Here is a 165,831-nt window from a genome sequence, read left to right as displayed (position 1 = left end):
GGACCGTACTTCCCGAATTAGCGTGTTCATTCGTTCTCCGCTCGGGTCCCCTTACATACTGTCCCGACCGTTGACTGGCACCCATCCACTGCGCACGGCAGAGCCGCGACGACAGGCACCTAGGCCGCAAGTGCAACCTCGGCGTGGTCTCCGTGGCGCGCGATCCGCATGGACAGGTCCAGCTTCACGTCCGACGCCATGGCAACCATGGACGCTGCGGCGAATGCGAGGACGCACAAGCCGGTAATTCGACCCAGCGGGGTCAGTTTTTGAGGGCAAGTTCACACATTTCTTCACCTTTCACCCTAGCAGGTTTTTGGCAATGTCAAGCGCTTGCCGCTCGAGGCCGGGCCACCGCTTAAATTGGCTATCTGCTGCTTGGGGACCATCAGAAGATGGCGTATTCACAGCTTCGAGACCAACGGTCAGCTTAACCTCTTCCACTGCGCACGGCAGAGCCGCGACGACAGCCACCTCGGCCGCAAGTGCAACCTCGGCGTGGTCTCCGTGGCGCGCGATCCGCATGGACAGGTCCAGCTTCACGTCCGACGCCATGGCAACCATGGATATAACTATTTAAGTGTGAGAAACCCGATATTTCAAGGTCGGTTGCAGCTTATTCCACGAAAAATCAGAGCAATATTGCTATTCTTAGAGCGAACTATTTATTTCGCTCTCGGGTTGCTCCTAGCCCGTTCCGGGTAGCCTAATTGCAACCTACCAAGCTGCAGCCCGATCTATGCTGTTGCGTGTATTGGATTCCAGCCGCCGACCTACCGCCCCGGCCGCCCCGTCTTGCCCTTCGTCCGCTTCTGCCGTTTCACATCCCCCGCATCCTCATAGCTGCCGACACCCGTCTTGCCGCGCACCAGGGGGCGTGGGTCGTCGCGGTCGGGCTGGCCTTCGAGCAGGGGGGAGAAGCGCTTGGTGCTCTTGGCGGCGTCGGGCTTTTCCGGGAGCTTGCCTGACACGGGCTTTTCCGTGCGGCCGACGGTCATTTCGTCGAGGTCGTTGCGGCGGAAGGTGCGGGACGGGATGGCGGTGTCTGTGCCCGGGCCCATGTCGTCGAGGGTGGGTTTCTGGAAGAGGGAGGTCGAGGTCGTGGCCCCCTCATCCGCCCTGCCGGGCACCTTCTCCCCGCTGGGGAGAAGGGACTCGCGGGTGGCTTTCGCGTTCCGCTTGATGCCTTCCATGGCCTTGGACTCTTCGCGCGCCATCGGGTCGTCCATGACGGCGAGTTCGGCGGCCTTGAGGCGTTTGATTTCGTCGCGCAGGCGCGCAGCCTTTTCGAAGTCGAGGTCGGCGGCGGCGTCGCGCATCTGTTTTTCGAGCGCGTTGAGATGGGTCTGCAGGTTGCCGCCCACGAGGTTGCCGCCGTCTGCGAAGCCCTTGCCTGAGACACCGGAGATGTCGGCGCGGACGTGGTCGCGTTCGTAGACGCTGTCGAGGATGTCGGAGATTTTCGCCTTCACCGATTCCGGGGTGATGCCGTGTTCGGTGTTGTAAACCACCTGCTTTTCGCGGCGGCGGGCGGTTTCGTCCATGGCGCGCTGCATCGAGCCGGTGATGTTGTCGGCATAGAGGATGACCTTGCCGTCGACGTTACGCGCCGCGCGGCCGATGGTCTGTACCAGCGACGTCTCCGAGCGCAGAAAGCCTTCCTTGTCGGCGTCGAGAATGGCGACGAAGCCGCATTCGGGAATGTCGAGGCCTTCGCGCAGAAGGTTGATGCCGACGAGCACGTCGAAAGCACCCAGACGAAGGTCGCGGATGATCTCGATACGCTCCAGCGTGTCGATGTCGGAGTGCATGTAGCGGACGCGCACGCCCTGTTCATGCAGATATTCGGTGAGGTCCTCGGCCATGCGCTTGGTGAGCACGGTGCAGAGCGTGCGGTATCCCTTGGCGGCGGTCTCGCGGATCTCGCCCAGCACGTCGTCGACCTGGCTGCGGGCGGAGCGGACCTCGACCGGCGGGTCGATCAGGCCAGTCGGACGGATCACCTGCTCGGCGAAGACGCCGCCGGACTGGTCGAGTTCCCAGCCGCCCGGGGTGGCCGAGACGGCGACGGTGTCGGGGCGCATCGCGTCCCATTCCTCGAAGCGCAGCGGCCGGTTGTCCATGCAGGACGGCAGGCGGAAGCCGTATTCGGCAAGCGTCGCCTTTCGGCGGAAGTCGCCCCGGTACATGCCGCCGATCTGCGGAATGGTGACGTGGCTTTCGTCGATGAAGAGCAGGGCGTTATCGGGGATATATTCGAACAGGGTCGGCGGCGGCTCGCCGGGGCTGCGGCCGGTGAGATAGCGCGAATAGTTCTCGATGCCTGCGCAGGAGCCGGTCGCTTCCAGCATCTCGACATCGTAGCGGGTGCGCTGTTCCAGGCGCTGGGCTTCGAGCAGGCGGCCGGCCTTTTCGAGCTCGGCGAGGCGCAGGCGCAGCTCTTCCTTGATCGACTTGATGGCGCCGTTCAGCGTCGGGCGCGGGGTGACATAGTGGCTGTTGGCGTAGATCTTCACGCTCTTCAGGTCGCCGGTCTTCTGGCCAGTGAGCGGGTCGAACTCGGTGATGGCGTCGATCTCGTCGCCGAACATCGAGATGCGCCAGGCCGCGTCTTCCAAGTGGGCCGGGAAGATTTCGATCGTGTCGCCGCGAACACGGAAGGAGCCGCGCACGAAGTTGATGTCCTGGCGCTTGTATTGCTGCGCCACGAGGTCGGCCAATAGTTGACGCTGGTCGAGGCGGTCGCCGACTTCCATCTGGAAGGTCATGGCCGTGTAGGTCTCGACCGAGCCGATACCGTAGATGCAGGAGACCGAGGCGACGATGATGCAGTCGTCGCGCTCGAGCAGCGAGCGGGTGGCGGAGTGGCGCATGCGGTCGATCTGTTCGTTGATCGAACTTTCCTTCTCGATGAAGGTATCGGAGCGCGGCACATAGGCTTCCGGCTGGTAGTAATCGTAGTAGGAGACGAAATATTCCACCGCGTTATCGGGGAAGAAGTTCTTGAATTCGCTGTAGAGCTGCGCCGCCAGCGTCTTGTTCGGCGCCAGAATGACGGCCGGGCGCTGGGTGGCCTCGATCACCTTGGCCATGGTGAAGGTCTTACCGGAGCCGGTGACGCCGAGCAGCACCTGGCTGCGGTCGCCATTGTCGAGGCCTTCGACGAGGTCCTTGATCGCCGTCGGCTGGTCGCCGGCAGGTGAATATTCGGAGTTCATGCGGATCTCGATGCCGCCTTCGGATTTCGGCGGCCGGGCCGGGCGATGCGGCGTCCACATCTTGCCGTCCTTGAACAGCGGATTGCCGCTCTCGATCAGCGCCGAAAGCGCTTCCACCGTGGCGGTCACGGCCGTGCCCGCCTTCAGCGCGGCGGCGTCCTCGAGCGAAACGTCGAGGCCGGAGACCGGGTTGAGGCCGGCGGCCGCGCGCGTCTTCGGGTCGGTCGACCCGCCCATGGACGTGCCCCTCGCGGATTTGGACGCGGCGATCTCCACCTTCTTGCGATGCTTGCCGGCCTTGGAGGCGATCTGCCGTTGCGTCTCGACACCGGATGCCTCGGCATCGGCCTCCAGCTGCTTCACCCAATCGGCGACGGAACCCTCTAGGGGCGCGCCTTCGAATGCGGATTGGGGAGCTTCCTCGAAACCATCGGGGGCGGGGGACTTTTTCGGAGATTTGGCCATGGCCGGAATATGGAGAGAGTCAGCGCGAAATGGAAGAGGCAAAGAGTACAAAAGGGAAACGGATTTTGCAGCGTCCGACGCTGGATGTCTGTGGTCATCAAATGGCTTGGTGATATTGCATCGCGGCAAAAATGCGGTTTATAACGGTTCCACTCACCACGGACCCGGTGAAACTCCGGGTGGCTCTTCTGGCCGCCGATCCGCCAGACAACGCAAAACCTGCACGCCATATTTCGACCGCCCGTCTGGGGCGCGTTGGGCCACGCTTTGCGAGATATCACCAACATGCACGTATCCTCCTTCCGCCGGGATTGGTTCTCCAATCCGACCCGCGAAATGCTTGCCGGCGCCGTCGCCACCTTCGCGCTGATCCCCGAGGTCATCGCCTTCTCCTTCGTCGCAGGCGTCGATCCGCAGGTCGGCCTCTTCGCCTCCTTCGTCATCGGCATCGTCATCGCCTTCACCGGCGGCCGCCCGGCGATGATCTCGGCCGCCGCCGGCTCCGTGGCGCTGGTCGCGGCACCGCTGGTGCATGCCCACGGGCTGCCCTACCTCTTCGCCGCCGGCCTGCTTGCGGGCGTCATCCAGGTGGTGTTCGGCCTGCTGCGCCTCGGCGTGCTGATGCGCTTCGTGTCGAAATCGGTGCGCACCGGCTTCGTCAACGCGCTGGCGATCCTGATCTTCGGCGCCCAGCTGCCGCATATCATCGGCGGTGACTGGATTGCCTATGCCATGCTGGCCGCCGGTCTCGCGGTGATCTACATCGCGCCGCGCATCACCACCGCCATCCCGTCACCGCTGATCTGCATCCTGCTGCTCACCCTTGCCTCCGTCGGCCTGCATCTGCCGGTATTGACCGTCGCCGATCTCGGCAAGCTGCCGGATTCGCTGCCGATCTTCGCCTGGCCGCAGGTGCCGCTAAACCTGGAGACGCTTGAGATCATCGCCGGTCCGGCGCTGGCGATTGCCATGGTCGGCCTGCTGGAATCGATGATGACGGCAAGCGTCGTCGACGATCTCACCGACACGACGAGCGACAAGAACCGCGAATGCGCCGGCCTCGGCATCGCCAACGCCGCCGCCAGCCTGTTCGGCGGCATCGCGGGCTGCGGCATGATCGGCCAGACGGTCAGCAACGTGAAGTACGGCGGTCGCGGCCGTCTCTCGACGCTGTTCGCCGGCGCGCTGCTGTTGATCCTCATGGTGCTCTTGAAGCCATGGGTCTCGCAGGTGCCCGTTGCGGCATTGGTCGCGATCATGGTCATGGTGTCGATCGACACCTTCGACTGGTCCTCGGTCAAGACCATGGTGGTGCATCCGAAGACCTCGAGCATCGTCATGCTGGCGACCGTTATCGTCACCGTCTTCACTGCCAACCTGGCGCTTGGCGTCACCGTCGGCGTGCTGCTCAGCGGCGTCTTCTTCACCTTCAAGGTCGCCAAGCTGCTGTCGATCCGCAAGGACACGGACGAGGCCGGCGAGCGCATCGACTACCATGTAACCGGCCAGGTCTTCTTCGCCTCCGCCGACGTCTTCATCGACGCCTTCGATATCGCCGATGCCGAGGGCATGGCGGTGACGATCGATCTCACCCACGCGCATTTCTGGGACATCACCGCCGTGGCAGCGCTGGACCGCGTGGTGCAGCGCTTCAAGGCGCACGGCGTTTCCGTCGAGGTAAACGGCCTCAACGAGGCGAGCGCGACCCTGATCGGCCGGCTCGACAATGCGCCGAGCCTGAAGGAAATCTGAGCGCTTAAAGTCGTCCTGCCGCGCACCCGACCTGTAACAAAACCGCCGACACCGGCGTATACGGGTCGCGTCAGGACAATCAGGCATAAACGACATGCCTGAACGAGGGGCATCCTCACCTGCGCCAGCCGGCGATCGTGTCTTGGCTGCAGGTCTTGGCCAAGGCACGGCGACACCATCAGTGGTGTTGTGACGGTGCCCGGAAGAGAACCAGCAGGCCGATGCAGATCGACCGGTGCCGGTCATGCGCGGGATCACAGCCTGCCGCAGGGTCGGATGGATCAAAGCCGAAGGTAAAGACCATGATGATCAACAGACGGACTTTCTCGACAGCGCTTCTCGCCGGCGCTGCCGCTTCCCTGATTTCCACACGCGGCATGGCCGCGATGATGCAGCCCGCCAAGGCGCGCAACATCGTTCTGGCCCACGGGCTGTTCGCCGACGGTTCCTGCTGGACGGAGGTGATCGCGCGCCTGCAGGCCGCCGGTTTCAACGCCACTGCCGTGCAGAACCCGCTGACCACGTTGCCGGAGGCCGTCGCGTCGGTCCAGAAGGTGCTGGATCGCCAGGATGGCCCGACTGTCCTCGTCGGCCACTCCTTCTCCGGCATGCTGGTCACGGAGGCCGGCGTGCATCCCAAGGTGTCGGCGCTCGTCTATGTCGCCGCCCGCGCCCCCGATGCGGACGAGGACTATACGGCGCTGGCAAAGACCTATCCCACTCCGCCTGCCTCGGCCGGGATTGTGTTCGATGGCGATGAAGGACGTCTGAGTGAGGAGGCATTCCTGCGCGATTTCGCCGGCGATCTGCCGGAGGCGAAGGCCAAGGTGCTCTATGCCGTGCAGGAGCCGTTCCACAAGGCGTTGCTGACCGGCAAGACCACGCAGGCGGCGTGGCGTTCGAAGCCGAGCTGGTATGCGGTGTCGACGGAGGATCGGACGATCAATCCGGATCTGGAGCGCTTCATGGCCAAGCGCATGGGCGCCAAGACCATCGAGCTCAAATCCAGCCACCTGTCCATGATCTCGCATCCCGACGAGATCACGCAGATGATCATCGAGGCCGCCGGCGGCCGCTGAGTTATGTTGTGAGAGCAGGCGTCGCGGTCTTAGGACCGCGACGAGAACAGCGAGGCGAAGGTGGAGCGCGGCTTGTCGGGCATGCTTTCGACAACGACCAGCTGGCGAATGTCGCCGCGCTTGAAGGCGGCGAGGAAGCGCTTGTAGTCCTTGAAGGAGACGCAGCCGTTGGAGTCGCCGCGTGCGCCGAGCATGTAGGTGTGGGCGAGCAGGCCAACGCGGTTGAAGATGTTGCCGGCGCCGCCGACCGGGTTGAGGCGGATCGCCTCGACGCCGTGGAACAGGCTTTCGCGCATTGTCAGCTGGTAGGTATGCGGCGGGGTCGGGCCGCGCATCTTCTCGCGAACATATTTCGGATTGTCGCGCATCTTGCCGAGGCCGGAATGGGCTTCGAGGCGTTCGCCGTTGGGCAGGTAGACCATACTCGCGGAGATGTCATAGACGGCGACGCCGGCGCGGGCGACAGGGCTTGCCTGGCGCTTCGGCACGACGGGGATTTCGCCTTCGTCGTCACCGATATCAGGCCGTGCATAGGCGAGCACCGGTTCCGCAGGGCGGCTGGCGCGGTCGTTTGCCGGCGCGCGCTTGGTCATGCCGTCGGGACGGGCCATAGGCAGTGGTACGGAATTGTTGTCGTTGAGAACGAGGCCGAAGGCGTTGCCGGCGTCGTCGCCCTTGCTGGCGTCGCTTTCGACATCGACGCTCGCCACTTCGACAGCTGCGGGCTTCGCGGGAATGGAAGCGGGCGCGGTGACGGCAACGCGGGCCTGCTGTTCATTCGAAGCGGCCTTCGGCATGGCGGCAAGCGCGAGAAGGGCAGGGCCTTCGAGTGCGGCGATCTCCGCCTTGGACGGGATGACGATGCGATCGGACGAGCTGGCGCTGGCGACCTGAGGGGCTGCGGCAACGGCGTCGTCCTTGACCTTCGACGGCTGCGCGGCGGCAACGACGGTGCGCGCCGGCAGGGCGTCAGCAATAACGGGACCGGATGTGCCGACGAAAGCGGCGCGCAGAACGTCAGGCGTCAGCAGGCGATCACGCTTCGACGACCGGTTCTCGGCCGTCAGCGGCTGCAGGCGGGAGAACTTGCTCACGTGAATATTGCGCTCTTTGGGAGCGGCCGCGGCGGTGTGCTGCACGAGCGCGATATCGCCGATGGCGTTCTTGTAGGGTGCGGGAGCGACGGCGTGCATCGTCGCGATCGACGTCACGACCCATGCCGAGGCAGCAAAACTAGCACCGATGAGACCCGCCCCGGACATAAGGCGGAATGAGCGACTGAAACGAGAAATGGACGTACCTACTGGCCTGGTATTGGCAAACACATCGACCGCAAACGCCATAACACTCGTCTTTCACAACTCGTTACTAAGGCCGGCGGTACAGATAGATGGATACTTCTTCGCCGGGGCCGGTAATGGAGCAACAGGGCCAAAATGCGGCCTGTTGCTTATTTCCGGTTGGCTCAGATGATGCCGAATTATGGTAACCAAACCCTTTACGGCGGCGGCGCCTGTTTCGAAATTCCTCACCTTGTCTGCTAACCATATTGATCTTGTTCGATTTTTTCTAATGTTCCTCGGCCTCCGCCGGGCAATGTGACCTATGTCGCCGTTTTGACATAAATATTAGCGGGAAAAGATATTGCTTATGTGCTATGAAAAGGCATCGAAGGCTTCCGAGGGGAAACGCCAATGTCTTCGGCACAAACCGCACCTGTTAACGAGATTTCGCCGGCTTTGCTTGTCGATGCGATGTTCGCCGTCCGCAAGACGGCCGCAATCAAGGCGGCGATAGAGCTCGACCTCTTCACCGTCATCGGAAGCGGCCAGACGGCAAAAGCGGCGGCATCCGAGATGCGATGTGCCGAGCGCGGCGTCCGCATTCTCTGCGACTATCTCGTCGTCGCCGGCTTCCTCGGCAAGAGCGGCGACGTCTACGCGCTGACACCATCGAGCGCCGTGTTCCTCGATCGCCATTCGCCCGCCTATATGGGCTCGGCGATCGATTTCATCGCGGCACCGCAGATGCTCTCGCTCTTTCTGACCGACCCCGCCGCCTGCGTGCGCAATGGCGGCGCCGAAGGGCTGGCGAACCTCTCGGCGGATAATCCCGTCTGGGTGCGCTTCGCCCGCGCCATGGGCGCCTTTACCGGCGGGGCGGGCAGGACGCTTGCCGCCGACGTCGCGGCATGGCCGCAGCCACCCTCAAAGGTGCTCGATATCGCCGCCGGCCCCGGCTATTTCGGCATCGAGATCGCTAGGGCCATTCCGCGGGCGCGGATCGTCGCGCTCGACTGGAAGCCGGTGCTGGAGCTGACGCGGGAGAATGCGACGGCGGCTGGTGTGGCCGGTCGTTTCAGCTTCATCGCAGGCAGCGCCTTCGATGTCGATTGGGGCAGCGACTACGATCTCATCATGCTGCCGAACTTCCTGCATCACTTCGATATCGCCGGCTGCGCGGAACTGCTGAAGAAGGCACGCCCAAGCCTGAGCGCCAATGGCAAGCTGATCGCCGTCGAGTTCGTCCCCAACGAGGACCGCGTCTCCCCCGACTTCCCTGCCGCCTTCGCCTTCGAAATGCTGGCGACGACACCGAAAGGCGACGCCTATACGGCGTCCAACCTGCGCGAGATGGCCTCGATGGCGGGCTTCCGCGACATATCAATCAGCCCGCTGCCGCCATCGCCGGCGAGCGTGATTGTGTTCGAGTAGATTGACGTCACCGATCGGTGACGGCGCATAAGCACCGCTCAGGCCTTCTCCAGCACATAACTGCCCGGCGCTTCCTCGAGCGCGTTGAGCGCGTCGCCACCTGGCTTGCGGGCGGCTACCCGCTTGCCGTCCTTGGCCTCGATCCAGGCCTGCCAGTGCGGCCACCAGGAGCCGGCCGCTTCCTCGGCGTCGATGAGCCAGTCTTCGTATTCGCCCTTGGCCGGTCCGCCGGTCCAATACTGGTATTTCTTCTTGTCCGGCGGGTTGACCACGCCGGCGATGTGGCCGGAGCCGGCGAGCACGAAATCGACCTTGCCGCCGAAGAACTGGCTGCCGAGGAACACCGATTTCGCCGGCGCGATATGGTCCTCACGGGTGGCGAGATTGTAGATCGGGATTTTGACGCTCTTCAGCGATACCGCCTGGCCGTCGAGCACCATCTCGCCCTTGGTCAGCGCGTTCTTCAGATAGCAGTTGCGCAGATAGAAGGCGTGGTTGGCGGCTGCCATGCGTGTCGAGTCGGCGTTCCAGAACAGGAGGTCGAAGGCCATCGGCTCCTGGCCCTTGAGATAATTGTTGACGAAGTAGGGCCAGATGAGCTCGGAGGCGCGCAGCATGTTGAAAGCGGTCGCCATCTTCGAGCCGTCGAGATAGCCGGTCACGTTCATGTAGTTCTCAAGCCGCGTCAGCTGTTCCTCGTCGACGAACACCTTGAGGTCGCCTGCGTGGGTGAAATCGACCTGGGTGGTGAACAGCGTCGCGGAGCGGATGCGCTTGTTCTTCTCCTTGGCGTGCAGCGCAAGCGTTGCGGCCAGCAGCGTGCCGCCGACGCAATAGCCGATGGCGTTGACGTCCTTCTCTCCGGTCGCCTTCTCGATGGTCTCAAGCGCGAAATCGATCCCTTCGCGCGCATAGGCCGCCCAATCCTTGGCCGCATGGCGCGCATCCGGATTGACCCAGGAGATGACGAACACCGTCTGCCCCTGATCGACGCACCACTTGATGAAGCTTTTCTGCGGATTGAGGTCGAGAATGTAGAACTTGTTGATCCAGGGCGGGCAGATGAGGAGAGGGCGCTTCAGCACCGTCTCGGTCGTCGGCTCGTACTGGATGATCTGGCAGATCTCGTTCTGGGCGATCACCTTGCCCGGCGTCAGCGCCATGTCGCGGCCGACGGCGAACTTGGTCATGTCGGTCTGTCGAAGCTTCAGGTCGCCATGGCCGGCCACGATGTCCTCGGCCAGCATCTTCATGCCCCGCACCAGATTTTCACCGCTGCTCGCGATTGTCTCGCGATAGAGCTGCGGATTGGTGGCGACGAAATTGGTCGGCGAGATCGCCGCCGTGATCTGCCTGACGTAGAAGTTGGCCTTCTGCCGCGTGTGCTCGTCCAGCCCCTCGGTCTCGGTCACGAGTTTTTCTGCCCAGTCCGCGGTAATGAAATAGGCCTGCTTCAGGAATTCGAAGAAGGGGTTTTTCTCCCAGTCCTGATCGGCGAAGCGCTTGTCCTTGCGATCGGGTTCCGGCTCGAGCGATTCGCCCTGCATGCGCTGCATCGAGCGCATCCAAACGCCGAAAAAGCTGGTCATCAGCTTGGTCTGCGCATCGAAGGCGCGGCGCGGATCGGAGATCCAGTATTCGCTGACCTTGGAGAGCGTCTTGACCATGTCGGTGACGGGGTCGGCGGTGTTTTCGCGGATCTCGCCGCTTTCGCGCGGGCCAAGCCAGGCGGACGCCGCTTTCCCCAGGTTTTCCAGGGCGCGGGCGAAGTTCAGCGCCAGCGTTTCCGGGTCCTTCAGCATGTAAGGATCGAAATCCTTTGCCTCGAAGCCCGGGCCCTTATCGCTCTTGTCCTGGTTGCTGTCGGTCACGCGGTTCCTCCGGCGGCAGCATCTCTATCCAAATCAAGTTGTATCCGCTCGGATCAAGAAAACAAGTTCCGCAGACATGCCTTCATGCTATTGCTTTGTGCAGGCTGCGAATTTAACAAGTCGAAGCAGCTTAAGGATTTGGAACCTCTGGCATGACCAACACAGGCATTCGTACCATCGCAAACGTCACCCGCATCGCCCTTATCGGCGCCGCCGCGGCCATGGCGCTTGCCGGATGCATGCGAACGCCGGAAGAAAAGGCCGAGATCGCCGCCAGGCGAGCGGCCCCGACGGCCGTGGTCATGAATGCCACCAAGGGCGAGGCGCCGACCGAAAGCGGTCTGTCGCACTATCGCGATGGCTATCCAGGCTTCGGCGCGCCGCTGACCGCCGCCAACGTTCAGATGAACGACGAGGAAGCGTCCGGCCTGCAGCAGAAGCTGACGGCGCTGAGCAACCGGCGCAAGGCGGGCACTATCTCGGAAGCCGAATACCAGCGCCGCGTTGCGGAATACCGCAAGCTCGCCGAAGACCACGGCCCGGAAACGCTGTCCGAAATCACCAAATAAGGCCTTGCCTTCTCTGGCGTTTGCAAGCAAAGCCTTCCGTCAGGTGCGGAAGATGAAATTTTCCTGATAAAGCGTCAGCCCCGAGGCGGTCCGTCAAAGAATCGCCGTGCGCTGGACGTCTGATGAATACGGCCTTGGCGATTCTGAAGTTCGTGTCGCAAGCAGCCGGAAGTTAGGACGAACTTCGATTTGCGGTCATGGTGGCCGCGTTTCCGTGGGGAAAGAAATGGAAGAGTTTCACAAAGTCCGGCGTTTGCCGCCTTATGTTTTCGAACAGGTCAACCGTTTGAAAGCAAGCGCGCGAGCGGGCGGAGCCGATATCATCGATCTCGGCATGGGAAACCCTGACCTGCCGACCCCCAAGGCAATCGTCGACAAGCTCTGCGAAGTGGTCCAGGACCCGCGCACGCATCGCTATTCCTCGTCCAAGGGCATTCCCGGCCTGCGCCGCGCCCAGGCCGCCTATTACGCCCGCCGCTTCGGCGTGAAGCTCAACCCGGATACGCAGGTGGTCGCAACCCTCGGCTCCAAGGAAGGCTTCGCCAACATGGCGCAGGCAATCACCGCGCCCGGCGACGTCATTTTGTGCCCGAACCCGACCTATCCGATCCACGCCTTCGGCTTCCTGATGGCGGGCGGCGTGATCCGCTCTTTGCCGGTCGAGCCGGATGACAGCTTCTTCCCGCCGCTGGAACGCGCCGTGAAGCACTCGATCCCGAAGCCGCTGGCGCTGATCGTCAACTATCCGTCGAACCCGACGGCCTATGTCGCGACGCTCGACTTCTACAAGGACGTCATCGCGTTTGCGAAGAAGCACGACATCATCGTGCTCTCCGACCTTGCCTATTCGGAGATCTACTTCGACGACAACAACCCGCCGCCATCGGTGCTGCAGGTGCCCGGCGCCATGGATGTCTGCGTCGAGTTCACCTCGATGTCGAAGACCTTCTCCATGCCCGGCTGGCGCATGGGCTTTGCCGTCGGCAACGAGCGCCTGATCGCGGCGCTGACGCGCGTGAAATCATATCTCGACTACGGCGCCTTCACGCCGATCCAGGTTGCTGCCACGCACGCGCTGAACGGTGACGGCTCGGATATCGCCGAAGTCCGCGGCGTCTACAAGCGTCGCCGCGACGTCATGGTCGACAGCTTCGGCAAGGCCGGCTTCGAAGTGCCGCCGCCGGCAGCCACCATGTTTGCCTGGGCGAAGATCCCGGAAAAGTTCCGCCATCTCGGCAGCCTGGAGTTCTCCAAGCTCTTGGTCGAGAAGGCCGACGTTGCCGTGGCGCCTGGGATCGGCTTCGGCGAAATGGGCGACGATTACGTGCGTCTGGCGCTCGTCGAAAACGAGCACCGCATCCGTCAGGCAGCGCGCAACATCAAGAAGTTCATGTCCACCGCCGACGAGACGATGCACAACGTCGTCTCGTTGAACGCTCACCGCTGATACAATCAGTTCTTTCGGCAGCTGCTCCGGCGGCTGCCATTCATGACATATTTCAGGATCGATCCATGGCAGATGCCCTTAAAATCGGCGTTGCGGGCTTGGGTACCGTTGGTGCCTCTCTCGTTCGTATCATTCAGCAGCGCAGCGACGTGCTTGCCGCGACGTGCGGCCGGCCGATCCTGATTACCGGCGTTTCCGCCCGCGACAAGACCAAGGACCGCGGCATCGATGTCGGCGGCATCGAGTGGTTCGACACGCCCGAGGAACTGGCGACCAAGGGCGACATCGACGTCTTCGTCGAACTCGTCGGCGGCGCCGAGGGGCCGGCCAACATTGCCGTCCACGCTGCCCTCAATCGCGGTCTCCATGTGGTGACCGCCAACAAGGCACTGCTTGCCTATCACGGCGTCGAGCTCGCCAGGATCGCCGAAGAGAAGGGCGCGCTGCTCAACTTCGAAGCGGCCGTCGCCGGCGGCATCCCGGTCATCAAGGCGCTGCGTGAATCGCTGACCGGCAACACGATCTCGCGCGTCTACGGCATCATGAACGGCACCTGCAACTACATCCTGACCAAGATGGAGAAGGAAGGCCTGTCGTTTTCCGATTGCCTGAAGGAAGCCCAGCGCCTCGGCTACGCCGAAGCCGATCCAGCCTTCGACATCGAGGGCAACGACACCGCCCACAAGCTCTCCATCCTGACGACGCTCGCCTTCGGCAACCAGATCGCCGTGGACGACATCTATCTCGAGGGCATCACCAATATCTCGATCGACGACATCCATGCGGCCGCCGATCTCGGCTACCGCATCAAGTTGCTCGGCGTTGCCCAGCGCACGGATACCGGCATCGAGCAGCGCGTGCACCCGACCATGGTGCCTGTCGATAGCGTCATCGCCCAGGTGGATGGCGTCACCAACGCGGTTGCGATCGAATCCGACATTCTCGGCGAACTGCTGATGGTCGGCCCCGGCGCTGGCGGCAATGCCACGGCCTCGTCGGTGCTTGGCGACATCGCCGACATCGCCAAGAGCCGCCCGGGCGCCCAGCAGGTTCCGGTGCTCGGCCACCCGGCCAAGTCGCTCGAACCCTACCGCAAGGCGCAGATCCAGAGCCACGAGGGCGGCTATTTCATCCGCCTGACGGTTCTCGACCGCACCGGCGTCTTCGCCAGCGTCGCCACCCGCATGGCCGAGAACCACATCTCGCTCGAATCCATCGTGCAGCGCTCCAAGCAGCACCTTTCGCCATCGCACCACCAGACGATCATCCTCGTCACCCATGCGACCACCGAGGATTCGGTGCGCAAGGCCGTCGAGGCGATCAAGACCGAGGGCTATCTGGTCGGCGAACCGCAGGTGATCCGCATCGAGCGTCCGAAGGAAGATTGATCCGTGTCACCGCATGGTGATCTATTCTGTGGGCGGCGGGGCGCAGGCGTGCTCCGCCGTCTTTCGTTTGCCGTCACGGCTCTGTAGAACGGCCTTGTAGTGGCAGTGGAGTGACATGATGGATATCCCGGCCGATCCGGTACAGCGCGCCTTTCTGGGTGTCGAGAAATCCGTTCTCGACAATCGCTGGATCTCGCGGCTGGACCAGGCCGGGCAGAACCGGGCGCTCGCCATGTCGCAGATGCACGGCCTGCCGGATCTGATCGCCCGGGTGCTTGCCGGCCGCGGCGTCACTGTCGACGAGGCGGTCGAGTTCCTCGATCCGACGCTGCGCTCGCTGATGCCCGATCCCTACAAGCTGACCGATTGCGAGAAGGCCGCCAAGCGCATCGTCGATGCCATCAACACGCGCCAGCAGGTCGCGATCTTCGGCGATTACGACGTCGACGGCGCATCCTCCTCGGCGCTGATGTACCGCTTCCTCAGCCATTTCGGCGTGACATCCGAAATCTACATTCCAGACCGCGTCTTCGAAGGCTATGGCCCCAACCCCGCCGCCATGGACCAGCTGATCGACAACGGCGCCCGCCTGATCGTCACCGTCGACTGCGGCTCCACGAGCCACGAGGCGCTGGCCGCGGCCGCCAAGCGCCATGTCGACGTCGTCGTCATCGATCACCACCAGGTGACACATGACCTGCCGCCGTGCCACGCGCTCGTCAATCCGAACCGCGAGGACGATCTGTCGGGGCAGGGGCATCTCTGCGCAGCCGGCGTCGTCTTCCTCGTGCTTGTCGCCACGCTGAGGCTGTTGCGCGAGGCCGGCCATCCGAAGGCGCGCAGCATCGACCTCCTGCAATGGCTTGATATCGTGGCGCTCGCCACGGTCTGCGACGTCGTTCCGCTGAAGGGCCTGAACCGCGCCTATGTCGTCAAGGGCCTGATTGCCGCCCGCCACCAGGGCAATGCAGGCCTCTCGGCGCTGTTTCGCAAGGCCGGCCTTGCCGGGCCGGTGACGCCCTATCACTTCGGCTTCCTCATCGGCCCCCGCATCAATGCCGGCGGCCGCATCAGTGACGCCGCACTCGGTAGCCGGCTATTGACACTCGACGATACCGGCGAAGCCGAAGCCATTGCCGAGCGTCTGGACGAGCTCAACCGCGACCGCCAGGTGATGGAAGCCAACATGCTGCAGGAGGCAGAGGCCGAGGCCTATGCCGAATATGGCGACGGCAGCGGCGCCTCGGTCATCGTCACCGCGCATGAAAAATGGCATCCAGGCATCGTCGGCCTGATCGCCGCAAGGCTGAAGGAAAAGTTCAAGCGCCCCGCTTTCGCCATAGCCTTCGACCCAAATGGCAAGGGCACCGGCTCCGGCCGCTCCATCAACGGCTTCGACATGGGCAAGATGGTGCGCGCGGCGGTCGATGAGGGGTTGCTGGTCAAGGGCGGCGGCCATGCCATGGCGGCGGGCCTTACCGTCGAACGCGACAAGCTCGGCCGGCTGCGAGGCTTCTTCTCGGAACGCGCCGAAAAGACCGTGGCAGCGCTGGTGGCCAACGAGACGCTGAAGATCGACGGCGCGATCGGCGCCAGCGGCGCGACGATCGACTTGATCGATCGCCTGGAAACGGCGGGTCCCTACGGCTCCGGCCATTCACAGCCGATCTTCGCCATCCCCGCCCACCGCGTCCGCGATTCCAGGATCGTCGGCGAGAAGCATGTGAAGGTCACGCTCGAAGCCATGGACGGCGCCCGCCTCGACGGCATCGCCTTCCGCGCCGCCGATACGCAGCTCGGAAACCTGCTCCTGAACTCGCGCGGTGCCAACCTGCATGTGGCGGGTTCGCTCGGCGACAATCACTATCAGGGCTCGCGCCGCGTCCAGCTGCGGGTGATGGATGGCGCCATCGCGCGCTGACCAGCTGGCATCAGAGCGGCACCGTCAGTGTCGACTTGACATTGTCCATGGCGATGAAGGTCTTGAATTTCTTCACATTGCCGCTGTCGAAGAACAGCCGCCGCGTCAGCCGCTCGTAATGGGCCATATCGGGCACCAGCACGACAAGCACGAAATCCGCCTCGCCGGTCACGTAATAGCACTGCTGCACCTCGGGCGCCTCGGCGAAGCTCTGCTTCAGCGCATCGATCAGATCGGCGCGCTCATTGTCCACCTCCACCTCGACGAAGATGGTGATCGGCTGGCCGACCTTGGCGGGATCGAGCAGGGCCGAATTCTGCCGGATGACGCCGCTCTGCTCCATCCGCTTGATGCGCCGCTGGACGGCCGGCGCTGACAGGTTGACGGCCTCGCCGATCACCCGCTGCGGCGTCGTGTTATCCTCCTGCAGGATCTTCAGAATGGCGATGTCGAATTGGTCAAGACCATCGGCAGACATGGCGGCTCCACGAAACAAACTTGCAAAACAGGGGCCGTTTTGCAGCGCCTTTTTCGCGCCTCCTGCAATATATCTTTATGGACAGGAGGGATCGACATGTTTTTGAAGAACACGCACACCGACTTCGGCAAGCCGCTATCCGCAACCGATGCCGACATGCTCGGCCCCGAGGGCGCTGCCCATGCGCAAAACTATCTCAGCCACCGCGACGGCCATAAGCCGACGCCATTGCTTGCCTTGCCAGGCTTGTCGCGTGACCTCGGCGTCGCCTCCATCCACGTCAAGGATGAGGGCCACAGGCTTGGGCTTGGGAGCTTCAAGGCGCTTGGCGGCGCCTATGCCGTCGCCCGCCTCGTGCTCGACGAGGCATCGAAGCGATTGGGCCGCTCGGTCGATATGGCCGAATTGCAGACGCCTGAGGTGAGGGCCGTGGCTGCCACCATGACCTTTGCCTGCGCGACGGACGGAAACCACGGGCGCTCGGTGGCGCAGGGTGCGCAGCTGGTCGGCGCCCGCTCAGTCATCTCGGTTCACTCAGGCGTCAGCGCCGAGCGCGTCGCCGCCATCGCCCGCTATGGCGCCGAGATGGTCCGCGTCGAGGGCACCTATGATGATTCGGTGGCGGAAGCCGCGCGCGTCGCCACCGAAAACGGCTGGACGATCGTGTCGGATACCGCGTGGCCAGGTTACGAGCGCATTCCCGGCCTCGTGATGCAGGGCTACACGGCGCTGGTGCGCGAGGCGCTGCAGCAACTTCCCGAGATACCCACCCATGTCTTCGTGCAATGCGGCGTCGGCGGCATCGCAGCAGCCGTGGCCGCGCATCTGGCGCTCGAGCTTGGTGAGAACAGGCCTGTTTTCACCGTCGTCGATCCGGCCCGCGCCGCCTGCATGTTCGAGGCGGCAAGAGCGGGGCGGCCTGTTACAATCGCTCATGCGGAGCCGACGGTCATGGCGATGCTCGAATGCTACGAGCCGTCGCCGATCGCGTGGCGAATCCTTAGCCGGCTTGCGGATGGTTTCATGACCGTGGAGGATACCGACGCGATCGCGGTGATGAACCGGCTGGCGCGGCCCGCTGCCGGCGATCCGGCCATCGTTTCGGGCGAAAGCGGCGGCGCTGGCCTCGCCGGACTGATTGCCGCGCTGTCTGATCCCGGGGCCAAGGCGGCGCTCGGGCTCGATGAGACGGCGCGCGTCTTCGTCATCAACACCGAGGGCGCCACCGACCCGCAACGCTACGAGGAGCTGGTCGGGATAGCACCGGGTAAGGTCGGTCACCGTGTGGAGATATCCGCATGAGCCCTGCTTCCATCGATCGCGAGCGCATGCTCGGGCGCATTCGTGAATTGGGTGAGGTCGGGCGGGAGGATGGCCGATTGACGCGGCTCGCCGGATCGGATGCGGACCGCGCCGGCCGCGATCTGCTGGTCTCCTGGCTGGAAGGCGCCGGGCTTGATGTCAAAATAGACCGCATCGGCAACATCTTCGGGATCTGGACGGAAGAGCCTATCGCTGGCGAAGCGCCGGTGCTGCTTGGCTCGCATATCGACACCGTGATCAACGCCGGCATTTATGACGGCTGCTACGGCGTGATCGCCGGGCTGGAGGTGATCGAAACGCTGAAACGAAACGGCTTCGTACCATCACGGCCGATCGCGGTGGCCGCCTTCACCAACGAGGAGGGCGTGCGCTACGCGCCCGATATGATGGGCTCGCTGGTTCATGCCGGCGGGCTCTCGGTCGAGGCGGCGCTTGCAAGCGTCGGAACGGACGGATCGGTGTTGGGCGAGGAGCTTTCGCGCATCGGCTATGCCGGCGGTGTCGAGCCCGGCTTTCTCAGGCCGAAAGCCTATGTCGAGCTGCATATCGAGCAGGGGCCGGTGCTGGAGCGCGAGGGGCTTCGGATCGGCGCGGTCGAGACCCTGCAGGGCATCTCCTGGCAGCGCGTGACGATATCAGGCGTCGCCAACCATGCCGGCACGACGCCGATGTCGATGCGCTCGGATGCCGGCCAGGCCGCTGCCGAGGTGATGGTTTTCCTGCGGCAGCGCGCGATGGCGTCGAACATCCCGGTTGTCGCCACCATCGGCTGCATGGCCTTCGAGCCGAACGCCATCAACGTCATCCCGTCGCTGGCAAGCTTCACCGTCGATCTCCGCAGTCCCGACGAGCAGCGTCTGCGCGAGGAGGAGGCGGCACTGGACGCCTTTCTCGATGCGCTGGCATTGCGCGATGGTTTCGGCGTTTCCGTCGAGCGGCTGGCGCGTTTCCAGCCGGTGACCTTCGATCCAGCTATCGTGGCGCTGATAGAACAGGCAGCCGGCCGACGTGGCCTGTCGTCGCGCCGGATGACATCGGGTGCCGGCCACGACGCGCAGATGATTGCCCGCATCGCGCCCTCGGCGATGATCTTCGTTCCGAGCCGCGACGGCATCAGCCACAATCCGAGAGAACACACAGATGCCGATGACCTTGTCGCCGGCGCCGACATCCTGCTTGATGTCGTCCGCGACCTCTCTGCATGATCGGGAGACGATAACATGACCGACCTGACAGCGCTGAACGACGAGATGACGGCATGGCGACGCGATCTGCACGCGCATCCGGAATTCGGCTTCGAGGAGACGAGGACGGCGGCCTTCGTGGCGGATAAGCTGCGTTCGTTCGGCCTTGAGGTCGCGGAAGGGGTCGGCGGAACCGGCGTCGTCGGCGCGCTGACGCGAGGCACTGGAAATCGCGCGGTTGCGCTCCGCGCCGATATGGACGCACTGCGTATCACCGAGCGGGGACAGGCGGACTACCGCTCTCAGGTGCCGGGCACGATGCACGCCTGCGGCCATGACGGGCACACGGCCATGCTGCTCGGCGCCGCCAAACTATTGGCCGAGGAGGGTGGTTTTGACGGCACCGTGCGCTTCCTGTTCCAGCCGGCGGAGGAGTGGGGCAAGGGCGCGCTCGCCATGCTCGACGACGGGCTGATGCAGCGCTTCCCCTTCGACGAGATCTACGGCCTGCACAACATGCCGGGCCTGCCGGTCGGGCATTTCGAGACCAGGGCAGGGCCGGTCATGTCGGCGGAGGATAATTTCGAGATCGTCCTCACCGGGCTGGGCGGCCACGCCGCCCGCCCGCAATCCGGCAACGAGGTGCTCGTCGCCGCCTGCGCGCTGTTGACCAACCTGCAGACGATCGTCTCGCGCCGGCTGAGCCCCGCCGATATCGCCGTGGTCTCCGTCACCGAACTCATCACCGACGGCACCCGCAACGCGCTGCCGGGGCTTGCCCGCATTCTTGGCGACGCCCGCAGCTTCCGCCCGGAAGTGAGCGCCGAGATCGAGCGGCAGATGCGCATCATCGCCGATGGCACGGCGATGGCCTACAACGTGACCGCCGAAACCCGCTACACGCGCGAATTCGTGCCGCTCATCAACGACGCCACCTTGGTGGAAGAGGCGGTGGCTGCCGCCCGCACTGTCTTGCAGGCTGACCACGTCAAGGTCGCCGCCGAGCCGATGACCGCATCGGAGGATTTCGCGCGCTTCCTGGAACACGTGCCCGGCTGCTTCGTCTTCATGGGCAACGGCGAGAACTCCGCGCCGCTGCATAATCCGGATTTCGATTTCAACGACGCTGGCCTTCTGCCCGGAGCACGCTACCATGCCGCGATCATCAGGCGACGCCTGCCGATCGGCTGAGTTTCCGTCCGCATATTTCTACTGCCTGACATTCAATCGCAATGGAGCATCGATATGGCGCATTCCCTGAACAAGTCCTCCGCGGCCACCGGCGCTTCCGGCGCCAACCAGCCGGAGCTCGACACCGAGGAGGTCTGGCAGGCCCGCGCCGATCTGGCGGCCTGCTTTCGCATGGCTGCGCGCCATGGGCTCGAAGAGGGGATCTGCAATCATTTCTCGGCGCTGGTGCCCGGCTATGACGATCTCTTCATCGTCAATCCCTATGGCTATGCCTTCCGCGAGCTGACGGCGTCTAAGCTTCTGATCTGCGATTTTCACGGCAACGTCGTCTCGGGCGAGGGCGAGCCGGAGGCGACCGCCTTCTATATTCATGCTCGCATCCACGCCCGCGTTCCGCGCGCCCGTGTCGCTTTCCACACCCACATGCCCTATGCGACGGCGCTGTCGATGACCGAGGGCGAACCGCTGATCTTCGCCGGCCAGACGGCGCTGAAATTCTACGGCCGCACGGCCTATGACCGCGACTACAACGGCCTTGCGCTGGACGAGCGCGAGGGCGACCGCATCGCCAATGCGATCGGCGACGCCGACATCGTCTTCATGAAGCATCACGGCGTCATGGTGCTGGCGCCCAATATCGCCGAGGCCTGGGACGACCTCTATTATCTCGAGCGCGCCTGCCAGGTGCAGACGCTGGCGCTCTCCACCGGCCGCCAGGTCCTGCCCGTCGCCCCCGATATCGCCGAGGCCGCCTACCGCCAGATGCGCGAGGGCGACCCGGAATCGGCGCGGCTGCATCTGGAGGCGATCAAGCGCATGCTCGACGCCGAGGAGCCGCAATATCGCGATTGAGGTCGGGAGGGCGCGTGTCCGCAGGGGGGGCGCGCCTGATACGAAACGGCGAATAACGGATCGAGCCGAATGGTTCGCTCGCTTTGTCACTTACAGAGAATTTTGGGAAAAGTAGTTCGTTATCAATGACAACGAAGAGAGAAGTGGCACGCCCTAGGGGAGTCGAACCCCTCTTCCCAGAATGAAAATCTGGTGTCCTAACCGATAGACGAAGGGCGCTTCCTTCGTGGTGGCGCCCTTATAATCAGGCACTTGGATTCCCGCAAGCGGCAAAACGCATAAAAATGGCGATGTGCTGATCTTTTCCCTATCCGTTTGATAGTTAATGGCTATTTTCAGCGTTTGGCGATGCGTCGATCCTCTCCGGGCCGTGGATGTCGGCCTCTCTTCAAGCGCGAACCTCGAACACCATGTTGAACGGCGTTTCGGTGGCGCGGTGGAAATGCTTGAAGCCGGCGTCGAGCGCCACTTTGCGCAATCGCGTTTCGCCGGCCTGCGCGCCGAGCGCCAGTCCGACCTCCTGCGACATCGAGGCGGGCGTGCAGATCATCGTCGAGGCGCCGTAATAGACACGGCCGACGGGGTTGAGATTGTCCTTCAGGTGATCATGCGCGAAGGGCTCGACGATCATCCAGGTGCCGCCCGGCGCAAGCGTTTCCTTCACATGCTTTCCCGCGCCGACGGGATCGCCCATGTCGTGCAGGCAATCGAACATGGCGACAAGATCGTAGCGCCCGGCCGGGAAGCTTGCGGCCGACGCCTGCTCGAAGCTGACGCGGTCGGAAACGCCGGCCTCCTTCGCCGCCATCCGAGCGCGTTCGATCGACGGCATGTGGTAGTCGTAGCCGACGAAGCGCGAGGCGGGATAGGCCTGCGCCATCAGGATGGTCGAACTGCCATGGCCGCAGCCGACATCGGCGACCTTGGCGCCGGCCTTCAGCTTGTCCTCGACGCCGTCGAGCGCCGGTATCCACTCGGTGACAAGGCTGTTGTTGTAGCCGGTGCGGAAGAAGCGTTCGGTGCCGCGGAACAGGCAGTTGCTGTGCTCGTGCCAGCCGAGCCCCTTGCCGGTGCGGAAGGCATCGGCCACCTTCGGCTCGTCCGTCCACATCGCCTGCACCAGCTGGAACGCGCCGGTGAAGAATGCGGGGCTGTCCTCGTCGGCGAAGACCAGGGCCTGCTCCGGTGTCAGCCGGAAGCGGTCGGTCTTTTCGTCGTAGGTCAGATAGTCGGCGGCGGCGAGCGCCGAGAGCCATTCGCGCAGATAGCGTTCTTTGACCGCCGTCTTTTTCGCAAGCTCGGCGGCGGTGACGGGCTCGCCGTCGCTCATTGCCTTGAACAATCCGACGTCGTCGCCGAGCACCACCAGGGAGCCGGATACGGCGGCGCCGATATCGCCGACCAGCCGGCCGACGAGGGCATCCACTTTTTGCATGTCGGGTTGGCGCATGTCATCCTCCATAAAAATGCAGGGAAGAACCAGCGGCGCGACTATACACCTGCTCACGGTCGCGTGAAAGGACGGCGCGGGGCGAGGGCGCCCGGCCATGCGGCATTCCGGGTGTCACGGAATATTCGCGCAACCATCGAAAAAGCCGCGTTGACAACAAAATGCGCCGGGATAAGAGTGGCTTAGCCTGCATATTAGGCTTTGGAGGAATGACCATGATCAAGCATCTGACAATTCTTGCCTCTGTTTCCCTGCTCGGCGCGCTCGCCTTCGCCACGCCGTCCTCGGCGCTCTCGATGAAAGAGTGCAGCGCCAAGTACAAGTCGGCGCAGGCGGATGGTTCCGCCAAGGACATGAAGTGGAACGACTTCCGCAAGGCGCAGTGCGGCCCGGATGCGACCGCTGAGCCTGACGTTACGATGGCAACCGGCGCCGAGCCTGAAAAGCCGACGATGGACGCTCCCAAGGGCGTGACCTTCCCGACGGCGATTGCTCCCAAATACGCCAAGGAAACTCCCGGCAAGGGCCGCATGCACACCTGCGTCGATTCCTACCACACCAACAAGGACGCCAACACGCTGAACGGCCTGAAGTGGATCCAGAAGGGCGGCGGCTTCTACAGCCTCTGCAATGCCAAGCTGAAGGGCTGATTTCGGATTAGCCGAGCGCCGCCGGGACGGCATCCGCCGTCCCGCCCGGTTTCTTCCGCCGTTCCGCAGGCCTGTTGCGGCGAGGCTGGGAAGGGCATTCGTTTCAACGGGTTTCCGGCGCCGACCACCCTCTCCGCCGTCATGCTCGGTCTTGTGCCGAGCATCTGCCGGTCTCTCCATTTGCTCGACGGGAATGGACACTTGGCACCCGGTGGCCAGACTCAGCGCCTTTACTTCGTTCGCTCGCCTTGAGCAGCACTGTTGCATTCTGGGCCACGTGCTTAGATCCTCGGCACGTTGGCCGAGGATGACGCCGAGAGTGAGGAGGCGCCTTCGTTCCCAGGTTCCCGCCGGGCATAGAAAAACCCGCCGCGGCTTTCGCCCGGCGGGTTTTCATTGAGCATTACTGTCGCAGTCCTAGTGCAGGATCTGGCTGAGGAATAGCTTGGTGCGCTCGTGCTGCGGATTGTCGAAGAACTCGGCGGGAGAGTTCTGTTCGACGATCTGGCCCTGGTCCATGAAGATGACGCGGTTGGCGACCTGGCGGGCGAAGCCCATTTCGTGGGTCACGCAGAGCATCGTCATGCCTTCTTCGGCAAGACCGACCATGGTGTCGAGCACTTCCTTGATCATTTCAGGGTCGAGCGCCGAGGTCGGCTCGTCGAACAGCATGATCTTCGGGTTCATGCACAGCGAGCGGGCGATCGCCACGCGCTGCTGCTGGCCGCCGGAGAGCTGGCCCGGATACTTGTTGGCCTGCTCGGGGATCTTGACGCGCTTGAGGAAGTGCATGGCGATCTCTTCGGCCTGCTTCTTCGGCATCTTGCGCACCCAGATCGGCGCCAGCGTGCAGTTTTCCAGGATCGTCAGATGCGGGAAGAGGTTGAAGTGCTGGAAGACCATGCCGACTTCGCGGCGCACTTCGTCGATCTTCTTCAGGTCGTTGGTCAGTTCCGTGCCATCGACGATGATCTGGCCCTTCTGGTGTTCTTCCAGGCGGTTGATGCAGCGGATCATCGTCGACTTACCGGAGCCGGAAGGGCCGGCGATGACGATGCGCTCGCCGCGCATGACCTTCAGGTTGATGTCGCGCAGCACGTGGAAATCACCGTACCACTTGTTCATGCCGATGATTTCGATGGCAACATCGGTTGCCGACACGGTCATCTTTTTGGGTTGGGCTTCAGCCATGATTTTTCCCCTTGCTCTTATCGTTTGTGGCCAGTGTCGAGGTGGCGTTCCATGAAGTTTGAATAGCGTGACATGCCGAAGCAGAAAAGCCAGAAAACGAAGCCCGCGAAGATCAGGCCGGTCAAAGGCGTCACCGCACTTGCCCAGTTGGCGTCCGAGAAGTTCAGGCGCACGATGTTCAACAGGTCGAACATGCCGATGATCGACACCAGCGACGTATCCTTGAAGGTGCCGATGAAGGTGTTGACGATGCTGGGGATAACCAGCTTGATCGCCTGCGGCATGATCACCAGCCGGGTCTTTTGCCAGTAGCCGAGGCCGAGCGAATCCGCGCCCTCGAACTGGCCCTTCGGAATGGCCTGCAGGCCGCCGCGGATGACTTCGGCCATGTAGGCCGAGGTGAAGATCGACACCCCGATCAATGCGCGCAGCAGCTTGTCGATGGTCCAGCCGGTCGGCAGGAACAGCGGCAGCATGACGCTGGCCATGAAGAGGACGGTGATCAGCGGCACGCCGCGGACGATTTCGATGAAGGCCACGCAGACCATGCGGATGACCGGCATCTTCGATCGCCGTCCGAGCGCGAGCAGGATGCCGCAGGGGAAGGAGACCGCGATGCTGACGAAGGAAAGGATCAGCGTCACCATCAGGCCGCCCCAGAGCGACGTTTCAACGACCTCGAGACCGAAGCCGCCGTAAAGCAGCCAGAAGGAGACGACCGGCAGGACGAGGAACAGCAGGATGGCGTTCAGACCCTTGCGCGGCACCGACGGGATCAGCATCGGCACCAGCAGTGCCACGAACAGGATGCCGACGATGGTCGGGCGCCAGCGGTCGCTGATCGGATAGCGGCCGAAGATGAACTGGTCGTACTTGGCCTGCACGAAGGCCCAGCAAGCGCCGCTCCAGCCATCAGGCTGAACGCCGCCCTGGACGGTCGTTGCGCAGAAGGTGCGATCGGGACCGGACCAGACGGCCTCGATGAACAGCCAGTTGACGATGTGCGGCACCGCCCAAAGGATCAGCGCCAGCGCAAGCACCGTCAGCACGACGTCTTTCGGCGTCGCCAGAAGGTTCTTGCGGACCCAGGCGGTTACGCCCTTTTCTCCCGCCGGGGCGGGTTCTGGCGACAGCATGGTTGTTCGGACGAAAGAGTTCTTGGATACGGACATCGTCTTATCTCTCCACCAGGGCCATCTTGGCGTTGAACCAGTTCATGAACAGCGAGGTGAGGATGCTCAGTCCAAGGTAGATGATACCCCAGATACAAACGATCTCGATCGCCTGACCGCTCTGGTTCATGATGGTGCCGCCGACCGCGACGAGGTCGGAGAAGCCGATGGCGATCGCCAGCGACGAGTTCTTGGTGAGGTTGAGATACTGGCTCGTCAGCGGCGGGATGATGATGCGCATGGCCTGCGGCACGACGACGAGGCGGGTGACGCTGGAGGGATGCAGACCGAGTGCTCCGGCCGCTTCCGACTGGCCCTTCGGCACGCCCCGAATACCACCGCGCACGATCTCGGCGATGAAGGATGCGGTGTAGAAGGACAGCGCCAGGAACAGCGACATGAACTCAGGCCCGACAACCGAGCCGCCGGTAAGGTTGAACTTGCCGGCAACGGGAATGTCGAAGGACATCGGCAGTCCCGATGCGAGGAAGGCTACGACGGGCAGACCGACGATGAGCCCGATCGATACCCAGATGGTGTGGAACGGCTTGCCGGTGGCGGCCTGCCGCTTGTGCGCCCAGCGCGCCATGAAGATGACGGCGATGATCGCGATCACGAATGCCGCCAGCACCGCGAGCATGCCGCTCTCGAAGATCGGGCGAGGGAAGGCCAGGCCGCGATTGTTGAGGAACATGCTGAACGGCAGGTGCAGCGATTCACGCGGCTGCGGCAGAACGGCGAGAACGCCGGAATACCAGAAGAAGATGACGAGCAGCGGCGGGATGTTGCGGAACACCTCGACGTAGATCTGGCAAAGCTTGGCGATCAGCCAGTTGTGCGACAGGCGCCCGATGCCGACGATGAAGCCGATGATGGTCGCCGTGATGATGCCGGTGATGGCCACCAGCATGGTGTTGAGGATGCCGACGACAAGAGCGCGTCCGTAGGTCGAATCGCTGGTGTAGGAGATCAGCGACTGGCCGATTTCGAAGCCGGCGCGGCCGCGCAGGAAGCCGAAGCCCGAGGCCGTGTTGCTGCGTGCGAGGTTGGCCGCGGTGTTGTGCGCGATCCACCAGACGAGGCCGACGAGTGCGACAACGGTGAGAACCTGGAAGAAGATGCCCCGATATTTCGGGTCGTTGAGTACGGACCGGTAGTTCCAGCCGCTTTCGGATATGGGTGCGGTGTGAGCCGCCTCTTGCTGCGCCATGCCGAGCCTTTCCCCTGTGTGCCCCTTTTAGGGCTTTTCTTTTTTGGAAGACGGAAAGGCGGCTTGGCCGCCTTTCCGGGCTTTCATAAGGGGCCGATTAGCGGACCGGAGGTGCGTACTGGATGCCGCCCTTGTTCCACAGCGCGTTCAGGCCGCGAGCGATCTTCAGCGGGCTGCCCTGGCCGATGTTGCGCTCGAAGATTTCGCCGTAGTTGCCGACGCCCTTGATGACGTTTGCAGCCCAGTCGTTGGTGAGACCGAGATCGGTGCCGATCTTGGTGTCAGCCTCGGAGCCGAGGAAGCGCTTGATATCTGGGTTCGGCGAGTTCTTCATCTCGTCGACGTTGGCCTGCGTGATGCCGAACTCCTCGGCGTTGATCAGCGCGTAAGCCGTCCAGGAAACGATGTCGAACCACTGGTCGTCGCCCTGGCGAACGGCCGGGCCGAGCGGCTCCTTGGAGATGATCTCAGGCAGGATCATGTGCTCGTCGGGGTTCTTCAGCGTCAGACGCAGCGAGTAGAGGCCGGACTGGTCGGTGGTGTAGACGTCGCAACGGCCCGAATCATAGGCTGCGTTGACTTCCTCGAGCTTTTCGAAAACCACCGGATTGTACTGCAGGTTGTTGGCCTTGAAGTAGTCGGCGAGGTTGAGCTCGGTCGTGGTGCCGGACTGTACGCAGATGGCAGCGCCCGAGAGTTCGAGAGCCGACTTCACGTTCAGGCTCTTGCGAACCATGAAGCCCTGACCGTCATAATAGGTGATCGGGCGGAAGTTGAAGCCGAGAGCGGTGTCACGGTTGATGGTCCATGTCGTGTTACGCGACAGGACGTCGATTTCGCCGGACTGCAGCGCCGTGAAGCGCTCCTTGGCGTTGGTCGGCGTGTACTTCACTTTGGTCGGATCGCCGAAGACGGCGGATGCAACGGCCTTGCAGAAATCGACGTCGAAACCGGCCCAGTTGCCGGAAGCGTCAGGTGCCGCGAAACCGGTCAGACCGGTGTTGACGCCGCACTGAACGAACCCTTTTGCTTTTACGTCCCCAAGCGTCGTCGCCGAAGCTGCCGAAGCGCCAAGTGCGAAGACTGCTGCGCCAATGGCGACCGACAGAAGCTTAATCTTCATTTTTCCCAACCTTTTTCCGTTATCTTTTGTTTATTGTGGGAGCATCCGCAGAAGCATGCTGACCCCCCAAAAGACCCGACACCCTCCCGGCGCGAGTTGGTCTATCACAGTCGGAAATGTCACCACGGTCAAGTCTCGCGCCACAAGATTGCGTGATATTTCGGCAATTTGCTGAGTGCGGCTCACAAAATGAGCAATTGATTACCCAAAAGGCAGTGTTTGGCGAAAAAAATCGCGCAAACTCACTGATATATCTGGATAATTGCCGTACCGACCGGTTCTCTTGGTCGACTTTACGTTACGTGAGCGGGGTTGACCCCGCCTCGGGAGAGGTCCAAGAGTTCCGCAAAGAGCGTTCATTCCAAAGGCTTAATTAGACATGACAGATAGAGACGGCCTGCTTCAAAACGCCGGCATCAACACCCGCCTTTCGCATATCGGCAATGATCCTTCCGACTATCATGGCTTCGTCAATCCGCCCGTCGTGCATGCGTCGACGGTGCTGTTTCCCAATGCCAAGGCGATGGATCAGCGGGCGCAGAAATACACCTACGGAACACGCGGAACGCCGACCACCGATGCTCTTTGCGAAGCGATAGACGCGCTTGAGGGATCGGCCGGAACGATACTCGTTCCCTCGGGTCTCGCCGCCGTCACGGTGCCGTTCCTGGCTTTCCTGTCGTCCGGCGATCATGCGCTGGTCGTCGATTCGGTCTATGGCCCGACCCGCCATTTCTGCGACACGATGCTGAAGCGCCTCGGCGTTTCCGTCGAATATTACGATCCGGCCATCGGCGTCGGCATCGAGACGCTGATCAAGCCCAACACCAAGCTGGTGCACACCGAAGCGCCGGGTTCCAACACCTTCGAGATGCAGGATATTCCGGCCATTGCCGCGATCGCCCACAAGCACGGCGCGGTGGTGACGATGGACAATACCTGGGCGACACCTGTCTATTTCCGCCCGCTCGATTACGGCGTCGATATCTCGATCCACGCGGCGACGAAGTATCCGTCCGGCCACTCCGATATTCTGATGGGCACGGTTTCGGCCAATGCCAAGCACTGGGAGCAGCTGCACGAGGCCAACATCACGCTCGGCATCTGCGGCGCGCCTGACGATGCCTACCAGATCCTGCGCGGCCTGCGCACCATGGGTGTGCGCCTCGAGCGCCACTACGAGAGCGCGCTCACCATCGCCAAATGGCTGGAAGGCCACGAAGACGTGGCCGCCGTGCTGCATCCGGCGTTGCCGAGCTTCCCGGGCCACGAGCTCTGGAAGCGCGACTTCAAGGGCGCCAGCGGGATCTTCTCCTTCGTGCTGAAGGCCGATAGCCCGGCCGCCTTCAAGCCGAAGGCGCATGCCTTCCTTGATGCGCTCCGGATTTTCGGTCTCGGTTGGTCCTGGGGTGGTTTCGAGAGCCTTGCGGTCCACGTCAATCTGAACGACCGCCGCGTCACCAAGGCGCCGACCGAGGGGCCGGTGATCCGCCTTCAGATCGGTCTGGAGGATGTTGCCGATATCAAGCTCGATATCGAGCGCGGTTTCGCCGCCGCCAAGGCGGTCTGATCAGCGGCGCTGTCAGTCCATCGCGCGATAAGCGTAGATCCAGTCAAGATCCGCCGCGAGACTTTGCGGCGGCTTCAAAGAAAGAACGATATCACGCCCGATCCGGAATGGACCACGGGCGTGATAGACGAACTGGTTGAACGCGCCGCGTTGGCGCAGCCGGTTCACGCGCGGCACGCGATGGGCCTCGAACAGCGGCAGCGCTTCTGAAGCAGGGCGTTTGGCCAGGAACGACGCCAGTTCGTAGGCGTCTTCGATCGCCATCGCAGCACCTTGCGCGGCAAACGGCATCATCGCATGCGCCGCATCCCCGATCAGCACCGTATCGCGGCCGTTCTGCCACTTGCCGCGCGTCGCCTCGTAAAGCGGCCAGAAGGTCATCTCGCCGGATTTTTCGAAGAGCGACAGCAACGCCGGGTTCCAGCGCGAGAAGCGGGCGAGCAACTGTTGGCGCTGCGCCTGCGTCGGCTGCGCCAGCCATTCGCGGGTAGCGGCATGGCCCGTGGTGATCGCCACCATGTTGAAGTTGTCGGTCTCGCGCAGCGGATAGGCCACCAGATGCGCCGATGGCCCGAGAAAGGCCGAAACACTCTCGCGGTTCAGCACGCCCCGCGCATCCGCCGCCGAGACGGTGAAGCGATAGGCGATGTTGCCGGAAAAGCGCGAGGAGGGGCTGTCGGCGACGAGATCGCGTGTCTTCGACCAGACGCCATCGGCGCCGATGATCACGCCGCCCGCGCGAGTGATCGCTGCGATGTCGCCGCTTTCGATGCGCGAGCCGAGATGCAGCGTGCAGAGCGGATTGTCTTTTACGGCGGCAAGCAGCGCGCCTTGCAGGCTCGTGCGATGCAGCACCCCGTAGGGCGCCTCCCAGCGCGCGCGGGCGGCAGGGCCCGATGGCACGGCGGCCAGTTCATGCAGTGATGTGCCGGAGATCAGGCGAATGTTGTTCGGCTCGAGCCAGATCGGCGTCAGCAGGTCGAGAACGCCGAGCTTGTCGAGGATGCGCGATGCATTGGGCGATATCTGCAGCCCGGCGCCCACCTCGGTCAGCTCAGGCGCCTGCTCGAAGATCTCGGAGCGAATGCCATGCCTGGCGAGTGCCAGCGCCGCCGTCAAACCAGCGACGCCCGCTCCGATAATAGCGGCATGTTCGACCGACATGGTCGATCCAATCTGTGTTTTAGAATTAAGCGACCTGGAAGTGGAAGACGCAGCCAGCCGGGTTCGTCTGGGTGGCCTTCAGCGCGCCGTTGAAGCGGTAGAGAGTCGAGCAGTAGGAACAGACCTTCTCGTTCTCGTCGCCCATGTCGATGAAGATATGCGGGTGGTCGTAGGGAACGGAGGCGCCGGTGCACATGAATTCCTTCACGCCGACTTCGATGACACGGTGTCCGCCGTCGTTCTGGAAGTGAGGGATATTGTGACCGGCCATGAGGGATCTCCGAATGCCTTTGAAAACGTGGGCACCTTATAGTGCGTCGCCGGAAATGTGTCGAGCCAAAGGAGAGGCGCGCCCGATAGTTTTTGGAGGCGCTTTTGGACCGTGCTTTTTGATTGGGGCAGGGGTTCCCGTCAGCGGCCCGATAAAATATGGTCCCGGCAAAACAGGACTGCCCCGATGAACTTGAATACGCCTGCCTTTTCGACCTTCGTGCACGACGGCCTCAACCTCTCCTACTTCGACGAGGGAAATCCCGAGGGGCCGCCGGTGCTGCTCATCCACGGCTTCGCCTCCACCGCCAGCGTCAACTGGGTCTACCCGGGCTGGCTGAAAACGCTGGGCGAGGCCGGATACCGGGTCATCGCCATGGACAACAGAGGCCACGGCGCAAGCGACAAGCCGCATGATTCCGAAGCCTATCGCCCGTGGATCATGGCGGCTGATTCCATCGCGCTGCTCGATCACCTCGGCATTCCGGAAGCCAACCTCATCGGCTACTCGATGGGTGCGCGCATCTCGGTCTTCGCGGCGCTCAGCAGGCCCGATCGCGTCCGCTCGCTGGTGCTCGGCGGCCTCGGCATCGGCATGACCGATGGTGTCGGCGATTGGGACCCGATCGCCGATGCGCTGCTGGCGCCCTCGATCGATGGCGTCACCCATGCCCGCGGCCGCATGTTCCGCGCCTTCGCCGAGCAGACGAAGAGCGACCGCCAGGCGCTCGCCGCCTGCATCAGGGGCTCGCGCGATCTGGTCGAACGAAGCGACATGGCGAAGATCGAGGCGCCGACGCTGGTGGCGGTTGGCACCAAGGACGACATCGCCGGTTCCCCGCAGGAACTGGCGGCGCTGATGCCCGACGCCCGCGCGCTCGATATCCCCGGCCGCGACCACATGCTCGCCGTCGGAGACAAGGTGTTCAAGGCGGCCGTGCTGGACTTCTATGCGGAGCTCTCCGCCCGGTGACATCAGGGGCGGGCGCGCAAGGACGATCGTTCACCAAAATGTGGAAATAGCGAAAAGCCGTTTCCGTCGCCCCATTTATATCAGCCGGATTTTGCCCTATATAGGGTGACACTCAGGCGCAAATGCCCGGCGCCGATCGACGGATCCAGCCGGAATACCCAGTCTGAATACAATGCCCGGATGGAATGCCATTCGGAAGACAAGGAGACCTCGATGGTCGCGAAGTCAGACATTCGTCCTCTTGAGACCCAAGGTTCGCTCAAGGCGATGGACCCCATCTGGGATAGCCTGCGCGAGGAAGCGCGTCTTGCCGCCGAAGCCGATCCGGTGCTGGCGGCATTTCTGTATTCCACCGTGCTCAACCATCGCTCGCTCGAGGAATGCGTGATCTACCGCATCTGCGAGCGCCTTGATCATCCCGATATGCAGGCGATCCTGCTGCGCCAGACCTTCGACCAGATGCTGGCCGACTGGCCGGAATGGGGCGCCATCCTGCGCGTCGATATCCAGGCCGTCTACGACCGCGATCCAGCATGCCTGCGCTTCATGGAAGCGCTGCTCTACTTCAAGGGTTTCCACGCGCTGCAGACCCATCGTCTCGCGCACTGGCTGCTCAATCGCGGCCGCCGTGATCTGGCGCTCTACCTGCAGAGCCGCTCGTCGAGCGTCTTCCAGACCGACATCAACCCGGCCGCACGTATCGGCCGCGGTATCTTCCTCGATCACGCGACGGGACTCGTCGTTGGCGAAACCGCCGTCATCGGCGACAACGTCTCGATCCTGCACGGCGTCACGCTCGGGGGCACCGGCAAAGAGGGCGCCGATCGCCATCCGAAGATCGCCAGCGGCGTCTTGATCGGCGCGGGTGCTAAGATCCTCGGCAATATCGAGATTGGTCATTGCTCGCGCATTGCCGCCGGTTCCGTCGTGCTGAAGGCGGTACCGCCGAAGACGACCGTCGCGGGCGTACCCGCCAAGGTGGTCGGCACGGCCGGCTGTTCGGAACCATCGAGGCTCATGGATCAGGTGATCATGGATCAGGTGATGGGCGCCGACATCTAGGCGTTTTCGCGTCGCTCATAGCGACAACATGGCCTGAAGAACGGCGGGGAAAGCGGTATCGCAACCGGCTCCGCGCCTTTACAGACCCAACTTTCCCATGCAAAAAGCGGCCATTGAGACCGCTCAGGAGATGCAGTGTGAAGCCCGAAGAAATCAAGAAACTCGACGCCTATTTCAAACGCACGTTCAACCCGGAAATGATCGTCAAGGCACGTCCGCGCAAGAACGACTCCGCTGAAGTCTACATGGGCGAGGAATTTCTGGGCGTCGTCTACATCGATGACGAGGACGGCGACCGCTCGTACAACTTCTCGATGGCGATCCTCGACGTCGATCTCTGATCCGGTTGCGAGCTTCGTCTCGCACCGATTGTGCCTGGGCCGCGACGTCGCGGCCTGGCCGAAATTGCTGGTCCCGCTCTGGACCACCCGGTCTTGCGCCCCATCTTGGGCTTGAGCATGTGCTCGAGCGCCATCAAGGGGAAACCGGACATGGGTATTTTCGACAAGATCAAACACGCAATCTGGGGTGAGGCACACGCCGCCGAGGCAACCCCGGCCGCTGCACCTAAGATCGAGCCCGCGCAGGCGCCGATATCGCCTTCAGCCGCCCCGAGCCCGTCTCCGACCCCTGCACCCACATCGCCAGCCACTTCCGCGCCATCGACCTCGGTCGATATCGCCATGGTGCTCGACGCCGCCGTCAAGAAGAACGGCCAGAAGCTCGATTGGCGCCGCTCGATCGTCGATCTCATGAAGGCTCTTGGCATGGATGCGAGCCTGACCGAGCGCAAGGAGTTGGCGACCGAGCTCGGCTATACCGGCGACAAGAACGACTCGGCGACGATGAACATGTTCCTGCACAAGTCGCTTCTGAAGAAGCTGTCGGAAAACGGCGGCAAGGTTCCGGCCGATCTGCTCGACTGATCGTCGTCGAGAAAGTATTCGCGGCTCGCAACCGAGTTTTTGTTCAAAGCTTACGGTTGCGGCCGCCTGATATATTTTAGCGAAATTAATTAAAGACGTACGTCGCTCGAAAACCGGGCCGCAATTACAATCATCGACGCAACCAATGATTGTTTTGCATTGCACAAAGTCGCTTGACTTCGTGTGCGGTGCAGCTAACCTTCGATGTCGAGGCAGGGCAAGGAGGCCCACGCACGGCAAGTACGCAAGACAAGGAGGATAGTCATGCTGAATTTTGAGGACACGAATCGCAAGAGTAAGGAAGCCATGGACGCGGTGCTGAAAAGCTACTCGGAAACCGCCAAGGGCATGCAGGCGATCGCCATGGAAACCACCGAATATTCCAAGAAGTCTTTCCAGGATGCTGTCACGCATTTCGAGACGCTCTCGGGCGCCCGCAGCTTCGAAGCCGTCTTCGAGTTGCAGACCAGCTATGTGAAGTCCGCCTACGAAAACTTTGTCGCCGAAGCGACGAAGCTGACGGAAATGTACTCCGACATCGCCAAGAGCGCCTACAAGCCCTATGAGGCGCCGGTCGCGGCTGCCGCGAAGGCAATGAAGCCGGCGCCGGTGGCGACGCAGACGGCGGCCTAAGCTTAGCGCACACGTCTCTTACCTCTTGAAATACAAAGACCGGCTACGCATCTGCAGCCGGTCTTTTTGTTTTGCCGTCAGGCAGTCTCAAATCTGCGCGCTATTTTTGTGTCTTTGCGCCTGACGCGGGCGAATTGTGATTGCAGTGTGAAGCAAGGGGCTTAAAATCGCTCTATTATGAACTAAGTTAGTAGTCAGACATTCGGCGGGTAAAGCACATCTCCCATGCTCCGCCGGGTTGATCGAGGAACGAATGAAAATGATCGCAACGCCCGTCCGGATGCAGGATGATAGCGAAAGGAACGGGGACAACGGAAATCGCGGCACCTCGGTCATAACGCGCACCAAACCGAAGACCAAGAAGCCTAACCTGTACCGCGTACTTATTCTGAACGACGACTACACGCCCATGGAATTCGTCATCCACATCCTGGAGCGGTTTTTTCAGAAGGACCGTGAAAGTGCCACCCGCATCATGCTGCATGTCCACAACCACGGCGTTGGCGAATGCGGAACATTTACATACGAGGTGGCGGAAACCAAGGTGAGCCAGGTGATGGACTTCGCCCGACAGCACCAGCATCCGCTGCAATGCGTCATGGAAAAGAAGTGAGGATCTGAACGTGCCAACATTTTCGCCTAGTCTTGAGAAGGCGCTCCATCAGGCACTGACCTTTGCCAACGAGCGGCATCACGAATATGCGACGCTCGAGCATCTGCTGCTCGCCCTGATCGACGACGCCGATGCGGCAGCCGTCATGGGTGCCTGCAACGTCGACCTCGTCGCGCTGAAGAAGACGCTCGTCGAATACGTCGACAATGAACTCTCCAACCTGATCACCGGATACGATGAAGACTCGAAGCCCACCTCCGGCTTCCAGCGTGTCATTCAGCGTGCGGTGATCCATGTGCAGTCGTCCGGCCGCGAGGAAGTGACCGGCGCGAACGTGCTCGTCGCCATCTTCGCCGAGCGCGAAAGCCACGCTGCATACTTCCTGCAGGAGCAGGAAATGACCCGCTACGACGCGGTCAACTACATCTCGCACGGCATCGGCAAGCGCGCCGGCTCTTCGGAAAACCGCACGCCGCGTGGCGCCGAGGAAGGCGAAGCCGAGAGCAAGCCGAATGCCGCGCGCGGCACCGAGGAAGAAGGCGGCGCAAAGAAGCAGCAGGACGCCCTGAAGGCTTATTGCGTCAATCTCAACGAGAAGGCCAAGACCGGCAAGATCGATCCGCTGATCGGTCGTCACGCCGAGGTCAACCGCACCATCCAGATCCTGTGCCGCCGTTCGAAGAACAATCCGCTCTACGTCGGTGATCCCGGCGTCGGCAAGACGGCGATTGCCGAAGGCCTCGCCAAGCGGATCATGGAAGGCAAGGTTCCGGAAGCGCTGGCCGATGCGACGATCTTCTCGCTCGACATGGGCACGCTGCTCGCCGGCACCCGCTATCGCGGTGATTTCGAAGAGCGTCTGAAGCAGGTCGTCAAGGAACTCGAGGAGTATCCTGGTGCCGTTCTGTTCATCGACGAAATCCACACGGTAATCGGCGCCGGCGCCACCTCTGGCGGCGCGATGGATGCATCGAACCTCTTGAAGCCGGCTCTGTCTTCGGGCGCGATCCGCTGCATCGGTTCGACCACCTACAAGGAATATCGTCAGTTCTTCGAAAAGGACCGCGCCCTGGTGCGTCGCTTCCAGAAGATCGATGTGGCTGAGCCGTCCATCGACGACGCCATCGCGATCATGAAGGGGCTGAAGCCTTACTTCGAAGAATATCACCACCTGCGCTACTCGAACGACGCCATCAAGACGGCGGTCGAGCTGTCGGCGCGCTACATCTCCGACCGCAAGCTGCCGGACAAGGCGATCGACGTGATCGACGAAACCGGCGCGGCCCAGATGCTTCTGCCGCCATCCAAGCGCCGCAAGCTGATCACCGAGAAGGAAATCGAGGCAACGATCGCCACGATGGCCCGCATCCCGCCGAAGAGCGTGTCGAAGGACGACGAAGCCGTTCTCGCCAATCTCGAGCAGGAACTGCGCTCGGTCGTCTACGGCCAGGACCTCGCGATCGAAGCGCTCTCGACCTCGATCAAGCTGGCGCGCGCCGGCCTGCGTGAACCGAACAAGCCGATCGGCTCCTACGTTTTCTCCGGCCCGACTGGTGTCGGTAAGACGGAAGTGGCCAAGCAACTGGCCTCGTCGCTCGGCGTCGAGCTTCTGCGCTTCGACATGTCCGAGTACATGGAGCGGCACACGGTCTCGCGTCTGCTCGGTGCGCCTCCCGGCTATGTCGGCTTCGACCAGGGCGGTCTCTTGACCGATGGCGTCGACCAGCATCCGCATTGCGTGGTGCTGCTCGACGAAATCGAAAAGGCCCATCCCGACATCTACAACATCCTGTTGCAGGTGATGGACCATGGCACGCTGACCGACCACAACGGCAAGAAGATCGACTTCCGCAATGTCATCCTGATCATGACGACCAATGCGGGCGCGTCGGAAATGGCAAAGGCAGCCTTCGGCTTCGGTTCGTCCAAGCGGACGGGCGAGGACGAGGAAGCGCTGAACCGCATCTTCACGCCGGAATTCCGCAACCGTCTCGACGCGGTCATCCCGTTCGCGCCGCTGCCGACAGTGGTCATCCACAAGGTCGTGCAGAAGTTCATCATGCAGCTCGAAGCCCAGCTTTCCGAACGGAACGTCACCTTCGACCTGCACGAGGATGCGATTTCGTGGCTGGCAGAGAAGGGCTACGACGAAAAGATGGGCGCCCGTCCGCTGGCGCGCGTCATCCAGGACGTCATCAAGAAACCGTTGGCCAACGAGATCCTCTTCGGCAAGCTGAAGAAGGGCGGCGTCGTCAATGTCACCGTCGGACCGAAGGAAGACGGCAAGCCGGGCATCATCCTGGAAGCCGTGTCGGACACCGCGCCGATCAAGCCGAAGCCGGAAGCCGAAGTCGTACACCCCGAGGTGGACGACGAGGATGACGGCGAGCTGAAGACGAAGGCCAAGGCCAAGAAGGCCACGGTCAAGAAGTCGAAGGCAGCAGCGGTTGCCGAGCCCGAGGTCAAGAGCGCGCCGAAGAAGGGCGCGGTGCCGAGGGTGCCGAAGAAGTAAAGCGAATAGAAAAGGCGGCTTTCGAGCCGCCTTTTTTCATGTCTTGGAGCCTGTGCCTCTGACAAGGGAACGCTGGTCAGAGCGGTGCGTAGTCGATCTCGAGAAATTCTTCGACCTCAGGCACCCAATGGTCGCGGACAAAGGCCGTGTGTACGGGATGCTCGTTGTAAGCGTCGTATCCAGCCTGATTTTCGAACTCCATCGAAAAGCCGAAAGCGAAGCTGTTCTTGCGGCTGGTCTGCCGCAACTGCTCGAAGTTTCTCACGCTTGGGATCGTGGAGAGGATGAGTGCTGCGTCAAGAAACGCCTTTTCCTCGGCGGATCCTTCCGCGTGCTTCAGGCGAAATGCCACGGTGTGACGTATCATTGAAGTTCTCCGCTATCAGTGCGTTCAGCTCAAAGCTCGGCGTTGTCGATCAAAGCTCCGCTTTGATCTTCTCGGCATTCGCCGCCAGCACGGCGCCATCTTCCATCTGGCCGGAATGCGGCTTCAGCGCGATGCCTTCGTGGCGTGGGATGACATGGAAGTGCAGGTGGAAGACGGTCTGGCCGGCGGCCGGTTCGTTGAACTGGCAGACGAACACGCCGTCGGCGTCGAAGGCTTCCTTCACCGCGTTGGCGATCGTCTGGACAACGGGGATGGTCTTGGCGAGTGCTGCCGGATCGGCGTCGAGAAGGTTGCGCGAGGCAGCCTTCGGCACGACAAGCACGTGGCCCGGCGCCTGTGGCATCACATCCATGAAAGCCAGCGTATGCTCGTCCTCGTAGACCTTGACCGAGGGGATCTCGCCACGCAGGATCTTGGCGAAGATGTTGTTGGTGTCGTAAGCCGCGCTCGTCATCTTATCTCTCCTGATGGTGTCCTGTTCGCGTAGCGCGGCTGAGGAGAGGGCGTCAATCCTCCTGTAGCCGCTCGCCGCGACGGAACGGGCTGTGCTCGCTCAAAATCTCGTTCATGTGCTCGACGTCATCGCGCTCGCGGGCGAGGTAATCACCGATCGCCTGGCGAAGGCCCGCATGGGCGACATAGTGGGCCGAGTGCGTTGTCACCGGCAGGTAACCTCGGGCCAGCTTGTGCTCTCCCTGCGCGCCTGCCTCCACCCGCTTCAGCCCCTTGGCGAGCGCGAAATCGATCGCCTGGTGATAGCAGACCTCGAAATGCAGGAAGGGATGATCCTCGATGCAGCCCCAGTGCCGGCCGTAGAGCGTTTCGGAGCCGATGAAGTTGATGGCGCCGGCGACGTAGCGGCCATTGTGCTTGGCCATGACAAGCAGGATATCCTCGGGCATGCGCTCGCCGATCAGCGAGTAGAATTCCCGCGTGAGATAGGGCCGCCCCCATTTGCGGCTGCCGGTATCCATGTAGAAGGCGAAGAACTGGTCCCAGATATCCTCGGTCAGATCGCTGCCGGTCAGCCAATCGATGCTGATGCCGTTTTCGAGCGCCGCCCTGCGTTCCTTGCGAAGCGCCTTGCGTTTGCGCGAGGCGAGCGTTTCCAGGAATTCATCGTGGTTGGCATAGCCTTCGTTGATGAAGTGGAATTGCTGGTCGGTACGGTGCAGATACTCCTCGCTCTCCAGCACCGCCATCTCGTCGTCTGGCACGAAGGTGATGTGCGCGGAGGATACGCCGAGGCGACGCACGACTTCCTTCAGACTTTCCGCCATCGCGTCCTGTACGGCCAGACGCGGATAATCCTCGGCGACCAGCAGGCGCGGTCCGGTGGCGGGCGTAAAGGGGATGGAGCATTGCAGCTTCGGATAATAGCGTCCGCCGGCGCGCTCGAAGGCGTCGGCCCAGCCATGATCGAAGACATATTCGCCGCGGCTGTGGTTCTTCAGATAGCCGGGCAGGGCGCCGACAAGGCGCCCGTCGTCCGTCTCGAGCAGCATGTGGTGCCCGAGCCAGCCCGTCTCCGCGGTTGCCGACCCCGATTCCTCGAGCGACGACAGGAAGGCGTGTGAGACGAAGGGATTATAGGCGATCGATGTGCTTGATCGGGAAGCCCCGGCGAGCTTGGACCAGCTCTCCGGGGAAATCGCGGTGAAAGACCGCTCTATGCGGATTGAAAGTTCATCAGTCATGGAGCGAATGCGAGACCGTTTCAATGATTTGGGGGCATTGCCAGTCTGCGCATATCTTGATGAAAAAGCGAGGGCTTGTTGAAAAAGCGAGCGTCAAACGGACGCGCGCGGGTCGAAGCCCTCGAAGGTCATCTGGTCGGCGTTTTCGAAGGTTTGCTTGCGCGCCTTCTCGTCACGAACCGTCCAGGTGATGACGACGATGCCCTTTTCGCGCTCTGCCGTGATGAAAGGGTTGGGCAGGTCGGCATAGAAATAGGAAATGAAGTCGAGACCGTGTTTCATAGCCTTTTCATGGGCTTGGAACTCCTCGGGCTTGTTTCCGCCAGCCGTCAGCCCGATCGGGTAGGGCGCGTTCAGCGCCTTCAGTTCCTTCAGGAGCCAATGGTCGAAGCTCATCAGCGCCACCTGGCCTTCATAGCCCTCGAGCTCTTCCAGTACCGCTTCAACGAAGCCTTCATCGTCGGTTTCTCGGCCCTTGAGCTCGATCACGAGCGGCACTTTTCCCTTCACAAGTTCGAGAAGCTGGCGAAGCGTCGGGATCTTGTCGGCCGTTCCGCCGACCGAGAGCATGCCAAGCTCCTTCGAGGTACGCTCGCGCACGTCGCCCTTGAGGTTGCAGAGGCGCTCGAGATTCTCATCGTGAAAGACGACAGGAACGCCATCCGAGGCGTAGTGCAGGTCGCATTCGATCGCAAAACCTGCCTCGACCGCGCGCGCGAAGGCGGAAAGCGTGTTTTCCCAAACGACCTTGTTCTGGTCGTGATAGCCGCGGTGGGCGACGGGACGTTCCTTAAGCCATGCTGCAGAGGTCATTACGCGATTTCCATGATGGCATCGATTTCGACGGCGGCGTTCATCGGAAGCGCTGCCATGCCGACGGCGGCACGGGCATGTTTGCCGGCATCGCCGAGAACATTGGCGATCAGGTTCGATGCGCCATTGATCACGAGATGCTGCTCGACGAATTCAGGCACGGAGGCCACGAAGCCGTTAAGCTTGATGACGCGCTTGATGCGGCTAAGATCGCCGCCGAGGGCAGCACTTGCCTGCGCCAGGATGTTGATGACGCACAGTTCAGCGGCACGCTGGCCCGTGGCGACGTCGACATTGCGGCCGAGGTGGCCGGTAACCGCGATCTTGCCGTCTTCGATCGGCAACTGGCCGGAGATGTGCAGCACGTTGCCCGAGATGACGTAGGAAACGTAGTTGGCTGCGGGTGCTGCAGCCTGGGGCAGGGATATCCCCATCTCTTTGAGCCGTGCTGCGATCTGATCGGACATTTTCTTCTCCGCTTTTGTTGTGAATAGTTCTAAAACTATGCATCTGGGCTTGAATCAATTTTGTGACACGATCGAGCCTCGATTTAGCCGGATGCGTTCTTATAACATCGTTGGTGAGTCCAACAGGAGATTATCTATGGTCCGATCGAGTCTTGCCGCGCTGTTCCTTGCAGGCGTTTCGGCAACCGCTCATGCGGCGACACCGGCTGCCGGCGCAGTGATGGCCACGGGCCTGATCGCGCATCGAGCGATCTACGATCTGGAACTGAAGGATGCGTCGGAGCGCTCCGGCATTTCGGGCATGTCCGGCCGCATGGTCTACGAATTCGACGGCGACTATTGCACCGGCTACACCACGAAGTTCCGCTTCGTGACGCAGATCGACACCGGCGATGCCGTGCGCGTCAGCGATCAGCAGACCAATACGTTCGAGAACCTGAAGGACCGCAAGTTCACCTTCGACACCAAGTCCTTCACCGACGACCAACTCGACAAGGAAGTGAACGGTGCGGCCCAGGATCAGGCCGACGGGACCAAGGTCGATCTGAAGCAGCCATCGAGCAAGGAGCTGCAGCTGGCCGCAAGCCGCTTCCCCACCGAGCACATGATGGACGTCATCAAGAACGCCAAGGCCGGCACCCGCCTGTTCGAAGCCCGCGTCTTCGATGGCTCGGATGATGGAGACAAGGCGCTGGCGACGACAACGGTTGTCGGCAAGGCCGTGACACCCGTCAGCGTCGAGGCTGATGCCGGCAATGCGGGCGCCTTTTCCAAGACCAGCTTCTGGCCGGTGACCATCTCCTATTTCAACGAGAACACCAAGACGGACGCCCTCCCGGTCTACCGCATGTCGTTCAAGCTCTACGAGAACGGCATCACCCGCGACCTGACGATGGATTACGGCGATTTCGTCCTGACCGGCAAGCTCTCCAAGCTGGAGCTTCTGGACGCCAAAACCTCGCCTGTAAGTAATTGCACGCGTTGAACGATTTCGCCGTTTCAATTTGACACGGTATGCAAAGCGACGCGCTCTGTGCTAGAGATCGCTCTATAGTGAGCATTGACGGCAAGCGGAGTGCATATATTGCCAGGCTTTAGAGTATCGATCGTGGCCGCGATGGCCTTGGCTGCGTCCGTGGCAGCGGCGGTGTTTACAAGTTCGATCTCCGCGGCCGATTGCGGCTCGACCGCTACGGCCGGTATCGATTGGGGCGGTTGCAGCAAGAAGAACCTGATGCTGCAGGGTGGCGATTTCCAGAAGGGAAATCTCGCCGACGCCGATTTCACGCTCACCAATCTCAGCCACACCAATCTCGCCTCCGCCAATCTAGAGAAGGCGACCCTGGTGCGTACCTGGTTTACCGGTTCCGACCTGAGTAAGGCCAATTTCTCCAAGGTCGAGGCCTATCGTTCCGGCTTCGAGGGCGTGAATGCCGAGGGCGCCAATTTCACGGGCGCGGAGCTGCAGCGCGCCAATTTCAACGGTGCGACGCTGAAGAGCGTCAATTTCGAGAAAGCCGAGCTCGGCCGCGTCACCTTCAAGGGCGCCGATGTGACGGGAGCGAATTTCTCGCTGACCAACCTGTCGCGCGCCGATCTGAGCGGAGCCACCTTCACCGGTCCGATCTCCTTCGACCGCGCCTTCCTGTTCCTGACGAGGATCAGCGGACTGGATCTGTCACAGGCGACCGGCCTCGACGAGGCGCAGGTGGCGCTTGCCTGCGGCGATTCGAAAACCAAGCTGCCCCAGGGCATGGCGACGCCGACAAGCTGGCCCTGCGACGCCGACTGATCCGCCCAAGGGTCCGTAATGTGCCTAAAGGCCGGGCATAGCGGTTATTTTACCGATAAGGCTTGATTTTCCGGGGCGGGGAGGGTATGGCCCCCGCATTCCACACGTAAGGCATGGGATTGTCCGGGAGAAATCCGGATGGTTCCGCCCGGTGGCATTCTCAAAGAGAGTGCTGTTCGCCTTGCGGAGGTTCAACCGGAAAAGGATAACTAGGCATGGCATTGCCCGATTTTTCTATGCGCCAGCTGCTTGAAGCAGGCGTCCACTTTGGTCACCAGACTCACCGCTGGAACCCGAAGATGAAGCCGTACATTTTCGGCGATCGTAACAACATCCACATCATCGACCTCGCACAGACGGTTCCGCTTCTGTCGCGCGCTCTGCAGGCTGTTTCCGACACCGTAGCCCGTGGCGGCCGCGTTCTGTTCGTCGGCACCAAGCGCCAGGCTTCCGAGCTCATCGCTGACTCGGCCAAGCGTTCCGCTCAGTATTACGTCAACTCGCGTTGGCTCGGCGGCATGATGACCAACTGGAAGACGATTTCGAACTCGATCCAGCGTCTGCGCAAGCTCGACGAGATCCTGTCTTCGGAACAGTCCGGCTACAACAAGAAAGAGCGCCTGAACCTCGAGCGCGAGCGCGAAAAGCTCGACAAGGCTCTCGGTGGTATCAAGGACATGGGCGGCACGCCGGACCTGATGTTCATCATCGACACCAACAAGGAAAAGATCGCGATCGACGAAGCCAAGCGCCTCGGCATCCCGGTTGTCGCAATCATCGACTCGAACTGCGACCCGGACCTGATCGACTATCCGATCCCCGGCAACGACGACGCTTCGCGCGCCATCGCTCTCTACTGCGACCTGATCTCGCGCGCTGCCATCGACGGTATCGCTCGTCAGCAGAGCTCGTCGGGCCGTGACCTCGGTGCATCGATCGAAGCTCCGGTTGAGCCGACGCTCGAAGGCGAAGCCGAAGCCTGATAAAAGAAGCAGGCGGATCAAATGGTCCGCCGTGCTTTCCAGAGATTGGGAAAAGGCCGCTCGCGACTTTCATGAAGTTGGGCGGCCTTGACCATTTCAGGCGAGGGGAAAAAGTCTCCCGCCATTTGAGTTTCGTTATGACGCGTCATTCATCACGCTGTCATACATACAGGTACATTTCGTGCCTCAATCCGGTGCCGCACCGCCTTTCGCGGGCCACCGTTTGAACCGACAAGAGGAAGCTTATGACCGAGATTACGGCTGCACTGGTGAAGGAACTGCGCGAGAAGTCCGGCGCAGGCATGATGGACTGCAAGAAGGCGCTGGTGGAAAACAACGGCGACATCGAAGCATCGATCGACTGGCTCCGCGCAAAGGGCATCTCGAAGGCCGACAAGAAGGCTGGTCGCGCTGCTGCTGAAGGCCTCGTTGCCATCGCCGGCGCCGGCCACAAGGCTGTTGTCGTCGAGCTTAACTCGGAAACCGACTTCGTTGCCCGTAACGACGCCTTCCAGGATCTGGTTCGTGGCATCGCCAACGTTGCCCTGACGACCGACGGTTCGGTTGAAGCCATCTCGGCTGCGACCTACCCGGCATCCGGCAAGCCGGTCGCCGACACCATCAAGGACGCGATCGCCACCATCGGCGAAAACATGACGCTGCGTCGCTCTGCCAAGCTCGAAGTCGAGCATGGCGTTGTTGCGACCTACATCCACAACGCTGCCGGCGACGGCATCGGCAAGCTCGGCGTTCTGGTTGCCCTGAAGTCGGAAGGCGACAAGGCTGTCCTGACCTCGATCGGCCGCCAGGTCGCCATGCACATCGCTGCGACCAACCCGCTCGCGATCCGCGCTGAAGAAGTCGACGCTACCGTTGCAGAACGCGAACGCAACGTCTTCATCGAGCAGGCTCGCGAATCCGGCAAGCCGGAAGCCATCATCGAAAAGATGGTCGACGGCCGCATGCGCAAGTTCTTCGAAGAAGTCGCTCTTCTCTCGCAGGCTTTTGTCATCAACCCCGACCTGACGGTCGGTGCTGCTGTTGAAGCCGCTGCCAAGGAAGCTGGCGCCAAGATCGAAGTCGTCGGCATGGCGCGCCTCCTGCTCGGCGAAGGCGTCGAGAAGGAAGAGAGCGATTTCGCTGCTGAAGTGGCTGCTGTCGCCAAGAGCTGATCGTCCTATATATGTGAAAACAGAAGGGCATCGCGTGACAACGCGGTGCCCTTCGTGTATCCGGCACTCAGCGGTAATATACGAGGAGCCAAGATGTCGTCAGAGCCTGTCTACAAACGTGTTCTACTCAAGGCTTCCGGCGAAGCCCTCATGGGCAGCCAGGGATTTGGAATCGATGTAGCGGTGGCCGACCGCATTGCGGCCGACATAGCCGAAGCGCGGCAGATGGGTGTGGAAGTCGGCGTCGTCGTCGGCGGCGGCAACATCTTCCGCGGCGTGGCCGTCGCTTCCAAGGGCGGTGACCGCGTCACGGGCGACCACATGGGCATGCTCGCGACCGTCATCAACGCGCTGGCGCTGGCGACCTCGCTGCGCAAGCTCAACATCGACACGGTGGTGCTGTCGGCGATCGCCATGCCGGAGATCTGCGAAAGCTTCTCGCAGCGCGCCACGCTCTATCATCTTTCGCTGGGCCGTGTGGTGATCTTCGCCGGTGGTACCGGCAACCCGTTCTTCACGACGGACTCGGCCGCTGCCCTTCGCGCCGCCGAAATGGGCGCTGAGGCGATCTTCAAGGGTACCCAGGTCGACGGCATCTATTCGGCCGATCCGAAGAAGGTGCCCGATGCCACGCGCTTCGACCAGCTGACGCACAAGGAAGTGCTCGACAAGGGCCTCGCCGTCATGGACGTTGCAGCGGTCGCGCTGGCACGCGAAAATTCCATTCCGATCATCGTCTTCTCGATCCACGAGAAGGGCGGTTTTGCTGAAATCCTCCGGGGCGGCGGTCTGAAGACCATCGTCACCGACAACTGACAGAGTGGCGGCGCCCAAAGCGCGCCGCAGCTTCTACCGAGACGGGAGCACTGCTATGAGTGAAGGCATCGACATCAACGATATCAAGCGCCGCATGGATGGCGCGATCAACGCGTTCAAGAGCGATATCGCATCGCTGCGCACCGGTCGCGCATCAGCGAACATTCTCGACCCGGTCACGGTCGAAGCCTACGGTTCGCGCGTGCCGCTCAACCAGGTCGCGAACGTGACCGTGCCGGAGCCGCGCATGCTCGGCATTTCGGTCTGGGACAAGTCGATGGTTGGCGCAGTGGATCGTGCGATCCGCGAAGCCAATCTCGGCCTAAACCCGATCGTCGACGGCCAGAATCTGCGCATTCCGCTGCCCGAACTCAACGAAGAGCGCCGCAAGTCGCTCGTCAAGGTCGCACACGACTATGCCGAGAAAAGCAAGGTTGCGATTCGCCATGTTCGTCGTGACGGCATGGACGGCCTTAAGAAAGCCGAAAAGGACGGTGTCATAGGGCAGGACCTGAGCCGCTCGCAGTCGGATCGTGTGCAGAAGATGACAGACGACACGATTTCTGAGGTCGACCGCTTGCTTGGCGAGAAGGAAAAGGAAATCATGCAGGTCTAAGGCGCAAAGCGCCTGCGCCTTGGACTGTAAAAACCGGACGGGAAATGTTGGAAAGAACATTTGTGACTGTGCCAGAACACGTTGCCATCATCATGGATGGCAACGGTCGATGGGCAAAGCAGCGGGGGTTGCCGCGCACCATGGGGCATCGCAAGGGCGTTGACGCCGTGCGTGAGACCGTGCGCGCAGCGGGCGACATCGGGGTCAAGTATCTCACCCTTTTCGCCTTCTCGTCGGAGAACTGGCGCCGTCCGGAAACCGAGGTGTCGGACCTTTTGGGCCTGCTGAAGGCATTCATCCGCCGCGACCTCGCCGAACTGCACAAGCAGAACGTGCGCGTGAAGATCATCGGCGATCGCCACAGCCTGCAGAACGACATTCTCGACCTCTTGATCGACGCCGAAGAGACCACCAAAGCCAACACGGCGCTCACGCTGATCATCGCCTTCAACTATGGCTCGCGCGATGAGATTGCCCGCGCCATGGCAAGCCTTGCACGCGATGTCGAGCAGGGGCGGCTGCGCTCGCAGGATATCACGCCGGCGCTCATCAATGCCCGGCTGGATACGGCAGGCATTCCGGATCCCGACCTCATCATCCGCACCAGCGGCGAAGAGCGCCTGTCGAACTTCTTGCTCTGGCAGGCAGCCTATTCGGAATTCATCTTCATTCCCGATTACTGGCCGGATTTCAGCCGCGAGACGCTTTACGCCGCGCTTGAGACCTTCGCTTCCCGCAACCGCCGCTTTGGCGGGCTGGTCGCCGAAACCGCGGCGGCGGTGGGAACCTGATGCACCGCGAACTGCAGCTTCGTATCATCTCGGGCACCATCCTCGCCGTCATCGTGCTTGCCGCGACGTGGTATGGCGGGCTCGCTTTCAGCCTGCTGTCGGCCCTGATCGGGCTTTTGATCTATTATGAGTGGTCGACGATCACCCGCCTTGCCAGTGAGCAGCCGGTTGCCAATGCGATCGGCTGGATCGGGCAGGCGGCGATCGCCGTTGCTGTCGTATCCGGCACTGTCGGCTACTCGCTGATCCTTCTCTTGTTGTTCTTTGCCATCGCTGTCGGCTTTGTCGTCACGCGCGGCGTATCGCGCTGGTTCCCGGCGGGTATCGTCTATGCCGGGCTGACCGGGATCGCGCTCGCGAATATTCGCGGCAGCGATGCAGCCGGCCTGCACGCGATGCTCTTCGTCTTCGCCGTCGTCTGGGCAACCGACATTCTGGCCTACTTCATCGGCCGCGCCATTGGTGGGCCGAAGCTCGCGCCAAGGATCTCTCCCGGCAAGACATGGTCGGGTGCGATCGGTGGCGCCGTCTGCGCGGTCATTGCCGGTGTGCTGGTGGCCTACGCGGCATTTCCCGATGGCATCGCATTGGCGTCCTTCGTGGCGCTGGTGCTGTCCGTCTGCAGCCAGTCTGGCGACCTCTTCGAATCCTTCATCAAGCGCCGTTTCGGCGTCAAGGATTCCAGCCGTCTCATTCCGGGGCATGGCGGGGTCATGGACCGGGTTGACGGGCTCATTTTCGCCTGTTTTGCGGCGTTCTTGCTTGCCGGGCTTTTTTCGCTGATAAAGGGCGGAGAAATGGCGTCGCTGGGCGCAGCCTTGTTCGGCGGATAATGTCGATAGAGGCTGACGGAAGGATTTTATGGCAGGCTTGACCGAAATTTTTGGGTTTCTGACGGGATATATCGTTCCTTTCGTGCTCGTGCTTTCTCTCTTGGTGTTCGTGCACGAGATGGGGCACTACCTCGTCGGTCGCTGGAGCGGCATCCGCATTCTGGCGTTTTCGGTCGGGTTTGGTCCCGAACTCCTGGGCTTCACCGACAAGCATGGAACGCGCTGGAAGCTCTCGCTGATCCCGCTTGGCGGCTATGTCCGCTTCTTCGGCGACGAGGATGCGTCGAGCAAGCCGGATGAGGACAAGCTCGCGCAGATGTCGGACGAGGAGCGGGCGCGGTCATTCGCCGGTGCGAAGCTCTGGAAGCGCGCGGCAACGGTCGCCGCCGGCCCGATCGCCAACTTCATCCTGGCAATCGCCATCTTCACCGTCCTGTTTTCGATCTACGGCCGCTCGGTCGCCGATCCCGTCGTAGCTGAAGTCAAGCCGGGCAGCGTTGCCGCCGAGGCCGGCGTCGTGCCGGGCGACCTGTTGATCGCGATCGACGGCTCCAAGGTGCAGACCTTCGACGACGTGCGGCGCTACGTCAGCATCCGCCCGATGCAGAAGATCGTCGTGACGATCGAACGCAACGGCGAGAAGATCGACGTGCCGATGGTGCCCGCGCGCACCGATATGACCGACCAGTTCGGGAACAAGATCGAGATCGGCCTGATCGGCATTGTCACCAACCAGGACGTCGGACATTTCCGCCAGCAGACCTACACGCCGCTTGAAGCGCTGCATGAGGGAACGCTGCAGACCTGGCACATTGTCACCGGTACCTTCAAATATATTGGCAATCTGGTGTCCGGTTACATGAAGCCAGACCAGCTCGGTGGCCCGATCCGTGTCGCGCAGGCATCCGGCCAGATGGCGACGCTGGGCGTTGCAGCTTTGCTTCAGCTGGCCGCCGTATTGTCGGTTTCGATCGGATTACTCAACCTGATGCCGGTTCCGGTACTTGATGGCGGGCATCTGATGTTCTATGCGATTGAAGCTGTGAGGGGAAAGCCGTTGGGATCGTCGGCCCAGGAGATTGCGTTTCGCATCGGACTGGCCATGGTTCTGAGCCTGATGGTTTTTGCCACGTGGAACGATATTAGTGCTCTGATCGGCTGATTGCGGGACGAGGGAAAATTACGATTTATTTACGATGTTTCAAAGCTGTAGTGGCGAAAGCGTCACGCTTTGAAATGAAGTAAACAGAAATTAACTAGCTCCCTTGCTTGTATATCAAAAGCGGGTAAAACGACACACGTGACCGGAATCGGGGGACGCCTGGTGATGGGGACGAGAAAAAAGGTAATGGGTGAAATGAAGGCTGGTTCAAGATTTTTGAACGCAGTATCGGCGGTTGCGCTGTCTGCAGGTATCGTTGCGTCGGGAGCGGGTGCGACAGTGTTCATCTCGGCTTCTGCTGCCGAGGCTGCAGTCATTCAGCGTGTTGACGTCCGTGGTGCAAACCGCGTCGGCGCCGAAGCTGTGCGGTCCAACCTCACGATCCAGCCCGGCCGGAGCTTCTCCAACACCGACATCGACGACTCCGTAAAGCAGCTCTACGACACGGGCTACTTCTCCGACGTCAAGATTTCCGTTTCCGGCAGCACGCTGGTTGTGACCGTTGAGGAAGCTCAGCTGATCAACCAGGTCGTGTTCAACGGCAACCGCAAGATCAAGGACGACAAGCTCGCGGCGGTCGTCAAGACGCAGTCGTCTGGCGCTTACAACGAGACCCAGATCCAGGCTGACATCCAGTCGATCAAGGACGCTTATGCAGCGACCGGTCGTAGCGAAGTCGAAGTGACGACGCAGGTCGTTCCGCTCGGCCAGGGCCGCGTCAACCTCGCATTCGTCATCAATGAAGGCGACCGCACGAAGATCGACTCGATCAACTTCGTCGGCAACAACGCCTACAGCTCTGGCCGTCTCGCATCGGTCATTGCCACCAAGCGAAGCAACTTCCTGTCCTTCCTGACCCGCAAGGACGTCTACAGCGCTGACAAGCTGCACGCAGACGAAGAAGCGCTCCGCCAGTTCTATTACAACCGTGGTTACGCCGACTTCCGCATCGTGTCCTCGGACGCTGCGTTCGACGAGGCGACCAACAAGTACACGCTGACCTTCAACATCGAAGAAGGCCCGCGCTATGACTTCGGCGCAATCTCCGTTCAGTCCACCGTTCAGGGTGTCGACGGCGCGCAGCTTCAGGGTCTCGTTCGCACCCATGAAGGCCAGGTCTACAACGCCAAGGAAGTTCAGAAGTCGATGGAAGCGATTTCGGATCAGGTGGCTTCGGCCGGCTATCCGTTCGCTCGTGTCACACCCCGTGGCAACCGCGACCTCAACAACAACACCATCGGCGTCGAGTACCTCGTCGACCAGGGCGAAAAGGCCTACGTCGAGCGTATCGAAATCCGCGGCAACAGCCGTACGCGTGACTACGTCATCCGTCGCGAGTTCGACATGAGTGAAGGCGACGCCTTCAATCAGCAGATGATCACCAGAGCCAAGCGTCGCCTTGAGGCTCTCGGCTACTTCTCGACCGTCAACATCTCGACCCAGCCTGGCAGCTCGCCAGACCGCGTTGTCGTTGTTGTCGATGTTCAGGACCAGGCAACCGGTTCGTTTGGTATCGGCGCGGGTTACGCTGCCGGCGGCGACGGCCTGCTGCTCGAAGCCTCGATCGAAGAGAAGAACTTCCTCGGACGCGGCCAGTACATCAAGGTGTCTGCCGGTGGTGGTCAGGAAGGTTCGCGTACCTACGGCCTGAACTTCACCGAGCCTTACTTCCTCGGCTATCGTCTGGCTGTCGGCTTCGACATCAACCACAGCGAGACGTCGAGCAACGACAACTACGACTACGAAGAAAACAACGTCGTTCTGCGCGCCACCGCGCCGATCACCGAAGATCTGGCGACGACGTTCCGCTATAACTACAAGCAGATGAAGTACGATCCGTCTGGATCGCTCTCCGATCTGTCCACGCCTTACCAGGACCTCGTCAACAACAGCCCGTGGGTAAAGTCGTCTGTGTCGCAGACACTGACCTACAACACGCTCGACGACATGGTTCTGCCGCGTGAAGGTATCTACGCCAGCCTGACGCACGAAATCGCCGGCCTCGGTGGTGACTCGCAGTTCTACAAGATCTACGGCAAGGCGCGTTATTACCACACGCTTGCTGACGATGCCGACATCATCGGCTCGGTTGCCGGTTCTGCCGGTTACGTCGTCGGCTTCGGCAAGGATCTGCATGTCTTCGATCAGTTCACGCTGACGAACGGCGACATCCGCGGATTCGAGAACAAGGGTATCGGCCCACGCGTTGGCGGCGGTCCGGATGATCCGCTCGGCGGCACGACCTACTTCACCGTTTCGGCTGAAGCATCGTTCCCGCTTCCGGCTTTCCCGCGTGACTTCGGTCTGCGCGGCGCGGTCTTCGCGGACGCTGGTACGCTCTTTGGCAACAAGGTCAACGTCAGCGGTTCCGAGTTCGTGAACGGCGAAGATGCTTCGCTGCGCGCTTCCGTCGGTGTCGGCATCGTCTGGAACTCGCCGTTCGGCGCTCTGCGCGTCGACTACGCGATCCCGGTCCTGAAGGAAGACTACGACAAGGTTCAGCACTTCAAGTTTGGCATCAACAACCAATTCTGATATCGGCAGTCCGGAACCGTAAAATCGAATTCCGTTCTGGAGATTTGCCGATGGAGCAAACCTATTTCTTTCCGCCCCATGACGGTGTGAAGCTCTCGGAGCTAGCGCAATTTCTTGGGGCGGAACTTGCCGACCCCAAACATGCCGATATCGTGATCCGTTCCGTTTCGCCCGTAAGCCGGGCGAAAGCGGGCGATCTCTGTTACGTCATTTCCAAGAAGAGCAAGGACGAACTCGTCACCTGCGAGGCGTCCGCTGTGCTGGTGAGTTCGGCATTGCAGTCGATCGTGCCGGCGCATGTGCCTGTTCTCGTGTCGAAAAACGCCCATGCCGCGTTCGCAATGGCCGGTGGGCTGCTCTATCCGAGCGCCTTGACGCCTCAGCGTTTGCGGTCCGTGAGCGCTGATGTCTCCGACCGTGCGTCCATCGATCCGACGGCGAGACTGGAAGCGAATGTCGAGATCGAGCCGTTTGCCGTGATCGGCGCTCATGCCGAGATCGGTGAGGGCACGCGCATTGGCGCCGGCGCCATCATCGGACCGGGCGTCAAGATTGGCCGCGACTGCACGATCGCCAGCGGTGCCAGCATCCTGTGCTCGCTGGTGGGCAATCGCGTCATCATCCACAACGGCGCTCGTATCGGCCAGGATGGCTTCGGCTATGCGCCGGGCCCGCGCGGCATGATCAAGATCGTTCAGATCGGCCGGGTCATCCTGCAGGACGACGTCGAAGTTGGTGCCAACACGACGATCGATCGCGGCACGATGGATGACACCGTCATCGGCGAGGGGACGAAGATCGACAACCTCGTTCAGATTGGCCACAATGTGCGCATCGGTCGCCATTGCGCCATCGTTTCGCAAGTCGGCATTGCCGGAAGCGCCATTATCGGCGATGGCGTGCAGATCGGTGGCCATTCCGGTATTCGGGGCCATATTACAATTCACGACGGTGCCCAGGTCGCTGCGATGAGCGGCGTAGTGTCCGATATCCCGGCAGGCGAGCGCTACGGCGGCATACCTGCACGGCCTGCACATGATTTCTTGCGCGAAGTCGCGGCAGTCATGATGCGGACGACGGGGCCCAAGAAAACGGGAGAAAAGAATGGCTGAAGAAGTCAAGAAGTCGCTGTCCTCGGCGGACATCCTCGAAATCATGAAGTTGCTGCCGCATCGCTATCCGTTCCTGCTGGTCGACAAGATCATCGACATCGACGGCGATGACTCCGCGATTGGCATCAAGAACGTAACCGCCAACGAGCCGCACTTCACGGGACACTTCCCGGAGCAGCCGATCATGCCTGGCGTCTTGCTGGTCGAAGGCATGGCCCAGACGGCCGGTGCGATCTGTGCGAAGAAGGAAGGCGAAAGCGGCAATCTGGTCTACTTCATGACCATCGATAACGCTCGCTTCCGCAAGCCGGTGGTTCCTGGCGACCGGGTGGAGTACCATGTCGTCAAGCAGAAGCAGCGTGGCAACATCTGGAAGTTCCACTGTGATGCGAAGGTCGATGGAGCGCTGGTCGCCGAAGCCGATATCGGCGCGATGATCGTGCGCAAGGATCAGGCATGAGCACGATCGCAGCCAGCGCCAGCATTCACCCGATGGCGGTCGTCGAAGACGGCGCCGTGATCGGCGAGAATGTCAAGATCGGTCCGTTCTGCCATGTCGGCCCCCGGGTCGTGCTCGGCGACAACACCGAAATGCTCGCGCATTCGATCGTCAGCGGCATCACCACGCTCGGCAAGGGATGCCGCATTTTCCCGATGGCCGTTATCGGCGGTGATCCGCAGAGCGTCCATCACGGTGGCGAAGAGACGACGCTGACGGTTGGCGACAACTGCACGATGCGCGAAGGTGTGACGATCAACACCGGCACCGCCGATTTCGGCGGTAAGACCATCGTCGGCAACAACAACCTGTTTCTCGCCAATTCGCACATCGCCCATGATTGCCGCGTCGGCAACCACGTCATTATGTCGAACAACGTGATGCTTGCGGGCCACGTGGTCATCGAGGATCGCGTGATCCTCGGCGGCGGTTGCGCCGTGCACCAGTTCACCCGCGTTGGCCGCCACGCCTTCGTCGGCGGTCTGTCGGCTGTCAGCTACGACGTCATTCCGTATGGCATGCTGAACGGCAATCCCGGTCTTCTCGGCGGCCTCAACGTCGTCGGGATGACGCGTGCAGGCATCGACCGCGCGACGATCCATATCGTGCGCCGTGCCTACAAGGCGATCTTCGAGACCGAAGGCAATCTGCGTGACAACGCCGCCGCCATCCGCGAGGAATTCGCCGATTGCGAGCAGGTCGTCCAGATCCTCGACTTCATCGCTGCTGAAAGCGATCGCGCGCTCTCTTCTCCGACGCGGGGACAGAAGGGATAAACCTTGTCTCCAGCAAGTGACACGGCAAAAGGCCGCCTGGCGATCATCGCCGGCAGTGGCTTTCTGCCGTCCTACGTCGCCGAAGCCGCCAAGAGCGCCGGCGAAGACCCTTTGATCATCGCGCTGAAGAACGAGACCGACCGCTCATGGGAAGGCTTCGAGCACGCCATCGTCGGCGTCGGCGATTTCGCCGCCATCGACGGCATGCTGGATAGCCATCGCATCGATCGCGTCGTCATGTCCGGCGCAGTACGCCGGCGGCCGGAATGGCGCGAGGTTCGCCCGACGCTGAAGACGCTCGCAAGCATTCCCTCGACCATTCGAACGCTGCTGTCTGGTGGCGATGACACCGTGCTGCGCATGGTGATCGGGCTGATCGAGAAGAACGGTCGCCGCGTCATCGGCGTGCAGGAGATTGCACCGGATCTTCTGGCCGCAGTCGGCCCGCTCGGCGCGATTGCGCCATCGGCTGAGGATGTCAAGGATATCGCCAAGGCGGGTGCCGCAGCCGACGCGCTCGGCCGGCTGGATGTCGGGCAGGGCGCCGTCTCGGTTGGCGGCCGCATCGTGGCGCTCGAGGGTGTCGAGGGCACCGACAGCATGTTGCAGCGCGTGGCCGATCTGCGCGCCGCCGGCCGCATCTCGGCGCGCCGTCGTGGCGTCCTCGTCAAGCTCTGCAAGCCGCAGCAGGACCTGCGCGCCGACCTGCCATCGATCGGCATCTCGACCATCGAGAATGCCAGCAAGGCCGGCCTGGCGGGTGTTGCGATCGAGGCCGGGCGCGCGCTGATCCTGGATCGCCCGGCAGTCATATCGGCGGCAAAGGAAGCCGGTATCTTCGTCTGCGGTCTGGATCGTGGATTGCCATCCTGGGGGCTTGAATGAGCGTGCGTGCATTGAAGGTCGCGATCATCGCGGGCGAAGTCTCCGGTGATCTTCTGGCGGCCGATCTGATCGCCGCGCTGAAGCAGCAATATGCGGGGCCAGTCGAGCTCATAGGCGTCGGCGGCGAGGGGCTGCAGGCGCAAGGACTAACGTCGCTGTTCGATTTCTCCGAGCTGTCGATCATGGGCATCACCCAGGTTCTCGCTAAGCTGCCGACGCTGGTCAAGCGTATCCGCCAGACCGCCGCCGCCGTGATCGCCGCCAAGCCCGACGTGCTCGTCATCGTCGACAGCCCCGATTTCACCCACCGCGTCGCCAAACGCGTGCGCACGGCGCTGCCCGACCTGCCTGTCGTCAATTACGTCTGTCCAAGCGTCTGGGCGTGGAAGGAATACCGCGCGCAGCGCATGCTGCCCTATATCGACCATGTGCTCGCCGTGCTGCCCTTCGAGCCCGAGGTGATGCGCAAGCTGGGCGGGCCGCCGACAAGCTATGTCGGCCATCGCCTGACCGCTGATGTCGATGTTCTCGCGACCCGCAAGGCGAGGGCAGCAAGCAAGCCGCGTCCGGCGCATGAGCCGAAGACGATCATGCTTTTGCCGGGCTCGCGCGGATCCGAGATCACGAAGCTCTTGCCCTATTTCGGCGACGCGGTGGCCGAGCTCTCCGCCCGCAACGATGGCATGCGCTTTGTGCTGCCGACTGCGCCGCGCCGCGAGGCCATGGTGCGAGAAATCATCAAGGACTGGCCGGTTAAGCCCGACGTGGTGACAGGCAAGGACGACAAGTGGAAAGCCTTCGCCGAGGCCGACGCCGCCATGGCCGCATCCGGCACTGTCATCCTGGAGCTGGGGCTTGCGGGCGTGCCCACCGTTTCGGCCTACAAGACCGACTGGATCATCAAGCTGATGACCGGCAAGATCAAGATCTGGACGGCGGCGATCCCGAACCTTGTCGCGGATTACGCGGTTGTGCCCGAATATATCAATGAGGTCGTGCGCGGCGCGAGTTTCACGCGCTGGGCCGAGAAGCTCTCATCCGACACCTTGCCGCGCCGCTCGATGATGGAGGGATACGATCTCGTCTGGGAGCGGATGCGGACAGAGAAGCCACCCGGCGTTCATGCCGCGGAAATCGTGCTTGATGTGCTGAAAAACAAAAAACCCGGTCAGAACTGACCGGGTTTCTTTTTAAGCTTCGATGCGTCGAGATTAACGCTTGGAAACCGGAACGTAGTCGCGCTGCGCTTCGCCGATGTAGAGCTGGCGCGGACGGCCGATACGCTGCTGCGGATCTTCGATCATTTCGTTCCACTGCGCGATCCAGCCGACGGTGCGCGCGAGCGCGAACAGCACGGTGAACATGGTCGTGGGGAAGCCGAGAGCCTTGAGCGTGATACCCGAATAGAAGTCGATGTTCGGATAGAGCTTCTTCTCGATGAAGTAAGGATCGGTCAGCGCGATGCGCTCGAGCTCCATGGCGACGTCGAGCAGCGGATCGTCCTTGATGCCGAGCTCGCCGAGCACTTCATGCGTCGTCTTCTGCATGATCTTGGCGCGCGGGTCATAGTTCTTGTAGACGCGGTGGCCAAAGCCCATCAGGCGGAACGGATCGTTCTTGTCCTTGGCGCGGGCGATGTACTCAGGGATACGGTCAACCGTGCCGATTTCCTGCAGCATGTTGAGGGCTGCTTCGTTGGCGCCGCCGTGAGCCGGGCCCCAGAGGCAGGCAATGCCGGCCGCGATGCAGGCGAACGGGTTTGCACCCGAGGAGCCGGCGAGACGAACGGTCGAGGTCGAAGCGTTCTGCTCGTGGTCGGCATGCAGGATGAAGATGCGGTCCATGGCGCGGGCAAGCACCGGATTGACCACATATTCCTCGCAAGGAACGGCAAAGCACATGCGCAGGAAGTTCGATGCGTAGTCGAGGTCGTTCTTCGGGTAAACGAAGGGCTGGCCGATATGGTACTTGTAGGCCATCGCGGCGATCGTCGGCATCTTCGCGATCATGCGCAGCGAAGCGACCATGCGCTGGTGCGGATCGGTGATGTCGGTGCTGTCGTGGTAGAAGGCCGACAGGGCGCCGACGCAGCCGCACATGACGGCCATCGGGTGCGCGTCGCGACGGAAGCCGGTGAAGAATCGGCTCATCTGCTCGTGCACCATGGTGTGGTGCGTCACGCGGTAGTCGAAGTCTTTCTTCTGCGCGGCCGTCGGCAGTTCGCCGTAGAGCAGCAGGTAGCAGACTTCGAGGAAGTCGCCCTGTTCGGCCAGCTGCTCGATCGGATAACCGCGATGCAGCAGAACGCCCTCGTCGCCGTCGATATAGGTGATTTTTGATTCACAGGATGCGGTCGAGGTGAAACCAGGATCGTACGTGAAGGAAGCCGTGTTCTTGTAGAGGGCGCCGATATCGATGACATCAGGGCCGATCGTGCCGCTCTTGACCGGCAGGTCGACTGTTTTCTCACCGAGTTTCAGTGTTGCGCTTTGATCCGTCATTCTGATCCTCCAAACTGGCGGTTGGCGCCTTAAAAGCGCCATAGGGTTAAGCGTCGTCTGCGATAGCTATATGATCGCGCGCCTAATGCCAAGTTACCGTGATGCCATTTTGTGCATCGCAGTATCAACTTTTAAGCACTGCTGCGATGTCGTCTCCGCATAGCGGAAGTCAATGATAAACCTGACATTTTTGATGGTTTTATTTCTGGTTTGAATTCAAACGATTATAGTTGCGTTTCGGTTCCGCAGGCTTCATTTTGATTGCAGGTCAGGGTGGCTTTCGGGTGTCGTTGCATGCCGGAGTTGAATGCCAGTCACGTCGTTTTGATGCCACCCGAAGCGGCGCAAATTGCCAATTTGCCGGCCGAGGAAGGACAAAATGCCCGTGCCATAATGACGCGTGCGCCATTGACGCAGTCGACGTCCGGTATGTTGAGTCGCGCAGGCCGTCGAATCGAGCGGCAAGTGGCGGCCGCGCGGCAAGCGTTCAGCACGGAGTTCGACCACGGTCGCTTCTTCCTGGCATCACCCGTCTTTCTCGGGGCCGGTGCGGTCGCTTGGTTCAAGCTTTCCGTCGATGTCCCGCCCATGCAGCTTCTTGCCTGGGCTGTCCTCTTTGGTTTCGTCTTCATCCTGGCAGGTGCCACGCGCGTTGCCACCCGTCGCGTCGCTGTCGCAGGCCTGCTTGTCATCCTCGGCATGTTCGCGGCGCAACTTGAGACCTGGCGCGCCGATACCGTCGTCCTCGACACCCCTGTGACGACGACGGTCACCGGTCGCGTTGAGCGCCGCGAGGGCGACGATAACGGCCGCTGGCGTTATATTGTCAGGATAACGCGCACGGACGAGCCTGCGCTCAAGCGGCCGCCAAGCCAGGTGTCGCTGGTTGCGCGCGCCGGCGAGCCGATCTCGGCGGGCGGATGGCTGACCGGTCGCGTGCGCCTGACGCCGCCGGCCGGCCCTGCGCTCCCGGAACTCAACGATTTCGCCTTTTCGGCCTATTTCGACGGCATCGGCGCCAACGGCTTCTTCTACGGCATTCCGCAGTCCATTCCCTCGCAGGCGGGTATCGTTGACCTCTCGGTGGCCGACCGCGCTGTGGGGTGGCTCTACGGTCTGCGCAGCAGCATCGGCGACCGCATCCGCAGCATCTTGCCAGGCGATACCGGCGCCTTCGCCGCCTCGCTGGTCACCGACGAGAGACGAGCCATCTCCAACGAGACGACCGACGCGCTGCGCCAATCCGGCCTTGCGCATATCGTCGCGATCTCGGGCCTCAACATGGCGCTGTCGGCCGGCATCTGCTTTGTCGGGCTGCGGCTGTTCTTCGGCCTCTTCCCCGGCTTCGCGCAGGCCTATCCGACCAAGAAGCTTGCCGCCGGCAGCGCGCTTCTGGCGCTGACCGCCTATTACATGATCTCCGGCTTCGCCGTCTCCGCCGAGCGCGCCTTCATCATGATGGCGATCATGCTGGTCGCGGTTCTGTTCGATCGCCCCTCGATCAGCCTGCGCAACATTGCGCTCTCGGCGCTGCTGATCATGCTGATGTCGCCATCCGAGGTGCTCGGGCCGAGCTTCCAGATGTCATACGCCGCGACGCTCGCCCTGGTCGCGGGCTTTGCCGTCTGGACCAAGAGACGGCACCGCGAAAGCGTCTTCCTCACGCACCCCGCGATAGAGCCGGTCATGGCCGCGCTTCGCTTCTTCGGCGGCATCGCGCTGACTTCGATGATCGGCGGTTTCTCGACGGCGCTGTTCTCGATCGAGCATTTTCACAGGCTGAGCGGCTACGGCCTTCCCGCCAACCTTCTCGCCATGCCCGTCATCTCCTTCATCGTCATGCCTTTCGGAATGCTCGCGATGTTGGTGACGCCCTTTGGCCTCGATGCGGCGCCGTGGACCGTCGCTGGCTTTGGGCTGGATCTGGTGATCGATATCGCCAAGATGGTTTCCGGCTGGGGCGGCAGTGTCGATATCGGGCGGATACCGGAGTGGTATTTTGCGCTAGCCGTCCTCGGCTTCCTCGTCTGGGGTCTGATGCGCACACGCCTGCGATGGATCGGCGCTGCCGGTGCCGCGCTTGCAACGCTCGTCGTTATCCTGCTCCCGGCAGCACCTGTGCCCGAACTCGTCGTCTCCGAGGACGGAACCCTCGTGGCATCAGTCAAGAGCGACAGTCTCGCCAGCAACCGCGAACGCCCGCCCGACTTCATCTTCGGGCAATGGCAACGCGCGCTCGCCATCGAAGACCACAAGCCGCCTGATATGCTAAAGGGCGAGGCCCTGCCCATTCCCAAGAGGGGTGAGCCAAGGCCGAGGTTGACACCGAAACAACAACGCGAAGCCCGCGCCATGATGCGCGACGCCGCGGCTTCGACAAGCGACAGCGGCTTCCAGTGCCTCAAGACGGCCTGGTGTATGACAGCGCTCGACAGCGGCTACGTCATCGCCACGCTCGAAAACGCCGCCTATCTCGGTCCCGCCTGCGACGTGGCCGATATCGTCATCACGCCCGTCCGTCTGCGCCAGGCGACATGCCGCTCCGGCGCGATGCTATTGACCGGCGAAACCCTCAGGCGATCGGGAGCGGTCGAAATCCGCATAGACGAGCAGGGGGCACCCGTCGTCAAAACCGCCTATGAAAGTCTCGGTCGCCCGTGGATGCGCCATCGCGCCTATGACTGGCGCAACGACAGCTTCAGCGACGACCCGTCACCAACTAGTGATGCCGCCACTCAGTGATACCGGCGAATGAGCCCGACGAGCTTGCCCTGAACCTTGACGCGGTCAGGCCCGAAAATGCGTGTTTCATAAGCCGGGTTCGCGGCTTCCAGCGCGATCGAGGCGCCCTTGCGGCGGAAGCGCTTCAGCGTTGCCTCTTCGTCATCGACAAGCGCCACGACGATATCGCCGGGGTTGGCGGTGTTGCCGTTGCGGATGATGACCGTGTCGCCGTCGAAAATGCCGGCTTCGATCATCGAGTCGCCCTTGACCTCGAGCGCGTAGTGCTCGCCGGAGCCGAGCATGTCGGCGGGGACGGTGATGTCGTGGGTGTTGTTCTGGATCGCCGAGATTGGCACACCGGCAGCGATGCGGCCCATGACGGGAACGGAGGCCGAATTGCCGTTGTCGGCGCTCGGCGCGGCCTTGGGGGCAGGGGCCGCGGCCACCGGCTGCGGCTTTCCGAGACTGCCCTCGATGACGCTCGGCGAGAAGCCGCGTCGCGGCTGCAGGCTCGGATTATAGGCTTCCGGCAGCTTGATGACTTCGAGCGCACGCGCCCGGTTCGGCAGCCGGCGAATGAAGCCGCGCTCTTCCAGAGCGGTGATCAGCCGGTGAATGCCGGATTTTGATGCGAGATCGAGTGCGTCCTTCATTTCGTCGAAGGATGGCGGAACGCCCGACTCTTTCATCCGCTCATGAATGAACAGAAGCAGTTCTTGTTGCTTGCGTGTCAGCATCGAAATGAACCCCAGAGTCGTGAAACAAAGCCAGAACGGACACTATATGTTCCATATGTGTTCCGCAAGTGCCTAAATTTTCGTAAAACTTGGCTCGGAATCGTCGCGATTTTGCACTTCATTCGATTTAACCGCGCTCGCCTCTTGCATTGTGGCGAAAGCCAGCGCACATCTCTGCCGATTTCGGGAGGATTTGCCGATGAGTGATCCCCATCCCCTGGACCACGTGGTGCTGCCGGTCGTCAACATCGAGATGGCGCGCGAGCGCCTGGGCAAGCTCGGTTTTACCGTCGCCGCCGACGCGCGGCACCCATTCGGCACCGAGAATGCCTGCGTCTTCTTCGCCGACAAAACCTATCTGGAGCCGCTCGGTATCACCAGCCTGGAGACCTATGAGGCGGCCATCGGCGACGGCAACGTCTTCACCGCCCGCGACCGCGCCTTTCGCTTCCGCTGCGGCGACGACGGCCTGTCGGCTATCGTCTTCGGCACGCCGGATGCCGACGGCGATCACGCCCGCTTCCTCGCCGATGGCATGAGCGGCGGCGAGATGCTGCAGTTCGCCCGGCAGATGAAGATGCCGGATGGTTCGCAAGCAACCGCGGCGTTCCGCCTGGCTTTCGCAGCCGATCTGCGCGCGCCCGACTTCTTCCTCTTCGCCTGCCAGCGCGTCAATCCGCTGCCCAGCGACCGCAAGGCATTGGAAACCCATGCGAATGGCGTTTTGGGCATCCTGTCGATCGTGCTCTCGTCGTCCGATCCGAAGGCGTTCGCGCCGCTGTTGCAGCTGGCGTCTGATGCGCAGGCGACCCGCGAGGAGGCATTCGGTGTCAGCCTGGATGCCGGCAACGCCCGTATCAATATCCTGTCGCCGGATGGCTTGAACGCCTACTACGATCTCTCCGAGCCAAAGGCCGATCGCGGCCTTCGCGGCGCGGCGATTGTCTTTTCCGTTGCCGATCTCGCCGTGACAGAGGCGCATTTGGCTGCTAACGGGATCACCTATACACGCAAGAACAATCGAATTCTGGTGAAGGCCGCACCCGGCCAGGGCGCGCTCTTCGCCTTCGAGGAGAAACGATGACTGAAACCAATTCCGAAGTGGCCGTCGGCGAAGGCACCGGCCGTGTGGTGTTTTCCAACACCGGCAAGCTGTCGCTGATCGCCGGCCCCTGCCAGATGGAAAGCCGCGACCACGCCTTCATGATCGCCGGCACGCTGAAGGAGCTCTGTGACAAGCTCGGCATCGGCCTTGTCTACAAGTCCTCCTTCGACAAGGCCAACCGCACGTCGCTGTCTGCGCAGCGCGGCATCGGGCTGGAAACGGCGCTCGAAGTGTTCGCCGATCTCAAGAAGGAATACGGTTTCCCCGTTCTCACCGACATCCACACCGAGGAGCAGTGCGCCGAAGTCGCAACTGTCGTCGATGTTCTCCAGATTCCGGCCTTCCTTAGCCGGCAGACGGACCTGCTGGTCGCCGCCGCCAAGACCGGCCGCGCCATCAACGTCAAGAAGGGCCAGTTCCTGGCGCCCTGGGACATGAAGAACGTGCTCGCCAAGCTGAATGCAAGCGGCAACCCTAATATCATGCTGTGCGAACGCGGCGCCTCCTTCGGCTATAACACGCTGGTCTCCGACATGCGCTCGCTGCCGATCATGGAAGCCATGGGTGCGCCTGTTGTCTTCGACGCGACGCATTCGGTGCAGCAGCCGGGCGGGCAGGGCGGCTCGAGTGGCGGCCAGCGCGAATTCGTGGAAACGCTGGCGCGTGCCGCCGTTGCAGTCGGTGTCGCCGGTGTGTTCGTCGAGACGCACGAAGATCCCGACAACGCGCCCTCGGATGGCCCGAACATGGTCTATCTCAAGGACATGCCGCGCCTGCTTGAGAAGCTTCTGGCGTTTGACGCCATCGCCAAGGGCTGACGTTCAAAAGACTGACACGTTCGTGTATTAGGCCACGAGGAATAAAGCGGCGAAGCATGCGCAAAACGGCCTTAAACTGCCATTGTAATTTGCGCATCTTCGATTAAAGACGAATTTCAAACGATTTATCCACCCTCAAGCAGAGAAGAGCCGATGACCGCTATTACCGACATTATCGCCCGCGAGATTCTCGACAGCCGTGGTAACCCCACTGTCGAAGTCGATGTCTATCTCGAAGATGGCAGCATGGGCCGCGCCGCCGTTCCGTCGGGCGCGTCGACCGGCGCGCACGAAGCCGTCGAACTCCGCGATGGTGGCAAGCGTTATCTCGGCAAGGGTGTCGAAAAGGCCGTCGAAGCCGCCAACACGGAAATCTTCGACGCCATCGGCGGCATCGACGCTGAAAACCAGATCCAGATCGACAACATCATGATCGAACTGGACGGTACGCCGAACAAGTCGCGTCTCGGCGCCAACGCCATCCTCGGCGTTTCGCTCGCCGTTGCCAAGGCTGCCGCTGAAGCTGCCGGTCTGCCGCTCTATCGCTACGTTGGTGGCGCTTCCGCTCACCTGCTGCCGGTTCCGATGATGAACATCATCAACGGCGGCGCGCATGCCGACAACCCGATCGACTTCCAGGAATTCATGATCCTGCCGGTTGGCGCTGATTCCATCCGCGAAGCTGTTCGCATGGGCTCGGAAGTCTTCCACACGCTCCGCAAGGAACTGGCAGCCCAGGGCCACAACACCAACGTCGGCGATGAAGGCGGTTTCGCACCGGGCCTGAAGAGCGCTCCTGAAGCCCTCGATTTCATCATGAAGTCGATCGAGAAAGCCGGCTACAAGCCTGGCGAAGACATCCATCTCGGCCTCGACTGCGCCTCGACCGAATTCTTCAAGGACGGCAAGTACGTTCTCGAAGGCGAAGGCCGCACGCTGGAGCCGGGCGCAATGGCTGAATACCTGGCGCAGCTCGCTGCCCAGTACCCGATCATCTCGATCGAAGACGGCATGGCTGAAGACGATTGGGATGGCTGGAAGGCTTTGACGGATCTGGCCGGCAAGAAGGTTCAGCTGGTCGGCGACGATCTCTTCGTCACCAACTCGGCTCGCCTGCGCGACGGTATCAAGATGGGCGTCGCCAACTCGATCCTCGTCAAGGTCAACCAGATCGGTTCGCTGACGGAAACGCTCGACGCCGTCAACACCGCGCACAAGGCAGCCTACACCGCCGTCATGTCGCACCGTTCGGGCGAAACCGAAGACAGCACGATCGCCGATCTCGCTGTTGCGACCAACTGCGGTCAGATCAAGACCGGCTCGCTGTCGCGTTCGGATCGTCTTGCCAAGTACAACCAGCTGATCCGCATCGAAGAAGGCCTCGGCCCGCAGGCCCAGTACGCCGGTCGTTCGATCATCCGCGGCTAAGTCTTCTGAAATCAAGCATTTGGAACCCGCGCCCCAACCGGCGCGGGTTTTTTGTTGCGCCGCGTTCATAGTCAACGGACGGTTAATCTCTGCCCGGTAGTCTTCTGGTCAAGGGTAATGCGTTTCGAGAATGCGTGTATGTGGACCAAGCATCATAAGAAGAAAAAGATCGGCCGTTTCGTCATTCCGGCGATGACGGTCGCGTTTCTCTCCTACTTCGGCTACCATTGCATCCATGGCGACTACGGCCTGCGCGCGACCGAAGTGTTCGAGCGCCAGCGCATCACGCGCGAACGAGAGCTGGCCGTGCTTAAAAATAAGCGCGAACACCTTGAAAAGCAGGTGGCGCTCCTAAGTGATGGTTCCATGGACAAGGACATGCTGGACGAGAAGGCCCGTCTGCAGCTGAACTTCTCCCGCGCCGACGAGATCGTCATATTCAATCATTATTCAAATTAACCGGATTCGGGTTAATCCAAATAAATTGATATTTATCAACAGCTTGTGCCAGAATATGAGCCATGCATTTATGGCATTGCTGTGGCGAAATTTCTTCCCTATGGTGCGCACCACCCAAGAACCGATAAACCCATAGGGAGGGTTGAATGGCTCCGCGAAAAAACGCGACCGTTTCCAGCCGTAAGACAAGCGCAAAGCCTGCAGCCAAGGCATCGAATGGTGGCCCGGTGGCCGATTTCGATCGTGACGAAGAGCTCAAGGCCTATCGCGAAATGCTGCTTATCCGCCGTTTCGAAGAGAAGGCGGGCCAGCTTTACGGCATGGGCTTCATCGGCGGTTTCTGTCACCTTTATATCGGCCAGGAAGCTGTCGTCGTCGGCATGCAGATGGCGCAGAAGGAAGGTGACCAGGTCATCACCGCTTACCGCGACCACGGTCACATGCTGGCAACCGGCATGACCGCACGCGGCGTCATGGCCGAGTTGACCGGCCGCATCGACGGCTACTCCCGTGGCAAGGGCGGCTCGATGCACATGTTCTCCAAGGAGAAGCATTTCTACGGCGGTCACGGCATCGTCGGTGCACAGGTGTCGCTCGGCACCGGTCTCGCCTTCGCCAACCGCTATCGCGGCAATGACAGCGTTTCGATCGCCTATTTCGGCGACGGCGCCGCCAACCAGGGTCAGGTCTACGAGAGCTTCAACATGGCTGCTCTCTGGAAGCTCCCGATCATCTACATCATCGAGAACAACCGTTACGCCATGGGCACCTCCACGGCCCGTGCCACGGCACAGTCGAACTACTCGTTGCGCGGCTCCGGCTTCGGCATCCCCGGCGTCCAGGTCGACGGCATGGACGTTCGCGCCGTCAAGGCTGCGGCCGACGAGGCGCTCGAGCATTGCCGTTCCGGCAAGGGCCCAATCATTCTCGAAATGCTGACCTATCGCTATCGCGGTCACTCCATGTCCGACCCGGCCAAGTATCGCTCCAAGGAAGAAGTGCAGAAGATGCGCTCCGAGCAGGATCCGATCGAGCAGGTCAAGGCACGCCTTATCGAAAAGGGCTGGGCCAGCGAAGACGATCTCAAGGCGGTCGACAAGGACGTTCGCGACATCGTCGCCGATAGCGCCGACTTCGCCCAGGCCGCACCGGAGCCGGATGCATCCGAGCTCTACACCGACATTCTGCTGTAATCGGGGAGGGTAGACCCATGCCAATCGATATTCTCATGCCCGCCCTCTCTCCGACGATGGAAGAAGGCACGCTGTCCAAGTGGCTGAAGCAGGAAGGTGACAAGGTCACCTCCGGCGACATCATTGCCGAAATCGAAACCGACAAGGCGACGATGGAAGTCGAAGCCGTCGACGAAGGCGTCATCGGCAAGCTGCTCGTTGCCGCCGGCACCGAAGGCGTCAAGGTGAACGCCAAGATCGCTGTTCTCCTGCAGGACGGCGAATCCGCATCCGACATCTCGGCTGCACCTGCTGCTGCCGCACCGGCCGCCACTGAGGCACCCAAGGCTGCTGAAGCGCCAGCCGCTGCTGCCGCTCCCGTTCCCGCCGAGCCGAAGGCTCAGGTTCCGAACGATCCTGAAATCCCCGCCGGCACCGAAATGGTCTCCATGACCGTACGCGAAGCGCTTCGCGACGCCATGGCCGAGGAAATGCGCGCCGACGACAACGTCTTCGTCATGGGCGAGGAAGTGGCCGAATACCAGGGCGCCTACAAGGTCACCCAGGGTCTGCTGCAGGAGTTCGGCGCCCGCCGCGTCATCGACACCCCGATCACCGAACACGGCTTTGCCGGCGTCGGCGTCGGCGCTGCGATGTCCGGCCTGAAGCCGATCGTCGAGTTCATGACCTTCAACTTCGCCATGCAGGCGATCGACCAGATCATCAACTCCGCTGCCAAGACGCTCTACATGTCCGGCGGCCAGATGGGCGCTCCGATCGTGTTCCGTGGCCCGAACGGTGCCGCTGCCCGCGTTGGCGCCCAGCACAGCCAGGACTACTCGGCCTGGTACAGCCAGATCCCGGGCCTCAAGGTCGTCATGCCCTACACGGCATCCGACGCCAAGGGCCTGCTCAAGGCCGCTATCCGCGATCCGAACCCTGTCGTCTTCCTTGAAAACGAAATCCTCTACGGTCAGCACTTCGACGTGCCGAAGATGGACGACTTCGTTCTTCCGATCGGCAAGGCCCGCATCCACCGTCAGGGCAAGGACGTCACGATCGTTTCCTTCGGTATCGGCATGACCTATGCCACCAAGGCAGTCGCTGAACTCGAAAAGATCGGCATCGACGTCGAATTGATCGACCTGCGCACCCTGCGTCCGATGGACCTGCCGACCGTGATCGAATCGGTCAAGAAGACCGGCCGTCTCGTTACCGTCGAGGAAGGCTATCCGCAGAACTCTGTTGGTACCGAAATCGCCACCCGCGTCATGCAGCAGGCTTTCGATTATCTCGATGCGCCGGTTCTCACGATCGCCGGCAAGGACGTTCCGATGCCTTACGCCGCCAACCTCGAAAAGCTTGCGCTGCCAAGCGTCGACGAAGTCGTCCAGGCCGTGAAAGCCGTCTGCTACAAGTAACAAGGGAAGGGTATTTCGATGCCTATCAACATCACGATGCCTGCCCTGTCTCCGACCATGGAAGAGGGCAACCTCGCCAAGTGGCTGGTCAAGGAAGGCGATACGGTTAAGTCTGGCGATGTCATCGCCGAGATCGAAACCGACAAGGCGACGATGGAAGTCGAAGCGGTCGACGAAGGTGTCGTCGCCAAGCTCGTCGTTCCCGCCGGCACCGAAGGCGTCAAGGTCAATGCCTTGATCGCCGTTCTGGCCGCCGATGGCGAAGATGTCGCTGCCGCAGCAAGCGGCGCTGGCTCTGCTGCTCCGGCACCGAAGGCTGCTGAAGCGCCGAAGGCCGAGGCAAAGGCCGAGGCTGCTCCGGCTCCGGCCGCAGCCCCCGCGGCCGCTCCTGCACCAGCAGCAGCGCCTGCCGCTGCTTCCACGGGCAACCGGACCTTCTCCTCGCCGCTCGCGCGTCGTCTGGCGAAGGAAGCCGGTATCGACCTGTCGGCCGTCGCAGGCTCCGGCCCGCATGGCCGCGTCGTCAAGAGCGACGTCGAAGCTGCCGTCGCCGGCGGTGGCGCTAAGGCTGCATCTACCGCTGCTCCGCAGGCTGCCGCATCGGCTCCGGCCGCGGCACCGAAGGGCGCTTCCGACGAGACCGTTCTCAAGCTGTTCGAGCCGGGTTCCTACGAACTCGTGCCGCATGACGGCATGCGCAAGGTCATCGCCAAGCGTCTGGTCGAATCCAAGCAGACCGTGCCGCACTTCTACGTCACCGTCGATTGCGAGCTCGATGCGCTGCTGGCGCTGCGCGCCCAGCTCAACGACGCCGCTCCCCGCAAGGAGGGCGCGCCGGCCTACAAGCTGTCGGTCAACGATATGGTCATCAAGGCCATGGCGCTTGCGCTGCGCGACGTTCCGGATGCCAACGTCTCCTGGACCGAAGCCAACATGGTCAAGCACAAGCACGCCGATGTCGGCGTTGCTGTCTCGATCCCGGGCGGCCTGATCACCCCGATCATCCGCAAGGCCGAGGAAAAGACCCTGTCGGCCATCTCCAACGAGATGCGCGACCTCGGCAAGCGTGCCAAGGACCGCAAGCTGAAGCCTGAGGAATATCAGGGCGGCACCTCGTCGGTCTCCAACATGGGCATGATGGGCGTCAAGCACTTCGCCGCCGTCATCAACCCGCCGCACGCAACGATCCTCGCGGTCGGCGCGGGCGAGCAGCGCCCCGTCGTCAAGAATGGCCAGCTGGCTGTCGCTACCGTGATGACCGTCACGCTGTCGACCGACCATCGCTGCGTCGATGGCGCGTTGGGCGCGGAGCTGCTGCAGGCGTTCAAGGGCTACATCGAAAACCCGATGGGCATGCTCGTCTGATCAAACGGCGGAGGCGGAAATGACGAAGACCGTTCTTTGCTATGGTGATAGCCTGACCTGGGGTTATGACGCCGCTTCCGTCGGCCGTCATGAGTACAAGGATCGTTGGCCGAGTGCGCTTCAGGCTGCACTCGGCAACGAAGTCCGGGTTATCGCCGAAGGATTGAACGGTCGGACAACCGCCTTCGACGACCATCTGGCCGATTGCGACCGCAACGGCGCGCGCGTCCTGCCGACCATCCTGCAGACGCATGCGCCGCTCGATCTCGTCATTCTGCTCCTCGGCACCAACGACATGAAGAATGTCGTGGCCGGATCGGCCTTCGCCGCCTGCCAGGGCATCGCCCGGCTGGTGCGGTTGATCCGCAACCACGCATGGCCGTTCGATTTCGACGTGCCGGATATCTTGATCGTCGCACCACCGAGGATCTGCGAGACGGCAAACGTTCCCTTCGCAGCCTCCTTCATCGGCGGCATCGAGGAATCGGCAATGCTGGCAACGCTCTATAGGGACCTCGCCGATGAGCTCGGCTGCGGTTTCTTCGACGGCAATTCGGTCGCCAAGACGACGCCGCTCGACGGCATCCATCTCGACGCCGACAATACCCGCGCTCTCGGGCGCGGCATGGAATCGACCGTGCGGATGATGTTGGGGCTTTGACCGTGGCGTCTTTCGTGACGCTGCGTCCCGCCACACGGGATGACGCGGCCGAACTGGCGATCCTCTCGGACATTGCCTCCCATGGCTTCGCCTCCTGGCTCTGGCTGGGTGAGCTCGGTGGTACCGGAAGCGATACGCCGATGGAGCTTGGCCGGCTGAAGATGCGTCAAGACGAAGGCTACGGCACATGGCGCCATGCGGTGCTGGCCGAAGCCTACGGAGAGACGGCGGGCGCGGCGATCGGTTACGCGCTGGGCGAGGACGTTGAGAGCATGGAGGTCGACCGCGTGGCTTTGCAGCCGGTGATCGACCTACAGAAGATGGTTGTTGGCAGCTGGTTCATTGCAACGCTCGGCGTCTATAGCCATCTGCGCGGCATCGGGATCGGCCGGGAAATACTGAAAGGTCAGATCGACAGGGCAGGGTCGCTGCCGGTCAGTTTGATCACCGCAAGCGACAATGAAGCGGCTCTGTCGCTTTACAAGAAGAATGGATTTTCGGAAGCGGCGCGTCAGAAGGCGATGTCTCTTTTCGAAAGCAGCAGGAAACACGAGTGGGTGCTTCTCACCCGCGACGCCCGATAACAAAGGCAGGAAAACATGGCTGAGAATTACGACGTCATCATCATCGGCTCCGGTCCCGGCGGCTATGTGGCCGCTGTGCGCGCCAGCCAGCTCGGTCTCAAGACCGCGATCGTCGAGCGCGAGCACCTGGGCGGCATCTGCCTGAACTGGGGCTGCATCCCGACCAAGGCACTGCTGCGCTCGGCCGAGGTGCTCGACCACGCCAACCACGCCAAGGACTACGGCCTCGTTCTCGAAGGCAAGATGAGCGCCGATGTGAAGGCAGTCGTCGCCCGCTCGCGCGGCGTTTCCGCCCGCCTCAACGGCGGCGTCGGCTTCCTGATGAAGAAGAACAAGGTCGATGTGATCTGGGGCGAAGCCAAGATCACCAAGCCGGGCGAGATCGTCGTCGGCAAGTCCTCCAAGCCCGTCGTCGAGCCGCAGAATCCGGTTCCGAAGAACGTCAAGGGCGAGGGCACCTACACCGCCAAGCACATCATCATCGCAACCGGCGCCCGTCCGCGCGCGCTGCCCGGCATCGAGCCGGATGGCAAGCTGATCTGGACCTATTTCGAAGCGATGAAGCCGGCAGCCCTGCCGAAGTCGCTGATCGTCATAGGCTCGGGCGCCATCGGCATCGAGTTCGCGAGCTTCTACCGCTCCATGGGAGTCGACGTCACGGTCGTCGAAGTCATGCCGACGATCATGCCGGTCGAGGACGTCGAAGTCACCGCGATCGCGCGCAAGCAGCTCGAGAAGCGCGGCATGAAGATCCTCACCAGCGCCAAGATCACCAAGGTCGAAAAGGCCGCTGATAGCCTCACGGCGCACGTCGAGACGGCTGACGGCAAGGTCCAGCAGATCACCGCCGACCGCATGATCTCGGCCGTGGGCGTCCAGGGCAACATCGAAAACCTCGGCCTCGAAGCCGTCGGCGTCAAGACCGATCGCGGCTGCGTCGTCATCGATGGCTACGGCAAGACCAACATCGCCGGCATCTACGCCATCGGCGACGTCGCCGGCCCGCCGATGCTCGCCCACAAGGCAGAGCACGAAGGCGTCGTCTGCGTCGAAAAGATCGCCGGCCTGCCGAACGTTCACGCCACCGACAAGGGCAAGGTCCCCGGCTGCACCTACTGCCATCCGCAGGTCGCCTCCGTCGGGCTGACGGAAGCCAAGGCCAAGGAAGCCGGCCGCGACATCCGCGTTGGTCGCTTCTCCTTCGCCGCCAACGGCAAGGCGATTGCGCTCGGCGAAGACCAGGGTCTCTGCAAGGTGATCTTCGACAAGAAGACCGGCGAATTGCTCGGCGCGCACATGGTCGGCGCCGAAGTCACCGAACTCATCCAGGGCTTCGTCGTCGCCATGAACCTGGAAACGACCGAAGAAGAACTGATGCACACCATCTTCCCGCATCCGACGGTTTCCGAAACCATGAAGGAAGCGGTTCTGGATGCTTATGGTCGCGTCCTCAACGCTTGATAATTTTCTTCGCCGCTCTCTATGACGGATTGAACCACGTTCAATCGCGGACTGGAAAAAGCGAAAGGAAATCATCATGTCTATGGGTACGCAGGCACTCGTCATCTTCCTCCTGATCGGTTTGGTCGCGGGGTTCCTCGCCAGCCTGATCGTTGGCGGAGGCGGATTGATACGGTGCCTGCTCAGCGGCATCATCGGCGCGTTCGTCGGAGGCTTCCTCTTCAACGCGCTGGGGATCAACCTGGGCATAGACAGCGCCATCGTGGTGCAGATCATTCACGCCACGGTCGGCGCCATCATCGTGGTGTTGATCGCAAGGGCGATAGCTTGAGGGGATAGGACTGCATGGAAGGTGTGGGCTGGATTACGGCGATCATCGTCGGCGGCTTGGCGGGCTGGCTCGCGGGCATTTTGATGGGCATACGCTTCGGCGTTTTTATGAACATCGTCATCGGCATCGTCGGTGCTGTCATCGGCAGCGCGATCTTTGCCCGCGCCGGCATCTATGTCGCCAGCGGTTGGCAGGGTTACCTTGTGACGGGTTTCATCGGCTCTTGTATCTTGCTATTTCTGGCAAAACTCGTCAGACGCTGACGAAGAAGGCCGCTTCCGGCGGTTTGAAGGCAGGTTATTGATGGTAACTATTCTCGACAGGATCAATCCAAGCGCTGAAAAGCGCGTGCGGCACCCGGAAAAGGCGCATCGCCCGGACACGGAAGTCATGCGCAAGCCGGACTGGATCCGCGTCAAGGCGCCGACCTCCAAGGGCTACGCCGAAACCCGCTCGATCGTGAAGGAGCACAAGCTCGTCACCGTCTGCGAGGAAGCCGGCTGCCCGAATATCGGCGAGTGCTGGGACAAGAAGCACGCCACCTTCATGATCATGGGCGAGATCTGTACGCGCGCCTGTTCCTTCTGCAATGTCGCGACCGGCAAGCCGAACGCGCTCGACATGGCCGAGCCCGAGAGCGTGGCGAAGGCCGTCAAGGAGATGGGCCTCAGCCACGTGGTCATCACGTCAGTTGACCGCGACGATCTGGAAGACGGCGGCGCCGAGCACTTCGAGAAGGTGATCTGGGCGATCCGCGCGGCATCGCCGACGACCACGATCGAAATCCTGACGCCCGACTTCCTGAAGAAGCCCGGTGCACTGGAGCGTGTCGTCGCCGCCAAGCCGGACGTCTTCAACCACAATATGGAAACCGTTCCGGGCAACTATCTCACCGTCCGTCCCGGCGCGCGCTACTTCCACTCCGTTCGCCTGCTGCAGCGGGTGAAGGAACTCGACCCGACCATGTTCACCAAGTCGGGCATCATGGTTGGCCTCGGCGAGGAGCGCAACGAAGTGCTGCAGCTGATGGACGACCTGCGCGTCGCCGACGTCGACTTCCTGACGATCGGCCAGTACCTGCAGCCGACCCGCAAGCACCACGCGGTGATGAGCTACGTCACGCCCGAGGAATTCAAGTCCTACGAGACGGTCGCCTACACCAAGGGTTTTCTGATGGTCGCCTCCAGCCCGCTGACCCGCTCCTCGCACCACGCCGGCGACGACTTCGCCCGTCTGCGCGCGGCGCGCGAGAAGAAGCTGCTGGTGGCTGCGGAGTAAGACGGTTCTCTTGGCGGGCCTGCTGTGCCATGATCGGCGGCAGGCAATGCAGCAAAGGAACACGTCATGCCCACGGTAACCGTGACGGTGTCGGATGAGATGAAGGTCTGGCTGGAAAAGCAGGCCTCCGCCGGCAGCTATGCCGATGCGTCCGACTACGTCCGCGATCTCGTTCGCCGCGACCAAGAGCGCGCTACCAAGATCGCCAACATGCAGGCTCTTGTCGATGAAGGGCTGGCGAGCGGCGTCTCCGACGAAACCATGGATGACATTCTGCGGTCGCTGCACTAGGTGATAGGACGAGCACTGCGTCGTACACGCACGAATGAGGAGACGCGGATGCAGATCATTCCTGTCGACCCCATCCATCCCGGTGAAATCCTCAAGGAGGATTTCCTGAAGGAATACGGCATCTCCGCCTACAAGGCGGCGGAGGATATAGGAATTCCGCGCACGCGGATCGAACGGGTCCTGCGCGGCGAAAACGGCATTACCGCAGACACGGCGTTGCGTCTGTCCCGCTATTTCAACAACAGCCCGGAATTCTGGCTCAATCTGCAGCGCACCTATGACCTTGCGGTCGCGCGTCGGACCGCCGGCGACCTCAGCGGGATCACCCCCGTCCAGGCGGCCTGACCCTCCCCGCAATCAGACAAGAGGCCATCGTATTGCAACAACCGAAGCATCGGCTGAACGTCACCGATCTCGGTGAGGCGGCAGAATTCCTGAAGCGCGCCGACCGCATCGTCATCTTTGGCTCATCCGGTGGCGGCAAGAGCACGCTGGCGCAGAAGCTCGCGCGCATCCTCGGCGTCCGCTACGTCTCCATGGACCGCGAGGTATTCTGGCTTCCAAGCTGGGTGTCGAGACCGAGGCCGGAACAGCGCGAGATCATCGCCAGGATCGTTGCCGAGGAGCGCTGGATCATCGACGGCAATAATCCGAGGACGCTCGATCTCAGGCTGCCACGCGCCGATGTGATCCTGTGGGTGAGGGTGTCGCGCTGGCTCTGCCTGTGGAGCATCTTCAAGCGCGGTATCGTCTATCGCGGCAGGACACGGCCCGATATGGCGCCTGGATGCCTGGAACAGTGGCCGGACCGGGAGTTCATGTCCTATGTCTGGAATTTCGAGAGGGACGATGTGCCCGAATTCATGGAAGGCATCCGCCTGCATGGGCCTGATGTACCACTCGTCGAACTGAAGAGCAGGGCGCAGATGAGACAGCTGCTTCAGCGCCTCGAAGCCATCGGCTAGGATGACAGCCTGATTCGGTCTTTGCTTGCGGGAGGGAAAGACATGCCGAACTTCGTCACCGATATCGCCAGTGCCGCCAACCTCGTCAGCCGCGCCGACCGCATTCTGGTGATCGGCTGCTCCGGTGGCGGCAAGACCACGCTGTCAAAACGCCTCGGCGCGCGGCTCGGCGTGCGGCATATATCCATGGACCGCGACTTCTATTGGCTGCCCGGCTGGGTGAAACGGCCGAAGGCCGAGGAGCGCGAGATGATCGCCACCGCCGTCGCTGAAGAGCGGTGGCTGATGGACGGCACCGGCGCATCGACCTTCGATCTCAGGATGCCGCGCACCGATATGGTGCTTTGGGTGCGGCTGCCGCGCTGGCGTTGCCTGCTCGGTGTCACCACAAGGTGGCTTCGCTGGCGGGGCAGGGCGCGGCCGGAGATGGCGCCGGGTTGCCCGGAAAGGCTGGATGGCGAGTTCCTGACCTATATCTGGAATTTCGAGCGACGGTGGGCGCCGCTCATCCTTGCGGGCATCGAGCGATACAAGCCCGATGTGCCCGTCCTTCAGTTGAAATCGCACCGTGAAATGCGCCGCCTTCTTGATCTTCTTGGCGCGCCCGCTTAACTGCCGGTCATGCCTCAGTTCGAAACGCACCGCCCCGTCCCGCATTCCGCAGACCAGATGTTCGATCTCGTTGCCGATGTCGAGAAATACCCGCAATTCCTGCCGCTTTGCGAAGGGCTTGCGATCCGCAGCCGCAAGGAGCGCGATGGCAAGGTCCTGCTCATCGCCGACATGACGGTCGGCTACAAGGCGATCCGCGAGACCTTCACGACGCAGGTGCTGCTCAACAAGGCCGAGCGCGTCATCGACGTCAAATACATCGACGGCCCTTTCAAGTACCTCGACAATCGCTGGCGCTTCGAAGACACGGCGTCGGGCTCCAACGTGCATTTCTTCATCGATTACGAGTTCAAGAGCCGCATTCTCGGCGCCTTGATGGGCTCGATGTTCGATCGCGCCTTCCGCATGTTCACCGAAGCCTTCGAAACGCGCGCCGGCAAGATCTACAGCTGAGCGAAACTCACTGGGGTCCGAGCCGCCGGATCATCGCCAGCGCCGTCCGGACGGTGGCGAGACGAACTTCGCCACGGCCGATATCGCCATAGAGCATCTTGTTGTGAATGAGGTCACCGTGGCGTGACTTGGCGGCGAGGTGCACGAGGCCAACAGGCTTTTCCGCCGATCCGCCGCTTGGCCCGGCAATACCCGTGACCGCGACGGCGATCGATGCGCGCGAGCGGAAGAGGGCGCCATGCACCATCTGCCGCGCCGTCTCTTCCGACACGGCGCCGAAATGCGCAAGCGTCGCTTCCTGGACGCCCAGCATCTCCATCTTCGCGGTGTTCGTATAGGTGACGAAGCCGCGGTCGACGACCGCCGACGAGCCCGAGATTTCCGTGAGTGCGCCGGCAATCAGCCCGCCCGTGCATGATTCCGCCGTCGACACCATCAATCCCGCCGCTCCGAACGTCCTCACAATGGCTTCGGCCTCGGATAGGATATCGGCGGGAAAGAGGCTCATTGGCTGATCTCCTGATAGACGACGGTGGCGGTGGCGATGGCGGCGATCCCCTCGCGGCGACCGACGAAGCCGATCGTCTCGTTGGTCGTCGCCTTGACCGAGCAGCGGTCGATCGAGATGCCGAGGAACTCGGAAAGCATGGCGCGCATCGTGTCGCGGTGCGGCCCGACCTTCGGCGCTTCCGCAATCAGCGTCACGTCGGCGTTCATGATGGTGCCGCCGCGCTCGCGCACGATCTTGGCCGCATGCTCGATGAAGATGCGCGAAGGAGCGCCCTTCCATTGCGGGTCCGACGGCGGGAAGTGGTCGCCGATATCGCCGGCGCCACAGGTGGCAAGCAGCGCGTCCGTCAGCGCATGCAGCGCCACATCAGCATCCGAATGGCCCTTGAGCTTCTGGTTGTGCGGAATGAACACGCCACAGAGCGTCACGCCGTCGCCGGCCTCGAGCTGGTGCACGTCGTAGCCGTTGCCGGTGCGCACATCGGGAAGGCGTGTGCTGGAAAGTCTCTGGTCGGCCATTGCGATATCACGCCTCACTGTCAGTTTTACATTGTCGGCCATGCCCTCGACGATCGTCACGGGATGGCCGGCCCATTCGGCGATCGCCGCGTCGTCGGTAAAATCGTTGCGATCGGCCGCTGCCGCCTTCTCATGCGCGGCAAGGATGATGCCGAAATCGAAGGATTGCGGCGTCTGCGCCGCATAGAGCTGCGCGCGGGGGACGGTCTCGACCACGATGCCGGATTGATCGGCGCGCTTCAGCGTATCGGCAACCGGCATGGCCGGTAGCACGGCAGGCGCGCCCTCAGCCAGCGCGGCCGCGACGCGTTCGAGCAGATCGTGATCGAAGAACGGCCGCACGGCATCATGAATCAGGACGTGGGTGATCCCCTTGTCCTTCAGATGCCGAAGCCCCGAGAGCACTGATTGTTGGCGCGTCGAGCCGCCATGGACAGTGGCGATCGGCAGCTTGGAAGTCACACCAGCGGTTGCCTTCGCAAATAACGCTTCGTCATCGGCGTGAATCACGGCGACGATCTCAGTTGCTGCGGGCCATGTCGCGAAAAGTTCGAGCGTGTGGGCAATGACGGGCCGGCCACCGATCCGGCGATATTGCTTTGGGCCTTCAACGGATGCGCCGGCGCGCTCGCCCCGGCCTGCGGCCACCACGATAATTCCGATCGATATCGGTTGCTTTTGATGCATTTGCGGCATAAATCCCCAAAAAGCAGAATTTCTGGAGGTGCTCTAACGGCTTGGCGCACCGAATTCCAGCATCTGCCCGAAAAATATCAATTCGGGCACTTCCCCCTTGGCAAGTCTTTTAAATCTGTCTAAAAATAGTGCACCTGCTTAGCGTGCCTGAAAGATAATCAGTTGTCTGACATACACCTCGCATCTCCTTTGTGCATCGGAACCGTTGCGGTGCGCAACCGTATCGTGCTGGCGCCCATGTCCGGCGTCACCGATATGCCGTTCCGTCAATTGGCTTGGCGCCATGGCGCGGGGCTGGTGGTGACCGAGATGGTGGCCAGCCGCGAACTCGTCAACGACACCGAGCAATCCTGGGCGCGGCTGAAGACCGCCGGCTTCAATCCGCACATGGTTCAGCTTGCCGGTCGCGAAGCGCACTGGATGGCGGAAGGCGCGAAGATCGCCGCCGCGCACGGTGCCGATATCATCGACATCAACATGGGATGCCCTGCGAAGAAGGTGATCGGCGGCTATTCCGGCTCGGCGCTGATGCGCGACCCGGACCACGCGCTCGGCCTCATTGAGGCGACCGTCAAGGCTGTCGATGTTCCCGTGACGCTGAAGATGCGGCTTGGCTGGGACGAAAATTCGATCAACGCCCCCGAAATCGCAAAGCGTGCGCAGGAGGCCGGTGTTCAGCTGGTGACGATCCACGGTCGCACGCGCATGCAGTTTTACGAAGGACGCGCCGATTGGGATGCGATCCGCGCCGTGCGCGATGTCCTCACCATTCCGCTGGTCGCCAATGGCGACGTTGAAACGGTGGAGGATGCCCATGAAATCCTGCGCCGCTCCGGCGCCGACGCCGTGATGATCGGCCGTGGCTGCCAGGGACGCCCGTGGCATGCCGGCGTGCTCGCCGGCGCCGATGAGCCTCAGCCATGGGAGATCGCCGATATCGCCGTCGAACATTATCGCATGATGCTCGATTTTTACGGCGAAGCGGTCGGCGTTCGTCATGCGCGCAAGCATCTCGGCTGGTATATGGAGCGCTTCGCACCGTCGGTGTCGGCAAACGACAAGGCGGCGATCATGACCGCGCGCGACCCACGCGAGGTCTCGCAACGATTCCACGATGCCCTGGTCGCGGCGGCAGACAATACAGATGCCCGGGAGGCTGCATGACAAACGACGCGTCGCTATCATCTGCCCATGCCGGCAGTGCCGTCGCCATGGCCGTTCTCAACGCCATCCAGAACCCCGTTATCATGGTCGATGATGCCGGGCTTGTGGCCTTTGCCAACTGGGAGGCGGAAGCCTTCTTCGGGGCCAGCGCCTCGCATCTGGCGCGTTACAAGATCTCGACCTTCATTCCCTTCGGCAGCCCGCTTCTCGCACTGATTGATCAGGTGCGCGAGCGTCGCGCTCCGATCAACGAATATCGCGTCGATCTGAGTTCGCCGAGACTCGGCCAGGACAAGCTCGTGGACATCTATGTGGCACCGGTGACGAGCGAGCCGGGCTCCGTCGTCATCGTTTTCCAGGAACGCTCGATGGCCGACAAAATCGACCGGCAGCTGACGCATCGCGCCGCCGCCCGTTCGGTCACCGGTCTCGCGTCCATGCTGGCGCATGAAATCAAGAACCCGCTCTCGGGGATTCGCGGCGCCGCCCAGCTGCTCGAGCACTCGGCAACCGACGATGACCGCGCGTTGACAAGGCTGATCTGCGACGAGACCGACCGCATCGTCTCGCTGGTCGACCGCATGGAGGTCTTCTCCGACGAGCGTCCAGTCGACCGTGTGCCTGTCAATATCCATTCCGTGCTTGATCATGTGAAGGCGGTGGCCAAGGCGGGCTTTGCGCGTCACATCAAGATCACCGAGAACTACGACCCCTCGCTGCCGTCGGTCTACGCCAACCGCGACCAGCTGGTGCAGGTCTTCCTCAATCTCGTCAAGAACGCCGCCGAGGCGATCGGCGACCGGCCGGATGGCGAGGTCGTGCTGACGACCGCCTATCGTCCCGGCATCCGCCTTTCGGTCGCGGGAACCCGCGAGAAGATCTCGCTGCCGCTGGAGTTCTGCGTGCAGGATAACGGCCCTGGCGTGCCGTCCGATCTCCTGCCGCATCTGTTCGACCCCTTCATCACCACCAAGACCAACGGCAGCGGGCTCGGCCTTGCGCTGGTGGCCAAGATCATCGGTGATCATGGCGGCATCATCGAATGCGACAGCCAGACCAACAAAACCACATTCCGCGTGCTCATGCCTGCCTCCAAGGACGCATCGCTTGAGGACGCAACTATAACCCCCACAGGACCTTCTCGATGACAGCAACGATCCTCGTCGCGGATGATGATGCGGCAATTCGTACGGTGCTTAATCAGGCCTTGAGCCGCGCCGGATATGACGTGCGTATCACCTCGAACGCCGCCACCCTGTGGCGCTGGGTTTCAGCCGGCGAGGGCGACCTCGTGGTCACCGACGTCGTCATGCCCGACGAGAATGCCTTCGACCTGCTTCCGCGCATCAAGAAGGCCCGCCCGGATCTGCCGGTGTTGGTCATGAGCGCGCAGAACACCTTCATGACGGCGATCAAGGCCTCGGAGAAGGGTGCCTACGACTATCTGCCCAAGCCCTTCGATCTGACCGAACTAATCGGCATCATCGGCCGCGCGCTGTCCGAGCCGAAGCGGAAGCCGGCAAAGGTCGAGGACGACGTGCAGGACGGCATGCCGCTGGTTGGCCGCTCGGCCGCCATGCAGGAAATCTACCGCGTTCTCGCGCGTCTGATGCTGACCGACCTGACGCTGATGATCACCGGCGAATCCGGCACCGGCAAGGAGCTGGTCGCCCGCGCGCTGCATGACTACGGTAAGCGCCGCAACGGTCCCTTTGTGGCGATCAACATGGCCGCGATCCCGCGCGACCTGATCGAATCCGAGCTGTTCGGCCATGAAAAGGGTGCCTTCACCGGCGCCCAGACCCGCTCCACTGGCCGCTTCGAGCAGGCCGAGGGCGGCACGCTGTTCCTCGATGAAATCGGCGACATGCCGATGGATGCGCAGACGCGCCTGCTGCGCGTGCTGCAGCAGGGCGAATACACCACCGTCGGCGGCCGTACCCCGATCCGCACCGACGTGCGCATCGTTGCCGCCACCAACAAGGACCTGAAGCAGGCGATCAACCAAGGCCTCTTCCGCGAGGACTTGTACTACCGCCTCAACGTCGTGCCGCTGCGCCTGCCGCCGCTGCGCGACCGCGCTGAAGATATTCCCGATCTCGTCCGTCACTTCGTCCAGCAGGCGGAGAAGGAAGGTCTCGGCACCAAGCGCTTCGATCAGGAAGCCCTCGATCTGATGAAGGCTTATGCTTGGCCGGGCAACGTGCGCGAGCTGGAGAACCTCATCCGCCGCCTGATGGCACTTTATCCACAGGATGTGATCACCCGCGAAATCATCGAATCCGAGCTCCGCTCCGACGTTCCTGATAGCCCGATCGAGAAGGGGCCGATCCGCAATGGCAACATGACCATTGCGCAGGCTGTTGAAGAAAACATGCGGTCCTACTTCGCGACGTTCGGCGATAATCTGCCGCCTCCGGGCCTTTATGACCGCGTTTTGACCGAGATGGAGTATCCTCTCATCCTTGCAGCGCTTACGGCCACGCGCGGCAACCAGATCAAGGCCGCCGACCTGCTGGGTCTCAACCGCAATACCTTGCGCAAGAAGATCCGCGAACTCGGCGTATCCGTCTACAGAAGCTCCCGCACCGCTTGACGCCCTGCAACGCTTGACAATGTGACGCGATGCGTTGCATTTTCGCCACATTGCGTTGCCAATAAGTCACGCAAGGGGTTTGTGTTCCTACGGTCAGTTCTGCGTCCGAAGATCCTGCTCGACGATGGACGAGCGGGAGATCGAGCGCGGTCTTCACCCTGACCCATGGACGGCGGCGAAATGCGTTTCGCCGCGTGGAGAGTTAAACGAATGAAGCAGGATGCGTTGCCGCCGGCGGCGGAGGGCGAAGCAGTTACCACGGTAACGGATCGCCGCGCGCTGTTTGCTCTTCCCGGTCTCGTGCTTGCCGGGGGCGCGCTCCTCTGCGCGACGATGACGCTCTTCGTGCTGCTCGGCCTGACGCCGATCGCGCCGACATCGCCTGTCGTCATCACCTCCGTCGTCGTCAATTCCTTCTTCGTGCTCGGCCTTATGGCGCTGATCGGCCGCGAGGTCTCGCGGCTTCTTAAGGCGCGCAAGCGTGGCCGCGCCGCGGCACGTCTGCATATCCGTATCGTCGTGCTCTTCTCGATCGTGGCGATCACGCCCGCGATTCTCGTTGCCCTCTTCGCCAGTATCACGCTGAACGCCGGTCTCGACCGCTGGTTCGCGCTCAGAACGCAATCGATCGTCAGTTCCTCCCGCAATATCGGGCAGGCCTACATGATGGAGAATGCGAGCTATCTGCAGGGCCAGACGGTCTCGATGGCCAACGACCTGGAGCGCAATCGCCAGCTGTTCAATCTCGATCGCACCGGCTTTGCCGAGCTGATGACGCGTCAGGCGAGGGGACGCGGCCTGCTCGGCGCCTTCTTGGTGCAGGCGGATGGTACCGTCATCACGCAGGCCGATATCAAGACCGAGAAACCGCTGCCGGCGATCCCGCAGGACGCCCTGAACAAGGCCTCGGCCGGCCAGCCGACACTCATTCCGCCGGGTGTGACGAACCTTGTCGGCGCCATCATCAGGCTCGAATCCATCGACGGCGCCTTCCTCTACACCGTGCGCGCGGTCGACCCCAAGGTCATGACCGCAATGCGGATGATGGAGGAGAACGCTACCGAATACAGGTCGATGGAGGCGGGGCGTTTCTCGCTGCAGATCGCCTTCGCCATCCTCTATGTCGGCTTCGCGCTGATCGTGCTGCTCGCCGCCATCTGGACGGCCATCGCCGTCGCCGACCGTATCGTCCGGCCGATCCGCCTGCTGATCACCGCGGCCGACAGCGTCGCATCCGGCAATATGGACATCGTCGTGCCCGTCCATGCCGTCGATGGCGACGTCGCCAACCTGTCGCGCACCTTCAACAAGATGATCTCGGAGATCCGCACCCAGCGTGACGAGATCCTCGAAGCGAAGGACGAGGTGGACGACCGCCGCCGCTTCATCGAAGCCGTTCTCTCTGGCGTCACCGCCGCCGTCATCGGCGTCGAGCATGATCGCCGGGTCACCATCGTCAACAGTTCGGCCGAGACGCTGATGGCGCTCGATGCTGGCGACATGCTCGGCAAGCAGCTGTCCGAAATCGCGCCTGAGGTTGACCAGGTCCTCACCGAAGCGGCTTCGCGCTATCGCGGCGATTTCCGCAAGCAAATCGCGCTGGTGCGCGCTGGCACCGTGCGCACGCTGAGCGTCCAGGTGACGCGCGAGGAAGTGCGCGACATGAGCGAATCCTATGTCATCACGCTCGATGACATCACCGATCTCGTCATCGCCCAGCGCTCGACCGCCTGGGGCGACGTGGCGCGCCGTATCGCCCACGAAATCAAGAACCCGCTCACGCCCATCCAGCTGTCGGCCGAGCGCATCCAGCGCCGCTATGGCAAGCAGATCAACCAGGACGACCGTGGCGTCTTCGATCAGTGCACCGAGACGATCATCCGTCAGGTCGGCGATATAGGCCGCATGGTCGACGAGTTCTCCTCCTTCGCGCGCATGCCGAAGCCCATCAAGGAGCCGAGCGACCTGCGCAAGATCCTGCACGACGCGGTCTTCTTGCGCGAAATGGGTAATAGCCACGTCGCCTTCCTGCAGGAGTTCGGCGATGCGCCGCTTGAGGGGCAATTCGACAGCCGCATGCTGGGCCAGGCCTTCGGCAATCTCATCAAGAACGCGGTGGAAGCGATCGAGGCCGTGCCGGCCAACGAGCGCGACGAGCGCAAGGTGCTGGTGCGCGCATCGCTCGACCAGCCGCGTGATCGCTTCACCGTCGATATCATCGACAACGGACGCGGTCTGCCTGTCGAGAACCGGCACAGCATCTTGGAACCTTATATGACGATGCGCGAGAAAGGGACCGGTCTCGGCCTCGCTATCGTGAAGAAGATTATTGAAGAACATGGCGGACAGCTCGAACTGCATGACGCACCCGCTGATTTTGACCAGGGAAGAGGGGCCATGATCCGCGTGCATCTGCCACGCCTGGAGCAATCGCCCGCCGCCTCGGCCGCAAGTGACAAGGAAAATGCATATGGCCTCTGATATTCTGGTCGTCGACGACGAACACGACATCCGCGAGATCGTCTCCGGCATTCTCTCCGACGAGGGCCACGAGACCCGCACCGCGCACGACAGCGACAGCGCGCTTGCCGCGATTTCGGACCGTGCGCCGCGGCTGATCTTCCTCGATATCTGGATGCAGGGCAGCAAGCTCGACGGTCTGGCGCTGCTGGATGAAGTCAAGGCGCGCCATCCCGATATTCCCGTCGTCATGATCTCCGGCCACGGCAACGTCGAGACCGCCGTCTCCGCCATCAAGCGCGGCGCTTTCGATTTCATCGAAAAGCCCTTCAAGGCCGATCGTCTGATCCTGATTGCCGAGCGTGCGCTGGAAAACTCCAAGCTCAAGCGCGAGGTCTCCGAGTTGAAGCGCAAGGCCGGCGATCCGGTCGAGCTGATCGGCACCTCCGTTGCCGTCTCGCAGCTGCGCCAGACGATTGAGAAGGTCTCGCCGACCAACAGCCGCATCATGATCCTCGGCTCCTCCGGCTCCGGCAAGGAGCTGGTCGCGCGGATGATCCACAAGAAGTCGTCGCGCGCGAGTGGCCCCTTCGTTGCCATCAACGCCGCCAACATCACGCCCGACCGCATGGAAGTGGCGCTGTTCGGTACCGAAGGTTCGCCCGGCCAGGCCCGCAAGATCGGTGCGCTTGAGGAAGCCCATCGCGGTATTCTCTATCTCGATGAGGTCGGCGAAATGCCGCGCGAGACGCAGAACAAGATCCTGCGCGTGCTGGTCGATCAGCAGTTCGAACGCGTCGGCGGCTCCAAGCGGGTGAAGGTCGATGTGCGCATCGTGTCGTCCACGGCTTACAATCTCGAAAGCCGCATCGCCGAGGGCTGGTTCCGCGAGGATCTCTATCACCGCCTCGCCGTAGTGCCGGTCAAGGTGCCGTCGCTGGCCGAACGTCGCGAAGACATCCCGTTCCTCGTCGATCAGCTGATGCGCCAGATTTCCGAACAGGCCGGCATTCGTCCGCGCCGCATCGGGGACGATGCGATGGCGGTCCTGCAGGCCCACGACTGGCCGGGCAATATCCGCCAGCTGCGCAACAACATCGAACGCCTGATGATCCTCGCCCGCTCCGACGGTCCGGATGCGCCGATCACCGCCGAGATGCTGCCGACGGATCTCGGCGACATGCTGCCGAAAGTATCGGCGAAGAACGACTACCACATCATGACGCTACCGCTGCGCGAAGCGCGTGAGATGTTCGAGAAGGATTATCTGATTGCCCAGATCAATCGATTCGGCGGCAATATCTCGCGCACCGCCGAGTTCGTCGGTATGGAGCGTTCGGCGCTGCACCGCAAGTTGAAGTCACTCGGCGTCTGATCAAGGGTGTAATCGGTAGCCGGCGTGTCTTTTCGATGCGCGGGCAGGGCGGCGGCAGGGCCTGAGGCGATCTGCCGCCGCATAAAATTAGACAGGCCTTTTTCGCCGTTGCGGAAAAGATTGCGATTTGATACCAAAGGCTTTCCGGGCAGCAGGGATGAGGGTTGTCGGCTGTCTGATGGAAAAATAAGAAGTATTTTACCGGCACGTGAAGGCCGGCAATAAAGAAAGAATCGGCGCGATGGCGGAACGTTCTCAAAACCTGCAGGACTTATTTCTCAATACTGTTCGCAAGCAAAAGATTTCCCTGACTATATTTCTGATTAACGGTGTGAAGCTGACCGGCGTTGTTACGTCGTTCGACAACTTCTGCGTTCTGCTGCGCCGTGACGGCCATTCGCAACTCGTGTATAAGCACGCGATCTCGACCATCATGCCCGGCCAGCCGATGCAGATGTTCGAAAGCGAAGAATCCGCTTCCTGACAGGACAGACGTCATCTCGACACGTGATACCAAGAATGATTCGATCATCCCGGAAGCTGTGAAGCACCGGGATGACATGCGCGCGACCGTCGTCGTTCCCGTGCTCAAGCAGGCACGCGGCAGCCGCGGCAGTGCCGACACCATCACCACGACCCGCACGCCGGAAAGCCGCCTCGAAGAGGCGACCGGACTGGCGCAGGCGATCGATCTCGATGTGGTCAAGGGCACCATCGTCACCGTCAGCGAGCCGCGTCCGGCGACGCTGATGGGCACCGGCAAGATCCAGGAGATCAAGGACAGCCTTGATGAGACCGATTCCGGCCTCGTCATCGTTGATCATCCGCTGACGCCGGTTCAGCAGCGCAATCTCGAGAAGGAATGGAACGCCAAGGTCATCGACCGCACGGGCCTCATTCTCGAAATCTTCGGCCGCCGCGCCTCCACCAAGGAAGGCACGCTGCAGGTCGATCTCGCCCATCTCAACTACCAGAAGGGCCGGCTGGTTCGCAGCTGGACCCACCTTGAGCGCCAGCGCGGTGGTGGTGGCTTCATGGGTGGTCCGGGTGAGACCCAGATCGAAGCCGACCGCCGCATGCTGCAGGATCGCATCATCAAGCTCGAGCGCGAGCTGGAGCAGGTGGTCCGCACCCGCCAGCTGCATCGCGCCAAGCGCCGCAAGGTACCGCATCCGATCGTGGCGCTGGTCGGCTACACCAACGCCGGCAAGTCGACGCTGTTTAACCGTATCACCGGCGCCGGCGTTCTGGCCGAAGACATGCTGTTTGCGACGCTCGATCCGACGCTGCGCCGCATGAAGCTGCCGCATGGCCGCACCGTCATCCTGTCCGATACCGTCGGCTTCATCTCCGACTTGCCGACCCACCTGGTCGCCGCCTTCCGCGCGACGCTGGAAGAGGTACTGGAAGCAGACCTCGTTCTGCACGTCCGCGACATGGCAGATGAGGACAACCAGGCGCAAAGCGCCGACGTCTTGCGCATCCTGAAGGATCTCGGCATCGACGAGGCCGAGGGCGAAAAGCGCATCATCGAGGTCTGGAACAAGATCGACCGGCTCGAGCCGGAAAACCACGAAGCGATCGTCCAGAAGGCCGAAGGCGCCCGCAATGTCGTGGCCGTCTCCGCTGTCACGGGCGAGGGCGTCGATGCGCTGATGGAAGAGATCAGCCGCAGACTGTCCGGCGTGCTGACGGAAACAACCGTCGTGCTCCCGGTCGACAAGCTGGCCTTGCTGCCATGGCTTTACGATCACGCCATCGTCGACAGCCGCGAAGACAACGAGGATGGATCGGTCACGCTCGATCTCAGGCTGTCTGAAACGGAAGCCGTCGAACTTGAACGCCGGCTTGGCAATACGACCAGGCCGAAGGAAGACTGGGAGCGCTGATCAGGCGCTCCTGTTCTCTATGTTTGGCGTTCGGTTAGACCAGCGCGTCCTGATCCTGCACCGCGACTTTCTTCTCTGAAACAAGCCGATCGAGTTCGATCCGTCCAACCGGATCGAGCAGCTCACCTGTGACCAGCGTGGTGATCAGGCTGCGCACCAGCGGTAGCTTGGTCGCCGGGCCAATCATGATGTCGCGGCTGAAAGGCAGCACTGAACTGTCTGATTGATAGAATGGCGTCAGGATACGGCTGAGCAGCTGATAGAAGCGGATATGGATCTGCCGCTGTTTCAGATGACGCTCGATTGCCTCTCCGACCGTTGCCGCGCGGCAAAGCGCCGAAGCGAGAGACGCCGCGTCGAGCAGCGCCATGTTCGCTCCCTGGCCAAGCTGCGGGCTTGTTGCATGCCAGGCGTCGCCGATCTTCAGCACGTGCTTCCCCGCAACTGGCGCGCGGGTCAGATGCCGGTAGCGCGCGTGCACCGGCTCGGCCACGGCGGCAAGCGCTTCCGCTTCCGGCCAGAAGGATCGCACCGCGTCGATCCAGGCCTCGCGCCCGGCGGCCCGCCATGCCTCGAAATCCTTGTTCCGGATGCTCCAGAAGAACGTCGCCATTGGAGCCGCTCCATCGCGCGCGGTGCCGACAGGCAGCACGCCGGCCATCTGGCTTGCTTTCTTGTAGCGTTGCTCCAGCTCGTCTTTGCGGAAGATACCATGCTCTGGCCAGGGAACAGTCGCCCAAAGCGCCCCATAGCCGAGTTCGGTGGCGGCCTTCGCCGCGACCGGCGAGTTGGCGCCCATGGCATCGATGGCGAGATCGGCGGTCGCTGTGCGTATGCCGCTGTCGAGGATCAGGCGCGGCGCGCTGCCCGCCTCGATGTCGGTCACCCGTGATGATGTCTCGAACCGCACTCCGGCATTGATCGCAGCCTCAAGCAAGAGGTCGAACAGGGCGACGCGCTGGATGGCGATGCCGTAGGCGCCCGGACGATAGCCGACGTCGAGCACGGTCCGGCCATTGCCGGACAGGCGCCCATGCATGCGGCTGATGCGGGCGCCGCGTGCCTCGACCTGGGCAAGCAGACCCATGCGCGACAGAACCGCAGCCCCGGTCGGCTGCAGCACGAAGCCGGAGCCGACGGGCTGCGGCGCGCTCATCTGGTCGTAGATGGTCACGCGGGCGCCACGGCTTGCAAGCAGTGCTGCCAACGACAGGCCACCAACGCCGGCGCCTGCAATCGCGATGTCGAGCGTTTCAAGCTTCATGCCGCGACCCGTCAATCCAGCTGTCGCTCGATGGCCTTGGCGGCTTGCCAGAGATCTTCCATCCGCTCCAGCGTCGCGGCCTCCAGCGTTTTACCTTCCGCTTCAAGAGACGTTTCTATATGGTTGAAACGGCGTCGGAACTTGGTATTCGTTCCGCGCAGGGATTGCTCCGGATCAGCCTTCACGTGGCGGCCGATATTGACCACGGCGAAGATCAGGTCGCCGAGTTCATCGCTCACCTTGGCTCGGTCGCCCGAGGCCAGCGCTTCCCTCAATTCGCCGATCTCCTCCTCGATCTTGTCGAGAATGGGCTCCGGCGCCGACCAGTCAAAACCGACCTTGGCGGCACGTTCCTGCAGCTTCAGCGCTTCCGTCAGCGCCGGAAAGCTGCGCTGCACGGAGCCGAGGAAACCGGCCTTGAAATCCTCCGAGATGCCCCGCGCGGCCCGGCGCTCGGCGCGCTCGCGCTTTTCCGCCTGCTTGATGTCGTCCCACTGCTTCTTCACCGCGTCGGGCGTATCCGCGTCGGAGCGGGCGAAGACATGCGGATGGCGGCGGATCATCTTAGCCGTGATCGCCTCGACGACATCGCCGAACGAAAACTCGCCGGCCTCCTCGGCCATGCGGGCATGGAACACGACCTGCAGAAGCAGATCACCGAGCTCGTCGCAGAGATCGTCCATGTCGTCGCGCTCGATCGCGTCCGAGACCTCATAAGCCTCCTCGATAGTATAGGGCTTGATCGTCTCGAAAGTCTGGACGATGTCCCAGGGGCAACCGGTCTCGGGATTGCGAAGGGCTGCCATGATCTCGATCAGGCGCGAAATGTCTTTGGAGGCTTCCATCGTGTTCTGGTCGCTCGCGTCAGTTCAACGGAATATCGTTGTCGCCCTTGGACGACTGGTAGCTTTCGGAAAGCGCGTCGTAGCGCCCCTTGATCCGCGCCGTCTGCGCCTTCAGCTCGGCCTTCTTGGCGTCGCCCTCGGTTTCGACCAGATCGGCGATGGCGAAGCTGTTCCAGAAGGCGTTGCTGCGACGGTAGCCGCCGGGCTCGAGCCCGAACACTTCCTTGAGGATCTTCAGGTCGTGCGGGATCGCGAAGGCGTCGCGGGAATCCTCGTGGCTGAAGAAGTAATAGAAATTGTCGAAGCCGGCCCAGGTGATCGCCGACATGCACATGGTGCAGGGTTCATGGGTCGAAAGGAAGATCAGGTCCTTGGTGGCGGGCTTTTCGCCCAACTCATAGAAGCGCTTCAGCGTGTGCACTTCGCCGTGCCAGAGCGGGTTTTCCAGCTCGTTGTTGGTCTCGGCGACCACGAGCGAAAGGTCCGACTTGCGCAGGATCGCGGCGCCGAAGACCTTGTTGCCGAGGCCGACGCCGCGTTCGGTCATCGGCAGGATATCGCTCTCCATCACATCGAGCAGGCGGGCGGCAATCGTGGTGTCGGACATGGTGTTCTCCTTGTTGCCGGCACTTTATCGCCGGTGCTGCGCGAGGCAAACGAGGATTCTTGGCCGCGCCTGAATTTGTCACAGGCTTTGTGCCGCGTTGCAGCGTGATTCATCGTGCCACGCGCGCCGCATCGGTGAGTTTTGCTCAAATCATTGACATGCCGGGTAAAACAATACGCGGTCCTAGCGGGTTTGGAATTTATGTTTCTTCATTTGGCTGGTCCGGTGGTGCATATTCCGGCAACTTCGAAATGGATTGATGATGCCTTCCAAGAGTGAGCAACTGTCGGTTTTTCCTGCCTTCGTTCGTGTCGAAGGCAAGATCGCGGCTGTCTTCGGCAATGGCGATGAAGCCTTTGCCAAGGTGCGCCTGCTGTCGAACACCAAGGCCCGGATCGTCGCCTACACGGATCGCCCCGAGGCCGATTATCACGCCCATCTGATCGCCAACCGCATCGAGACCGTGCGCTCGGCCTTCGCGCCTGAGCAGGTTGACGGCGCAACGCTGGTCTTCGCGGCCACGGGCGATGCCGCCGCCGATCGCGCCATCGTCGACGCCGCGCGCGCCGCCAAGGTCCCGGCCAATGCCGTCGATCAGCCCGACTACTGCGATTTCTACACCCCGGCGCTCGTCAACCGCGCGCCTGTCGCGGTTGCCATCGGCACGGAAGGGGCAGGGCCCGTTCTCGCGCAGATGATCCGCGCCCAGGTCGATCAGCTGCTGGCGCCGTCGCTTGGCCGTTTGGCGGAACTGGCCGTCAGCTATCGCGGTCGCGTCGAGCATGCGCTTGAGAAGGGCGCTACGCGTCGTCTGTTCTGGCGCCGTTTCTTCTCCGGCGCGGTTGCCGATGCTGTCTCAAACGAAAACATGCCGCAGGCACAACGCCTTGCTGACGAGCTGTTGCTTTCCGCCGACAAGGCCGAAGGCCGCATCTGGCTGGTCGGCGCCGGTCCGGGTGCCGCCGATCTCCTGACGCTGCGCGCCCAGCGCGTGATGATGGAAGCTGATGTCATCGTCTATGACGCATTGGTGCCCCAGGAAATCGTCGACATGGGCCGCCGCGATGCGGAGCGCCTCTCGGTCGGCAAGCGCAAGGGCTGTCATTCCAAGTCGCAGGAGGAGATCAACGACCTGCTGGTCTATCTCGGCCGCGAGGGCAAGCGCGTCGTTCGCCTGAAGTCGGGCGATCCGTTGGTCTATGGCCGCGCCGGCGAGGAGATGGCCGCTCTGCGCGCCGCCGGTATCGCCTATGAAGTCGTCCCCGGCATCACCTCTGCTTTCGCCGCCGCCGCCGATTTCGAACTGCCGCTGACGCTGCGCGGCGTTGCCTCGTCGCTGGTCTTCACGACGGGCCACGATCTGACCGGCGATGTGCTTCCCGATTGGGCGAGCCTTGCCGTATCGGGCGCCACGATCGCCGTGTACATGGGCCGCACCGTCGCCGCATCGGTTGCCGAGCGGCTGATGCGCGCCGGCATCGCGCCGGAAACGACGGTCGCCGTCATCGAGAACGCCAGCCGCGCCGATCGCCGGCTGCTGCATGGTACGCTGCGCGATCTGCCCGATCTGCAGAACCGAGATGAACTCACCGGACCTGTCATGGTCATCATCGGCGACGCCGTTGCGGGCGCCAATTTCGAACTGTCCGAACCGCTGGTGCGTGCACGCGCCCGGTCCGATGAACTGCTAAGGAGCTGACTATGGGAGACAAGGTTCTGACCGCCAACAGGCTGACCGACGGCATCGCCGTCTGGCTCGATGCCAACGGCACCTGGGTGACGTCGCTGCAGGATGCGCTGGTCGCGCGCCATGCCGAGGCCGTTACCGCGCTGGAGGCGATCGGCAAGAAGTCCTACGCCGATAATCTGGTCGTCGATGTCGCCGTGGTTGACGTGCAGGAGACCGATGGTGTTCTCTGGCCGCTGCGCCTTCGCGAGCGCATTCGTGCACAGGGTCCGACCATGGAATACGCGCCGGGCTACAAGCCCGCCGATCCCGCATTCATTGCAGTCTGAGGAATACGATGTACCGTTACGACGAATTTGACCACGCCTTTGTCGCCGAGCGCGTCGCGCAGTTCCGCGATCAGGTTGAGCGCCGTCTGTCCGGCGAGCTCGCCGAGGATGCGTTCAAGCCGCTGCGCCTTATGAACGGCGTCTATCTTCAGCTGCATGCCTACATGCTGCGCATCGCCATTCCCTACGGCACGCTGAACTCCAAGCAGATGCGCATGCTAGCCCATGTCGCGCGCACCTATGACCGCGGCTACGGCCACTTCACTACCCGCCAGAACCTGCAGTTCAACTGGCCGAAACTGTCGGACATGCCCGACGTGTTGGCAGAGCTTGCCACCGTCGAGATGCACGCCATCCAGACCTCGGGCAACTGCATCAGAAACGTCACCGCCGACCACTTCGCCGGTGCCGCCGCCGATGAAGTTGCCGATCCGCGCCCATACGCCGAAATCCTGCGCCAGTGGTCGTCCGTCCATCCGGAATTCTCCTTCCTGCCGCGCAAGTTCAAGATCGCCGTCACCGGCGCCGAGCGCGACCGCGCCGCGATCCAGGTTCACGACATCGGCCTGCATCTGAAGAAGAACGACAAGGGCGAGATCGGCTTTGCCGTCTATGTCGGTGGCGGCCAGGGCCGTACGCCGATGATCGCCAAGCTGATCAAGGACTTCCTGCCGGAAGAGGACCTGCTGTCCTACACCACCGCCGTCATGCGCGTTTATAACCTGCACGGCCGCCGCGACAACAAGTACAAGGCCCGCATCAAGATCCTCGTCCACGAAACGGGCGCCGAAGAACTTGCCCGCCAGGTCGAGGTCGAGTTCGCGGCTCTGAAGGACACCGAACTGAAGCTTCCTGAAGCCGATGTCGCCGCCATCACCGCCTATTTCGCGCCGCCGGCTCTGCCGCAGCGTGCCGAAGGCTGGGAAAACCTCGCCCGCTGGAAAAAGGCCGATCCGGCGTTCTCGCGCTGGGTCCACCAGAACGTCCAGCCGCACAAGAACCCCGATTACGGCATGGTGACGATCTCGCTGAAGCCGATCGGCGGCATTCCCGGTGACGCCTCCGACAGCCAGATGGATGCGGTCGCCGATATCGCCGAGGAATACGCCTTCGACGAAATCCGCGTCAGCCATGAGCAGAACCTGATCCTGCCGCATGTGGCACTGGCCGATCTCGAAAGCGTCTATCGTGGCCTGGTCGCCATCGGTCTTGCCGAAGCCAATGCCGGCTTGATCACGGATATCATTGCCTGTCCCGGCTTGGACTACTGCGCGCTCGCCAATGCGCGCTCCATCCCTGTCGCGCAGGAAATCTCGAAGCGTTTCGGTAATCCCGAGCGCCAGGCCGAAATCGGTGAGCTGAAGATCAAGATCTCCGGCTGCATCAACGCCTGCGGCCACCACCATGTCGGCCATATCGGTCTGCTGGGTGTCGAGAAGAAGGGCGCCGAGCTCTATCAGATCACGCTCGGCGGTTCCGGTGACGAGCACACCTCGATCGGCGAAATCATCGGCCGTGGCTTCGAGCCGGAGAAAGTGACGGATGCGATCGAGAAGATCGTCGACACCTATCTCGGCCTGCGTAACGATCCGTCCGAGATATTCCTCGATGCCTACCGCCGCGTTGGTCCGCAGCCGTTCAAGGATGCGCTCTACGGTGATTCCAAGGCGGAGGCTGCGTGATGACCAAGATCTGGAGAGAAACCGGCTTCGTCGAGAACGACCCGTGGGTCATCGAGACCGAAGAGGTGAAGGCGGGCGAGGGGCAGAAGCCTCTGCTGAGCCTCGAGGAACTGGTGGCCAAGGCCGACGAGAGCAACGAAGTCGGCTTCGGCGTGCTGATCAAGCCCGCCGACGACGTGCGCAAGCTCGAGCCCTATCTCTATCGCCTTGAGTTGGTGGCGGTGGCGTTTCCTGCTTTCAACGACGGCCGCTCTTTCAGCCATGCATCGCTGCTGCGCGAGCGTCTCGGCTACACCAACGAACTGCGCGCCGTCGGCGATGTCCTGATCGACCAGGTGCCTTTGATGCTGCGTTGCGGCATCGATAGCTTCGCGGTGACCAACGAGACTGCGATAAAGCGTCTCACCGAAAAGCGCCTGCCGGAGATTCCGCATTATTATCAGCCGACTGCGCGTGACGCGGAGCCGGGCAAGAGCTATAGTTGGCGCCGTCAGGCGAAGCCGGCGGCATAAGGCCGGCTCGCCGTTTCAGAATTTGCGGAACGGTGCAATGAAGACTTTCGAAATCGCGGTGATCGGCGGCGGACTGGCCGGCATGATCGCCGCAATCGCCCTTGGACGCGGCGGACGCAACGTTGCACTCGTTGCGCCGCCGGCCCCAAGGGAAGACCGCCGGACGACGGCGCTGATGGATCAGTCGATCCGCTTCATGGACCGGCTGACGCTCTGGGAGCGCCTGCGGCCGTCATCCGCGCCGCTTTCGACCATGCGCATCATCGACGGCACCAACCGGTTGCTGCGCGCCCCGACCGCGACCTTCCGCGCCGCCGAAGTCGGGCTCGAAGCCTTCGGCTACAATTTTCCCAACAAGGCATTGATGGAAGTGCTGGAAGCGGCCGCGGCCGCCGAGGGCAACATCACCCGCTTCACCGCCTTCGCCGATGCGATCGATGTCACCGAAGACGCCGTCTCCATCTCGCTCGACAATGGCGAGACGCTCACCGCCGATTTCGCGATCGGCGCCGATGGCCGCAAGTCGAAGCTGCGCGAAACCGTTGGTATCGACGTCAAGAAGTGGTCCTATCCGCAGTCGGCCATGGTGCTGAACTTCCAGCATTCCCTGCCGCACGAAAACATCTCCACCGAGTTCCACACGGAAAACGGCCCCTTCACCCAGGTGCCACTCCCCGGCAACCGCTCCAGCCTCGTCTGGGTACAGAGCCCGTCGGATGCTGAGACGCGCAGCGAGCTTTCGCTGGCCGAGCTAAGCAATGTCGTCGAGGAACGCATGCAATCGCTGCTCGGCGAGGTGACGGTCGAGGAGGGGGTGCAGATCTGGCCGCTGTCGGGCATGATGGCGCATCGCTCGGGCAAGGGCCGGGTAGCGCTGATCGGCGAGGCCGCGCACGTGTTTCCGCCCATCGGCGCGCAGGGGCTGAACCTCAGCTTGCGCGACGTCATGGCGTTGACCGACATCCTCTGCGACCGGCCGGAACTGCCGATCTCCAAGGACGCCGGCAGTCAGTTCGATCGCAAACGCCGCGTCGATATCATGACCCGCACGGCGAGCGTCGATGTGCTGAACCGCTCGCTTCTATCCGATTTCCTGCCGATGCAGGTGCTTCGCGCAGCAGGTCTGCATATCCTGGCCGCCGTGCCGCCGTTCCGCAGCATGGTGATGCGCGAGGGTGTCGAGCCCGGGCGCGGCCTGCGCGCGATCCCGGATGCGATCAAGGAACATCTACGTCGGAAGAAAGCCTGACTTCATCGCGATCAGGAACAGCGACACGGTCACCACGGATAGCGTCGTGGTGATCAGAATCGTGGCCGACGCCCGTTCCTGCCAGACGCCGTAGAGCTGACCGATGACGAAGACATTGGTCGCCGTCGGCAGGGTGGCGAGCAGGACGGCGGCGTAAATCCACACCGGATCGAAGCCGCCCACGGTCGTCAGCGCAAGGTAGACCACAATTGGGTGGATGATCAGCTTGGCCGGGACGATGTAGCTGATTTCAACCGGAATGCGCCGCATCGGCCTCAGCGCCAGAGTCACCCCCATGGCAAACAGCGCGCAGGGAGCGGCAGCCTGCGCGAGATAATCGATAAAGCGCTGGAAGGCCGCCGGCTGCGGTATCTCGAAGCCGGCCGCGACGAAACCAAGCGCGGTCGACAAGATGAACGGATGCAGCGCAACCTTCCGCGCGATATCGAACACCAGCCGTCCGCGCGAACGTTTGTCGTCGCCTGACGCCGCCATCATCGCAGGCGCGACGATGAAGTGGACGGCATTTTCGATGCAGACGATCAATGCCACGGGCACGGCGGCCCCTTCACCGAGCGCGATCAGCGCAAGACCGGGACCCATGTAGCCGATATTGCCGTAGGAGCCGGCAAAGGCCTGGATCGTGCTATCGGCAAAGGAGTTGCGGCGCAGGAAGCGGCCGATCAGAAACATCGCGATGAACATCGAATAGGTGGCGGCCAGATCCGTGACGATGAAATCGATCCGCGTCAGATCCTCGAACGGAGTGCGCGACACCAGCTTGAAATAGAGTGCGGGCAGGGCGGCATAAACGATAAAGGTGTTCAGCCACCCCATCGCCTCGGCCGGTTGCTTGGTGACCTTGGCCGCGATGAAGCCAATGAGGATCAGGCCGAAGAACGGCAGGAGAAGACTGACGATGTCGGCCAAGGGGCATTCCAGTGCTGGGGCCGATCTGGCGCGATAGGCGGCCAATACGGCTTGTCTGCGGGAGGAGCCTAGTCTTAGCCGATTTTCATCAGGATTGGAAAGGTCTGCTGGAACCAGATCGCGGCGTCGCTGACGAAACCGAAGATGAAGGCGAGGCCGGTCAGAATCAGGAACACGCCCATGACTTTCTCGACCGTGCCGAGGTGGCGGCGGAAACGGGTAAGGAAGCCCATGAAGGCGCCGGAAAAGCCGGCGGCAATCCAGAAGGGGATGGCAAGGCCAAGCGAATAGACGGCAAGCAGGCCTGCTCCCGAGCCGACCGTTTCACGAGAGGCGGCAACGCCAAGAATGGCGCCGAGCACCGGGCCGATGCATGGCGTCCAGCCGAAAGCGAAGGCGAGCCCCATCACATAGGCGCCCGTCAGCGTCGCCGGCTTACCGCTTCCCTGAAAGCGGGCTTCCCGCGCCAGCACGCCGATGCGGAAGACGCCGAGGAAGTTCAGGCCCATGACGATGATGATCAGCCCGCCGATCTTGGAGAGCAGATCGAGATGCTGGCGCAGCGCCATGCCGATGCTCGATGCGCCGGCCCCGAGCGCCACGAAGACGGTGGCAAAGCCGAGTGTGAAGAACAGCGCCGAAAACAACACGCCGCGGCGCACATCCGGTGCAACCGTGACCGCCCCGCCACCCCGAAACTGCTCGACGGAAATGCCGGCCATGTAACAGAGATAGGGCGGCACCAACGGCAGCACGCAGGGCGAGAGAAATGACAGGGCGCCGGCAAGCAAGGCACTCAACAGGGAAATATCGGCAATCGACACGCGGTTCTCCGGCGCAGGGCATTCGAGCGCAGTCCTAGCGCAGCCGGTGGCCCACCGCCAATCACCTTTTTGCGTCTCGCGCCCCGGGAGCTTGGAGTGGTGGATACAACCTGTGTTAATTGTCTGGCAATTCGGACGCCCTAATATACCCACATGCGGATCAGCGTCATCACCAACTGGGCCTACGGAGTGACGGTTGTTCTGACCGTTCTCTCAGGCTCTGCTTTCATCCTGTCGGCCACTAGTGCCACGCGCGAACGAATCGCGGTCGAGGAGCATTTGGCGCTGGACGATCTCGCCGACGAGTTGGCGCTAGGCGCCGAAGAGCGCACGGATGAGGCGCGCCTCTATGTCATGCGTGACGACATCAGGCATCTCGATGCCTTCCAGGGCAAAGAAGGCGAGGAGCGCCGGCGCGAGCGCGCGATCCGGAGCGTGCGCGACTTGGGCGCCGCGCCTATCGAGTTGCAGGCGCTCGAGGACGTGGAGAAGAACGCCGACGTTCTCGACAAGATTGAAGAAGAGGCGATCGCCGCGTATCGCAACGGCGACCAGGCCGGCGCCCGCCAAACCTTGTTCGGCCCGGAACATGACCGCCTGCAGACGGCGCTCCTCGCCGCTGTCACCCGCTTTCGCGATCTGGCGAACGCCCGCACCCAGTCGGTCATGCACGACACCCAGCTGCGCAGCGACTGGTGGGGGTTCATCGCCAAGACGCTGCTCGCCGTCACCGCCGCCCTGTTCTTGAGTGTCCTTTATTTCATCCTCAAGCGCCGCGTCGCCATGCCCTTGATGCGCATGACCGGCATCGTCACGCGTCTGGCCAAGCAGGATTACGCGGTCGACGTGCCGCTTGATCGCCGCCGCGACGAGATTGGCGAGATGAACGAGGCCATCCACATCTTCCGCGAAAACGGGCTGGAGCGCGATCGTCTGGACGCCGAGCGCCGGCGCGACCAGCAGACGAAGGACCTCATCTTGCAGATGATGCACCGCCTGCAGGCCTGTCAGGCGCAGGAGGAGCTGGCCGAAGTCGTAGCCCTGTTCTCCCCGCAGATCTTTCCCGATCTCGCGGGCAACCTCTACATCATGAACGAAAGCCGCTCGACATTGTCGCGCATCTCCTCATGGCATGAGCCGCTGCGCTCCGAGCCTGTATTTCCGGCGACGGCCTGCTGGGGCCTGCGACGCGGCCGTCCGCATGTAAGCTCGCACGAGCACGGCGACATCAGCTGCCAGCATCTCGACCAGTCCGATACGATGGGACTGTGCGTTCCGCTGACGGCGCAGGGCGATGTCGTCGGGTTGCTCTATTTCGAAGAGCGGCCGCAAGGCCATATGGAAGCCGAGGCGTCCCGGCTCTATTTGGAGCTGATCGCCGAGAACATCGGCCTAGCCGCCGCCAACCTGCAGCTGCGCGACAAGCTGACCAACCTCTCCATTCGCGACGCGCTGACGGGGCTCTATAACAGGCGCTCACTCGATGAGGACATGAACAATCACGCACGCGATCGCGAGCTGGAGCAGCTCAGCTGCATGATGGTCGATATCGATCACTTCAAGCGCTTCAACGACGAGTTCGGCCATGACGCCGGCGACGAGGTCATGCGCTACGTCGCCCAGACCATTCTCGACACGATCGGCGACGCCGGCCGCGCCTACCGCTTCGGCGGCGAGGAGTTCACGGTCCTGCTGCCCGATATCAGCGATGCGGAAGGATTCGACATCGCCGAGCGCCTGAGGTCCAACATCCGCGGACTGGCGCTCTCTCATCGCGGCCGCATTCTCGGGCCGATTTCGGTATCGATCGGCGTCGGCTCTCTTACGGAAGGCGCTGCCGTCTCGACTTTGCTGACACGCGCCGACGCGGCATTGCTGCAAGCGAAGGGCCAAGGGCGCAACAGGACAGTCATGGCCTCGGTGCTGATGCCGGAGGATAGCAAACGGCGTGGCTCCGCCTGAAGGGCAGGTACGCGCTACTTCTGCGTCGATCCAAGCCGCACGAGCACCTCATCCGGAATGCCGTAGCGTTGGATAACGTCGCGAGTGTTGCGTAGACCGCAAATCTCACGCTGGACGAAAAGATCCCATACGGCGTCCGCCGCTTTGCGAAGACGCGCGTCGCGATCATCCTGCCCATGGCGCGCGGGATCCCACGCGTTAAGCTCGGCCAACGCCGCCTCGGCCTTCAGGCCGCTTCGTCCAAGCGAACTCGCGCGCTCCGCTCTCAATTCATACTCGAGAACATTGAACCCGCTCTCGACCGAGAAAGGCTGCCTCAGCGATTGAGGCGGACGAACGGTCATGACCATACCCTCATGCTCGCGCTCACCTATACTGTGGGCGAGCGTAGCTCGTTTAGCGAATGCGGTGACAGAGTAGGGGTGATCAGCTTGCCGGTAAAGATAGCCGCCGAGGCAATCGAGACGCCCCGGCCGAGAATCTGCTCTTGCAAGCGATGGTGATAACCGAGCCGCAGCTAGCCGCCTTACTTGGCGGCGGCGTTGCCAACCCGATTGCCCGCATTCTGCGTTGCGTCAACGGTGTTGGCCGCATCCTTGCCCATGCCGCGGATCGTATTGCCGCAAGAGCTGAGGGCCAGCATGACGCAAAGAGCAGCTGCGATCTTTGTGGTTATTGAGGAAGTCATGTCACAATCCTTTTCGTGGAACCTGTGACACAACGCATGGACCGGCAGCTGGTTGCATTCCATTGCCGTTCACGTGCTCTTACCGCTTATGGCTGCTCGCGCATTCCAGGCGTCGCTTCCCGCTCGTCGGCATCTTCCAGATCCGTCTTCACGATGAAGGCATCGGTATGCTGTCTTGCCGCTTCCCTGAGCGCCTCGAGGTTCGGCACATCATCACCCGCGATCTGGTCGCCGCCATGATTGATCTCATGCTCGGCCTGCGACCAATGTTCCTCGTGCCGTCCCTCAGGTTTGCCTTCGCGCTCCCAGATGGCATGGGCGCGGTCGCGGATATCTTTTTCACGGTCTGACATGATGTTCTCCGATGTTTTCCATCGCTAGAACTGGCGGCGGGCATCAAATGTTCCGGAGAATGTAAAGCGGGTCAGCGCCGCGCACAGGTGTTTTGTCCTATCGTATGGCGATCATCGACTTCGGCAGGCCCATGAAACGTTCCCAATGGATCTTCGCGTCGGGGAAATAACGCTTCATCTCTGTTGCGGTCAGAAGCTGCGTCGACAGAACCTCGCCAAACGTTTGCTCCTGTGGCCACCCCCATGTATGCCCCAACGGCCACCACTCGGCCGTCTTGACGCGTAAGGCCATCGGCATGAACTGCATGCCGGGGAACAGCCAGTGCGGCTCGATCGGGAAATAGCGATAAGGGGTCTGGACGAGATAGCGCGGTGCCATCTTTCTGGTGACCTCGGCGAGTTGCGAGAACGAATGATGCCCGCCAACATGCTCGATGAGGCTGTTGGAGAAGACGAGATCGAAGCGCTCGTCTCCGAATAGTTGATCGGCCTTGCAAGCGTCACCACGGATCGCGGTAATGCGGCCCTGCTGCTCGTCGATGTCGAGGTTGACAACGGTTACATGCGGCGGCTGGATCGGGGCTCTCAGCCACCATTCTCTCGTGCCGCCGAGATCCAGTATCTTCATCTTTGGAAGATCAGGCATCAGCGCGAGCATCATGTCCCAGCGCTTCAGGCGAATGCGAGCGGCCAGCGACCGGTCGCTGTTGACAAAGAGATTGCGGGCTGCTGCGACGTCCATATTGTGATCCCCATGCACACTGTGCCTGAGCTTAACGTAGCCTCAAGTGCGGGCTGCGTCGCCTTAGCCAATTGAGTTAAGGGCGTACGGAAATCGTGCAAGGATACTGCTCGGATAAAATGCAACCAAAAGCGGCGATTGCTCACCGCGCGCAAAACCAGAATCGGACTTAAGTTGTTGATTTAATGGTGAGAGCGATGGGGCTCGAACCCATGACCTACTGATTAAAAGTCAGTTGCTCTACCAGCTGAGCTACGCTCTCCCGTGTTCCGAAGCATCCCTCTAGGACCCCCGGCTGGAAGTGCGCGGAACATATGCAGACGACCCATTGCGGTCAACTGAAAAATCCACCTTTCCTGTGCATTAGGCACATTTCTTGCGATAGATCGCGAAGCAAGCGGTGCAGCGCAGCGGGAAGGCCTGCGGCTTACGGATTGGCGGCGGAAAATGGCAGCTAGCGATTAAGACTGTCGCCTATCGTCGATGTTCACGACTGAATAGGCGCCGCAAATGCACGAGCAGCAATAAAGTTCCCGAAAAATATTTAGGAAAATCAATCGGTTCAATCGCATTCGCGGCTTAACAAATCGATCCCTGGCCCTAAATCTCTCTTATACAAGGAGATGACCATGACCAACGTGATCGAACACACCAATAGCCGCAAGGTGCTGCGTGGCCGTGCCTATAGTCTTACGGAGTTCTCGCGCAAATACCGGCTCGGCCAGGATGAAGCCGTTCGCCTGTTCGAGAAATTCGGGCCGTCCGCTACTGAACTCGACCTGCTGATGGCCGCCAAGCGCCGTCCGCCCGTGTCGCTGGAGTCACTCGGCGCCTAATCGGCGCCGTTCGCGCCGGGGGCTGAATCACGCGGGCCATCAGCGCTCGCGAGCGGTGATGTGCGGCCTCACTCCGCGACAAACTCGAGTTTCATTACCAAGATTTCATTTCCATTTGACGTTGCTGCGTGCCAATGCGGTCAACTTGCTAATCCTGCGTTCAGCTTCAGATCGTTATTCCCGAAGCTGACAGTCGTATTGGCTGTATCTGACCGAGGCTGCCCGCATGAACGATATGACAACGCCGAATAAACCCAAAAGCACGGCAAACGCCGATCTCGCCGCTATCCTTGCCGCTTCTCAGCAGAAGCAGAAGGGCCGGTGGTGGAAGCGTTCGTTGGTATCGCTGGTCGTGATAGCGGCGCTTGGGGGCGGATTCTATCTATATTCGCGCCAGGGCGGCAACGAGGTGACCTACACCACGCAGCCGGTCAAGAACGGCGACCTGACCGTGCTTGTGACCGCCACCGGATCGGTGCAGCCGACCGAGCAGGTCGATATATCGAGCGAACTCTCCGGTACCGTGCGCGATGTCAATGTTGACTATAACAGCGAGGTGAAGGCGGGCGACGTGTTGGCGGTCCTCGATACGATCAAGGTCGAGGCTGACGTCAAGAGCACGCAGGCGAAGCTCGATTCGGCGAAGGCGAATGTGGTCAAGGCGACGGCCGATCTGGAATCGGCCAAGAGCTCCTACGATCGCTACCGCAACCTTGTCCAAAGCAACGTGACGACGCAGCAGAGCCTCGAGGACGCGCGCTACAAGTACGATTCGGCCGTTGCCACCAAGGAGATCAACGAAGCGGCAGTGCTGTCGGCGGAAGCCGATCTGCAGCTCGCCCAGGTCAATCTCACCAAGTCCAAGATCGTCTCGCCGATCGACGGCGTAATCCTCACGCGCTCGGTCGATCCGGGCGCGACGGTCGCGGCTTCGCTGTCGGCGCCGGTTCTCTTCGTCATCGGCGGCGACCTCAGGCAGATGGAGTTGCAGGTCGATGTCGACGAGGCCGATGTCGGCCAGATCGCGGTCGGCCAGAAAGCCACCTTCACGGTCGATGCATATCCCGATCGGACATTCCCCGCCGAGATCAAGCAGATCCGCTTTGCCTCGGAGACGACGAATAACGTGGTCACCTACAAGGCCATCCTCTCCGTCGACAACGCCGACCTGCTTCTGCGCCCGGGCATGACGGCGACCGCCGACGTCACTGTGGAAGCGGTCAAGAGCACGCTCATGGTGCCGAACGCCGCCTTGCGTTACGCGCCGCCGGCAACTGAAACCAGGCGCAACCGCGGCCTCTTCGGCATGTTTGCTCCGCCGCGCATGGGTCCTCGCGGCGGCAATCAGGGTGGCGGCGAGACCTTGACTGGTGCCAAGCGTCGGGTCTGGGTGCTAAAATCCGGCAAGCCGTCGCCTGTTGTCATCCAGGTCGGCTCCTCCGACGGCCAGTTCACCCAGGTGACGTCAGGCGATCTCAAGGAAAACGAAGCGATCATCACCGATTCGACCGAGCGGTCGAGATAGCGGCGCGCCATGACAACGCCGCCTCTCATCGAGTTCAGCAAGGTGTCGAAGATCTACGGTCGTGGCGAAGCCTCGATCCGTGCGCTCGATCATGTCGATCTCGCCATCCGCGAGCACGAGTTCGTCGCGATTATGGGGCCATCGGGCTCCGGCAAGTCCACTGCCATGAACATTCTCGGCTGTCTCGATGTGCCGAGCGCCGGCGATTACTTGTTCCAGGGCATCTCGACCACTGGTTTCGACCGCGCGCAATTGACGATGCTGCGCCGTCACATGCTGGGCTTCGTCTTCCAGGGCTTCAACCTCCTGCCGCGCACGTCGGCGGTCGAGAATGTCGAACTGCCGCTGATCTATCGGGGCATGCCGGCGGCCGAGCGGCACCGGCTGGCGAAGGAAGCGCTTGGCCTTGTTGGCCTCGGCGGCCGCGAGCACCACAAGACGCAGGAACTGTCCGGCGGCCAGCAGCAGCGCGTCGCCATCGCCCGCGCCATCGTCACGCAGCCATCCCTGCTTCTCGCGGACGAACCGACGGGCAATCTCGACACCAAGACCAGCATCGAAATCATGGACCTGATGACGCGGCTCAACCGCGAGCAGGGCATCACCATCGTCATGGTCACGCACGAGCCTGATATCGCTGCCTATGCGCAGCGGCTGCTGCGCTTCGTCGATGGAAAGCTGGAAGCGGAAACGGCGCATCAGGGAAGGGCGGGTCATCATGTTTCTTGAGACGGTCAAGCTCGCGCTGCGCGCCATCAGCCGCAACATGTTGCGGTCGTTCCTGACGGTGCTTGGCGTCGTCATCGGCGTCGCCGCCGTCATCGCGCTGGTCACGATCGGCAACGGCACCACCGCGCAGGTCACCTCCGAGCTGTCGCGTCTCGGCACCAACATGCTGTTTGCCCGCCCCGGACAGTTCGGCCCCGGCCGCGCAAGCTCCGAGGCACGGCGCTTCACCGTGGCTGACGTGGATGCCATCAGCGAGCAGGTCAGCGGGCTGCGGGCCGTAGCGCCGCTCAACCAGACCACCGCGACCGTCATCTATGGGGGGCAAAGCCACTCGACGACGGTCATGGGCACGACCAACGACTATTTCACCGCACAGGACTGGGACATCGCCTCCGGCCGTACCTTCGACGCTGCCGAAGAGCGCGGCCGCGCGCGCTGCATTCTCGGCGAGACGGTCCGTTCGCAGCTCTTCGGGTCCGCTGATCCGATCGGCCAACAGGTGCGCGTCGGCAAGGTGTCCTGCGGCGTCATCGGCGTATTGGCCAAGCGCGGGCAATCCGGCATGGGCACCGACCAGGACGATGTCGTCATCGTGCCGATCAAGGTTTACCAGCGCCGCATCGGCGGCAAGGCCAATGCCAATGTCTCGATGATCCTGATCTCGGCGCGCGATGGCGTTGCCACATCCAAGGTCCAGTCGGACACTGAAAACCTGCTGCGCGAGCGCCGCAAGATCATCCCCGGCCGCGAAGACGATTTCAACGTTAACGACATGACCCAGATCGCAGCCGCGATGACCGGCACGACGACGCTGCTCACCAGCCTGCTTGGCGCGGTGGCCGCGATCAGCCTGCTCGTGGGCGGTATCGGCATCATGAACATCATGCTGGTCTCCGTCACCGAGCGCACGCGCGAAATCGGCATTCGCCTGGCGATCGGGGCGCTGGAGCGGCAGGTGTTGATGCAGTTCTTGGTCGAGGCGGTGGCGCTGTCGATATTCGGTGGCATGAGCGGCATTCTGCTGGGGCTGGGGCTCGGATTCGGCGCCGTCTCTCTGCTCAAGGTGCCGTTCGTGGTGAGCCCGACGATGATCATCGTCGCCTTCGCCTTTTCCGCCGCGATCGGCATGATCTTCGGCTATTTCCCGGCAAGGCGGGCCGCCCAGCTCAATCCGATAGATGCGCTGAGGCACGAGTAAGCCGCTGTGAAATAACGGCTCTCCCTTCGGCCTAATATATCATGGCAACCTGCCATTGAATCCGTTAACGCGGGGCTTATGATATATCAGGTCGAATCACGGATCCGCGATGCCGAACTCCTCACAGAGCCATCTTGCCTATCTGGCGCTGGAACATGCCATCGTGACCTTGGCGTTGACACCCGGTGCGCTCGTCAATGAGAAGCAGCTGATCGATCTCTCCGGACACGGCCGTACGCCGGTGCGCGAGGCGATCCAGAAGCTGGCCTGGCAGGGATTGATCGTGGTGAAGCCACGCGTCGGCCTGCAGATCGCCGAGATCAAGCCGACCGACCACGCCCATGTGATGCAGGTTCGCCGCGAACTTGAGCCGATCGCGGCGGCACTCGTTGCCGAACAGGCGACCGACGGGCAGCGCAACCAGCTCGTCGAATGCGCACGCGCCATGAACGATTGCGCCGTCAGCGGCGATCTCGCGGGCTTCTTTGCGGCCGACAAGGCATTTGACGAAATTCTCGAAGAGTCCTGTCCGAATGCCTTCATCACCTCGGCGCTCGGCCCGGTGCAGACCCATTCGCGCCGCCTCTGGTATTCGAAGGCGAGCCCTGAACGTATGGACCGCTCGATCTCGCTGCACGTCGCCGTGATCCGCGCGATCCAGCAGGGCAAGGCGACTGAAGCACGCAAGGCCATGACGACGCTGATCGATTATCTCGGCCAGAAATGAAAACGGCCCCGTTTCCGGAGCCGTTATTCTAAGGATGTGAGGAGGCGATCAGCCGACGAAGGCGCGTTCGATGACGAACTGCGCCGGCTTACTGTTGGCGCCTTCCTCGAGGCCAGCCTGCTCAAGCAGTTCCTTGGTGTCCTTCAGCATCGCCGAAGAGCCGCAGATCATGCCGCGGTCGATCTCGGGATCGAGCGGGGGAACGCCGAGATCGGTGAACAGCTTGCCAGAGGAGATCAGGTCGGTGATACGGCCACGGTACTCGAAATCCTCGCGCGTCACCGTTGCGTAGTGCAGCAGCTTGTCGCCCACCACTTCCTGCAAGAGTTCGTCGTTCTGGATCTCATGAACCAGATCGAAGCCGTATTTCAGTTCGGCTATGTTGCGCGTGGTGTGGGTGAGGATGACCTGGTCGAACTTCTCGTAGGTCTCCGGATCGCGGATCAGGCTGGCGAAGGGCGCGATGCCGGTGCCGGTCGAGAACATGTAGAGACGACGGCCAGGCGTCAGCGCGTCGAGCACCAGCGTGCCCGTCGGCTTCTTGCGCATCAGCACCTGGTCGCCGGGCTTGATGGCCTGCAGATGCGAGGTCAGCGGACCATCGGGAACCTTGATGGAGAAGAATTCAAGTTCTTCGGCCCAGGCGGGGCTGGCGATCGAGTAGGCGCGGAAGATCGGCTTGCCCTCGACCATGAGACCGATCATCGCGAATTCGCCAGAGCGGAAGCGGAAACCTTCAGGACGCGTCATCGTGAAGCGGAACAGGTTGTCCGTGTAGTGCGTGACGCTGAGAACGGTTTCGGCGAATACGCCGGCAGGGATTGGGGCTGCGAATTCTTCGGTCTTTGCAGGGGCGTTCATTGCGGTATCGGATCCCGTAGTTCGTCGATCATCAATTCGATGCGAGCGAGATATTACAAATAGGCGGCGGATTAAAGGTATTCCATTCCCTCTGTGGCGAGTTGCATGAAATATGCATGTTATCGTCAGGTTTGGGAAACCCGATGTGCATCATTCGCTTTTGCTCTGGCGAAGCCCGACAAAGGATGCATATTAGGCCGAAATCGCGCCTCGGGGGTGCGGATTGCTTATGGCAACTCGGGGAAACATGAAGATTTTCAATTACAAGCGCGTACCCTACGCGGAAATGCGCGCATTTTCCGTCCATATTTTGACGGCCTCCGGTTCCTTCCTTGCTTTCCTCGGCGTCGTCGCCGCCGCCGAGCATCGTTTTGTCGACATGTTCTGGTGGCTGGGGCTGGCGCTTCTGGTCGATGGTATCGACGGACCGATCGCGCGCAAGGTCAAGGTCAAGGAAGTCCTGCCGAACTGGTCGGGCGATACGCTCGACAATATCATCGACTACGTCACCTACGTGCTGCTGCCGGCCTTTGCGCTCTATCAGAGCGGCATGATCGGCGAGCCATGGTCCTTCGTGGCCGCCGGCATGATCGTCGTGTCGAGCGCCATCTATTACGCGGACATGGGCATGAAGACGGAGGAGTATTTCTTCTCCGGCTTCCCCGTTGTCTGGAACATGATCGTCTTCACGCTGTTCGTCATGGATGCCAGCGCCACGACGGCGCTTGTCGTCGTCACCGTCTCGGTGATCCTGACCTTCCTGCCGATCAACTTCCTGCATCCGGTGCGCGTCCAGCGCCTGCGTCCGCTCAATCTCGGCATCTTCTTCCTGTGGTCGGCACTCGGCATCTATGCGCTGCTGATGCATTTCGTCGTGCCGCAATGGGCGCTCGTTCTTTTCGTTCTGAGCGGTATCTATCTCTATTGCATCGGCGCCGTCCTGCAGTTCCTGCCGGCGCTGGGACGCCGCGCTTAGGAGAATTAGGCATAGGAGAGCTGGAATGACGAAGACACAGGCGGTCGTGCTGAATGGGACCGGCGGTCCCGAAGTTCTCGATTATGTCGATATCGACCTGCCGCCACCCGGCGCCGGCGAAGTGCAGATAAGGCACGCGGCGATCGGCCTGAATTTCATCGACGTCTATTTCCGCACCGGCCTCTACAAGGCGCCGCATATGCCCTTCGTTCCGGGCAAGGAAGCCGCCGGCACCGTGACGGCGGTCGGCCCCGGCGTTTCGGATTTCAAGGTTGGCGACCGCGTCGCCTATGCCGGCTCCGACGGCGCCTACAGCATCGAGCGCAACATCGAGACCAGGCATCTCGTCACCGTTCCCGATGGCATCGGGCTCGATACTGCCGCGGCGATGATGCTGAAGGGCATGACGGCGCAGTATCTGTTGAACCGCACCTTCAAGGTCGGCCCTGACACCACGCTGCTCTTCCACGCCGCCGCCGGCGGTGTCGGCCTGATCGCCGGCCAGTGGGCCAAGGCGCTTGGCGCGACCGTCATTGGCACGGTCGGCTCCGACGCCAAGGCTGAACTGGCGCGCGGGCATGGCTACGACCATGTCATCAACTACAACACCGAGGATTTCGTCGCGCGCGTCTCGGAGATCACGGGCGGCAAGGGCGTCGATGTGGTGTACGATTCCATCGGCCGCGACACCTTTCCGCAGTCGCTCGACTGCCTGAAGCGCTTGGGCATGTTCGTGTCCTTCGGCCAGTCATCCGGCCGGGTTGAGGATTTCACCCTGGCGTTGCTGGCGCAGAAGGGCTCGCTCTTTGCGACCCGTCCGACGCTTTTCACCTATATCGCCACGCGCGATGAGCTAACTGATTGTGCAAACGCATTATTTGATGTTGTTTTGAGCAACAAAGTGCGTATCAATGTCAATCAGACCTATCCGTTGCGCGAGGTTGGGCGAGCCCACACGGAATTGGAAGCTAGAAAAACGACCGGAACGACGCTGCTGATCCCAGAATGATCCTGAAGGGGCAGGTCGGCAGTGGGAAATGAGGGGAAAGTGTCGTCATCGACTGTGCCGGCATCAGGCGCGTTATTGTCGGTCCAGAAGCTGACAAAGCTCTTCGGCAGCTTTGCTGCCTGCAACCACATAGACCTCGATATCGCTCCCGGCGAAATCCATGCACTGCTGGGCGAGAACGGCGCGGGAAAGTCCACGCTGGTGAAGATGCTGTTCGGCGTCCTGGAGCCGAGCGAGGGCGAGATCGTCTGGGAGGGACGTCCGGTCGCGATCAACTCGCCCGGAGCCGCGCGCAAGCTCGGCATCGGCATGGTGTTCCAGCACTTCTCGCTGTTCGAGGCTCTCACCGTTGCCGAAAACATCGCGCTCTCGCTTGATGACAGCATCCCGATCGGCAAGATCGCCGAGGAGGCGAGGGCGCTGTCGCAGGCCTATGGCCTGCCGCTTGACCCGCACGCCCATGTGGCCGATCTGTCCGTCGGCGAGCGCCAGCGCATCGAGATCGTTCGCGCGCTGTTGCAAAACCCGAAGCTGATCATCCTCGACGAACCGACCTCGGTGCTGACGCCGCAGGAAGCGGACAAGCTGTTCGAGACGCTGTTCAAGCTCAAGGCTGAGGGTCGCTCGGTGCTATACATCAGCCACCGCCTGGAAGAGGTGCAGCGCATCTGTGACCGCGCCACCGTTCTGCGTCACGGCAAGGTCACCGGCGCTTGCGTGCCGGCCGATGAAACGCCTGCCTCGCTTGCGCGTATGATGGTGGGCAACGACGTGGCATCCGTCACCCACCCCGATCGCGGCGCCAAGGGTCCGGTTCAGCTTGCCGTCTCCGGCCTCTCCGTCGCCCCGCGCACGCCCTTCGCCATGCCGCTGAAGGACGTGTCGATGACCGTCTGTTCCGGCCAGATCCTGGCGATCGCAGGCGTTGCCGGAAACGGGCAGGGCGAGTTGTTCGATGCACTCTCGGGCGAATATCCGGTTTCGACGCCTGAAGCCGTCGTCATCCGCAACAAGCCTGTCGGAAACCAAGGGATCACTGCCCGCCGCCTGCTCGGCGCCGGCTTCGTGCCCGAGGAGCGCCACGGCCACGCGGCGGTGTCGGCGATGAAGCTCTCCGACAACCTCGTGCTTGCCCGCAGCAAATCCGACCGCAAGGCGTTTCTGTCGGGCGGTTTCCTCAAGATCATCCGCCGTAGCGCCGTCAAGAACGCGACGAAGCGTATTTCCGAGGAAATGGACGTCCGCAAGAGCGGCGAGGATCCGGCGGCCGGTTCGCTCTCGGGCGGCAACCTGCAGAAATTCATCGTCGGCCGCGAGCTCGACCGCCAGCCGGCCGTCCTCGTCGTCAACCAGCCGACCTGGGGCGTGGACGCCGGCGCCGCAAGCCGCATCCGCCAGGCGCTCGTAGATCTCGCCCGCAATGGTTCGGCCGTCGTCGTCATCAGCCAGGATCTCGACGAGATCTTCGAGGTCGCCACCGAGATCGCCGTCATCTCGGAAGGACGCCTGTCGTCGCCATTCCCTGCGGGCGAGTTGACGCGCGAAAAGATCGGCCTGCTGATGGGCGGCCTGCATGAAAGCAAGACCGCGCCGGAGACCACGCATGCGCATTGAACTCGAAAAGCGCCCGCAGGCGTCGAAGCTCTATGGTCTCGTCTCGCCGCTTCTGGCGCTGGTTCTGACGCTGGTTGCCGGCGCGATCATGTTCGAGATCCTGGGCAAGGATCCGATCGAGGCGCTCGACGCATTCTTCCTGGAGCCGTTGCTCGAAGTATGGTCGCTGCACGAGCTGGCGATCAAGGCCGCACCTCTGATCATGATCGCCGTCGGCCTGGCGGTCTGTTATCGCTCCAACAACTGGAACATCGGCGCCGAAGGCCAGTTCACCATGGGCGCGATCACCGGCTCGATCCTGCCGATCCTTTTCACCGAATGGCATTCGCCGCTGGTGTTGCCGCTGATGCTGATCATGGGCGCTCTCGGCGGAGCGCTGTTCGCCGGCATCCCGGCGCTGCTCAAGGCGCATTTCAACACCAATGAAATCCTGACCAGTCTGATGCTGGTCTATATCGCGCAGCTCTTTCTCGATTGGCTGATCCGCGGCGCCTGGCGCAATCCTGCCGGCTTCAACTTCCCCGAAAGCGTCTCCTTTCCGCCCGAAGCGGTGCTGCCCGCGATCTGGGAAGAATCCGGCCGCGCCCACTGGGCCTTCATCTTCGCGATCGTAGCCGCGATCCTCGTCTGGTTCATGCTGAAATACACGCTGAAGGGCTTCGAGATCGTCGTGCTCGGCCAGTCGGAACGGGCAGGGCGCTTTGCCGGTTTCTCGTCGAAGAAGATGATCTGGTTCAGCTTCCTGTTCTCGGGCGCGCTGGCCGGTCTTGCCGGCATCTCGGAAGTCTCGGGCTCGATCGGCCACCTGCAGCCGGCGATCTCGCCGGGCTACGGCTTCACGGCGATCATCGTCGCCTTCCTCGGACGCCTCAATCCGCTCGGCATCATCGCCTCCGGCCTGGTGCTGGCGCTGACCTACCTCGGTGGTGAGGCGGCGCAGCTGTCGATCGGCGTCTCCGACAAGGTCACCCGCGTTTTCCAGGGGCTGCTGTTGTTCTTCGTCCTGTCCTGCGACACGCTGATCGCCTACAAGATCCGCATCGTCTGGTCGCGTGTCCGGGGAGGCGTCGCATGAGCATTTTCGAAGCCATCCTGCTGACCGTCATCACCGCCTCGACGCCACTCGTCATCGCAGCCCTTGGCGAACTGGTGACCGAACGCTCGGGCGTCCTGAACCTCGGCGTCGAGGGAATGATGATCATGGGTGCCGTCGCGGCCTTCGCCGGCGCGCAGATGTCGGGCTCGCCCTATATCGGCCTTCTCGCCGGCATCGCGATGGGCGCCATCTTCTCGCTGCTCTTCGCCTTCCTGACGCTGACGCTCGTTGCGAACCAGGTGGCGACGGGGCTGGCGCTGACCATCCTCGGCCTCGGCCTGTCGGGCATGCTCGGCGAAGGCTATGTCAGCGTGCCCGGCGTCCGGCTTGCGCCGATCGTCGTGCCCTATCTCTCCGACCTTCCCTTCGTCGGCTCGGTGCTGTTCAAGCAGGATCTGACCTTCTACCTGTCGCTGGCATTGCTCTTCGGCGTCAGCTGGTTCCTGTTCCGCAGCCGCGACGGCCTCAAGCTGCGCGCCATCGGCGACAGCCACGGTTCGGCGCATGCGCTCGGGATCAGCGTCATCCGCACCCGCTATCTCGCGGTGATGTTCGGCGGCGCCTGCGCGGGCCTTGCCGGTGCGCAGCTGTCGCTCGTCTATACGCCACAATGGGTGGAGAACATGTCATCAGGCCGCGGCTGGATCACGCTGGCGCTGGTGGTCTTCGCATCGTGGCGGCCATGGCGGGTGTTCGCCGGCGGTTATCTCTTCGGTGCCGTCACGATCCTGCAGCTGCATGCCCAGGCGTTCGGCATCGGTATCCCGGCGCAGTTCCTCTCGATGCTGCCCTATGCGGCCACTATTGTGGTTCTCGTCATCATTTCTCATAATCGGCGCACGACGCTGATCAACACGCCGGCGTCCCTGGGAAAACCATTCGTCCCGGAACGATAAAACAAGAACAAACGAACTCAGAAATTCCAAACCACAGGGGTTATCATGAAAAGACTAGCATTCGCATTTGCCGCTTCGGCAGCTGCCATTCTGAGCGTCGGCTCGTCCGCACAGGCTGCCGACAAGACCAAGGTCTGCTTCGTCTACGTCGGCTCGCACACCGACGGTGGCTACTCGCAGGCGCACGACCTCGGCCGCCAGCAGATCCAGAAGGAATTCGGCGACAAGATCGACACGCCGTATCTCGAGAACGTTCCTGAAGGCCCGGATGCCGAGCGCGCCATCGAGCGTCTCGCCCGCTCCGGCTGCAAGCTGATCTTCACGACGTCGTTCGGCTTCATGGACGCCACCGTCAAGGTTGCCGCCAAGTTCCCGGATGTGAAGTTCGAGCACGGCACCGGCTACAAATCCGGCCCGAACCTTGCGACCTACAACTCGCGCTTCTACGAAGGCCGCTACATCCTCGGCCAGATCGCCGCCAAGACCTCGAAGAACCACGGCGCTGCCTACATCGCCTCGTTCCCGATCCCGGAAGTCGTCATGGGCATCAACGCCTTCGAGCAGGGCGCGAAGTCGATCGATCCTGATTTCAAGCTCAAGGTCATCTGGGTGAACACCTGGTTCGACCCGGGCAAGGAAGCCGACGCAGCCAAGGCCATGGTTGACCAGGGCGTCGACGTCCTGACTCAGCACACCGACACGACGGCTCCGATGCAGGTTGCCGAAGAGCGCGGCATCCACGCGTTCGGCCAGGCTTCCGACATGATCGCGGCCGGCCCGAAGGCACAGCTGACGGCAATCGTCGACACTTGGGGTAACTATTACTCCAAGCGCGTCCACGCGCTGCTCGACGGCACCTGGAAGTCCGAGCAGAGCTGGGACGGCCTGAAGGATAACATCCTCAAGATGGCCGACTACACCAACATGCCTGACGACGTGAAGAAGATGGCGCAGGATACCGAAGCCAAGATCAAGTCGGGCGAGATTCACCCCTTCACCGGCCCGATCAACAAGCAGGACGGCACCCCGTGGCTGAAGGCTGGCGAGAAGGCCGACGACGCCACGCTGCTCGGCATGAACTTCTACGTCGAAGGCGTGGACGACAAGCTGCCGAAGTGAGCATTTCTCACTGTTAGCATATGCGAAAGGGCGCTCGTTTCGGGCGCCCTTTTTTGCTGCATTGCATACCAGAAAGTGCATTTACAAAAGTAATACTATATGATTTTCCTAGTGCGTGCCGCGGGAGGCGGCTTTTGGAGGAAATCATGAAATTCAAGACAGCACTCATGAGTGCCACGGTTTTTGCTGCCTGCATGTTCGGCTCGGCACAGGCCGCCGAGCTGGTTGTCGGCTTCTCGCAGATCGGCTCGGAATCGGGCTGGCGCGCTGCTGAGACGACAGTCACCAAGGAAGAGGCCAAGAAGCGCGGCATCGACCTGAAGTTCGCCGATGCCCAGCAGAAGCAGGAAAACCAGATCAAAGCGATCCGCTCCTTCATCGCCCAGGGCGTCAACGCCATCCTGCTCGCTCCTGTCGTCGAAACTGGTTGGGACGCGGTTCTGAAGGAAGCCAAGGAAGCCGATATCCCGGTCATCCTGCTCGACCGCACGATCAAGGCGCCTGAGGATCTCTACCTGACGGCTGTCACCTCCGACCAGGTGCATGAAGGCAAGGTTGCCGGTGACTGGCTCGTGAAGACCGTTGCCGACAAGAAGTGCAACATCGTCGAGCTTCAGGGCACCACCGGCTCCTCGCCGGCCATCGCCCGCAAGAAGGGCTTCGAGGAAGCCATTGCCGGCAAGTCGAACTTCAAGATCGTTCGCAGCCAGACCGGCGACTTTACCCGCACCAAGGGTAAGGAAGTCATGGAAAGCTTCCTGAAGGCTGAGAACGGCGGCAAGGATATCTGCGCCCTCTACGCCCATAACGACGACATGGCTGTCGGCGGTATCCAGGCGATCAAGGAAGCCGGCCTGAAGCCGGGCAAGGACATCCTCGTCGTCTCGATCGACTCCGTTCCTGACATCTTCAAGGCGATGGAAGCCGGCGAAGCCAACGCGACCGTCGAGCTGACGCCGAACATGGCGGGCCCGGCATTCGACGCGCTCGACGCTTACCTCAAGGACAAGAAGGCTCCGGCCAAGTGGATCCAGACCGAATCGAAGCTCTACACCCAGGCTGACGATCCGAAGAAGGTCTACGAGTCCAAGAAGGGCCTCGGCTACTGATCTGACACATGAACCGCACTGGTCCATCATGGACCGGTGCGGAACTGCCGCGAACGCTGCCAGACATCATGTCGGGTTGCTATCAGGCCATGTCGGTCAATATCAGGAAAAGCCCACTTGATGATTCACAATTTCGAGAACGTCCTTGCCGCATCAGGCATATCGAAATTCTTCCCCGGAGCCGTCGCTCTCGACAAGGTCGATTTCACCCTTCGCAAGGGCGAAGTGCACGCGCTGCTCGGTGAAAACGGCGCCGGAAAATCGACGCTGATCAAGTGCATCACCGGTGCTTATCGCCGCGACGAAGGCAGCCTCACGCTTGATGGCGCCGAGATCGATCCGGCTGATACCCTTGCTGCGCAGCGGCTTGGCATCGGCACCGTGTATCAGGAGGTCAATCTCCTTTCCAATTTGAGCGTTGCCGAAAACCTGTTTCTCGGACGCCAGCCGAAGCGCTTCGGCATGATCGACGTTTCCACCATGAACCGCCAGGCGCGCGAGTTGCTGCGACAATATGGCATGGAGATAGACGTCACCGCGCAGCTCGATCGCTTCTCGGTCGCCGTCCAGCAGGTCGTGGCCATTGCCCGCGCCGTCGATCTGTCCGGCAAGGTGCTGATCCTCGACGAACCGACGGCAAGTCTCGACGCGCAGGAAGTGGCGATGCTCTTCGGCATATTGCGCGACTTGAAGAAACGCGGCCTGGGCATCGTCTTCATCACGCACTTCCTCGAACAGGTCTACGACATCAGCGACCGCATTACGGTGCTGCGCAACGGCAAGCTGGTCGGCACACGCGAGAAGGCCGAGCTGCCGCGCCAGGGCCTGATCTCGATGATGCTCGGTCACGAGCTGGCGCATGCGGAAGCCGCTGTGAAGGAACGCAGCGTGGCGGCCGGTCCCGTCAAATACAGCTTCGAGGGATATGGCAAGCGCGGCAAGGTGAAGCCGTTTGACCTGAACGTGCGCGTCGGCGAGGTCGTCGGCGTCGCGGGCCTGCTTGGCTCGGGACGCACGGAAACGGCAGAGCTTCTCTTCGGAATCGAGAATGCCGATAGCGGCACCGCCAAGATCGACGGCAAGCCGGTGGCGCTCTCCAACCCGCGCGCAGCGATCCGCGCCGGTTTCGGCTTCTGCCCGGAGGATCGCAAGACCGATGGCATCATCGGCGATCTCTCGATCCGCGAAAACATCGCGCTAGCGCTGCAGGCGCGCCGTGGATGGGCGCGGCCGCTGTCGCGCGGCGAGCAGAACACGCTCGCCGACCAGTACATCAAGGCGCTCGATATCCGCACCACCGACCGCGAAAAGCCGATCCGTCTGCTGTCAGGCGGTAACCAGCAGAAGGCGATCCTCGCCCGCTGGCTGGCCACCAATCCCGACTTCCTGATCCTCGACGAGCCAACCCGCGGCATCGATGTCGGCGCCCATGCCGAGATCATAAAGTTGATCGAGGAGCTCTGCGAGAGGGGTATGTCTCTGATCGTTATTTCATCGGAATTAGAAGAGCTTATCGCCTATAGTTCACGTATTTTGGTATTGCGGGACCGCGAGCACGTGGCGGAGTTGACGGGTGAGAACGTCAGCACGTCGCGCATCGTCCAGGCAATCGCCGCCGTGCAGAAAAAGACGGAGGACGCATGACGTCGTCACAGAAGGCGCTGCTCATCCGCCTGGCACCGCAATTGATCGCGTTAGCCGTCATATTGCTGTTGAATTTCATTATGTTTCCGCAGTTTTTTAGTGTCACAATTCAAAATGGCCGGCTCTACGGCAGCTTGATCGACGTTTTGAACCGCGGTGCGCCCGTAGCGCTGCTGGCGATCGGCATGACGCTCGTTATCGCCACCAAGGGCATCGACCTCTCCGTCGGCGCGGTCATCGCCATCTGCGGCGCCGTTGCCGCGTCGTCGATCGTCTCAGGCAATTCGCTCGCCTGGACGCTGGTGCTGACGCTGCTGATCGGTCTCGCATGCGGCGTCTGGAACGGCTTCCTCGTCGCGGTCCTCAACATCCAGCCGATCATCGCCACGCTGGTGCTGATGGTTGCCGGTCGCGGCATCGCGCAGCTGATCACCGAAGGCGTGATCATGACCTTCAACGATGACGGTCTGATCTTCTTCGGCAGCGGCTCCTTCGCCTTCATGCCGATGCCCGTCGTCATCTGGTTGGTCGTTGGCGTTCTGGTCACGCTGCTCGTCCGCCGTACCGCGCTCGGCATGCTCGTGGAGGCAACCGGCATCAATCGCCGCGCAAGCACGCTCTCTGGCGTCCGCACGCCGGTGCTCCTGATGGCGGTCTACATGCTGAGCGGGCTGTGCGCCGCGATCGCCGGCATCATCGTCGCCGCCGACATCAAGGGCGCCGACGCTAACAATGCCGGCCTCTGGCTCGAGCTCGACGCGATCCTCGCGGTGGTCGTCGGCGGCAACTCGCTGCTCGGCGGCCGCTTCAGCATCGTCGGCTCGCTCATCGGCGCGATGATCATCCAGGCGGTCAACACCGGCATCCTGCTCTCGGGCTTCCCGCCGGAGTTCAACCTGATCATCAAGGCGGTAATCGTTCTGGTCATCCTGGTGATCCAGTCGCCGGCCGTGCAATCGGCAGCCGTCTTTGTGGGGCGTCGCTCCGGCCCGAGAGGGGAACTGCAGAAATGAACTCGAAATACCTGCCGCTGCTGGCGACAATCGTTATCTTCGTCCTCTCCTACGCCGTTTGCGCGATGCAGTATCCGAGCATGCTGTCGACGCGCGTGGTCGGCAACCTTCTCACCGACAACGCCTTTCTCGGCATCGCCGCGGTCGGCATGACCTTCGTGATCATCTCGGGGGGCATCGACCTCTCGATCGGCTCGGTCATCGCCTTCACGGGCGTGTTCCTCGCCGTCATCCTGCAGAACACCAGCATTCATCCGCTGGTCGCCTTCGCGCTGGTGCTCGTCATCACCACCGCCTTCGGAGCGGCGATGGGCGCGGTGATCCATTATCTGCAGATGCCGGCCTTCATCGTCACGCTCGCGGGCATGTTCCTGGCACGCGGCATGGCCTTCGTGCTCTCCATCGACAGCATCCCGATCGGCCACGATTATTACAACACGCTGTCAGGCCTTTATTACAAGCTGCCGGGCGGCGGCCGACTCACTTTGATCGGCGCCGTGATGCTCCTGGTCTTCGCCGTCGGCATCTTTATCGCGCACCGCACCCGCTTCGGCACCAACGTTTACGCGCTTGGCGGCGGGGCGCACACGGCGCAGTTGATGGGTGTGCCGGTTGGTCGCACCACAATTCAGATTTATGCGCTTTCCGGCTTCCTTGCCGGCCTGTCCGGAATCGTTTTTTCCCTCTATACCTCCGCCGGCTACTCGTTGGCGGCTGTCGGTGTCGAGCTCGACGCCATTGCGGCGGTTGTCATTGGGGGCACTTTGCTGACGGGTGGAGCGGGATTTGTAGCGGGGACCTTTATCGGGCTCCTGATACAGGGGTTGATTCAGACCTACATCACCTTCGATGGAACACTCTCCAGTTGGTGGACGAAGATACTGATCGGCCTGCTGCTTTTTGCATTTATCCTGATGCAGAAGGCCATCCTGTTCCTCTCGAGTTTGAACAAGAGGTATGCCTGACGGGGGCCGTGGCTTGCGCAATCGAATTCTGGACACCGGGAAGACACAACGGCGATCTCGCACCAGCCACGCACAGGTGGTGGACGAACTCGGCCGCGCCATCGTGGCCGGCACCTATCCTGTCGGGAGCATCCTTCCTGGCGACATCGAGCTCGCGCAGCGCTTCAAGGTGTCCCGCACGGTTCTTCGCGAAACAATGAAGACGCTGGCCGCCAAGGGCATGATCGTCGCCAAGGCGCGCGTCGGCACCCGGGTCACCGAAAAGAGCCAGTGGAACATGTTCGACAGCGAGGTGATCGCCTGGCACTTCGACGACGACGTGACCGAGGAGTTCCTGCTGCAGCTTTACGATATCCGACTGGCCGTCGAACCCTTCGCGGCTGGTCTGGCGGCCGAGCGGGCAACGCCTGAGGAGATCGCGCTTTTGACCGATCTCGCCAAGGAGATGGCGGCACCCGATCATACGACCGAGAGCCTCGCGATGGCCGATCTCGAGTTCCACCTTGCCGTCGCTGACGCCGCGCACAATCCTTTCATGCACACGCTCGGAAGCCTGATCGAGGCTGCACTCGTCGGCATGTTCCGCATCAGCACGCCGCCGTCGCAGAACGGCTTCTCGAACATCGCCGAGACACATATGCGCATCGTCAAGGCGATAGCGGCAGGCGATGTGCCGGCCGCCCGTTCGGCGATGGAGGCGGTCATCGTCGAGGGCCGCGATCACGTCCACGACGCGTATGCCGGAATGACCAAGGTATCGGCCTAATCCTTTTTTGATCTTTGTTCCGTTATCGAGTTGCTGCTATGAGGCGGCAACGCGCCTGTAACGGATTCTTGGGAGCAGACCATGGAACGCACTTGTCTTGCCGTCATTCTCGCCGCGGGTGACAGCACGCGAATGAAATCGTCGAAGTCGAAGGTTCTCCACCCGGTGGCCAACCGCCCGATGATCGCCCATGTCGTCGAAGCCGTGGCCAGGACGGATATCGGCGCAGTCGCACTCGTGGTCGGCCGTGATGCTGACGAGGTCGCCAAGGCTGCTGCGGTCGGCGGTGTCGAGATCGAGACCTATCTCCAGAAGGAACGCCTGGGCACCGGCCATGCGGTGCTTGCGGCGCGTGAAGCCATTGCGCGCGGTTATGACGATGTGATCGTCACCTACGGCGATGTTCCCCTTCAGACGGCAGCGCCACTCAAGGCCGCGCGCCAGGCGCTAGCTGATGGCAGTGATATCGTCGTCATCGGCTTCCACACGGACAAGCCGACCGGCTACGGCCGTCTGCTGGTCAAGGACGGCGAGCTCATCGCCATCCGCGAGGAAAAGGACGCGACCGACGCCGAGCGCGCCGTCACCTGGTGCAACAGCGGTCTGATGGCCATCAACGGCCGCAAGGCGTTGGAGCTTCTGGCGCTGATCGGCAACAACAATGCCAAGGGCGAGTATTATCTGACCGATCTCGTCGAGATCGCCCGCTCGCAGGGCGGCCGCGTCACCGCCGTCGATGCCCCCGAGGTCGAAATGACCGGCGCCAACAACCGCGCCGAACTCGCCGTCATCGAGCGGCTCTGGCAGGAGCGTCGTCGCCACGAGTTGATGATCTCAGGCGTCACCATGATCGCTCCCGAAACCGTCTTCCTGTCTTACGACACCGTCATCGGCCAGGATGCGCTGATCGAGCCGAACGTCGTCTTCGGCCCCGGCGTGGTGATCGACGGCGGCGCCATCATCCATGCCTTCTCGCATATCGAGGGCGCGCACGTCAGCGCCGGCGCAACGGTCGGCCCGTTCGCGCGCCTGCGGCCGGGCGCTGATCTCGCCGAAGGATCGAAGGTCGGCAATTTCTGCGAGGTGAAGAACGGCAAGGTGGGCGAGGGCGCCAAGGTCAACCATCTGACCTATATCGGCGACGCGCGCATTGGCGCCGGCGCGAATATCGGCGCGGGCACGATCACCTGCAACTATGATGGCGTCAACAAGAGCGAAACGATCATCGGCGCAAACGCTTTCGTCGGATCGAACTCCTCGCTGGTTGCGCCCATAAGCATCGGCGACAACGCCTACATCGCCTCAGGCAGCGTCATCACCAATGACGTGCCGGCTGATGCGCTGGCCTTCGGACGTGCGCGCCAGGAGATCAAGCCCGGCCGCGCCACCATCCTGCGCGAACTGGCACTTGCGAAGAAGGCCGCCAAGAAGGCGAAAGGCTGATTGTCTTCGTAACGCGCGGTCACCGAAAGTGACCGCCGGGCCGATTGAGTAAAAAGCGAAAATTGTTACGACTGCCTGCAATTGATTGCTGGCTCTGGGGATTTCTTTATGTGTGGTATTGTTGGTATCGTTGGTAACAGCCCTGTAGCGGTGCGTCTCGTCGATGCGCTGAAGCGGCTTGAATATCGCGGTTATGATTCTGCCGGCGTCGCCACCATCCACGATGGCGCCATGGACCGCCGCCGCGCCGAAGGCAAACTCTTCAATCTCGAAAAGCGCCTCGATGCCGAGCCGCTGCCCGGCACGACCGGTATCGCCCACACCCGCTGGGCAACGCATGGCGTTCCCAACGAAACCAACGCTCACCCGCATTTCGTCAAGGGCGTCGCCGTCGTTCACAACGGCATCATCGAGAACTTCTCCGAGCTGCGCGACGAACTGACCGCCGAAGGCGCCGTCTTCGAAACGCAGACAGACACCGAAGTCGTGGCGCACCTGGTTGCGAAGTATCTCGGTGAAGGCCTTGAGCCGCGCGCGGCGATGATGAAGATGCTGAACCGCGTCACCGGCGCCTACGCGCTGGCCGTCATGCTGCAGAAGGACCCCGACACGATCATGGCGGCGCGCTCCGGCCCGCCGCTCGCCGTCGGCTACGGCAAGGGCGAGATGTTCCTGGGCTCCGACGCCATCGCGCTGTCGCCCTTTACCAGCGAGATCACCTATCTCGTCGACGGCGACTGGGCTGTCCTGACCAAGGACGGCGCGACCATTCTCGATTTCGACGGCAACGAAGTCTCGCGTCCGCGCCAGATCTCGCAGACGACTGCTTACGTCGTCGACAAGGGCAATCATCGCCACTTCATGGAAAAGGAAATCTACGAGCAGCCGGAGGTTATCTCCCACGCGCTCAGCCAGTATGTGGATTTCGCCAGCAACACGATCAGTGCCAACGCGGCGGCGATCGATTTCAAGTCGGTGACCGGTCTCGCCATCTCCGCTTGCGGCACCGCCTATCTGGCCGGTCTGGTCGGCAAATACTGGTTCGAGCGCTATGCGCGCCTGCCTGTCGAGATCGACGTCGCTTCCGAGTTCCGCTACCGCGAAATGCCGTTGTCGCCGACGCAAGCAGCACTCTTCATCTCGCAGTCGGGCGAGACCGCCGATACGCTGGCCTCGCTGCGCTACTGCAAGGACAACGGCCTGAAGATCGGCGCCGTCGTCAATGTCAAGGAATCGACGATCGCCCGTGAATCGGATGCGATCTTTCCGATCATGGCCGGCCCCGAAATCGGCGTCGCCTCCACCAAGGCCTTCACCTGCCAGCTCGCCGTTCTGGCATCGCTGGCATTGGGCGCCGGCAAAGCGAGGGGCACGATCGGCCCTGACCAGGAAAAGGAATTGGTGCGCCATCTCGCCGAGATGCCACGCATCATGAGCCGCGTGCTCAATGCCATCCAGCCGCAGATGGAAACCTTGTCGCGCGAGCTGTCGAAGTGCAAGGACGTGCTCTATCTCGGCCGCGGCACCAGTTACCCGCTCGCCATGGAAGGCGCGCTGAAGCTCAAGGAAATCTCCTACATCCACGCCGAAGGCTATGCGGCCGGCGAGTTGAAGCACGGCCCGATCGCGCTGATCGACGAAAACATGCCCGTCATCGTCATCGCGCCCTACGACCGCTTCTTCGAAAAGACGGTGTCGAATATGCAGGAAGTGGCTGCCCGTGGTGGCCGCATCATCTTCATCACCGATGAAGCGGGTGTCGCCCACTCCAAGCTGCCGACCATGGCGACGATCGTTCTTCCCAATGTCGACGAGATCATCGCGCCGATGATCTTCTCGCTGCCGATCCAGCTTCTCGCCTATCACACGGCGGTCTTCATGGGCACCGATGTGGATCAGCCGCGCAATCTCGCCAAGTCGGTCACGGTCGAGTGAGTCCGGCCGACCGAGGCTTGTGCGGCGCGGCGAATTCTGGCAGTTTTTGGCACGGAAAGCACGGGGGCACTGATTTCCGATCGCAGCTAAACTCAACGGAGTTCGTCGGCATACGATGACGGAAAAACTGCCCCGATTGTCGGTCGCGTCGCGCATCAGAAACAACTTTCTGGCGGGCATCATCATCTGCGCGCCGATCGCCATCACGCTGTGGCTGACATGGTCGGTAGTGCGCTGGGCCGATAGCTGGGTGAAACCCTACCTTCCGGCGCGCTATGACCCTGATAACTACTTGAATTTCGCCGTTCCGGGCTCCGGCCTGCTGATCGGCCTGATCATCATCACCGTCATCGGCTTTCTCGGCAAGAACCTGATCGGTCAGCAGATCGTGATGTTCAGCGAGTCTCTAGTGCGCCGCGTGCCGCTGGTGCGTGTCATCTACAAGAGCGTCAAGCAGATATTCGAGACGGTGCTCAAGGAGCGCAGCAACTCTTTCAAGAAGGTCGGGCTGATCGAGTATCCGAGCCAGGGCCTCTGGGCGATGGTCTTTATCGCGACCGATGCGAAGGGCGAGATCGCCTCGAAGTTCAACGCCATGGGCCACGACATGGTCAGCGTCTTCCTGCCGCCGACCCCGGTGCCGACGGCGGGCTTCCTGATTTTCGTGCCGCGCGAGAAGATCGTGCTGCTCGACATGTCGCCGGAAGACGCCGCGAAGCTTCTGATTTCGGGTGGCCTCGTGACCCCGGAAGAACTGGCCTCGCAGATCGCCGCCCCTGAGCCTGCACGCAAGCCGCTGCCGGCGCCGGTCGAGATGTAATCCAGCCGGTTCAGCCGCCAGCCTTTTCCCACTTCTTCACCAACCGGTCGCGCTTCAGCTTCGACAGACGCTGCAGCCAGAAAATCCCATCGAGCTGGTCGATCTCGTGCTGGATGCAGATGGCGAGGAAGCCTTCGGCACCTGCCTCGTGGGTGTTGCCATCGACATCCTGATAGCGAAACCGGATCGCCTTCGGCCGGATCACCTCGTCGGTCGCCCCCGGCATCGAGACGCTGCCCTCGGTATTGCGGCTGGTCTCCTCGGATGCACTGATGATCTCGGGATTGACGTAAACCCGCACACCATCCTCGCGGCTAAGCTCGATGACGGTCACGCGCTCGAACACGCCGATATGCGCCGCGGTGATGCCGACGCCCGGGGCTGTACGCATCGTGTCGAGAAGGTCGGCGACAAGCGTGCGCAGGGCGTCGTCGAAGACTGTCACCGGCGCACAAGGAGTTTTGAGACCGGGGTGAGGGAAGAGTAGAATAGGCCGGACGGTCACGAAAACCTCTCCTGATTTCAGATGCGCCGAAACTATCTCCCGACTGGCGAATTGTCATCCGTATGAACGGTTTAACGCTGGACGTTCCCATGTCTTTCGGCTAGCACGGGTTGAATTCCGGCGTATCGAAGCGTTCTAAACTTCGAAAGAGATGCGAGGGCGGCAAAGATGACGAACGACGCAGAAGAGCTCGTCCGCACGCGTCCGGAGGACAGCGAAGCCGACCTCTACGACGAGAACGGAAACGTCCGCAGCGACTTCCTGGCGCTGGTCGGCGCGGCAATCGCCGATCGCGATACGATCTTCCTCAGACAGCACGTCGCGCGCCTGCACGAATCGGAGCTGGGCGACCTGCTGGAATCGATCCAGCCCGATCAGCGCTTAGCGCTCGTTCGCCTGCTCGGCGACCAGTTCGACATGACGGCGCTGACCGAGGTCGACGAGGCGATCCGCCGCGAGATCGTCGACCAGATGCCGAACGAGCAAATCGCGGCCGCGATCGGCGAGCTCGATTCGGACGACGCCGTCTACATTCTGGAAGATCTCGACCAGGAAGACCGCGACGAGATCCTGGCGCAGCTCCCGTTCACCGAGCGCGTTCGCCTGCGCCGGGCGCTCGATTATCCCGAGAGCTCCGCCGGCCGCCGCATGCAGACGGAGTTCGTCGCCGTGCCGCCATTCTGGACGGTCGGCCAGACGATCGACTACATGCGCGACGAGGAGAACCTGCCGGACTCCTTCTCGCAGATTTTCGTCATCGACCCGACGTTCAAGCTGCTCGGCGCCATCGATCTCGACAAGATCCTGCGCACCAAGCGGCAGAACAAGATCGAAACGATCATGCGTGAGACCAACCACCCGATCCCGGCCGAGATGGACCAGGAAGAGGCGGCGCAGCTCTTCGAGCAATACGACCTTCTTTCCGCCGCCGTCGTCGACGAAAACGACCGGCTGGTCGGCGTGCTCACCATCGACGACGTCGTCGACGTCATCCACGAAGAAGCCGACGAGGACATCAAACGCCTCGGCGGTGTCGGCGATGAAGAGCTGTCGGACAACGTCTTCTCGACGGTGAAGTCGCGTTTTCTGTGGCTGGTGATCAATCTAGGCACAGCACTTCTGTCAGCCAGCGTCATCGGCCTGTTCGACGGCTCGATCGAGAAGATGATCGCGCTCGCCGTGCTGATGCCGATCGTCGCCTCCATGGGCGGCAATGCCGGTACGCAGACCATGACCGTGACCGTGCGCGCGCTCGCGACCGGCGATCTCGATATCTACAATGCCGGCCGCGTCATTCGAAGGGAAGTGGCGGTCGGTCTTGCCAATGGCGCCATGTTCTCGGTGATCATGGGCACCATCGCCGCCACTTGGTTTCACGACTATCAGCTCGGCTTCGTCATCGGCTCGGCCATGATCATCAATCTCTTCGCAGCCGCCGTCGCCGGCATTCTTTTGCCGTTGTTGCTCGATAAGGTTGGCGCCGATCCCGCCATCGCCTCGTCGGTTTTCGTGACCACGGTCACTGATTGCACCGGCTTCTTCGCTTTTCTGGGGATCGCCACCTGGTGGTTTGGCATATAGACAACTCGCAACCGGGTTGCACAAATTGACTATTACGTAAAAGTCAATATTATGGGTTCCTGAATATCGAGGGATCCATGCCGGTTAGCAAATATTACAGTATCACGGAGTTGACGCGCGAATTCGGAGTTTCGACGCGCACACTTCGCTTTTATGAAGACGAAGGCCTCATTCACCCGGAGCGTCGTGGCCGTACGCGGCTGTTTCGCCCGACCGACCGGCGCCTGATCCAGGAAATTCTGCGCGGTCGCCGGATCGGCTTCACCATCGCCGAAATTCGCGAAATCATTCAGGTCTACAAGGAGCCGCCGGGCGAGCTCGGACAGTTGAAGCTTCTGATGAAGCGCGTCGACGAGAAGCGCGAAGACCTGCGCCAGAAGCGCAAGGATATCGACGACACGCTTGCCGAACTCGACAATATCGAAGAATCCTGCCTCGGCCGCCTCGCTGAGATCGGCGTCGGCACCTGATCAGCCAACGCGCCCCTTATTGGGGCGCGGCGCTGCACTCGCTGGCAAGGCTGAGGATGCGACCATCATCGGCCTTGACCTCGCCGGATTGAAACGGCGTGAACAGCTTCTGTTCCTGAAGTTTATCGAGCGTGCACTGGCAGAAGCTACGGCACAGCGCTTCGCCTTCCTGCAGGCTGCAGGACGTGTTGCACTGCTGCAGGTAGGTCTGCACGGGATCAGGCTTGGCCGGCGGCACGATGTAAGCCAAAGCAAACGCAATCGAGATCAGAACCGGCTGGTGGATCAGGTAGAAGGCGAGGCTGTGTCGGCCCAGCCGCGCAAGCAGGCTGGATCCAGTACCTAGACCGGCGAGCTTTTCCGGCAGTTTGGTACGCAAAGCGATCGCAGCACTCGTCAGGCCAAGCAGAAACGGCACCATCCACGGAAACAGCGGAACATAGTCGTTGGAGCGCTGCGGCATCTCGGCGAAGCCGATCCAGGCCAAATAGCGCGGGTCGAAGAACGGCGAGCGCAGGATACCCGGCGATACCCACGTATCGGCAATCCAGCCGGCGACCGCCACGATGGTGACGGCGACGATAGCGGGCAGGGGCAACCGCAACAGCAACACGCCGACCACGCTCAGCACGGCAATGCAGTGCAGGATACCGAAGAAGATCCATTCTCCCGGCATGAAGAAATAGGTCGCCACGGAGATGGCCACCGAAGCGGCGGCAATCATCCCGAACCGCTTCCAGAACGAATTCCAGCGCGTCTCCGGCGTATTGGCGAGCACCAGGCTGACACCGACGATGAACAGGAAGGTCGAAGCGATGGCGCGGGCATAAAGCTTCAGCCAGCCGGTCTCGGCCGTTCCCGGCGTGAGGTAGCCGACGAACTCCATGTCCCAGGTGAAGTGATAGGTCGCCATCGCGATCAGCGCCGCGCCGCGCAGCGTGTCGAGCAAGCCGATGCGCGGTGGCCTTAGTGCCGCTACGGTCTCCGTCGCCGGAACAGTCATTCACAATCCCCCAGATGAGTCGCTTCCGTCGGCTGACGGATTGCTGCGGGGAATAGGAGAAAGGTGGAGATTTGATGACGGCTCGCGATCCATGATCGCAAGCCGCGCCTCCGAGAAGAACTGCCGCCGCGTGAGGACGACGATGACAATCGTGGTCGTCGCCATGAAGACGTAGGGGTTGATGAACCAGCCGAGATAGCCGATCGACAGGAAGATCGCCCTGAGCCCTTCGTTGAAATGACCGGCGGCGATGATGTTCATGCGGATGACGCGCTCAGCCGCGCGCTCCGCAGCCAGCACGTCGTTTTCGCTATCGCGCATCATCGGGATGCCGCCGAACAGGATGGTGCAGTAGTTGAACAGGCGATAGGACCAGCCGAACTTGAAGAAGGCATAGCCGAACAGAGCCGCCAGTCCGCCGACCTTCATCTCGAACACTGCATGCCCACTGTGCAGCACCATCGGCAGATCAGCGAATACGGCATCCACCTTTTCCGTCGCCCCGAGCAGCGCAAAGCAGCTGCCGACCGCGAAGATCGAGGTGGAGGCGAAGAAGGCCGTGCCGTTCTGCAGGCCGGCCATGATCTGCGTATCGATCATCTTGAGGTCGCGGCGCAGCGAATTGTAGATCCACTCGCGCCGCCGCTCGATCATTGCATGCGTAAGACTGGTGCGGCCGAAGAGGCTTGCGCTGCGCAACAGTCGCGCGTAACCGAACCACATGAGCGCGAAGAAGCACAGGGCGATGTAATCTGCTGTCGTCATCATTATATTGATTCAGTCCCTCTCCACGCGCCCACTCTATAGATAGAAGCGCTGACCGCAACAACGGGCGGAACTGGAACCTTTCACAGGATGATGTCGCACGCGTGAAATGCTATGTCGGTGGACCGAACGGATCGCAAGCCGCGCTGGCGTAGCTTGATTAAGTAAAATCTCAACAGGACGCACCCATGTTCCTTTCTGTTTTCGACGTATTCAAGATCGGCGTCGGCCCTTCCAGCTCTCATACGATGGGCCCGATGACGGCGGCGAACCGCTTTCTCGATCTGATTCTGTCGGATGAATGGCCGCGCCCGTCTTCGGGTGCCAATGTCGCGGCGATCAAGGTCAGCCTGCATGGCTCGCTCGCCCACACCGGCATCGGCCACGGGACGGGCAGGGCCGTCATTCTGGGCCTGATGGGCGAGCAGCCTGACAGCGTCGATCCCGACCAGATGGACGGCATCATCGACAAGGTCGAGCGCTCCGGCCGCATTACGCCTCCTGGGCATCCTGCTTACCAGTTCCAGCCGAAGACCGACCTGGTGTTCGACAAGAAGCAGCCGCTTCCGGGCCACGCCAACGGCATGTCCTTCTCCGCCTTCGACAAGGACGGCCGGATGCTTGTCCGCCGCATCTACTATTCCGTCGGCGGCGGCTTCGTCGTCACCGATACGGAGCTGGAGACAATGCGCGCCAAGAAGAAGATGCCGTCGGATGGCGTCAAGGTGCCGTATCCCTTCTCCACCGCCAAGCAGATGCTCGACATGGCGTCGCGCTCCGGCATCTCGATCGCGCAGATGAAGCGCGCCAACGAGGAAAGCCAGCGCAGCCGCGAGGAGCTCGACGAAGGCCTTGACCGGATCTGGGAAGCGATGCGCTCCTGCATCGAGCGCGGCCTGAAGGTCGACGGCATCATGCCGGGTGGCCTCAATGTCCGCCGCCGCGCCCGCTCGATCCATGACAAGCTCCAGGAAGAGTGGCGCAGCAACCGCATCAATCCGCTGCTCGCCAACGACTGGCTGAGCGTCTACGCCATGGCCGTCAACGAGGAGAATGCCGCGGGCGGCCGCGTGGTCACCGCGCCGACCAATGGCGCCGCCGGCGTCATCCCGGCAACGATCCGCTATTACGAGCACTTCCACGATGATTGGGATCAGAACGGCATCCGCGACTACCTACTGACGGCAGCAGCCGTCGGCGGCATCATCAAGCACAACGCCTCGATCTCAGGCGCCGAGGTCGGCTGTCAGGGCGAGGTCGGCTCGGCGGCTGCCATGGCGGCCGCCGGTCTCGCTGCCGTCATGGGCGGCACGCCTGAGCAGATCGAGAACGCGGCCGAAATCGCGCTGGAACACCATCTCGGCATGAGCTGCGATCCCGTTGCCGGTCTCGTCCAGGTTCCCTGCATCGAGCGCAACGCGCTTGGCGCCGTGAAGGCCGTGACCGCCGCGTCGCTCGCGATCAAGGGCGACGGCCGCCACTTCGTGCCGCTCGATGCCTGCATCGAGACCATGCGCCAGACCGGCTACGACATGAGCGAGAAGTACAAGGAAACCTCGACCGGCGGCCTTGCGGTCAACGTCGTGGAGTGTTGATAGGGCAGGCCGACCATCGCGGTCTGGACGGCGTATCACACTGTGATTGGAAAACCGGCGGCTATGGGCCGCCGGCGCGTTCAAGCCGCTTGACGCTGCCGCGCAAAAGGATTTGAACGGCGGTATGGCATTGCATCTTATCAAACTCTGCGTCGGCGCCGACTCGATCGACGACTTGCGCGAATGGGTGGCCGAACGCTCCTTGAGGGCGATCGCGGCCGGCATGGAACCACACTCCGTCCACACGACACGAATGGTCCCGAAGCGCGTTGAAGAGCTGCTCGACGGCGGCTCACTGTATTGGGTGATCAAGGGCCAAGTTCAGGCGCGGCAGAAGCTGCTCGATATCCAGAGCTTTACCGATGGCGAGGGAATTGGCCGCTGCCATCTGGTGCTCGGCCCCGAGGTCATCGAAACGGCGGTACAGCCGAAACGTGCCTTTCAGGGCTGGCGTTATTATCCGGAAGAGGATCGCCCGCGCGATCTCGATACGCTCGGCGAGGGTGTCGCCGAGATGCCCGCGGACCTGCGCCGCGAGCTCTCCGAGCTCGGCCTTCTCTGACGAAACGCATCCCGTCAGAGAAAAAACCGTTCGTTTCGGCTCAGCGGAGCCGCATCGTCACCGGCGCCCGGCCTTCCGGGTTGGTAACGTGGAGATGGATACTTGCTTCGGGCTGCGAATAGCGCCAGGCGCGTGCGCCATGCGACAAGAGCAGATTGATCAGGTCCTTGGTCTTGGCCGTCTTCGCCTTCGGCCGCGGCATACCAATCTCGGCAAGACGCATCGCCGCTTCGTGAAGCGGATGCAGGACCGAGCGCGGATTCTTGCCAGTCAACCGACCTTCGGCCGGAAATTCCGGAACATTCTCGTTGATCGCCATAATTATCCCCGTACGCAATACAAATCAGGTCTAGGAAGGCCGGCCCTGTCGCGAACACCGATCAAGGCCGAATTCCGGGCCGCCGCCTGAACACCATAGGCGGCGGTCGTCTTCATCACTGGGCGGAGGCCCAGCACTTCACGCCGGCACGCTTCAGCGAGTTGCAGGCGTTGACGGCTTGCTTCTGGTCGTCGAAGCCACCGAAACGTGCGCGATAGCTGCCGGCATAAGCGACGGCGAAAGGCTTGGCGGAACGCAGTGCCTTGCCGCCCTTGCTCTTGGCGCCGTCGAGCAGGTCCATTGCTGCTTCGCGGCTAGCTGAGACGCCGATCTGTACGACCCAACCTTCCGGCTGCGCCTGCTTGGTCGATGCGGTCGTGACGTTGTCAACCGAGGTATCACCCTGTTCCGGCGGAACGTAGGCGGTGGTCGGCGTGGGAACCGGCGCGGCAGCGGCCTGCTTGATCGGCTGCGTCTTTACCTTCGTCGGCTGCGGCATTTCCTGCAGAAGCGGATTGTCGGACTTGGACGACGACGTGCCGGCATAGGCGACCTGCGCCGAGGCAACCTCGGTACGGCTGACCGGCAGCGGATGCGTCGGCGGCAGTTCAGCGACTTCCTGCTTGGCAACGGTCACCGGAATGACGGTTTCGGACGAAATCTTCGGCGCCTGGGCAACCAGCGCGGAGCCGCCACGGGTCGAAGCCTTCGGCAGGTAGGAGGCAATCAGGCTGCGCATCTGGGTGTCGCGGGCAGGCGTGGAGGCACCGCCGAGAACCACGCCGACGATGGACTTGCCATCGACCTGAACCGAGCTCACGAGATTGAAGCCTGCAGCGCGGGTGTAACCGGTCTTGATGCCGTCAACGCCGCGTACCGAACCGACCAGGCGGTTATGGCTGCGGATGATGCGGTTGCCGAACTTGAAGCTCTGCGTGGAGAAGTAGCCGTAATACTGCGGGAAATGCTGGCGCAGCGCGATGCCGAGACGGGCCTGGTCGCGCGCCGTTGTCATCTGCGCGGTGTTCGGCAGGCCGTTGGCATTGCGGTAGGTGGTGCGCGTCATGCCGAGCGCATGTGCCTTCGCTGTCATGATCTGCGCGAAACGGTCTTCCGAGCCGCCGAGCAGTTCGCCAAGCGCGGTAGAGGCGTCGTTGGCGGAAAGGGTGACGAGGCCGAGAATGGCCTGCTCGACCGAAATCGTGGCGCCTGGGCGAACGCCGAGCTTGGTCGGCGCCTGGCCGGATGCGTGAGCGGAAAAGGGAACAGCGCTATCGAGACGGATGCGGCCCTGCTCAAGCGCTTCGAACGTCAGATAGAGCGTCATCATCTTGGTCAGCGAAGCCGGATACTGCAAGCGATCGGCGTTTTCGCTGTAGAGGACATTGCCGGTATTGGCGTCGACGACGATGCCGGCATACTTCGAATTGGCAGCTTCCGCGTCGGAATTGACCGTATCCAGACCGAGCAAACCGACTGCCATGGACAGCGCAACGATTGCCTTGATCAGGAAATTGCTGGAGCGGGACGGGGAAGCGGAAGAAGCTGACCTTGACACTATTTCACTCTTTGCTTGGCTTGCAGTTTAGAAGAATCGGGATCGCGCTTCGCCCGCACGATCAACCTCATTGAAGGTAGCTCTTTGGGGTTACCAATCCGTTTATGATTAATCGTTTGTTTCACGGTTTCGGACCATTCTACCTGGATGTCGCGGAACGGTTCACGAGGCGCGTTTCCACAAATTGGGCAATAGCGGCATCAATATGTTCCCACTCCGCCAAATGTCGGCTGGAAAAGCGGTAAAGCACACTTAAATCGCGCCCGACCTTGATATCACGCTGGCAGTCGCCGCTGGTGGTAAGCTCCGGGCTCGCCGGCAGTAGGCAGCGCACGACGTAGTCGGCGCCACCCTGGCGCGGCGCCGTCAGAAGCACTTCGTCGCCATATCCGGTATCGGCCCGAAGCTTGTGAAGCGTCATGCCGTTGGCGAATGGCTGCGGGGTTGAGTCGATCAGATGCGAGTAGATCGGCTCGAATCGGCCGGACATGTCACGCGACATGGTCGCCTGAGTGACCTGAAGAAAGATCAGGTCCGGGGACTTGGTGATATCGTCGAAACGATCACGGTTTTCACTCGAATAGCCCTGCATCTGCGGCCAAGCGAGATAGAGGTCGGCGCGCTCGGTGGTGCCGCTATGCCGCTGGCTGGGAAAGCGAATCGTGTTTTCCTGGAGCTGCAGCGTGTCCTGGCCGATCGTCAGCGTCACCGGCGCCGTGTTGTCGGTATTTCCGGCGAGCGAGACGCGGGCGCCAAACCATCGGCCACCAACGCTGATGGCAACGGTGAGCACCGCCAGAAGCGCGATCACAATGGTTGTGCGGATGAGAAAGCCAGTCGACAGGAGAGGGGATTCCTCGACCTCTGTGGAGCTCTGAATGGCCTGGCGCATGACGGCTTTCGCATATCTGACCGTCGCAGGAGAAACGTGAGCCGCCGGTGTCGCTGATCTATAGGGCGATGATCGGGCTTGTGTGGTTAATTAATGGTTAACCGAGGGCGTCGGACTCATGCCGATGGCCCATAAAAAGCGAGCCGCTCCTGGGACAGCAGGAGCGGCTCTTGAGACGCCGGTCTGGACGTGCATGCGGGGACGGGACCAGGCGCCTTGCTTGCCCACCGGATTGCTCCGGCGGATGGAATTACTTGACGCTACCGACAGCCACGGCGCGGCCGTCCTGAAGCTTGACCCAGCGAGTCGGATCGCTGGACGACTGGCGCTTCAGATAGGTGTACTCGGTATCGGCCCAGAGCATGACCTTGTTGCGCATGTTGTCGAGAATGAAGTCGCCGCGATCGGTGCGAACGGTCAGCACGGCATGGCCATCGCCATTCGGCTGCAGCACGACGGTCATCAGGAGGTTCGACGGCGAGAAGCCGGCTTCGATCAGCATCTTGCGCTTCAGAAGCGCATAGTCTTCGCAGTCGCCTGCCGTCTTCGGGTAGGCCCAGCGTTCCTCGACGCCGTAGATCTCCATGTCCGTCATCGGCGTGATCTCCGAGTTGACCTGGTAGTTGATCTTCAGGATCGTCTTCCAGCTGTCTTCGGTCAGCACCATCGTGCCCTGGTCGCCGGCTGCGTTCTTGCAGTCTTCAGGAATTTCCTTGCAGAACTGGTAAGCGCCGATCGGCGGGCTGGTGTTGCCGAGAACGGTCATGCTCTGGTAGCCGGCCTGTCCGACGCCTGCCATCGACATGAGCATCGCAGCCGCGGCGAGGCCGCCCTTGATGAAGTTTGTTATCGTCATTTGTATGTCCCCGTTTGTGAGGAGACATTGCCAGACGTGTTTTTATTCGACGCAAAATTCAGAAGCAAAATTAAAGGCTTAGTTGATTCAAAAGCGCGTCGAATTAGACTAAAATCAACATCGAATTTTACTGAAATTCGAGGGGAATCTTTACCAAGATTGCTTCAACTTTTATCTTTCTCAAAAAGCCTCGCCGCCATCGGATGGCTCGTTTCGAGGCAAAAGATTAACGCCGACGGCCACGGCGCGATTTCGGTAATATTGCGTTCATCATGTGGCTTGGAGGGAATTGGCGTTCTGTAGGCCGCCGGAAGGCCGGATTCGCCCGCAAATGACGCGTTTTGGGCCGCTTTTTAAGGTGATGCGTCGAAAATTATTTTTGAGAAATTTCGCGAAATCTGTCGGTCGCGGCGATAATTGCGCGCGCCATGCCGTCATGATCGGGCGAATGGGCGGCGTTTTCGACGATGATGAGCTCGCTTCCCGGCCACGCCCGCGCCAATTCCCATGCCGTGGTCAATGGGGCCTCCAGGTCGAGCCGTCCCTGAACGAGAACGCCGGGGATCGAGGCCAGCTTTCCGGCGTCCCGCAACAGCGCGCCTTCCTCGAGCCACGCTGCATGGCTGAAGTAGTGGGTTATGATCCGCGCACGGGTGAGCAAATACTCCGGATTGCGCCAGCGTCGCGGATAGCCGTCGGCGTTGGCAAGCAGGATGGACGCCGCCTCCCAATCGTGCCAGTCCCGCGCCGCCTTCAGCCGCACGTCGAGATCGGGCCCATTGAGCAATTCCCGATAACCTTCAAGGACACCCTTGGCTCTCATGTGATCGGGAAGGGATGCGTTGAGTCGATCCCACTCCTCGGGAAACAGCGCGGCCATTCCCTGTGTCAGCCATTCGATTTCCGATCGCCGCGTTGTCGTCACGCCGGCGAGCACCATGGCCGCGACGCGGGCCGGATGGGTCTGCGCGTAGGCAAGCGCGAGCGTGGATCCCCAAGATGTCCCGAATAGCACCCAATCCGTCACCTTTAGGTGACAACGAAGTTTCTCGATGTCATCGATCAGGTGCCAGGTTGTGTTGGTGGAGAGATCCGTTCCCATGTCGGCGGCATTGGGGAGGCTGCGGCCGCAATTTCTCTGGTCGAACAGGATGATCCGATAGGCCGATGGGTCGAAATAGCGTGCCGCCGAGGGTGATGCGCCGGAGCCCGGCCCACCATGCAGATAGAGCGCCGGCCGTCCGTCAGGATTGCCGTAGCTTTCCCAATGGATGAGATGGCCGTCCCCGACATCGAGGAGACCGTGGTCGTAAGCTTCAATCTCGGGAAAAAGAATCGACATCGGCGCGCCTCCTGAAGAGGCGCTTCAATCCATCAGCTTTGTGAAGCCGGGATGACGGTGATCAGAGAAATTCGCGCAGCGTGTCGCGCGACTGCAGCGACAGGAACTCGATCGCGACGCCTTCGACGAAGTGACGCACCACGCGGCCGCGCATGTTGCCGAGGCGAAGCGCTGTGCCGATCGCCGGGCGAACCTCGACGTCGACGGCAGCACCCGAAAGCGACAAGTCCATGATCCGGCACATATACTGCGTACCGTCTTCAAGCGTGATTTCCGTCTGCGTCTCGCGCGGCATCAGACGATCGTGGCGGCGATCTTCCGGCAGGCCGAGCTCGTGCTTGTTGGCAAGCCACGTCAGCTGCGCGGCAAGCTTCTCGCGCTTGCGCTCGGTGGCGTGGATGGACATGTTGAAGCCGCGGCTGTCGATCGTCTGGACATAGCCTTCAACGCGACCGAGGTGATCGATATAGGCGACTACGCGTTCGTTGACGCGCGGGCGGCCCTGGCAGGTCACGTACATGTCGCCGGGCGACATATCGATGACCAGGCATTCGAATTCCTCGTAATTCGCCAGCATCAGGCGGCCCTGCATATTGATGGGCACGCGTTGGAATGCACCTTGTTCAAGGCGAGGCGCAGTTTTTTGCGTCTGAGCTTGCTGGAAAGCGTGCATAAAGGGCTTCTTTTAAAAATAGCTTGGCGCCAAGCTTTACTCGCAATCCATTAACAGAAGGTTGTTCAGTCGGGGGTGATTTACCGCTCAGCGGTAGTGCCGAAATGGTGCATCCTGTTTCACGGGCTCATCCATCAAGCTGGACATCAGACGACGCACCGTATCGGCGATCGAGCGGCTGCCGCTGGTCGCTGCACGGGGCTCGTTCGCGCCGCTTTGCGTGCTCTCCACCGGGTCGAGCTGCTCATGCAGCAAACGGCTGCGGTCGAGCGCCAGGAACTGCAGCGGAACGACCTCCAGCCAGCTCGCGGTCGTGGCCGGTGCGATCGCGCCGAGGAGCTTGTCGCATTCCCCCTCGGCGTTGCGCAGCGGCAGAAGAATGATTTCGAAGGCGGCGCGATGGCCGGCGGTGCTGTATCCGGTGGCGTTCAGGAGCGCCGGGATGCCGTGCTCCATGACGCCGACGGCGGTTTTCTCGATATCCTCGTGCCCGTGCGCCCAGAGCTCCGACAAACAGCTGCCGCCGAGGTCGTGGCCGAAGAGATCGCAGATACGTGTGCCGGCGAGACGGAAGGTGACGCGGCTCGTCTCGGAGGTTTCAAGCATGAACAGGCTTGAGAGAAGCTGGCTGATATCGCGTGGCTCCACCTGCGTCCGCAGGGGAGCGATCTCGCTGCCGCGTAGCTTGTTCCAGTAGTCGAAGATCTGGATGGTGGTGTTGAGGCGCATGGGACTGCCGATCTGTTTCATTTCGGTTCAAACGGCGGCCATCATGGCCACCTTGCCCTATGCCATGCGGATTTCATGCCAGATCCGGCCAGTTAAGGTTAAGGAAGGGTTTCGATTGTCTGTGACGGCCCGTCGTGCCAGTATCTTTTCATTGCTTCCGGTATTGGAAGTTCAGCATGAATTGCTCGGGCGCGAGGTCATTCTCGGGGGACGCTCAGCAAGCCGTTCGGTAGATTGCCGGACGGCTTTTTTTTTGACCTGTCGTCCTGTAAGCCAGTGCACGCGAAGTGAACGAGGAATGCAATGGACGATACGAACGAGCCGCACCAGCCGACCGAGCCCGCCGCCAAGCCGCCGCGTACGCCCATTTTCAATCTTCCAGGCGCCATTGTTGCGACGATCGGTCTCTTGGCGGCGATTTATGCCGTGCAGGCGATTTTCCTGACCGAGAGCGGCGTCGACATGTTGTTCTTCGATTTCGGCTTCATCCCGCTGCGCTACATCACACCCTTGGCGGAGCAGGGACCGCAATTGTTCTGGACGCCGCTCACCTATTCGCTGCTGCATGGAAATATCGAGCACATCCTGTTCAACGGGCTCTGGCTGATGGCATTTGGCGCGCCGGTCGCCCGCCGCATCGGCTGGGTTCGCTACACGGTGTTCTGGGTTCTCGCCGCCGTCGCCTCGGCCGCGCTTCACGCCGTGCTGAATTGGGGGCAAGCGACCGTGCTGATCGGAGCATCCGGCGTCGTTTCGGCCTTGATGGGTGCTGCCTGCCGCTTCGCATTCCCGTCGGAGCGTCGCGTCGCGCTTCCCACCCATCTCAATCCACGGCTCTCGATCGCGGAAACTTTCCGCAGCCGAACCGTCGTCATGTTCATGCTCTTCTGGTTCGTCGGCAACATCCTGATCGCCGTCGGCATTCCACTGATCGGTGACACCGGCGCGCCGATTGCCTGGGACGCCCACATCGGCGGCTTTCTCTTCGGCTTCGTGCTGTTTTCGCTCTTCGATCGGCCGCCGCCCGAACTTCCCTCTATTTCAGAGGATGCGGATATATTGCAATCCTGACCGTTGAAGTGCACCATTCGAACTGATCCGCGTTGGGAGGAGAGACCGCCGCGGATGCCTGTGATCAGCTGAAGTGTCTCACTTTCGACATAGGAGGTTCAAATGTCCAATACAGTCAAAGCCATACTGGATGCCAAGGGCAGGGACGTCGTCACCGCCGGCCCGAACACGACCGTTTCAGAAGCCGCCGCGATTCTGAGCAAGAAGAAGATCGGTGCCATCGTCATCGTCGGCATGGAAAACAAGATCGCCGGGATTTTCACCGAGCGCGACGTGGTTCACGCAATCGCCAAGTCCGGCCCCGCCTGTCTTGAAAGCTCCGTGGCATCGGTGATGACGGCGAAGGTCTATCGCTGCAACGAGGCAACGACCGTCAACGAGCTGATGGAACTGATGACCAGCCGGCGCTTCCGCCATGTGCCGGTCGAAACCGCTGGAAAGCTTGCCGGCATCATCTCGATCGGTGACGTGGTCAAGACCCGTATCGCCGAGGTCGAACGCGAGGCCGAGGACATCAAGGCCTATATCGCAGGCTGAATAAAGGCGCGCCGGCTTGCTCAGCTGGAGCCGGCAAACAACTCCTGCATGCGCCTCAATTCGGGAAGCCGCGCCGTGGCTTCCTGATAGCCGCGCTCGATCGCTTCGCCGGCGCGATGAAATTCCGAGAGACCGATATCGCTCAATCTCGGTTGAAGCGAGATATCGGGCGGATCGCCCGCCAGACGCGCACGCGCGATCCGGTCCTGGATAATGTTGAACGCCTGCACCATCACACCCGTCATGCCGAGCTTGGCATAAGGTGCATGCTCCTGCTTCTGCACCTCGGACGGCGTCAGGCTGGCGCTGTGGCGCACCACGGCGGAGCGGCCGTAGATGTCGTAGTTGAGGTTGACGGCGACGACCAGCGGCTGCTCGTAGGCGCGGCAGACCGAGACGGGAACGGGATTGACCAGCGCGCCATCAACTAGCGTCCGGTGATTGCTGCGCACAGGCTCGAAAATGCCGGGCAGGGCATAGGACGCCCTCAGCGCCGTGATCAGCGAGCCATTGGCGATCCAGACCTCGTGGCCGCTGTTGACCTCGGCCGACACCGCAACGAACGGGCGGTCGAGATCCTCGACATTCAGCCCTTCCAGATGTTCCTGCATGCGCTTGGTCAGCCGCATGCCGCCGAACAGGCCGCTGCCGCCGATCGTCAGATCGAGCAGGCTGGCGATCCGGCGCATGGTCAGCGACCGGGCGAAACCCTCGAGCTCATCGAGCTTGCCCGCCAGATAGCAACCGCCGACAAGCGCGCCGATCGACGTTCCTGCGATCATGCCGATCTCGATGCCCGCTTCGTCGAGCGCCCTGAGTACACCGATATGCGCCCAGCCACGCGCAGCACCACCGCCAAGGGCAAGCGCCAGCTTCGGCTTCTTCGGTGTAGGAGCGGGGAGCTTGATGTCGGCGGGCGAGGCGATGCCAGCGTCGGAACCGACGGCTTCGGAGCCTTGACGGATCAAACTCCAGCTCACCATGGCAAACCTCCCCCTGGCGCGACGTGCAGGCAAATATTAGTGCGCCGCCACCCTTTCGAATTGGTATATGGCCGCCCCTCCTGACCCGAAAAGAGACAGCATGCCGTTGTTACGGCTCTTTTCCGTAGACTTCGTGAGGATCGAACTGGCGCTCGTCGTCGGCGATCTCGAGCATCGGCTTGCCGTCTTCCAGGCTCACCGTCCGATAGAAGCAGGAACGGCGGCCAGTGTGGCAGGTCGCGTCGTGACCGGCAACTTCTACCTTTAGCCAAATTGCATCCTGGTCGCAGTCGGTGCGGATTTCCTTGACCGTCTGGATGTTGCCCGAGGTTTCGCCCTTCAGCCAGAGCTTGCCGCGCGAGCGGCTGAAATAGTGAGCCTGGCCGGTCTGGATGGTCAGCGCCAATGCCTTGGCGTTCATATGCGCCACCATGAGCAGTTCGCCGTCATGGGCATCCGTCACGATAGCCGTGATCAGGCCGCGGTCATCGAACCGCGGCGTGAAATCACCGGCATCCTCGAGCTCGGACTTGTCTTCGGACGGCGCATTGAAGGCAAATGGCATCATCGCGGCTTTCTGAAATGAAGCCGGTCAGCGGCTCCGCACCATGGAAATAAACCGGGCTTGATCAGCCGGCTCAGTTTTAAATGTGCCGGTGAAGGTTGTCGTCAATGTGGTCGAGCCCTGTTTCTGAACGCCGCGCATTGCCATGCACATATGTTCGGCCTCGATCATCACGGCGACGCCGCGTGGAGCGAGCGTTTCGTCGATGGAACGGGCGATCTGGGCGGTCATGGTTTCCTGCGTTTGCAGGCGGCGGCCATAGATTTCAACCACGCGCGCGATCTTCGACAGGCCGAGAACCTTGCCGTCGGGCATGTAGGCCACATGTGCCTTGCCGATGATCGGAACCATGTGGTGTTCGCAGTGCGAGAAGAACGGAATGTCCTTCACCAGCACCATGTCGTCATAGCCGGCGACCTCTTCGAAGGTGCGGCCAAGCACCTCTTCGGCATCCATCTCGTAGCCGGCGAAAAGCTCGCGATAGGCTTTCGCGACACGCGCCGGCGTATCCAGCAAACCCTCGCGCGCAGGATCGTCGCCGGCCCAGCGGAGCAGCGTGCGCACCGCGTCTTCGGCTTCCTTCTGGCTTGGGCGATTGGCGTCTGGCGTGGTCTGCGGAAAGTTCTTTACGATGGCGTCCATCTGCAACTGTCTCCTGATCCGCAATGCGGACCGTATTTCGGACTAGCCACTGGCAATCCCACTCGGGAATAGTGCACCTTTGGCAGGCTCCGGGGCTTTCAGGGCGAAATTCTGTGGCCCATCCGGCACGGTTTCCCATTCAAACTTACCCGAGGCCATTGCATTTCTATGGCCTTCGAACGACATACATATAGGAAAACGGCATCGCTATGTAAGTCTTCCAGCGTGACACGGTGTGTTTTTGTTTGGGTGACGATGAACAATGAGCCGTCTATCCGCATGAAATATGGAGCGGAATACCCGATGGACGACATCTACAACAGCAAAATTCTCGAATTCGCCGGCAATATTCCGCTGATCGGCGCGCTCGACGCCCCCGACGCCAGCGCCCAGGCGCACTCCAAGCTCTGCGGCTCGAAGGTCAGGATCTGGCTGAAGATGGATGGCGATACGGTCTCGGCCTTCGCCCATGACGTCAAGGCCTGCGCGCTAGGCCAGGCCTCGTCCTCGATCATGGCCCGCCATGTGGTCGGCGCGACGGCGCAGGAGTTGCGCCAGGCGCGTGCGGACATGCTCGCCATGCTGAAGGAAGACGGCGAGGGGCCATCGGGGCGCTTCGAGGACATGCGTTATCTGCGGCCGGTCCGCGAATACAAGGCCCGCCACGCCTCCACCATGCTGACCTTCGACGCCGTGGTCGATGCGATCGGCCAGGTCGAGGCCAAGCGTGCCGAAACGGTGGAAGCCTGAGCGGATCGTCATGTGCCAGTTCTGCTCGCTGAACCATGATGACGACGAGGACGAAGGCGGCGCCGCTGCATCGCCCAAGAAGCCGTTTCATCGCTCGCGCAATTATACCGGCCCGTTCCGCAAGACACCGGACCGCCTGTTCGGCATGGGCCTGATCCGGCTCTACCAGCTGACCCTATCCGGCTTCATCGGCAATTCCTGCCGCCACATCCCGACATGCTCCGAGTACGGCTACGAGGCCATCGCCCGCCATGGTCTGTGGAGCGGCGGCTGGATGACGCTGTTCCGCGTCGGCCGCTGCGGCCCCGGCGGCACCAGGGGTCTCGACCGTGTGCCGGAGGTGCTGGGTGACCGTTTCCATTGGTGGACGCCGTGGCGCTATCTCGCGTTCGGCCGCAAGCAGACGTGACCGTTTACGTCGCACTCCTCCATAGCATCGTTCTGGCCCCAGGTCGCAGGGTGATCATGTCCGACCTGCGCGACATGGCCACGTCGCTCGGCTATCGCAATCCGCGCACTCTTGTTTCGACAGGCAACATCGTCTTCGAGGCGCAATCGTCACCGATTGGAGACATGGAGGCGCGGCTGGAGCAGGCGTTCCTCACGCGCTTCGGCAAGCCGGTCGATATCCTCGTCAGAACGGCCGAGGATTGGCGCAAGATCGCCGCCGCCAACCCGTTCCCTGATGGTGATGGCAGTCAGGTGATCCTGCGCGTCATGCGAAAGCCGCTCGACCGCACCGTTATCGAGCGGCTGCAGCCTTATGCCCAGCCGAACCAGCGCCTTGCCGTCATCGGCGGCGATCTCTGGATCGACTTCGCCGGCAAACCCAGCGAGTGGAAACTGCTCTCCGCCCTGACGACCAAGCGCATGGGTGTCGGCACGCTGCGCAACTGGAACACCGTTCGCGGCCTCGCCGAAATGCTGCGCTAAACCCTCTTTTCCTTTACTGCGGCGGTAAATCCCGGTATCAGGCGGCGGCGTATTCGTGATCCGAAACGCATCATTGCAACCACCCGCATTCGTTGGCGGGACTGGACAAGGAGAAGTCTAAAATGTCCCAATCCGTTTCCCTGACATTCCCCGATGGTTCCGTGCGCAGCTACGACGCTGGCGCAACCGGCAAGGATGTCGCTGAATCCATTTCCAAGTCGCTTGCCAAGAAGGCCGTCGCCATCGCGATCGACGGCACCGTGCGCGACCTTTCCGATCCCGTCGTCGACGGCACGATCGAGATTATCACCCGCACCGATCCCCGCGCGCTCGAGCTCATTCGCCACGACGCGGCCCACGTCATGGCCGAAGCCGTGCAGGAGCTCTGGCCCGGCACGCAGGTCACGATCGGCCCGGTGATCGAGAACGGCTTCTATTACGACTTCGCCAAGAACGAGCCCTTCACGCCTGACGATCTGCCGAAGATCGAAAAGAAAATGAAGGAAATCATCTCGCGCAACGCTGCCTTCACCAAGCAGATCTGGTCGCGCGAGAAGGCCAAGGAAGTCTTCGCCGCCAAGGGCGAAAACTACAAGGTCGAACTCGTCGATGCGATCCCTGAAGGGCAGGATCTGAAGATCTACAATCAGGGCGAATGGTTCGACCTATGCCGTGGCCCGCACATGGCCTCCACCGGCCAGATCGGCACGGCCTTCAAGCTGATGAAGGTTGCCGGTGCTTACTGGCGTGGCGACAGCAACAACGCCATGCTCTCGCGCATCTACGGCACGGCCTGGGCCGAGCAGGCGGATCTCGACAACTACCTGCACATGCTGGCGGAAGCCGAAAAGCGCGACCACCGCAAGCTTGGCCGCGAAATGGACCTGTTCCATTTCCAGGAAGAGGGGCCCGGCGTCGTCTTCTGGCACGGCAAGGGCTGGCGGATGTTCCAGGCGCTCACCTCCTACATGCGCCGCCGTCTCGCGGGCACCTATGAAGAGGTCAACGCGCCGCAGGTTCTCGACGCCTCGCTCTGGGAGACTTCGGGTCACTGGGGTTGGTACCAGGAGAACATGTTCGCAGTGAAGTCGGCCTATGCCTTCACGCACCCGGAAGACAAGGAAGCCGACAACCGCGTCTTCGCGCTGAAGCCGATGAACTGCCCGGGTCACGTGCAGATCTTCAAGCATGGCCTGAAGTCCTATCGCGAGCTGCCGATCCGTCTGGCCGAGTTCGGCACGGTGCACCGCTATGAGGCCTCCGGCGCGCTGCACGGCCTGATGCGCGTTCGCGGCTTCACCCAGGACGACGCGCACGTCTTCTGCACGGAAGAGCAGATGGCCGCCGAATGCCTGCGCATCAACGATCTCATCCTGTCGGTCTATGAAGACTTCGGCTTCAAGGAAATCGTCGTCAAGCTCTCGACCCGTCCTGAAAAGCGCGTCGGCTCCGACGCTCTGTGGGATCGCGCCGAGGCCGTGATGACCGAAGTGCTGAAGACGATCGAGGAACAGTCGGAAGGCCGCATCAAGACCGGCATTCTGCCGGGCGAGGGCGCGTTCTACGGTCCGAAGTTCGAATATACGCTGAAGGACGCCATCGGCCGTGAATGGCAGTGCGGCACCACGCAGGTCGACTTCAACCTGCCGGAACGCTTTGGCGCCTTCTATATCGACAGCAACTCCGAAAAGACGCAGCCGGTGATGATCCATCGCGCCATCTGCGGCTCGATGGAGCGCTTCCTCGGTATCCTGATCGAGAACTTCGCCGGCCATCTACCGCTGTGGATGTCGCCGCTGCAGATCGTCGTCGCGACGATCACGTCGGAAGCCGACGCTTACGGTGAAGAAGTGGCCGAGGCGCTGCGCGAGGCAGGCCTCCATGTCGAGACCGACTTCCGCAACGAGAAGATCAACTACAAGGTCCGCGAACACTCGGTCACCAAGGTGCCCGTCATCATCGTTTGCGGCAAGAAGGAAGCCGAGGAGCGCACGGTCAACATCCGCCGTCTCGGCAGCCAGGAACAGAGCTCGATGTCGCTTGACGACGCGATCGCTGCCCTGACGCACGAAGCGACGCCGCCGGATGTGCTGCGCAAGGCCGCCGCCAGAAAGGCGAAGGCCGCCTGAGGCCTTCGTGATCCCGGACTGAAAAACGAAAACGCCCGGTCAGCAATGACCGGGCGTTTTGCGTTGATGGCGATGTAGGATGCGTCAGTCGGAATCGACGCCACCTGCCGCGGCACCGCTCTGCAGCTGCTCGAACGAGGGCAGCGGCTGCGCGGCGTGCGATTGTTCCGTCGGGGGCTGCTGCTCCGGCGGCAGCTGCTGCAATGTCGTGGCGGCCGGCCCCTGGTCCGGCTGCACGTCCTTCATCAGCACTTCGACATCGGTGTTCTTGCCGGCCTCGACCTTGAATTCGCGCTGGTAGATCTTGTCCTTGTTGCGCGCGACGGCCGAATACTCGCCTTCGGCAAGCACCATGGTCGGAAACGCGCTGACGCTTTCGCCGACGCTGTCGCCTGCGGCCGTCAGGATCGACCAGGCGGTATCGGCGATCGCTTCGCCGCCCTTGTCGGAAACCAGCTTGAAGGTGATCTGTGCCGCCTTGTGCTGGATCGTCGCTTCGGTGAGCTTGCCGGCTTCCACCTGGATGTCGGCGCGCACCGATGCGTTGGTCTCGCCGTAATCGGATACGACGTGGTAGGTGCCGGCGTTGAGCCGCACGACCGTGTTCGGCGGCACGTCCGCCATCACCAGACCACGCTCGCCGTCATCGCGCACATCGGCGGAATAGATCGAGAAGCTCAGCTGATCCGGCCGGATCTTCACATCAGATCCGGAGACAGCATTGAGCAGAAGGCCGCCGGCCTCGAGAACCATCGTCTGCTTTTCAAGCGCGCCGTCCTCGGGAACCGAGAGCTTGCGTGTCACGCCAGCGCGGCCGAAGGACACGTTGACGAAATAGTCGCCCGGCGCCAGCTGGAAATCAGCCGAACCACCCTGGGAACTCGCAATCAGCGGCAGCTTGCCGTCGCTGCCTGCGACCGGGCTGAACACATACCAGGAGAGCCCGTCCTTGACGGCGTCGCCCGATGCCGTGAGCTTCGCCTCAAGCGCGACGGAATGCAGCTTCGCGCCCTGGGGCGTCGTGCCGGGCGCGATGAAGGCGTTGAGCTTGGGCATCTTCGTCGTGGTGTCGAGCTGCTTGAACTCCTTGAAGGCATCCTGCGCGCCGGCGCCGGCGGGGATCAAGGCAAGGAGGGCTACGGCAACACTCCAGCGTGCGTATGGCAAAATGCCGAGCATGTGTTTTGCGAACCAATTGACAACTGAAATGACAGAGGCCACTTCAAGACCAACCGGATGGCAAATTCAAGACCCATCCCCGATACCGCGATGAAAATGAGAGTTTCTTGCCTATGAGATCCGATATCAAGCTGATCGACTACCTCGGCGTCCGCCGTTCCATCCCTGCCTTCCAGATGTCAGAGCCCGGTCCCGAAAAGCCCGAGATCGAGGAAATCCTGCGCCTTGCCTCGCGCGTGCCGGATCACGGCAAGCTCGCGCCCTGGCGTTTCATCGTCTATCGCGGCGCGGAACGCGCCCGCATCGGCGAGGAGCTTCTGAAGCTTGCTTTGGAAAAGAAGCCCGATCTCTCCGAAGAGATGATCCAGGTCGAGCGCAGCCGCTTCACCCGCGCGCCCGTCGTCGTCGCGGTCGTCAGCAAGGCCGGCCCGCACATCAAGATCCCTGAATGGGAACAGCTGATGTCGGCTGGCGCCGTATGCCTCAACATCATCTTCGCCGCCAACGCCCATGGCTGGGTCGCCAATTGGCTGACCGAGTGGTTCGCATATGACGAGCGCGCCTATCCGCTGCTGGGCGTCGAGGAAGGCGAGAAGGTCGCCGGCTTCATCCATATGGGCTCGACGACGTTCCCGCCCGTCGAGCGCCCGCGCCCCGAGCTTTCCGAGACGGTCACTTGGGTCGGCGGGGAAGGCTGATGTTCTACACGACGGATCAGAACCGGCATGGCCTTGCGCACGACCCCTTCAAGGCGATCGTGTCGCCAAGGCCGATCGGCTGGATCGGCAGCAAGGGCAGGGATGGCACGCTCAACCTCGCGCCATACTCGTTCTTCAACGCCGTGTCGGATCGTCCGAAGCTCGTGATGTTCTCGTCGAGCGGCCGCAAGGACAGCTACCGGAACGCCAGCGAAACCGGCGAGTTCACCTGCAATTTCGTCAGCCGCAACCTGATCGACAAGATGAACATGTCCTCGGCCGCCGTCGCTTACGACGTCGACGAGTTCGCTTTGTCCGGGCTGACGCCGAAGAAGGGCGAACTCGTCGATGCTCCCTATGTGGCCGAAGCCTTCGCGGTTCTGGAGTGCAAGGTTACCGAGATTATCGAGCCGAAGTCGCTGAGCGGTGAGCCGTCGGAGAATGTCACGATCTTCGGCCAGGTCGTCGGTATCCATATCGACGAGGCGATCCTGCGCGATGGCCGCATCGACATGGGTCTGGCGAGACCCGTCGCACGCCTCGGCTACATGGATTACAGCGAGAGCAGCGACGTGTTCGAGCTCTTCCGACCAAAGGCCTGAAGCGTTTATCGGTCCTGCTGAACGGTTAAAGTATATGGTGAACCAATCATAAACTTTTTGCCGCTACCGTCATCCTCAACACTTGGGGTGCGAGAGAATCGCACTTGAGGATTGGGGTTCGCGGTGATCGTAGAGGCATTTCTTCGTTGGGTTGAGACTGCCAAGGTTGGAGACCGGGCGAGGGCGGCGAGCGCGCTTGGCCGGGCCTATCTGCAGTCTGAAATGTCTCTGGAAGAGCGCAAGGCCGCCGAGATGGCCATGACCTTCCTGCTCGACGACCCGTCGCCGAAGGTTCGTCTTGCCATGGCCGAAGCGATCGCATGGTCGCCGGATGCGCCCCGCGCCATCGTCCTGTCTCTGGCCGGTGACCAGGCCGAGATCGCCTGCCACGCCATCACCTTCTCGCCGCTTCTCTCTGACGCCGATCTGGTTGATCTCGCCGCACGCGGCAGCGGCGTTACTCGCATGTTGATTGCCGCCCGCTCCTGCATTTCGCGCTCGGTCTCCGCCGCGCTTGCCGAGATCGGCGGCGCGGAAGATGTGCTGTGCCTGCTTGAAAACGAAGGTGCCGCAATCGCCCCGCAGGCGCTGAAGCGCATTGCCGAACGGCTGGGCGACGACTGCGAAGTCCGCAACCTCCTGCTCGATCGCCCAGATTTGCCCGCCGACGCTCGCCAGCTCTTGACGCAGCATGTCAGCGACGCCCTGATCAATCTGCCGCTGGCGCAGGCCGCGATCGGCACCGGCCGGCTGCAGCGTGTGGCCCGCGAGGCGACGGAAACCGCAATCGTTGCCATCGCCGGCGAGATCACGCCGCGCGAGGTTGCCGATCTGGTCGAACATCTGCGCGTCAGCGGACGCCTGACGCCATCCTTCCTGATGCATACGCTGTGCTCCGGCAAGATCGAATTCTTCGCTGGCGCGATCGTCAATCTCACTGGCTGCGACGAGCGGCGGGTGCGTTCGATCCTGGCGACCGGCCGCATGCACGCGGTGCGCGCGCTTTATGAGTCGGCTGGCCTCGCTCGCGATATCAGTGTGATCTTCGTCGAAGCCACCTTGCTGTGGCGTGAGGCGTCGAAATCCACGTCAGGCACGATGCTTGCCAATGTTTGCGGCCGGCTGCTGAAGAGTTTCCGCAGCCGTAACACCACGCATGGCGCGGTGCAGGAACTGCTGGAGATGGTCGAGAAGCTACATGTCGCCGAGCAGCGACAGTCGGCACGCGGCTACGCGTATATGACGGCGCTCGCTGCTGCTTGACGCTAATTGCTCAAGCGCCTGACGACCCAGGAATAGCTTCCTGTTACGAAGTGCACGGGCGTTGCGAGCGCGGATTTCATCGAATGGCCAGAGGGAAGGTGCGTGCGTACCTCTGCCGCCATTCTGGACGCGAGGCCGGAAACCCCGGTCTCCGGCTTTTCCTCGGTAACGGCAGGCGCTGGTACTGGTGCTGCGGCGATCACCTTGGGCTCAGGCGGTAGCGGCGGATGCGGCGGCTCGCAGACGGCGATGACCGTCGGATAGCTGATGTTCGAATAATGCTTCAACTGCCGTTCGGAATCGGCATCGCACATCGCCACCGTCTCAAAGTGCTTTCCCACCGTCGCGACGTAATTGCACTGCGTGACCGAGTCGTTGCAGCCGAGGATGGTCATGGCGATGAGGACAGCTTGCATGGGGACGCTTTCGATATTGAACCGCTCCCCTTAGACGCAGCAATTTCAACCAAATGAAGGCCGCTTTCCGGCATCCATGCGGAGCAAGATTACAATCAGGAAAGGTAGTGTTCCCATATCAGCCTTCAGCGACGCGGGGCGGTGGCGGAGCTTGCTCGTCGATCAGCACCTGCGGACCGAGATCCGGTTTTTCGGCCGTGCGAACCTCATGCATCCATTCGCGCCAGATCGCCACCAGAAGCGCCATCAGCACCGGGCCGATGAAGAGCCCGAGGAAGCCCATGGTCTTCACGCCGCCGATCAGACCGAAGAAGGTCGGCAGGAACGGCAGCTTGATCGGGCCACCCACCAGCTTGGGTCGCAATGTCTTGTCGACGATGAAGAGTTCGACGGTACCCCAGACGAACAGGCTGATGCCGGCAACGGGCGAGCCGCTGGCAAGCAGGTACAGCGACACCAGTGTGAACGACAGCGGCGCGCCGCCGGGGATCAGCGCCATGATGCCGGTGATGACGCCGAGCGTCACCGGCGAGGGCACGCCGGCGACCCAATAGGCGACGCCGAGCACGATGCCTTCGCCGATGGCGATCAGCGTCATGCCCATCACGGTCGAGCTGATCGTGGCAGGCACCACCCGCGAAATCCGCTCCCAGCGGTTAGGTAGGATGCGTTCCCCAAGCATGTCGATCTGGCGGGAGAAGTCCGCGCCGTCGCGATAGACGAAGAACAGCGCGATCAGCATGAAAAGCAGTGTCAGCAGCAGATGGAAGGCGCCGCCGCCGGCGGCAAGCACAGCACGGTAGATATTGCCGATATGCGCGCCGCTGACCGCCTGGATCAGTTCGCCCATGCTGCCGGGGCTGCCGATATACTTGACCCAGAGCTCGTCGAGGTAGGGCCCGACAAACGGAAACGCCGAAATCCACTGCGGTGTCGGTTCGCCAAAGCGGTTCACATGGATCAGCCAGCCGACCCATTCGCGCACTTCACCCGTGGTATAGGTGACGGCAAGCACGATCGGCGTGATGAGAAAGGTGACGATGAGTATGATTGCAATGGTCGCCGCGACCGTCGTGTTTCCACCGACCCTTTGCAGCAGCCGGCGATAAAGCGGCCAGCTTGCAAATCCGATGACAAGCGCGGCCAGCACCGGCACGACGAAGCCGTAGAAGAAATAGACGCCCGCGGCCACGACAAGGATCAGAAGCCAGCGCGCCGCGGAGATCGAAGGGATGAGCGGCGTACGTGCGGGAGAGGATGGACCGATCCACCGCGACTCGCGCTGCATGTTGTTGTTCGGAAGGCTCACGTCGTCCTTTTCCCCCTTATTTCACCTAAGGATATGGGCCATGCGTCCTTTGCACGCAAGCGCCATCACCGATTTAAGCCCGATGACGCCCCCGCCGCCGGTCCATCGGCCTGATCCGCAGGCTTCATAACCTTACATCACGCAATCATTAAGACAGAAACCCTTCGACATCCTTGTCATGGATCACGCTCGGTCTGCGCGATTGGCGATTTTCGCCGAGATCGCGCCTGTTTCGACCGATATTGGAACGAACTGGCGTCATCTGACGGAAATGTGATCCCGCAATTTTGGCTGCCGCATGCCTGCGAAGCGTCGGTCGATCCCGATCGACTGAACCAATCTCACTTCGAGACCTTGCTGCGATCATAGGTCTCGGCTAGTTTGGATCCATGGATACAAATGCAATCATCACATCGCTTCGACGCGATATCGAAGCCGGGCATCTCGGCGCCGGCACGGTGCTCAAACAGGAGCAACTGGCGGAACGCTTCGGCGTCAGCCGCCAGCCAATCAGGCAGGCGCTCGACAGGCTGCTGGCATCAGGTCTCCTCGTGCGCCGCCCGGATCGCAGTCTTGCCGTGTCGGGTCTCGACGAGGAGCAGGCGCGTGAGCTCGCCGAAATTCGCTTGTCTTTGGAGACGACCGCGCTGCTGGCGTCGATCGAGGCGCTGACCGACAGCGATCTGCGCAAGGCACGACGGCTGAACGAGGATCTGCTTGACGAAGAAGACCCGCAACAGCTCGAGGAGCTCGACCTCGCGTTTCACCGCACACTCTACGGCCGCTGCGGCAATGCGAGATTGCTCGACATGATCGACACCTTCCGCCGTGAATCGCGCCGGGCCTATGCGCGGCAACCGAAAGGCTCCGAGGCCCGCCCGACCCTTTATCGAGAGCATCAGGCGATCATCGAGGCATGCGCCGCGCGAGACGCCGATCTGGCGCGCCAGGCGCTTACGCAACATCTGAAATTGACGACCGCAAGGCTTACCCGCGAAGGAGAAAAGGAATGACGACGTTTTCGGCACAGGTGGCGTGGAAGCTGGGCGAGGGCAGCTTTATCGACGGACGCTATAGCCGTGGCCACGACTGGACCTTCGACGGCGGCATCACGGTTCCGGCCTCCGCCTCGCCGCACAATGTGCCTTTGCCCTATGCCGTCGAAGAGAATGTCGATCCGGAGGAAGCCTATGTCGCGGCGCTCTCGAGTTGCCACATGCTGTTCTATCTCTGGATCGCCTCGAAGAAGCGCATCGGCATCGACAGCTACGTCGATGATGCCGTGGGCGTGATGGAGAAAGTCGATGGCCGGATGATGGTCAGCCGCGTCGAACTACGCCCGAAGGTCGGCTACACCGGTGAAGTTCCGAGCCGTGACCTCGAGGAGCAGATGCACCATCAGGCGCACGAAATCTGCTTCCTCGCCAATTCGGTGAAGACGGTGATCGAGATCAGGCTCGACCGAGCCTGATCTTAAGCCTCGGCGTCAGATGTCGAGGTTTTCCGCGAAAGCGGCGCGGTCCTGGATGAAGCGGAAGCGGGCTTCCGGCTTCGTGCCCATGAGATCGTCGACCGCCGTGCGCGTGCCTTCGAAATCCACCTCGTCGATCAGCACGCGCAGCATGGTGCGCTTGCTCGGATCCATGGTGGTTTCCTTGAGCTGCGCCGGCAGCATTTCGCCGAGACCTTTGAAGCGGCTGATCTCGACCTTCGCCTTGCCCTTGAATTCCGTCTCCATCAGCTCTGCGCGGTGGCGATCGTCACGCGCATAGGCCGATTTCGCGCCCTGGGTGATCTTGTAGAGCGGCGGGACGGCGAGGAACAGGTGACCGCCGCGCACGAGCTCGGGCATCTCCTGATAGAAGAAGGTGATGAGCAGCGAGGCGATATGCGCGCCGTCGACGTCGGCATCGGTCATGACGATGATGCGTTCGTAGCGGAGATCTTCCTCGCGGTATTTCGAGCGGGTGCCGCAGCCGAGCGCCTGGACGAGGTCGGAGAGCTGCTGGTTGGCGCCGAGCTTCTCGCGGCCGGCGCTGGCGACGTTGAGGATCTTGCCACGCAGAGGCAGGATCGCCTGATTGGCACGGTTGCGCGCCTGCTTGGCGGAGCCACCTGCCGAATCCCCTTCGACGATGAAGAGCTCGGCGCCCTGGGCGGTGTTCTGAGAGCAATCGGCAAGCTTGCCGGGCAGGCGCAGCTTGCGCACGGCCGTCTTGCGGTTGACTTCCTTTTCCTTGCGGCGGCGCAGGCGCTCTTCCGCACGCTCGATCACCCAGTCGAGCAGCTTGGCCGTCTCGTTCGGATTGTCGGCGAGATAATGGTCGAAGGGATCGCGCAGCGCGTTCTCGACGATGCGCTGAGCTTCGACGGTCGCGAGCTTGTCCTTCGTCTGGCCGACGAATTCCGGCTCGCGGATGAAGACCGAGAGCATGCCGACGGCCGAGATCATCACGTCGTCGGTGGTGATCTGCGCGGCGCGCTTGTTCTGCGTCAGCTCGCCATAGGCCTTCAGGCCCTTGGTCAGCGCGATACGCAGGCCGGCCTCATGCGTGCCGCCTTCAGGTGTCGGAATGGTGTTGCAATAGGAGTGAACCTGCGGGTCGCCTCCGTACCAGGTGATCGCCCATTCTAGCGAACCATGGCCGCTGGTCTTCTCCGTCTTGCCGGCGAAGATCTCGCGGGTAACGGTGAACTCCTTGCCCATCGTCGCCTGCAGATAGTCCTTCAGGCCGCCGGGGAAGTGGAAAACCGCCTTATCGGGGATCTCGCCGCCTTCCTGCACGACGCCAGGATCGCAGCTCCAGCGGATTTCGACGCCGCCGAACAGATAGGCCTTGGAGCGCGCCATGCGGAACACGCGGCCGGCATCGAACTTGGCGTGATCGCCGAAGATCTGCGGATCGGGATGGAAGCGAACGCGCGTTCCGCGGCGGTTATGAACGTCGCCCAGTTCTTCCAGGCCACCCTGCGGGATACCGCGCGAAAAGCGCTGGCGGTAGAGCTTGCGATTGCGCGCGACCTCGACTTCGAGAACGTCCGAGAGCGCGTTGACGACCGACACGCCGACGCCGTGCAGACCGCCCGACGTCTCGTATGCCTTGCCGTCGAACTTACCGCCGGCATGCAGCTTGGTCATGATGACTTCGAGCGTCGACTTGCCGGGAACCTGCGGGTGGTTCTCGACCGGAATGCCACGGCCGTTATCGCTGACGGTCAGAAAGCCCATCGCGTCGAGATGCACTTCGATGAAGTTTGCGTGGCCGGCCACCGCTTCGTCCATCGAGTTGTCGATGACTTCGGCGAAGAGGTGGTGCAGCGCCTTCTCGTCGGTGCCGCCGATATACATGCCGGGACGCATGCGCACCGGTTCCAGGCCTTCCAGAACGCGGATCGACGACGCGCCGTAGTCCTCGGACGTGGAACTCGCCGGCGGCGCCTGCCGTGGCGCGGCACTGGCGGCAGCGCTCGGCGCTGTCGAAGCGGCGACGGGCGCGGCGGCTGCGGCTGCCGGCTTTGGCGCATCCTCCTGCTTCTTGGTCAGGGGCATTCCGGAAAAGAGGTCGTTGCTATCGTCCATGGAGCCGTTCAGATCTTCATCTTGTCGTTGGGTGGCCGCTTGCGCTTGAGCCTGACCCAAAATCACCGCAATTCATGTCACGTTTGCGAATCAGGCAGAGTCTGCCAGAAAGCACCTCGATACGCGACGCCACCTCATCGGGCGGACTTTCTTTAAGAAATGATTTGCGTCCTGGGTCGCCGAATGGCAAGCGGCCAGACGCCTCAGGGAACCTTGCGCATGCGAATGTCCACAAGTCATTGCATAACTATCACAGCAATTGCGGCCTTTTTAATGATCGCATCGGCTGATCTTAGCGCAGCCGACACCTTGCCTCCCTTCAAGGACGATCTGTTTTCCAGCCAGACGACGCTGCAGACCGGCAATGGCGGCGCTTTCGACGTTATCGACTACGACGAGATGCGCGATATCAACGGTCGCGACCAGATCCCGGAAAAGCGCACGCAGCAGAGGTATGTCTCGCTCGGCATCCGCAAGCTCCAGAACAACGAGACGCTGTCGCTCGATGGCATCAAGCTCGACGTCGCGAGGGTAGGGCCGAGCGCCGGCGCCGCCTTCACCGTCATCTTCATCCACGGCCGAGACGGCGACCGTCGCCTCGGCGTCAACGATTACACCTTCGGCGGCAATTTCAACCGGCTGAAGAACCTCGTCGCCGGCAATGGCGGTGTCTATTACGCGCCCTCGGTCAAGACCTTCGACAGCGATGGCGTGACCGCTGTCGCAGGCCTCATCCGCTACGCCAGCGCCCAGGCGCCGGGCCGCCCAATTATCCTCACCTGCGCCTCCATGGGCAGCCAGATCTGCTGGGGCGCGACGCGCGACGCCGAGACGGTCAAGCGCCTGAAGGGCATGGTCATCATGAGTGGCGTCGCCGATCCCGATTTTATGAAGAGCGCATTCTACAAGGCCAAGCTGCCGCTTTGGTTCGCCCACGGCAGCCGCGACCCGACCTACGCCGCCGCCGACCAGCAGGCGCTATTCGAAACGCTGATCAAATCGCGCTACCCCACCCACTTCACGCTGTACCAGACGGGCAATCACGGGACGCCGATCCGCATGATCGATTGGCGCCAGACGTTGAACTGGATACTGGCCTCCTAGAATTGAGGGGGCTAGCCATAGCTTAGGCAACACGGCTGACAAATTTTAAGCATTTGCGCCGCAAAACGCCGCAATTTCCCTTACGTAAGCGTCCCAAACCTTTTCATTGCCGCATGCTTTTGCTAAGGCCCGTGCTGACGGAGAAATGGGGAAGGCCGGCATGACACCTGACGTGCGACCGCTTGTGGCGGGAAACTGGAAAATGAACGGCACGCGTGCCTCGCTGGATCAGATCAAGGCGATCGCTTCGGGTGTCCAGGGTCCTCTTTCCAACAAGGTGGAAGCGCTGATTTGCCCGCCGGCGACATTGCTTTACGTAGCGACCGCGCTCTGCACCGACAGCCCGCTCGCCATTGGCGCGCAGGATTGCCACCAGAACCCCGAAGGCGCCCATACCGGCGATATCTCGGCTGAAATGATCGCCGATTGCTTCGGCACCTATGTGATCGTCGGTCATTCCGAACGCCGCACCGATCATGCCGAAACCGACCATCTCGTACGCGCCAAGGCCGAAGCCGCCGCCGCCGCCGACCTGACGGCGATCGTCTGCATCGGCGAGACCGCTGCCGAGCGCCAGGCCGGCCAGGCGCTCGATATCATCAAGCGGCAGCTGTCGGCCTCCGTGCCGGAGAATGCCACGCCAGAAACCACCGTGATTGCCTACGAGCCCGTCTGGGCGATCGGCACGGGTGTGACGCCGACCGTTGAGGATGTCGAGAAGGCGCATGCCTTCATGCGCGCCGAGCTCGTCGCCCGCTTCGGCGACAACGGTCGCAAGTTCCGCATCCTCTATGGTGGCTCTGTCAAGCCGGGCAACGCCAAGGAATTGATGGGCGTCGCCAATGTCGACGGCGCGCTGATTGGCGGCGCGAGCTTGAAAGCAACCGATTTCCTCGCCATCTACGGCGCATACGAGGCGTTGCTCTCTTGAGATGCGTGTATATTCCGGGCTGAAGGGCTTGGAATAGCGGATCACCTCATGTAAAGAGCGCCAGAATTTTACTTTATGCCCGCTTCGCGCCGGCAGGACTGGACCCATGCAGACCGTATTGATTGTCATTCATCTCATGATCGTGCTGGCGCTTGTCGGCGTTGTGCTCATCCAGCGCTCCGAAGGCGGTGGCCTCGGCATCGGCGGCGGTTCGGGCTTCATGTCGGCGCGCGGCACGGCCAATGCGCTGACCCGCACGACCGCGATCCTCGCAGCACTCTTCTTCATCACCTCGCTCGGCCTCGGCGTATTGAACCGCTACGAAAGCCGTCCGACGGACATCCTGAACCGCATTCCGGCAACGAGCGGGCAGGGCAACGGCATTCTCGATTCGCTCGGCGGCCAGCAGAATGGCGCCGCCGCTCCGGCTGCACCTGCGGCTCCTGCCGGCAACGGCGTTCCGACCGGCGGCGACGCACCTGCTGCTCCGGCCGCTCAGGCTCCTGCCGCGACCGCTCCGGCTGCCCCTGCAGCCACCGCACCGGCTCCCGCCGCGACCACGCCTGCCCCGGCAGCGACTGAAACTGCTCCGGCAGCACCGCAGGCCACCACGCCTGCCGCTCCGGCCCCGGCGACTGCTCCCAGCGGGCAGTAAGCCGAACAACGCATAAACCGCCGGCAGGCCCCAGGGTCTGCCGGTTTTCTTTTGTCTTGAAGTCACCGACAGCGATCACGCGGCAAGCGCGGGAAGAATGCTGTTGAATTAGAGCCCTAAAATTCAGGACATGAATTTTAGGGCTGGTGGAATCGTTTTTGAAAAGGTAAGCGGTAGCTCCCATGGCGCGATACGTATTCATCACTGGCGGCGTGGTTTCCTCTCTCGGTAAAGGAATTGCGGCCGCCGCTCTCGGAGCGTTGCTGCAGGCCCGTGGTTACCGGGTGCGGCTGCGCAAACTCGACCCCTATTTGAACGTGGATCCGGGCACCATGAGCCCGACCCAGCACGGCGAAGTCTTCGTCACCGACGATGGCGCGGAAACCGATCTCGATCTTGGCCACTACGAGCGCTTCACCGGCCGCTCGGCCACCAAGACCGACAACATCACCACCGGCCGCATCTACAAGAACATCATCGACAAGGAACGCCGCGGCGACTATCTCGGCGCGACCGTGCAGGTCATCCCGCACGTCACCAACGAGATCAAGGATTTCGTGATCGAGGGCAATGATGAGTACGACTTCGTCATCTGCGAAATCGGCGGCACCGTCGGCGATATCGAAGCGATGCCCTTCATGGAAGCCATCCGCCAGCTCGGCAACGACCTGCCGCGCGGCACGGCCGTCTACGTCCACCTGACGCTGATGCCCTATATCCCGGCAGCCGGAGAGCTGAAGACCAAGCCGACCCAGCACTCCGTCAAGGAACTGCAGGCGCTCGGCATTCACCCCGACATCCTGCTGGTTCGCGCCGATCGCGAAATTCCGGAAGCCGAGCGCCGCAAGCTCTCGCTGTTCTGCAACGTCCGCGAAAGCGCCGTCATCCAGGCGCTCGACGTTGCCAACATCTACGACGTGCCGATCGCCTACCACAAGGAAGGCCTCGACAACGAAGTCTTGGCCGCCTTCGGTATCGAGCCGGCGCCTAAGCCGCGCCTCGATTCCTGGGAAGAGGTCTGCAATCGCATCCGCACGCCTGAGGGCGAGGTCACGATCGCGATCGTCGGCAAGTACACCGGCCTCAAGGACGCCTACAAGTCGCTGATCGAGGCGCTGCACCATGGCGGCATCGCCAACCGTGTGAAGGTCAATCTCGAGTGGATCGAATCGGAAGTCTTCGAAAAGGAAGACCCGGCGCCCTATCTCGAAAAGGTCCACGGCATCCTCGTGCCCGGCGGCTTCGGCGAGCGTGGCTCGGAAGGCAAGATCCTTGCCGCCCAGTTCGCCCGCGAGCGCAACGTGCCCTATTTCGGCATCTGCTTCGGCATGCAGATGGCAGTCGTTGAAGCGGCCCGCCATCTGGCCGGCATCGAGAAGGCCTCGTCGACCGAGTTCGGCAAGACCGAGGAGCCCGTGGTCGGCCTGATGACCGAATGGGTAAAGGGCAACGAGCTGCAGAAGCGCAACGCGGCCGGCGACCTCGGCGGCACCATGCGCCTCGGCGCCTACAAGGCGGCACTCAAGAAGGACACCAAGATCGCCGAGATCTACGGCTCGACCGATATCTCCGAGCGCCACCGCCACCGCTACGAAGTCAACATCGACTACAAGGACCGTCTGGAAAACTGCGGCCTCGTCTTCTCCGGCATGTCGCCGGACGGCGTGCTGCCTGAGACCGTCGAATACCCTGACCATCCCTGGTTCATCGGCGTCCAGTACCACCCGGAACTGAAGTCCCGCCCGCTCGAACCGCACCCGTTGTTCAAGAGCTTCATCGAAGCGGCGACCGAGCAGAGCCGGTTGGTTTAAGACATAGTCGCAAGACGATAGAGAAGGCCGCTTTTGACAGCGGCCTTTTTGCTTTTTCTGGTCAGGATGTCGAGGCAGCGCGCGCGCTAGCGCTGATGCGTGGAGCGACGGGTGCCAAAAACTCCCCTCATTCTCGCCCTTGTGGCGGGAATCCAGCCGCCGCGCGTCCGCGCGGCGAAGAGACTCTTTCCAGCCCAAAAACTTGGGCTGACTGGATTTCTGTGACGAGCACAGAAATGAGGGTGGAGGAGCTGCCGGGGCCATGGCTAGGCAAGCAAAAGCCGCCGACATCCAACGATGCGGCGGCTTTTCATTCCCAAATTTCCGACGCGCCGCCTCAGGCCGCGCGCTGTCCCCGCACCGGAGCAGCGGCTTCCGTCCCCTGATCGCGGATCATGCCGCGTCGGTTGAGCTTGAAGTGATTGACCAACTCGGCCAGCAGCGCCGCACCCGATGCCAGCTCCGAGCTGATGCCGGTCGTGCGCTCCACCATGCCGGCGTTCTGCTGCGTCATCCGGTCGATCTGCGAGACCGCGTTGTTGATCTCCGAAAGGCCGGTCGATTGCTCGGCGGCGGCGGTCGCTAGCGCGGTCATGTTGGTGTCGATCGATTCGACGAAGGTCTCGATCTCGTTGAGCGCCGTTCCGGTCGCATCGACCAGACGCACTCCTTCGTTGACTTCCTTGCCGGAGTTTTCGATCAGACCCTTGATCTCCTTGGCGGCCTTGGCCGAACGCTGCGCCAGTTCGCGCACTTCCTGGGCAACGACCGCGAAGCCCTTTCCAGCTTCGCCGGCACGCGCTGCCTCGACGCCGGCGTTGAGCGCGAGCAGGTTGGTCTGGAACGCGATCTCGTCGATGACGCCGATGATCTGGCCGATCTCCTTCGATGCCGAGGCGATCCGCTGCATGGCGGTGATCGTCTCGCGCACCACGGCAGCGGAAGTCGAGGCCGAGGCGCGCGCGCTCTGCACCAGCTTGCGCGTCGCCTGCGTGTTCTCGGTCGAGGACTTGACCGTCGCCGTCACCGTTTCAAGCGCCGCAGACGTTTCCTCCAGCGAAACCGCCTGTTCCCTTGTCCGCGCAGAGAGTTGCTCGGCGGCGTCGCGCATTTCCTGGCTGTTGCCGTTCAGCGCGTTGGTCTGCTGCAGCACCTTCACCAGCGTTGCCTGGAACGCGCCGATCGAGGTGTTGAAATCGCGGCGCAAGGTCTCGAATTCCCCGACGAAAGGCTCGTCGATCGTCTGGCGGATATTGCATTCGGAAAGACGGGCGAGGCCGGCGCCGAGATCGTTGACGACCTTCATCCGCTCGGTGACATCGGTCGCGAACTTCACGACCTTGAAAACACGGCCCGACGCATCGAGGATCGGATTATACGACGCCTGGATATAGATCTCGCGCCCGCCCTTGGCGATCCGCTTGAACTGATCGGCCGCAAATTCGCCGGCCGCCAGTTTCGCCCAGAAAGCCCTGTATTCGGCGGAGCGGCTGTAGTCCGCTTCGCAGAACATCGCGTGATGCTTGCCGACGATCTCGGACAAGGAATAGCCGAGCGTCGCCAGAAAATTCTCGTTGGCGGTGATGATGTTACCTTCAGGCGTGAACTCGATTACCGCCTGCGCCCGCGACAGCGCTTCGAGCTTGCCCTTGTCCTCGGCTGCCTGCTTCTTGGCGGCGGTGATGTCGGTCGCGAACTTCATCACCTTGTATGGCTTGTTGCCGCGATAGATCGGATTGTACGTCGCCTCGATCCAGATCTCACGGCCACCCTTGGCGATCCGTCGATATTGGCGCTGGTCGAACTTGCCTTCGCCGAGACGCGCCCAGAAATCCGCATAATCCCTGGAGTTCGCCTCGGCCGGATCGACGAACATCCGGTGATGCTTGCCGACGATCTCGTTGAGCTCATAGCCGACCGCCTTGCAGAAATTCTCGTTGGCCGTCAGAATCTTTCCGGTGAGGTCGAATTCGATGATTGCCTGCGACTTGTTCAACGCGTCCAGCACGGCGCTGCTGGAGGAGCCGATGCTTGATAGAAATCCGACCATGGACAAACCCCGATATGCCAAGCGTGCCAAAATGCACGCCGGGCAAATCTATGGGATTTGAGTAAATATTCGCTAAATCTCTATTAGTGTTGAGTTTTTCGGATTATGCGACCTTTGGTAGAGGGCCAGTATAGATCGAGCGGGGGCGGATCAATCGGCCGTTGAGTGCCTGCTCCCGGGCATGGGCGATCCAACCGATCGTGCGCCCGATTGCGAAGACGCCGGTAAAGGCCTGCCGCTCGAAACCAAGCGATTCGAGAAGCAACGCCGTGTAGAACTCGACATTGACGTCGAGCGGCCGATCCGGCTTCCGCTCCTTGAGGATGGCAAGAGCGGCGCGCTCGACGGACGCTGCCAGCGCCATCCGTTCACGATCGACCTGGCCGGAGCGAACCAGAGGCGAGAGCGCATTCTTCAGCGCGTCGGCCCTCGGATCGCGAACGCGATAGATCCGGTGCCCGAACCCCATCAGCCGCTCTCCGCGATCAAGTGCTGATGTCAGCCATGCATGGGCGTTGGTTTCGGTTCCGATCGCATCCAGCATATCGAGGACAGGGCCGGGCGCGCCGCCGTGAAGCGGTCCTTTCAGAGCGCCGATGGCGGCCAGCACCGAGGATGTCAGCCCCGCCTGGGTGGAGGCGACGACGCGCGAGGCGAAGGTCGAGGCGTTCAATCCATGATCCGAGATCGTCGCCAGATAGGCGTCCAGCGCCGCCGTCTGCTCCGCGCTCGGCATCCTGTCGGTCAACATCCGTAACATGTCCGCTGATTGCGGCAGCGACGCATCCGGCGCCACTGGCCGCCGGCCGGCCTGCAGCCTGAGGATGGCGGGCAGGAACACGGCGGGCGCTGCCATCAGATGCAGAGCCGTATCGAAATCCTGCCCATCAACAAGGCGCGCGATCATCGCGCGCATGGCATCGACAGGCGGCAGCGCCAGAAGTCCTTCGTCCAGGTGCGTGATGTGCGAATAGAGTTCGACCCTCGCGGCCCCGAGCAGCGACCGCAATGTCGTCGCATCGACCGAACGCTCCATCAGTCCGTCGAGCAGCAGTGCTGCGACACCCTCATATGTCTCACCGGGAACGAGATCATCAAGCGAGACGCCGCGTATCACCAGGCGTCCGCGTTCACCGTCCACATCGGACAGTTGGGTTTCCGCTGCAATCACATCTTCCAAGCCATTCTTCATCGCATTTCTCCTTTACGCCTGGAAAGATCGGACCTAGATAGATTGACGTCAATCTTGATGAAATAGATCAATGTAAGAGGTTTGCATGACGTGGCTGACGGCCGAGGAAGCGTTGGAACGGCTCGGCACGAAGCCGCAGACGCTCTATGCCAATGTCAGCCGCGGTCGCATCCGCGCGAAGCCCGATGCTGCCGATAGCCGCCGGAGCCTCTATCATTCCGAGGACGTCGCGCGTCTCGCCAAACGCCATACGGGCAGGCGAAAGGCGGAGGCCATCGCCGCCGAGACGATCGACTGGGGCGAGCCGGTGCTGCCGACCGCGATTTCGACGATCGCGGATGGCCGGCTCTACTATCGCGGTCACGAGGCGGTCGCCTGGTCCGAACGGGCGACGTTCGAGCAGGTCGCGGCCCTGTTGTGGGAGAGCCCGGCAGCCATATGCCCGTCGATCGAACTCTTGGCAGGCGAGCCGTCAAGGATATCTGGCGCTTTCGTCTTGCTGGCGAGGAGAGCGGCGGCGGATCTTCCGGCTTTGGGCCGCGCGCCCGCCGCGTTGAAGTCGGAAGCTGCGCAGGTGCTTGCCACGGTGGCAGCCGCACTTGCTCCAAGCCAGATGCCCGACCTGCCGCTGCACGAGCGCCTTGCCCAGAGCTGGGATCGGCCGGAGGCGGCGGAGCCCATCAGGCGAGCACTCGTGCTTGCCGCCGAACACGAACTCAACGTCTCCGCATTCGCGGCGCGTGTCACCGCATCGTCGGGCGCTTCACTGGCCGCCGCCACGCTATCCGGCCTCTCGACGCTGACCGGCCCACGCCACGGTGGTGCCTGGCAGGGCGCCGTGCGGTTGATGGATTTGTCAAGGGAGATGGGTGCTCGCGAGGCGATCAGGACGATGTTGGCGACGGAAGGCGTGGTGCGGGCCTTTGGTCATAAGCTCTATCCAGACGGCGATCCTCGCGCGGCGGCGATCATGCGTTCGTTCGAGATGCCGACGCGCTACGCCGAGATTGCCGCTCTCGGCGCGGAGCTGTTGGGCGAGCCTGCGAATATCGATTTCGCGCTCGCGGCGATGGCCGGGCACTTCGACCTGCCTGACGACGCACCACTTGTCATCTTCGCGCTTTCCCGAACCGCCGGCTGGCTCGCGCACGCCATCGAGCAGGTGATCAGTGGAACTATGATCCGCCCGCGTGCTCGCTACGTCGGTCCATCGCCGGAGGCGCATTCATAGGACGCGGGATTGTCTCATCGCCTGTGTAACTGCCGCCAGGCGCATTGCGGTGCCGGGCGAGGCGGGGTTAGAGTGCGCTATTCGGTCGTGGGGCGGAAATTGCTACAGGGGGATATCATGGAGACAGTATCGTACGGTCGTCCTTGTCTGGCCACCGCCATTGCCGCGACGACATTGCTTTGGGCGGGCCTTTGGGCAGGACAGGCAGCGGCGCAGTCCGCCGGCTGCACGCTTGAACGCGTCGCCGGCACGGCGCGCCAGATCATGCGCTGCGCCGATGGCGTGACCGTCACCGCCGAAGGTGGCGCGCGCTTCCAGCTTGTCGACAGCAATGGCGATGGTCGTCCTGATTCGGTGTCGCTGCGCAACAAGGCGGTCCTCGTCGATGTCGATAGCGCCAGACGCAGCGGTGGCTTCGAGGTGGTGACGCCGCAGGCGATCGCTGCCGTGCGCGGCACGCGTTGGGCCGTCGATGTCAAGAACGGCACGACATCGGTCTTCGTCGTGCGTGGGCGTGTGGCCGTGGGCAGGCCATCGGCTGGGCCGCGGGTCGTGCTGGCGCCGGGCGAGGGCGTGGATGTGTCGCGCACCAGTGGCGCGCTGACAGTTCGGCGCTGGCCGCAGGCACGCGCTGATGCGCTTCTTGCGCGGTTGGGCCAGTAGTCGCCCATGCAGGCCAGACGGCTTCTGATCACCATATCACTGATCGCGGCCGCCCTTTGGGGCGGCGCGCTCGGCTATCTCCACATGCAGGGCAATGCCGGCTTTCTCGACCGCATGGAAGCATCGCTGGCCGACATCAGAAGCCATCTCATTGGACCAAGCAGCGCGCCTTCGGTCGTCACCATCGTCGCGATCGATGACCAGACGGCAAGCACAAATGGATATCCGCTAAGCAGGGCGACGCTCGCGCGGCTGGTGGAAACCATCGGCGCGCTGAAGCCGAAGGTCATCGCGCTGGATCTGCTTCTGGTCGATCCCGGACCCGAGGAGGGTGACCAGGCGCTCGCCGATGCGCTGAAGGGCGTACCAACAGTCATCGCCGCAGCCGGCGTCTTCCCGTCAAGTCTTCAGTCGGTGACATCGAGTGCCGAGGATCCGCTCGCGACCATTCCGGTGGCCGACCGGATGATGCTGCCGATCGCCCGTTTCGCCGATTCCGCCGCGATCGGCGTCGTCAACGTGTCGACCGATCAGGGCGGGACGCCGCGCTATATTCCGCTGATCTCTCGTGGCGCGCAGCGCGTCGATGCCTCGTTTCCCTTGCGGGTGGCATCGGTGGCGCTCGGCGTCAATCCGGCCTTCACGCCGGCTGCTCTTGCTTTGGGCGAGTTGCGCCTTCCGACCGATATCGGCCAACGCCTGCCGCTGACCTTTTACGGACCGCGCGGAACGATCCCCACCTTCAGCGCCGCCGATGCGCTCGCCGGCAAGATCGACGCCAAGATGGTCGAGGGAAGGGTGGTCGTGATCGGCTCGACGGTAACCGGTGGCGGCGACGTCTTTCCGACGCCGTTCGATCCCGTGCTTCCCGGTGTCGAGGTCATGTCCACGGCCATCACCCGGCTGATTGCAGGCGACAATATCGTCCGTGATGGCAATGTACGCTCGTTCGATGCGCTGCTCGGCGTCACCTTGCCGGTGCTGATCATCAGCCTGCTTGGATGGCGCCGCAGCGCCGTGGCCTATAGCGCCATCGCGGCCGCGGTGCTGGCATGGCTGATATTCAACATCGTCGCCTTCTCGCACGGCTATTGGTTCAGCGCCGCGCTGCCGATCGCCGCGACCTTGCCGCCGGTACTGCTATTCGGCGCGATGGAGCTGTGGCTCGATCGCCGCCGCGCCATCCATTTCGCGGCGCAGAGCGACCTGCTGCAGCGAATCGAGGCGCCGGGCCTCGGCGAGTGGCTGGCGCGCGATCCGACCTTCCTGTCGCGCCCGGTGCGTCAGGAAGCCGCGGCGGTGTTCGTCGATCTGTCAGGCTTCACCGGATTGAGCGAGGCGATAGGTGCTGCGCGCGTGCAAGAGGTGCTGAGCGGCTTCTTCGAGCTCGTCGATGACGAGGCGCGCGCCCATGGCGGCGCGATTACCAGCTTCATGGGCGATGGTGCGATGATCCTCTTCGGCCTGCCGCGGCCGGCCGATGACGACGCCTTGCGGGCGGCTGCCTGCGCTGTCGGGCTTGGTAACCGCCTGAGGGCCTGGCTTTCAGCAGATCCCGGGCTTTCCGGCCGCAAGATTGGCTTTAAGGTCGGCGCCCATTGCGGCACCGTCGTTGCCTCGCGGCTCGGCACCGGAACACGCCAGCAGATCACCGCGACCGGCGATACCGTCAACGTCGCAAGCCGCCTCATGGAAGTCGCGGCAAGCCACGGTTTCGAACTCGCGCTCAGCGCCGCCTTGATGAGCGCGGCGGGGGCGGGGGCCGCACCCAACCATCAGGGTCATCTCGAGGGGCCGGTCTCAGCCAGGATCAGGGGCCGCGCGGAAAGCATCGATGTCTTCCTGTGGCGCGGACATCCGCTTTGACATTTGTCGTGTGACGCAGTAGGAACAGCCCAACTTTTCAACCGGCAAGTTCCGGACGGCGCACCGTGCGCCCGATTATTCCGAAAGACAGACAAAATGACAGAGATAAGCGGCGTCGTTCCGGCGATCGGCAAGGCGTTGGCGAAGCGCGGTTATTCCGAGCTCACCCCCGTTCAGCAATCCATGCTCGATCCGGCGCTTGCCGCATCCGACGCGCTGGTGTCGGCGCAGACCGGCTCCGGCAAGACGGTTGCCTTCGGTCTGGCCATGGCGCCGACCCTGCTTGGCGACGAAGATCGCTTCGAGCCGGCCGCCACCCCGCTGGCGCTCGTCATCGCGCCGACCCGCGAGCTTGCGCTGCAGGTCAAGCGCGAGTTGGAATGGCTCTATGAGCTGACCGGCGCCGTCATCGTCAGCTGCGTTGGCGGCATGGACATCCGCAGCGAGCGCCGTGCGCTCGAGCGTGGCGCCCACATCGTCGTCGGCACGCCGGGCCGTCTCTGCGACCACATCCGTCGCCGCGCGCTCGACATGTCCGATCTGAAGGCCGTCGTGCTCGACGAAGCCGACGAGATGCTCGACCTCGGCTTCCGTGAAGATCTCGAGTTCATTCTCGATGCGTCCCCGGACGATCGCCGCACGCTGATGTTCTCGGCAACCGTGCCGGCCGCGATCGCCAAGCTTGCCAAGAGCTACCAGAAGAACGCCGTGCGCATCGCCACCACGACGGAAGAAAAGCAGCACGTCGATATCGAATATCGTGCGCTGGCCGTCGCTCCGAGCGACCGCGAAAACGCGATCATCAACGTTCTGCGCTATTACGAGGCGACCAACGCCATCGTCTTCTGCTCGACCCGTGCAGCCGTCAACCATCTGACCGCCCGCTTCCATAACCGCAATTTCGACGTCGTCGCGCTCTCGGGCGAACTGACGCAGAACGAGCGCAGCCACGCGCTGCAGGCGATGCGCGATGGCCGCGCCCGCGTCTGCATCGCGACCGACGTCGCCGCCCGCGGCATCGACCTTCCAGGCCTCGATCTCGTCATCCATGCCGACTTGCCGACCAATCCGGAAACCCTGCTGCACCGTTCGGGCCGTACCGGCCGCGCCGGTCGCAAGGGCGTCAGCGCCATGATCGTGCCGCTTAACGCCCGCCGCAAGGCCGAGCGTCTGCTCGACAACGCCGGCATCGCCGCCACCTGGGCGCTGCCGCCGTCGGCTGAGGAAGTCATTGCTCGCGACGAGGAACGCCTGCTCGCCGATCCGATCTTCGAGGAGGCTCCGCGCGAGGAAGAGCAGGACATCGTCAAGCGCCTGCTCGAAGCGCATGGCGCCGAAAAGCTCGCAAACGCCTTCGTCAACCTCTACCGCGCCAAGCAGTCTGCGCCGGAGGATTTGATGGAGATCAGCCTGCAGGCCGGTCCGCGCAAGCCGCGTGACAACGCCGATGGCCCGCGCGACACCAGCCCCCGTGGCCCGCGCGACGATTTCGGCCCCAGCGTCTGGTTCTCTTTGTCGGTCGGCCGCAAGCAGAATGCCGAGCCGCGCTGGCTGATCCCGATGATCTGCCGTAACGGCAACTTGACCAAGCGCGACATCGGCGCCATCAAGATGCAGCCGGAAGAGACCTTCGTCGAGATCGCCGCCGGCAGCGCCGACGCGTTTCTCGCCGCCACCGGTCCGAACAAGACGATGGAACGCGGCATCCGCGTCAGCCGTCTGCCCGGCACGCCGGAATTCGGCCGCCAGGATTACGGCAAGTCGGATTTCAACAAGTCCGGCCCGAAGCCTTACGCCGCCAAGAAGAGCTACGACGATCGCCCGCGCGACGGCGGCTTCAAGAAGGGACCGCGCAGCGATGCGGCTCCATCCGGCGAGCGCGACAGCAAGCAGTGGAGCAAGCCCGGCAAGCCTAAGTTCGAAGGTAAGCCCAAGTTCGAGGGCAAGCCGAAATACGAAGGCAAGCCGAAGTTCGACGGCAAC

Annotated in this window: 160 protein-coding genes, 2 tRNA genes and 1 other annotated feature (1 of these 163 only partly in view); of the genes, 110 read left to right on the top strand and 52 right to left on the bottom strand. The window is 62.1% G+C overall.

Annotation, left to right across the window (positions count from 1 at the left end; all coding sequences use genetic code 11):
• Positions 1-300: 300 nt before the first annotated feature.
• Both D460_RS0118395 and uvrB read right to left on the bottom strand, forming a co-directional pair.
• Positions 301-543, bottom strand: coding sequence for a hypothetical protein (locus D460_RS0118395; RefSeq protein WP_245267766.1), 243 nt, complete (start codon positions 541-543; stop codon positions 301-303).
• A gap of 230 nt (positions 544-773) precedes the next feature.
• On the bottom strand, positions 774-3,683 hold the full coding sequence (gene uvrB / locus D460_RS0118390) for an excinuclease ABC subunit UvrB (RefSeq protein ID WP_026283288.1): 2,910 nt from the start codon (positions 3,681-3,683) through the stop codon (positions 774-776).
• Positions 3,684-3,840: 157 nt separating this feature from the next.
• Positions 3,841-3,896 (top strand) — a sequence feature (sul1 is cis-regulatory element that is thought to sense ions involved in sulfur or methionine metabolism; They are found in Alphaproteobacteria).
• A gap of 72 nt (positions 3,897-3,968) precedes the next feature.
• On the opposite strand from uvrB, the gene D460_RS0118385 reads away from it, so the two are divergent.
• Positions 3,969-5,435, top strand: coding sequence for a SulP family inorganic anion transporter (locus D460_RS0118385; protein WP_018900047.1), 1,467 nt, complete (start codon positions 3,969-3,971; stop codon positions 5,433-5,435).
• A 302-nt stretch (positions 5,436-5,737) separates the two neighbouring features.
• Positions 5,738-6,514, top strand: coding sequence for an alpha/beta hydrolase (locus D460_RS0118380; RefSeq protein WP_018900046.1), 777 nt, complete (start codon positions 5,738-5,740; stop codon positions 6,512-6,514).
• A 29-nt stretch (positions 6,515-6,543) separates the two neighbouring features.
• On the opposite strand, the gene D460_RS0118375 is transcribed toward D460_RS0118380, so the two are convergent.
• Positions 6,544-7,857: a tlde1 domain-containing protein gene (locus D460_RS0118375; RefSeq protein WP_026283287.1), complete on the bottom strand. Its 1,314-nt coding sequence runs from the start codon at positions 7,855-7,857 to the stop codon at positions 6,544-6,546.
• Positions 7,858-8,208: 351 nt separating this feature from the next.
• Between D460_RS0118375 and D460_RS0118370 the strand changes: the two genes are divergently transcribed.
• Entirely contained in the window at positions 8,209-9,228 is a 1,020-nt protein-coding gene (locus D460_RS0118370) for a methyltransferase (RefSeq protein ID WP_018900044.1), read from the top strand.
• Between the two features lie 38 nt (positions 9,229-9,266).
• Here the strand turns inward: D460_RS0118370 and phaC are convergent, their stop codons facing one another.
• The gene (gene phaC / locus D460_RS0118365) at positions 9,267-11,099 is read right to left on the bottom strand and encodes a class I poly(R)-hydroxyalkanoic acid synthase (protein ID WP_018900043.1); all 1,833 of its coding nucleotides are present in this window, start codon (positions 11,097-11,099) and stop codon (positions 9,267-9,269) included.
• 152 nt (positions 11,100-11,251) lie between these two features.
• Between phaC and D460_RS0118360 the strand changes: the two genes are divergently transcribed.
• The 4 genes from D460_RS0118360 (at position 11,252) to recJ (ending at position 16,424) form a co-directional block, all read left to right on the top strand.
• Positions 11,252-11,668, top strand: a complete 417-nt coding sequence (locus D460_RS0118360; protein WP_018900042.1) for a hypothetical protein — start codon at positions 11,252-11,254, stop codon at positions 11,666-11,668.
• A gap of 226 nt (positions 11,669-11,894) precedes the next feature.
• Positions 11,895-13,115: an LL-diaminopimelate aminotransferase gene (locus tag D460_RS0118355; RefSeq protein ID WP_018900041.1), complete on the top strand. Its 1,221-nt coding sequence runs from the start codon at positions 11,895-11,897 to the stop codon at positions 13,113-13,115.
• 65 nt (positions 13,116-13,180) lie between these two features.
• Positions 13,181-14,503, top strand: coding sequence for a homoserine dehydrogenase (locus tag D460_RS0118350; RefSeq protein ID WP_018900040.1), 1,323 nt, complete (start codon positions 13,181-13,183; stop codon positions 14,501-14,503).
• A gap of 115 nt (positions 14,504-14,618) precedes the next feature.
• On the top strand, positions 14,619-16,424 hold the full coding sequence (gene recJ / locus D460_RS0118345) for a single-stranded-DNA-specific exonuclease RecJ (protein WP_026283286.1): 1,806 nt from the start codon (positions 14,619-14,621) through the stop codon (positions 16,422-16,424).
• Positions 16,425-16,434: 10 nt separating this feature from the next.
• On the opposite strand, the gene D460_RS0118340 is transcribed toward recJ, so the two are convergent.
• Complete coding sequence (locus D460_RS0118340) at positions 16,435-16,902, bottom strand: Lrp/AsnC family transcriptional regulator (protein ID WP_018900038.1); 468 nt, start codon at positions 16,900-16,902, stop codon at positions 16,435-16,437.
• Between the two features lie 96 nt (positions 16,903-16,998).
• Here D460_RS0118340 and D460_RS0118335 point away from each other — a divergent pair, with 96 nt between their 5' ends.
• The 4 genes from D460_RS0118335 to D460_RS0118320 are packed head-to-tail and all read left to right on the top strand — an operon-like array spanning position 16,999 to position 21,452.
• Complete coding sequence (locus D460_RS0118335) at positions 16,999-18,204, top strand: diaminopropionate ammonia-lyase (protein WP_018900037.1); 1,206 nt, start codon at positions 16,999-17,001, stop codon at positions 18,202-18,204.
• Positions 18,201-19,430, top strand: coding sequence for a Zn-dependent hydrolase (locus D460_RS0118330; protein WP_018900036.1), 1,230 nt, complete (start codon positions 18,201-18,203; stop codon positions 19,428-19,430). Before D460_RS0118335 ends, D460_RS0118330 begins: the two co-directional genes overlap by 4 nt.
• A gap of 15 nt (positions 19,431-19,445) precedes the next feature.
• Positions 19,446-20,600, top strand: a complete 1,155-nt coding sequence (locus tag D460_RS0118325) for a M20 aminoacylase family protein (protein WP_018900035.1) — start codon at positions 19,446-19,448, stop codon at positions 20,598-20,600.
• Positions 20,601-20,654: 54 nt separating this feature from the next.
• Positions 20,655-21,452: an aldolase gene (locus D460_RS0118320; protein WP_018900034.1), complete on the top strand. Its 798-nt coding sequence runs from the start codon at positions 20,655-20,657 to the stop codon at positions 21,450-21,452.
• 144 nt (positions 21,453-21,596) lie between these two features.
• On the opposite strand, the gene D460_RS0118315 is transcribed toward D460_RS0118320, so the two are convergent.
• Both D460_RS0118315 and D460_RS0118310 read right to left on the bottom strand, forming a co-directional pair.
• Positions 21,597-21,671: transfer RNA gene (locus D460_RS0118315), tRNA-Glu, on the bottom strand.
• Positions 21,672-21,840: 169 nt separating this feature from the next.
• A complete protein-coding gene (locus tag D460_RS0118310; protein WP_018900033.1) occupies positions 21,841-22,902 on the bottom strand; it encodes a class I SAM-dependent methyltransferase in 1,062 nt (353 codons plus the stop codon).
• Positions 22,903-23,117: 215 nt separating this feature from the next.
• Here D460_RS0118310 and D460_RS0118305 point away from each other — a divergent pair, with 215 nt between their 5' ends.
• Entirely contained in the window at positions 23,118-23,552 is a 435-nt protein-coding gene (locus D460_RS0118305) for a hypothetical protein (RefSeq protein WP_018900032.1), read from the top strand.
• 417 nt (positions 23,553-23,969) lie between these two features.
• On the opposite strand, the gene D460_RS0118300 is transcribed toward D460_RS0118305, so the two are convergent.
• The 4 genes from D460_RS0118300 to D460_RS0118285 all read right to left on the bottom strand — a co-directional run bounded on the left by D460_RS0118300 (position 23,970) and on the right by D460_RS0118285 (position 28,248).
• The gene (locus D460_RS0118300) at positions 23,970-24,743 is read right to left on the bottom strand and encodes an amino acid ABC transporter ATP-binding protein (RefSeq protein WP_018900031.1); all 774 of its coding nucleotides are present in this window, start codon (positions 24,741-24,743) and stop codon (positions 23,970-23,972) included.
• Positions 24,744-24,760: 17 nt separating this feature from the next.
• Positions 24,761-25,915 carry an amino acid ABC transporter permease gene (locus D460_RS0118295; RefSeq protein ID WP_018900030.1) on the bottom strand — a complete coding sequence of 385 codons (1,155 nt, stop codon included), beginning with the start codon at positions 25,913-25,915 and terminating at the stop codon, positions 24,761-24,763.
• A 4-nt stretch (positions 25,916-25,919) separates the two neighbouring features.
• Positions 25,920-27,125 carry an amino acid ABC transporter permease gene (locus D460_RS0118290; RefSeq protein ID WP_018900029.1) on the bottom strand — a complete coding sequence of 402 codons (1,206 nt, stop codon included), beginning with the start codon at positions 27,123-27,125 and terminating at the stop codon, positions 25,920-25,922.
• Positions 27,126-27,222: 97 nt separating this feature from the next.
• Positions 27,223-28,248, bottom strand: a complete 1,026-nt coding sequence (locus tag D460_RS0118285) for an amino acid ABC transporter substrate-binding protein (RefSeq protein ID WP_018900028.1) — start codon at positions 28,246-28,248, stop codon at positions 27,223-27,225.
• 379 nt (positions 28,249-28,627) lie between these two features.
• Between D460_RS0118285 and D460_RS0118280 the strand changes: the two genes are divergently transcribed.
• The gene (locus tag D460_RS0118280; RefSeq protein WP_018900027.1) at positions 28,628-29,818 is read left to right on the top strand and encodes a cystathionine beta-lyase; all 1,191 of its coding nucleotides are present in this window, start codon (positions 28,628-28,630) and stop codon (positions 29,816-29,818) included.
• 12 nt (positions 29,819-29,830) lie between these two features.
• Here D460_RS0118280 and D460_RS0118275 read toward each other — a convergent pair whose 3' ends face one another.
• The gene (locus D460_RS0118275) at positions 29,831-30,982 is read right to left on the bottom strand and encodes an FAD-dependent monooxygenase (protein WP_018900026.1); all 1,152 of its coding nucleotides are present in this window, start codon (positions 30,980-30,982) and stop codon (positions 29,831-29,833) included.
• A gap of 25 nt (positions 30,983-31,007) precedes the next feature.
• Complete coding sequence (locus D460_RS0118270; RefSeq protein WP_018900025.1) at positions 31,008-31,253, bottom strand: zinc-finger domain-containing protein; 246 nt, start codon at positions 31,251-31,253, stop codon at positions 31,008-31,010.
• 186 nt (positions 31,254-31,439) lie between these two features.
• On the opposite strand from D460_RS0118270, the gene D460_RS0118265 reads away from it, so the two are divergent.
• The 7 genes from D460_RS0118265 to clpA all read left to right on the top strand — a co-directional run bounded on the left by D460_RS0118265 (position 31,440) and on the right by clpA (position 37,971).
• Positions 31,440-32,225 carry an alpha/beta hydrolase gene (locus D460_RS0118265; RefSeq protein WP_018900024.1) on the top strand — a complete coding sequence of 262 codons (786 nt, stop codon included), beginning with the start codon at positions 31,440-31,442 and terminating at the stop codon, positions 32,223-32,225.
• A 213-nt stretch (positions 32,226-32,438) separates the two neighbouring features.
• Positions 32,439-33,287 (top strand): serine O-acetyltransferase, encoded by an 849-nt coding sequence (gene cysE / locus D460_RS0118260; RefSeq protein ID WP_026283285.1) that lies wholly within the window; start codon positions 32,439-32,441, stop codon positions 33,285-33,287.
• A 137-nt stretch (positions 33,288-33,424) separates the two neighbouring features.
• A complete protein-coding gene (locus D460_RS0118255; protein WP_018900022.1) occupies positions 33,425-33,628 on the top strand; it encodes a DUF3126 family protein in 204 nt (67 codons plus the stop codon).
• A gap of 150 nt (positions 33,629-33,778) precedes the next feature.
• On the top strand, positions 33,779-34,213 hold the full coding sequence (locus tag D460_RS0118250) for a DUF3597 domain-containing protein (RefSeq protein ID WP_018900021.1): 435 nt from the start codon (positions 33,779-33,781) through the stop codon (positions 34,211-34,213).
• Between the two features lie 264 nt (positions 34,214-34,477).
• A complete protein-coding gene (locus tag D460_RS0118245) occupies positions 34,478-34,846 on the top strand; it encodes a phasin family protein (protein WP_018900020.1) in 369 nt (122 codons plus the stop codon).
• A 259-nt stretch (positions 34,847-35,105) separates the two neighbouring features.
• The gene (gene clpS, locus D460_RS0118240; RefSeq protein ID WP_018900019.1) at positions 35,106-35,459 is read left to right on the top strand and encodes an ATP-dependent Clp protease adapter ClpS; all 354 of its coding nucleotides are present in this window, start codon (positions 35,106-35,108) and stop codon (positions 35,457-35,459) included.
• Positions 35,460-35,469: 10 nt separating this feature from the next.
• Positions 35,470-37,971 carry an ATP-dependent Clp protease ATP-binding subunit ClpA gene (gene clpA, locus D460_RS0118235; RefSeq protein ID WP_018900018.1) on the top strand — a complete coding sequence of 834 codons (2,502 nt, stop codon included), beginning with the start codon at positions 35,470-35,472 and terminating at the stop codon, positions 37,969-37,971.
• A 76-nt stretch (positions 37,972-38,047) separates the two neighbouring features.
• Here clpA and D460_RS0118230 read toward each other — a convergent pair whose 3' ends face one another.
• From D460_RS0118230 to D460_RS0118210, 5 genes are all read right to left on the bottom strand, one after another.
• Entirely contained in the window at positions 38,048-38,338 is a 291-nt protein-coding gene (locus D460_RS0118230) for a Dabb family protein (protein WP_018900017.1), read from the bottom strand.
• Between the two features lie 49 nt (positions 38,339-38,387).
• Positions 38,388-38,813, bottom strand: a complete 426-nt coding sequence (locus D460_RS0118225) for an HIT family protein (protein ID WP_018900016.1) — start codon at positions 38,811-38,813, stop codon at positions 38,388-38,390.
• A gap of 52 nt (positions 38,814-38,865) precedes the next feature.
• The gene (locus D460_RS0118220; protein ID WP_018900015.1) at positions 38,866-40,056 is read right to left on the bottom strand and encodes a GNAT family N-acetyltransferase; all 1,191 of its coding nucleotides are present in this window, start codon (positions 40,054-40,056) and stop codon (positions 38,866-38,868) included.
• Between the two features lie 93 nt (positions 40,057-40,149).
• The gene (locus D460_RS0118215) at positions 40,150-40,869 is read right to left on the bottom strand and encodes a glycerophosphodiester phosphodiesterase (RefSeq protein WP_018900014.1); all 720 of its coding nucleotides are present in this window, start codon (positions 40,867-40,869) and stop codon (positions 40,150-40,152) included.
• Entirely contained in the window at positions 40,869-41,336 is a 468-nt protein-coding gene (locus D460_RS0118210; RefSeq protein ID WP_018900013.1) for a RidA family protein, read from the bottom strand. The genes D460_RS0118215 and D460_RS0118210 overlap by 1 nt, the downstream gene beginning before the upstream one ends.
• Before the next feature lie 136 nt (positions 41,337-41,472).
• On the opposite strand from D460_RS0118210, the gene D460_RS0118205 reads away from it, so the two are divergent.
• The 15 genes from D460_RS0118205 to lpxB all read left to right on the top strand — a co-directional run bounded on the left by D460_RS0118205 (position 41,473) and on the right by lpxB (position 56,486).
• Positions 41,473-42,321 (top strand): cell envelope integrity EipB family protein, encoded by an 849-nt coding sequence (locus tag D460_RS0118205; protein ID WP_018900012.1) that lies wholly within the window; start codon positions 41,473-41,475, stop codon positions 42,319-42,321.
• Between the two features lie 132 nt (positions 42,322-42,453).
• Positions 42,454-43,128 carry a pentapeptide repeat-containing protein gene (locus tag D460_RS0118200; RefSeq protein ID WP_245267768.1) on the top strand — a complete coding sequence of 225 codons (675 nt, stop codon included), beginning with the start codon at positions 42,454-42,456 and terminating at the stop codon, positions 43,126-43,128.
• A 215-nt stretch (positions 43,129-43,343) separates the two neighbouring features.
• Entirely contained in the window at positions 43,344-44,111 is a 768-nt protein-coding gene (gene rpsB, locus D460_RS0118195) for a 30S ribosomal protein S2 (RefSeq protein ID WP_018900010.1), read from the top strand.
• A 245-nt stretch (positions 44,112-44,356) separates the two neighbouring features.
• Complete coding sequence (tsf, locus tag D460_RS0118190) at positions 44,357-45,283, top strand: translation elongation factor Ts (RefSeq protein ID WP_018900009.1); 927 nt, start codon at positions 44,357-44,359, stop codon at positions 45,281-45,283.
• A 93-nt stretch (positions 45,284-45,376) separates the two neighbouring features.
• Positions 45,377-46,099 carry a UMP kinase gene (gene pyrH / locus D460_RS0118185; RefSeq protein WP_018900008.1) on the top strand — a complete coding sequence of 241 codons (723 nt, stop codon included), beginning with the start codon at positions 45,377-45,379 and terminating at the stop codon, positions 46,097-46,099.
• A 55-nt stretch (positions 46,100-46,154) separates the two neighbouring features.
• Positions 46,155-46,715 carry a ribosome recycling factor gene (gene frr / locus D460_RS0118180; RefSeq protein WP_018900007.1) on the top strand — a complete coding sequence of 187 codons (561 nt, stop codon included), beginning with the start codon at positions 46,155-46,157 and terminating at the stop codon, positions 46,713-46,715.
• A gap of 44 nt (positions 46,716-46,759) precedes the next feature.
• Positions 46,760-47,506, top strand: coding sequence for an isoprenyl transferase (locus D460_RS0118175; RefSeq protein WP_026283284.1), 747 nt, complete (start codon positions 46,760-46,762; stop codon positions 47,504-47,506).
• Positions 47,506-48,339, top strand: a complete 834-nt coding sequence (locus D460_RS0118170; protein WP_018900005.1) for a phosphatidate cytidylyltransferase — start codon at positions 47,506-47,508, stop codon at positions 48,337-48,339. Before D460_RS0118175 ends, D460_RS0118170 begins: the two co-directional genes overlap by 1 nt.
• A 28-nt stretch (positions 48,340-48,367) precedes the next feature.
• Positions 48,368-49,501: an RIP metalloprotease RseP gene (rseP, locus tag D460_RS0118165; protein WP_018900004.1), complete on the top strand. Its 1,134-nt coding sequence runs from the start codon at positions 48,368-48,370 to the stop codon at positions 49,499-49,501.
• Positions 49,502-49,696: 195 nt separating this feature from the next.
• Positions 49,697-52,036, top strand: a complete 2,340-nt coding sequence (gene bamA, locus D460_RS0118160) for an outer membrane protein assembly factor BamA (protein WP_026283283.1) — start codon at positions 49,697-49,699, stop codon at positions 52,034-52,036.
• A 50-nt stretch (positions 52,037-52,086) separates the two neighbouring features.
• Positions 52,087-53,148 (top strand): UDP-3-O-(3-hydroxymyristoyl)glucosamine N-acyltransferase, encoded by a 1,062-nt coding sequence (gene lpxD / locus D460_RS0118155; protein WP_018900002.1) that lies wholly within the window; start codon positions 52,087-52,089, stop codon positions 53,146-53,148.
• A complete protein-coding gene (gene fabZ, locus D460_RS0118150) occupies positions 53,141-53,608 on the top strand; it encodes a 3-hydroxyacyl-ACP dehydratase FabZ (protein WP_018900001.1) in 468 nt (155 codons plus the stop codon). The genes lpxD and fabZ overlap by 8 nt, the downstream gene beginning before the upstream one ends.
• Positions 53,605-54,423 (top strand): acyl-ACP--UDP-N-acetylglucosamine O-acyltransferase, encoded by an 819-nt coding sequence (lpxA, locus tag D460_RS0118145; RefSeq protein ID WP_018900000.1) that lies wholly within the window; start codon positions 53,605-53,607, stop codon positions 54,421-54,423. The genes fabZ and lpxA overlap by 4 nt, the downstream gene beginning before the upstream one ends.
• Positions 54,424-54,426: 3 nt before the next feature.
• Complete coding sequence (locus D460_RS0118140) at positions 54,427-55,308, top strand: LpxI family protein (protein ID WP_018899999.1); 882 nt, start codon at positions 54,427-54,429, stop codon at positions 55,306-55,308.
• Positions 55,305-56,486 (top strand): lipid-A-disaccharide synthase, encoded by a 1,182-nt coding sequence (gene lpxB / locus D460_RS0118135; RefSeq protein ID WP_018899998.1) that lies wholly within the window; start codon positions 55,305-55,307, stop codon positions 56,484-56,486. Before D460_RS0118140 ends, lpxB begins: the two co-directional genes overlap by 4 nt.
• Positions 56,487-56,519: 33 nt before the next feature.
• On the opposite strand, the gene gltA is transcribed toward lpxB, so the two are convergent.
• Positions 56,520-57,809 carry a citrate synthase gene (gene gltA / locus D460_RS0118130; RefSeq protein WP_018899997.1) on the bottom strand — a complete coding sequence of 430 codons (1,290 nt, stop codon included), beginning with the start codon at positions 57,807-57,809 and terminating at the stop codon, positions 56,520-56,522.
• Positions 57,810-58,238: 429 nt separating this feature from the next.
• Between gltA and D460_RS0118125 the strand changes: the two genes are divergently transcribed.
• On the top strand, positions 58,239-60,551 hold the full coding sequence (locus D460_RS0118125) for a ComEC/Rec2 family competence protein (protein ID WP_245267765.1): 2,313 nt from the start codon (positions 58,239-58,241) through the stop codon (positions 60,549-60,551).
• Here D460_RS0118125 and lexA read toward each other — a convergent pair.
• The gene (lexA, locus tag D460_RS0118120) at positions 60,545-61,270 is read right to left on the bottom strand and encodes a transcriptional repressor LexA (RefSeq protein WP_018899995.1); all 726 of its coding nucleotides are present in this window, start codon (positions 61,268-61,270) and stop codon (positions 60,545-60,547) included. The genes D460_RS0118125 and lexA overlap by 7 nt on opposite strands.
• 199 nt (positions 61,271-61,469) lie before the next feature.
• Here lexA and D460_RS0118115 point away from each other — a divergent pair, with 199 nt between their 5' ends.
• The 18 genes from D460_RS0118115 to D460_RS0118030 all read left to right on the top strand — a co-directional run bounded on the left by D460_RS0118115 (position 61,470) and on the right by D460_RS0118030 (position 75,674).
• Entirely contained in the window at positions 61,470-62,354 is an 885-nt protein-coding gene (locus tag D460_RS0118115) for a VOC family protein (protein ID WP_018899994.1), read from the top strand.
• Complete coding sequence (kdsA, locus tag D460_RS0118110; protein WP_018899993.1) at positions 62,351-63,193, top strand: 3-deoxy-8-phosphooctulonate synthase; 843 nt, start codon at positions 62,351-62,353, stop codon at positions 63,191-63,193. Before D460_RS0118115 ends, kdsA begins: the two co-directional genes overlap by 4 nt.
• 153 nt (positions 63,194-63,346) lie before the next feature.
• A complete protein-coding gene (gene eno, locus D460_RS0118105) occupies positions 63,347-64,621 on the top strand; it encodes a phosphopyruvate hydratase (protein ID WP_018899992.1) in 1,275 nt (424 codons plus the stop codon).
• 138 nt (positions 64,622-64,759) lie between these two features.
• Positions 64,760-65,080, top strand: a complete 321-nt coding sequence (locus tag D460_RS0118100) for a septum formation initiator family protein (RefSeq protein WP_018899991.1) — start codon at positions 64,760-64,762, stop codon at positions 65,078-65,080.
• 146 nt (positions 65,081-65,226) lie between these two features.
• A complete protein-coding gene (pdhA, locus tag D460_RS0118095) occupies positions 65,227-66,273 on the top strand; it encodes a pyruvate dehydrogenase (acetyl-transferring) E1 component subunit alpha (RefSeq protein WP_018899990.1) in 1,047 nt (348 codons plus the stop codon).
• 17 nt (positions 66,274-66,290) lie between these two features.
• Complete coding sequence (locus D460_RS0118090; RefSeq protein ID WP_018899989.1) at positions 66,291-67,673, top strand: pyruvate dehydrogenase complex E1 component subunit beta; 1,383 nt, start codon at positions 66,291-66,293, stop codon at positions 67,671-67,673.
• An 18-nt stretch (positions 67,674-67,691) separates the two neighbouring features.
• Entirely contained in the window at positions 67,692-69,038 is a 1,347-nt protein-coding gene (locus D460_RS0118085) for a pyruvate dehydrogenase complex dihydrolipoamide acetyltransferase (RefSeq protein ID WP_018899988.1), read from the top strand.
• A gap of 19 nt (positions 69,039-69,057) precedes the next feature.
• The gene (locus tag D460_RS0118080) at positions 69,058-69,699 is read left to right on the top strand and encodes an SGNH/GDSL hydrolase family protein (protein WP_018899987.1); all 642 of its coding nucleotides are present in this window, start codon (positions 69,058-69,060) and stop codon (positions 69,697-69,699) included.
• Positions 69,700-69,701: 2 nt separating this feature from the next.
• Complete coding sequence (locus D460_RS0118075; protein ID WP_026283281.1) at positions 69,702-70,283, top strand: GNAT family N-acetyltransferase; 582 nt, start codon at positions 69,702-69,704, stop codon at positions 70,281-70,283.
• Positions 70,284-70,298: 15 nt separating this feature from the next.
• The gene (gene lpdA / locus D460_RS0118070; protein ID WP_018899985.1) at positions 70,299-71,744 is read left to right on the top strand and encodes a dihydrolipoyl dehydrogenase; all 1,446 of its coding nucleotides are present in this window, start codon (positions 70,299-70,301) and stop codon (positions 71,742-71,744) included.
• A gap of 76 nt (positions 71,745-71,820) precedes the next feature.
• Positions 71,821-72,075 carry a GlsB/YeaQ/YmgE family stress response membrane protein gene (locus tag D460_RS0118065; RefSeq protein ID WP_018899984.1) on the top strand — a complete coding sequence of 85 codons (255 nt, stop codon included), beginning with the start codon at positions 71,821-71,823 and terminating at the stop codon, positions 72,073-72,075.
• 14 nt (positions 72,076-72,089) lie between these two features.
• Entirely contained in the window at positions 72,090-72,338 is a 249-nt protein-coding gene (locus tag D460_RS0118060) for a GlsB/YeaQ/YmgE family stress response membrane protein (RefSeq protein WP_018899983.1), read from the top strand.
• 40 nt (positions 72,339-72,378) lie between these two features.
• On the top strand, positions 72,379-73,353 hold the full coding sequence (gene lipA, locus D460_RS0118055; RefSeq protein ID WP_018899982.1) for a lipoyl synthase: 975 nt from the start codon (positions 72,379-72,381) through the stop codon (positions 73,351-73,353).
• Positions 73,354-73,419: 66 nt separating this feature from the next.
• On the top strand, positions 73,420-73,644 hold the full coding sequence (locus D460_RS0118050) for a type II toxin-antitoxin system ParD family antitoxin (protein ID WP_018899981.1): 225 nt from the start codon (positions 73,420-73,422) through the stop codon (positions 73,642-73,644).
• 48 nt (positions 73,645-73,692) lie between these two features.
• Positions 73,693-73,989, top strand: coding sequence for a HigA family addiction module antitoxin (locus D460_RS0118045; protein WP_018899980.1), 297 nt, complete (start codon positions 73,693-73,695; stop codon positions 73,987-73,989).
• A gap of 32 nt (positions 73,990-74,021) precedes the next feature.
• On the top strand, positions 74,022-74,609 hold the full coding sequence (locus D460_RS0118040) for a hypothetical protein (protein ID WP_018899979.1): 588 nt from the start codon (positions 74,022-74,024) through the stop codon (positions 74,607-74,609).
• Positions 74,610-74,651: 42 nt separating this feature from the next.
• On the top strand, positions 74,652-75,221 hold the full coding sequence (locus D460_RS0118035; protein ID WP_018899978.1) for a hypothetical protein: 570 nt from the start codon (positions 74,652-74,654) through the stop codon (positions 75,219-75,221).
• A gap of 9 nt (positions 75,222-75,230) precedes the next feature.
• Positions 75,231-75,674, top strand: a complete 444-nt coding sequence (locus D460_RS0118030; protein ID WP_018899977.1) for a type II toxin-antitoxin system RatA family toxin — start codon at positions 75,231-75,233, stop codon at positions 75,672-75,674.
• A gap of 7 nt (positions 75,675-75,681) precedes the next feature.
• Here D460_RS0118030 and D460_RS0118025 read toward each other — a convergent pair whose 3' ends face one another.
• Positions 75,682-76,182: a CinA family protein gene (locus D460_RS0118025; protein WP_018899976.1), complete on the bottom strand. Its 501-nt coding sequence runs from the start codon at positions 76,180-76,182 to the stop codon at positions 75,682-75,684.
• Positions 76,179-77,399: a bifunctional 2-C-methyl-D-erythritol 4-phosphate cytidylyltransferase/2-C-methyl-D-erythritol 2,4-cyclodiphosphate synthase gene (locus D460_RS0118020; protein WP_026283280.1), complete on the bottom strand. Its 1,221-nt coding sequence runs from the start codon at positions 77,397-77,399 to the stop codon at positions 76,179-76,181. Before D460_RS0118020 ends, D460_RS0118025 begins: the two co-directional genes overlap by 4 nt.
• Positions 77,400-77,546: 147 nt before the next feature.
• Between D460_RS0118020 and dusB the strand changes: the two genes are divergently transcribed.
• The 7 genes from dusB (at position 77,547) to hflX (ending at position 86,883) form a co-directional block, all read left to right on the top strand.
• The gene (gene dusB / locus D460_RS0118015; RefSeq protein WP_037111587.1) at positions 77,547-78,563 is read left to right on the top strand and encodes a tRNA dihydrouridine synthase DusB; all 1,017 of its coding nucleotides are present in this window, start codon (positions 77,547-77,549) and stop codon (positions 78,561-78,563) included.
• A complete protein-coding gene (locus D460_RS0118010; protein ID WP_018899973.1) occupies positions 78,560-79,711 on the top strand; it encodes a nitrogen regulation protein NR(II) in 1,152 nt (383 codons plus the stop codon). The genes dusB and D460_RS0118010 overlap by 4 nt, the downstream gene beginning before the upstream one ends.
• The gene (gene ntrC, locus D460_RS0118005; RefSeq protein ID WP_018899972.1) at positions 79,708-81,159 is read left to right on the top strand and encodes a nitrogen regulation protein NR(I); all 1,452 of its coding nucleotides are present in this window, start codon (positions 79,708-79,710) and stop codon (positions 81,157-81,159) included. Before D460_RS0118010 ends, ntrC begins: the two co-directional genes overlap by 4 nt.
• 210 nt (positions 81,160-81,369) lie before the next feature.
• The gene (locus D460_RS0118000) at positions 81,370-83,640 is read left to right on the top strand and encodes a PAS domain-containing sensor histidine kinase (protein ID WP_018899971.1); all 2,271 of its coding nucleotides are present in this window, start codon (positions 81,370-81,372) and stop codon (positions 83,638-83,640) included.
• The gene (locus D460_RS0117995; protein WP_018899970.1) at positions 83,630-84,994 is read left to right on the top strand and encodes a sigma-54 dependent transcriptional regulator; all 1,365 of its coding nucleotides are present in this window, start codon (positions 83,630-83,632) and stop codon (positions 84,992-84,994) included. The genes D460_RS0118000 and D460_RS0117995 overlap by 11 nt, the downstream gene beginning before the upstream one ends.
• Positions 84,995-85,235: 241 nt before the next feature.
• The gene (hfq, locus tag D460_RS0117990; RefSeq protein ID WP_018325164.1) at positions 85,236-85,478 is read left to right on the top strand and encodes an RNA chaperone Hfq; all 243 of its coding nucleotides are present in this window, start codon (positions 85,236-85,238) and stop codon (positions 85,476-85,478) included.
• Between the two features lie 76 nt (positions 85,479-85,554).
• The gene (gene hflX, locus D460_RS0117985) at positions 85,555-86,883 is read left to right on the top strand and encodes a GTPase HflX (RefSeq protein ID WP_018899968.1); all 1,329 of its coding nucleotides are present in this window, start codon (positions 85,555-85,557) and stop codon (positions 86,881-86,883) included.
• A gap of 34 nt (positions 86,884-86,917) precedes the next feature.
• Here hflX and D460_RS0117980 read toward each other — a convergent pair whose 3' ends face one another.
• Genes D460_RS0117980 through D460_RS0117970 form a run of 3 tightly spaced genes read right to left on the bottom strand, consistent with a single transcriptional unit; the run spans position 86,918 to position 89,599 of the window.
• A complete protein-coding gene (locus D460_RS0117980) occupies positions 86,918-88,147 on the bottom strand; it encodes an NAD(P)/FAD-dependent oxidoreductase (RefSeq protein WP_037111603.1) in 1,230 nt (409 codons plus the stop codon).
• Between the two features lie 11 nt (positions 88,148-88,158).
• Entirely contained in the window at positions 88,159-88,992 is an 834-nt protein-coding gene (gene mazG / locus D460_RS0117975; protein ID WP_018899966.1) for a nucleoside triphosphate pyrophosphohydrolase, read from the bottom strand.
• A gap of 19 nt (positions 88,993-89,011) precedes the next feature.
• Complete coding sequence (locus tag D460_RS0117970; RefSeq protein WP_018899965.1) at positions 89,012-89,599, bottom strand: nucleoside deaminase; 588 nt, start codon at positions 89,597-89,599, stop codon at positions 89,012-89,014.
• A gap of 59 nt (positions 89,600-89,658) precedes the next feature.
• Between D460_RS0117970 and D460_RS36005 the strand changes: the two genes are divergently transcribed.
• The 6 genes from D460_RS36005 to D460_RS0117945 are packed head-to-tail and all read left to right on the top strand — an operon-like array spanning position 89,659 to position 95,058.
• Positions 89,659-89,859, top strand: coding sequence for a hypothetical protein (locus D460_RS36005; RefSeq protein ID WP_155947777.1), 201 nt, complete (start codon positions 89,659-89,661; stop codon positions 89,857-89,859).
• Positions 89,860-89,861: 2 nt separating this feature from the next.
• Positions 89,862-91,298, top strand: coding sequence for a siroheme synthase CysG (gene cysG, locus D460_RS0117965; RefSeq protein ID WP_026283278.1), 1,437 nt, complete (start codon positions 89,862-89,864; stop codon positions 91,296-91,298).
• A gap of 2 nt (positions 91,299-91,300) precedes the next feature.
• The gene (locus D460_RS0117960; protein WP_018899963.1) at positions 91,301-91,615 is read left to right on the top strand and encodes a DUF2849 domain-containing protein; all 315 of its coding nucleotides are present in this window, start codon (positions 91,301-91,303) and stop codon (positions 91,613-91,615) included.
• Positions 91,616-91,623: 8 nt separating this feature from the next.
• Positions 91,624-93,297: a nitrite/sulfite reductase gene (locus D460_RS0117955; RefSeq protein ID WP_018899962.1), complete on the top strand. Its 1,674-nt coding sequence runs from the start codon at positions 91,624-91,626 to the stop codon at positions 93,295-93,297.
• The gene (locus D460_RS0117950) at positions 93,297-93,809 is read left to right on the top strand and encodes a DUF934 domain-containing protein (protein ID WP_018899961.1); all 513 of its coding nucleotides are present in this window, start codon (positions 93,297-93,299) and stop codon (positions 93,807-93,809) included. Before D460_RS0117955 ends, D460_RS0117950 begins: the two co-directional genes overlap by 1 nt.
• Before the next feature lie 37 nt (positions 93,810-93,846).
• Positions 93,847-95,058, top strand: coding sequence for a UbiH/UbiF family hydroxylase (locus D460_RS0117945; protein ID WP_018899960.1), 1,212 nt, complete (start codon positions 93,847-93,849; stop codon positions 95,056-95,058).
• Here D460_RS0117945 and D460_RS0117940 read toward each other — a convergent pair.
• Together D460_RS0117940 and D460_RS0117935 are read right to left on the bottom strand one after the other, a co-directional pair.
• Complete coding sequence (locus D460_RS0117940; RefSeq protein WP_018899959.1) at positions 95,038-95,988, bottom strand: AEC family transporter; 951 nt, start codon at positions 95,986-95,988, stop codon at positions 95,038-95,040. The two genes, D460_RS0117945 and D460_RS0117940, sit on opposite strands and share 21 nt — an antisense overlap.
• Before the next feature lie 74 nt (positions 95,989-96,062).
• On the bottom strand, positions 96,063-96,812 hold the full coding sequence (locus tag D460_RS0117935) for a cytochrome c biogenesis CcdA family protein (RefSeq protein ID WP_018899958.1): 750 nt from the start codon (positions 96,810-96,812) through the stop codon (positions 96,063-96,065).
• A 153-nt stretch (positions 96,813-96,965) separates the two neighbouring features.
• Here D460_RS0117935 and D460_RS0117930 point away from each other — a divergent pair, with 153 nt between their 5' ends.
• Positions 96,966-98,774: a sensor domain-containing diguanylate cyclase gene (locus D460_RS0117930; RefSeq protein WP_018899957.1), complete on the top strand. Its 1,809-nt coding sequence runs from the start codon at positions 96,966-96,968 to the stop codon at positions 98,772-98,774.
• 14 nt (positions 98,775-98,788) lie between these two features.
• Here the strand turns inward: D460_RS0117930 and D460_RS0117925 are convergent, their stop codons facing one another.
• From D460_RS0117925 to D460_RS0117905, 5 genes are all read right to left on the bottom strand, one after another.
• The gene (locus D460_RS0117925) at positions 98,789-99,118 is read right to left on the bottom strand and encodes a DUF6665 family protein (protein ID WP_037111602.1); all 330 of its coding nucleotides are present in this window, start codon (positions 99,116-99,118) and stop codon (positions 98,789-98,791) included.
• Between the two features lie 182 nt (positions 99,119-99,300).
• Positions 99,301-99,462, bottom strand: a complete 162-nt coding sequence (locus D460_RS0117920) for a hypothetical protein (protein WP_018899955.1) — start codon at positions 99,460-99,462, stop codon at positions 99,301-99,303.
• Between the two features lie 86 nt (positions 99,463-99,548).
• Complete coding sequence (locus D460_RS33245) at positions 99,549-99,815, bottom strand: DUF2934 domain-containing protein (RefSeq protein ID WP_018899954.1); 267 nt, start codon at positions 99,813-99,815, stop codon at positions 99,549-99,551.
• Positions 99,816-99,912: 97 nt separating this feature from the next.
• Complete coding sequence (locus tag D460_RS0117910) at positions 99,913-100,557, bottom strand: class I SAM-dependent methyltransferase (RefSeq protein WP_018899953.1); 645 nt, start codon at positions 100,555-100,557, stop codon at positions 99,913-99,915.
• A 186-nt stretch (positions 100,558-100,743) separates the two neighbouring features.
• Positions 100,744-100,819, bottom strand: a tRNA-Lys gene (locus tag D460_RS0117905).
• A 367-nt stretch (positions 100,820-101,186) separates the two neighbouring features.
• Between D460_RS0117905 and D460_RS0117900 the strand changes: the two genes are divergently transcribed.
• From D460_RS0117900 to D460_RS0117880, 5 genes are all read left to right on the top strand, one after another.
• Positions 101,187-101,393 (top strand): hypothetical protein, encoded by a 207-nt coding sequence (locus D460_RS0117900; RefSeq protein ID WP_018899952.1) that lies wholly within the window; start codon positions 101,187-101,189, stop codon positions 101,391-101,393.
• A 226-nt stretch (positions 101,394-101,619) separates the two neighbouring features.
• Positions 101,620-102,918 (top strand): efflux RND transporter periplasmic adaptor subunit, encoded by a 1,299-nt coding sequence (locus tag D460_RS0117895; protein WP_018899951.1) that lies wholly within the window; start codon positions 101,620-101,622, stop codon positions 102,916-102,918.
• 9 nt (positions 102,919-102,927) lie between these two features.
• Positions 102,928-103,647 carry an ABC transporter ATP-binding protein gene (locus D460_RS0117890; RefSeq protein WP_018899950.1) on the top strand — a complete coding sequence of 240 codons (720 nt, stop codon included), beginning with the start codon at positions 102,928-102,930 and terminating at the stop codon, positions 103,645-103,647.
• The gene (locus D460_RS0117885; protein ID WP_018899949.1) at positions 103,637-104,845 is read left to right on the top strand and encodes an ABC transporter permease; all 1,209 of its coding nucleotides are present in this window, start codon (positions 103,637-103,639) and stop codon (positions 104,843-104,845) included. The genes D460_RS0117890 and D460_RS0117885 overlap by 11 nt, the downstream gene beginning before the upstream one ends.
• A 109-nt stretch (positions 104,846-104,954) precedes the next feature.
• Positions 104,955-105,572, top strand: coding sequence for a GntR family transcriptional regulator (locus tag D460_RS0117880; protein WP_018899948.1), 618 nt, complete (start codon positions 104,955-104,957; stop codon positions 105,570-105,572).
• Positions 105,573-105,620: 48 nt separating this feature from the next.
• Here the strand turns inward: D460_RS0117880 and D460_RS0117875 are convergent, their stop codons facing one another.
• Complete coding sequence (locus D460_RS0117875) at positions 105,621-106,433, bottom strand: ferredoxin--NADP reductase (RefSeq protein WP_018899947.1); 813 nt, start codon at positions 106,431-106,433, stop codon at positions 105,621-105,623.
• A gap of 247 nt (positions 106,434-106,680) precedes the next feature.
• Here D460_RS0117875 and pcsA point away from each other — a divergent pair, with 247 nt between their 5' ends.
• From pcsA to D460_RS0117805, 14 genes are all read left to right on the top strand, one after another.
• Entirely contained in the window at positions 106,681-107,409 is a 729-nt protein-coding gene (gene pcsA / locus D460_RS0117870) for a phosphatidylcholine synthase (protein WP_018899946.1), read from the top strand.
• Positions 107,410-107,434: 25 nt separating this feature from the next.
• Positions 107,435-108,418 (top strand): quinone oxidoreductase, encoded by a 984-nt coding sequence (locus D460_RS0117865; protein ID WP_018899945.1) that lies wholly within the window; start codon positions 107,435-107,437, stop codon positions 108,416-108,418.
• A 39-nt stretch (positions 108,419-108,457) separates the two neighbouring features.
• On the top strand, positions 108,458-110,032 hold the full coding sequence (locus tag D460_RS0117860; RefSeq protein ID WP_026283277.1) for an ABC transporter ATP-binding protein: 1,575 nt from the start codon (positions 108,458-108,460) through the stop codon (positions 110,030-110,032).
• The gene (locus tag D460_RS0117855) at positions 110,022-111,107 is read left to right on the top strand and encodes an ABC transporter permease (protein ID WP_018899943.1); all 1,086 of its coding nucleotides are present in this window, start codon (positions 110,022-110,024) and stop codon (positions 111,105-111,107) included. Before D460_RS0117860 ends, D460_RS0117855 begins: the two co-directional genes overlap by 11 nt.
• Positions 111,104-112,024 (top strand): ABC transporter permease, encoded by a 921-nt coding sequence (locus D460_RS0117850; protein ID WP_018899942.1) that lies wholly within the window; start codon positions 111,104-111,106, stop codon positions 112,022-112,024. The genes D460_RS0117855 and D460_RS0117850 overlap by 4 nt, the downstream gene beginning before the upstream one ends.
• A 45-nt stretch (positions 112,025-112,069) precedes the next feature.
• Positions 112,070-113,143, top strand: a complete 1,074-nt coding sequence (locus tag D460_RS0117845) for a BMP family ABC transporter substrate-binding protein (RefSeq protein WP_018899941.1) — start codon at positions 112,070-112,072, stop codon at positions 113,141-113,143.
• A 146-nt stretch (positions 113,144-113,289) separates the two neighbouring features.
• Complete coding sequence (ytfQ, locus tag D460_RS0117840; RefSeq protein WP_018899940.1) at positions 113,290-114,252, top strand: galactofuranose ABC transporter, galactofuranose-binding protein YtfQ; 963 nt, start codon at positions 113,290-113,292, stop codon at positions 114,250-114,252.
• A gap of 120 nt (positions 114,253-114,372) precedes the next feature.
• On the top strand, positions 114,373-115,896 hold the full coding sequence (ytfR, locus tag D460_RS0117835; RefSeq protein ID WP_018899939.1) for a galactofuranose ABC transporter, ATP-binding protein YtfR: 1,524 nt from the start codon (positions 114,373-114,375) through the stop codon (positions 115,894-115,896).
• Positions 115,893-116,909, top strand: coding sequence for an ABC transporter permease (locus D460_RS0117830; protein WP_018899938.1), 1,017 nt, complete (start codon positions 115,893-115,895; stop codon positions 116,907-116,909). The genes ytfR and D460_RS0117830 overlap by 4 nt, the downstream gene beginning before the upstream one ends.
• Complete coding sequence (yjfF, locus tag D460_RS0117825) at positions 116,906-117,874, top strand: galactofuranose ABC transporter, permease protein YjfF (RefSeq protein WP_018899937.1); 969 nt, start codon at positions 116,906-116,908, stop codon at positions 117,872-117,874. The genes D460_RS0117830 and yjfF overlap by 4 nt, the downstream gene beginning before the upstream one ends.
• A gap of 13 nt (positions 117,875-117,887) precedes the next feature.
• The gene (locus tag D460_RS0117820; RefSeq protein ID WP_026283276.1) at positions 117,888-118,640 is read left to right on the top strand and encodes a FadR/GntR family transcriptional regulator; all 753 of its coding nucleotides are present in this window, start codon (positions 117,888-117,890) and stop codon (positions 118,638-118,640) included.
• Between the two features lie 81 nt (positions 118,641-118,721).
• Positions 118,722-120,083 carry a bifunctional UDP-N-acetylglucosamine diphosphorylase/glucosamine-1-phosphate N-acetyltransferase GlmU gene (gene glmU, locus D460_RS0117815; protein WP_018899935.1) on the top strand — a complete coding sequence of 454 codons (1,362 nt, stop codon included), beginning with the start codon at positions 118,722-118,724 and terminating at the stop codon, positions 120,081-120,083.
• Positions 120,084-120,191: 108 nt separating this feature from the next.
• A complete protein-coding gene (gene glmS, locus D460_RS0117810) occupies positions 120,192-122,018 on the top strand; it encodes a glutamine--fructose-6-phosphate transaminase (isomerizing) (protein WP_018899934.1) in 1,827 nt (608 codons plus the stop codon).
• 115 nt (positions 122,019-122,133) lie between these two features.
• Entirely contained in the window at positions 122,134-122,838 is a 705-nt protein-coding gene (locus D460_RS0117805; RefSeq protein WP_026283275.1) for a DUF502 domain-containing protein, read from the top strand.
• A 10-nt stretch (positions 122,839-122,848) separates the two neighbouring features.
• On the opposite strand, the gene D460_RS0117800 is transcribed toward D460_RS0117805, so the two are convergent.
• Positions 122,849-123,343: a peptide deformylase gene (locus tag D460_RS0117800; protein WP_026283274.1), complete on the bottom strand. Its 495-nt coding sequence runs from the start codon at positions 123,341-123,343 to the stop codon at positions 122,849-122,851.
• Between the two features lie 168 nt (positions 123,344-123,511).
• Between D460_RS0117800 and mgtE the strand changes: the two genes are divergently transcribed.
• Both mgtE and D460_RS0117790 read left to right on the top strand, forming a co-directional pair.
• Complete coding sequence (gene mgtE, locus D460_RS0117795; RefSeq protein ID WP_018899931.1) at positions 123,512-124,924, top strand: magnesium transporter; 1,413 nt, start codon at positions 123,512-123,514, stop codon at positions 124,922-124,924.
• A gap of 77 nt (positions 124,925-125,001) precedes the next feature.
• Complete coding sequence (locus tag D460_RS0117790) at positions 125,002-125,394, top strand: MerR family DNA-binding transcriptional regulator (protein WP_018899930.1); 393 nt, start codon at positions 125,002-125,004, stop codon at positions 125,392-125,394.
• Between the two features lie 16 nt (positions 125,395-125,410).
• Here D460_RS0117790 and D460_RS0117785 read toward each other — a convergent pair whose 3' ends face one another.
• Positions 125,411-126,397: a DUF1624 domain-containing protein gene (locus D460_RS0117785; RefSeq protein WP_018899929.1), complete on the bottom strand. Its 987-nt coding sequence runs from the start codon at positions 126,395-126,397 to the stop codon at positions 125,411-125,413.
• Complete coding sequence (locus D460_RS0117780) at positions 126,398-127,162, bottom strand: DUF599 family protein (protein WP_026283273.1); 765 nt, start codon at positions 127,160-127,162, stop codon at positions 126,398-126,400.
• A gap of 188 nt (positions 127,163-127,350) precedes the next feature.
• Here D460_RS0117780 and D460_RS0117775 point away from each other — a divergent pair, with 188 nt between their 5' ends.
• The gene (locus tag D460_RS0117775; protein ID WP_018899927.1) at positions 127,351-128,757 is read left to right on the top strand and encodes an L-serine ammonia-lyase; all 1,407 of its coding nucleotides are present in this window, start codon (positions 127,351-127,353) and stop codon (positions 128,755-128,757) included.
• Positions 128,758-128,881: 124 nt separating this feature from the next.
• Positions 128,882-129,319, top strand: a complete 438-nt coding sequence (locus D460_RS0117770) for a DUF1489 family protein (RefSeq protein WP_026283272.1) — start codon at positions 128,882-128,884, stop codon at positions 129,317-129,319.
• 40 nt (positions 129,320-129,359) lie between these two features.
• Here the strand turns inward: D460_RS0117770 and D460_RS0117765 are convergent, their stop codons facing one another.
• The 7 genes from D460_RS0117765 to D460_RS0117735 all read right to left on the bottom strand — a co-directional run bounded on the left by D460_RS0117765 (position 129,360) and on the right by D460_RS0117735 (position 135,688).
• Complete coding sequence (locus D460_RS0117765) at positions 129,360-129,638, bottom strand: hypothetical protein (RefSeq protein WP_018899925.1); 279 nt, start codon at positions 129,636-129,638, stop codon at positions 129,360-129,362.
• Between the two features lie 115 nt (positions 129,639-129,753).
• Complete coding sequence (locus D460_RS0117760) at positions 129,754-131,196, bottom strand: serine hydrolase (protein WP_026283271.1); 1,443 nt, start codon at positions 131,194-131,196, stop codon at positions 129,754-129,756.
• 139 nt (positions 131,197-131,335) lie between these two features.
• A complete protein-coding gene (locus D460_RS0117755) occupies positions 131,336-132,088 on the bottom strand; it encodes a hypothetical protein (RefSeq protein ID WP_018899922.1) in 753 nt (250 codons plus the stop codon).
• Between the two features lie 250 nt (positions 132,089-132,338).
• Positions 132,339-132,944, bottom strand: a complete 606-nt coding sequence (locus D460_RS0117750; protein WP_018899921.1) for a transglutaminase-like cysteine peptidase — start codon at positions 132,942-132,944, stop codon at positions 132,339-132,341.
• 373 nt (positions 132,945-133,317) lie between these two features.
• On the bottom strand, positions 133,318-134,286 hold the full coding sequence (pip, locus tag D460_RS0117745) for a prolyl aminopeptidase (protein WP_018899920.1): 969 nt from the start codon (positions 134,284-134,286) through the stop codon (positions 133,318-133,320).
• Between the two features lie 61 nt (positions 134,287-134,347).
• The gene (locus D460_RS0117740) at positions 134,348-134,959 is read right to left on the bottom strand and encodes a PilZ domain-containing protein (RefSeq protein WP_026283270.1); all 612 of its coding nucleotides are present in this window, start codon (positions 134,957-134,959) and stop codon (positions 134,348-134,350) included.
• Between the two features lie 87 nt (positions 134,960-135,046).
• Positions 135,047-135,688, bottom strand: a complete 642-nt coding sequence (locus D460_RS0117735; RefSeq protein ID WP_051110809.1) for a PAS domain-containing protein — start codon at positions 135,686-135,688, stop codon at positions 135,047-135,049.
• 303 nt (positions 135,689-135,991) lie between these two features.
• Between D460_RS0117735 and D460_RS0117730 the strand changes: the two genes are divergently transcribed.
• Both D460_RS0117730 and D460_RS0117725 read left to right on the top strand, forming a co-directional pair.
• Positions 135,992-136,759, top strand: coding sequence for a rhomboid family intramembrane serine protease (locus D460_RS0117730; protein WP_018899917.1), 768 nt, complete (start codon positions 135,992-135,994; stop codon positions 136,757-136,759).
• 102 nt (positions 136,760-136,861) lie between these two features.
• Positions 136,862-137,296 carry a CBS domain-containing protein gene (locus D460_RS0117725; protein WP_018899916.1) on the top strand — a complete coding sequence of 145 codons (435 nt, stop codon included), beginning with the start codon at positions 136,862-136,864 and terminating at the stop codon, positions 137,294-137,296.
• A gap of 20 nt (positions 137,297-137,316) precedes the next feature.
• Here the strand turns inward: D460_RS0117725 and D460_RS0117720 are convergent, their stop codons facing one another.
• From D460_RS0117720 to folE, 3 genes are all read right to left on the bottom strand, one after another.
• Positions 137,317-138,279, bottom strand: coding sequence for a patatin-like phospholipase family protein (locus D460_RS0117720; protein WP_018899915.1), 963 nt, complete (start codon positions 138,277-138,279; stop codon positions 137,317-137,319).
• Positions 138,280-138,388: 109 nt separating this feature from the next.
• On the bottom strand, positions 138,389-138,847 hold the full coding sequence (hisI, locus tag D460_RS0117715) for a phosphoribosyl-AMP cyclohydrolase (protein ID WP_018899914.1): 459 nt from the start codon (positions 138,845-138,847) through the stop codon (positions 138,389-138,391).
• A 24-nt stretch (positions 138,848-138,871) separates the two neighbouring features.
• On the bottom strand, positions 138,872-139,486 hold the full coding sequence (gene folE / locus D460_RS0117710) for a GTP cyclohydrolase I FolE (protein WP_018899913.1): 615 nt from the start codon (positions 139,484-139,486) through the stop codon (positions 138,872-138,874).
• A 303-nt stretch (positions 139,487-139,789) separates the two neighbouring features.
• Here folE and D460_RS0117705 point away from each other — a divergent pair, with 303 nt between their 5' ends.
• From D460_RS0117705 to thrS, 4 genes are all read left to right on the top strand, one after another.
• Positions 139,790-140,236, top strand: a complete 447-nt coding sequence (locus tag D460_RS0117705; protein WP_018899912.1) for an iron-sulfur cluster assembly scaffold protein — start codon at positions 139,790-139,792, stop codon at positions 140,234-140,236.
• A gap of 10 nt (positions 140,237-140,246) precedes the next feature.
• Positions 140,247-140,645, top strand: coding sequence for a membrane protein insertion efficiency factor YidD (gene yidD, locus D460_RS0117700; RefSeq protein WP_018899911.1), 399 nt, complete (start codon positions 140,247-140,249; stop codon positions 140,643-140,645).
• Positions 140,642-141,169 carry a DUF1697 domain-containing protein gene (locus D460_RS0117695; RefSeq protein ID WP_018899910.1) on the top strand — a complete coding sequence of 176 codons (528 nt, stop codon included), beginning with the start codon at positions 140,642-140,644 and terminating at the stop codon, positions 141,167-141,169. The genes yidD and D460_RS0117695 overlap by 4 nt, the downstream gene beginning before the upstream one ends.
• Positions 141,170-141,291: 122 nt before the next feature.
• Positions 141,292-143,298, top strand: coding sequence for a threonine--tRNA ligase (gene thrS / locus D460_RS0117690; RefSeq protein ID WP_018899909.1), 2,007 nt, complete (start codon positions 141,292-141,294; stop codon positions 143,296-143,298).
• Positions 143,299-143,382: 84 nt separating this feature from the next.
• On the opposite strand, the gene D460_RS0117685 is transcribed toward thrS, so the two are convergent.
• Positions 143,383-144,477: a hypothetical protein gene (locus tag D460_RS0117685; protein WP_026283269.1), complete on the bottom strand. Its 1,095-nt coding sequence runs from the start codon at positions 144,475-144,477 to the stop codon at positions 143,383-143,385.
• Between the two features lie 113 nt (positions 144,478-144,590).
• Here D460_RS0117685 and D460_RS0117680 point away from each other — a divergent pair, with 113 nt between their 5' ends.
• The 3 genes from D460_RS0117680 to D460_RS0117670 all read left to right on the top strand — a co-directional run bounded on the left by D460_RS0117680 (position 144,591) and on the right by D460_RS0117670 (position 147,040).
• Positions 144,591-145,175 carry a nitroreductase gene (locus D460_RS0117680; RefSeq protein ID WP_018899907.1) on the top strand — a complete coding sequence of 195 codons (585 nt, stop codon included), beginning with the start codon at positions 144,591-144,593 and terminating at the stop codon, positions 145,173-145,175.
• Positions 145,175-145,777, top strand: a complete 603-nt coding sequence (locus tag D460_RS0117675) for a flavin reductase family protein (RefSeq protein ID WP_018899906.1) — start codon at positions 145,175-145,177, stop codon at positions 145,775-145,777. The genes D460_RS0117680 and D460_RS0117675 overlap by 1 nt, the downstream gene beginning before the upstream one ends.
• A 123-nt stretch (positions 145,778-145,900) precedes the next feature.
• Positions 145,901-147,040, top strand: coding sequence for a DUF2336 domain-containing protein (locus D460_RS0117670; protein ID WP_026283268.1), 1,140 nt, complete (start codon positions 145,901-145,903; stop codon positions 147,038-147,040).
• A gap of 2 nt (positions 147,041-147,042) precedes the next feature.
• On the opposite strand, the gene D460_RS0117665 is transcribed toward D460_RS0117670, so the two are convergent.
• A complete protein-coding gene (locus D460_RS0117665; protein ID WP_018899904.1) occupies positions 147,043-147,456 on the bottom strand; it encodes a hypothetical protein in 414 nt (137 codons plus the stop codon).
• A 118-nt stretch (positions 147,457-147,574) separates the two neighbouring features.
• Positions 147,575-148,744: an AI-2E family transporter gene (locus tag D460_RS0117660; protein ID WP_037111599.1), complete on the bottom strand. Its 1,170-nt coding sequence runs from the start codon at positions 148,742-148,744 to the stop codon at positions 147,575-147,577.
• Positions 148,745-149,154: 410 nt separating this feature from the next.
• Here D460_RS0117660 and D460_RS0117650 point away from each other — a divergent pair, with 410 nt between their 5' ends.
• Positions 149,155-149,778 carry a GntR family transcriptional regulator gene (locus D460_RS0117650; protein ID WP_018899902.1) on the top strand — a complete coding sequence of 208 codons (624 nt, stop codon included), beginning with the start codon at positions 149,155-149,157 and terminating at the stop codon, positions 149,776-149,778.
• Positions 149,775-150,236, top strand: coding sequence for an OsmC family protein (locus D460_RS0117645; protein WP_018899901.1), 462 nt, complete (start codon positions 149,775-149,777; stop codon positions 150,234-150,236). The genes D460_RS0117650 and D460_RS0117645 overlap by 4 nt, the downstream gene beginning before the upstream one ends.
• Positions 150,237-150,251: 15 nt before the next feature.
• On the opposite strand, the gene parE is transcribed toward D460_RS0117645, so the two are convergent.
• The gene (gene parE, locus D460_RS0117640) at positions 150,252-152,345 is read right to left on the bottom strand and encodes a DNA topoisomerase IV subunit B (RefSeq protein ID WP_018899900.1); all 2,094 of its coding nucleotides are present in this window, start codon (positions 152,343-152,345) and stop codon (positions 150,252-150,254) included.
• A gap of 219 nt (positions 152,346-152,564) precedes the next feature.
• Between parE and D460_RS0117635 the strand changes: the two genes are divergently transcribed.
• The 4 genes from D460_RS0117635 to D460_RS0117620 all read left to right on the top strand — a co-directional run bounded on the left by D460_RS0117635 (position 152,565) and on the right by D460_RS0117620 (position 156,846).
• Positions 152,565-153,449 carry a phospholipase gene (locus D460_RS0117635; RefSeq protein WP_026283267.1) on the top strand — a complete coding sequence of 295 codons (885 nt, stop codon included), beginning with the start codon at positions 152,565-152,567 and terminating at the stop codon, positions 153,447-153,449.
• 160 nt (positions 153,450-153,609) lie between these two features.
• The gene (gene tpiA / locus D460_RS0117630; protein ID WP_026283266.1) at positions 153,610-154,380 is read left to right on the top strand and encodes a triose-phosphate isomerase; all 771 of its coding nucleotides are present in this window, start codon (positions 153,610-153,612) and stop codon (positions 154,378-154,380) included.
• A 106-nt stretch (positions 154,381-154,486) separates the two neighbouring features.
• Positions 154,487-155,035, top strand: coding sequence for a preprotein translocase subunit SecG (secG, locus tag D460_RS0117625; protein ID WP_018899897.1), 549 nt, complete (start codon positions 154,487-154,489; stop codon positions 155,033-155,035).
• 182 nt (positions 155,036-155,217) lie between these two features.
• The gene (locus D460_RS0117620) at positions 155,218-156,846 is read left to right on the top strand and encodes a CTP synthase (RefSeq protein ID WP_026283265.1); all 1,629 of its coding nucleotides are present in this window, start codon (positions 155,218-155,220) and stop codon (positions 156,844-156,846) included.
• Between the two features lie 337 nt (positions 156,847-157,183).
• Here D460_RS0117620 and D460_RS0117615 read toward each other — a convergent pair whose 3' ends face one another.
• Entirely contained in the window at positions 157,184-158,896 is a 1,713-nt protein-coding gene (locus D460_RS0117615; protein WP_018899895.1) for a PAS domain-containing methyl-accepting chemotaxis protein, read from the bottom strand.
• Between the two features lie 103 nt (positions 158,897-158,999).
• Positions 159,000-160,088 (bottom strand): citrate synthase/methylcitrate synthase, encoded by a 1,089-nt coding sequence (locus D460_RS0117610; RefSeq protein ID WP_018899894.1) that lies wholly within the window; start codon positions 160,086-160,088, stop codon positions 159,000-159,002.
• Positions 160,089-160,173: 85 nt separating this feature from the next.
• Here D460_RS0117610 and D460_RS0117605 point away from each other — a divergent pair, with 85 nt between their 5' ends.
• From D460_RS0117605 to D460_RS0117590, 4 genes are all read left to right on the top strand, one after another.
• Positions 160,174-161,319 (top strand): citrate/2-methylcitrate synthase, encoded by a 1,146-nt coding sequence (locus D460_RS0117605; protein ID WP_018899893.1) that lies wholly within the window; start codon positions 160,174-160,176, stop codon positions 161,317-161,319.
• Between the two features lie 117 nt (positions 161,320-161,436).
• Positions 161,437-161,982: a FecR domain-containing protein gene (locus D460_RS0117600; RefSeq protein WP_018899892.1), complete on the top strand. Its 546-nt coding sequence runs from the start codon at positions 161,437-161,439 to the stop codon at positions 161,980-161,982.
• 6 nt (positions 161,983-161,988) lie between these two features.
• The gene (locus D460_RS0117595; protein WP_018899891.1) at positions 161,989-163,848 is read left to right on the top strand and encodes an adenylate/guanylate cyclase domain-containing protein; all 1,860 of its coding nucleotides are present in this window, start codon (positions 161,989-161,991) and stop codon (positions 163,846-163,848) included.
• Positions 163,849-163,944: 96 nt separating this feature from the next.
• Positions 163,945-165,831, top strand: partial view of a DEAD/DEAH box helicase gene (locus D460_RS0117590; RefSeq protein ID WP_018899890.1) — the 5' portion only. It continues 36 nt past the right edge of the window; 1,887 of the gene's 1,923 nt are visible here — the first part of the coding sequence; the start codon lies at positions 163,945-163,947; its stop codon lies beyond the right edge, outside the window.

Source organism: Rhizobium sp. 2MFCol3.1 (assembly GCF_000377565.1).
In the GTDB taxonomy this organism is placed as follows: Bacteria; Pseudomonadota; Alphaproteobacteria; order Rhizobiales; family Rhizobiaceae; genus Rhizobium.
Note: the sequence above shows the minus strand (reverse complement) of the source record. Positions and strands in the feature narration are given on the sequence as shown.

Excerpts from the sequence above, each read along its gene's own strand:
- uvrB (WP_026283288.1), bottom strand. The coding sequence starts at position 3,683 with ATGGCCAAATCTCCGAAAAAGTCCCCCGCCCCCGATGGTTTCGAGGAA.
- D460_RS0118385 (WP_018900047.1), top strand. The coding sequence starts at position 3,969 with ATGCACGTATCCTCCTTCCGCCGGGATTGGTTCTCCAATCCGACCCGC.
- D460_RS0118380 (WP_018900046.1), top strand. The coding sequence starts at position 5,738 with ATGATGATCAACAGACGGACTTTCTCGACAGCGCTTCTCGCCGGCGCT.
- D460_RS0118375 (WP_026283287.1), bottom strand. The coding sequence starts at position 7,857 with ATGGCGTTTGCGGTCGATGTGTTTGCCAATACCAGGCCAGTAGGTACG.
- D460_RS0118370 (WP_018900044.1), top strand. The coding sequence starts at position 8,209 with ATGTCTTCGGCACAAACCGCACCTGTTAACGAGATTTCGCCGGCTTTG.
- D460_RS0118360 (WP_018900042.1), top strand. The coding sequence starts at position 11,252 with ATGACCAACACAGGCATTCGTACCATCGCAAACGTCACCCGCATCGCC.
- D460_RS0118355 (WP_018900041.1), top strand. The coding sequence starts at position 11,895 with ATGGAAGAGTTTCACAAAGTCCGGCGTTTGCCGCCTTATGTTTTCGAA.
- D460_RS0118350 (WP_018900040.1), top strand. The coding sequence starts at position 13,181 with ATGGCAGATGCCCTTAAAATCGGCGTTGCGGGCTTGGGTACCGTTGGT.
- recJ (WP_026283286.1), top strand. The coding sequence starts at position 14,619 with ATGATGGATATCCCGGCCGATCCGGTACAGCGCGCCTTTCTGGGTGTC.
- D460_RS0118340 (WP_018900038.1), bottom strand. The coding sequence starts at position 16,902 with ATGTCTGCCGATGGTCTTGACCAATTCGACATCGCCATTCTGAAGATC.
- D460_RS0118335 (WP_018900037.1), top strand. The coding sequence starts at position 16,999 with ATGTTTTTGAAGAACACGCACACCGACTTCGGCAAGCCGCTATCCGCA.
- D460_RS0118330 (WP_018900036.1), top strand. The coding sequence starts at position 18,201 with ATGAGCCCTGCTTCCATCGATCGCGAGCGCATGCTCGGGCGCATTCGT.
- D460_RS0118325 (WP_018900035.1), top strand. The coding sequence starts at position 19,446 with ATGACCGACCTGACAGCGCTGAACGACGAGATGACGGCATGGCGACGC.
- D460_RS0118320 (WP_018900034.1), top strand. The coding sequence starts at position 20,655 with ATGGCGCATTCCCTGAACAAGTCCTCCGCGGCCACCGGCGCTTCCGGC.
- D460_RS0118310 (WP_018900033.1), bottom strand. The coding sequence starts at position 22,902 with ATGCGCCAACCCGACATGCAAAAAGTGGATGCCCTCGTCGGCCGGCTG.
- D460_RS0118305 (WP_018900032.1), top strand. The coding sequence starts at position 23,118 with ATGATCAAGCATCTGACAATTCTTGCCTCTGTTTCCCTGCTCGGCGCG.
- D460_RS0118300 (WP_018900031.1), bottom strand. The coding sequence starts at position 24,743 with ATGGCTGAAGCCCAACCCAAAAAGATGACCGTGTCGGCAACCGATGTT.
- D460_RS0118295 (WP_018900030.1), bottom strand. The coding sequence starts at position 25,915 with ATGTCCGTATCCAAGAACTCTTTCGTCCGAACAACCATGCTGTCGCCA.
- D460_RS0118290 (WP_018900029.1), bottom strand. The coding sequence starts at position 27,125 with ATGGCGCAGCAAGAGGCGGCTCACACCGCACCCATATCCGAAAGCGGC.
- D460_RS0118285 (WP_018900028.1), bottom strand. The coding sequence starts at position 28,248 with ATGAAGATTAAGCTTCTGTCGGTCGCCATTGGCGCAGCAGTCTTCGCA.
- D460_RS0118280 (WP_018900027.1), top strand. The coding sequence starts at position 28,628 with ATGACAGATAGAGACGGCCTGCTTCAAAACGCCGGCATCAACACCCGC.
- D460_RS0118275 (WP_018900026.1), bottom strand. The coding sequence starts at position 30,982 with ATGTCGGTCGAACATGCCGCTATTATCGGAGCGGGCGTCGCTGGTTTG.
- D460_RS0118270 (WP_018900025.1), bottom strand. The coding sequence starts at position 31,253 with ATGGCCGGTCACAATATCCCTCACTTCCAGAACGACGGCGGACACCGT.
- D460_RS0118265 (WP_018900024.1), top strand. The coding sequence starts at position 31,440 with ATGAACTTGAATACGCCTGCCTTTTCGACCTTCGTGCACGACGGCCTC.
- cysE (WP_026283285.1), top strand. The coding sequence starts at position 32,439 with ATGGTCGCGAAGTCAGACATTCGTCCTCTTGAGACCCAAGGTTCGCTC.
- D460_RS0118250 (WP_018900021.1), top strand. The coding sequence starts at position 33,779 with ATGGGTATTTTCGACAAGATCAAACACGCAATCTGGGGTGAGGCACAC.
- D460_RS0118245 (WP_018900020.1), top strand. The coding sequence starts at position 34,478 with ATGCTGAATTTTGAGGACACGAATCGCAAGAGTAAGGAAGCCATGGAC.
- clpS (WP_018900019.1), top strand. The coding sequence starts at position 35,106 with ATGATCGCAACGCCCGTCCGGATGCAGGATGATAGCGAAAGGAACGGG.
- D460_RS0118230 (WP_018900017.1), bottom strand. The coding sequence starts at position 38,338 with ATGATACGTCACACCGTGGCATTTCGCCTGAAGCACGCGGAAGGATCC.
- D460_RS0118225 (WP_018900016.1), bottom strand. The coding sequence starts at position 38,813 with ATGACGAGCGCGGCTTACGACACCAACAACATCTTCGCCAAGATCCTG.
- D460_RS0118220 (WP_018900015.1), bottom strand. The coding sequence starts at position 40,056 with ATGACTGATGAACTTTCAATCCGCATAGAGCGGTCTTTCACCGCGATT.
- D460_RS0118215 (WP_018900014.1), bottom strand. The coding sequence starts at position 40,869 with ATGACCTCTGCAGCATGGCTTAAGGAACGTCCCGTCGCCCACCGCGGC.
- D460_RS0118210 (WP_018900013.1), bottom strand. The coding sequence starts at position 41,336 with ATGTCCGATCAGATCGCAGCACGGCTCAAAGAGATGGGGATATCCCTG.
- D460_RS0118205 (WP_018900012.1), top strand. The coding sequence starts at position 41,473 with ATGGTCCGATCGAGTCTTGCCGCGCTGTTCCTTGCAGGCGTTTCGGCA.
- D460_RS0118200 (WP_245267768.1), top strand. The coding sequence starts at position 42,454 with ATGGCCTTGGCTGCGTCCGTGGCAGCGGCGGTGTTTACAAGTTCGATC.
- rpsB (WP_018900010.1), top strand. The coding sequence starts at position 43,344 with ATGGCATTGCCCGATTTTTCTATGCGCCAGCTGCTTGAAGCAGGCGTC.
- tsf (WP_018900009.1), top strand. The coding sequence starts at position 44,357 with ATGACCGAGATTACGGCTGCACTGGTGAAGGAACTGCGCGAGAAGTCC.
- pyrH (WP_018900008.1), top strand. The coding sequence starts at position 45,377 with ATGTCGTCAGAGCCTGTCTACAAACGTGTTCTACTCAAGGCTTCCGGC.
- frr (WP_018900007.1), top strand. The coding sequence starts at position 46,155 with ATGAGTGAAGGCATCGACATCAACGATATCAAGCGCCGCATGGATGGC.
- D460_RS0118175 (WP_026283284.1), top strand. The coding sequence starts at position 46,760 with ATGTTGGAAAGAACATTTGTGACTGTGCCAGAACACGTTGCCATCATC.
- D460_RS0118170 (WP_018900005.1), top strand. The coding sequence starts at position 47,506 with ATGCACCGCGAACTGCAGCTTCGTATCATCTCGGGCACCATCCTCGCC.
- rseP (WP_018900004.1), top strand. The coding sequence starts at position 48,368 with ATGGCAGGCTTGACCGAAATTTTTGGGTTTCTGACGGGATATATCGTT.
- bamA (WP_026283283.1), top strand. The coding sequence starts at position 49,697 with ATGAAGGCTGGTTCAAGATTTTTGAACGCAGTATCGGCGGTTGCGCTG.
- lpxD (WP_018900002.1), top strand. The coding sequence starts at position 52,087 with ATGGAGCAAACCTATTTCTTTCCGCCCCATGACGGTGTGAAGCTCTCG.
- fabZ (WP_018900001.1), top strand. The coding sequence starts at position 53,141 with ATGGCTGAAGAAGTCAAGAAGTCGCTGTCCTCGGCGGACATCCTCGAA.
- lpxA (WP_018900000.1), top strand. The coding sequence starts at position 53,605 with ATGAGCACGATCGCAGCCAGCGCCAGCATTCACCCGATGGCGGTCGTC.
- lpxB (WP_018899998.1), top strand. The coding sequence starts at position 55,305 with ATGAGCGTGCGTGCATTGAAGGTCGCGATCATCGCGGGCGAAGTCTCC.
- gltA (WP_018899997.1), bottom strand. The coding sequence starts at position 57,809 with ATGACGGATCAAAGCGCAACACTGAAACTCGGTGAGAAAACAGTCGAC.
- D460_RS0118125 (WP_245267765.1), top strand. The coding sequence starts at position 58,239 with ATGTTGAGTCGCGCAGGCCGTCGAATCGAGCGGCAAGTGGCGGCCGCG.
- lexA (WP_018899995.1), bottom strand. The coding sequence starts at position 61,270 with ATGCTGACACGCAAGCAACAAGAACTGCTTCTGTTCATTCATGAGCGG.
- D460_RS0118115 (WP_018899994.1), top strand. The coding sequence starts at position 61,470 with ATGAGTGATCCCCATCCCCTGGACCACGTGGTGCTGCCGGTCGTCAAC.
- kdsA (WP_018899993.1), top strand. The coding sequence starts at position 62,351 with ATGACTGAAACCAATTCCGAAGTGGCCGTCGGCGAAGGCACCGGCCGT.
- eno (WP_018899992.1), top strand. The coding sequence starts at position 63,347 with ATGACCGCTATTACCGACATTATCGCCCGCGAGATTCTCGACAGCCGT.
- D460_RS0118100 (WP_018899991.1), top strand. The coding sequence starts at position 64,760 with ATGTGGACCAAGCATCATAAGAAGAAAAAGATCGGCCGTTTCGTCATT.
- pdhA (WP_018899990.1), top strand. The coding sequence starts at position 65,227 with ATGGCTCCGCGAAAAAACGCGACCGTTTCCAGCCGTAAGACAAGCGCA.
- D460_RS0118090 (WP_018899989.1), top strand. The coding sequence starts at position 66,291 with ATGCCAATCGATATTCTCATGCCCGCCCTCTCTCCGACGATGGAAGAA.
- D460_RS0118085 (WP_018899988.1), top strand. The coding sequence starts at position 67,692 with ATGCCTATCAACATCACGATGCCTGCCCTGTCTCCGACCATGGAAGAG.
- D460_RS0118080 (WP_018899987.1), top strand. The coding sequence starts at position 69,058 with ATGACGAAGACCGTTCTTTGCTATGGTGATAGCCTGACCTGGGGTTAT.
- lpdA (WP_018899985.1), top strand. The coding sequence starts at position 70,299 with ATGGCTGAGAATTACGACGTCATCATCATCGGCTCCGGTCCCGGCGGC.
- D460_RS0118065 (WP_018899984.1), top strand. The coding sequence starts at position 71,821 with ATGTCTATGGGTACGCAGGCACTCGTCATCTTCCTCCTGATCGGTTTG.
- D460_RS0118060 (WP_018899983.1), top strand. The coding sequence starts at position 72,090 with ATGGAAGGTGTGGGCTGGATTACGGCGATCATCGTCGGCGGCTTGGCG.
- lipA (WP_018899982.1), top strand. The coding sequence starts at position 72,379 with ATGGTAACTATTCTCGACAGGATCAATCCAAGCGCTGAAAAGCGCGTG.
- D460_RS0118050 (WP_018899981.1), top strand. The coding sequence starts at position 73,420 with ATGCCCACGGTAACCGTGACGGTGTCGGATGAGATGAAGGTCTGGCTG.
- D460_RS0118045 (WP_018899980.1), top strand. The coding sequence starts at position 73,693 with ATGCAGATCATTCCTGTCGACCCCATCCATCCCGGTGAAATCCTCAAG.
- D460_RS0118035 (WP_018899978.1), top strand. The coding sequence starts at position 74,652 with ATGCCGAACTTCGTCACCGATATCGCCAGTGCCGCCAACCTCGTCAGC.
- D460_RS0118030 (WP_018899977.1), top strand. The coding sequence starts at position 75,231 with ATGCCTCAGTTCGAAACGCACCGCCCCGTCCCGCATTCCGCAGACCAG.
- D460_RS0118025 (WP_018899976.1), bottom strand. The coding sequence starts at position 76,182 with ATGAGCCTCTTTCCCGCCGATATCCTATCCGAGGCCGAAGCCATTGTG.
- D460_RS0118020 (WP_026283280.1), bottom strand. The coding sequence starts at position 77,399 with ATGCCGCAAATGCATCAAAAGCAACCGATATCGATCGGAATTATCGTG.
- D460_RS0118010 (WP_018899973.1), top strand. The coding sequence starts at position 78,560 with ATGACAAACGACGCGTCGCTATCATCTGCCCATGCCGGCAGTGCCGTC.
- ntrC (WP_018899972.1), top strand. The coding sequence starts at position 79,708 with ATGACAGCAACGATCCTCGTCGCGGATGATGATGCGGCAATTCGTACG.
- D460_RS0118000 (WP_018899971.1), top strand. The coding sequence starts at position 81,370 with ATGAAGCAGGATGCGTTGCCGCCGGCGGCGGAGGGCGAAGCAGTTACC.
- D460_RS0117995 (WP_018899970.1), top strand. The coding sequence starts at position 83,630 with ATGGCCTCTGATATTCTGGTCGTCGACGACGAACACGACATCCGCGAG.
- hfq (WP_018325164.1), top strand. The coding sequence starts at position 85,236 with ATGGCGGAACGTTCTCAAAACCTGCAGGACTTATTTCTCAATACTGTT.
- hflX (WP_018899968.1), top strand. The coding sequence starts at position 85,555 with ATGCGCGCGACCGTCGTCGTTCCCGTGCTCAAGCAGGCACGCGGCAGC.
- D460_RS0117980 (WP_037111603.1), bottom strand. The coding sequence starts at position 88,147 with ATGAAGCTTGAAACGCTCGACATCGCGATTGCAGGCGCCGGCGTTGGT.
- mazG (WP_018899966.1), bottom strand. The coding sequence starts at position 88,992 with ATGGAAGCCTCCAAAGACATTTCGCGCCTGATCGAGATCATGGCAGCC.
- D460_RS0117970 (WP_018899965.1), bottom strand. The coding sequence starts at position 89,599 with ATGTCCGACACCACGATTGCCGCCCGCCTGCTCGATGTGATGGAGAGC.
- cysG (WP_026283278.1), top strand. The coding sequence starts at position 89,862 with ATGCCTTCCAAGAGTGAGCAACTGTCGGTTTTTCCTGCCTTCGTTCGT.
- D460_RS0117960 (WP_018899963.1), top strand. The coding sequence starts at position 91,301 with ATGGGAGACAAGGTTCTGACCGCCAACAGGCTGACCGACGGCATCGCC.
- D460_RS0117955 (WP_018899962.1), top strand. The coding sequence starts at position 91,624 with ATGTACCGTTACGACGAATTTGACCACGCCTTTGTCGCCGAGCGCGTC.
- D460_RS0117950 (WP_018899961.1), top strand. The coding sequence starts at position 93,297 with ATGACCAAGATCTGGAGAGAAACCGGCTTCGTCGAGAACGACCCGTGG.
- D460_RS0117945 (WP_018899960.1), top strand. The coding sequence starts at position 93,847 with ATGAAGACTTTCGAAATCGCGGTGATCGGCGGCGGACTGGCCGGCATG.
- D460_RS0117930 (WP_018899957.1), top strand. The coding sequence starts at position 96,966 with ATGCGGATCAGCGTCATCACCAACTGGGCCTACGGAGTGACGGTTGTT.
- D460_RS0117925 (WP_037111602.1), bottom strand. The coding sequence starts at position 99,118 with ATGACCGTTCGTCCGCCTCAATCGCTGAGGCAGCCTTTCTCGGTCGAG.
- D460_RS0117920 (WP_018899955.1), bottom strand. The coding sequence starts at position 99,462 with ATGACTTCCTCAATAACCACAAAGATCGCAGCTGCTCTTTGCGTCATG.
- D460_RS33245 (WP_018899954.1), bottom strand. The coding sequence starts at position 99,815 with ATGTCAGACCGTGAAAAAGATATCCGCGACCGCGCCCATGCCATCTGG.
- D460_RS0117910 (WP_018899953.1), bottom strand. The coding sequence starts at position 100,557 with ATGGACGTCGCAGCAGCCCGCAATCTCTTTGTCAACAGCGACCGGTCG.
- D460_RS0117900 (WP_018899952.1), top strand. The coding sequence starts at position 101,187 with ATGACCAACGTGATCGAACACACCAATAGCCGCAAGGTGCTGCGTGGC.
- D460_RS0117895 (WP_018899951.1), top strand. The coding sequence starts at position 101,620 with ATGAACGATATGACAACGCCGAATAAACCCAAAAGCACGGCAAACGCC.
- D460_RS0117890 (WP_018899950.1), top strand. The coding sequence starts at position 102,928 with ATGACAACGCCGCCTCTCATCGAGTTCAGCAAGGTGTCGAAGATCTAC.
- D460_RS0117885 (WP_018899949.1), top strand. The coding sequence starts at position 103,637 with ATGTTTCTTGAGACGGTCAAGCTCGCGCTGCGCGCCATCAGCCGCAAC.
- D460_RS0117880 (WP_018899948.1), top strand. The coding sequence starts at position 104,955 with ATGCCGAACTCCTCACAGAGCCATCTTGCCTATCTGGCGCTGGAACAT.
- D460_RS0117875 (WP_018899947.1), bottom strand. The coding sequence starts at position 106,433 with ATGAACGCCCCTGCAAAGACCGAAGAATTCGCAGCCCCAATCCCTGCC.
- pcsA (WP_018899946.1), top strand. The coding sequence starts at position 106,681 with ATGAAGATTTTCAATTACAAGCGCGTACCCTACGCGGAAATGCGCGCA.
- D460_RS0117865 (WP_018899945.1), top strand. The coding sequence starts at position 107,435 with ATGACGAAGACACAGGCGGTCGTGCTGAATGGGACCGGCGGTCCCGAA.
- D460_RS0117855 (WP_018899943.1), top strand. The coding sequence starts at position 110,022 with ATGCGCATTGAACTCGAAAAGCGCCCGCAGGCGTCGAAGCTCTATGGT.
- D460_RS0117850 (WP_018899942.1), top strand. The coding sequence starts at position 111,104 with ATGAGCATTTTCGAAGCCATCCTGCTGACCGTCATCACCGCCTCGACG.
- D460_RS0117845 (WP_018899941.1), top strand. The coding sequence starts at position 112,070 with ATGAAAAGACTAGCATTCGCATTTGCCGCTTCGGCAGCTGCCATTCTG.
- ytfQ (WP_018899940.1), top strand. The coding sequence starts at position 113,290 with ATGAAATTCAAGACAGCACTCATGAGTGCCACGGTTTTTGCTGCCTGC.
- ytfR (WP_018899939.1), top strand. The coding sequence starts at position 114,373 with ATGATTCACAATTTCGAGAACGTCCTTGCCGCATCAGGCATATCGAAA.
- D460_RS0117830 (WP_018899938.1), top strand. The coding sequence starts at position 115,893 with ATGACGTCGTCACAGAAGGCGCTGCTCATCCGCCTGGCACCGCAATTG.
- yjfF (WP_018899937.1), top strand. The coding sequence starts at position 116,906 with ATGAACTCGAAATACCTGCCGCTGCTGGCGACAATCGTTATCTTCGTC.
- glmU (WP_018899935.1), top strand. The coding sequence starts at position 118,722 with ATGGAACGCACTTGTCTTGCCGTCATTCTCGCCGCGGGTGACAGCACG.
- glmS (WP_018899934.1), top strand. The coding sequence starts at position 120,192 with ATGTGTGGTATTGTTGGTATCGTTGGTAACAGCCCTGTAGCGGTGCGT.
- D460_RS0117805 (WP_026283275.1), top strand. The coding sequence starts at position 122,134 with ATGACGGAAAAACTGCCCCGATTGTCGGTCGCGTCGCGCATCAGAAAC.
- mgtE (WP_018899931.1), top strand. The coding sequence starts at position 123,512 with ATGACGAACGACGCAGAAGAGCTCGTCCGCACGCGTCCGGAGGACAGC.
- D460_RS0117790 (WP_018899930.1), top strand. The coding sequence starts at position 125,002 with ATGCCGGTTAGCAAATATTACAGTATCACGGAGTTGACGCGCGAATTC.
- D460_RS0117785 (WP_018899929.1), bottom strand. The coding sequence starts at position 126,397 with ATGACTGTTCCGGCGACGGAGACCGTAGCGGCACTAAGGCCACCGCGC.
- D460_RS0117780 (WP_026283273.1), bottom strand. The coding sequence starts at position 127,162 with ATGACGACAGCAGATTACATCGCCCTGTGCTTCTTCGCGCTCATGTGG.
- D460_RS0117775 (WP_018899927.1), top strand. The coding sequence starts at position 127,351 with ATGTTCCTTTCTGTTTTCGACGTATTCAAGATCGGCGTCGGCCCTTCC.
- D460_RS0117770 (WP_026283272.1), top strand. The coding sequence starts at position 128,882 with ATGGCATTGCATCTTATCAAACTCTGCGTCGGCGCCGACTCGATCGAC.
- D460_RS0117765 (WP_018899925.1), bottom strand. The coding sequence starts at position 129,638 with ATGGCGATCAACGAGAATGTTCCGGAATTTCCGGCCGAAGGTCGGTTG.
- D460_RS0117755 (WP_018899922.1), bottom strand. The coding sequence starts at position 132,088 with ATGCGCCAGGCCATTCAGAGCTCCACAGAGGTCGAGGAATCCCCTCTC.
- D460_RS0117750 (WP_018899921.1), bottom strand. The coding sequence starts at position 132,944 with ATGACGATAACAAACTTCATCAAGGGCGGCCTCGCCGCGGCTGCGATG.
- pip (WP_018899920.1), bottom strand. The coding sequence starts at position 134,286 with ATGTCGATTCTTTTTCCCGAGATTGAAGCTTACGACCACGGTCTCCTC.
- D460_RS0117740 (WP_026283270.1), bottom strand. The coding sequence starts at position 134,959 with ATGCACGCTTTCCAGCAAGCTCAGACGCAAAAAACTGCGCCTCGCCTT.
- D460_RS0117735 (WP_051110809.1), bottom strand. The coding sequence starts at position 135,688 with ATGCGCCTCAACACCACCATCCAGATCTTCGACTACTGGAACAAGCTA.
- D460_RS0117730 (WP_018899917.1), top strand. The coding sequence starts at position 135,992 with ATGGACGATACGAACGAGCCGCACCAGCCGACCGAGCCCGCCGCCAAG.
- D460_RS0117725 (WP_018899916.1), top strand. The coding sequence starts at position 136,862 with ATGTCCAATACAGTCAAAGCCATACTGGATGCCAAGGGCAGGGACGTC.
- D460_RS0117720 (WP_018899915.1), bottom strand. The coding sequence starts at position 138,279 with ATGGTGAGCTGGAGTTTGATCCGTCAAGGCTCCGAAGCCGTCGGTTCC.
- hisI (WP_018899914.1), bottom strand. The coding sequence starts at position 138,847 with ATGATGCCATTTGCCTTCAATGCGCCGTCCGAAGACAAGTCCGAGCTC.
- folE (WP_018899913.1), bottom strand. The coding sequence starts at position 139,486 with ATGGACGCCATCGTAAAGAACTTTCCGCAGACCACGCCAGACGCCAAT.
- D460_RS0117705 (WP_018899912.1), top strand. The coding sequence starts at position 139,790 with ATGGACGACATCTACAACAGCAAAATTCTCGAATTCGCCGGCAATATT.
- yidD (WP_018899911.1), top strand. The coding sequence starts at position 140,247 with ATGTGCCAGTTCTGCTCGCTGAACCATGATGACGACGAGGACGAAGGC.
- thrS (WP_018899909.1), top strand. The coding sequence starts at position 141,292 with ATGTCCCAATCCGTTTCCCTGACATTCCCCGATGGTTCCGTGCGCAGC.
- D460_RS0117685 (WP_026283269.1), bottom strand. The coding sequence starts at position 144,477 with ATGCTCGGCATTTTGCCATACGCACGCTGGAGTGTTGCCGTAGCCCTC.
- D460_RS0117680 (WP_018899907.1), top strand. The coding sequence starts at position 144,591 with ATGAGATCCGATATCAAGCTGATCGACTACCTCGGCGTCCGCCGTTCC.
- D460_RS0117675 (WP_018899906.1), top strand. The coding sequence starts at position 145,175 with ATGTTCTACACGACGGATCAGAACCGGCATGGCCTTGCGCACGACCCC.
- D460_RS0117665 (WP_018899904.1), bottom strand. The coding sequence starts at position 147,456 with ATGCAAGCTGTCCTCATCGCCATGACCATCCTCGGCTGCAACGACTCG.
- D460_RS0117660 (WP_037111599.1), bottom strand. The coding sequence starts at position 148,744 with ATGCAGCGCGAGTCGCGGTGGATCGGTCCATCCTCTCCCGCACGTACG.
- D460_RS0117650 (WP_018899902.1), top strand. The coding sequence starts at position 149,155 with ATGGATACAAATGCAATCATCACATCGCTTCGACGCGATATCGAAGCC.
- D460_RS0117645 (WP_018899901.1), top strand. The coding sequence starts at position 149,775 with ATGACGACGTTTTCGGCACAGGTGGCGTGGAAGCTGGGCGAGGGCAGC.
- parE (WP_018899900.1), bottom strand. The coding sequence starts at position 152,345 with ATGGACGATAGCAACGACCTCTTTTCCGGAATGCCCCTGACCAAGAAG.
- D460_RS0117635 (WP_026283267.1), top strand. The coding sequence starts at position 152,565 with ATGCGAATGTCCACAAGTCATTGCATAACTATCACAGCAATTGCGGCC.
- tpiA (WP_026283266.1), top strand. The coding sequence starts at position 153,610 with ATGACACCTGACGTGCGACCGCTTGTGGCGGGAAACTGGAAAATGAAC.
- secG (WP_018899897.1), top strand. The coding sequence starts at position 154,487 with ATGCAGACCGTATTGATTGTCATTCATCTCATGATCGTGCTGGCGCTT.
- D460_RS0117620 (WP_026283265.1), top strand. The coding sequence starts at position 155,218 with ATGGCGCGATACGTATTCATCACTGGCGGCGTGGTTTCCTCTCTCGGT.
- D460_RS0117615 (WP_018899895.1), bottom strand. The coding sequence starts at position 158,896 with ATGGTCGGATTTCTATCAAGCATCGGCTCCTCCAGCAGCGCCGTGCTG.
- D460_RS0117610 (WP_018899894.1), bottom strand. The coding sequence starts at position 160,088 with ATGAAGAATGGCTTGGAAGATGTGATTGCAGCGGAAACCCAACTGTCC.
- D460_RS0117605 (WP_018899893.1), top strand. The coding sequence starts at position 160,174 with ATGACGTGGCTGACGGCCGAGGAAGCGTTGGAACGGCTCGGCACGAAG.
- D460_RS0117600 (WP_018899892.1), top strand. The coding sequence starts at position 161,437 with ATGGAGACAGTATCGTACGGTCGTCCTTGTCTGGCCACCGCCATTGCC.
- D460_RS0117595 (WP_018899891.1), top strand. The coding sequence starts at position 161,989 with ATGCAGGCCAGACGGCTTCTGATCACCATATCACTGATCGCGGCCGCC.